Below are 230,686 nucleotides of genomic sequence, written 5' to 3'. Positions count from 1 at the left end.
GATAAACGCCGTAAACACGAGAACCCTCTTCGAAAGTACCGCGTGCGTAGAGTCGGTCGCCCGCACCCACAATTAAGTGTTCATCCATACCCGCCAGCACATAGGGGGCGCCTTCCAGCTGATCGTCGGTAACCATTCGGCTGCGCGAAAGAAAGGCGTTAATGGCATCTAGCGGTATGGTTTCAATCGCTTCTTCCTGTGAAAGAACACGAGCTTTTGGCGAAAGTTTGAAGACGCGGCCAGAGGTATCTAGCGTAAGGCGAGGCTTGCCATCCATATAAATAAGGCGGATAAGATCGCCCGGATATATAAGGTGGGGGTTGGAGATTTGGGCATTTACGTGCCAAATTTCAGGCCACATCCACGGGTTCTTGAGAAAACTACCGGCGATATCCCAGAGGGTATCACCCTTCACCACGGTGTGGGTGGCCGGTACTGTTTCGTGAAGTTCCGGCTCTTCGGCATGGGTTATCGCAGGGATTTGCGCTGTAACCAGAGCAAGAGCAGCGAGCAAGCCTGAAAAGTGCTTTTTCATTTCAAGAATCCTGTTCAATTTGACACTTAAAGGCATTCGCCAGCTTATGCGGTAACCGCATTTAAGGGCTCGAATAGTGCCAAAGTGGTCAATGTTCGCCCACAAAAGGATGTTTCCCGTTTGTGGCAGCAAAAACATGGGCTTACCGTTATAATAGCCAATGAACCCCGCACAGTCGCAAAGTGTGTGTGTTAGGCCTTGCGACTGACGTTAAAAAAACAGTATAACTCCTGTTTGATCATAATGTTAGCAGCGAAAGTTAGCTAGTTACTAGAAGTTTGTCACGCAATGGCATTGTTACACATATTAGAATTTCCCGATCCGCGACTGCGCACTGTCGCCAAACCTGTCGAAAATGTCGATGACCGCGTTCGTACGTTAATCGACGATATGCTCGAAACGATGTATGAGGCTCCGGGCATTGGCCTTGCTGCCACCCAAATTAACGTCCACGAGCAGATTATTGTTATCGATACCAGCGAGAACAGTGACGAGCCTTTAGTCTTTATCAACCCAAAGGTCGAGGTGCTCGACGAAACTAAGTTCGATTACGAAGAAGGCTGCTTGTCTGTACCCGGCTTTTACGAAGAGGTTACACGTCCACAGCATGTCCGTGTTACCGCGCTCGATCGCAACGGTAAAACCTTTACCTGCGAACCCGAAGGCTTACTTGCGGTGTGTATTCAACACGAAATAGACCACCTGCAGGGCAAGCTATTTGTTGACTATGTGTCGAACATTAAGCGTCAGCGCATTCGTAAAAAACTCGAAAAACAGCAGCGCGCGCGCGCCTAATATACCGCCCTCTACCCCCAGGACATCCGCTTGAAAATTCTTTTTGCCGGTACGCCCGAGTTTGCCGCCCGTCATTTGCGGGCATTACTCGACAGCGAACATGAATTGCTCGCCGTATACACTCAGCCCGATCGCCCAAAGGGGCGAGGGAAAAAGCTCGCGGCCAGCCCGGTAAAAGAGCTTGCTGTTGCGGCAGGCTTACCCGTATTACAACCACAATCGTTGAAATCCGAAGAGGCCCAACAGGCATTGGCCGCCTTCAACGCCGATATAATGATTGTAGTCGCCTATGGTTTGATTTTACCTAAAGCCGTTCTCGACGCCCCTCAATATGGCTGTCTTAATGTCCACGGCTCTGTACTGCCGCGTTGGCGCGGCGCAGCCCCCATTCAGAGGGCCATTGAAACCGGAGACCAACGTTCCGGCGTGACCATAATGCAAATGGACGCCGGTTTGGATACCGGTGACATGCTGCTGGTAAGTGAGTGCGAGATTAGCGCTAACGAGAATGCCGCCAGCCTGCACGATAAACTCGCCGAACTAGGCCCACCGGCGCTGCTAACAACACTGGAGCAAGTAGCCAGCCAAACCCTTCAACCGCAAAAGCAGGATAATGCGCTAGCCACCTATGCCCACAAAATCGAAAAGGCCGAGGGTGAAATTCAGTGGCAGGAACCGGCCACACTCATTCAACGCAAGGTGAATGCCTTCAACCCTTTCCCTGTATGCTACACAATGCTCAACGGCGAACGCCTTAAAATTCACACCGCCCAGCTAAGCCAGATCAGTACCGACGCCGCACCCGGTACCGTATTAGTAGCAGACCGCCAGCACTTCCATGTTGCCTGCGGTGAGAATGTGCTAGTGGTAGAACGCCTGCAATTACCGGGGAAAAAAGCCATGAGCCTAGCCGAATTTGCCAACGGCCACAGCCAGCTGTGCCCGCCGGGCACTGTTCTTGGTAATGCTCTTGGTACTGTGCCCAAAACTGCGCCCGGAAAGGGAGAGTAGCCGGTGTCTGCCGATAACATTCGCGTTCTGGCGGCACGCACCTTGGCACCGGTTATCGCCAAGGGCCAGTCATTAACGCCGCTATTTGATGCCGCAATAGAAAAAGTGAGCGAGCGCGATAAGGGGCTTTTTCAAACCCTCTGTTTTGGTACGCTGCGCCAGTACCACCAGCTTTCTGCCATTACCGAGCGGCTGCTCGACAAACCCCTACGCAATAAAGACGCCGATATCCAAGCCCTCGTCTTGCTTGGCCTGTACCAACTGATTCATCTGCGCACCCCCGACCACGCCGCCATTTCCGAAACCGTTAGCGCCTGTAAACCCCTGAGAAAGCTCTGGGCAGGTAAGCTGGTAAACGGGCTTCTACGTAATTTTTTACGCAATCGCGACGAAATCGAAGCACAGCTGCAGAATTCAGATGCCTACCAATACAGCCACCCGGCTTGGTTTATTGGCAAACTCAAAAAGGCCTGGCCCGACACCTACATTCAAACGCTGCACGCTAATAATCAGCAACCACCGGTATGTTTACGCGTCAACCAGCAACAATGTACTCGAGAAAATTACGCAAAACTTCTCGAAAATGCAGGCATAAGTTTTGATCTGCTTGAAACAGCTCCGAATGGCGTTCGCTTACAAACCCAGGTCGATGTACGCACTTTACCGGGTTTCGACGACGGCTGGTTTTCAGTACAAGATGAAGCCGCGCAGTTGTCCGCTGAGCTGTTAGATTTAAAACCGGGGCAACGGGTGCTGGATGCCTGTGCTGCCCCCGGAGGTAAAAGCTGTCATATTCTTGAAAAAGAAGCCAAAATTCGCGAACTTGTGTGTATAGAGCAGGAAAGTGCACGAATGGAGCGCGTAGAACAAAACCTGCTACGCCTACAATTGGGGCAAAACGTCACCCTTAAGGTGTCTGATGCTAACGATCTGAACAACTGGTGGGACGGACAAGTCTTTGACCGCATTCTACTGGATGCACCCTGCTCGGCAACCGGCGTGATTCGGCGACACCCGGATATAAAACTACTGCGCCGACCAGATGATCTTGCTAAGCTTGGCGCGCTGCAGCTGCAGCTATTAGCGCAACTCTGGCAAGTACTGGCCCCCGGCGGGCTGCTGGTGTATGCCACCTGCTCGGTATTACCGGAAGAAAACGAGCGCATAGTGCAGGCCTTTCTCCAGCAAACAGCCAATGCTGAGCATCTAGCCATAGAAGCACCCTGGGGGGTGGCTCGACCGATTGGCCGACAATTGTTTCCTCAATTAAACGGTCACGACGGCTTCTACTACGCTCGCTTATATAAGGAAGCGTGTGCATAGCTTCTATAATGGACCATTATGAAAATCATTATTCTCGGTGCCGGACGTGTTGGTGGAACACTTGCCGCTAACCTGTCCAACGAAGCCAACGATATAACCGTTATCGACCGCAACGAGTCCTATTTGCGTGAGCTGCGCGACCGTATCGATATCGGTGTAGTGACCGGTCACGCCTCTCACCCCGAGGTATTGTTACGCGCAGGAATCGAAGATGCCGACATGCTGATTGCGGTTACCGGCGTAGACGAAACCAATATGGTCGCCTGCCAAATTGCCCACAGTCTGTTCCGCACTCCCACTAAAATTGCCCGTATTCGCTCACAGGAATATGCCAGTCACGAAGGCCTGTTCCACCCCGACGCCATTCCGGTCGATGTGATTATCAGCCCCGAGAAAATCGTTTCCGATTACCTCTACCGCTTGATCGAACAACCCGGCGCCCTGCAGGTATTGGATTTTGCCGACGGTGCCGTACAACTTGTAGCGGTAAAAGCCTTTTACGGTGGCCCGCTAGTAGGCCAGGAGCTGCGCTTTTTGCGTAAGCATATGCCCAACGTAGACACGCGGGTTGCGGCCATTTACCGGCGGAATCGCCCCATAACGCCTACCGGTTCGACGGTGATCGAAGCCGATGACGAAGTTTTCTTTATTGCAGCGCGTGCGGATATTCGTGCGGTAATGAGTGAACTGCGGCGCTTAGACCGCCCCTACAAACGTATCATTATTGCCGGAGGTGGCAATATTGGTCAGCGCTTGGCTGAGCAATTGGAAAATAACTATTCGGTTAAAGTGATCGAAAACAATAAGCAGCGAGCCCTCGAATTAACCGAAGCACTGTCGAACTCCATCGTCTTGCTGGGTAACTCTTCAGACCAAGAATTACTGCAGGAAGAGAATATCGAAGATATTGATGTTTTTCTCGCGGTTACCAATTCCGACGAAGCCAATATCATGTCGTCCATGCTCGCCAAACGCATGGGTGCACGCAAGGTTCTTACCCTGATCAGCAACGCAGCCTATGCCGACCTAGTGCAAGGCGGCGAGATAGATATTGCTATTTCGCCACAATTAGCGACCATAGGCACCCTTTTAACCCACGTTCGACGCGGAGATATTGTTAATGTTCACTCCCTACGACGCGGTGCCGCCGAAGCTATTGAGGTTATCGCCCACGGCGATTCAAAAACCTCACGCGTGGTTGGCCGCGCTATAGAAGATATCGACTTACCCGAAGGTGCCACCATCGGCGCCATAGTGCGGGAAATCGATGATTCACCGGATACCAGTAACATGCACAATGCCGAACTCGCACTCAGTGTTGCCTCTCGCTCACCGCAGACAGCCGTGCGCGAGGTAATCATCGCTCACGATGACGTTATTATTGAGTCGGAAGATCATGTAATCGTATTTCTAATCGACAAGCGCTACACCCGCGATATCGAACGTTTATTCCAAGTCGGGTTCACCTTTTTCTGATGAGTAGCCAGCCTTAGCCCATGCATTACGCCATTATCGCCAAGGTACTCGGTATTCTGCTGATGCTCTTCAGCCTTACCCTCATGCCACCGGTATTTGTCTCGCTCCACTATGGCGACGGCGCCTACTCCAGTTTTATTCTTGCCTTTGGTATCACTTTTTCCACCGGCCTTATTGCGTGGCTGCCGGTATACAATATTCGCCAAGACCTGAGCACCCGTGACGGTTTTCTCATTACCTCACTGTTTTGGACAGTACTGGCATTGTTCGGCTCACTGCCGTTGATGCTCGCCGACGCAACACAAATGACTGTTGTCGATGCCGTATTCGAATCACTCTCCGGGCTTACCACCACCGGCGCTACCGTGCTCACCGGCCTAGATCAACTACCGCGCTCAATACTGTTCTATCGCCAGCAACTGCAGTGGCTCGGGGGCATCGGTATTATTGTTATCGCCGTCGCTATTTTGCCCATGCTCGGTATTGGCGGCATGCAGCTCTATCGAGCGGAAACACCGGGGCCAGTAAAAGACAGTAAGCTCACCCCGCGAATAACCGAAACAGCCAAAGCCCTATTTTTCATTTATTTAAGCCTCACCCTGGCCTGTGCAGGCGCCTACTGGGTGGCAGGTATGGAGCCGTTCGACGCCATTAGCCACGCATTTTCCACCGTCGCCATCGGCGGCTTCTCCACCCACGATCAAAGCATTGGCTATTACGACAGCGGGCCAATTATGATGGTGTGTGTGTTCTTTATGATTCTGTCGGGCGTTAATTTCGCGCTGCATTTTTTTGCTTGGCAAAGCAAAGGCATTCGCCATTATCTGCACGACCCAGAATTTCGCTTTTACGGCTCGATGATCGCCTTGGGCACGGTTATCACCGTGGGCTATTTATTAGCCAGTAACACCTACGACCTTGAATCTAGCCTGCTCTACGGTATTTTCGAGCTGGTTTCGATTCTTACAACCACCGGGTTTGGCGTTGCCGACTTTTCGGTATGGCCCACTTTTCTGCCCTATTTAATTTTCCTTTTTGCCTTTATGGGCGGCTGCGCAGGATCTACCGGCGGCGGTATAAAAATGGTGCGCGTACTGCTGATTATTCGCCAAGGCGTACGGGAAATTCACCGGCTTATTCACCCTAACGCGGTAATCCCGATAAAAATTGGTAAAAAGACCGTACCCGACCGCGTAGTAGAAGCTGTATGGGGATTTTTTGCGGTTTACGTAATAGCCTATATGGTTATGTTTTTATTATTAATGGGCACCGGGCTAGATTTCGAAACTTCTTTTACTGCCGTTGGTGCCTGCCTGAATAACCTGGGCCCCGGCTTAGGTGCGGTCACCGCACACTACGGCGATATAAACTCTGCCGCAAAATGGATACTGTGCTTTGCCATGCTACTGGGGCGACTGGAAGTCTTTACCCTGCTGGTGTTATTTACGCCGATGTTTTGGCGGCGCTAATTAATCCAACAACAAAATCATTTTTCTATTTCTAAAGGTAATTTATGTATAAAAAGGCAATCACGTTATCACTTTCTATTGCTATGTTATCGGCTTGTGGCGGAGGTAGCAGTGACGGGGGCAGTCAAAACACGACTCAAATAACGCCCACCAACGAACCCGAAACACCCAACTGCGTTATAGTGTTGAATACCATCAGCCTTGCTCACCAAGAAAATTGCACACTAACATCTGCCGACGCTGACCTTTACGGTAACACCGCAGGCGATATATCCTGTAGCAACGGCTCCTTGACCTACGGGGGCAGCCAGTTTAGTAGCGGCACAAATGGAATAGTTTTTAACGGGCTCTCAATCGTTTGCGGCTCAAGCTAGAAACCCTCTCTGCTATTGGCGACTTGCCCTGCGTTTTAGTGGGGCAAAGCGAAATAATGCATAACAGCTCGCCCCCATCACTAAGCCAGTTGTAAGCATATCGAACAGCGTGTGGTACTGCTGAAACCACATTAGTACGACATACCCCGTAAGAATACCTGCCCAGACTAGCAGCTTTCCAAATGCCTGAAATAAATAGGCGCAACACACCAACGCAAACGCCGTATGAGTGCTGTAGTCCCCGCCTATGCGTGGCCAAAGCTGAATTTGGTCATCCATTAATTTCAGACCGTACACAAAAACCATTAAAAGTAACAACAGAAAAATATTAGCGAAGCCCTTTTTAAATTCTTTTTTAAGGAACACGTCCGCACAAAATACAAGGCAGCCCAACAACAATATTGGATTAATCGCATCGCAAAAAGTGTCAACTATTTCGTAAGTCGTCATAGACATTAGGTACTACAGGTTTTTATAAGCGCCCACCTTGCCAGGCTCTGTTTTTTTAAACCGTTTGTATTCCCATTGGTATTGTTCCGGGCAGAGGGCAACGACATCCTCCACCGCTTTGTTCATAGCCGTTAGCGCCGTTTCTTCATCGCTACTGAAAATGTCCTCGGGCACTTCCTGAAAAATTATTTTGAATCCGCCAGGTATGCGCAAAGCCGCACCGGCAACAACACGGCAACCGGTTTTGGCTATTAGCCTACAGATCAGCGTCATAGTGTAGGCCGGTGTACCATAGAAATTGGCGTAGCGACCACCTGCATCGGCTGGCACCTGATCGGGCAAAATGCCGGTGGCGCTTCCGCGTTTTAAATATTTCAAAACACCGGCCACACCTTTTACATCGGTGGGCAATAGCTTTGCCCCGTATTTTTCTCGCCCACCGGTCATCACCGGTTCAAGAAATGCTTGTTTAGGCGGCTGATAAAGGCTGGCCATTTCGCGCAGGGTAGAGGCATATAATCCCAAAACTTCCCAGTTACCAATATGAGGGGCCAGCAATATTACGCCACGCTTTTCATCATCGGTGCCCACGAAAAGTTCAGTGCCCTGTACGTTCACTATTTTGCCCATTAGCCATTCACGCCTACGCTGCCACACCAGCAGAATCTCAAGCGATAGTTTGGCCGATTCAATAACGCTATTGCGGGCAAGTTGTGTGCGCTCGGCTTCGTCCATAGCCGGAAAACACAGCGCCAAATTCTTACGCGTAACTTTCACTTCGCGTGTATTCAACCGCCAAATTAATCGCCCAATACCACCACCCAACCCTCGAGCAATCGACAAGGGTAGGCGCCCTAGAACGGCAATAAATGTGAGAATAATGTGAGCTTTAATCGGAGATCCCTCTGACATACAACCCCGAGCATGGAGTTTGCGGATAATTAAAAGGTCGACATTATCGCGTATTCCCAGCGAATTGCCGACCTCGTGGCAAAACTTTTATAGCGGTCGCTACTGGCTAGTACGCCATTTTTTATGCTTTTTAAGCACCTTTGCGGGTGAGGTTTTGTACCAACCATACCCCTCACGGCGTTCTTTTGAAATTTCGGCCACAGAGTAGTAGACCTTGCCGTCACGGTCACCGAAAATTGGCCGGTCGCTTTCCAATTCGTAAAAGCGGGCCCAGAGGGGTTTGGCCGTGGTATCGGGTGTTAGCATGCCCTTTTCCCAGCGATAGCCGGTAATTCGGGTTTTTCCAAACCATGTCACAACGTCATCAACCGCGTGGACTACCGCCGGTGATGGGTTTTGCAGAGACATTAAAAACAGGGCTATTTCGGCACTTTCCTGACTGGCGATACCGTCTGGCTCAAATGCGCGAGCGATTTCGGGTTGCAGCGAAAAAGCATGATACTGCGCGGCCCAGCCACCGATCGAACCCTTGGCCTTTAACTGGGTATCCAGTATGCAGTTAACACCGCCAAGCAGCGTTTGATCAGCGCGCTTGCGGTAGCTTTGCGGCACAAAACGATAGCTTTCCTCTGCGTATGCCACGTCGCGCACTACTTCCAAAATACTTACCATGGCTTTATCGTTGTAGGTAATGTAATCGTGATACTTGCCCTCAACCGGGTAATTTTGCGGCCAGCCACCGTTGGGATACTGAGCATCGAAGATATAGTCCAAGCCTTTTAGGAAAGCCTCTTGGTATGTTTTTTCGCCTGTGGCAGTCACCGCCTTGGCCAAAAACTTCAATTGGGTAGTGGTAGCATCGTTATCGAAAGTAGCGACATAATGTTTCCGCTTTTCACTAAAGCCCTGGCCGCGTCGGCGTTTCGATTTGGACATGTCTACCGCCTTGGACCAGCCGCCCGATGGTGTCTGGTAGCTGATAACAATCTCGGCCAGCCGTGCCGCCTCTGGCGTTTTATAAAACGCGGGCGGTTGTTCCATGTTCAGACCAAAGTCCTTAGCCTTACTGGGCTTTTCGAAGTCTTCCTTCTCCCCCAGCTCCTGCTGTAACAGCGTGCGATATGCCTGCGTGTGGTCTTTTGATCGCTGGAAATAGTCGGCCCAGCTTTGTTTCACTTGCTCTTCAGAACCCTTCGATTGAACACCACCGCTCAGCAAGAGGAGGGAGGCGATAATACCAACGGAGAGAATTTTCATAATAGATACCACCAGAAGAAAATATTGGGGAGACCGCGAATGATAGACCGGTTCTAGGTTTTGGTCAGGCCAAAGTTTCGAATACTTGTTCTGTGTAGGTATTTACCACAAGGGCGCGTACCAACTCGACTCCGCACCCGCTATAATTGCCGCCTTTATTACAACTCAATACCCCATAATAAGTGAGCTATTTGTGTCTATACCCGACGTTTCCACCTTTCAGGGCCTGATTCTGGCGCTGCAACAGTACTGGGCCGATCAAGGCTGTGTGATTCTGCAACCACTGGATATGGAAGTGGGCGCAGGTACCTTTCACCCCGCAACCTTCCTTCGTGCTATTGGGCCCGAAACCTGGAATAGCGCCTATGTGCAGCCCTGTCGACGCCCTACCGATGGCCGCTACGGTGAAAACCCCAACCGTTTACAGCACTACTATCAGTTTCAGGTTGTACTCAAACCTTCCCCCACGAATATTCAAGAGCTTTACCTGGGTTCGCTAGAACAACTGGGTATCGACACCGGGGTGCACGATATTCGTTTCGTAGAAGATAACTGGGAGTCGCCCACCCTTGGTGCTTGGGGGCTAGGTTGGGAAGTGTGGCTAAACGGTATGGAAGTTACCCAATTTACCTACTTTCAGCAGGTTGGCGGCCTCGAATGTTTCCCGGTTACCGGCGAAATAACCTACGGCCTAGAACGTATCGCCATGTACCTGCAGAACAAAGATTCTATCTACGACCTGGTATGGACCATCGACCCCGACGGAAAGGAAATCACCTACGGTGATGTATTCCACCAAAACGAAGTGGAGATGAGCCATTACAACTTTTCTGAAGCCAACGTCGAATTTATGTTCCACACCTTCGATGTCTGTGAAGCCGAGTCTACACGCTTGATCGAAAAAGACTTGCCACTACCGGCCTATGAAATGGTAATGAAGGCCTCCCACGCGTTTAACTTGCTCGACGCCCGCCAGGCTATTTCTGTTACCGAGCGCCAGCGCTTTATTTTAAGGGTACGCACCCTTGCACGAAATGTGGCTCAGGCCTATTTTGATGCGCGCCTAAAATTAGGGTTTCCCCTTGCGCCAGCGCAACTGCGCAACGAAGTGTTAGATCGCGTTAAAGCCGACGGAGGAGAATAATCATGACTCAACAATTTTTAGTAGAACTCGGCACCGAAGAGCTGCCACCAACCGCCTTAAAAACACTGTCCAACGCTTTTCGTAAAGGTGTTGAAGACGGCTTAAAAGAGAAAAAGTTGAGTTTCAGCACCATTAAAGCTTATGCCACACCGCGCCGATTAGCACTACTGGTAGAAGAACTCGACGAAACCACACCCACGGAAAATCTAAAGGTTTGGGGGCCGCCGGCGAAAATAGCCTTTGACGGCGAGGGCAAGCCAACCAAGGCTGCGGAGGCCTTTGCCAAAAAGAACGGAATTTCCATTAGTGAACTGCAAACCGAAAACGACGGTAAGGCCGATAAGCTCGTATTCCATAAATCCGCCGGTGGTGAAGCCGCTAGCGATTTGTTAACCGCTATTGTTACCACCTCGCTGGCTAAACTACCCATAGCCAAACGTATGCGCTGGGGCGCAAGTCGCACAGAGTTTGTTCGTCCTGTGCATTGGCTGGTAATGATGCTTAACGACAAAGTACTTGATGGTGAAATTCTTGGGTTGAAATCGGGTAACAAAACCCGCGGCCACCGTTTTCACTACAACCAGGAAATCAGCCTAAACGCCGCCAATGACTATTGTCGTGTGCTAGCCGAAACCGGCCACGTAGTCGCCGATTTTAGCGAGCGTCAGTCCATGATCGTTAAGCAGGTTAACGAACAGGCACAGCTGCTAGGTGGAACGGCGGTTATCGACTCAGGCCTGCTAGACGAAGTAACGGCACTGGTTGAATACCCGGTTGCGCTTGCCGGTAAATTTGAACAACGCTTTTTGTCGGTACCGGCGGAAGCATTAATCTCTTCCATGAAAGAACATCAGAAATATTTCCACGTTGTAGATGGCAATGGCAACCTACTGCCAAATTTTATTACGTTATCTAATATCGTAAGTAAAGACTCAACCCAGGTAATCGAAGGTAACGAAAAAGTCATTCGGCCCCGCCTAGCCGACGCTGCATTCTTTTTTGAAACCGATAAAAAAACCACGCTCGAGGCGCAGCGCCAACGGCTGAAAACAATAGTATTTCAAGCCAAGCTTGGTACCATTTACGACAAAACCGAGCGCATCGAAAAACTCGCCGCCTTAATGGCTAAAAAGTTGGGTGCCGATAGTAAAAAAGTCAGCCGTGCCGCACAGCTGTGTAAATCTGACTTGGTTAGTAGCATGGTCTACGAATTCGCCGATTTACAAGGTATTGCCGGCTATCACTACGCCATTAACGACGGTGAAGATAACGAAGTTGCGCAGGCCATGAACGAACAATATATGCCCAAGTTTGCCGGCGATCACCTGCCTGCAACCGCAACCGGTGCTATTATCGCGCTCGCCGATCGACTAGACACCATTACCGGTATTTTTGGCATTGGCCAAAAGCCCACTGGCTCTAAAGACCCTTTCGGACTGCGTCGTGCTTCCTTAGGTGCCCTGCGTATTTTGGTGGAAAAAAATTACCCACTGGATTTGCGTGACCTCATTACATTTTCCGCTAGCAACTTTGCTCAACTTAGCAACGATAAGGTCGTAGACGACGTTATTGCGTATATGATCGAGCGCTTTAAGGCCTGGTACGAAGAAGCCAATATTAGCGCTGAAGTTTTTCAGGCCGTTAGTGCAAAAGGCCTATCTACCCCGCTGGATATTAATAAGCGCGTTTACGCCGTTGCTGAATTCAGCCAACTGCCAGAAGCACAGGCACTGGCTGCCGCCAACAAGCGCGTATCCAACATTTTGGCCAAGCTTGATTCCGCTCCCGCCGCCACGGTCAGCGAAAATTTGCTAAGTGAACCAGCCGAAAAAGCCTTAGCCGAAAGCCTAGGTAAGCTAGAAGCCCAAGCGCAGCCATTTCTCGACCAAGCGAACTATACCGAGGCGCTTAAATTACTAGCGGCATTGCGTAAGCCTGTAGACACCTTTTTCGATGATGTAATGGTAATGACCGATGACGAGCAGGTACGTAACAATCGTCTAGCCTTGTTGCAAAAACTGCGGAATCTGTTTTTAGAAGTAGCCGATATTTCCCTATTGGCCGTTAAATAATTTCACACTACCAAGGATCAAGCCGCTTTGTTTATACATGCTCGTTCGGCTCTTTTTTTAGTTATTTACAATATTACGGCTGCCCTTTACGGCATCCTTTCGCTGCTTCTACTGTTTTTGCCGTTGCGTATACGCCATCGCATTATTATTAGCTGGACGCGAGCTACCGTTTTTTTACTGCGGGTGATTTGTGGGGTTCGTCATAGCGTTGTTGGTCAGGAGAATATTCCTAAGCACGGAGAACCCGTGGTGATAATGTCTAAACATCAGAGCACTTGGGAAACGCTGTTTCTGCAGTATACGTTTTGGCCGGCTTCCACGGTGTTGAAAAAAGAGTTGTTGCGCATTCCCTTTTTCGGTTGGGGTTTGGCAGCGCTACGACCGATAGCCATCGACCGCAGCAACCCGCGTAAGGCTCTACGTAAAGTTAAAGAGCGCGGACTACAGCGACTGGAAAGTGGTTACAATTTGCTGCTTTTTCCGGAGGGTACGCGAACAGCCCACGGAGAAAAAGGTAAGTATGCCCGTAGCGGAGCCGAAATAGCTGTTGCCTCGGGTAAGCCGATTATTCCCATCGCCCTCAACGCCGGGGTTTTTTGGCCGCCGAAAGATTTTAAAAAACATCCAGGATGTATATCTGTTGTTGTCGGCGCGCCTATATCATCACACAATAAAACCAGCAAAGAGTTAATTGTAGAAGTTGAAAACTGGATTGAAACTCAAATGAAAAGCTTGTAAGGATCTCTCTATGGCTCACGCACAACCTTTTTCGATGGCACAATTTGGCCTTCGTTTTCTTTTCGCATTAGTGTTGGTTTTTGTTAGCTATAACCCCAGTGGCTATTCCTTTGCCCACTGGCTGAAGCTTACTTTCCCAGCCATTACCCCACTACTGGCGGTTTGCGCTTCCGCACTGCTTATTGGTTGGGGAATATACCTACGCGCCACTTTCCGTTCGTTAGGGGTCGTTGGGCTGCTACTGGCAAGCGTATTTTTTGGCTGCTTGATCTGGTTGTTTGTCGATCTTGGCTGGTTAAGCCTAGTAAATGTTTCGGTATTTAGTTGGGTAGTTTTATTGGTATTGGCGTTAATGCTTGCCTTCGGCATTTCTTGGTCCCATATTCGCCGTCGCATGACCGGACAGGTTGATATGGACGATGTGGATAATTAGTACGGACAATGGCCGCTAAATTTTTATTTTTATCGGCCAGACAACGTCTGGCCAGTTTCTGGAGCAGTACCAAAAGTAATGTACCCATGAGCTTCCGCTCATACAAAAATACCACTCTGCCCCACCCCATCAAAAATAAACTGCACCGCCAACGCCGCTAGTAAAACACCGGCCACGCGGGTAACCACATGCATACCGGTTACCCCCAAGAGTTTATTGATATGGCCCGCTAGCATTAAGCAGCTAAACGTAAATAGCAGTATTACTAATAGGGCGACGAGTACAATAGCCTGTACCGCTATATCACCTTCGGCATTCGCCATTAATAGGATTACCGCACCCATGGCTCCGGGCCCGGCTATGAGTGGCGTAGCCAGGGGAAATACGGCAATATCTTGTTTTGCTGCGGCTTCAGCCGTTTCTTCAGGCGTCGTAGAGGTGCCGCCAGAACTTCGGGCAAATACCATATCTATCGCAATTAGCAACAGCAAAATACCACCCGCGGTTCTCAGCGCAGCGAGGGAAATACCCAAACTGTTTAAGAGTAGTTCGCCCACCAAAGCAAAAACAATGAGGATACCGCCAGCGATAAGCACCGCTCGTATTGCCAGCTTACGTCTTTCTTCGCCGTTCGCAGCCGGCGTAAGTGCCGCAAACATGGCCGCAACATCTATAGGGCCTATGGTGGCAAAAAAGGTGGTTAAACTCACAACAAAGGGTTCTAACATTCAGATCTACTTTTTAGGCAACGCTAAGCAAATTATTGGTTAAGCAACGCGCGCAGCTTAACCTTGACCCGTTCATAGTCTGACTCACTGCTGTTTTTCAAATACTGTAATTGGCCAACAAGATTATCCACGCTAGCGCTGGTGGCTTGAATTTTTAGCGTTTCTATGTGGTCTTTAATTTCCGCCAATTTTTCTTTGGCTTTTATAGCTTTTTCACCAACAGGTTTTTGTTGTTCTGCAATATCCAACAACAGGTTTGTGACTAACCCTAGTTGTTTTCCGTACGTTGCATACTCGAATGCCTTTCTTTCAACTTCGCTATTCCCCGCACTGGCTTTTATACCCGAAAAAAACCCGTTGATATCGGGTTCTATACGCTGCCTTACATCGCCGCTCCAAGGGTAGTGTACCTGGGGAGCCCACAACCAAAACATCCATGGGTACATGTGACAATCTCCTTTTATACAACGCTATGCCACCTCAGACTGAAAGAATCGGCCATATTCTTCCAGGCAGTCTGGGTTGGTAATAGCTTCTCTATTGGTGATGGCCTGCCCATTTATCATCCGCGATACGGCCAATTCAATTTTTTTACCCGAACGTGTATAGGGTATATCACTTACCGCCAACACCTCTTTGGGTACATGCCTAGATGTAGTATTCACTTTAATGCGCTGCTTTATTTCAGCAACACGCGTTTCACTGAGCACTTCGCCTACTTTCATTTTGACAAAAAGCACAACATCTACATCACCGGCAACACGTTTGCCTACACACACGGTGTCTTCAATGTAGTCTAAGTTCTCCGTTTGTCGATAGATTTCGCTGGTACCAATGCGAACGCCTCCTGGGTTGAGTGTGGCATCGCTACGGCCAAGAAATATGGCGCCACCTCGACGAGTAATTTTTATGAAATCTCCATGGTACCAAATACCTTTGTAGGTATTAAAATAGGCGTTGTGCAGTTTTTTGTTACCGGGGTCATTTAAAAAATAGATAGGCCGGGAGGGAAAGCTTTTGCGGCACACCAGTTCACCGGTTTGCTCTATAACCGCCTCGCCATTCGCATCTAGGCAAGCTACATCCATACCCAATCCGGCACACTGCAATTCGCCACGATAAACCGGCATCATCGGATTGCCCAAAAAAAAGCAGCCAATAATGTCGGTACCACCTGAAATACTCGCTAATAAGATGTCGCGCTTTATACGGTTGTAAACAAAATCAAACTGCTCTGGTAGTAGCGGGGATCCGGTGCACAAAATAGTCTCTAGCGATGAAAAATTTACTATTGAAAGATCTATTTTGCTGTCTTCCAAAGATTTCAAATACTTTGGTGAGGTGCCGAAAATAGTAATTTTTTCTCGGTTTATCACACCTATAAACTTTTCAAAACTAGGAAATGCTGGAGAGCCTTCGTACAACGTAGTGGTACCACCAAAGAACAGCGAGCTAACCAGCCAGTTCCACATCATCCATCCACAGGTGGTAAAGAAGAATATATTTTTGTGTTGGTTGTAGTCGCTGTGCAAACCCAGCTCTTTTATGTGCTGTAGCAACACTCCACCCGTAGAGTGAACAATACACTTTGGCTTACCCGTCGTACCTGAGGAGTACATGATATACAACGGCGCGGCAAATAGCCGCTGCACGTAATTAACCTGCACACCCTCACTTATAAATTTTTCGGGCTGCCAGAGCTCGGCATTGGCTATTGAACTGATATCCGGTTGGGTACCGTAGCGATCAACAATAATGACTCGCTCAATGGAATCTAAGTTTGCCGTGATACTGGCTATTTTAGGTACGCAGTCAAAATACCTACCGTTATACTCATAGCCCGCGCAGGCAACCAACACTCTTGGGCGCGCCTGTCCGAACCTGTCGACCACTCCGTCTATACCAAAGTCAGCGCTAGTGGAGGTGAACACTCCGCCGCTAGCGGTGGTTGCAAGCATGGCAATAACGGTTTCAGCAATGTTGGGCATGTAGCATGCCAACACATCATCCGGGCCAATGCTGGTACCTAATTGCTGTTGAAAACCCGCCACCAACCGGCGTAAATTTGCGAAACTGTATTCCTGGCTACTGCCATTTTCCAACAGTGATTTAACCGCGATGGTATCTTCACTACCGTGCGCGAGTAAGTTTTCTGCGAAATTCAGCTTAACCTGTGGAAACCATCCGTAGGTATCAAAGCCCAACTCCGCAACGGCGAGGGTAGTATCACCCTGGTAGATAACATCAAAATAATTGAATATTTCTGTCCAGAATTTGCCGGGTTCTTCCACCGAAAATTTGTGTAGCCCCGCATAGTCGTCACTTTCCAATCCATGACGGGCACGGATATAGTCAGTAAAGCGCTTCATTTGTGAATTTTGAGCACGTGTTTCACTGGCCTGCCAAAGCATAAGTAAAACTCCCAATCGCTGCTTACTAGGTGGTTATATTTTAGTTCAATAAATGCTGCGTTACAGCAAATTTCCAGCTATGAGAGCGACCTGGGTTGCTTAAAAAAACGTATAAACAATATCGCAAACGCAAAAATGGCGCCTAGAACAGCGCCGAAGAGGTGAGCATCAACGATGACAGGCGCTGCCATGGCCTGCTCGATATAGCCTGCGCTATAGTCCGGTAGCTGCTCATAACCCAGCTTAGCCAGCAATAAACCTAAAACCACCCACAGTAAGCGATTGGCCTGAAACGGCTTCTGTGCAAGTGCAACAATTAACAATAGGGTGAACAAGCCATGCAGTACACCCGAGAGCCCGGCATAGAAACTAAGCTCTGGTTTGATCAATACGAAGCCAATACTAATACCAACGGCCAATAATAAGCCTACAATCCACCAAGTAACAGGCCTCAAAAGCCCAGGAAATCCGGCCACTAACATCAACAGCCCGGCAATGTTAAGCAGCCCATGTAAAACGCCCAAGTGCACCAAATGCCCCGTTAACAGCCGCCACCACTGCCCAGCAAAAACAGCTTCACGCTGATAGAGTAAATACGGATTTAGCCAATCACCTAACAATGCCAATACACTTATGAACAACGCCAACGCTATACATTGGAATGCGATAATGGGGTTGATAGTATGCGGCGGCGGATACGACATATAGACCTATAACGTGCTTTGTCTCGGTTTTCACTTGGATTTGGCGTCTTGAGCACCTTTTACTAAGCCGCTAAAAATACGGCGGCAAGCCAAGGGGCTCGATAGATTTTTCAGGATTCTGGCATGCCTAAAAATTCCCATAGTACCTATATAAAGGTTATCACTCTATTTTTTATGTGCATTGCCCTAACGCTAAGTGCCTGTACGCGATTAAATGAACCGGGTAAGCACTTTATAGCCGCCGACAACCCAGCTTTCAGTTATCAGGGACGTATTGATTTTAGCGACCCGGCCAAACCTGTTGTTATCTGGCAGGCCTCCACCGTCGAGCTTGAATTTAGTGGTACCAGCTTAAAACTTGGGTTTTCTGGACTGGATAATCAAGTGTATTTCGATGTCGAACTCGATGGAGAAAAACAACGCGTTGGCGCAAAAAACGGGTTGGTCGCCCTGCCCTTCTCCCTCGCCAGTGGCTGGCATAAATTGCGATTATATAAGCGATCAGAAGCATCTAAGGGCCACGTTGTGTTTCGTGGTATTAGCATTGATGAAGGCGCCTCAGTGCGAAAACCGGATGTACCCCACTATGCTACTCGATTCATATTTTACGGGGATTCCATTACCGTCGGCTCCTGTAACGAAGATGGCAATGAAGACCAATGGGAAGACTTCTCTACCCATAATAGTGCCCTGAGCTACGCGGCAATGGTCGCCAGCCACTTTAATGCCGACTACCGTAATATAGCCGCCAGCGGCACCGGTATTTCGGTGGGCTTCGAAGATTACACTATCGATCAATTCTGGAATCGCTACTACCCAGAGCCCAAGGCCACACTTGCCCAACCCGAAGCGTTCGCGCCGAATGTAGTATTTCTGAATTTCGGTGAAAACGATATAGCCTACCCATTGGCCATGGGCAGTCAATTTCCGACGGATTTTGTTTCACGCTATATTCAATTGGTTACCGCAATGCGTAAAACATACCCCGATAGCCGCATTGTGATTCTTAGAGGGGGCATGCACGGTGGCTCGCAAAACCCAACCTTAATAGAACCCTGGGAAAGAGTTGTAGCTTCGCTAGAAGAGCACGATACCCAGATCAGCCATTTCAGTTTTAACCACTGGCACAACCAGCACCCACGAGTGGCCAACCACAAAGCTATGGCAGACGAACTGATTAATTGGTTATCGGTGCAGGTTTGGCTTACAGCCATCTAGCAACCACCTATCTGCCCAACCGTCTGTTTACCCGTATACCAATCTAGCCTTAAACCAGCTTTAGGTCATCGTCGTCTTCAAATTCACCGAACAAAATAATAATAAAATCGATGAAAGACCAAATGCCCAGCCCGCCAAGGGTCAGCAATTGAAACACAGCCGAAATCGGGCGACCCACATAAAAGCGGTGGGCGCCAAAAATACCGAAGCAAAAGCACAGCACGGCGGCCAGTACTTTGTTTTTATGGCTAACGTTCTCACCAAATATTCTTTCGTCCGGAGGGACAGTATTCGACATCACCTACTCCTTATGTGAATCGTAGATTTTTTGTGGGGTGGAATTGCACCTGCTACCATGGTGACACGGCCCTTGTTTCTGCTACTCTATCGAACCACGAGCCATTCGCAAGTCACATTGCAGGATTAGATATTTGTTGCGACGCCGCCTTACATATCTCTTTGTTATATTGATTGTCCTGCAGTCACTATCAGCCGTGGCCGATAGTCATCAGTATCACCAAACAGACAACAGCCATTTCACGTCTACGTACGAACACGACGCCGAAAAACACGCTCAACCGTCGAACGCGGCCGCAACTGAAGCCGACTGCCAACACTGTTGCCATTGCCACGGCCTTGCACAAGTTTATGTTACCCATCAGCCAGGTCGGTTTATCACAACTGAACGGCTGAATTCACACGCCCGCTACATCTGCGGCTATTCGTCGGTTTTTGCCGCACCCGATAATCCCCCACCTATCGCCTAACCCTTTCACCACACTTCAAATTGAGCGCGGTTCCAGCAGATTGTCAGTGCGCCGCGTACTAATATTCACCCATTCGCTATTGGGGAACTGTTCTCTATGCGTATTTTATTCAACGCACCGACATTAGCTCTGTGCGTACTACTGGTATGCCAGCCATTATCAACAATGGCTAGCAGTGAAAGTGAATACACACTTACATTGGCAGGCGCGATCCATAAAACCCTTACTCATCACCCTCGACTGCAGCAATTCAACTACCGCGAGCAAGCGCTCACAGCCCTGGTAGAGGGAAGCCGCCAAAGACCGGGGTACGCGCTGTCACTAGAGGTGGAAAACATGGCTGGCAGCGGCGAGTTCCAAGGCGGCAGTGGCGCAGAAACGACACTTTCACTCTCGTCCGTTATTGAATTAGGTAATAAACGCCAGCGCCGTACGGACCTCGCCGCTGCTCGCTTAGGTGTCATGCGCACAAGCCAGCAAGTAGAAGCGCTGGACATACTCGGTCAGCTGACTAAGCACTATATCGCAGCACTAGCCACCCAAGCGCAGTTGCAACTCAGCCATGAAGCTAACGAGTTTGGCAAAGCCTTGGTGGCCACTATCACCAAGCGTGTGAAACGCGGCGCGGCGCCGCAAACGGAATTGATTCGCGCCCAAGCCGCACTGGCACAAATAAGGATTCGCTCAATGGGTTTTAAACAACAATTACTGCGTGAAAAAGGCGAATTAGCGATTTTTTGGGGTAAACCACTGGAGAAAACCCCGCCACTAAGCGGCGACCTGTATGTATTTGCCCACGCACGTCCGCTTGAGGAGCTACAGGCACAACTGCTGGAGTCACCGGCCGTGGCACAGCTGATAAGTAGCGAACGGTTGCAACATTCATCGATAGCGCTGCAAAAAACGCAAAATTCGGCCGATATTACCTGGAGTATGGGTATACGCCGCTTACAACAAAGCGCCGATAGCGCTTTTACCTTTGGCCTTTCTGTTCCGCTTGGCAGCCACAGCCGAAACAATAGCCAATTGCGCGCAACCCAGGCCGATGCGCTAGCTTTACGTTCGTATAACAACGAGCAGCGGCTACGCTTGCAACAACAATTGTTTGCTGCCTACTCACAACGTCAACAATTTCTCGACGCTTTCGCGTTACTTCGAGACGAGGTCATTCCGCTTTTAACTCAGGCACTAGCGCTTACCCGGGAAGCCTATGACCGTGGTCGTTTGAGTTATCAGGATTTACATATTGCACAGCAGGAGTTGCTAAGCGCGCGACACCAAAAAATTAATACAGCAAAAACCGTATTGCTAAATCAGGCATTGGTCGAGCAGTTAACCGCTCAACCCTTAACGCTTTAAGGCCGCTACTAGCGGATTTGGAATAAATCATTATGACCGTTCACAACATATTACTGACCGTTTTGCTTAGCGCAATAGCCTGTGGCGCGCACGCCGAGGAGAATCATAAACTCGATGACCACAGCCTACGCGCAACACATATTTTACCAACCCTGGCGAATCAGCTCGGTATCACAACTCAACTATCTGGGGTGAAGGTACTCAAACACACGCTAGTGAGCTACGGCACACTTACTACCGGTGCGGAACAGCTCAGTCATGTGCGCGCACGTTACACAGGTTTGATAAAAACGGTACACGGTAGCGTAGGTGATAGCGTAAAAGCTGGAGATTTGCTGGCAGAAGTAGAATCTAACGAAAGCCTTAATCAATACCCAGTGCGCGCGCCCATCGCCGGTACAATCATTCAACGCCACGCCAACAACGGCGAAGTAACCCAAAACCAAGTACTGTTTTCTATAGCCAATTTCGACACCCTCTGGGCAGAGCTACGTATTTATCCCGCGCAGCAACGTCAAGTAAAACCCGGCCTTAACGTTAGTATGAATGTAAATGCGCAGATTATTTCCGGCCAAATCGCGCACATTATTCCCGAGCTGAATAAGCCCTATCAGTTGGCCCGTGTGCAATTGCAGAACCACGATATGGGCCTGTTTCCCGGATCTCTGGTGGAAGCCCAGGTGATAGTCGACGAAACATCCGTTGCCGTTGCCGTCGTCAATACTGCGCTACAAACGCTGGATGGCGAAACCGGCGTATTTGTGCACCACAACGGGCAATACACCTTTACCCCGTTAGCACTCGGGCTGCGTAGTGACAAGTTTACCGAGGTTATCTCGGGTATAGGCGTAAATGAAGATTACGTCGCACAAAATAGTTATTTACTCAAAGCTGAACTCGAAAAATCTGAAGCTGAGCATAACCACTAAGGGCCGCGTAATGATCGAATCCATTTTGCGCTTCGCCATTGACCGGCGCCTGCTTATTGTTTGTTTTTCTTTGGCGATTGCGGCCGTGGGCCTATGGCAATACCAACGCCTTGCCATCGACGCCGTACCCGACATAACTAACGTACAGGTTCAAATTAATACGGCCGCACCTGGCTATTCACCATTGGAGTCCGAACAGCGTATTACCTACCCTATTGAAACCGCACTATTCGGTTTACCCCGGTTAGCACACACGCGTTCACTATCGCGGTACGGGTTATCCCAGGTTACCGTTGTGTTTGAGGAAGGTACGGATATTTATTTCGCCCGCAACCTAATAAATAACCGCCTTGCGACCTTAAAAACGGTATTGCCGGCCGGCATAGAACCCGCAATGGGACCTACAACTACGGGCCTTGGCGAAATATTTATGTACACCGTAAGCGCTGAGCCCGGCGCTAAAAACGCAAAGGGAGCGCCCTATAGCATAACCGAGCTACGCGAAATTCAAGACTGGATAATTAAACCGCAGCTCGCCCAGGTAAAAGGCATTGTTGAAATTAATAGTATTGGCGGTTACAACAAGCAATATCACATTACCCCCGACCCGAAAAAATTGCTCTACTATCAGCTAACAACCCGAGACATTGTGAAAGCCCTGAATAAAAACAATAGTAATCGAGGTGCAGGGTATATCGAACGCAATGGCGAACAATTACTCGTGCGCTCTCCCGGTCAGCTCACGCATATGGACGAAATTGCCAATGTAATTGTTGCTGAGCACAGCAAAATTCCGGTAAAGATAGCCGACTTGGCTAACATCGCCATCGGCCGCGAACTGCGGTCTGGCGCGGCCACACAAAATGGCGAAGAAACCGTGTTGGGAACCGCCATGATGCTCATTGGGGAAAACTCACGTACCGTCGCTCGTAATGTCGCCGCTAAATTTCATAGCCTGCAGGCATCGCTCCCCCCTGGTGTTAACGCCACCGCCGTTTACGATCGCACAACACTAGTAGACAAGGCCATGGCTACTGTGGCGAAAAACCTGCTTGAAGGTGCGCTACTGGTCATTACTGTACTGTTTTTTCTACTCGGTAATTTACGCGCTGCACTAATTACCGCAGCGGTTATTCCTCTTTCTATGTTAATAACGATTACCGGAATGGTAAAAACAGGCGTGTCCGCCAACCTTATGAGTTTGGGTGCATTGGATTTTGGTTTAATTGTGGACGGCGCCGTTATTATTGTCGAAAACACCGTTCGCCGGTTAGCACAAGCACAGCAAAACCGCGGCCCCATGGTATTAAAAGAACGCCTCAACACCGTATACGAAGCCACCGTGGAAGTTATCCGCCCCAGCCTATTCGGCATACTCATAATAACTTTAGTTTACATTCCTATTTTTTCGCTTACGGGTGTAGAAGGGAAAATGTTCCACCCAATGGCCGCCACGGTGGTGATGGCGTTGCTCGCGGCCATGGGACTTTCACTCACATTCGTACCCGCCGCAGTGGCCATTTTTCTGCGTGGTAAAATTAACACAACCGAAAGCCGTGCCATAACATCCATTAAGTATCTGTATAGGCCGTTGCTCGCATTGGCCATACGATTTCGGGTTTTACTTTTGTCCGTCGCCGCTTTTTTAGTTGGCGCCTGTTTTTGGCTGGCCACTACCCTGGGTTCAGAATTTATTCCGCAACTGAATGAAGGCGATATTGCGCTACACGCTATGCGTATACCGGGAACAGGCCTGGAACAATCGGTACGTATGCAGGAGGCTTTGGAAAAGCGCATTATTTCTTTTGCCGAGGTAGAGCGCGTTTTCGCTCGTATTGGTACAGCTGAAGTCGCCACCGACCCAATGCCACCCAATGTTGCCGATAATTTTGTTATCTTAAAACCGCGCGATCAGTGGCCGAACCCAACCAAAACCAAGGCGGCACTGGTAAACGAAATTTCGCACGCACTAGAACAACTGCCTGGCAATAATTACGAATTTACTCAGCCTATTCAAATGCGCTTTAACGAATTAATTTCCGGCGTACGTGCCGACTTGGGTATAAAAGTTTTTGGTGACGACATGGAGCAGTTGCTGCGCGCTGGCAACGCCATTTTAAAAGAAGTAAACGATATACCCGGCGCTGCCGACGCACGCTTAGAACAAATCACAGGTTTGCCCACCCTATCGGTAATACCCAACCGTATTGCACTTGGCCGTTACGGTTTACATTTAGTCGATTTACAAGACTGGGTGGCCGCCGCCATTGGTGGTGAATCCGCGGGGGTGTTGTACGAAGGCGACCGTCGCTTTGAACTAATCGTACGTTTACCCGAAACAATCCGACGAGATGTAGAAAACCTTGCGTTCTTACCCGTACCGCTCGCCAACGGCGACTATGTGCCCCTAGAGGAAATTGCCGAATTGAAATTGGCGCCGGGGCCTGCACAAATAAGTCGCGAAAATGGTAAACGCCGGGTGGTCGTCACAGCCAATGTACGCGGTCGCGACCTCGGTAGTTTTGTTACTGAAGCGCAATCGCGCATTCAAGAACGGGTTAAACTTCCACCGGGTTACTGGCTAAATTACGGTGGTACCTACGAACAATTACAGTCGGCCACCCAGCGCCTTAGCCTTGTGGTACCGATTACCTTGGGTATGATTTTAGCCATACTCGTTATGGCGTTCGGCTCTATTAAAGACGCACTTGTCATATTCAGCGGTGTACCTTTTGCCCTAACCGGAGGGGTATTGGCGCTTTACCTAAGGGGTATGCCGTTATCGATTTCCGCAGGCATTGGCTTCATCGCACTTTCGGGGGTTGCGGTATTAAATGGTTTAGTGATGGTCGCATTTATTCGCGACCTCTGGAACGAAAATGGTGACTTATTAAATGCCGTTATTGAAGGCGCCCTCACCCGTTTGCGCCCCGTGCTAATGACCGCATTGGTAGCCAGCCTTGGATTTTTGCCTATGGCACTAAACACAGGTACAGGTGCAGAAGTTCAAAAACCTCTGGCCACAGTGGTTATAGGCGGTATTTTGTCCTCTACAATATTAACGCTTTTGGTTTTGCCTGCGTTATATCACTGGGTACACACTAAAAGCGCACGCCCAAGTCATTAGTAGGTAAACGGAATAATCGCATTAGAAATTAAATTTTACTGAAACACTTGTGCCGTGTTGTTTGGTCAGGTTTAGCTTTTTCTACACCGCTGGGAACCAGGCAGCTAGTGCATTTAATCGTGTAGGGTGAGTAAACCATAGCTCAGCGTAGAGGTTGAAATCGTTTTCAAGTGTGCACTTACCCGTAAGGACAAAAATCCTGCCTCATACAGGTCAACGTTTCCAGGTGGCTCGCCAGCGGCTAGCATTTGCGAGTGCCATTATAGAGGGCTAAAATTGTGCTCTTAGATTTCTGCCCACCGCTGTACGTATTGTAAGGGTTTTGGCGCTAAATCCGACGGCGTATTGCCGGTGTTTACAACGCACTGTACGGCCAACATTTTAAATCCCCCAACCTTAATTTTTAGTTGAGCAAGTATCTACGCATCTGACATTATTCGGCTTTACGACGTGTTAGTTTTAAAGCTGGTTTTTATACAACTACATTAATTTACATACAAACTACCGTGGGATTAATAGACTAAGCCCCAGCCATGCACACTTTCTAGGAACCTTATGAATAATTTGCTTAAAATTTGTTCTTTTACGCTGTTAATATCAGCACTCTCACCCTTATCACAGGCCACAATCGTTCAATTTCAAACACCGGCCGGTGATTTTGAAGTGAATCTTTTTGATCAAGGTACGCCGCAAACGGTCGACAATTTTCTGCGCTATGTTTCCGAAGGCCACTACGAAGACGCAATTTTCCACCGCTCTGTAAGTGGTTTTGTACTTCAAGGAGGCGGGTTTCAGCATATTGATTTTCAGGTTACACCTATTTCCACCTTCCCCTCCGTTACCAACGAACCTGAATTTTCAAATGTGCGTGGCACCATCGCCATGGCTAAACTGGGCAGCCAACCCGACAGCGCAACCTCACAGTGGTTTATAAACCTTGATGACAACAGCGCCAATCTAGACATAACCAACGAGGGCTTCACCGTATTTGGCGTGGTAACGGGAAATGGAATGGGTGTAATCGATAATATAGCCAGTTGGCCTACCTTCAATTTTGGTAGCCCCTTAAATGAACAACCCCTAAGGGATTACACAGCGGAAGATTATCAAAACCAAACCCTACCGCTCGCCGAACACCAAGCGCTTATTTATAACATTGTTGTACTGGATGCGTCTGAGACCACGGCCGATACTCTGTCTCCCGCTATAAATATTACGCTCATTGACCCACCCTCAACCGGAGGTAGCGGTAGCGGCGGTGGTGGTGGTGGTGGTGGTGGTACGTCGTTTTTGTTTTTGGCCGCGCTGTTTGGGCTGCTTACTTATCGGCGTTATCGAGCATAAAAGGCACGCTAAACGTCCCATTTAAAGGGGCGCTATTTGCACAGGTGCTAATGTAGCTATCCGGTATTTCTGCGCAACAACGCGAAGTCCCGGTAGCTTATTCCTGATTTAGTCTCATTAGTACCTGCTTAAATGGATAAAAGGAGCTTACCATGGCCATACCATTTCCCAAGCCAGAACCGGCTTTACGTATACGGAGTTCATCCGAAATTGTTGCACTTGATAAGCATTTCAACCGGCGTGCCACGCCGACTCCTCGAAACAACCGACTGCTTGTAGCAAGCTGGAACATCGCTAACCTTGGCGCACAGGCGCGTACCAGAGGTGCCCTCACCGTTATCGCACATATACTGAAGCGCTTTGATCTTACAGCCGTACAGGAGATCAATAGTGATTACAGCGATTTTAGGCAAATCGTAAAACTCATGGGTGCTGAATATGATTTCATTATGTCTGATACGGCTGGAAACGATGAGCGTTTAGCCTATGTGTTCAACAGAACAAAAGTGCGGCCCGAAAAACTTTTCGGTGAGGTTGCACTACGCCCGCGCGAATACCCAAAACGCAATGTAACGGTTCACTATCGTCAAAACCGTCAGGCAAAGGTGCAAACATTCACAGACGTGAAATTTACGCCTTTCGATCGAAACCCTTTTATTGGCAGCTTTTCCTGCAACAGGATTGATTTTGTACTCGCCAATGTCCATCTTTATTTTGGTAAATTTCAAACCTCAAGCAATGAAGCCGATCGGCTAAAATATGCCCGTAGAGTTCTCGAAATTTACGCACTGGCAAAGTGGGCAAAAAAACGTAGCGCAGGGGGAAATGCCTGGGATAAAGATATTGTTTTACTCGGCGATATGAATATTCCCAACATGGAAAATAACGAAGCTACGCTAAAAGCGCTCGAAGAATTTTCATGGAAGGCCGTTGAGTTGTATGGTGATACAAATTTAGCGACAACCGAAAACCTCACTCGAATCGGTGGTTCTAATCTTGGTAACGATAAAACATATGACCAAATAGCATTCGCCCCAACCAGCTTAAAAAACCGTATTACCAATACCGGCGTGTTTGACTTTGATTCGGCGGTGTTTGCCAGTACATGGAAAAAGCTTGCGGCTGCTAACAGCCATGCCAAAGCGGTAAAAGGTTTTAATGCCTATTTACGCTACTACATTTCCGATCATCGGCCGATATGGGTAGAGCTAGCTACAAATTAGGCTTAGGGGTTCACCGACCTAGTGAAAACTAGAAAAGCATGGTGGATGCGTTAGAAAGTTAACTCTTTTTATTTACAGAAAGGCGAACAACTAATCAAAATCGAAGGTAACTTAGATAGAAACAAAAAATAGAAATAAAAGGCACAGTAAAAATAGAACCTCTAGAAACTTATGACGGTGTTCAGCACCGAAACCCATGTCACTTCCGGAAAAAAACACTGCGTAATTGTCGCTCGGTGAAATGTAGCTCGGTTTATTTTTGGGCGTCGCACTACAACAGCGTAGGAAAAAGTAGTACAAGAATTGAAAACGACAACTCCCTTAAAAACCTCTTCTTCGCCCAAATTTAGATTTTACGATAATTGTCTTTATTCAATAATAAAGCCGCGGAATAAATAAAGGCCCTCGGAAGGGCCTTTATTTAGACGTGCGCTGGTCAAACAAACCCAACTATAAAGTCGTACTAAACATCCAAATTAGCAACAGCCAAGGCATTAGTCTCAATAAAGGCACGACGAGGCTCTACTTGATCGCCCATCAAACACGTAAAAATCTGATCGGCGGCAATGGCATCTTCTACCGTTACCTGCAACATACGTCGAGTCTCTGGGTCCATGGTGGTTTCCCAAAGTTGCTCGGGGTTCATTTCCCCCAAACCTTTGTAGCGTTGGATGTTATAGCCTTTCTTCGATTCCGCCATAATCCAGTCTAGGGCTTCTGCAAAATCTGAAACCTCGTGCTTGCGGTCACCCTTGGCGACATAGGCACCCTCTTCTATTAGGCCATCTAGCTTTGCGCCCAGTGCACAAATGTTGGCGTAATCCGAGGAGGCAAATAGATCTGAATTGAGTTTAACTGTGTGATCAACGCCGTGAGCCGTCACGGTAATAACCGGTAAGTACTCCCCTCGTTCCTTATTTTCTTTGGCTTCAACGGTGAATTTGTGGGTTTTGGAGTTGCTGTTAAACACATCCAAACGCTGCTGTAATTTTGCGATCCAGGCCTGTACTGGCTCCTCGGATGTCATACTTTCAACAGCCAGGGTTGGCATATACACCAATTCCATAAGCACTTCTTCTGGGTACAGTCGCGATAGCTTGTTAATAACCGCCATAGTGCCCCGATAATCGTAAACGAGTTCTTCCAGCTTATCGCCTGGAAGTGCTGGTGCTTCCGCTGATAAATGTAGCTTGGAGGCTTCCAGTGCTGCACTGGTCAGGGTTTCGATAAGGGCGTCGTCATCCTTAATGTATTGCTCTTGTTTCCCTTTGCTGATTTTATACAGTGGCGGCTGGGCAATAAACACATGGCCTCGCTCAACCAGCTCACGCATTTGGCGGAAGAAGAAGGTCAGTAACAGCGTGCGAATATGCGAACCATCCACGTCGGCATCGGTCATGATAATAATGCTGTGGTAGCGCAGTTTTTCGGGGTTGAACTCTTGAGTACCAATACCGCAACCCAATGCGGTAATCAGTGTTCCTACTTCGGCGCTGGAAAGCATTTTGTCGAAACGGGCTTTTTCAACGTTAAGAATTTTACCCTTCAACGGCAGAATGGCTTGAGTTCTGCGGTCACGGCCCTGTTTGGCTGAACCTCCCGCAGAATCACCCTCCACCAGGTATATTTCAGAAAGAGCTGGGTCTTTCTCCTGACAGTCCGCCAGTTTTCCGGGCAGGCCAGCGATATCCAACGCGCCTTTACGGCGTGTCATTTCGCGAGCTTTACGGGCCGCCTCTCTGGCTTTTGCCGCTTCAATCATTTTACCCACAATGGCTTTCGCTTCCTGTGGGTTTTCGAGCAGGTATTCGCTAAAGGAAGCCCCCATTTCCTGCTCTACAGCCGTTTTAACTTCAGAGGAAACCAACTTATCTTTGGTTTGTGAGGAGAACTTGGGGTCTGGTACTTTAACTGAAATAATACCCGTTAAGCCTTCACGAGCATCATCACCGGTGGTGTTAACTTTTTCCTTTTTGCCAATACCTTCACGCTCAATATAACTATTAAGGCCACGTGTTAGTGCGGCGCGGAAGCCCGCCAAGTGGGTGCCTCCATCTCGCTGAGGAATATTGTTGGTGTAACTAAAGATGTTTTCTTGGAAACCATCGTTCCACTGCAGCGCCACTTCCACACCTACCCCGTCTTCACGCTGGGTATTAAAGTGCATAACTTTGTTTACAGTGGTTTTATTCTGGTTCAAATACTCCACAAAGGCTCTAAGACCACCTTCGTATTCGTAGATTTCTTCCTTACCACTTCTTTCATCCAGCAATATGATACGTACACCGGAATTCAGGAAAGACAGCTCACGCAGACGTTTGGCCAGTTGTTCAAAATGGAATGCGATACTGGTGAAGGTTCCTCCCGATGGGTGAAAGTGCACTTCTGTACCGCTTAATTCGGTCTCACCAATAACACCAAGTGGGGCCTGGGGAACGCCATGCTTATACACCTGCTCCCAAACTTGGCCACCGCGACGGATAGTAAGCTTAAGCTTCTCAGACAAAGCATTAACGACCGAAACACCCACACCGTGTAAGCCACCCGACACCTTATAAGAGTTATCGTCGAACTTACCGCCGGCGTGCAGCACCGTCATAATGACCTCTGCAGCAGAAACACCCTCTTCGTGTAATTCCGTAGGAATGCCACGGCCATTGTCCGATACCGATACGGATTCATCCGGGTGAATAACAACTCGAACTTCGCTGCAATGACCTGCCAATGCTTCATCGATTGAATTGTCGACCAATTCGAAAACCATATGATGAAGGCCTGTGCCGTCGTCAGTATCTCCAATGTACATGCCTGGGCGTTTTCTAACGGCATCCAGCCCTTTCAACACCTTGATACTGGACGAGTCGTAGTTGTTTTCTTCTTCGCTCATAGTTCGAATCAGTCTCTTCTTGGTCTATTAAGTGGCAACTTGGATATCCCCATGTTCCACGTGAAACATTTTTAGGTCGGCTAATGTCGACTCAGGCCAACAACGTGTAATAACGTCTGGATCAATGGCCGTTATAAATACTTGGCTTTCTAGCTGGCTTAGATGTTGCCCGACTACGGAGAGATTATTAGTATCTAACTCCGACGGTAGGTCGTCCAACAAAAATACGGGCTTACGGCCTGTTAACCGCGAAAACACTCGAGCTTCGGCCATGAACAACGAGACAATTACAGACTTTTGCTGTCCTCTCGAAAGTAATTCAACAGCGGGGACTTTTTCACACTGTATTTTTAGGTCTGCTTTGTGCGAGCCAATACTGGTGTAACCCAGCTTTTTATCTCTCTCGAGATGTTCTTCCAGCTGTTGCTCGTAGGTTTGTTCGCCTTTCCAGCCACTTTCGAATGACAAAGCCGGCGTGCTGGTAACCCCTGCGTCAAAACTATAGTCACTAAATACTTGCTCAAATTCTTCTTGGAACAGAGTAAAAACCGCTTGGCGCATAGAGGTGATCTCTACAGCTAGCTGACACAACTCCCTATTCCACGGCATAAGCTCTGTACTCGACATTTTACCAGATCGCAACAAACTATTCCGATGTTTAACGCAACGCACATACGACTTCCAGCAGGTCTTGAACTCGTGTTTCACGTGAAACACTAACCAATCAAAGAACTGCCTGCGGTACTTAGAAGACCCTTCAAGCAACTGAAAAGAATTGGCATTCATTACCAGTAATGGAAACTCTGTTGCGAGTTCAGCGGCTGAATAGACCGGGCTTCCATCTACACGAATGTTTAATTGGCCCCGAGTATTCCGAGAGATCCCCAACCGTTTTTCTAAAGGGTCAATACCAACCCTAATCGTTCCAAACAGGGTGAAACCCGTTGCTGCATGGTTAATAAGCCTACGGAATTTGTGCGTGCGAAAAGATCGGCCGTGAGCGAGTACACCAATGGATTCAAGGAGGGAAGTTTTACCTGAGCCATTCTCACCAACGATAAGGTTTAGCGCGTTACTGGGTTGTAGTTCAACCGAGCGCAAATTGCGGAAAGCGGAGATTTTTATTTGAGTTAGCTGTGGCATAAATGCCTGTAGTGCCTAGGGCGCATGAACAGCACTACGCCCTAAAACACATTATCTTGTGCTAGAGACGCATCGGCATCACAACATACGCCGAATCAGAGTTTTCAGGCTCCTCAATTAACGCCGAGCTATTGGAGTCGGCCAAAGTGATTTTTATGTTCTCTGAATCTAATACATTGGTTACATCTTGCAGATAACTGACGTTGAAGCCTACCTCAAGCGATTCACCTGTGTAGTCTACGGCTACTTGGTCCTTTGCTTCCTCTTGCTCGGGATTGTTGGCAATAATGGTTAGCATTCCTGTTTCTAGCTCCAACCGAACACCACGGTACTTTTCGTTAGATAAAATAGAGGTGCGCGCAAAGGCTTGTTTGAGTTCGGAGCGATTACCAAGCACGAATTTATCGCCACCCTGTGGCAACACTCGTTCGTAATCCGGAAATTTGCCGTCAACCAATTTGGAAGTAAAGGTGTATTCGTTGGTAGTAGCGCGAATATGGCTGGAGCCTAGCGAAACGTGTACTTGCTCTTCGCTATCGTTTAGTAAACGAGAAAGCTCAATAACACCTTTGCGTGGCAAAATAGCTTGCCGACTCTCTGTTACATCAATGGCGCAAGGGCGTGTACACATCGCCAAACGGTGACCATCGGTTGAAACTACGCGCAGCTCAGTAGGCCTAACTTCCCACAACATACCGTTTAAATAGTAGCGTACATCCTGCTGTGCCATAGCAAAGCTAGTACGATCAATTAGCCGTTTTATTTCTCTCTGTTCGCTACTGAATACAATATCGTTGGAGCCCTCCTCCACCGCTGGAAATTCATTTGCGGGGAGTGTGGAAAGAGTAAAGCGTGTACGCCCGCTTTTTACGGTAACCTTTTGATCTTTAAGGGAAAACTCAATTACGCTTTCCTCTGGCAAAGCGCGACAGATATCCAAAAACTTTTTCGCTGGAACGGTTATTTCACCATCTCCTGGCGCTGCTTCAAGCTGTACCCTACCTACAATCTCAACTTCTAGATCTGTGCCTGTTAGCGATAGTTGATCGCCCTCTATTACCAACAACACATTGGCCAGTACAGGCAGGGTGTGCCTGCGCTCTACAACCCCTGCCACCAGCTGCAGTGGTTTAATCAGGGCTTCACGTGAAACGGTGAATTTCATACTGCTTCTCTTTATTCTGAACGGTTGGATTGAGATTCAATGATGTACAGCGAGTTTTTATTGTTTGTGTCAAAACCCTTATTTAAGCTTTAGAATCAGGTAGTAAGGGTACGCAGAAGGTTCTTCACATCCTCGCGAATATCGGCGTCTGATTCCTGCAACTCTTTAATTTTTCGACACGCATGCAAAACCGTTGTGTGGTCACGCCCCCCAAATGCGTCGCCAATTTCCGGCAAACTGTGGTGAGTCAAGTCTTTTGCCAAATACATGGCTACCTGTCTCGGCCGTGCAACAGAGCGACTACGGCGTTTGGAGTGCAAATCGGAAACCTTGATTTTATAATACTCTGCAACAACGCGCTGTATATTATCAATGCTAACTAGCCTGTCTTGCAGTGCTAATAAGTCTTTTAACGATTCGCGCACTAAATCTACCGATATTTCGCGGCCTGTAAACTGAGAATTAGCAATTACGCGCTTTAACGCGCCTTCCAGCTCACGTACATTTGAGCGGATTCGCTGGGCAATAAAGAAGGCCGCATCGTTCGGAAGTGGCACATTCACCGATTCAGCTTTACCCTTCAGTATCGCTACACGTGTTTCTAGCTCCGGCGGCTCGATAGCGACCGTAAGGCCCCAGCCAAAACGTGATTTAAGGCGTTCTTCTAGCCCGTTGATTTCTTTGGGGTACTTGTCGCACGTTAGAATGATTTGCTGGCCGCCTTCTAACAGAGCATTAAAGGTATGGAAGAACTCTTCCTGTGAGCGCTCCTTACCGGCAAAGAACTGAATATCATCAATTAACAATGCATCAACCGACCGGTAGTAACGTTTAAACTCATTAATGGCGTTGAGTTGCAGCGCTTTTACCATATCGGCAACAAACCGCTCTGAGTGCAAATAAACAACCCGCGCGCCCGGCTTGCGCTGCACCAATGCGTTACCCACAGCGTGCATTAAGTGCGTCTTACCTAGACCTACTCCACCGTATATAAACAGAGGGTTGTAGGATCCACCGGGGTTTTCGGCTACTTGGCTAGCCGCAGCCAGGCCCAATTGATTAGACTTTCCAACCACGAAATTATCGAAGATAAAGTTCGTATTGAGGTTATTTTTATGTTGAATTCCGCCTTCAACGTCTTTGATTTTGACGCGATCTGACGCGAAATTCTGAAAATTACGGCTAAATGTTTGAATGTTAGGGGGGCTAACCAGCAAAGGATCCGTATGGCCAAAATTATCGTCCGCTACTGCTTGTTCAGGTGCGGGCGAAGGTGTGTCAATTACTCGAGGCCGAGAGCAAGGTGCACTATCAGTAACGTTTGAAGCAGGAGAAGGGTTAGTTAAAGCCGCTGCTGGATTATTTTGTACATTGGTATTCAGGTTTACTGAAAATCCAGTGGAAGTCCGCGGTGCTACCGCTATTTCCACCTGCCGATACCCATTGTGCTGTGATGCCAACACCTCTTCTATACGCGCTTTAAACTTATCGTTTACCCAGTCGAGGACAAACCGGTTCGGTGCCAACAACCGAAGTAGGTTACCCGTACTATCGCTAACTTTGAGAGGCCTAATCCAGGTATTGAATTGCTGTGCTGGCAACTCAGACTGCAATGTCGAAGCACATAGCTCCCAGCTACTATTTGACAAAATACGACTCCAATTTTTTGAGTTTTTGTTCCTGGAGCTTCCAAGCCCAAGAAAAAGCTGTTCAACCGAACTCAAAAAACGCCACTCCTGCCAATTTCGGAGGAAATGAAACGATCAAACCCCCATTAATCAACTCGATTAAACCAACAAACAGACAGGGATAGAGTTACAACATGAACAACTGAAAATACGACTAATACTTCTAGTACTACGAAGCCTTGATTCTATTGAGACTCCTAGCTGGAACTAACCTTAAGGTTGACAGCCTGAACGAACTTTACGCTGGAGGTTAGCTTACTGGGTGCACCCTTAGCCTTTAATACGCCTTAACCAAAGAACTTATATAGGCAAATTACATCACCAAGGTGAGCTAAGCTGAAAGCAAAAACAAACCCGATATATTGGCACGTAACGCACCTTAACGGTCTGCATACCGCTATAACAATTAGCGCGCCACAAACCTTCACTACTTATTCACAACGGGTCGCTAGTCTACTCTCTCACACATAACTTATCCACAGTAAGTTAGTCTTCTATTTTCAAATTAAATAAAAAACTCCCTTTAAATCTGAGTGTTACGCTGCTAGTAAAAAAACCTTATGGTAATTGTTATATTTATTTTAAATAAGTGAGGCTTACTATATTTTGTGGATAACTCTGTTTATATGTTATTAATAAGCTGTCTATTACTACGTTTTTCATGGCCTAGCGAGCCACTCATATTCGGCAGGTTAAACCCTACCTTAAGTTCTAACACTGCGCCGCACATCAAAGTGTTTGATTTTCCATCCTCATTTCTATAAAATCGCGCGTCCTTCGGGTTCAAGTACCTAACCAATAGTCGCTTACAGCGTTTAGGGCTTTACCCAGCTTACGAACTAACATGCTAACGGGGAGATCGCTTCTCCTCAGAAAAGACAGGTGAACTGGAATGAAAAGAACGTTTCAACCAAGTAATTTGAAGCGCAAGCGTACCCACGGTTTTCGTGCCCGTATGGCTACTAAAGGTGGTCGTAAAGTTTTGGCTCGTCGTCGTGCCAAAGGCCGCGCACAGTTAGCCGCTTAATCACGCAGATTTTTGCATATTGCCGGAGTGGAGCGCTCTGATCGGGGGAAGGGTCTTACCTTCAATAAGTCCGACAGATTATTAAACTCCGGTGATTTTTCAACGGTGTTCGATAACGCACCTATAAAAGCTTCCCACCCCAACTTCCTCATTCTCGCCAAACCCAATCTATTGGGTCGCCCGCGTCTTGGGTTAATCATAGCCAAAAAAAATATTCGTCTATCGGTAAACCGTAATCAGCTAAAGCGTTTGATACGCCAGTCATTCAGGCTGAAACAGCACAATATCCCAGCAATAGATGCTATAGTGCTGGCCCGACGGGGTGGTGACCAAATCGCCAACTCGGAATTGCTAAACATTTTAGAAAAACTATGGAAACGTGTTGCCAAAAGGGCGGAAAATCCGGAAAAACTACAGGTAAAGAAGTAAATTCTTCTTTTGTACACCTGCTTGTTTTATCACCGGTGTATGCCTACCGCTATTTGGTGAGCCCCCTACTCGGACCACGTTGTCGTTTTGAGCCCAGCTGCTCGGCTTACGCCATTGAAGCGGTAAAAGGGCATGGCGTTATCCGCGGTTTTTACTTGGCAATAACAAGGGTGGGTAAATGCCACCCATGGCATAACGGGGGATATGATCCCGTGCCAGCCTCTCACCCAAAACACCAACCTCATTAGTAACGGTAGTAATCCACCATGAATTGGCTTCGTAATTCGCTCATTGGGGGCATCGTAGTTGTATTGTTCCTGTTGTTTATTCGCTGGGGTGAATTCCAGGAAAAACAACACGCACAATCCGCCGTCAACACTGATCAAACAACAATTTCGTCATCGTCTACTCCTGCTGCGCAGATACCTGAATTACCCCAGGTAACCACACCCGCGGCGATCAATGAAATTCCAACCGTACCGGAGGAATCTTCAGAGTCAGATGTTCCTGCACAATCGCCACCTAAACGCGTATATTCGCAGCTAATCACCGTAGTTACCGACAACGTGGAAGTGGTCATTGATACGGAAGGCGGCGACATTGTTAAGGTTGCCCTGCTCGACTACGACGCGAAGCTCAATGAACCCGACCCTTTCATTCTGCTCAACCGTACTAACTCCCACACCTATATTGCTCAATCGGGATTAATCGGTGCAAACGGTATCGATGGCAAACAACGCCCTGTTTACAAAGTAGATGCCACGGCTTTTGAGTTGAGAGAAGGCGAAGATAGTCTTTCCATAGACCTAAAATTCAATAATGCCGACGCGAACATTATTAAGCGGTATACCTTCAACCGCGGTACCCACCTGATCGATCTTGAATACCTGGTCACCAACAAAAGTGACGCCAACTGGAAGGCAAACCTCTTCGGGCAAATTAAGCGCGACAGCTACGAACCTCCTTCCGATTCTGGCATAGGCGTGAAACCATTCCTCGGTGGTGCAATTACCACACCGGAAAAAAATTACCACAAGATCAGCTTCGATGATTTAGATGATGAATCTCTCAAGTCTGAAAGCAAAGGCGGCTGGGTAGCGATGATCCAGCACTACTTTATTAGTGCCTGGATACCAGACGCCGACAAAAAGAACTTCTACAACCTGCGAAAAAGTGGAGAAGATTTTTATCTACTGGGCTTTACCAGCGAAAGCACCACAATTGCCCCACACACCACCGGCAACCTTAAAGCCGCCTTTTATGTCGGCCCGAAAAAAATTCGCAACTTGGAGCAGATCTCACCCTACCTATATCTCACCATCGATTTCGGTTGGTTATGGATGATAGCCAAGCCGCTCTACTTTGCGCTTAACTATATATACGACTTTGTGGGCAACTGGGGTATCGCCATTATCCTACTCACATTCTGTATAAAATTATTGTTTCTATACCCTTCTGCCATGAGTTACCGCTCCATGGCCAAGATGCGTAAAGTTCAACCGTTAATGCAAGATTTGAAAGAGCGCTATGGTGACGACCGGCAAAAAATGTCGGCGGAAACAATGAAGCTCTACAAAAAAGAAGGGGTTAATCCCTTGGGTGGCTGTCTACCGGTATTGCTGCAAATGCCGGTATTTATTGCGCTCTACTGGACACTAATGGAATCGGTAGAGTTGCGTCATTCACCCTTCTTCTTTTGGATCCACGACCTGAGTGTAAGGGACCCGTTTTACATCTTGCCACCGATTATGGGCGCGACAATGTGGATTCAGCAAAAGCTGAACCCAACCCCACCGGACCCCATGCAGGCTAAAATTATGCAGATGATGCCTATCTTCTTTACAGCGCTGTTTATGATGTTCCCCGCAGGTTTAGTACTGTACTGGGTTGTAAACAACTCGCTGTCTATTACCCAGCAATACTTGATCACCCGCCAAATAGAAAAAGCGGGCTAAGTAAAACTCCCTATGACAACCGACACCATAACAGCAATTGCCACGGCCCCAGGCCGTGGTGGTGTCGGTATTGTGCGGGTATCTGGGCCGAACGTACAAAAAATTGCCTCCAAATTACTCGGTTTTGTACCCAAGCCTCGAGAAGCCATATACACCGCGTTTAACGACAGCCAACAAAACCAACTCGACAAAGGCATCGCCCTCTTTTTCCCCAACCCTCACTCATTCACCGGCGAAGATGTCCTCGAACTCCAAGGCCATGGTGGCCCGGTAATTCTAGATTTACTGTTAGCGGCCATAATCCAAACGGGTGCGCGCATGGCTAGGCCTGGGGAGTTTTCTGAACGTGCATTCCTTAACGACAAACTCGATCTCGCTCAAGCTGAAGCCATTGCCGACCTCATCGACGCCAGTTCGAAACAAGCGGCTATGCAAGCTCTTAACTCGCTCAAGGGTGCATTTTCGAAGAAGATCAACACTTTAGTCGACGATTTAATACAACTACGTATATATGTTGAATCCGCTATCGATTTTCCCGAGGAAGAAATAGACTTTCTAACCGACGGTCATGTAAGCGGTCAACTTAATAACCTTATTAGCCAAGTCCAAGCAATTTTTGATGCCGCCCAACAGGGCGTACTCATGCGTGAAGGCATGAAAGTTGTTATTGCCGGCAGACCAAACGCCGGCAAATCCAGCCTACTAAACGCCCTCGCCGAAAGTGACGTGGCAATCGTGACTGATATTGAGGGAACCACCCGCGATGTACTACGAGAACATATCCACATTGATGGTATGCCACTACACGTTATCGACACAGCAGGATTAAGACAAAGCCCAGACAAAGTTGAACAAATAGGCATTGAGCGGGCGTGGCAAGAAATAGCAAAAGCCGACCGAATTTTGCTTATGTTGGATACTACGGTGAATATTGATCTTCACACAGAAGACTACTGGCAACAGCTAAATCAGCACCCAGAATGTTTCTCCAAGGTGACGTTAATCCACAATAAAATCGACGAAAGTGGTTTTAAAATGACTGAAATTAATGGAAAAATTCACGAAGTAGCCATTTCGGCAAAATCCGGTGCTGGTCTGGATAACCTCCGAGAGCACCTAAAAAAAGTCATGGGCTACCACCAGGTTGGCGAAGGCGGCTTTAGCGCACGTCGTCGCCACATAGAAGCTATTCAACAAGCATTGAACTACATGCTAAGCGGCAAGCATCAACTTGAAACGGCCGCTGCCGGAGAGCTATTAGCTGAAGACCTGCGCTTAGCCCAGGATCACCTTAGCGAAATTACCGGTCGCTTTACCCCCGATGATTTACTGGGGAAGATTTTTTCGAGTTTTTGTATTGGTAAATAACGTAAAACCAACGTCCTCTACCAATCTTTCTCGCATACTAAAAATACCCGAAAAACGCTATAAAGTAATTAATATCGGCTAAATGCTGAGTTCTACTGCTGTATTGCCTCCGAGTCAGAAAACAAACCCTCCGGTATTTTCACTAATTCACCTAAGCCATTTTCCACTTCGGCTATATGCTTAAGTCGCTTTTTGTTTAAAGGGTGAGTACTGAAAAACTCTACCTCCAACAACTGACTATGCTCTTTTTGCAGTATTCCAAATAACTCACTGGCGCCATTTACATGCCCATAAAGCCCCTGTAAAACCTCAAGCGCATAATCATCAGACTGCGTTTCCTGGGCTCGGCTAAACGAGAGAGACGTTACCGCTGTAGCTTGTGGTGCGAGCATATCCACCACACCGGAATCACTGGCGCCAATAATCGTAGCAACCGATAAACCAATCACCAAGCCCCGCCCCATCGCCTGAATCGGGTGTCTATGCGCAACATGGCCAACTTCATGGGCTAATACAAACGCGATACCGTTTTCACTTCCGAGTTTTTCCAATAACCCTCGAAAAATTAATATATGCCCGCCGATGGTGGCGAATGCGTTTACTGTATCACTGTCAATATAGTGAACACTCACTTCAACCCCGGGTGGCAAAGGCCAGGCGGTAACGATTTTGTTAGCTAAATTATCAAGATAACGTTGACGAGCCACTTTCTGCGTGTCGTCAGTAGTCTTTAGATTGTCATTAAACGTTGAAAATAAGCTTTCGCTGAACCCTTCGGCAAGCTTTTGCTCATAGTGAAAAGGTATTTTTGGCGCTAACCAACCCGTTAATAACGCCAACGAAGTAACCAGCAGTACCACAATAACAACACCACCTAAGAGCAAAGAAAAAAACTCTTTTAAAGGGTGCTCGGGGCTAACGTTTATATTTTCTGGCGGCAACCGGTTTTCAAATAACGGTTCATCTGTCAAACCTCAAGAGCTCCACCCGGTATCAAACCCGTACCATAAGCATAAACCTCAACACTACCCACTTGATTCTTTTGTCCCTTGGAGATTGATGATGTTTCCAGCTTTAGGTTAAACACCGCTTTTGCTCCTTTGGCTATGGCATCTTCCTTCATTCGCAAAACAGCTTCTCGACGCGCTCTATCCAATAGACTTTCGTAGGCACTCACCCGTCCGCCAAAAATAGCCCGTAAGCCGGCGGCAACCCGCTTGAAGTAATCAATAGATACCACTACGTTCCCGCCCACCAATACACCTTCTACCGGTTGCTTAAACACAGGAATGCGCTTTGTAGAAAAGGTTTTAAGGTGTAAATAAGCCCGTTCGCGTTCTATTATCGACTTAAAATGGCGCTTTTCCGCAATACGCCCAAAAACATATCCCAACACCAACAAAACCAGAAATACGACTATTTGTTCCATTTATATCTACTCCGGTTACTCAACAACAACCGCTGTCCCGTACGCCAACAACTCCGACGCCCCAGCGGTAATCGATGATGTTGAAAAGCGTACATTTAGGACCGCATTTCCGCCTATGGCCGCAGCTTGTTCACACATCCGAGCAGTAGCCTCTTCACGAGACTCCTGTAATAGTTCCGTGTAACCCCGTAGCTCACCACCAAAAACATTTTTTAAACCGGCCATTAAATCCCGGCCTACATGTTTTGCTCGGACCGTATTACCGTTTACGACTCCGAGGTGCTTCACTATTTTCTTACCAGGTATGATCTCTATATTACTCATTAACATAATTGTTCCCATTTTCATTTTGACTATTGATTAGGCAACGCTAAATAGTTATCCACATTTATACACAATTTATCAACATAAAATTTACAATAAACAGGCGCTATTAAACAATTCAAACAGATTCACCACAGTTTATGCACAGGTGTGGATAAGAATAAGGTTGTTTTTCAACCGCTTAGGGGTAACTCCTTAATAACTATTTAATAGCCTGAGGGCAAAACTTAAAACTATCCCCACAAAAATAGAGCAGAAAACAACCTGCTGGATAACCGCCCTTTTCTACCCCAGCTTTCTGACATATTTTGATCAGCTAATACCTATTCTATTTATAACTTATACTTGCTGTAACAAATTGATTTATCTACATAAAAAAGGGTTATCCACTAAAAAAAGGCTTACTAATATTAATAACTAAAATAATACTATCTATATATTTTATATATTCTTATTCAATATATAAAACTAACTAAGCACCTTTTTAAACAAAAACGCAGTTCTTTTTTTAACCAGCAATCCTTATACTGCGTTCCCCTTTTTCAGCGCACTGAATAAACCCAATGATTTACCCTAATCGTTTTGACGTTATTGTTATTGGTGGCGGACACGCCGGTACCGAAGCCTGCTTAGCCTCTGCGCGCATGGGATGTAAAACGCTTCTGCTCACGCACAACATAGAAACGTTGGGGCAAATGAGTTGCAACCCCGCGATAGGCGGTATTGGTAAAAGCCATTTGGTGAAGGAGATTGATGCTCTTGGTGGCGCTATGGCGAAGGCTACAGATAAGGGCGGCATTCAATTTAGGATGTTGAATAACCGCAAAGGCCCGGCGGTACGCGCTACGCGAGCCCAGGCAGACCGCGTACTCTACAAAGCCGCCGTACGAGAAATACTGGAAAACCAGAAAAACCTGTACATATTCCAACAGGCCGTGGATGACCTGATTGTTGAAGGCGACCAGGTGAAAGGTGTGATTACTCAAATGGGGTTAAGGTTTGAGGCCCCCACGGTGGTTCTAACGGCGGGCACATTTCTGGGTGGTAGAATCCATATAGGCATGCAAAACCACTCTGGTGGCCGCGCAGGTGATCCTCCGGCCATTGCATTGGCCGAGCGCTTACGTGAACTTCCGCTAAGAGTAGACCGGTTGAAAACCGGCACTCCGCCGCGTATCGATGCCCGTTCTGTCGATTTTAGCGACATGGAGGAGCAATGGGGAGATAATCCTCTGCCGGTGATGTCATTTTTGGGGAGTGTGCGTGACCACCCAAAGCAAACCTGCTGTTGGATCACGCACACCAACGAACAGACCCACCATATCATTCGCAGCGGTTTTGACCGCTCGCCGATGTTCACTGGAGTCATAGAAGGCGTGGGGCCCCGCTACTGCCCATCCATTGAAGATAAAATTAACCGCTTTAGCGACAAATCCAGCCACCAGATTTTCGTTGAACCTGAAGGTTTGAATACCCACGAACTCTACCCTAATGGTATTTCGACTAGCTTACCTTTCGATATTCAGTTGGCATTGGTGCGTTCCATTAAAGGCTTCGAAAACGCTCATATATCACGCCCCGGCTATGCCATTGAATACGATTATTTTGACCCGCGCGATTTGAAATACAGCTTTGAAACCCGCGCCATTGAGGGGCTATTTTTCGCTGGGCAAATAAATGGCACAACCGGTTATGAGGAGGCGGGCGCACAGGGTTTACTGGCTGGAGCCAATGCGGCTTTAAAGGCGCAGGGCAAAGAGTCCTGGTGCCCCGCGCGCGACCAAGCCTACATAGGTGTACTAGCCGATGACCTTATCACTATGGGCACCCGTGAACCCTACCGTATGTTTACATCCCGCGCTGAATACCGATTGCTGCTGCGCGAAGATAATGCGGATATACGGTTAACTGAAAAAGGCCGCGAGCTAGGTTTAGTCGACGACGAACGCTGGCAGGCTTTTTGTGAAAAACGCGAAGCCATAGCGCTAGAAACCCAGCGCATGAAAAGCACTTGGATTCAAGCGGGTAGTGCCGAAGCAGAACAGTTGGCCCCTAAACTTACATCACCGCTTAATCGTGAATATTCACTTATGGATCTACTTAAGCGTCCAGAGCTGACATATTCCGATTTAGGTAGCCTAAAAGGAAGCCCTGCTGAGGATAATCAGGTGTCCGAGCAGGTGGAAATATCCGCCAAGTACGCGGGTTACATCGACCGCCAGCAAGAAGACATTACCCGATTGCGCCAAAATGAAAATACCCTAATCCCCGAAGGTTTTGAATATTCAACGGTGGAAGGTCTTTCGAATGAACTCAAGCAAAAGCTTTCTGAAGCCCGCCCAGAAACCATTGCGCGTGCTTCGCGAATTCCAGGCATTACCCCGGCGGCGGTGTCACTTTTGTTGATTTATTTGAAGAAGCGGGGTTTGTTGAAGAAACGGCCAGCGACGGCTTAGGCGATTAGTTTGAGATCAACGACTAGATTTTATGGGTGGCTGAATAATCTGCCATTCTCCACCTGCGTATTTTGGTATGGCGCTTAAAGCGCTTTTCATATCATTCTCGCATTCGTGGGTATGACCAAATGTGGATTTGTATCGAACGTTTTCAATACGCATAGCCTCCGTGCGTAGGGTAAAGATAAGCGTGTAAAGTCACCACAAAGAACACAGGTTCGCATTCCCGCGGACGGGAAATAAATAGCGCCTCACATCATTACCCACCTAAATTTAGGTGGAAGCTGGCTAACTGCACGCAATATTGGTCGTTTGAAGCTCTACTCTTGCGCGTTAAACAGCCGAGCACAATTCGTTTTCTCTCGCCGCCTCTCACGGGCTCGCAATCGCCAAAAACGTAAATTACCCAGATAACTCAAACCAAACGCGTTGTCATCGTTTATATTTAAACCATCGACGCCACCCATAACCCAAATGTTGCCATGCTTACACTCAATCAACCTGCGCCTCCCATTAGCAAATCCGCATACAAAAAGCGCGTAAATGAACTGCGCGCGGACCTACTGCAGCTACAGAACCGCGTAAGAGCGCAGAAAAAACCTGTAATTTTGGTCATCGCCGGTGATGACCGATCCGGTAGGCATGAAACCATAAACGCACTGTCCAGCTGGATGGACCCAAGGTTTCTCAGCGTGAATGCCTACGGACCTAGTCAGCATGAAGATGATACACGGCCATTTTTTTGGCGGTATTGGCGAGATCTACCGGGTGCGGGTGAGATGGCCATTTACCTGCGCGATTGGACAAGTACATCGCTTGTCCAATTTTTGAATGGTGAAATTAGTGCCGATAAACTGCGTAAGCGTGAGCAATACATTCGCAACTTTGAGAAAAAGCACACCGATGACGGCGCGCTAATGATCAAATGCTGGCTTCATATTCCAGAGACGGTATTACGTGAGCGGGTGGCTGAAATTCGAGATACCCCCTACTTCGATGTCAAAGATGAGTTAGCACTGAAAAACTATCCTGTTGCGATGGACGCTATTCAGCAAACTCTGGATGCTACCAGTACGGCTACAAATCGCTGGTATGTGATCGATGGCGCCGATAGCCTTCGACGTAATCTGGAAGTAGGCGAGATAATTAAACATAAACTCCAGCACTGGTTAGCGCACGATAACCCAGATGCTGACATTGAAGATAACGGTTACCCGGGTAAACGCGTCGACATCAATATGTCTCCGGAATCCATTGAGCACGCACCGAATAAAAAGTCCGCGAAAGCAAAACTGAAAAAACTACAGCTCAAATTACACAAACTAACATTTGACCTACGCAAGCAAGATATTCCCGTGGTTATGGTATTTGAAGGTTGGGATGCCGCAGGAAAAGGCGGTGCCGTAAGGCGTATGGTTGCGCCATTAGATGCGGGGTTCTATCGTATAAAACCTATAGCCAAACCGACCGAAGATGAATATGCACACCACTATATGTGGCGATTTTGGCGCGATGTGCCACGTAACGGACAGATGACTATATTTGATCGCAGTTGGTATGGTCGCGTGCTCGTCGAGCGTGTAGAGGGGTTCGCCACAGACAATGAATGGCAGCGAGCCTTCAAGGAAATCACTGACTTTGAAGAACAGCTTACTATCCACAACGCGGTGGTTCTCAAGTTTTGGATAAATATTAGTAATCAGGAACAACTGCGCCGCTTCAAAGAACGCGAAGTAACCGATTATAAAAAATACAAAATAACAGAAGAAGACTACCGTAACCGCAACCGCTGGGACGATTACGTCGTTGCTGTTGAGGATATGATCGAACGTACCAGTACTGAAACGGCACCTTGGACGGTTGTTAGCACCGATTTTAAAGACAAAGCCCGCTTGAAGGTACTTAAAACCGTTGTAGACACGTTTAAACAAAAACTTAAGGATTTGAAAACGCATTAACCGACATTTTGCGTTGATTCACCGAATTTAGGCGAGCGTTATATCTACATTTTGCGATTTACCGAGTAACATCCACCATCGACCGAGTTTGTAGTCACAGCCCATCATTCCGGGTGTAATCTTCTTCGAAACCTACAAAGGAGAGTGACAATGGCAAGCCGAACTTTTAACCAAGACCAATTTCATCAGAACATCAAAGACCACAGCCACTGGATACGTTTGGCGTATATGCTGCTATTTGCGGTTCTATTACATGTGGCTGGCGTGGTGATGTGGGTTATATGTGCCGTACAATTTGTGTTTGTACTCGGCACAGGCCGAGAGAATGAAAATTTGCGTTCGTTGGGTAAATCGCTGGCCAGCTTTATTCATCAGGCGTTGGAGTTTGTCAGTTATAACACCGAGCGCAAGCCTTTCCCCTTCTCTCCATGGCCAGAAGGCGTTAGTGAGCTGGAGCCAATCGAAGAGGCTGTGATTGTTGATGAACCTACAGCCGAAGATACACACCAAAGCAAACCTGAATAGTAGAGGCACAAAACTATGGAAAGTTTAATAAAGCTATTTGATGCAATGAACACGGAAGCTATTGCCGTTAGCGGGGTTGTATTATTTACCGGCTTGCTGGTATTCGACAATATTGGCTTTAGATCGATAAGTTCCAATATTGTTTGCCTTTTAAGCGCATATTAAGCAGCAGAAAAATGACAAAAAAACTTGAAGACAAGCTCCAAAAAAAACCGCGAACTTCGAAAAACCTAAGCACGCGTACGCTTATCGGTATGGGGTTTATTGTGTTCGCGGTAATGCTATTTTTCAATAATATTGGATTTAAATTACTGGGTATATTCTTTTCCAATTGGCCGTTCATATTGATTGTGGTGGGTGCGGCAATGATTGTCTATCAAAAACAAACACCCGGAGCAGCCAAAAAACCTTTACCCTATTTTCTGATTGGTGTGGGCGTTCTATTTGCGCTGACAAAATATGGTATTTTTAATTTTAGTATTGGAGCATTAATAGCACCGCTAATTCTACTGGCGGTTGGCTTTCATTTATTACGCCCTGACCACAACAAACAATGTAAGAACTGGTTTGCTAAATCAGATAATTTTACGTTCTGGAAATCCGAGGAAAGCAGCATGGAAGCCGATATGGAAATGGATAATATTCCCGAAGAAAACAAAATAGATGTTTTTACTATATTGGGTGGTGGCGACTATGCTACGCGTAGCCAAACTCTGTCAAAGGGTAGTGTGATTACCGTACTAGGTGGTGCCGAAGTTGATATACGTGAAGCCGACTGCGAGGGCAACACCATCGAAATAGACGTACTGTCTTTTATGGGAGGTGTGAATATAATGGTACCTCCTCATTGGCAGGTAACCTCAAAAGTATTGCCATTTTTGGGTGGTGTTAGCAATAAAACAACTTGTTTAGCCGATAAACTAGGTGTACCTAGAAAACAAGTTATTATCACAGGGTTTGCGTTTCTAGGGGGCGTTGATATCCGCAATTAGTTGTAGGTTTCTATAAACGCGGATAAACCATTATGCACCCTCTATTCTTTTCCCAAAGAAGTTTCTTAGCCGTACTATTTTTTTGGTTTGTGATTTCTACCTTTATCACATTACTAATAATTGAACTGCTAAAAGCTGAATCGATACAGGGTTTGGTCGAAGAATGTTTTTCGTTTATAACCCCCTGGTATTTCATACTCATATTCTTTTGTTTTTCTAATATCCATCTTTGTCAGCGCTTACCGATTAATAGAACACCAATATTCTTTATCGTTATTTTTCAATCGATAGCCGGTGTTTTCACCGTAGGCCTTTGGTTAATATTGGGCTATATTTGGTCGGCAGAAGCTGTACACCTTGGCATACAATATGGACGTGAAATTTACCAACTCACCTTCATAACCAACGGTGTATTGGCTACTATTCTGTATGCTGTGTGGGTGTTATTACACTATACCTACCTCACAGCTAACACCAGTGAAGCGGATAACAGTGAAATACTGCGCAAGCGCCTTTTAATCAGTGAGATTGAATTAAAAACGCTTAAAGAAACGGTACACCCACATTTCATGTATAACAGCTTGAATATGTTGGCGAACCTGTCCCAGGTCACGCCAGAAAAAATTCACGGTTTGTGCGTACAAATAGCGGATTTTCTTCGATACAGTGTCAATTATTCAAAAAGTGAACGAGTAACGGTGGCCGAGGAAGTTACACACATAAAAAATTACTTGTCTATTGAGCAAGAACGCTATGGTCAGCGTTGTATCGTTGATTTTAATATTGCTGATAAGGCGAATTCTACCGAAGTTATTCCACTTATATTATTCCCGCTTGTTGAGAATGCGGTTAAGCATGGTATCGATGCCAGCTTGGAAAAGGGCTACATAAAAATTGCTATCCAAAAAAATGATGTAGGCTTACAGATAGAAGTAAAAAATTCAACCGACCCTCTGGGAGGTAATAGAAAAGGTACTGGTGTGGGGTTGTCGTCTCTTAAAAAACGTTTAGCCGGTTATTATGGTAGTAATGCGACGATGGTAGTAGAGTCTGATGACCATGAATTCGTTGTTAAGCTACATTTACCGAATCGCATTCCAAGCCAATTGCGAAAGCCTACGGGAGTATAGGGACCTAAATTGCCTATTAAAACGATAATTGTTGACGATGAAAGCCATGCAAGACAAGCGCTACAACACCTGCTTGCGGAGCATGAATGCATTACCACGGTTGCCGAGTGCGAACATGGATTAGCTGCGGTTAAGGCCGTCCACGAATTTTGTCCGCAAGTGATGTTTCTCGACATTCACATGCCGAAATTAGATGGCTTTGATGTGCTCGACTTACTTGGCGATGAAGCACCGCTTACCGTTTTTGTTACAGCCCACGATGAATACGCTATTCAAGCATTTGAGAATAACGCCTTGGATTATCTTCTGAAGCCCGTTAGCAAAGAACGCTTGAGATTGACCATAGAAAGAATTTGTCAGCGTTTAAATAATGGAGATACCGGTGATAAGCCAAAGCAGCAAATGCTAATTGACCATCAACAAAATCAAGCACCCATAAACCGTATACTCATTCGTGAAAAAGGCGATGTTTTTGTAGTGGCTGTTACTGACGTAATAGCCATAGAAGCGGCAGACGATTACGTTGTTATACACACCGCCCACCGCAAATATATAAAGCAGGAACGCCTAAGTAACTTAGAAAAAATGCTGGATGTACGCCAGTTCTGTCGTATTCATCGCTCGTCAATCATCAATTTAGACTACCTAAGTGGAATCGAAACCGAGGGTAAAGAAAACCGATTTGCACTGCTAAAAAATGGGGAGCAATATTCGGTAAGCCGTTCGGGCTATGCCAAATTAGTGGAAGTCTTATAGTTACCATCATATTGGTACACATATTACAGTAACCACCCAAGCGCCTGTTTTCTCTAAAGTTGCCCTTTAAGGTAGCGTCGCATTCAAAAAACCTGATAGGTGAAATTGTCCACACTATAAAGTGGACATCGTTTTCGGACACTCTTCATTAGCATGCAATTCCATTTCCAAAAATATTTCCAATAAAAACAGATAGTTACATTAGTTTTCGGTCTTGGCACAATCCTTGATTGCACTAAGGCTGAACTTCAATAATGTGATCTACCCAATGATTTACCAGGCCATAGCCGATACTTCCGGTCAAGATCTCCTTCTGAAAAAATCGGGGGTACAACCAAAAACGCTGGGAATAATGACGCTGATTGGTGGGTTGGTTGCGGCAATGGCCTGGTCTTTTTATTACTTCTATTCCACATCGGAGGTGGATGAAATTGTAGCGGAAGGTGAATTACATTTTGCGACAGTTGAACGCGGTGATTTTTTAAAAGATTTACTGGCTCAGGGCCGTGTAATAACGGCCAATAGCCCTACCCTGTTCAGCCCTGAGCAAGGCTTTGTCCAGCTGAAAGTAAAAGCCGGTGATAGGGTAATGGAGGGGCAATTATTGGTAGAAGTGGTGAGCCCTGGTTTAGAGGAGCATTTAGCGCGTGAACAAGCATTATTGCTAAAACTGAATGTTGAAGTAGAACGAAAAAAACTTGAGATAAAGCGGCGTATATTCGGTTTACAAAAAATGGAAGACATGGCAAAAGTAAACCTAGAAGCGCTGGAAAGAGAAAAAAAACGGTCCGACAAATTAATAGAAAATCAAATTATCAGCCAGATGAACTACGAAAAAATTGTCGATAATCGCGACCGTGCAGCTCTAGAATTACGGCTGGCGAAAAAAACGAATAGCATAGATCAGGAAAGCTTGGCGTTTGAACAGACTATGGTAGAGCAGGATGTCACCTCGCAAAAACTAGTGGTTGATAGCGTACAGAAGCGCTTGGATCGTTTAAAAATACGCTCGCCCGTTACCGGTATGGTGGGTAGCTTACAAGTGAAAGATCAGCAGGCGATCGGTGGTTATCACCCGCTAATTACGGTAGTGGATCTTACCCACTATGAAATGGAAGCGCCGGTACCGGAAGACTACGCAGATGATCTAGCGCCTGGTATGAAAGTGGAAATAAAACTCAACAAGAAAATATTCTGGGGCGAACTACTGGCCGTTTCTCCTGAAGTTATCCACAGTCAGGTTACCACCCGCGTAGGGTTTAAAGCCCCCTATCCCGAGAATTTGCGTGAAAATCAGCGATTAAGTGTACGCATTTTTATACAGGAAAAAGCGGATGTGCTAATGGTAGAAAGAGGTAGCTTTACCGATAGTTTTGAAGGAAGTGTATTCGTAAGGGTGGGTGACAAGGCTCACCGTCGGAAAATTAAACTCGGTGATCGTAGTTACTCTTCCATTGAAATTCTGGATGGGCTTAGTGTTGGGGAGGTGATTATCAATTCTGCTACCGGCATACGCCGAAAAACTAACGTTGTACTTATAAAGGACTAAAACTATGTTGGAAATGACACATTTACAAAAAGTATTTCGTTCAGGCTTAGTGGAAACGCACGCGCTTCGGGATTTTAATCTTCAGGTGAACAGTGGCGAATTTATGGCTGTTACGGGCCCATCGGGTTCCGGTAAAACGACTTTTTTGAATATAGCGGGTTTGTTGGACGACTTTACAAAGGGGACCTATAAGTTAGACGGTGAGGATGTAAGTCACCTTAGTGATAGTCATCGTTCTAAAATCCGTAACCACAAGCTTGGGTTTATATTCCAAAGTTTTAACCTGATTGCAGATCTCAATGTTTTTGATAATGTGGATGTACCTTTACGCTACCGAGGTTTTTCAGGTAAGGAACGTAAAAAGCGCATCGATAAAATGCTGGAGATGGTAGGTCTACTGGGTAGAAAAAAACACTACCCCTCACAGTTATCGGGTGGTCAGCAACAAAGAGTAGCAATCGCTCGAGCGCTGGCGGGAGACCCTTGTATGATTCTCGCGGACGAGCCTACCGGCAACCTCGATACTTTAATGGCAAAACAGGTAATGGAGGTGTTGGAGGAAATTAATCGCCAAGGTACTACGGTCATTATGGTTACTCACGATCCAGATTTGGCCCGTCGTGCCAACCGTCATATTCAAATTGTGGATGGTCAGGTTACAGACCTGCAAATGTACGAACCTCTTAAACAGGTTCCTGCTCGAGAAAAGGCGGTGTAATTATGTGGCGATATTATCTGTTTTTAGGTTGGCGCAGTCTCTGGAAAACCCCTGTAATGACATTACTGATGATGTTGGCGTTGGGTTTTGGTATGTCGTTTACGCTGGTGCTGCTCACCTTGGAGCAGGCGGGAAGCAAAAATCCCATGGAGCATAAAATAGACAGAATTTTTTCAGTGCAAACCGACAACTGGTCGGAAAATCCTGCAGAAATATTTTTCCAAAGTCGAAATTTTATGCCCACGGCGATCAATTTTCGCGATACAAAATTTATTCTAAATTCGGGTATTCCTACCCGAACCACAATGCTTAGTGCCTCCGGTGCAATACTGGAAAATCCAGATAATGATGATGTGCTTCCCGCAATGCACAGTGGCTATTTGGTTACTCGCGATTTTTTCTCCATGTTCGACGTACCGTTTAAACACGGTGGAGCCTGGGAAGAGCAGGGGCAATATAACGGTATTCACAAAATAATATTAGGCGACTGGGCTAACCAAATATTTTTTAATGGAAAAAACAGTGTCGGGAAGATATTACTCGTAGACGGAACACCCTATACGGTAACGGGCCTAATTGAAGACAATTGGTATATGGCCCCCAGAATCTACGACCCTACTAACACCCCAATGGGTACATCACCGGGCTTTTTCTTTCCACTGGAGGATATAGCGCTGCATGATTATCATCGTTGGGGAGGTTTTTATACCTGGAAACATAACCAAATACTTAAAAGTCATGAAGATTTTCTTAACAGCGAAACCCTATGGGTACGACCTTGGGTGGAGTTCGATAGCTCTGAACAAAAAGAAGATTTTGAAAACTACCTAAAAGGCTATATTGAGTCGGAACAGGAAAACGGACGATATCTTCGCACGAATAAAATTGCACTGAGCAACTCTTCTGAATGGATGAAAATTGTCGCAGGGTTTCAAGGGTTAGCTGAGGTCGCTTTAACTGGTTTGATACTACTCATTTGTACCACCAACAGTATTGCGTTGCTAATGGCAAAATTTTTACGTACTACGGCTGATGCGGCTGTACGGCGTGCGCTGGGTGCAAGTAAATCGTCCGTATTTATCCAGCATTTATTTGAAGCGCTGCTAATTGCTTTGGGGGGAGGCCTGTTTGCACTAATACTTGCTTACTACTGGTTTGAGGTGCTTAAGCGGATGATGTCGGGCTATGACTACTATTATTTTGCAGATTTCGCCCACCTCAATCTGTTTTCATTGCTACTAATTTTTACCTTAGTACTTATCTCAACCTTGCTCAGTGGCGCTATACCTGCTTGGCGTGTTAGTCGCGCGCAACCGGGTCGTTACCTCAATGCAGAATAAAGGAGCACTATCGATGAATGATTGTTTGCCGGCACTAAAATTACTCATTCGAAACCCGCTAGGGCCACTGCTAATGGTTGCTCAAATTGGCTTAACGATTAGCATACTATCGGCGCTTTACTTTGGTATCTCCAATATTAGTCAACTTATTTTTGAGGACAGCGGAATAGAGGAGGCGTATCTGGGCCGCTTGCAAGTGAATTTTTCAATATCACCAGAGGCACGGGAGAGCCGTATAAAGCAGGATTTACGCGTTTTGTCGCAGTACCAGGGTGTTGCTGGTGTTGCAGTAATAAACCGAATTCCGCTGGATAAATGGCAGTGGGTCAACCCCATACACAATAATTTGGATAGTGATGTTAGAAAAAATAGTTGGAGTCATGTGGCGTTATCCGACCATAACGTTATGGCGGTGCTGGGTGTCTCCATACTGGAGGGCCGAGGTTTTGACGAGCACGAAATTAAGTATGTACCCAGAACTGAGGCCAAGTTTGGGCAAAAAATTGTGATTACTGAAAGCCTAGCAGAATACTTTTTTACGGATACCGATGCATTAGGCAAACATATTTATTGGCAAGACGAAGCGTTTGAGGTCATTGGTGTAAGTAGCAATATTCGTGGAACCCATAATGCTATCGTCAATGGTGACCATGCCGTGTTCGTACCTGTCATCTTAACCGACGATACTGTGGACTATGTGATACGAACAGAACAACCGGCAGAGATAGAGTTAATAAAAGAAATGCAGATGCTTCTTCGCGATAGCGATCGCGATAGAATTGTAGGTTCAGAAGCGATACTGCCAGAGCTTAAAAGTGATGTCCGCAAACCGGCGCACTTTGTGCTGAAGATAATGGCAACGATATACGGTTTACTCGTGGGAGTTTGTGGCTTTGGGGTGATAGGCTTAACCTCCTACCGGGTGGCCAATAACCGTCTGCATATTGCAATACGACGCGCGCTAGGTGCAAGTCGCTGGCAAATCTGCCGGTTTATCATGATGGAAAATGTGCTTCTATTTGCGGGCGCCATGCTTATTGGTTTACTGCTGGGTCCGGCCATACTCACGCTAATCACCCAAGGCGGCGGCAGTATTCCTCTACCTTGGAACACACTGGCTATCAGCGGTGGGATAATGTTAGTCACCATGTTGGCAGCGGCAGCCTACCCGGCCTATCAGGCCACTAAGGTGTCACCGGCTTCCGTTTCTGGCAGTTTAGCAATTAAAAGGTAAAACATTCCCCATGTCCCGTGTACTCGTAATAGATGATAACCCGGCAATTGGTTCGGCTCTTGAGCTGATGCTGGGCCTGCATCAAATAGAAACCGAATCGGTTTTCACACCGCAGGCCGGTTTGGCGCGGCTTACGGAAGATGAATTCGACCTAGTAATACAGGATATGAACTTTACCGAAGACACCACCTCCGGACAGGAAGGTATGCGATTATTTGGCGCTATTCGCGAAATCCAGCCAGATCTTCCCATCATTTTAATTACCGCCTGGACACACCTGGAAGCGGCTGTAGAGCTAGTAAAAAACGGTGCAGCTGACTATATAGCCAAACCCTGGGACGACGCAAAGCTGTTCACCACCATAACCAACCTTCTGGAACTCAGTGAATTACAGCAGCAGCAAAAACAACATATAGCGCAAGTCAATTTGTTAAAACAACGCTATAACCTTTGCGGACTGGTTTTTCAAAGCCCGGAAATGGCAAGAGTGGTGGAAATGGCGATTAAAATTGCGCCGGCGGATGTGCCGGTTTTAATTACGGGGCCAAATGGTAGTGGCAAAGAAAAAATTGCTGAAATACTTCAAACAAATTCGCGTGCAGCCAATGGCCCTTTCGTGAAAGTTAACGTGGGCGCTTTACCCGACGATTTAATGGAAGCTGAATTATTTGGTGCCGAAGCTGGTGCTTATACCGGTATCACAAAACAGCGACAGGGCCGTTTTGAAATAGCGAATGGAGGTACCTTATTCTTAGATGAAATGGGTAACCTGTCGGCTAACGGTCAGGCAAAATTACTACGGGTTTTACAGACCGGGGAGTTTGAGCGTTTGGGGTCTAGTGAAACTCGCCGCTGTAAGGTGCGTGTTATTAGTGCAACCAATACAAACCTGCCGCTAGCTATTGAACAAGGTCGATTCCGAGAAGATCTTTACTATCGTTTGAATGTTATAGAGTTAAATTTGCCGCCGTTGTGTGAAAGAACGGCTGATATACCATTACTAATGTTTCATTTTTTGCATGGCCAAAAAAATGTTCCACACGTTGTTGTTAAACAGCTACAGCGCTACCCATGGCCTGGCAACGTAAGGGAATTGGAAAATGCTTGTAAACGAGCAGAGCTGCTCAGTGAGGGGCGAGATATTAGTTTTGATGATTTTGGTTTGATGTTGAACTTACTGAGCAATAAAACACATAAAATATCATTGGAGCCAGATAAGAACACCATTGTTATGGCCCTAGAACAAAATAGTGGCAATATATCACAAGCGGCAAGACAGTTAGGCTTAACCCGTCAGGCGCTTTATAGGCGACTAGAAAAGTACGGTATTCAAAGTTGATGCGTTTATTTAGCTTACAAGGGAAAATACTGCTGTCAGTATTCCTTTCCAGTGTACTGGGACTACTCGCCGTAGTCGCGGGAAACTATTTTGGCGTTCCTCAGTTTGTAAGTCTCCTATCTGGAGTAGCACTTGCATTAGTCGCCTGTTTTATAAGTATTGGGCTATTTACGCGCCGAATATTCTTGCGCTTGCAGGCGCTGCAAGGTGGGCTGCTTAACCTTTTAGACGATGACTACAGCACCAGTATTACCCGAGACGGCACCGATGAATTGGATGAGCTTGTAGATTACTATAATCAGGTTTCCGAAAAACTCAGGTGTGAGCGTCAGAGCCTTTACCAGCGAGAACTATTACTTGATACCGTTATTCAAAACTCTAACCTTGCCCTACTACTTACCGACAGTCATCAACGTATCGTGTATGCCAATAGTCAAGCGAGTCAGTTTTTTTGCGATGGGGATGCCGTTCAAGGGTTATTTTTGCAGCAATTACTTGAAAAGGCACCTGAAAATTTTCGGGTGATGATTGCCGAAGGTAAAGACGGCTTGGTTAGTATTACTGAAGAGTCAATCCCCGAGGTGTACCACCTTTCCGTTGGAAAATTTGTTCTGAATACCGAGGAGCATAAGTTATATTTAATTAAGCAGCTTACGCGGGATATTGGCCGAAAAGAAATAGAAACTTGGAAGAAAGTGATTCGTGTTATTAGTCATGAATTGAATAACTCGCTAGCCCCCATTTCCTCTATGGCAAACACTGGGAAAATATTGTTAGAAAAACAACAAACTGAAAAACTGGCAATGGTATTCGACACAATTACAGAGCGTAGCAACCATTTAAAACACTTTATACAGGACTATATTCGTCTGGCAAAATTACCCGAACCTAAAATTAAAGAGGTGGCATGGTCGGAATTGGTAGAACGTCTGTGTCAACAATACCGTTTTGAACTTATAGGTGATCTACCAGCAAGTGTTGCCTATTTTGATCTTGGGCAGATGGAGCAAGCCCTTATAAACTTGCTCAAAAACGCCCATGAGTCAGAATCAGCCGTAGAAGATATTCAGCTGGGTATTAGTCAAGGAAGAGAAATAGTCATGACCGTGCTCGATCGAGGCAGAGGTATAAGCAAAGCAACCATGGAAAATATGTTGTTGCCGTTTTACACCACCAAGCCCAATGGCAGCGGTGTGGGCTTACCGCTGTGTCGCGAAATAGTAGAGGCACACGGCGGTACCATGGTGGTTTTACAGCGCCAAGCTGGTGGTGTGGAGGCGCGATTGGTGTTGCCGAATCAAGACCAGTAAGTGATGCTGTTTGCCGTTGCGGCAAGTAGGCCCAAAAGAATTATAACAACGGTGAGGGCAACACCCGCTATAATCCCCATTTAAACAATGCCAACTCCCTAAATCGTGTCCAATTCTCAAGATATATCTGCTCAAAGCTGGCGAACTCAGCTTTCCCGTGGCTGTGCATCCTTGCCAATTGCATTAACCGACGCTCAGATAAGTGCCCTTGAGGCATATTTGGAGCTTTTCATTAAGTGGAATAAAGCCTACAACCTATCGGCTATCCGCGACCCCGAGGAGATGGTGACCAAACACCTGCTCGATAGCCTCAGCATCGCCCATTTACTCGAGGGTGAGCGTTTTATCGATGTGGGTACCGGTGGTGGTTTACCCGGTATTCCTTTGGCTATTACCTACCCCAACAAACATTTCACTCTTTTAGACTCAGCTGGTAAAAAAACGCGGTTTTTGTTTCAGGTGAAACAAGCGCTTGGGTTGGACAATGTTGAAATTGAAAACCGTCGAGTTGAAGCGTTTAAGCCCGAGCCGTTATTTGAGGGTGTTATCAGCCGAGCGTTCGCATCATTGAAAGATATGATCGACAACTGCCAGCACTTGATCAAGGAAAACGGTAAATTTTGGGCCATGAAGGGAGTTTTTCCTGATCATGAGTTGAGCGAATTGGAAAAACACTATATGGTCGATGCCTCGCACGCACTGCAGGTGCCAGGGCTAGAAGAGCAGCGTTGCCTTATCGTCCTGTCGAGAAAGAATATTCAATAAATTCAAAGAGTTAAAGGCATTTAAGTGGCACATATTTACGCTATTGCAAACCAGAAAGGCGGCGTGGGCAAAACCACAACCTGCGTAAATCTTGCGGCCTCATTGGCGGCCACTAAGAAGCGTGTCCTACTGGTAGACTTGGACCCACAGGGTAATGCCACCATGGGCAGTGGTGTGGACAAAAACGCTGTCGAGTTTTCGATTTATGACGTGCTAATGGGGCTGACACGCCTGGAAAATGCTTTGCACACCTCTCCAGAGGGGCACTACAAAATATTGCCCGCTAACGGTGATCTGACGGCTGCTGAAGTTGAAATGTTGGCGTTGGAAAACCGCGAATACCGGTTGAAAAATGCTCTGTCCGAAGCCGTAGACCAATATGATTATATTCTTATCGACTGCCCACCTTCGCTGAATATGCTTACTGTAAACGGCCTTTCTGCCTGCACAGGCGTGTTGATTCCCATGCAGTGTGAGTACTATGCGCTGGAGGGGCTCTCGGCTTTGGTGAATACCATCACAACAATCCAGCAGCGCCTAAACCCTCATTTGAAAATTGAAGGGCTACTGCGCACCATGTATGACCCACGCAACAGTCTTACTGGCGATGTGTCGGCGCAGTTACACAATCATTTTGGCGACCGCGTTTACCGCACTTGTGTACCGCGTAACGTGCGCCTTGCAGAAGCCCCGAGTTTCGGTATGCCAGTACTCGCCTACGATAAGCAGTCAAAAGGGGCCATGGCCTACATTGCGCTTGCCGGTGAAATCCTGCGTCGCAATGAAACCAATAGCCCGGAATTGGCAACAGCCTAATTCCCCACATCCAATTTACCTATTCACCTAACGATGCCGATATAATGCCGGCATCTTGATACTATCTGTTTCTCGTTAATCCCGATTTCTTGTTACACCCTGTTTGAGGTAAACACCACTATGGCGAAACGAAAAGGACTGGGCCGTGGCCTGGACGCCCTCCTATCCGGCTCATCCAGCGCGGCAACGCCAGCCGAAGCCATTAAGGCCGCCACCGAGGTGGCTGCCGAAATCACTTCTGCCGACGTCAGTAAAGACGGCACCCTCAAGGCTCTACCTGTAGAGCTTCTGCAGCGGGGAAAATACCAGCCGCGTCGCGACATGCACCCAGAAGCACTGGAAGAACTGGCTGAATCCATTAAAGCCCAAGGTGTTATGCAGCCGATTGTTGTGCGCCCTATTGGCGAAGGCCGTTACGAAATTATCGCCGGTGAACGCCGCTGGCGCGCCACTCAGCAGGCTGGGTTGCACACTATTCCTTGTGTTATTCGCGAAGTACCCGACGAAACCGCCATCGCCCTGTCATTGATCGAAAACATTCAGCGGGAAGACCTTAACCCCATAGAAGAGGCCATGGCCCTCAAGCGCTTCCAGGACGAATTTGAACTAACCCAACAGGAAGTGGCCGACGCCGTCAGTAAATCCCGCACCGCTATTACTAACTTGATGCGCCTGCTGAATTTATCCAGCGAAGTGAAAAAGCTACTCGAACACGGCGACCTTGAAATGGGCCACGCCCGTTGCTTGCTGACATTGGATGAAAGCGCACAAAAACGCGTTGCCCGACTCATTGTTTCCAAGGGTATGACGGTTCGCCAAGCCGAAGCCCTCGCCCGCAGCACCCTGAAAGAGGAAAAACAACCGGACGCGCCGAAAGACGCGCCGGATCACGACATTAAAAAGCTAGAAGACCGCCTCGGCGAAAAGGTGGGTGTACCGGTAATGGTGCAGCATTCTGCGAAAGGAAAAGGAAAGCTGGTATTGAAATACAACAGCTTAGATGAGCTGGACGGTATATTGAAGCACTTGGGCTATGAGCACTAGTTGGAATTAAAGCCAGAAAAAATTCTTTAAACTTGTCCGGCTACCGCCATAAGGAAAGTAAAAATGAACTGGATTACAATCTACGCGTCTGTGGGCAAGCTGGGTAAAAATAACGCTGCAGACGTGAAGATGATCAGCGCCCTTCTCAATGTATATGCACGTCAAAGCGGTGAAAAAGAACTCACCATATCGGCAAAATCGAGTACCGCGCTGGAGGAAGCCATTACGCACTTTCAGTCCTGTCACCTCGCCTTGGTTAAACCCGATGGCCGGGTAGATCCCAATGGCGGCACGTTTAAGGGCTTGAAGCAGTGCTTAAAAGACAGCTTTTCGGCGAAGCCCATATTGGCACCAACGGTGGGAAAAGTTACCTGGGATTCTGAAGGGGGAGAAGGCGGTCGTTATCACAGCCGTCGTTTACATGTACCCAGTACTTCCTCGGGATTAACCCTGGGACGTGGATACGACTTCAGAAGAAAAACGGTTAAAAAAGCCACCGAAGACCTCACCGCAGCAGGTTGCAAAAAAATTGATCTGCTGAAAAAAGCGGTGGGTCTGTTTGGCAATACTGCCAAACAATTCATTGTTGACAATGATTTACTGGATTACGAAATTTCTTCAGACGAACAAGTTAAGCTGTTTAACATTAGCTACAAAGATGAAGAGGCAGCCGTAAAACGTATCTGTACTAAAAAAGATGTGGAAAAGCTTTACGGTGAGTGCGATTGGGACAAACTTGATTCAACCATTAAACAGGTTGCGGTCGATTTAAAGTTTCGCGGTGATTACACCGGTAGCACGAGAAAATTTGTTCAAAAGCCAATAGCCGACAACGACTTTGATGCATTTAAAAAAGTATTGGTCGATGAATCCAATTGGAGCAAAGTGCCGAAAGACCGTTTCCGCCGGCGTAAAGAGTTTATCAATAAAGCGAGTAGCGAAACCAGTACGGTAGTGACTAAGGACGGTGCCAAGTGATTTCACCTAGAACTTTAGCTGGCTTTCTGGTTGTTGGGCTATCGTTGTTTTTCTGCGCCTGTGGAGCCACGGCGGATAAAACCCCAGCGCCAGGTGAGGCATTACCGCTTTCTATTGATTCGGTTTCCACCCATAGAGTAGGCGAAAACCTAGTACGCATCATCCAGCACAATATGGAGTTATTGCCAGCCCTGGAAGTAGATCTTCTCAGTACACCCAATGTAAAACGACTGGATCACCTTATTATCGATGCTATAACCGTAAACGGTGAAAAGCTGTTCTTCAGCAAAGCAGAAGGCGTATTTATTGAAGAGATGAGTAAAACCAAAACAGGTATGGAGTTTGTATTGGAATACTACTTCCCGGAAAAAGAAGGTGGTGACAGCGCACGTATTAAATGTGTGATAAAGGTAAAAGACCAAAAGCTTGGTATACCCAGTTGTAATTGAGCATGTGTACCCTGAGGATTAGCTTACCTTCTCTCATCAATTAGCAACTGTGTTAAAACGGTAATATCTTACTATTTGCCGAGTATTTTCTGCATAGGTTTATTTCGCATTACCGGTAATACTCGAGCATCAGCATAGTGTTTATTTTAGACGTGGACAGCGCTAAAGCAGTTGCACTAACTCTATTTGTGTGATAGTTAGAATGATAACAGGTAGCTGTAAACTACAAAGACTCCGGTCTTGCCGTATATTAACGAGAGTGTGTCCGGTATTCCGGTCTGTTTTGGGAGCTAACGAATAAATATGCTTGGCAGCGGCTTACCTCAAATCCCCCCTTCCCTGAAGAACTTCGGCAAAAAGAAACCTTGCAGGCGTTGTAACCTTTCTTACAACCACCAGAAACACACCATTTGCCCGCACTGTGGCCACCTGGACGATGCAGGTCTTGCCCAGCTGCTTGAACAGCGCGCGCAATACCAGGAGGGGAATAAAAACCTTGGTGCACTGTTTTTGATATTTGCGCTATTGGGGCTGGTGATTATGCTGTTGGCGGCACTATAAAAAGTAACTAATGTATTTGAGATTATTTTGACAGTGAAAATTTACAGTCTTGTTGTAATAGTAAGTGTTTTAAGCGCTTGCGGTGGTTCCGCTATCGAGTCTGACAGCAAAGGCGCTAGCGTAGGCAGCTCTTCTCTAATCAGCGTGGATACCGCTATAAGCGGAGAATGGTTGCGTTGTTTTAACACTGAATACCCCAGTGAATCTGTATTGATTGAAACGTTTATGGCTGGGGGGCGTTGGACAGATACTATTTCTTATTTCAGCGATGAAGACTGCTTGCTTGAAAACATTGATCAAAATGTAGAGTCGGAAACCAGTACTGGCACCTATTCAATAGGTACCAAAATAGTAACGGACTCAAATCTCGAAGCTTATCAGACTATTTTCACCTTCGATGATGAGGATACCAGTTGTAAGGATTTAGTAAGTTTGCAAGAAAATTTATTGTTCTATGGAAGGGACGGTGAAATGAGTAAGTGTGACTCACAAGCTAGCTTTCCAACAGCACTACAATTTGATGCGGTTTACCGACGACCGATTTTTGAAAAGTTAAGTGTTATAAGTTTAAATCACGAAGCGGTTTGGACGCGCTGTGAATCTCGCGGAGATTTTTATAATGGTGCGATGCTCACCTTTTTAGGTGGTCAATTCGAGTCTTACAATTTCGATTCTTTCGACTCCAACTGTGCTCAAGCTATTGAAGGAGAAGAGTACGATCTATCGGGAAGCTATCAAGTCGGTTCAACGCAACAGCTGTTAAGTGGTGAGTGGGTATTCCCTATTGATGTTGCCTACGCAAACGGTTCCAGTACTTGTTACGGCATAATGACGGTGCAAGGCGATGTTATGATTTTGGGTAAAAATACCGGTGATTTTGACTGCAGCAGTCGTGAGCTTAGACAAACCAACATAGAGTATGAGCGCGTGTATATTCGACAGTAGTGCAGTCAGCAACATTTAGCCCCATGATAACCAAATAAAGCAAGGTGAGCACCGAGTGGTGCTCACGTATTAGGGGCTAATTTACGGTTTGAAATTGCCATTGCTGATTGACGCCACTGCCATCCGTCCACTGGCGAATATCGGCTCCGTTTTCGAAATTCCATTCCCATACATCGAGTGGCATACCGTTACAATTGGTTCATGACAGTGGCCGAAAGGTAGCAAAAAAATGGGGGGTGAAGGCTATCCCCTATTTGGTCATGATTGATAAAAATGGTCAGGTTGCGCATATTCATCGCGGTTATAGTGAGGGAGCGTTACCCGCCATTATACGAGAGGTAAATGAGCTTCTGGCGGAGCGTTTTGAATTATAGCCCTATAATATTTGCGTGTAATTTTGTGGCGGACGGCTTCCCAAGCCTCTTTTCGGAGCGTACAACCGTGCAATTAAGTCTGGAATGCGAGGGCTTGATAACCAATTGTACTATCGGCCTTAACTTTCGGGGCCTTGAGGTTGATCAAGTAAGTTAGACTCCCTATAATCCACTCCGCCCAATTTGTGCTGGATTTTCGTGCGAAAAAGGGCGTAACTGGTGTAAAGAATCGAGTAATCTTCAGGATACTCCCATGGCCGATTTTTCCTGGATTCATCCGCTCAGCCTGGTTTCTTGCTCTGTTTCCCCATTCACAGCCCCGGTTGGCTGTGTTTTGTTGTATGCAGACGATAGAGATTTGGCGGCAGGGTGGTCGAGGTGCTTTTAACTGAATCAGTCAAAGAGTTGCGGTAAAAGTGGAGCGGTTTGAACTCAAAATCTCGCAGCAAAGTGCGTGCAATCGTTTGTTTTGGTGTGATTGTGTGGCTTTGAGCCAGGTATTGAAGGTGCTGACATGAAATCTCCGGCATTGATGGGACTCGCCGTCCAGCTGGGGTTAAGCGTGCCTTTCTGTTTCCTGCTGCTATTATGGGGTTTTGGCTTGGCGTACTCGTTTGGCTTGGGCGTACTTATTTTTGTACTACCCAATACTTACTTTACCCTCTACGCTTTTCGTTATCGTGGTGCGCGTTCAGCGGCCTGGATCGCAAAATCCTTCCAATGGGGAGAATCCGGAAAATTCGCGTTAGTGGCGATAGGGTTTGCACTGGTGTTTCGCTTTGTGTCGCCCTTGAATGTGCCCCTTTTGTTCGCGGGTTTTAGCAGCATGATGGTGCTGCAGTGGTGGTTGGCGAATGTTGTACAGCGGCATTGGCTAAAAAGTGTAATCCAGCCACAGAAAAAATAGATACGCTGCCGGTGGCAGCAAAACCAAATCTGATTGAAAGGTGTAACAGCATCTCATGGCAAGTAGCGAAGCAAAAGAAGCGAATACAGTTACCGCGACAGACTACATTCAGCACCACCTTCAAAATATGACCTACGGTAAGCTGCCGGCAGGTTACGAGCGTCACAGTGCGGATGGCTCGCATTCTGTTCTTGAAGCCGATACATGGACCATGGCCCACTCGGGACAGGAAGCCAAAGATATGGGCTTCAATGCTGTTCACGTAGATTCCATTGGTTGGGGCATTGCCTTGGCCCTGCTACTAGGGTTTGTTTTTCGCCGCGTAGCTAAAACCGCTACCACAGACACTCCTCGTGGGCTGCAGAGCTTTGTTGAGTTGATCTTCGACTTTATTAACAGCACCGTTACCGATATTTTTCATCATAAAAACCGTTTTGTAGCACCCATGGCGCTTACCATCTTTACTTGGGTGTTTATGATGAACCTTATGGATTTGATACCCGTAGACTGGCTCCCTTTTATAGCCCAGAAAATCAGTGGTGATAGCCACCTATTCTTTAAGGTTGTACCCACCACCGATCCTAACGTGACGCTGGGTATGTCGATCACTGTATTCATTTTAATGATTGGTTTCAGTATTAAAGAAAAAGGCCTGTGGGGCTTTATTAAAGAGCTTACGTGTCACCCTTTCTTTGCACCACGCAAGCTGTGGTACTTGAACCTGATACTGGTGCCTATCAACTTCGTACTGGAAACGGTTGCCCTTATTGCCAAGCCCATTTCCCTCGGCCTGCGATTGTTCGGCAACATGTACGCCGGTGAAATGATCTTTATTCTTATCGCCTTACTCTTCAGCGTGAATCTTGCGCTGGGCATTGTGGGTGGTGTATTGCAGTGGGGCTGGGCTGTATTCCACATTCTCGTTATCACCCTGCAGGCCTTTATTTTCATGGTGTTAACCACGGTTTACATGGCCATGGCCCACGATGTAGATGAGGAGCACTAAGCCTTTAGGCGAACGAAAAGAATCCGTTACTTCCGCGACTCAGTAGCGCAACTAAGCTCACGCGGAGGTTTAGAAATTCTGGTTTTCCCACCAGCTGGGAAAACCAAAATATACATTTTATTTTTGAAAAACTATCTATTAACAGGAGATAACAATGGAAGCACAAGCTTTGGTTTATATCGCATCAGCTCTTTTGATCGGTTTGGGCGCTTTGGGTACTGCAATTGGTTTCGGTACTTTGGGTGGCAAGCTGCTTGAAGGTTCTGCACGTCAGCCAGAACAGGGCCCAGCTCTGCAGGGTAAAATGTTCCTTATGGCAGGCCTGTTGGACGCGGTTCCAATGATTGGTGTTGGTATCGGCATGTACCTCATCTTTGCTGTTGCACCAAGCATGGGTGCATAAGTAGCCATCCAGATGTTGTGCCTGCAGGTATTGCCAAAGCAATTTCCTGCGCACCCGATAAACCCGCAACTAACTAAAGAGGTGTAGGTGTGAATATCAACCTGACTCTCATAGGTCAATCACTTACTTTCATTGTATTCGTTTTGTTTTGCATGAAGTTTGTTTGGCCAGCGCTGATCGGCATTATGGTCGAACGTGAGAAGCGCATTGCAGATGGTCTGGAAGCTGCTACCCGTGCGGACAAGGATTTGGAACTGGCTCAGAAAAAAGCTATGCAACAAATCCACGAAGCTAAAGAGCAGGCTGCTGGCATTATTGATGCAGCTAACAAGCGCGGCAGCCAGATAGTCGAAGAAGCCAAAGAGCTAGCTCGTGGTGAAGGTGAGCGGATAAAAACCGCTGCTGAAGCTGAGATCGAGCGTGAAATTAGTCAGGCCCGTGAAGAATTGCGTGGCAAAGTGGCTGCTCTCGCCCTTACCGGTGCCGAAAAAGTACTGGGTGACGCTATTGATGCTGGTAAGCACAACGCCATGCTCAACAAACTAGCTGCAGAGCTGTAAGCGGAGCGAATAATGGCTGAATTAACAACACTTGCTCGACCCTACGCCAAGGCCGCTTTTGAGTGCGCCCGCGTTAATAAGGACCTGCAAGCTTGGTCGGAAGCTTTGACGCTGGCGGCAAACGTGACGGCGAACGAAAAGGTCGCGACACTTTTGTCATCTCCTGGCCTGACGTCTCAGCAGAAAGCCACCGCTGTGGTAGAACTCTGTGGCGATAAGCTAACCGACAAGCAGCAAAACTTTGTTACCGTACTGGCTGAAAACAGTCGCCTACCCTTGCTTCCGCAGGTGCGGGAATTGTTTGAACTCTATAAAGCGAATCAGGAAAAGTCAGTGGATGTTGATATCCAGTCGGCCTTTGACATTGATTCTACTATCGAAGCTAGTCTCGCCAAAGCGCTTACTATTAAGCTGGATCGCGAAGTTAGTCTGAAAACATCGGTAGACAAGAGCTTGCTGGGTGGCGCAGTAATTCGCGCCGGCGACACCGTTATTGACGGCTCCGTACGCGGCAAATTGGCCAAATTGGCCGAAGCCATGAACGGCTAACGCAAAACCGAATTAACCCCTAAAAGGGAAGAACAGTATGCAACAGCTGAATCCTTCTGAAATCAGTGAAATTATCAAAGCGCGTATCGACAATTTGTCGATAACGACTGAAGCGCAAAACGAAGGCACCGTGGTTTCTGTAACCGACGGTATTATTCGTGTCCACGGTCTTGCCGATGTTATGTACGGTGAGATGATTGAATTTGAAGGCGGTACCTACGGTATTGCTTTGAACCTAGAGCGCGACTCCGTTGGTGCGGTAATACTGGGCGATTACAAAGGTGTGGCCGAAGGCCAGACATGTAAGTGCACCGGCCGTATTCTCGAAGTGCCCGTTGGCCCTGAATTACAAGGCCGCGTAGTGGACGCATTGGGTTCACCCATTGACGGTAAAGGCCCTGTTGATGCCAAAATGACCGATGCACTTGAAAAAATTGCACCCGGTGTAATTGCGCGTCAGTCCGTTGACCAGCCCGTACAAATTGGCTTGAAAGCGGTAGACACCATGGTGCCTATCGGTCGTGGCCAGCGCGAGCTCATCATTGGTGACCGCCAAACCGGTAAAACAGCCGTAGCCGTTGATGCCATCATCAACCAGAAAGGCACCGGCATTAAGTGTATCTACGTGGCTATCGGGCAGAAGGCTTCTTCTGTTGCTTCTGTAGTGCGTAAGTTGGAAGAGCACGGCGCAATGGACCACACCATTGTGGTTGCGGCGACCGCTTCTGACCCAGCCTCTATGCAGTTTTTGGCGCCATTTGCCGGCTGTACCATGGGTGAGTACTACCGCGACCGCGGTGAAGACTGCCTGATTATTTATGATGACCTCACCAAGCAGGCCTGGGCTTACCGCCAGATCTCCCTGCTGCTTCGTCGCCCACCGGGCCGTGAAGCTTACCCAGGTGACGTTTTCTATTTGCACTCACGTCTGCTGGAGCGCGCTTCCCGCGTAAATGCTGATTACGTTGAAAAGTTCACCAACGGTGAAGTGAAAGGCAAAACCGGTTCCCTTACCGCCTTGCCTATCATTGAGACCCAAGCGGGTGACGTTTCGGCCTTTGTACCGACCAACGTAATTTCCATTACCGATGGTCAGATCTTCCTCGAAAGCGACCTGTTTAACGCCGGCATACGTCCAGCGATGAACGCCGGTGTATCGGTATCGCGCGTAGGTGGTTCGGCTCAAACTAAAGTGATTAAGAAACTGTCCGGTGGTATTCGTACCGCACTGGCACAGTTCCGCGAACTGGCGGCTTTCTCGCAGTTTGCTTCCGATCTCGACGATGCTACCAAGGCCCAGTTGGACCACGGTGAGCGGGTAACCGAGCTGATGAAGCAAAAGCAGTACTCGCCGTTAAGTGTTGCTGATATGGGTGTTGTGGTTTACGCCGCGAACGAGCGTTATTTGGAAGATGTTGAAGTGGCCAAGATCGAGTCTTTCGAAGCTTCTTTATTGTCTTACATGAACAGCAGTCATGCAGAGCTTATGGGTGAGATGAACACGGGTGCTTACAATGACGATATTGCCGTCAAGCTAAAAGCAGCGTTAGACGACTTTAAAGCCACCCAAACCTGGTAATTCACAGTTTTAGTGACAGCTAGTAGCGAGAGTAACAATGGCGAGCGGAAAAGAGATACGTACCAAAATAGGTAGTATCAAAAACACTCAAAAGATTACCAGTGCGATGGAAATGGTTGCGGCCTCCAAAATGCGTAGAGCACAGGAGCGTATGCAAACCGGTAAACCCTACGCCCAGCGCATTCGCAATGTGGTGGGTCATATCGCCAACGGCAATCCCGAGTACAAGCATTTGTACTTGAGAGAGCGCGAAGTTAAGCGTGTGGGCTACATTGTGGTTTCTACTGATCGTGGCCTTTGCGGTGGTTTGAACATTAACCTGTTCAAGTCGGTTGTGATGCACAGTAAAGCCTGGGCTGATAAAGATGTTGGCGTAGACCTGTGCCTTGTGGGCGCTAAAGGTTCTGCGTTCTTCAACAGTGTGGGTGGCAACATCCTCGCCAGTGTGCGTGATATGGGTGAAAAGCCTTCTGTTACGGCTCTTATCGGTAGCGTTAAGGTTATGCTCGATGCATTTGCCGAAGGCAAAATCGACCGTCTATATCTAGCCGGGAATGAGTTCGTGAATACCATGACTCAAGATCCAACAGTCAGTCAGCTGTTGCCATTAAAGCCAGACAAAACCAGTGAAAGCCACAAGCATACCTGGGATTACATCTACGAGCCTGAAGCGCACGATTTACTCGATGGCCTAATGATTCGATACATGGAATCTCAGGTGTATCAGGCTGTTGTCGAAAACGGCGCTTGCGAGCAAGCCGCACGAATGATTGCGATGAAAAGTGCAACCGACAACGCTGGCGATTTGATTGACGGCCTGCAACTGGTTTACAACAAAGCTCGGCAGGCAGCGATTACTCAGGAATTGTCTGAAATTGTGAGTGGTGCAGCAGCGGTTTAGTGAATGGGTACCCGCCTTCGCGGGTACGACGATGCAATGTCATTGCCGCTAAAGCGGGAATCCAGAAATTGAAAGAATTTAAATATTGCCATATTTGGAATACGAGGAAGCGAAAATGAGTAGCGGACGTATCGTACAAATCATCGGCGCGGTAATTGACGTGGAATTCCCGCGTGATTCCGTACCCGGTATTTACGACGCACTGTCAGTCGAAGGCAAGGGCCTTACACTGGAAGTGCAGCAGCAATTGGGTGACGGCATTGTTCGTTGTATCGCCATGGGTGGTTCCGAGGGCATCAGCCGAGGTTTGGCCGTATCGAACACCGGCTCCCCTGTATCTGTACCTGTTGGTACCGAAACACTGGGCCGCATTATGGACGTGTTGGGTAACCCTATTGATGAACGCGGCGAAATTGGCGAGCAAACTCGTATGCCTATTCACCGTAAAGCACCTGCCTACGACGAACTTTCTGCCACTAATGAGCTACTGGAAACAGGCGTAAAGGTCATCGACCTGGTATGTCCGTTTGCCAAGGGCGGTAAAGTGGGTCTGTTTGGTGGTGCCGGTGTTGGTAAAACCGTCAACATGATGGAACTGATTAACAACATCGCACTGGAGCACTCTGGCCTGTCAGTTTTCGCCGGTGTAGGTGAGCGTACTCGTGAGGGTAATGACTTCTATCACGAAATGCAGGAATCCGGTGTTGTAAACATTGAGAACCCAGCAGAATCTAAAGTGGCCATGGTATACGGCCAGATGAACGAGCCGCCCGGTAACCGACTGCGTGTTGCACTCACCGGTTTGACCATGGCCGAAAAATTTCGTGACGAAGGTAAAGACGTACTTTTCTTTGTTGATAACATCTATCGATACACCCTTGCGGGTACCGAAGTGTCGGCACTGCTGGGCCGCATGCCTTCTGCGGTGGGTTATCAGCCTACACTGGCAGAAGAAATGGGTGTTCTTCAGGAACGTATTACGTCTACTAAGACTGGCTCCATTACCTCTGTTCAGGCCGTATACGTACCCGCGGATGACTTGACCGACCCGTCGCCTGCCACCACCTTCGCCCACCTCGACTCTACCGTTGTACTGAGCCGTGATATTGCGTCAAAAGGTATTTACCCTGCAATCGACCCATTGGATTCGTCTTCTCGTCAGCTAGATCCTTTGGTCATCGGCCAGGATCACTATGACGTTGCACGTGGTGTACAGACAGTGCTTCAGCGCTATAAAGAGCTGAAAGACATTATCGCCATTTTGGGTATGGACGAGCTGTCTGAAGAAGACAAGCAGACTGTATCCCGTGCGCGTAAGATCGAACGCTTTCTGTCACAGCCATTCCACGTTGCCGAAGTCTTCACCGGTTCGCCGGGTAAGTATGTATCCTTGAAAGATACCATTGCTGGCTTTAAAGGTCTGCTGGCCGGCGATTACGATGCTCTTCCAGAGCAGGCGTTCTACATGGTTGGCAAAATCGACGAAGCTGTAGAGAAAGCCGCTAAAATTGCTGAAAAAGCCGCGTAACTAGCCAGAGGCAAAGACAATGGCATTAACTATACATTGCGATATCGTCAGTGCTGAAGAGGAAATCTTTTCCGGTTTGGTCGAATTGCTTGTTGCTGCGGGTTCCGAAGGCGATGTGGGTATTGGCTATGGCCATGCCCCTCTGCTAACGGGTTTGCAGCCTGGGCCTATTCAACTGAAGAAGCAAAATGGCGAAGAGGAAATCTATTACGTTTCTGGTGGTTACCTAGAAGTACAGCCAGACTCCGTAACAGTTCTCGCTGACACGGCCCTGCGCGCGGGTGATATGGATGAAGCCGCTGCTGCAGAAGCCAAACGTGAAGCCGAACAAGCCCTCGCCAACTTAGGCGACGGTATGGACTACTCCAAAGCCGCTGCCCAACTTGCGGAAGCCGCCGCGCAACTGCGCACCCTGCGGGCAATTAAAAAACGCACGCGCTAAACACCAGTCTCTTCAACTTCCCCCAAAAAGCAGCTTCGGCTGCTTTTTTTCGTCATCGGTATACAAATGTAAACCGCGTTGCGTTTTTAACGATGAAGTTAAGTTACCCTTGTGCCTCCTTGCTAAACTGAGTATATGGGTTGCTTATGGACTTGGCTGAAATAAAAAAAAATCGAAGAGAAAGGTTCAAGGAGTGCTCGCGGCTCTGGCAACCCAAATACGGGTGATTTTGACAGAGATCGCTCAGAGAGAGGTAGAGGCCGGCCGCCAAGTCGAAGATATTCCTAAACAAGATAATTCTAGCTGGTACAGACAGCAAAAAAAGCAACGTTATTACGCCCTTTCAATCGCCCAGGACTGAAACGTTGGGCACCTACTGAATTGGCCAGCCTTCTAGACCGAGTATCCGTCATGATGATGGTTTCTCTAAGTTTCCTAAAGCGATGCAGAAATATTCGATTACTTGGCGCTCTACAAATGGACGCTGATGATGGATGGTGCGGCGCTTTTGCGATCGGATTTAAGTGATGCTATTGCTGCATATAGCCATTTCCTAAATGGAAAAGGCAAGGCAAAAACATTTTCGTACGAGCGTTATCTGGGTAGTGATGAGAGTGGCAGGTTAACGCTTAGGAGTGCAATATTAGACGCACAAGATGCGGCTATAAAACTTTGGCAACAGTGTGGAGAACCCAAGTCGTTTAGCTTTACGGGCCCTGCTATTCCGTGAGGCTCAAGTGCTGCAAGCCACAGCTATCTCCGCTGTGCCTTTCCATATCCAGCAACAGAAAATTGGCAAAAAGCAATTGGGCCACATACCCTATGGCTGAGCGGTATGGTTTCGGTAAAAAGAAGCGTATCGAATGTCAAACCACCTGAATTTTCAATGAAACTAAAAATTTCAGCTGAAGACCAATACAATTTCAATCCAGGTATGACAGATATTGCGTCTGGTATACCGGATGACGAAAATGGAAGATTCGTGGTGTGTGGACTAGCGCATGGCTATAGGCACACCGCAACACTTGAAAGATCATTCAACTGGAAAGGTACTGAATTAGGGGTTGCCAGCATGGGAATATGGACTCCTAGGGTGCCAGCTAAACCCAGGCGAAAAAGGTGAGCAGAGTATGCGATATTGTCTATTCGTAATAGTAACTGTAATTATTGGCGCGTGCGGAGATAAAGACATGGCACCTACAAATCTTATTCATACAGAACTGGGAATTTTACCAAAATTAATTTCAATACCTTACGATGTAATATCGGTGAAATGGCAGGAGCCAAGCAGTACCGAACGCGATGCCCAAAACTTATTAGTGCTTCTGCAGTTTTCCGAGGTCGATGCACTTAATATTGTTGAAAATAACCCGCAGATGTCGAATAGCTCTATCGCGTTACCGCGAGTACTATATGAAAGCTGGGTACCAGCGCTAGCCAAGCACTCTATTGAATTTGAACAGGAAGGTGAAAACTTCCATTTAAAAAATATTACAGTGTTAGAACCCAATAGCTTTACTAAAACGCAGCTTTCGCCATTCGTCAATGGCAAAGTCTACGCGTTGCCAAACGGGTATTTTTTGATCGACCTCTACAGCATGTAATTCACCGTTTACTGCAGAAATCTGCAAGTCTCGGGTGCGAGACTCAACGCTCGCACAGTGCACAAAGTTTTGATAAGTTCGTACGAAATACTTATTAGTAAGCTTGGTGATGAAAGCTCAGGTAAGAAAAGGCAGCCATCCATCCATTGGCTGCACAGTGCCCTTAGAAAAGACTTACTAGCTCGCGTAGAGCCCAAAAATTAATGAATGGAGGTGCCCTTAAGTAAAAAGTCCAGCCCGCGAGACGCAAGGCTGGACTATCGTTGTTTAGCTAATGGTTAATCAATCAACGCTTCTTGAATAACGCATTCACTTCACTGGTACTCATCTTATAATCAAACACATTTACTTCGTCGATTCGTCCATTAAATACTTGGCTACCGTACTGTAAGGATCCAATACTAATATTATTTCCGGTCCATTTGGGGGTAGTGCTTGCACTACAGGTATTGTCGTACTGCCCGTTAACATACAATCTCCAATATCCACCGCTGTAGTAGTTTTCCCAGGTTGCAGCTACGTGTGTCCAGGCATTTGTAGGCACGCTGGAAGAACTAGTACATGTATAGTAGGTTGAGCCTTGTGCGTGGTGTACGCTTAGCTGACCAGAATTATTAATTTGCAGAAGAAAATCTCTATTGGGGTTCACTTTAGCCAGTATGTCACCGGTAGTATTGGATGTAGGGTACACCCAGGCGGCTAATGTAAATTGTGCCAAATTATTGAGTTTTCCGGTGTTTGCTATTTTTACATAGCCTTTACCGTTTGAGTTGCCTGCGTTACCGGTATAGGCCGCTGTACCAATTGCGCCGGACCCAGTTGGATAATAGTTATAGTTTACCCATGTACCGTTGTTACCATTTCCAGTCACGTCTGCCGCGCTGTAATTCTCAAAAGTCCAATTCGCGATCGGTTTTTTCGACTGTGCGTATTCTTCTTCAAAGTCATCTACAACAGCAATTGTCCAGCTCTTCAGTGTGCTTTCCAGTGCGGGCGCACTGGTGATTTCAGGGGGCAGACAGACTTCTGTGACACTTATGTGTCCGCGCCACCATGACCGAACGTTTGCTTTTAAAACGCCATTATTACGTACTCTTGCACGATGCCAAACAACGTCATCTGTACTTTCCATGGCAACAGCTAGCGATTGGTACGATTCAACTAGTTTATGAAATTTTGAAATTAGCTCAGCCTCAAATTTAGCGCCTTTATTCTTATATTTTCCTTCCAGGTCTAAACTAAAAATGTAGTCAGTTACTCTATTTTCTACGGTTTTAAATTCGCTTGTTATAAGCGTTTTCTGGCCATTATTCACATTCCACGGACCTTCGTGTAAACGGGTATTTGCCGCTGACAGTGTTACAAGATCAAGATCATCGATTGTCCAACCATTTGGCGCAGTAAACCGGCCTTCGATCCATGGCGTCCAATTTTTATTTGCGCCCTTTGTTTCAATATCAATTGGCGCCCGTGCCTTCGTTCGGCGCTCATAGGGCAAACAGACGCCGCCAGCGCTTTTAAGGCGAGAGATTACAGGAAATTCGTTCCCATTAATTATCTGCGAGCTCCAATTAATAGCGAATGCATCGAGCGAAAGTAAGGCAGAAAATAGCGCTATTGTTGGCAGCCCTAACCTGAATGGTGTTTTCATAATCAGTTCTCAAATAGTTGTAGATGAAAGGCACGCAACGCGAACAACGTGCCATCCGTAACTTTGGAGCCTTCTGAAAATATAAGGCGAAAATCATGCAAAAATTTACGGATACGAGGTGAAACAGCTCAATAATGCAAAAATATCTAGCGGAAATCTCAAACCGCCAATTACTCAGCGAGCATAAGAATTTTTACAGTTGGACACATTTTCGACAATAACGAATAATCGTTATTGACTATAGTTTAAGGGTGTGTCTTGTAGGCCAATAACTCGAAAAAAAACAAATAGAAACTGCGTTATATCAACGTTAAAATATAATGGGACGATCATCTGCAGCGCAGATTTCTTTCTGTGGGAACCTGCGACACGCGCAGCGGTGTTGATAGTAATCTACATTTGCGCACTACTTGTAGTGCTGCCGCTGCGAAAGTGAGAAACAAAAAAATCGGGAGAAGATTTGTTGCTTATGGCGGTTAGAAGGGAAAATCGAAAATAAACGCTACGCTAACTAAGGTAGCCCAACGCCTTGCAAAATGACTATATGGAAAAGTAAAAGCGGGCTTATTAAACCGACATAACGAGAACCAGCTTCAAATCGAGCGACTAGCAATACACGTTAGAAAGGCTGTATTTCGTTCAACCATACCGCTTTTGCCACCGCGTGTGCCGTATTTCGTGCGCTGAGTTTACTTCGAATTGTTCTCAAATGATTAGTTACCGTATGCTCGGATATTCTCAATATTTCTGCAACAGCTATGGGTTGTTTCCCGAAAGCTATATAGGAAAGAACGTCTTTTTCTCGGGTGCTTAGGGGATGGCTATCGCTGCTAAAAATACCCAATATTCGAACGAGCGCCACAAATAGGAATTCAGAAAACCGGGCGAGTTCTTGAATTACAGGTCTTACCGACAATTTTTCACTGTATATATCCAAATAGTGATCATTGGAAAATCGCAGTAGGCCGGTAATGCCATGGGGGCCAAAAAACGGAAATATACAAACACCTCTCATGCCAAAGTCAATAGCGTCTGACAAAACAGAGCCTTCGCTTGTAGAAAGATCGTTACGTAATGAACGGAAATAATATTCGCTAGACCATATTAAGGGTTGTTTAGTTTCATTTGCGAGTCGAATACCGGGATCACACAAATAGTATTTACTCTTCAAATAGTGATCAGTGAAACCAAAATGATATTCTCTACTCATAAATAGCGATGAATGATTTTTTGTCGCGTTACCTCGCAACATTATCGTAAATATATCAAAGCCATTCTTTTCACGCACTAAACTACAAGCATTATGCAACTCGCTTAACGTTTTCGCACCGACCAATTGAAGTTCAATATCAGAGTTGGAAACATTGTCTACTTTTGGCGTACACTTTTTTCCAGTGTAACTCGTAATTGTGGGTAACATACCATTCTCCTAGAATACTTCTATTTCATTAATTCGTGCGTATCCAGGTTGCCTTACTGAGCCCCTTAAAGGCCTGATCATCAGTTTTCGGGTTTTGTAAATCGATGGAAAAACATGCCTTTTAGTGGCGAGTGTGTTGTTTTTAAGGTGATACAGTGATTGCCATGTAATGCCATCATGAAAGAGTATTTCGTATTCTTGTAATTCGTAGCCGATTGTTGTGTAGATATTAACTTTAGAGAAATAAAGATCGTGATCCCATTCTAAAGTGATCTCCCTTTCCGCCAAGGTGCTGCCCTTATTGTTTACCCAGCTGTTTGATCCACCCAAGCTGGTGCTATTAGAACCATCTATTATGTTGCTAATGGAATAACCGGGGTAGGTCGTTTTAACCGATACGTTTGACCACAAAGCTTTGTTGCTTTGATAGATCATGTTTTCGCTATTCCAGCAGGGCCAGACCCTTACAAACCCGTCGCTATGGTTGTATAAGCAATTACCGGTTTGTTGGTGCTTTAGACGAAAGCCATTACTGGCAGACTGCTTGGTAAAATAAAGGCTTGGATCGATTGCTCCTGCACGATGGCGTAATTTCGATCCATTGGTGTTTGTTGCATAGAGATAAGATCCGTCGAATTCGCTCTTTATCACAAATTGGTTGTTTCCAACCCCTTGAAGTCGCCAATATTTTTTATGATGTGAGATGCTGTTGGGGTCATTGTCATGGCCTACAGGCCCAGTGTCTGCACCTGAGGAGTAAATAAAGCTACCGCTAGACTTATGTCGAAATTGAATAGCGCCGCGTGGTGGCTCGTAGGTCTTATTCCGTATACCTGTGTGCTGGTTCAAAAACCGAAGTTGTTCGCCGACTGTATCGTCGTGGTACTCTCGGCCAATTTCTTTGTGTGAACGGGTTACCCAATGGTGTTTGTAGCTGCTATTCAACGAATGGTAATTACTAAAGGCGAAACACCGCTGTTTAACGGCTACAATTCCATTTACGGGTTTACCGCCGGCAATTTGTAACAGGTTTATGTTAGTACGCTGATTAAAGTAGTACGGGAAATCCGTTAAATAGCAATGGTCACTGCTCGAGCGAGGATTAGACACTTTAACATCTGTGTTATACATTTCGTCTTGTTTATAGTTAAACACGCCGTCTAATGAGGCGACAATAATATTTGCAGCCTGGTATTTCGAGGTGAAAAGAGGGGATTTTTGCATCGCATATGCCATGTGTACGGCGAGTGCACCGCCCCTACTTGTTCCCGCTAAATAGACAGTTTTGCCTTTTGCTCCATTTTTCCAATGTGTCGTTCGAGAGCCCAACCATTTGATAAAATTTTCAGTTGCGCCGTGTTTGCGCGTTACGGATAGTTCATTATTAACGCGAGAATCAAAAATAAGCGCCATAAAAGTATTTGAAGAGTCAAAACCAAAATATCCACTGTTATTTAATTCTGCATCCGCTACTATTTGGCCAGCTATTGAATTGTCTACAATCGGGACATTATATTTGCTTGGCATCCTTTGCCACTTATTGAGAATACCCTGATTGCTGTGCCAATTGTTTTTTTGACCTGTAGCGATATTGGGGTAGGCCTCTCGAATGTTTTCTAGTCCCTGTTGCCCAGCAGCAATAAAAACAATGTTTTCAACATTCTCAACAGGCGGCTCCCAGATGATCATTGCAAACATATGTTCTGTATAGTTGTCGTTCCAATTATCTGCTTCGTTACCATCCAAAAAAAACTCATAGCCGCTAAAATCATAGTTTGCCGCCCAGGGTGACCAGCTAAAGCGGCCCTGACGTGATTTAAGTTGTTGGAGTGTTCCTTGATAGCCGGTACCAGGCGTAATTAATTCATATGAATTTGCCATAATCTGTTTTGGGACAATGATAAGCATTAACAAGCATATTAATTTTGTAGTTGAATATCGAAAGCATGTATTTCGCATTATCTATACCCGCCTATCTTGTGTGGATTCTTGTCGTTGATGCTTATGCGAAATTCTCAAAATCTGACAATAAAATGTTTTTGTTTTAATGATTGAGCAAAAATATGTGAGCTATGGGTTCGCTAATGTACAAACTATATTTATTGAGACATGCAAAAATAGGAATTAGGCAACCAAATAATACAATAACCATTTGTGTATACATTTACTTGTGTTTTAGCGCCCGAAAAATTGTTTTTTTGTGCACCCCGTAAACCAATTCCGTTAAGAGAGTATTCAAGCATTTGGCTAAACGTAACGAGCTATATTTCGAAATATAATTTGAATTATCAGCTTATATCGAGAAATGCTATATTTCGGGTTTTGAGTTGACCTCCTCATGAACACTACAAATTAATAAAAATAATAATTATGACTAAATTTATACTAAACGAGGAATCGAGTGTCACGTATTCAACGGAAGACTATGACGTCAAGGATAAGTTTGAATACTGGCGAGAGGTAGTGGGAAAAAATATTTTAAAAATGAACTGTTCACCGGTATCTGAAAATGTATTTGAAGGGAATATGAGGTGCTCTCTAATAGAAGACATTACGATATTTGAAATGCATTCTCATCCATTACGCTTCCAAAGAAACAAATCGTCTTTAGGTAATGTTGATATCGATTCAATGATATTCACTCTTACTTTAAGTGGTCGGTCAAGTAAATCAGTGAATATAAAAAGCTTTAATACGTCTTTAGGTGATATAGGCGTGCTTGATGGTAGTCGTGAACAGCAGATGCTCGTAGAGGATGATATTCAATCGTTGGTGTTGATTATTCCGAAAGCAAGATTTGGTCATTACATCAAAAATATTGAGGACTATAATACATTGGTGATATTGGCAAACACCCTAGAAGGACAATTGGCATCATCTTATATTCAAACCATTGCTGAATCGATAGGCCAGCTTGACGCAATCAATATTTCTTCTGTAATTGACAATCTAATACAGCTATTGGTTTCTTCGTTGCCGAATAAACGCTATAAGTTTGATTTTCAGAACACGGTACAAAAACAGCATTTAAAGAAAATTAAGTCCTATATCCAACATTTTTCAAGTGATCCCGGTACAAATATTTCTAGTATTGCAGAAAAAAGCGGTATCAGTACACGGTATCTTCATAAGTTGTTTAAACTAGATGACCTTACGGTTGCCAAATACCTACTAAAGTGTCGATTAGAAAATAGTCGTAGGCTACTGATTGATGCAAGCGCTAAGAATATTTCGGTGACACAAATCGCCCATCAAAGCGGCTTCAACGATTTAGCACACTTTAGTAAATCCTTTAAGAAAAACTTTTATCTTCCCCCTAAAGAATATCGTGCAGAAAATAGTGTCGATACACGGCGTTCTAATAATCTATATTGCCGTAATTCGGATTCTCAAGCAGATAACCATGGGTAATGGTTTTCTGGCTTGAATGGAGCTATCACGCGAAAGCCGGAGAAGAGTGTTAGCGTATTCTTGTTATGATAAAAAACGTGTACCCGATTGATAAAGCTAGACGTGTCCTAGAGCCAGTTTTCCAATATTGCCAATTTTCGAGCGATGATAAAGTTAAACGCCAACACCTTAGGCACCCATTTCGCTTCCAATTGGTTACAATCAAAAGAGCTTATGCATCCAATAGGGGGAATTTTATGCGCTTTAAACTGATTTCGATGGCGATAGCCGCATCGCTTCTATTGCCGTTGGCCGTTTTTGCAAACGACGAACCGGCAACGGTAGAACCAAAATATACTTGGGACCTCACCGAGCTTTACGCCACTAACGATGCTTGGCAGCAGGCACGACAACATCTATTGGGTAGCCTGAAAACCATTGAAGCGAAAAAAGGCACCCTCAGCAAAAGCCCCAAACAGCTACTGGCGGCATTAGATCTAATCTACACCACCGACAAAGAAATGGGCCGTATCTACAGCTACGCGAGCATGATGGCCGATGAAGACCTACGTGTTACCGATAATCAGGAGAGAGACCAGCTAGCCAGCATTACTTACGCCAAGTTTGGTGAATCGGTGTCGTGGTTAGAGCCGGAAATATTGGAAATCGGCGAAAAGAAAATAAACAAATTCTTTAAAAAAGAGCCGAAACTGGAAATCTACCGGCATATGCTCGAAAACACTTTAAGGTCTGCGCCCCATACGCTGGACGCAGAAGGCGAAGCGATGCTCTCTTTGTTCGCCAACCCGTTTACCTCGCCCAAAAGCATTTACACGCTCATGGCGAATTCCGATATCCCCTGGCCTATGGTTGAAATGAGCGATGGTAAAGAGTATCGCATCGACTCGCAGGGTTATGGCCGCTGGCGCCAGAGTGCCGACCGCGCCGACCGTGAAAAAGTGTTTAACGCCTATTGGGGCAAATGGAAAGGCTACCGCAGCAGTGTGGGAGCGGTACTGAACTCCCATATTCAAAATCAAGTGGCAATGGCCAAGGCGCGCAATTACGACAGCGTACTCCAGCGTGAATTAGGGCAAGACAACCTGCCCGAAGTGGTATACCGCAACCTAGTGAAAGAGGTTAACGCGGCCCTGCCCACGCTGCACCGCTATTTTAAATTGCGTGGCAAAATTCTTGGGGTGGAACAAATGCACTACTACGACATTTACCCGCCACTGGTGCAGTTGGACAAAGAATTCGATTACGAAACTTCCAACCAAATTACCCTAGAGGCCATGTCGATTCTTGGCGACGACTGGGTGAGCAGGCAGCGTGAAGGCATGAAAAAGCGCTGGATACACGTTCATCCACAACAGGGCAAACGCAGCGGCGCGTATATGAACGGCTCTGCCTACGACATTCACCCCTATATGTTGCTGAACCATAACAACACCTACGATGCGCTGTCTACTCTGGCCCACGAATGGGGTCATGCCATGCACACGCTCTACGCGGTAGAGGCACAACCCTACCCCACCTATGACTATGCCACCTTTATCGCCGAGATTCCGTCCACATCGCTGGAGTTAATTCTCCAAAGTCATATGGTTAAAAATGCCCAAACGGCTCAAGAGAAAATTTTCTATTTGGGCTCTGGCCTGGAAAACATGCGCGGCACCTTTTTCCGGCAAACCATGTTCGCCGAGTTTGAGTTGGCTTTGTATGAAGCCGTTGAACGCGGTGAGGCGCTTACTGGCGAGAAAATTTCTAAGATGTACGGCGAAATTTTAAAGCGCTATCACGGCCACGAAGAGGGTGTATTGCTGATTGACGAGCTGTACACAAACGAGTGGATGTTCATTCCTCACTTCTACTACAACATGTACGTATTCCAGTACGCCACCTCCATGACGGCCGGTACCGCGCTCTACGACAAAATTGCCAACGAAGGCCAGCAGGGTGTGGAAAACTACAAGAACCTACTTAAAGCTGGTGGCTCAGATTACCCCTACAATCTGCTGAAAAAGGCGGGTGTAGACCTCGCTACCGAGGCGCCCTTTAAGGCGATGGTGAAGCGTATGAATTTGATAATGGATGAAATGGAGGTGTTGCTAAAAGAGCTAGAGCAGCAGCCCTAAGCGTTGCTTAGCGCTTTTCAATGCAGGTCGTTCACTAGCCCCATGCGCGCTCGTATGGGGCCCATTCAACTTGATGTAGCCCCACCTTCAAGCGAGAGCTGCGGCGGCCTATTTTGAGCCGCCGCAAGGTTTACTGTATTGCTGTACAAAACTTATACACTTCTCTTTTTGTCGTACAATATCTTCTGTTACACTGGAATAGTGCTGTTTTGTACCATTACCAGCCGACTCTTTTGAGAGTGCATTTTAATTTTATTGGAATAACAGATGTTTGTAGATGACCTTCTTATTCGCTACGCAATCTTTATCGGTGCCACCCTCATTTTGTTACGACTGATTTTCTTTCGGGTTTCGCCCAACCGAGAGGCCTATTTCAGTCTATTTATGTTCGGCAACGGTGTATTTATTATTACCTACCTGCTGCACTCCATAGAAATATCCATGGGTTTTGCCTTTGGCTTGTTCGCTGTGTTCTCCATGCTGCGCTACCGCACAGAAACACTTACCCTGCGCGAAATGACCTACCTGTTTATCACCATTGTGTTGGCGCTGATGTGTGCTGTGGCAAAAATCAGTTTTTTCGAGCTTACGGCCATCACCGTGGTTATTGTTGTACTCGCGGCAATGGCTGAAACCCAAACCTTTGCCTCTACGATCGTTGAGCGCAAAATCGCTTACGACCGTATCGACAAAATACACCCCGAACACCGCCAAGAATTGATTGCTGAGCTGCGCGAGCGCACCGGTGTCAGCATTGTAAAAATAGAGGTAGGCAAGATAGATTTCTTAATTGGCAGCGTCTCACTCACGCTCTTTTGTTCGGATTAAACCATTATGAAAAAAACCGCCCTTCTACTCTGTGCCAGTGTACCCGGTCTTTTTTCACAGCTGGTTTTTGCAGAGGAATATCCCAACTGGGAACTGGGTGCCGACCTTATGGTGGATATCAACAGCTACCGTGGCTATGTATACCCCGCCGACGAAACCACTACCGATGTACGTCGTGCAAAACTAGCGGTTAATGGTGATGTTAATGCTCATATCGGCTTTAAAGTGTCTGCCAGTTACGAAACCCAAGAGGAATTCGGTTTAGACGATTTGTACCTGTCGGTTAAACCTGGGTCCAATTTTTTGCTTGTCGTCGGTAGGTTCAAAGAACCCGGTGGTATGGCCAAACTACAGGGGCTGAAAACCCAGGGCTTTCGTGAACGTTCACTGGCAACGGACGTATTTGGCTTTGGCCGCAAGCCCGGTGTAAAACTGGCTTACGACGGCAGCGGCTGGAATGCAGAGGCCGCCGTTCAGCAAGCAAAAGAAAAAGATGCAGGGGTTGGTGATGGGCAGGTACTTGCCGCCCGTGGTTCCATAAACCCATGGCGCAGTGAAGATAAGCGTGAATTCTTTCATTTGGGTGCCAGTTACTCTGCGCGCGACAGTGTTAAAGAGCGGTTTGATATTAACGCACCGATAGCCGTAGCTTCCTTGGGTAATCTGTTCCATACGCCCAATTACGATGCCGATACTGTTGCAACCAGCGGTGTCGAAATGGCTTTTTCGGCTCGCCAACTGCTTTTCCAAACAGAATTCTTTCAGCAGAATATCCTCGAATGGGATGCCGACAAGTACCAGCACAGTGGCTATTACGCCAGCGCCAGTTGGACGCTAATAGGCAAGGCGCGGCAGTACCGCAAGGGCGAAATAAAAGCCTATAAAAAATCTAAACCGGTACTTGAGGTGGCAGCAAGAATTAGCGAAGTCGATAGCCGTAATCGCGGCGACGGTGATTACGCCCAGATGGCTACCCTATCGGCCAGTTACAGTTTTAAACGTTACTACCGTGTACTGCTGGATTACAGTTACACCACACTGGAACGGCATAAAGATTATTTTGTTACAGACTTAGACGGCGATGCGTTTAACCTTCGTCTGCAATTGATGTATTGATAATTTTAAACACATTGTGAGCTGCCCTATGACCGACACCTCAAGCAATAAAGTAAGTAAGCGATTGTTAAGCCCCAGGCCGTTGGTTACCGGGCTAATGTGTATGCTGATATTGGGCTGTAGCGGTGGCCGTGAGGCAGAACCTACAAACAACAATAATTACACCGGTGGCGGTGCGAGCAGCAGTAGTTCCAGTAGTAGCGACAGCAGCAGTAATAGCAGCAGTAGCAGTAGCTCTGTTGCCCAGGGCTGCGAAGAAAACTGCATTATTATTAATGAGGCCATGTCGTCCAACTCAATTTTTAAAGATGAAGATGGAGACAGCCCAGACTGGTTTGAAATTCACAACTATGGCACCCAGGCGGTATCTTTACTGGATTGGAGCATTACCGACGACGACAGCATTCCCCAGAAATGGGCTTTTCCGGAGTACAACCTGCGTGCAGGTGGTTACCTTCGAGTTTGGGCATCCGACAAAGGCCGCAGCGGCTTGGGGGTATTTCGCACGTTGGTCAATCAAGGTGATGAATTCAGTTACCTCATACCGACAAGTGCCGTCGATGCCAATTGGCCTACGTTGGGTTTTGACGACGGCACCTGGTTGCGCGCTAACAGTGGCTTTGGTTACGGTGATGATGATGATGCAACGGTGGTTGAGTTAGGTACCCTTGCGGTATTTGCCCGACGGGTATTTCAGCTGAGCAGTGCAGCTGAGGTGAGCGAACTCTGGCTAGACATCGATTACGACGACGCCTTTGTAGCCTATTTAAACGGGGTGGAAATTGCGCGTTCCAATATGCTTGGCGAGCAGCCGGCGTTTGACGCGGTACCCACCGCCCAGCGTGAAGCCAGCATGTACCAAAGCGGTAACCCCGTGCGCTTTGACGTAACCGAAAACCGCGATTTGCTGCAGGACGGAGACAATGTCTTAAGCATTCAGGTACACAACCAATCGTCGGGTTCGTCTGACCTTACGCTTATCCCCTTCTTGTCTGCGTTCTACAATACCAGCACTACCGACGGTGTAGAGCCGCCTACACTATTGGCTCTGGAGGATCGCGGTTTTCACACCAACTTTAAAATTTCATCTTCAGGCGAAACACTGTATTTATACAACGCCAATGGTAGCCAAACGGCGAGCCTCGTTGTTGAAGGCCTCACATCGGAATACTCCATTGGTCGCTCGGTCAATACGGGCGATGTTGTTTACTACAAAACGCCCACACCGGGCTATCGCAACACGCCAACTGAATATACGGGCATTGTTAGCAGCGAAGTAGTTTTCTCTCACCAGGGCGGTGTTAACAGCCCGGCTTCTGTTAGCTTAAGCGGTGCAGCAAGCGGTGAAATTATTCGCTATACCCTCAATGCTAGCGAACCCACGGCGACTTCCCCCCAGTACAGTGGCGCACTCGCCATTAGCGACAATACGGTTATTCGAGCCAGTGTGTTTAGCTCGGGCTATATTGCCTCCCGAGCGAACAGCCGCACGTACCTATCCAATGTCAGCCACAACTTGCCGATAGTGGCGCTGGTAACCGATGCCGACAATTTCTTTAGCGAAGACACCGGTATCTATATGTACGGTGACAGTTACGAGCAAGAGGTACCCTACCACGGTGCCAATTTCTGGCAAGATTGGGAGCGCGACATTCACTTCAGCTTTTATACCGCCGACGGCTCACTGGGTACAGCGTTGAATGGCGGAGTAAAAATATTTGGTGGTTGGAGCCGTGCGCTAGACCAACGTTCGCTATCCATTTTTGCGCGGAACCGTTACGGCACCAAAGAAATTGATTATCCGTTATTCCCCGGTTTGCCCTACGACACGTTTGAGTCTGTTGTACTGCGCAACTCTGGCAACGACTGGTTAAATACCATGATGAGGGATGCCGCGCTTACCAGTCTTATGCAAGGCTCCGACCTCGATATACAGGCGTTCCGTCCGGTGGTCAGTTACATTAATGGCGAATACTGGGGGCTGTATAATCTACGTGAAAAAGTGAATGAAGATTTTCTCGCTTCCCGGCACGGTATAGACCCAGATGAAGTGGATATTCTAGAGCGGCAGGGCGAAATCGTTGAGGGTGATAACACCGATTACAATGCCTTAATGGTTTTTGTGGAAAATAACAGCCTCGACGAAACGGCGAACTACAACGTTGTTGCCGAGCAAATTGATATCGATAATTTTATTCTCTACCAAGTTGCGCAAATTTATTTTAACAACCAGGACTGGCCCGGAAACAATATTAAATTTTGGCGCGCGCCCGGCGGCAAATGGCGGTGGATACTCTACGATACCGATTTTGGTTTTGGTATTTGGAACCCGGAAGACTACTACCAAGATACCCTGGCCTTCGCCTTGTCAGAGAGTGGCCCAGAGTGGCCCAATCCACCTTGGTCTACGCTATTGTTACGACGCTTGATTGAGAACGAAACCTTTCGTAACAAACTGATCAATTGTTTTGCGGATGAATTAAATACGCGTTTTTTACCTGCAGTAGTGAGTAGTCATATCGATACTATTGCCGCCGACATAGCGGCTGAAATTCCGGCACACTTTAACCGTTGGGACGGTACTGCAGGCGAATTTTGGAGTACCAATGTTGCCAACATGAAGGGATACGGTAATAGCCGCCCGGCGCAGCAGCGCAGCCATATTGAAAACCGTTTTGGTCTTACCGGCCAGTACAGCCTTACCGTTACCAATAGCAACCCGCAACAGGGCAGTGTGTTACTCAATACCATTGTCCTCAGTGATAGCCGTTGGAGTGGTCTGTACTTTAACGAGGTGCCCATTACCCTTACTGCGCAAGCAAGTGATGGCTATGTGTTCTCCCACTGGCAGGGTGATAGTGATGCAACTACAGCTAAGATAACCCTGTCGCCCAGCAGCGCTACATCGCTGCAGGCGGTGTTTACAGCGGCGCCTTAGTCGTACTGCGGGCAGCGAGTAATGCCCGCTTACTCAACCCTTCCTTGGCATGGGCTATTCTCCTACAGATCTAACGATTAAAGAGAAAGCCCATGAGCCACCATCTTCGCCTTGCCCTTGCTTTAGCCTTGTTGGCCCTGTCATTACCATCCGCTGCGAAAGGTAGGCTAACGATCAACGAGCAGGACTACTTCGAAAAGCCCGGCTTAAATGTCACGGTGTTCAGCGATATTTACCCCGACGGCCATCAAACCGGCGTATCGATTATTCAGCACGGTGTACGCGTGGCCGCAAACGGCGATTTACGTTTGGAAGCCTCGCCTGGTCAGTGGTCACCGGTGCCTAAAGGCATTGAGCAGCAGGTGAATCGCGAAACCCAAACCATCAGCCAAACCTTGGCGTATCCAGACGAAACGAAACATCAAAAAGGCTTTAACCCCATTGAATACCCCGACCTACAGTTTTCTTATCAGGTAAATGTACAAGCGCTTAAGGGCAATAGTTTTAAAGTCACCGTCGATTTGGAAAAACCCTTGCCACAGGCATGGATTGGCAAAGTGGGCTTTAACTTCGAATTATTTCCCGGCCACCTATTTGGCAAAAGCTGGCTATTAGACAACAACAGCGGCCTATTCCCGCAGCAACCCAACGGCCCAATACACCAGCAAAAAGGCGAGTGGATAAACGCACCTATGGCAGTCGGCAAAAAACTGGTGGTCGCACCGGGTGAAGATCGGCAACGCCTCACCATTGAGTCCCGTACAGGCCAGCTTGAACTCCTAGACGGCCGTAGTAACCATAACAACGGCTGGTTTATTGTCCGTAGCTTGGTACCGCAAGGGGCTACAACCAATGCCATTGAATGGGTTATTACACCCAGTACCATTGAAGGTTGGCAATACACGCCCGTTGTACAAGTTTCACAACTGGGTTACGGCGAAAATCAGCCAAAAAAAATAGTGGTTGAGCAGGACAAAAAAGACCTTAAAGCTAGCAAGATTACACTGTACCGCGTGGGCGAAAAGGGCAAAGAAAAAATTGAAAACGTAAAGGTAAAACCCTGGGGAAAGTTCCTTCGCTACAATTATTTCACCTACGATTTCAGCCACATCACCCAACCGGGTCTATATGTGGCGGAGTACCGCAAGCAAAGAACCCATACGTTTAAAATTGGCAACGATGTTTTTTCTCGCCATGCTTGGCAGCCCACACTTGAATATTACTTGCCGGTACAAATGTGTCACATGCATGTAGCCGAAAAATACCGTGTATGGCATGGGCTGTGCCATGAAGACGATGCTTTAATGTCACCGGTTAATACCAACCATTTCGATGGCTATAAATCTGGCGCCTCTACCCTAACCACATTTAAACCGCTGGAACCCGTACCGGGTTTAAATGTAGGCGGTTGGCACGACGCCGGTGACTACGATTTAAGAGTGGAATCCCAAATACGTACTACCTGGCTATTGGCGATGATGGTGGAAGAATTCAAACTCGAATACGATGCGACCACCATAGATCAAAAAAATAAACGTGTAGAAATTCATCAGCCAGACGGTAAAAATGATGTACTGCAACAGGTTGAACATGGATTGTTAACGGTTGTAGGTGGCTATGAAGCGCTGGGTCGTTTGTACCGTGGCATTATAGTGCCCAATGTTCGTCAATATGTTCACTTGGGAGATGCCGCTACACAAACCGACAATAAAACGTACGATCCAAACACTAAAAATGCAGTGGCGGATGACCGATGGGTTTTCACCGAGGAAAATCCAAACCGTGAATTATCCACCGCTGCAGGGCTGGCGGGTGCAGCAAGAGCGTTAAAAAGTTACAACCCGCTGCTTGCTGAAAAAGCACTAACCATTGCACAAGAAATATTCGAAAACGCAAAAGGAAAAGACAATCAAGAGCAAGAACTCTTTGCCCTAGCGGAACTAGCCCTTTCAACCGGCGATAAACGTTATATCAAGGCCATTCTCAGTAAAGAGGCATATATTGTAGAGAACATTGATAAAACCGGTTGGGCCATAGGCCGTTTGTTGAGTCAATTTAATCATCCAGAATTTGAAAAGAAATTGGGTGAAGCCGTACAACGCTATCAAACCACCATCAAGGAACAAGAAAAACAAACACCCTATGGTGTTCCCTATAAACCCCATATTTGGGGTGCGGGCTGGGGCATTCAAAGCTTTGCAGTAAAGCAATATTACTTCAATAAAACCTGGCCACAGCATACCGGTGATGATGTAGTGCTGAATGCACTGAATTTTATATTGGGTGTTCACCCCGGTGAAAATACCCTGTCCTTTGCCTCTGGCGTAGGTGCAAACTCGGCAACGGTAGCCTACGGCGTAAATCGCGCCGATTGGTCTTACATTCCCGGTGGCGTTATCTCAGGTACCGCGCTCATTCGCCCGGATTTACCCGAACTAAAAATCTGGCCTTTTTTCTGGCAGCAAACGGAATATGTGATGGGCGGGGGTGCGACTAACTATATGTTCTTGGTTTTGGCGGCCGATAAAATGGTGAATAAGGGGAAGTAGAGTACCAGAAACCGTATGACGGACATCAGGCGCTAAGGGATGGCTGGGAATACTTTGTTTGAGTGCTCGACGTAGACGACAGTATTTGGTTGTCAGTCGTCGAGTAGTGAGTACATTTGTTCAAACTTGGTTTTTTTAACAGCATAAGCATCACCACCTTCGGCTGCATCAAAAACCAAATAATCACCAGCGGTATACGCTGATTTACCTTCAATGGTTTTAATAAAACCCGAGTCACTGGCGATTTCGGCCCAGACGTCACCTACTTTGGCATATTCGCCAGGGCCAACCTGGCGGTAATACTTTTTAAAATAGTTACCCTCGATGGTATACACATCACCTTCGTTGTTAACCAGCCAGTCGCCCTGTTTACAAGACTGTGCACTACCCCATTTTCGATACCGAAAGTCGACCACATCTAAGTTTATCTGCACAGCCGTTACGCGATTGGGCAAGCGTGCGTATCGTTTTCGATGCGACAAGTGTTATACCTCCTACCGCTTTTGTGGTGGTTACTCTTGTTTTTCCGCTTCAACCAGCTCGAGGTAGGACTTATTTATTTCGGCGGCGTCCTCTGTCCATTCCCGGTGTTCGTTGGCCAGTTGTTCGTGAACGGCTTTTACAAAACTCAGTAAGATAGCCGGGTCATCACCGCGAGTCAGTGCCCGTTGCACACCGGAATACTTTTCAGCAATTTGGCTTAACACATCGGCGGTTGTGCGATAACGGGAGGCGTTGCGCTCGTCTTGGTTAATGGATTCGAGACGGCTAGAAAGTGCCATAAGAGCGACACCAATGGTGCCTAAAGAAGCATAATCCATCAAATCGGCCTCGAAAAAACCAGCTAGGCCTGCCGAACCGGAGAACGCGGCAACAATCACTGCAGCAAAAGCACCAATTTTAACGGTTTTACGCAAGCTTTCGGCGTGCTTAAGGCTTCGGCCCTCGTAGTAGTTTTGTTGCACTTGTAACTGGTACCGGCGAAAAAAGCTACAAAATTCTAGCAGGCATTGTCGAGGTAGTTCCGTCTCTTTTATCAGGCATTGTGCGGCTTCGTTAAAATACGATAAGCGTGCCTGTTCTGCTTTGGCACGGTTCTTCATCCACTGGTCATACAGCTTTAACTGCGAGATCATCTGCGTATTAAAAATCGCCATCCCACTGGCGATAAATATCACAATACCCCCCATCAAACTGAAGTGCCGCATCATATCGCCCATCATGTTTTCGAGCATGGGAATACTGGAGAGAAATGCGGTAGCCGCTGCACTGACAAAAATGGCTATGGAGGCGTACTTTGCGCGCTGTTTAAAGCGCGCTTGATAATCAACGGCTAGTTTGTCGGCAGCTTCGTAGCGCTTAGCCTTCTCAGCAAATAGAGAGTCGGATAAAAACTCGGCTAAATCCGGTGCGGTTTCCGTCAGTTGGGCGGGATACTGCTGGGGGGTAATGGCCCAATCGTCGTTGGCGTATTCACCAATCGCGTTTTCGGCGTTTTTTATATCGGTAGGGTTGCTCATACAGCGTCCTGTTATGTTTGAAAGCTAGCGATAATTTTGCACAGGTCTTCGCCTACGCGCGGTCTGAGTAATAAAGATATTTGGGTATTAGATGACACAATAGTGCTTATGCTGCTAAGCCAACCCTCGAATACTTCGTTTATTCGTTCGTTTCGGGAACGGCAAATCAGTTTTGTTATAGTTGAAATTTTAGCGCTACCAACCACGGCTGTACACCGAGGCAAAATATAGTGGGATGCTTGTTGCATGTGCTCACGGTTATCAAGCCTTCTAGCCTTTCTCACGTAGAGAAACCTTCACCTTTAGCCATTGCTCAAACACCTCGGCATGGTTTTTGGCTGATAAAGGTTTGCACCTGTGACCATCCCTGATGATTGCAGACTAGAAGCCGGAGACTACCAAGATTTGTTTATACTTCTTTCTCGCATGTTAACAAGAATCACTGTCAGTGTAGTAATAATCGAATTCGTTACGTTTCAATGGCAGAATATGTGCCCCACTTTCAGCAACGACAGTCAATTAAGGATACCCCATGCTCGATATCGTTATTCTCGCCGCCGGTAAAGGAACCCGTATGCGTTCAGCCAAGCCTAAGGTTTTGCATACCTTAGCTGGAAAAGCGTTTGTGTCGCATGTGATCGATCGCTCCCATGAATTGGATGCAAATGGCATTAAGGTCATAGTTGGCCATGGTGCGGAATTGGTAGAGCAGCGGTTGGCGGGCCCAGGTATTGAGTTTGTGCAACAAACCGAGCAGCTGGGTACCGGCCATGCGGTGCAGCAGGTATTGCCACTGTTAAATGCCGAGGCTACGGTATTGATTCTGTATGGGGATGTGCCACTGATTAAAACCGAAACCCTGCGGCACCTGTGCAAGAAGGTGAGTGAATCGAGCATGGGCCTGCTTACCATCGAGTTGGAAAACCCTATGGGTTACGGCCGTATTGTGCGTGAAGACGACGCGGTTACCGCAATTGTCGAGCAAAAAGACTGCAGCGAAGAGCAATTACTGATCCGTGAGATCAATACTGGCGTAATGGCTGTTAAGGGAAAGCACTTATTGCAATGGCTGCCGGCGCTTAGCAACAATAACGCCCAGGGTGAGTACTACCTTACCGACTTAATCGCTATGGCGCGCGCGGCCGGTATTACCGTTGAAACCACGCAACCCACCGGTGAGAGCGAGGTTATGGGGGTTAACAACCGCCAGCAGCAAGCTGAGCTGGAGCGTATTTATCAGCGCGAAATTGCCGACCAGCTAATGGTAGAGGGCCTGACAATGATGGACCCTGCGCGTTTTGACTGTCGCGGTAATTTGCAGGTTGGCAGCGATTGTGTGGTGGATGTGAATTGCATCTTTGAAGGTAAAGTCGTTTTAGGTAACAATGTATACATAGGCGCCAATTGTACAATTAAAGACAGTGTCATTGCTGACAACACCGAAATTAAAGCGAATAGTGTATTAGAAGAAGCCGAACTTGAAGCCGATTGCGTTGTAGGCCCCTATGCGCGCTTACGTCCGGGTTCAAAGCTTGCTCAAGGCGCCAAAATTGGTAATTTTGTCGAAACCAAAAAAGTACAAATCGGCAAGGGTAGCAAAGTGAATCACCTCAGTTACGTCGGCGATGCCGAGCTGGGAGAGGGCGTGAATGTAGGCGCTGGTACCATCACCTGTAACTATGATGGCGTGAATAAGCACAAAACGATTATTAGCGATGATGTGTTTGTGGGTTCGAATACCGCTTTGGTTGCGCCCGTTACTATCGCGCAGGGTACAACCATTGCGGCGGGGTCTACAATTACCCACAGCAGCGAAAAAAATCAACTTATAGTGGCTCGCAGTAAACAGCGCCATATAAACGGTTGGCAGCGACCGCAAAAACCGAAAAAATAGACGATTACTTTATAAAAGCGCATGATTGAGCTATTGAGTCTGAAACTAAGAAGTACCCGGTCGGCAAGAGGTTTTAAGGGAAGGCGCCGATTTGGCAACTCAGTCGTAATATAGGAGTGGGTAGGGCAAAGTGAAGCTGAAAGTTCTTAACATCTCAGTGTTTGTTGTGGTTGCCGTCTCGGTATTGGCGGCCCTTACAATGAATTCTTCGGAAAGCCCAAAAGATTGCGAGACTCAGCCTGGCAATATTTTTGTCGACTGTATCGACCCCGCTTGGTATGGCATTTCTTCATGGGAAATGCGTTTTGACGAAGGCAGTCAGGCTACCCACTCTCAAACCCAGGCCAGTGACCTAGTGCAGTGGAGGGTGGTTGATGATGACGAAACTAATCGTGGTCGCGTACTGGATATTCGTTACACCAATAAAGCCGCTAATGGCCGCCTGCGTTTCCATGCCAGAGGTGCAGGGAAGCAGCGAGATCTATCCGAATATGCAAAAGGCAGCATAGAGTTCGATGTGCGTGTTTTGCGTTGGGGGTCGGCCGAAAAAGCGTTGATTGCCCGCGTCAATTGCGGTTTTCCCTGCTCTAGTGGCCCGATACGGGTTGAAATACCACAGGCACGGAAGTGGAAGTCCGTTAGTATTCCAGTAGCCGACCTTATTGCAAGCGGGCTGGACATCAGTCGGGTCGACATCGGCCTAGCCATATCGCCGGCCTGGAACCGCATGCAGGGTATTCATTTTCAGCTCGACAACATACGCTGGGTGAAACCCACGGAATCTTCTGAGTCCTCTTCTGCTTCAGTCCAACCGCTCCGCCCGGGGGAGCAAATTTCCCAGCATTAAGCAAACACGAAATATGCGATAGAGCGTTAAACTCTGCAAAGCCGCCCTTGGCTTGAAGGCGAATTTCGGCTAGTGTTTGCCTTCGCGGGAGAGGGATATGCAAAACGCCGTTCTGGGAATTGATGTTGGCTCAACCACCGTAAAATTGGTTGCCGTTAACGAAACTGATAAACGTATTCTCTGGAGCAATTACCAGCGCCACGAAACCCGCCAAGCGGAAAAAGTGCTGGAAATGCTGCAACAGGTTTCCCGCGACCTACCAAATATTTCCCTAAACAGTACGCGGGTATTTATCACCGGTTCCGGTGCTGCCCCCATTGCTCCCCATATTAATGCCAAATTTATCCAAGAAGTGAATGCTGTCACTATGGCGGTAGAAGCGCTGCACCCAGATGTTGGCAGTGTTATTGAGCTGGGCGGGCAAGACGCCAAGATCATCATGTTTAAAACCCATGAAAAAACCGGCGAGAAGCGGGCGTCTACCTCTATGAACGATAAGTGCGCTTCGGGAACCGGAGCCACTATCGACAAATGTTTTATTAAAGTTGGCATGCCACAGGAGCAGGTGGCAAAGTTAATCTTCAATCCGCAAAAGCTTCACCATGTGGCGGCCAAGTGCGGCGTATTTGCCGAAACCGATATTGTAAACCTGGTAAAAAGCGGCATACCCGCCGACGAAATTTTGTGCTCCCTTGCCGATGCCATAGTGGGCCAAAATCTGTCGGTTTTAACCCGTGGTAATACCCTAAAACCGAAAGTGCTTTTATTGGGTGGCCCCAATACTTATCTGCCGTTTTTGCGTGAGTGCTGGCGCTACCGTATTCCGCAAACGTGGGAAGAGCGAGAGTTCGACTACCCAAAAGATATACCTCTGAACGAGCTTATCTTTGCGCCGGAAAATGCCGAGTACTACGCTGCTTTTGGCGCTGTACTTTTTGGCTTGCACGAAAAAGACCTACAAGCCTGTGGCGACCTTCATCGGTTAACGAATTTTATTCAAAACGGACGCAAAGCCCAATTGGGCACAAATGCTGGCCCCGGCTTGGCAAATGGTGATGCTCAATCGTTTATTGAACAGTACACGCAAACGTCGTTTATTCCTGTAAAAGTTCAGCGAAAATCCATTGAAGGTTATATAGGCTTAGATGGCGGCTCTACCTCAAGTAAGTGTGTGTTGGTAGATGATCAAGGCGAGATTTTGCAGAAAGTCTACCAGCTCTCCAAGGGCAATCCGCTGGAAGATATGAAGCAGATGTTCACCGAGTTGAAAAACTGGGCCGATGATCATAATGCCGTACTGAATATAAAAGGCTTTGGTGTTACCGGCTATGCCGGTGATGTAATGGAAACGGCCTTAAGGGCCGACGCTAATATTGTAGAAACTGTGGCGCATATGAAAAGCGCGCAGCATTATTTTACTGATGTAGACGTCATCTGTGATGTCGGTGGGCAAGATATTAAAGTGCTGTTTATGCACAATAAAACCATCAAGAATTTTCGGCTGTCTAATTCCTGCAGCGCTGGCAATGGTATGTTGCTGCAAGCCATGGCCGATCAGTTTGGTGTACCGGTAACGGAGTATGCCGACAAGGCTTTCAAAGCCGACCTATCGCCAACATTTAGCTATGGCTGCGCTGTGTTTTTAGATTCCGATCGGGTCAACTTTCAAAAAGAAGGCTACAACGGTGAAGAGTTGCTAGCGGGTTTGGCCCTGGTATTACCTAAAAATATCTGGCAATACGTAGTGCAAATTCCGCGTATGGCAGAGCTTGGCCGTATTTTCGTGTTACAGGGCGGAACCCAAAAAAATCTGGCGGCGGTTAAAGCACAAGTAGACTACATTAAAGAACGCGTGCCCGAGGCCGAAGTGCATGTACACCCACATACCGGCGAAGCGGGTGCATTAGGCGCAGCGTTTGAGGCCATACGTGTGGTTAAACGCAATGGAAAATCACAATTTATTGGTTTGCAGCAAGCCATTGACTTGCACTACACCACTAAAAACGACGAAGAAACCCGTTGCGATTTTTGTGCAAATAATTGCTCACGTACTTTTATAGATGCACAGGTACCAGCGGAGAAAAAAGGGGAAACTGAAACGGCGCGGTATATTTCAGGTTTTTCCTGTGAAAAAGGCACAGTAGAAGACCACGAAGCGTTGCGCGCATTAAACAAAGAACGTAGAACGCGGATGCTTGCCTACCCGAACCTTGTGGATTACGAGGCTACCTGGAATTTTAAGCAGCTTTATAAAACCGATGTACTGCCTGTTGAAAATTCTGCTGTTAACGATATTGAAGTGAAGCGCACCTTATTTGGCGGTGTAAAACACAAAAGCATAGCGCGCGGTTTTCAGCGCTCAGCAGAATCGGCACAGGCTATTCGTAAAACCATTCGCATTGGTATGCCCAAGGCGCTGAATATGTGGAGTACAGGCCCCTTCTGGCGCGCATACTTTGAAGCGTTGGGGGTGTCGTCACGCAATATCGTTTTCTCCGATGACACCAGTGAAGAAATGTGGCAAGCCGGAGGTAAATACGGCTCCATAGACCCGTGCTACCCAGCCAAAGTGGCGCAGGCCCATATCCATAACCTGTTGTTTGAGCACCATACTAAAAAACCGCTAAACGTTATTTTCTTCCCGTCTATTACTCATATTCCCACCTTTGTCGACAATGTAATGGATACCGCCTGTTGCCCCATTGTTGCCGGTACGCCAAAGGTTATGGGGGCGGCGTTTACCAAAGAAACTGATTATTTCAGCAGTCGCAATATACGCTACCTCGACCCTTCACTTTCCCTTAGTGAACCGCTGCTACTTAAAAGTTGCATGTTTAAAAGCTTTGCCCAGCTGTTGAAAATAACAGAAGACGAAAATAATTTTGCTGTAGACCAGGCATTCAAAGCACTAGAGTTTTTCGATGAACATATGCAGCAGAAAGGCCGCGAAATGCTGGAGGCCGTGGCACACGATAATCGCATGGCGTTATTGATGATTGGTAGGCCCTATCACAATGATCCGGGTATGAACCATTTGGTTTTAGAAGAATATCAAGCTATGGGTTATCCCATTCTCTCAATTAAATCTATTCCAAAAGACAAAGCATATTTAGCCCCCTACTTTGCCGAAGATATTAAAAAACAGCATGTAGAAAGTGAACTGGAAATAAGCGATATTTGGCCAGAAAATTACAGTGTGAACAGCGTACAAAAAGTGTGGGCAGCTAAGTTTGCGGCTCGCCACCCCAACTTAGCGGTTTTGGATTTGTCCAGCTTTAAGTGCGGTCACGATGCGCCCACGTACGGACTAATCGACCGCGTTATTGGGGCAACCCATACGCCCTATTCTGCGCTTCACGATATAGATGCTAACAGGCCCGCTGGCTCGATAAAAATCAGAGTAAAAACCTACGGTTATACCCTTAGGCTCGCGGAAGAACGGCTGGAAGATATAGCGAATAAAAATCGCCAGCTAGCCATTGCCATTGTCGAAAAACGGCTGCAATTACTGGAGGACGCCCCCCAGCATATTAAGTTAGAGGGCCATTTTATGGCTGAAAAGCAAAAATGGCAGCAAAAACAGCGCGAGTTGTTAGCGCGAAAATTCGAACCAATGCCGTTGGTACAAACCATACAGCCCAATTTGATTAGTGCAGTAGAGATAGACTAATGCAGAATTCAGCGGAAGATTATTTAAAGCAGGTTGAAACGCAAGTAGAAGAATTTGCGCAACACGAAACAGATCGTTTAGGCATATCGCCCGAAAATACCGAACATTGGTACGACGCTGTACCCAACCACTTTACCGCGGAGCAGCGTGCGCATACCACCATTCTGCACGCGGGCCTAACGATGTCTCACGACCTGTTTATTCAATCGGCATTTCGTGGGTTGGGTTATAAAGTAGACGCTATGGATATGCCCGACACAGAGGCATTGCAATACGGCCGAGAGTTTGGCAACCGTGGTCAATGTAACCCAACCTACTTTACGGTAGGCAACCTGGTTAAAAAACTAATCCAATTACGCGAGAGCGGTTTAAGTAAAAAGCACATTATCGAAAACTATTTGTTTGCAACGGCAGGCTCCTGTGGCCCCTGTCGTTTTGGAACCTATGTGACGGAGTACCGAAAAGCGTTACGTGATGCTGGGTTTGAAGGGTTTCGAGTGATTTTGTTCCAGCAGTCTGGCGGGTTTAAGCAGGCAACTGGGGAGGAGATGGGCTTAAAAATTAACGCCAATTTCTTTATTACCTGCTGTAAAGCTATTTTATTGGGCGATGCACTTAACGCTTTGAGCTACCGTATTCGCCCCTATGAAATCAATAAAGGTGAAACCGACAAGGTATTGGCCGAAGCCAAACAAAAGATAGCCCAATGTTTTGAAACCCGAAAGGGCTTGCTAAAAACCTTGTGGCAAACGCGGAAGCGATTAGCACAAATAAAAGTCGACCGCAGCCAAGTTAAGCCACGTGTTGCCATTATTGGTGAGTTCTGGGCGATGACCACCGAAGGTGATGGCAACTACAAAATGCATCGTTTTTTAGAAAAAGAAGGTGCCGAAGTAGACATTCAGTTGGTAACCAACTGGGGTTTATACCTGGTATGGGGCGCGCGTTACGACACGCTGCAGAGAGCAAAACTAAAAGGCACCGATGCGCGGCTTAGCGAAACGAATAGCAAAGGCAGTAAATTTGCACTAGAAGGCATTAGTGTACGCAAAAAGCTCTTCCAGCTAAAAGTGGCGGAAGGGTTTCTTCGGGGCCTGTTTGGTTTTTACGCAAAAATATTAGGCTTGAAGGATTACCACTTGCCAGACATGGACCATATTGCCGAAATCAGCCACCGTTTTTATGACAATAACCTGCGTGGTGGTGAGGGCCATATGGAAGTGGGCAAGCTTATTCACAATGTTGTCGACCAAAAAGTGAATATGACGCTGAGCATTAAACCCTTCGGTTGCATGCCCTCCAGCGGAGTGTCCGACGGTGTACAGTCGCTTATTACAGAGCTTTACCCGGCGGCGATTTTCTTGCCTATCGAAACCAATGGCGATGGTGCTGTGAACGTATACAGCCGTGTGCAGATGCAGCTGTTTAAAGCCAAGCAAACCGCTGAAAAAGAAGTGGCTGCTTTTTTAGAGCAACACCAGTTAGAGCCAGAAAAATTCAAACAGACGGCCGCCGAAGTACCAGCATTCGCCAGTGCACTTTACCGCAGTCATCATCATGGGGCCTGTACAACCCTAGATTTGGCCGAAGATGTATATCATCGCCAACAGCGCTGGCATACCCGTCTGCTGCGCAATGCCAAGCGCTGGCTCAATAACGCCAAAGCCCTGCACAAACAGCAGACACTTCTCGCCGTAGAGCGCGCGGCTAAGCGTTTTAAAGAGAGCAAAAATGAAGGATTCGGTGAAATAGCGGTGCGAATAATGGAGTGATACCTGCCGCTCCGCTCTGGGGGTTTATTGCACACAGGTACAAGAGCTCTCGGTAAGTTGGCTGGAGTGTAATTAAGCCAATAAAATATCTGAAAAATGCAGCTAAAAGTATCGATCTACCCCAAAATCAAACCCTTGCAAGGCGAAGCCCGCTCCAAAATCCAACAGCGCAGCGCTCTCGAAGGCCGTAGGCCGCCCCGCTGGCGAAGCCAGCATTCATCACTTACATGTAATACCCTCAGCCCATTACATGTAAGTATGTTTACATCTCACATGTAATACCCTATAGTGAATCACATGAAAGCAAAGTCATCCGCACACTACCAACGGGAATACCGCCAGCGCCTCAGGGATATGGGGTTGGTGAAAAAGGAAGTCTGGATTCTCGCGGAGAATGCCAAGCAGCTTTCGGCTGTTGAAAAAATGCTTAGGCAGATAACCCCAAAACCGATTATGGAAACAGGAGACGAACCTATGACGACACCCCTAAAAAGTTGGACTACCGAAGGGTTGTATCAGGCGCTCAAGCAAGAGGAGTTGTTCACCGGCAAAAATGCCGGAATAGAGCTAATCGATGGTGCTGAGCAAGCACTGCATATGGTGATGTACGAATACGGGGATCTACCCTTATTTCTGACCGTAGCGGGCGAGCAAATTATTGTTGAGGCGGTACTTTGGTCTACAGAAGAAGTGGAGAATACAGCAAAATTTAATCAAACGGTTTTGCGTACACACAAGTATTTCCCGCTATCGACCATTAGCTTGGATACCCTGCCCGATGGTAAAGATTACTACCAGATGTTTGGTGCTCTGAGTGCAACATCCATTCTGCCGAACATAATTTTCGAAATTGAAACTTTGGCTGCCAATGTTATTCATGCAACCGAAGCCTACAGTAACCTGTTAACCACCTCTGCTGAGCTGCAGGGGTAAAGGAGAGCATCATGAATATCTGGGCAAAAATGATGACCGCCCTGCGTGGTGGTATTAATGAAGCGGGTGAAGCGGTTGTGGATAGCCAAGCCCTGCGCATACTGGACCAGGAAATCCGCGATGCAACCGAAGAGCTTAAACAGTCGAGGGATGGCTTAACGGCCATTATTGCCCGACAGAAGCTAGGCGAAGAAAAATGCGCACAGCTACAAAAGAGTATTGAAGAATACGAAGGCTACGCGGTTAAAGCCCTGGAAAAAGACGACCAAACACTGGCAATGGAAATTGCAGAGAAAATTGCAGGTTTCGAAAACCAGTTTAAGTCAGAAAAGCAAGCCGCCGACGGTTTTGCCGCTAGCGCGAATGATCTTCGCCGTGCTATTAACACGGCCGAGCAAAACATTAAGCGCTTAAAGCAGCAAATTGATACAGTAAAGGCAACGGCAAGCGTGCAACGAGCCCAGGCTACCGTAGCGGAGCGACATAGCGGATCAAATTCTAAATTGCGAACGGCGATGGATTCGCTGGAACGCATAAAGGAAAAGCAGGCGCTTAAGTCAGCACAAATAAAAGCGGCTGCGGAAATAAGTGAAGAAACACAAGCAGACTCTTTGCACGACAAGCTGGAAAAAGCCGGTATTGCGCCTAGCGCAACGGGTGCGGCGGACGTACTGGCTAGATTGAAAAAGAAACAGTCGTAAAGAGCGAAGGAAACGAATAGCTATTGGAGTTCGAAGGCATGGATGCAGGGCAGGAAGCCCAAGCCAGTACGAAAAGGAGTGAAATACAGGGAGCAATTATTCGCCATGGATGGCCTATTTCTATTACACACCAATTAAATTATCGATGTTATACATGCGCTCTCGCGTCGCAGGCATCCAATTATGTAACTCCCGCACAGGTGAGAGCCGGGTGGCTACGGACCTCGGGGTAGAAAAAAGTGGAACCCTGCGTGCGCGCAAGCACTTTCTGTCGGATAATCGCTTAATAAGTTGGCAGAAAATAAAAAGAACATACAAGTGCGACATTGTTATTCGCGCGCACAATAAGTACTAGGGAGGATTGCATGTTTGCCATATTTCTTACCGAAGCGATGGATCCGTTTTACGAGATCTGTAGCTCCTTCCCTACGATTATATTCACGATATTACTCATCTTTTGTGTGTTCTACTGGGTGCTAGCCGTATTGGGTTTGGTGGACATCGAAATTTTAGACTTTGATGTGCCAGACAGCCTTGATACCAGTGGCCTCACAGATGACTTGAGCAATTTAAATGTGATGTCTGGGCTTTTGTTAAGGCTTGGTCTAAACGGTGTCCCCTTCACTATCGTCATAACAGCCTTAGCGCTAATTGGCTGGATGTTAAGTTTTACCGTAGTTTATTTCACCAACCCATTTATTCCTGGCACGCTTCTAGAATTTTTGGTGGGTATTCCTATTTTCATTGGCACGCTTTATGTTTCGGCTATGGTTACGGCAGCCATAATAAAGCCTTTAAGGCCCATATTTCAGTCCGCGAACCAAGAAGTTCAAAAAACCATTCTTGGTCAGGTAGCGGTAGTTCGAACCGGGCGTGTAGACAAAAATTTTGGGGAAGCCAAAGTAGAAGATGGTGGCGCAGGGTTAATTGTAAAAGTGCGCTCGTACAAAGACGAAGAATTTCAGCGTGGCGACAAAGTTGTGTTGCTAGAGCACGTCACTGCAGAAAATGTTTACAAAGTAATTTCTGAAAATGATTTTACTGGCTAATACTATTTTAATGAAATAAGGAGATTTATCATGCCTGACCATTTACCGCTTTTCACCATGATTGTCATGGGCGTTGGCATATTTTTTGTATTTATTCTGGGCATAATGGCCTTATTTAAGGCTTTCTACATAAAAGTAGAGCAAGGTGTAGCGTTAATTAAGAATGACTTGGGTGTTAAGCCCAAAGTCTTTTTCACCGGTGCATGGATACTGCCGGTAATTCACAAAAAAGAACTCATGCGCATCTCGCTAATCACTATGGAAGTCGATAGGCGAGGCAAAGAAGGTCTTATTTGTGCCGATAATATGCGTGCCGATATCACCGTCGCCTTTTATCTGCGGGTGAATGAAACGCCTGAAGATGTACTAAAAGTTGCCAAGTCGCTGGGTGCTGATCGTGCATCCGACAAAAATGCGGTACATGAACTCTTTAATGCGAAATTCTCTGAAGCCTTAAAAACCGTTGGTAAACAAATCGATTTCGTAAAACTATTCGAAAACCGCCAGCAGTTTCGCGACAAAATTATCGAAGTTATCGGCGATGACCTTAATGGTTATGCTTTGGAAGATGTCGCTATCGACTACCTTGAGCAAACCCCCAAATCTTCGCTCGATCCCGCCAATATTTTGGATGCCGAGGGTATTCGTAAAATTACGGAGCTTACCGCAACTCAGAACGTCCAAACCAATATATTTGAGCGCGATGAAGAGCTGGCCATTAAAAAGAAGAACGTTTCCACCGTAGAGGCCATGCTGGAGTTAGAGCGTCAGCAGTCAGACGCCGAGGCCAGACAGCAGCGTGAAATTCTCACTATTCAGGCGAGAGAAGAGGCCGAAACCAAACGCATTCAGGAAGAAGAGCGTAAGAAGGCCGATATGGCGACCTTATTGGTTGACCAGGATTTGAAAGTACAGGAAGAAAATCAGCAGCGCGAAATTGAAGTAGCCGAGCAAAACCGTCAGCGCGCAGTGGTCATTGAAATTGAAAAAGTAACACGCGCAAAAGACCTAGAAATTGTTTCCCGTGAGCGCGAGGTGGAATTACAGCGTATCGAAGCAGAAAAAGCCATCGAAGTTGAAAAGAAAGAAATTGCTAATGTTATTCGCGAGCGTGTAGTGGTAGACAAAACCGTTGCCATTGAAGAAGAAAAAATTAAAGAAGTCCGTGAAGTTTCGGAAGCAGACCGTGTAAAGCAAGTATTGGTTTTGGCGGCAGAGGCAAAAGCAGAAGAAGAAAAGGTTAAAACCGTTAAAGACGCAGAAGCCGATGAGCTGGCGGCTAAGCATAAAGCCCTTGAAATTACCGTTCTTGCGCAGGCCGATCTTGAAGCAGCGGCAAAAACAGCCGACGCCAAAAAGAAACTGGCAGAAGGCACACAGGCAGAAGAAGCCGCTAGTGGCTTAGCCGAAGCCAAAGTGCAGGAAGCCAAAGCCGATGCACTTGAAAAAGAAGGCCTAGCAGAAGCCCGTGTGATTGGTTCTAAAGGTGAAGCCGAAGCGAAAGCGGTGCGTGAAACCGGTATTGCTAAAGCCGAAGTTACCCGCGAACAGTTCAAGGCAGAAGCGGAAGGTCTTGTGGACAAATTCGAAGCCATGGGCAGCATGAGCGAGAAAGCGCGTGATCACGAAGAATTCCGTATGACTCTGGAAACCGCGTTTAACGAAGCGCTTGCCTCCATTGATGCCGGTAAGGAAATTGCCAAAGAAAATGCGCAAGTACTGGCAACAGCATTGCAAAAAGCGAAGATCGATATTGTTGGTGGTGAAGAGCATTTCTTCGATAACTTTGCCAAATCACTTTCTATCGGTAAAGCCGTAGATGGCCTAGCTGAAAAGAGTGGCACTATCTCTGCCCTGCTGGAAAAAGTAATGACCATGTCGGCTGGCGCCCAAGCCGCGAGCAGTAAAGACCTCACACCACAGGATTAGTGTGTGAAAAAGGAACTTCCATGAGTGACAAACTACTGAAAAATAAAGAGGTGGGTATTACAACACTTATCGGCGCCGGTCTCGGTGCCGCGCAGGGCGCGAAAACCAATAAGCTCGTGCCCAATGCACTGCTGGGTGCTGGAATCGGTGCGCTGGTAGGTGTTTTTGGAACCCAGCTTTTCTCGACAAAAGAAAAGCAGCCTGAAGAGAGTGAAGCAGAACAGAAATAGGGATTAGCCATGGCGAATGATCGTCAGATAACGGATACCAGTGAAGCGTTGGTCGACAAAGCGGTTGCCGAGGGTGGCGCTTATGAAGTTATTAAAAAGCGCCTGTTAGAGCAGGGCAAAAAGCTAGAGACGTCGGCAAGAGAGCTGAACAAAGAGCGCTTAAGTGAGTTCGGCAGTTCGGAAATGGCGGTTGCCGCGCGTGTAAGGGTTAGAACTGAAAATAACTGTATTGCACGCGACATTGTACAGGTCGGCAAATATTTGCTTTTCGGTTACAACGTTTATATTGGCTTAAAAAAAGAAACCCATATCGACGATGTGTTTGCGCTCTTTACTCTTTCGGGTGAAGCGGGTAATACCGAGCTAACGCAGGTGCCTTTGGCTGGATTGTTTCTGACAGACCAGCGCTTTGTACAGGATTTCGGCGAGCTCTATCGCTACTACAAGAGCACCAAACTGGTTGAGCTTACCGTGAAAAGCGGCAAGCTGCTGATGGGCTTTCAAATTGGCGAAAAACTGGAAGATCGCCGCGTATTTCGTTGGGCGATATCGGCCGATGGCGCAAAGGTGGAGTATATCGACAATCGCGGAGAGCGCGATATCGAATTGCCACCGGCCTATGATTTTGAATGGACTGAGTGTACCCGCGAAGACACCGTACATGGCCGACACCCACACGTTAATATTCTCGACCGAGTATTTGTGGAAACCGTTGGTGGAGACCTTACGATTAAGGTCGAAAATAACACTGAAGATGGCCAGGGCGTATACCGTGAAGCCGTTGAGGATAAAACCCAGTCTATTGATGATGCCGAATACGGCTATGCCCAGCTTGGCGACTTAATTCTCATCAAGATTTTGCCTTATCGTGAAGACCTTTGGCGTTATTTTATTTTTAACACCGCTACCAATTCCGTGGAGCGCATAGATGCTATTGGCCATTCCTGCGTGCAATTGCCGGAAGATCACGGTGTAGTTTTCCCCGGCGGTTATTACCTACAAAGTGGCGAAAGCAAAACCTTCGATGAACAAACGCCAGGTCTACGCTTTAAGCGCTCCATTCGGTCGCCTAACGGCGAAGATGTTTTGTTTGTTTTTTATGAACCTATCGAGGGCGTTGTGGGCTTAATGGCCTACAACATGATCGAGAAAAAATTGGCGAACCCCATATTGGGTCATGGCTATGCACTTTCGGAAGCGGGTCAGCTGGTTATATTCTCAGCCGAGTCTGAACCCACGCGTATTCACCCTATGCAAGTGTGGCATACGCCCTACGTAAGCGATGAATTCGCCAGCAAAGCGCCAGCGAGCCAAACGGTACTTGGGCGTATTGGTAATGCCCCGTTGGTCCGCGGTATTTCGGATTTACTGAGTGTGTGTAAAACGGTTAGCAACCAATCGGTTTCCGTGCGCCTGTACGAAGAACTCAGTCGCGCGTCGCTGAAAGTATTCGACAACCACTATTGGTTGGCTGAAGGTGGCATTACCGGCCAGGTAGATATTGCCAAAACATTACGCGATATTGCAGAAACCGCCGAGTTAGCGGTAGACGAATTCGCCAAAGTAGAAAGCATTCGCCATCAGTCGCACCAAGCCCTAGCAGAAGCGAATACCAAGCATAAAAAATTGGTTGAAAGCATTGGTTCTTCGTCGTGGGACACCGCAGAGGAATATGTTGGCGCGCTAGACGAGCTGCGACAGCACACGGGTCACTTGGCCACCATAAAATCGTACCGTTATATCGATACTGCTGCCATTGCAAAAATGGAACTACAGGTAAGCGAAGTACAGGGCCAGTTAAGTAAGCGTACCGTTGAATTTTTGGGTAACGAGGAAGCGCTTCAGCCCTACTACACCAAGATCGAAAACATAAATGCCAACATTGAATCGGTTAAAACCATTGCCGAATTGAAACCGATTATTGAAGTGGTGGAGAAAACCGCCGCAGGCCTAGATCTACTGTCTGAACTACTGGCAACGCTTAAAGTAGACGACGCGACTTTGCGCACACGTATTATCGATGCAATATCGGAAGTGTATGCCAAACTCAATCAAAGCAAAGCCGATGCCCGCCATAAACAGAAAAGCCTAGGTTCCGCCGAGGCCATTGCTGAATTCGCAGCGCAATTCAAGCTATTTACACAAAGTATTACCAACGCTTTGGGCTTGGCTAATAGCCCCGAAAATTGTGATGAACAAATGTCCCGCCTATTGGTACAGCTCGAAGAGCTCGAAAGCCAATTCAGTGAATACGATCAGTTTCTCTCGGATATTATGGGTAAGCGAGAAGAAATATATGAGACGTTTGAATCCCATAAGCAGCAACTACTCGACGAGCGTGAACGCCGTTCTCAGTCAATTGCGGATGCCGCTAGTCGTATACTGAACAGTATCGAAAAGCGCTCTACCAAGTTTTCCGAAGCCGACAAGCTGAATACCTACTTTGCCTCCGACCCGTTGGTATTGAAAATACGTGAATTTGTACAGCAGCTTCGGGATTTGAATGCGCCGGTAAAAGCCGATGACATTGAATCCAAATTTAAAGCCGCTAAGGAACAGGCGCAGCGTGTTCTAAGGGACAAAACCGACATCTACGAAGGCGGCGGTAGTGTTATCAAGCTAGGGCCACGTCACAAGTTCAGCGTGAATACACAGGAGCTGGATTTAACCATCATTCCACGTGGCGACGACCTAAATATTCACCTTACCGGAACTGACTATTTTGAACCTTTACAAAATGAGTCACTTTTGGAGCTTAAGGCCTACTGGCAAGTAACGCTGCCTTCAGAAAGCGCGGAGGTGTGCCGCGCGGAATATTTAGCGGCCGGTATTTTATACAGTGCCGAGCGAGAGCTAGACGAACTATCTCAGCCGAAATTGTACGAAGCACTGTTGGATGAAAAAAACCTGCTGGCACTCGTAAGAAATTTTGCTACACCGCGCTATAAAGAAGGCTACGAAAAAGGCATTCACGACCAGGACGCGGTAAAGCTCTTGCAACAATTAGTGCCGGCAATGCAGGCAGCGGATTTATTGGTATTCGACCCAATGTGCCGTGGCCTAGCGCAGGTGTTCTGGGCCAATATTTCGCGAATATCCGAACAGCTAAAAACCAAACGACTTACCTATGAAACCTGGGTAGAGCGAGCCCAATCTGCGGCTAGAATGCGCGATCAATTTGCCAGCCGTGACGCCCATGAGCTGCTAGCGGCCGAAATTCGCAACGCCATGGCCGAGTTTCTCATTCAGCACCCCATTGCCTGCAGTGATTTAGATATGCACCGTGCGTCTGATTATTTAGTGAGCGAGCTGGGGCGGGACCGTATTGAATTTATTGGTAGCAAATACGCAAAAGGTCTAGCGGAAGAACTTAAACGCACATTAGATGATGACAGTTGGCGACGTTTCCAAATTGCGCTGGAAAAAATGATGGGTTGGCCAGCAGAGCGATGGAACCTTTCCTGTGCCTGGCTAACCGCATTAGTGCGTGATAAAAATCTCGACCACCTAGTGCGTTATGTGCCCGAAGCCGCAGCGCTTATTAATGCCGACGAGCGCATCGACCGACGCTTCACCGAAGTGGACCTAGAGCTTAGTATTGACGGCCTAATGGGCGAGCATACGCGCATCCAGAACCGCACATTATCCTTAGCTATCGACGATTTCTTTATGCGTTTGGACCACCACCGTACGGTATTCGTAAAGGGCTATGAGCGCTATCAACAAACGCGACAATCGGTCATTAAGCAGGAGCGAGAAGTACTGCGCTTGGAGGAGTTTAAGGCACGTCCGCTCAGTTCTTTTGTGCGCAACCGTTTAATCAACGAAGCATACTTACCCATTATTGGCGACAACCTCGCTAAACAAATGGGCACGGTAGGAGAGTCTAAGCGCACCGATTTAATGGGGTTGTTGATGATGATCTCCCCACCCGGCTACGGTAAAACCACACTAATGGAGTACGTGGCGAGCCGGTTGGGTTTGATCTTTATGAAAATTAATTGCCCTTCCCTCGGCCACGATGTGCTTTCGTTAGACCCAGAGCAAGCCCCCAATGCCACCGCGCGTCAGGAATTAGTGAAGTTGAATTTGGGGTTAGAGATGGGCAACAACGTCATGTTGTACCTCGACGATATTCAGCATACGCACCCGGAGTTTTTACAGAAATTTATATCTCTGTGTGACGGTACTCGCAGAGTTGACGGTATCTGGAAGGGCAAAACGAAAACCTACGATATGCGTGGCAAGAAATTTTGCGTGGTAATGGCGGGCAACCCTTATACGGAATCCGGCGAGTTATTTAAAATACCCGATATGCTGGCCAACCGTGCAGATATTTATAACCTAGGTGATGTTTTGGGCGGAATGGACGAGCAATTTGCGCTTAGTTATATTGAAAACAGCCTTACCTCGAACCCTGTGCTAGCACCATTGGCAACCCGTGATATTCAGGATGTTTACCTGCTCATCGATTTGGCTATGGGTAAAGACGTGGCCACCACCGATCTAAAGCACCAGTACAGCGGTGCCGAGATTAACGAGATCGTTGACGTATTGCGCAAACTATTTGAAATTCGTGATGTTGTACTCAAAATAAATCAGCAATACATTTTATCGGCTGCTCAGGCCGACAAATACAGAACCGAGCCGTCGTTCAAGTTGCAGGGCAGTTACCGCAACATGAATAAAATGGGAGAAAAAATATCGTCTGTGATGAATGAAGCAGAACTGATGCAACTGATACAAGATCACTATCTTGGCGAGGCACAGCTGCTAACGGCGGGAGCAGAAGAAAACCTGCTTAAACTGGCTGAGCTACGTGGCAATATGACCGCTGAGCAGGAAGAACGTTGGACACAAATACAAGCCGACTTCCTTCGCAATAAAGCCATGGGGGGCGATGACACCGATACCGGTAGTAAAGTAGTGGCCCAGCTGGCAGATCTAGTGGTGGGAGTGAAAGGCCTTGCACAAAGCGCCGAGGCTGGTTTGTCTAAGCAAAAAAATGAAAACAAAGCGAGTGAAAACGCCGAAAGTAGAACCGAGCAATCTATAAGCACATTGCATAAATCATTGGAGAGCTTTGCTAAAGGCCTCAATAATTTGGCTAAAGCAACGCTGAAATCAGAGCCACCAAGAGTTGAAGTAGTTAATCAGCCAGTGCCGGGTATTGATCAATTGTTGAAAGTTCTGGCGGATACCATTGAAAATAGTATTTTCCCCTTGGTTCGCAGTATGGACAAAAAGCTAGAAATTGATTTGCGTACTCACGACAAAATGAGTGAAGTTTCTGCCCAGCTGAGAGAGCTTGAAATACAAGCAAAAAACAAAAAGATATAAAATGAAAAATGTGTTAATCGGCTGCCAATTACTTTTTTCCTTTCTTTTTGCAGTCGCACTGATATCAAGTTTTTTTACTGTTGATGATATTGCGAATAAATCGAGAAAAGTAATTACCAATAAGGTAGTAAAGGAAATTGATTCGAAGGTTAATCTGGCTGAAGAAGTTCTCGCTACGAAAGCGGCAAAAACTTATCTAGAGACTTATCAAATAGAAGCAATTAGCGAAGAGATCGTAGAGTTTAGGAGAAACCCTCATAGGTACGTGGAGGCGGTTACTCTTTCTTCGTCGGAAACTTCGCTAATCCCAGTGGAAATGAGAAGTGATAATCCTCTAAAAAACAGGTTGATGGGGAGGATATTTTTATGGAAAACGTCTATTAAAGAACATTTTGAAAACACTTTTAGTGGGCTAGTCAAGGATATACATATTTTTCTATTTACTAATATGATGGGCCTAGCGATTGCGGCCGTGATTGGTATTAAATCTACTTCGCTCGGTAAATCGGCCAATACTGTTAGCCTCATACTTACATTTACGATTTTGATTTCAGCACTGGGTTATATGGACAAAAATTGGTTTTACACGATATTGCTCAATAACTACGCTGGGTATAGTTATCCACTGGGTATTTTCGTTACCACACTTTGGCTCTGCTACGAATACTATAAAGATCGAGATCGAATTGCCGATTAATAGGCCAGGCTGTCGCTATTAGCGTTTAAAACTTTCAGCAGAGGTTCTAGTAATCATGTGTGGTGCGGCTAGTCTTTATCATGGAAAATAGCTAAGTATTTTTCTAGCGCTAGCCGTAAAGACAATACGCTTAATTGAGGTGATTTTATGAAATGCTGTAACTGCCACAACATCGATTTAGAGCCGGTGGAAATAGAGAAAGGGCTCTTGGTTGCAGGCTGCCCAAGCTGCAATAGTGTGTTGCTGCCGCTTATGAATTATCGCTTCTGGTCTGAACACAGTCACGATGTAGAGAAACAAGTAACGAATATAGCCGAAGAAGTGGCTGGGGCCAAACAGTGCCCAAAATGCCAGAGAATTATGACCAAATTTAAGTTGGGCTCAACAACAGAGAACAACTTAGAGCTATGCGGCCACTGTGATGAAGTTTGGTTAGATGCCGGTGAGTGGGAGCTGGTAAAGCATTTGGATCTTCACGAAAAGCTTTCGTCGGTATTCACCGAGGCCTGGCAGCGTAATATTCGCAAACAAAAACAAGCGAATAGTATAAAGGAACACTACCGAAGGTTAATCGGCGAAGAAGATTTTGCCAAACTGGATAGCTTCAAGCAGTGGCTGGATGCACATCCAAAGAAATCGGAACTAAAACACTTTATAACCATTAATTTTTATGACTGAACAGGGAGCAAACATGTCTGAAAGCCGCGATTACCTCGAACTTACTTTTCGTTCAATAAACTGTTTCGCTGACGATGGCCGAATAGATGCCGATGAATTAAAAAAGCTCTATGCCATTGCCGAAAAAGATGGCGTAGTGGATGACAATGAAAAGCGGGTACTAAAAAACATTATTAGCCGTGTAAAAGAAAGCGAAATGGATTCCGCTTTGCAAGAAACCATTAATGCCATCGAAGTGGTTGTTGGCAAGTGATTTTTGATTCTATTCGGGGCTAAAATCAATTAATAGAGGTGTTGTTACCCAAATAGATACACGGTTTTAGGCCTGAAACGTTCCAGTTTACACTTTATAAGCGCTTATGGGCGAACGATGATTATCGTTCGAGGCATGAGTTAACTCGACATTACAAGGAACCAGATGAAATATTTAATAATAATTGCAGTTTTGGGCGCGGGGTATTGGATTTATCAGGATCGCGTATCGGGCACTAATAATAGTAATCTCTCAATAGCCGAAAAAATAGCCACTAATGGATCTGTACGCGCGGGAGAGGTTCTTGATACATCAAAGGAAATGATCAATTTTATCTGTGAAGATGACGAAGTGCTAAAAACCTGGGGAAGTAGTTCAAAAAAGTGTATTGAGCGGATAACGAATTTTGGTGAAATGTGTGAGGAAAGAATATTTCCTGATGTGGAGGCTTCTATAAAGACCGATGCAGAAGCGAAGGGTCTCATGCAACGGTACTCTGAATGCATGTTACCAAAATAAAAAAGCGGGTACTAAAAACATTATTAGCCGTGTAAAAAAAGCGAGATGGATTCCGCTTTGCAAGAAACCATTAATCCAATAGAGGCTGTTATTACCCAATAAGCCTTGGGCTGGTGTTGCAAAATAGACAATAGGCAGGAGGCCGTTGTGTATCAAACGATATAGTGGGGCATTAGAAACACGAAACCTTGGGTTAGACCAATTTGTAGGAGTGCGAGGGTTCGCCATTTTACTTGGCTTACCGGCTGCACTTCTGTGTTGGGCTGTGAATGAGCCAGCACTTGGGCCAATGATGGCGAGTATAGTGTTTTATTTTCTACTCGGTTTTGTTGGCGAGGCGCGCTTGCGGATTGGGTTCTACCTTGCTTATCTGGTAACTTTGGTCACGTTTACGTGGCTCGCGTTTGAGAGTCGGCCGCCTTACATCGTAATGGTTATAGCATTGGTGTTGCAAACCATTATTATGTGGAATGCGTTGCATGTGTATAGCATCAACACGCAGCGGCCTTAGATATATCCACTACTAATTTCTATACTTAAAATTCCAAACGCGACCGCGGTATGAACTATTGCTGATTTTCAGTAACGGTTTTCAATCGTTTTACAATATTGACCAAAGTGCTGTGGGTTGAATCGTCTAGTAGTTTTCCGTTGTCATCAAAGGCTTTACCCGCATGCGTTAATGCAAGTTGCTCGGGAATAACAATAGAAGAAAGGTTACCCAATAGCATTCTCAGTGGTACAAGCCCACGTAAGCCACCTAGCGCGCCGGGTGATGCCGCGCTAATGGCAAACACCTTTCCAGTGAAAGCCTGCAGCCTTGGCTCGCCTTCGTAATGGGGTCGGGAAATCCAGTCGACAGTATTTTTTAGCACGCCACTGTAGGCGCTGTTGTATTCCGGTGACGCGATAAAAATACCCGCGTGTTCAACGAACAGTTTTTTCAGCTCAATGGCCTTTTCGGGTAGGCTGCTTTTGGTTTCCAAATCGCCATCGTACAGGGGCATGGCAAAATCCCGAAGATCAACAAAGGTTGCTTCTGCGCCAAGTTCAGCGGCAATAGCAAAGGCTTCACGCGCAAGTGTTTTATTCAAGGAAGCAAGGCGAGTGCTACCCGCCAGAAAAAGTAGTTTCATGTTGTGGGTCCGCTTTAGGGGAGATCAAACAGCAAAATTTCTGAATCTTGATTGGCGATCAATTCAACTTCGAGCTTATTCTGAATGCCAAAGCCATCGCCTTCTAGGCCAGGAATACCCGCCAGCATGACATCACCGCGGGTAATATGAGCCCAGTATTTTCGTTTGGGGTCCAGCGCCACGGTTAACGTTTGGCCAGCAGTAAAGTGGCCCACCGATAATTTGGCATCCTGTTTAATGGGCAGAGAGCCATTTTCGGCGTTGGGCGACACCACCAGTCTAAATTGGTTGTGCATGTCATCCGGTGCAAAGCGCTTCTGGTGGTATTCGGGTGGGTTATTGTCGCAGTTGGGAATAATCCAAATTTGCAGAAAATGCACTTCTTCAGAATCGGAAGCATTGAATTCGCTATGGGTTATGCCGCTACCGGCACTCATTAACTGCACTTCACCTTGACTAATAGTAGAGCCATTGCCCATGGAATCTTTATGGGAGAGCTCGCCAGACAGCACATAGGAAATAATTTCCATATTGGCATGAGGGTGTGTCTGGAAGCCCGCCGAGGGTACTACCCTGTCATCGTTAATTACCCGTAACGGCCCAAAACCCATCTGATCAGGATCGTGGTACTGCCCAAAAGAGAAGGTGTGTAGGCTTTTAAGCCAGCCGGCATCTGTTGGGCCACGTAGGTTTCGGTCGCGCTTGGTAATCATGGTAACGCTCCTGTGAGTTTTCGCGTTGCCCAGATTGTATAACTAATCTGTTTGGCGAATAATCAGGTAAACTGTTAAGGGACTATTCGAATAAATAGAATAAAGGTACCCTAAAGATGGATAAACTTGCGAATATGAAGGCCTTCGCTACGGTGGCCAAGGGTGGTAGTTTTGCTAGGGCTGGCCAGCAAATGCAGTTGGCGACTTCCGTTGTGAGTAAGCGAGTGAAAGACCTCGAGGAGCACTTGGGCATACTGCTACTACAGCGCACTACGCGCCGGGTAAGCCTTACGGAAGCGGGTTACAACTATTTAGAGCAGGTGCAGCGCATATTAGACGAGCTGGAAGAAGTGGAAGAAAGTATTCGCAGCCAATCCCAGCGTGCGGTGGGTGAAATTAAAATTGGCGCCCCCCTTAGCTTTACCGTGGGTAAGCTGGGGCCAATATTCTCAGAATTTCTCAACCTTTACCCAGAAGTGAAAATCAAAACCTTTCTGTCGGACAAAAAAATAGACTTAATTGCCGAAGGTTACGATATCGCCATCCGTATTGGCAGCCTGTCAGATTCAAGTTTAATCTCAAAGCGCATTGCCCACTGTCGTCGGCTGGTGTGCGCAAACCCTGAATATCTCCAGCGCATGGGCACCCCTCAGAGGCCCGGCGACCTGTACCAACATCACTGCCTTATTTACAGCAATGTGCAAGACGGTAAAAGCTGGCCCTTCCATATCGACGGCAACATTGTGTATCAACCCATAGAGGGCCGGTTTAATTCCGATAACGGCGATGTATTGTGCGAAGCGGCTATCGCCGGTTGCGGCATAACAATGCTACCCAACTTTATTGTCGATAAAGCGCTTGCGCTTGGGCAGTTGGTAACGGTTTTGGAGGAATATGAAGAGCCAGATTTCGGTGTATACGTGCTCTACCCCAACCGAAGGCATATGAGCAACCGGGTAAGGTTGCTGATTGAATTTTTGGCGGAAAGCTTGGCTGAATAGGAAAGGCAGTTATTGTTTAAAAAAAACCGCTATCGGCCACCGGGGTATGTGTGGGTTGTCGCTATGCGATATCAGAAGTTTAGGTATTACTGTGAATGACGGCACGGTTGCACTAACTGTCTATGTTAAATATCAGGAGCTATCGCCCTGTAAGCGGTTGAAACGGCTTTACGCAAGATGCGGTTACCAGTGTATTCTTCCAAACAGATAGCGCTAACCTCATGAAAACCTTTGGCCTTCTAGTCGGTGATCGATTTAAGCATGTGTTAACGGAGGGTATTCGTGTTGGCATTTGATTAACGGTAACAGCCTGCTTGAAGGCACTTTTGTGCAAGCAGGGTAAGGTTTTTTGTGTGGGTTTTTATTACCAATCTTGTACTTTGGTCTTTCTTTGTGACTTCTGCGCTTATCAGTGCCAGCGGGGTTGCTCTGGTATGTTTAGGTAAATCTGCAGTGTTCGCTAAAACCAAGAGCATTTGTGTTGGGCTGAGGTCGGCAATCTGTGATTTTTTAGACACATTTTACTGAGCTAGCTACACTTAGTCTATATGAGCCACATTCCTCCGTCTGCCGCATGAATATATATAACCGTAGGTTATCAAGGTTAGTTGCCATAGCAGCTACTGTTATGGCGCTTGTCGCCTACCCTTATTTTCCGGAAAAACGTTACTTGGTGACGGGTGCGCCAGGGATAGATCAGTATCTTTATGGTGTTAAATTACCAGATGGCAGTTCTGTCGCCTCATGGATCAATGAAAGTGAGCGAAAATTTAGATGCCTGTACCCTGCAGGAATTCCAGTACCGAGTTATTACTGTAGTTACAATTTGGGCTACGGGTTTGAGCAGAACGGCGGTATGGATCTTTCACGCTATAACCACATTAATTTATCTATCGAATACACCGGCTCAGCGTCAAAAATTCGATTCTTTGCGCGCAATTATAACGAGCTGTACTCCAAGAAAAATGATTTCAATACTACAAAATACAATGCCATATTCATGTCTACAAAAGACATTACCCAAGAAATAACTCTGAATATGAATGAGTTTTTAGTAACAGAATGGTGGCGATTACAGTATGGAATAAGTCGGGCTAACTCGTTTGCTGAGTTAGACAACATTGTATCCCTTGGTATTGATTTCTCCGATTACATGACCGTAGGCAATCATGATGTCAAGGTCAATAAAATAGAATTTGTTGGAGAGTGGATATCGCGTGAAAGCTGGTATTTGATTATTATCAGTGTCTGGTTATCAGCCGTCTTCGTTAATACGGTGAATCAATTACGCCAATTCCGTAAACAAAAAATAGTGGACGAAAAGGTTATTTTGGAGCTGAATGAATACAACGAGAACTTAGTTAAAGAAACCGATAAGTTTCGCAAATTGTCGACTGTTGATGCTCTTACACAGTCTTATAATCGTTTTGGAATTGATCAAGTTGTTACAACATTGATCGCATCGTCAGAAAAAGCGACCATAGGTAAACCGCCCTTTTCGCTTATTGTATTGGATATAGACCATTTTAAACGCGTAAATGATAGGCGCGGTCATGATGCTGGCGATAGGGTTTTGAAGCAAGTGGCGGAAACCATTAACAGGAGTGTGAGAGAGGGAGACTATACTGGCCGTTGGGGCGGTGAGGAGTTCGTTATTATTTTACCCTTTACCGGCCATGAGTTTGCGTTGGCACTGGCCGAAAAAATTCGCATTATGGTGGGGCATTCGGAATTTGAGCCTGAAGACCCGCTGGTGGTTACGGTAAGTGCCGGTGTAGGCAGCCTGCTTGAAGAAGAGTCGTTCTCCGATTTGTTCAAGCGGGTAGATGAAGCATTGTATGCGGCGAAAGCAACGGGTAGAAACTGTTGTTGCGTAGCTGAGCGACAAAATATGGATTACCTGGTAGCTAGAGTGTAACTGTGTATAGTTTTTTTAAAAATATTGGTCGTCTTTACCCTCCTTTTGATCTGCAGTAGATTGGGTTACGCGAGTGCAATTAAGGCTCAAATTACGGTCGTACCCGAGCAAGCGGGGGTGTCCGAGTAATTCATGTTACCTGCCTGTATCCCTGCATGGTCGTCATTTTCATTGATTGGCCGCATTCCACAGCCAAATTTTAGTCATGCCCGTTAACGCAGGTTTCGTTTGTTGGGGGTTTTTCCGTGCCCTGGAAGTGCTCGTCTCCCGCTTTCGCGACCGAGACTAAACCTGAGGTGCGTGAGGGTTGAAGAATTTCTGCTGGCACTGGTGCGTTGAAGCTGCGAGTAAAGCGGCCTGACTGCAAAGGTGGTTCTCGGAGGCGTATGTATACCGCCATGCCCGGCGTACATTGAGTTACACATAGGCGTATCACACATAGGCGATAATTCAGGAAAAAAATGGCAGCGTGGAGAGTATTGATGCCGCTATAGGGAACTTGCATGCCTCTGATTAACTCCAAGGCTTTTCTGTTTCTCAGGTTTTCTCTGATCGAGAAACGCTTTAATGGTTAAGTAAAAAACTCAACGAAGAACTGGCGAAGTCTGTGAGGCTCCGAAGAACATGTTTAGAGCCTGCTAAGTGGTATTTATGAACCAATGCTTACATGGCAAACATCATGACAAAAAAAGAGCTACCTTACATGAAACGATATGGCGTGGAGCTACTGAGTGTCGACGGTTATGGCGCAAAATTTATTGAGCAGCGGGCGTTGGGTTTTGTTGCCAGCCTAGTGTTGGCGGCATTATTTGGCGAACCCTGGTTAGCCCTGTTAGGGGGGGTGTTTGTGGTTTTCGGCTGGCTCGCAGAGCTGTGGCCAGAAAACGGGTTGCTGCTAAGTGCTGTTATACCTTTAACGGCTTTGCTGTGGTGCTTAATGGCGGCAGTGGCATTCGAGCTGTTTTTACCGGGTAGCCTGCTTTTTGGCGTAATTGCGCTGGCGTTGGTGGGAGATGGCTTTCGTCACCCAGTGTTTCAAAAACCTTTATAGCACTAGCAAAAGTCCGTATTGCGAAAGCCACTCAATAGCCAGCGCTAATTTTTTATCTTAGTAATACCCAAACTCTTCATTACCCAACGTTCAAAAACCGGCTCGCTCACGCCTGTGCGAATTTTCCTAAGGAAATATTTTTCGAAGGCAATTTTCGCTAGGTGAACCCACTTGCCCGACTTCATCCAGCTTACATTGCGCGGTGGTATCTGCGGCATGGCCACGAAGGCAATGCCAGAATCTCCCATATCGGCCAAACACACGGCGTTCCAAGTGGCTTCGGTTTTGGCTTCTTCGCCGTCTAAGCGTGCACGAATATTGTGGGCGGTTGCGGTAACCATGCTTTCGATCATAAAGCCGGTTTTAGGTACGCCTGTGGGCACGGGCGTGGGTTTTTTGGGCGCAATCGCTACCGCCACACCAATACCCCAAATATTGCGATGGGTAGGGTTACACTGGTGTTTGTCGATAAGGATAAACCCGCGCGGGTTGGAAAGCCCTTCTACATCACGCACGGCGTCTATACCGGTAAAGGCAGGTAGCATCATCGAATAGCCGAACGGCAGCGCATGGCGCTTTATTTCCGCGCCATTCTCGTCGCACTCAATCACCTGCATTACCCCTGCTTCCACCTTTTCGACCTTGGCGTTACAGATCCAATCAATATGATGTTTACGCAACTCAGCTTCCAACATGGTTTTACTGTCGCCTACACCGTCGAGGCCAAGGTGGCCAATAAAGGGTTCTGGGGTGACAAAAGTCATGGGAATTTTATCGCGTATTTTTCGCTTGCGGAGATCAGCATCCATAATAAAGGCCATTTCGTACGCCGGCCCAAAGCAGGAAGCCGCCTGCACGGCGCCCACTACAATAGGTGCCGGGTGCTCTATTAGCTGCATCCAGTTGTCACACGCTTTCTCGGCGTGATCTATATGGCATATGGAGTTGGTAAAACCCTCTGGCCCTAAGCCCTCAACCTCATCGAACGCCAGCCGCGGGCCAGTGGCTATAATCAGGTGGTCGTACTCTAGGCTACTTCCATCGGCAAATTCCAGGGTGTTGTTCGCAGGCTTAACCTTGCTTACGGTGGCAATCACCAGCTCAATTTTTCGCTTATGCATGGGCTTGGCGAGGTCTACCGTTATCTCCTCACGCTTGCGCCAGCCCACGGCAACCCAGGGGTTGGAAGGCACAAAGTGGTAGTAGTCCTTGTCACTAACCATTACCACCCGGTCTTCCGGTTGCGCTAAATCTTTCATTTCATAGGCCATGGGTACACCGCCCAAGCCTGCACCAATAATCACTATAGTGGCCATGATTCACGATCCTCTTTAGTTATGGTTGAACTGCCTGAATTGCTCGTTAACGAGTAAAAACCCTAGAGACATTAATATTAGCAAACTCTAAATCAATATTAAGTGGGTAGATGTGATTAATATCCCATGTTAATTTACTTGCATAGAAGTTTCGAATGAATACAATAGCTTTCGTTTTGAAAGTTAATAAAAGCTATGAATAAGCGTAACACCCAACAGCGCCGTCGGCTGATTCTCGACAGGCTTAGCGCCGACGGAGAAGTCAGTGTAGAAGCCCTTGCTGCCGAGAATCACACCTCTGGGGTGACCATTCGCAAAGACCTTGCGGCGCTGGAAGCCAGTGGTTTGTTGTTGCGTAAATACGGCGGAGCAGTACCGCTACCGAAAGAACTGGTGGTAGATATACCCCCAGAAGCTAACGAAAGGCTTTCGAAACGAAAGCTGGCTATTGCCAAAGCCGCAGCAGGGCTTATTCGTGACCACTACCGTATTATTATCGATGCTGGCCAAACCACCACTGCCCTACTGCCGGAATTGGCCCACAAACAGGGCCTGGTTGTAATGACCAATTCCCTTGATGTTGCTAACGCCCTGCGGGAGCTGGAGAACGAGCCAACGCTATTAATGACCGGTGGCACCTGGGATACCCAATCGGAAGCTTTTCAAGGCCAGCTGGCAGAAGAGGTGCTGCGTTCTTACGACTTTGACCAGCTATTCATCGGCGCCGATGGTATAGACCCAAAGCGTGGCACCACCACCTATAACGAGTTATACAGCTTAAGCCGAGTTATGGCCGAGGTATCGCGTGAGGTAATCGTACTGGTGGAATCAGAAAAAATTGGGCGTAAAATCCACAATTCGGAGCTGGTGTGGAAAGATATTGATTTGCTGGTAACCGACGAAGGTTTATCGGCCGATTTAAAACATGAAATACAGGCGCAGGGCGTAAAAGTCGTGTGCGCAAAAACTTAACCGCCGTTGCCGAGTGTTATTCCCGCGGGCATGAACAGGAGTTGAGTCTTCACCGAACTGTTTTGATGCAAGCGGCCACGGTACATAGGGTTAAGTACACGTTGCTAAAGTTGATCTTGGTTATTCCTGCATAGGTGGGAATCTAAAATACTTACATTCTTTCCCGCACCGGCGGGAATTTAAAAAAGGAAAGCATTATGTGTGGAATAGTTGGCGCGGTAGCGCAACGAGACGTGGTAGATATTTTAATAGAAGGCCTGCGTCGCCTCGAATACCGCGGCTATGATTCGGCGGGTGTCGCCGTCATAGGCAACGACGGAGAGCTTCAGCGTTTGCGCCGGTTGGGCAAAGTAAAAGAATTAGCCGATGCCGCAGAGCTAAACCCCACTACCGGTGGTACCGGCATTGCTCATACCCGTTGGGCAACCCACGGCGAGCCCAGTGAGCGTAACGCACACCCGCATATTTCCAACGAAAAAATTGCCGTAGTACACAACGGTATTATTGAAAATCATGCGCCTTTACGTGAGCAATTAAAAGCCGATGGCTATGTCTTCAGTTCCGACACAGACACCGAAGTAATAGCCCACCTAGTAGAAAAAGAACTGAAAAATACCGGTAGCTTACTAAAAGCCGTTCAAATCTCCGTAAAACAACTGGAAGGCGCCTACGGAACGGTCATTCTCGATAAAGACGACGCTTCTCGTGCGGTAGTGGCGCGCTCCGGAAGCCCTCTGGTGATTGGCCTGGGCATTGGTGAAAACTTTATAGCCTCCGACCAGCTAGCGCTTTTGCCCGTAACGCGCCGGTTTATCTTTTTGGAAGAAGGTGATGTAGCCGAAATTACCCGTAAAACCGTCGATATCTTCGACAAAGATGGCAACCCGGTAGAGCGTGAAATTCACGAATCCAATGTAAGCTACGATGCCGGTGACAAAGGCCAGTACCGTCACTACATGTTGAAAGAAATTCATGAACAACCCCACTGTGTAACCAATACCCTTGAGGGGCGATTAAGTGAAGATTCCGTTCTAGACGAAACCTTCGGCAATGGTGCGGCAGACCTTTTCAAAAAGGTACAGCACGTACAAATTGTTGCCTGTGGCACAAGTTACCACTCGGGCATGGTTGCGCGTTACTGGCTGGAAGAATTAGCGGGTGTTAGCTGTAATGTCGAAATTGCATCGGAATTCCGTTACAGAAAATCGTTTGTACAACCGAATAGCTTACTCATTACCATTTCGCAATCCGGTGAAACCGCCGATACCCTTGCGGCGCTGCGTTTAGCAAAAGAACTGGGCTACCTAGGTAGTTTAACCATTTGTAATGTCGCTGGTTCTTCGCTGGTACGCGAATCCGATTTAGCCTTTATGACCCGCGCGGGTGCAGAAATTGGTGTGGCGTCTACCAAAGCGTTTACCACCCAATTGGTTGGTTTGGCGATGTTGGTACTTGCCTTAGGTAAATACAACGGCCTAAGTGCAGCCGATCAAAAAGAAATGGCAGAGGCATTAAAATCACTGCCTGCAAAATTGGAAGATTCGCTTTCCCTCGCGGAAGACATTGAAGCACTAGCAGAAGAATTTGCCGATAAACACCACTCACTATTCCTTGGTCGTGGGGATCAATACCCTATTGCAATGGAAGGCGCGCTTAAATTAAAAGAAATTTCCTATATACACGCCGAAGCTTACGCCGCAGGCGAACTTAAGCACGGCCCGCTGGCACTTATCGACGCCGAAATGCCCATTATTGTCGTAGCGCCTAATAACGACTTATTGGAAAAGTTAAAATCCAATGTTGAAGAAGTGCGCGCACGCGGCGGTATACTGTATGTGTTTGCCGATGAGAACGCAAAATTCGAAAGCGACGACACTATGCGCGTAATTAACGTACCGCATATTCACGAATGGTTGGCCCCTGTGCTTTACACCATACCGCTGCAATTGCTCTCTTACTATGTAGCCATTATTAAAGGTACAGACGTAGACCAGCCACGTAACTTGGCCAAAAGCGTAACGGTGGAATAGGTTTCGCCGCGTACAACTAGCACTACACCCTAGGCTCGTATGGAGTCAACAAAAAGGCGGCTTGCGCGAACCCAGTAGTGGGTTGGCAATAGCGGCCTTTTTTATGCGTGCCGATAACGCCAAAATCTTCTCGTTAAAAAAGCTTCTGTTATAGCTGCGCCAATAGTGAGTTTTTGGCGCCAAGGCTGTGTTTGGCTGCTGACAATACCCTAGCTACTGAACAATAATTGAGCCCGCGCAATTATTTACTGTTTCTAGCCTTTATGCTGAACAGGTGAAGGGGAGCTTATCCAGAGAGGATTGGCTGACGAGGTTGGTTTCGTTGGGGTTAAGGTGTCTAGATGTAGCCATCTTGTGTCTATATCTGTACTTTTATGGCTATATATGGACATTATGTCTAGATATAGGAAGTGTTATATACAAATGTTATACACAACAGAGAAAGTCATGAGCGTTCAAAAATTCGCTTCACAACTAAAAGAGACTATTCAAGGTATAAAAGAGAGCGGTACAGAAGCTATTTTATGTGAAAATTTGATTGCATATTTAGAGGACGTGGAAGGAGATTCTTCTCACGCACCAACAGAAGTTGAGCTTGAAAAATACAAAGCTGAGTTACAGTTGCAGATTGAGCAAAATAAAAACATACACAATTCTAAGATTGAGATGTTTAGGTCAGTAATATCTGCCGGTCAAAATGCTATCCGTACATCTTTTCTAATGAATGGAGGGGCGTCTGTAGCTTTACTCGCGTTTATAGGGCATCTTGCAGAAATAAAGCCCAGCAGTGTCGTCGCTTTTGCAAATGTTTTGCTTCCATTTGTTTTGGGTGTGCTAGCTATGACCTTGACGTCCGGTTGCACATACATAAGTCAATGGCTATATGACAGTGCTAAGCCAAAAGCACAATCCTGGGGTTTTGGCCTTAATATACTATGCATAATTTTGGGGCTTTTGTCGTACGTTTTCTTTGTATGGGGTATGTATTGTGCGTATTCAGCTTTCACAACATTTGTATAACAAACTCAGCCAGTCGGACCTACGTTCCGGTGTTTGTTTTTGTGCTGGTCGCTACGCTTGCACAAAATCAATCACCTCCACTTCGGCCGCTGCTGCAGGGCGTTAGGTCTAGCATGAAAAAATTCGTACTAATATTTCTCGTTCTTTCTATCTGTTCATATGCAGATCAACCGCCAGATTGGAACGAGTTTATTGTTCAGTCAGAGAATAAAAAATGGAGTGCGGTAATTGTTCGGCAGGGAAAGTCAGAGAAGCCGTGGAAAGATGAATGGGTTCTCAACGTATACGAAGGCTTTTATGTCTCTAGTCCAGCACCGAATATAGTTCCTGCATGGTCTACCTCGTATAATCCGAGCGGGTACTCTGGAGGGTATCTGTCAAACGATGGTTCAGCTTTTTCGTATGTGGAGTTTTGGTACTATCCAAACAATCCAGTGGTACAGATTTATAGGCAAGAATGCAACATTCAAAAGAACGGTTCGTACTTTAAAGTTGGGAGTAAGTTACAGCAAACTGCATCTCATCAGCTCTGGCTAAAAGAAGGTGATAACGTAAAGTACTATACTACCAACGGGAAACTAGTTTTACAGCTAGAAACAGTTAAAGGTTTGCGTAAGCTAAGTGCGGTTTGCAGTGAAAAAACCTAACAAAAAGCTGCACCTGACATTTTTTGCTACGCTCAATTGTGTATGTCGCGGTGCTCCATTTTACACAATTGCTCTCCGCAAAAACTGCAGGTGAGCTTGGCGTTAGTGCGACAAGTTAAGCTTGGAGCATCTTGCTGGGTGTAAGTCCCAGTCGGGTAAGGTCTAGCCAACCACCTGTATCGAGTCTTGCGCACTGTGCGGAGATTATGGATCGCGAATACTTTCCTGTTGCTGATTTTATTTTCTTCAACAAATAATCGAACAACCAGTGTGAAGCGTAGACAGAGAATTATGTAGGCCATAAGGAATGCGTGTTCCTGAAGTGTTGGTATCGCTCTGATAATAAATTGTTCTGACTGGCTAGGCTTGTAACGCCGCCGAAGCCCATGCAATACAACCATTAGTTGGCAAGGTTGTGGCGAGTTGGCGGAGTTATCAAACCGTGGCATGTATAAAGAGATGTTTTCGAGAACTTGAGAGATCCAAAGTAGCTCCCGCAGGAAGTGGGTAGTGACGCTGAGTAAAAAGCGAGGCAGATCGATGGCACCTTGGAAGTCGGATCAGCTCATAGTAGTCTGAGAGCGGGAAAGCCGTTCACATGGCGAGGGGGCTGACAGTAATATCACGGTATGTAACAGACACATAGTCCGGACAAGTCGGGCTGGAGAAACTATGACAACCGCATTGCATACCATAGCATTTAAGGCACAAACCCACCCTAATCATCGTTTCCAGAATCTATACGGATTGCTAGATTCGGATTTGTTGGTACAAAGTTGGGGTCAAATCAATAAACGTAAGCGCCAATCCAACCACACCCTACAAGGCGCGACATTAACATAATAACCTATAGTCTCCATTACTAAGGAGGCTATCATGTCCAAGCGCCGCACCTACAACTGGCCCCAACTTTTCGCAGAATTCGAGCGGTCAGGCCTATCGCAAGTCGAATTTTGCAAGCAACACGACCTCAATCCAAAATATTTCAACTTAAAGCTTTCCAAGCTCAAAGCGCAGGAAGACAGTGCGTTCGCGCATGTGGTTGTACAGCCTGAACTTTACTCGCGGCAGGGGCTTGTCCTCGAAGTGGGCAACTGTAAAGTTCATTGCCCACCAGCCATGTCTATTCCTTCCTTTGTATCATTGATTAAGTCCCTCGCATGATCCAGTGGTCCAATGCGATTCCCATATACCTGCACCGCGACCCAGTAGACTTTCGCAAAGCGATCAATGGCCTAGCGGTTATCGTGAGTGAGGAGATGGAGTTGGATGTATACAGCCAGGCGTTGTTCGTGTTTTGCAATAGAAACCGCAGTCAGCTCAAAGTGCTCTATTGGGACAGTACGGGTTTTGCCCTGTGGCAGAAACGCCTAGAGAAGGACAAATTTAAGTGGCCGAGTAAAGACCCGCTTGCAACCGCATCAATTACCTACGAGCAATGGGATTGGTTATTGCGGGGTTTTGACTTTGCTAAATTTAGACCACATAAGCAGTTAAAATTCACCGAGGTGGCCTAATATTTTGTATAATAGCCGCTATGAAATATGCGGCGGCTTTACAGAAAGAAAATGATTTATTGCGCGAAAAGATTGCCGCGCGCGATACGCAAATCGCCGTATTAAACGAACAGCTTAAACACCTGCTGAGCAAACGCTTTGGATCTTCTAGTGAAAAAATATCGGCTGATCAGCTAGGCCTATTTAACGAAGCCGAAGCATGTGTAGTTGAAGTTGAGGCCGCCGAAAGCGATAGCACCACTGTAAAAAGTTATACTCGCAAGCGTAAGCCTCGCGTTACTATACCCGACAACCTTCCCCGTGAAGACATCATTCACGACATCACCGAAACGGAAAAAGTCTGCCCTCACGATGGCAGCACTCTTAATATCATTGGCAGCGAAGACCATGAACAACTGGAAATCATCCCCGCTAAAATCAAAGTGGTTCGCCACAAGCGACTAAAATATGCCTGTCCCTGCTGTGACAATCACATTGTAACGGCAGGCAAGCCCAAACAGCCTATCGAAAAAAGTATCGCCAGCCCCAGTCTACTCGCTTACATCGCGGTGCAAAAATATGCGGATGCTTTACCTTTATACCGTCAAAGCGAGATATTCAAACGAATCGGCATAGAGCTGGACAGAACTAATATGGCGAACTGGATGGTGAAGTGTGGTGAGCTGACACAGCCCCTTATCAACCTGTTAATTGATTACCTCCACAAGCCACCGTACATCCACATGGATGAAACCACACTACAGGTATTGGGTAAGCGCCCATTAACTAGGGTGTCTTGACATCCTTACATTTAAAATTCCACGGCAATAATTTTTCAAGATCCTCCATCGTCTCTGCGTAAGGCAATTTTTTCAACATATCCTTAAAATAACCATAAGGCTCAAGCCCATTCGCTTTTGCCGTTTCAATTAAACTGTAGTAAATCGCGCTGGCATTTGCCCCTTTCGGAGTATCACTAAAAAGCCAATTACGTCGACCAACACAAAAAGGTCGTATGGCGTTTTCCGCTAGAATATTGCTGATGGGGATTTCCCCCTGCTCGCAGTATAAGGTCAGCTTTTCCCACTGGTTTAAGGTGTAGCTAATAGCTTTCCACGTTAATCCTTCTTTTGATACCCGACTTTCATTTTTTTCTAGCCAAGTTTTTAGTGTGTTGAGTAAAGGGACGCTTTCCTGCTGTCGGGTTTGGATTTTTTCTTCGGCTGTTTTGCCTTGTATCTGGCGCTCAACCAGATAAAGCTTGTTGATAAGCGATAATCCCATGCGGGCCTTGCTGGGAGCTCTCGATTTTGCGTTAGCTTTTAAATCTTTGCTTGCTGCTTTTTCGGCTTCGTCAAACTTGCGGCGTGCATGATCCCAGCACCCAGCATGTTGGAGTTTCTGCTTTTTCACCACAGCATTGTAGCCAGCATAACCATCAGTTTGCAGAGCGCCATTAAACCCTTCTAACAGGCGCAACGGCACATCCTTACTTCGAGATGGATCATACTCAAACAAAACACTGGGATGATCTGGAGGCCCTCCACGGGTTAACCACATCCACTTGTCACTGGTTGCGCTCCGACCGGGTTCTTTGAGCACCTGAACGCGGGTCTCATCGGCTTGTATAAGATCACCATTCCATTGATGCTCTCGCATTAGCTTGATTAGCGGAGCAAGCTGTAACGATAAACGTATTAGCCAATTGGCCAGTGTAGTGCGTGTAACACTGCCACCATAGCGCCCCAAAATGCCTTCTAAACGATAGAGTGGCAACGCATCCATGTATTTAGCAGTAATGATGTAGGCCAATGTGTTGGTGCTGGCAACAGCTTTCGGTAGCGGGTGTTTAGGTAAGGGGGCAGAAACAATTCTACGCTTATTTTCTCCGCCAATATTTTTATCTTCGTCGTCGATAAAAATCGCTTTTTCTTGCATCAGTTCAATCACTTGAACCTGTGCCGGGATAATATCCAGCTCTTCTTTAACTTTGACAAAGTAGGTGTCGATAGCGCCGTCTTTTGCCTCATCACTGAGTTCAATGCGGTGCTGAACACGCGGTATAGTGGGATTTAGCCCTTTGCGGCCCGAGGGCTTTTTCTTCTTGGGCTCATCATCGGCTTCCTGCTCAACCTCTATGGCTTCTGCTTCATCAAACATCCCCAGCTGATTAGGCTGTTGCTCGCTACTGCGGCCATACAGTTTTTGTTTTTGTTGCCGAAGCAGCTCTTCCAGTACGGCAATTCGAGCTTTTTGCGACTGTATGACTTGAGTTTTTTTGCCAATGACCTGATCTTTTTCGTCAAGTAGATTTTCTTTTTGTTCGAGCTGCGTATTTTTTTCCAGCAGCAGATCGCGCCACGAACCTTCATCAAAAGTGGAGTCGCTATCGCTTACATTCTGAGTATTTGGAGGTGAAGTCATGGCGTGGATTATACCAAATTATCCCCCGCTATTTTTAAAATACTGTTTCGTAATGCAGTTTTTTATGGGGTTTCATCGCGCTCAGATCATAGCCATCCAGCAGCCAATTTAATTGTTGTCCGCTGAGGGTGATAATGTCATCCCCCTGCCTAGGCCACTTGAATTTTTCTTCGGCTAAGCTCTTGTAATACAGGACAAAACCGTTTCTTTCCCAAAATAGGCATTTGATTTTGTTGCGGCGCTTGTTGGTAAAGCCATAAAGGCGCCCTTCAAATACGTTATGCCCCAGCTCCCGCTCAACAATGGCACTGAGTCCATTAAACGATTTCCTGAAGTCTACAGGCTTTCGATAAAGGTAGATAACGGGTAGCGACCGCGAGGGTCGCATTACTTCGTTCATTGTAGCGTGCACATTAATGCGCTCACTAGCGGTAAGGTTTGTGTGCTTATCCCTTCGATTGTATGTCCGCTGGCCAGGCGTAAACTTAAACATTCAGCGCCGATGGCATTGGTGCTCAAAACACTAACTTGGCTAAAGCCTGTTGATTGCGCATCTGGGCTAAGTGCTTGGGGTTCATACTTGCGTTTGTAGTATGACAGCTGGTGAGCGACCAAGCCTTGCTCTCGGCAAAATTGAGAAAGTGGTAAACCAGATTCTCGCCATGCTTTGAGTTCGACCCGCCAGTCAATTGGGGGGGTACGCGTTTGTTTTTCCATAATGGACTCCTTGGTTAGGGGGGGCCATTATGAGCTGATGATTGTTGGCTGGGTATTACCCGGGTTAATGGGCGCTTACGGTATTGGAAGAGCCGGGAAAGACCGCACAAAGCAAAAGCTACATGTGGGTAATGACCAGCACAGGTCCACAGTCGGTTTGCGTATTCCACTATGCGGATAACCGAGGGCAACGGGTACCCATCGAGCTACTTAGCGCCGAAAATACCGCCATTATGGTCGACGGCTACGAGTGGTACCAAAAAGCCTGTGATGAGTACGGTATTACCCGCTTAGGTTGCTGGGCTCATGCCAGAAGAAAGTTCAAAGAGGCTCAAAATTTACAGAAAAAGGGTAAAACAGGCAAAGCTGATCAAGCCTTAGCCTATATCCACAAGCTGTACGCGATTGAAAAGAAAATAAAGGACGAACCACCGGATAAACGCTACCAAGTTCGCCAAGAGCAGGCAAAACCCATCCTCGACAAAATCAAAGAATGGTTGGATAAAAGCTTACAGTCGGTGGCACCGAAAACAAAACTCGGTATAGCATTGGTGTACCTGAACAACCAGTGGGATCGATTAATCGCCTACCTGGAAGATGGGTGCTATCCCATCGATAATAATGCTGCCGAACGTGCAATACGCCCCTTTGCTATTGGTCGCAAAAACTGGATGTTCAGTAAGAGTCAGGCGGGCGCTAAAGCTAGCGCAAATCTTTACAGTCTGATAGAAACAGCCAAGGCTAACGACCTGAATACGTACGACTATTTGCAACATATTTTTGAAGAACTACCCAATGCGCAAAATGTTGAGCAGATTGAGGGATTGTTGCCTTGGAATGTCCAGCTTGGTTAGGGTGTGGTTGGTTTGGCGCTTACCAATAAACAATCGGCGTGTGGAATTGACGGCGTAACACCTAGCGATTTCAAACAACGATTGCCTGAAAATATCAACCGCCTGCATCAAACGCTAAAGTGTAAAAGCTATCGAGCGAATGATGTGAAGCGGGTCTTTATCCCAAAATCCAACGGTAAACTACGCCCGCTCGGGCTGCCAACGTTAGATGATAAAATCGTACAGCAAAGCGTGAGTCAGATACTGCAAAGTATTTGGGAGCAGGACTTTGTGAAGAATAGTTATGGTTATCGTCCGAACAGAAGCGCGCATCAAGCGGTGCATAGTTTACAGTTGAACCTTCAATACGGTACTTATGGTTATGTTGTCGAAGCGGATATAAAAGGCTTCTTCGATAATATAGATCATGAGTGGTTGATGCGTATGCTGAAACAGCGTATTGAAGATAAAGCCTTATTGAACCTTATCAACCAGTGGCTGAAAGCGAGAATAAAATCACCAGAAGGGGTGTTTGAGAAACCGGCCAGTGGAAGTCCACAGGGCGGTGTGATCAGCCCAGTATTGGCGAATATATACTTACATTACGCACTGGATATTTGGTTTGAGAAACGCATAAAGCCACGCTTACAGGGGCGAGCCATGTTGATACGGTACGCCGACGATTTTGTTGTTGCGTTCCAGTACGCTAATGAGGCGCGTGAGTTTTATCGGGAACTACCGAAACGCTTGAGAGAGTTTAAGTTAGACGTAGCGCCAGAGAAAACACACCTGAAGCGGTTTAGTCGGTTCCACCCAGGGCAGCACCATAGCTTCGAATTCTTGGGCTTTGAGTACTACTGGGACACTGATAAAAAGGGTGAGGCTAGGTTGCGTCGACATACGGCACCAAAGAAACACAAAGCTAAGTTGAGCGAGTTCTATCAGTGGATAAAAGCCAATCGGTCTAAACGACTGAATGTCTGGATGCCACAGTTAAGGCGTAAGCTGACGGGCTTTATAAACTACTTTGGTTTGCCTGATAATAGTCGAAGTGTCGCGCGTGTTTATGATTATGTTCTGCATAGTCTATACAAGTGGCTCAATCGGCGAAGTCAGCGGCATAGCTTTAACTGGCAAGGGTTTAAAGACATGTTAAAATACTTTCAGATCCAGCAACCACGGGTGTGGAAACGTCACATTCAAGTGGACTGGTATTGAGGGCTTGTGAATTACACGAGCAACGATATTATTGAGGAGCCGGATGCGGTAGTTCCGCACGTCCGGATCTGTATGGGGGCGGCTTGGGTAACTGGCCGTTCTACCATGACTGTTTCTAGGAGTTGAACTTTGGGTGTCTATTACATAATCGTGAATGACTCTAAAAAGGAGTATGTAGATCCGTTTGATTTCGGAGACAACATTAAGCTCGGCCGAGTTGAGGTCGTCGTGAGCAGTTTTAAAGAAAACAATATAGGTTTGGTTTTTCTGGCTGAGTGTAGTTTTCCCGCTAGCGATAGATCCGGAATTTATGTTGAAGTGGTACTAAATTCTAAGGGTACCGTTTATGTCGAGCAAATATCAGCTTATAGCACGGTGAAAAATGCATAACCAACTCAGCCAGCAGGACCTCCGTTCCGGCGCTTCTTTTCGCGGTGGCCGCTACGCTACCGCAAAAATATTCGCCTCCACTCAGGCCGCTGCTGCAGGGCGTTATGGTTCAACGGGAATTTAAGTAGAGTAAATATGAAAACTATAGTCGCTTTTATAATCGCTTTTATATCGATATCAGCATACGCTGAAAATACTTGTGAATTGCCAGAGGGAGCCACTACTGGGAAGCCTGTAGTTAAAGTAAATCCGAACATTAAATCTAAAGTGAATGAAGGTGACTGCGCCCTAGTCACCTTTAAACTAGTTGAGAAAAAAGGTAGCGAAGGTAAGGGGTTGGTGCCTAAGTCAATTAAGGTGGTTTCGAGTTCAAATAAAACACTTGCTAAAGCAGTCAAAAAGTCTGTTTCTAAGTGGTTATACCTATCTAAAAGTCATAGTGCTGGAGATGTATTGTATTATTCATATGAGTATAAAAATGAGTCAAAACCATAACCAAGCTAGCAACCTGACACTGCATACTACGCTTCTTTTTGGTGTGGCTGCGCCACAATACACCAAAAAGCTGCTCCGCACGCAGTGCAGGTTCTAGCGGCGTTATATTTAATCCAAATTTCGATAATATCATCGAACAAACCGAAAAGGACTTAACATGAAAAGACTATTGCCGGCAACATTCACACTTCTAGCATCAACTTATGCTTCTACTGTGACCGCTGAGAATAGTTGGTATCTTGGCGCACTGTATAGTACACAAGAAATATCAACTTACGGTAGAGATTTCAATACTGCTGGGGTCATCGCAGGGTATAAATATAATAAATACTTTTCTTTGGAGACAAGGTTATCTACTGGTACATCAGGTTACTCGAGTTTTTACGGTACACCTGAAGAGCCATGGGGAGCCTATAGTGAAGACATTGATACACAATCTTCACTATTAATAAAGGCATCTTACCCTATATTTAATTTGTTCAAACTATACGGTTTAGTGGGTTATACAAATACGAAGCTTGAAATAAATGGGTTAGGGCAATATAACGATTTAGAAGGTAACATAACAGGAAATTACCCTTTTAAACATACTAAATCGGACGGCGGTTTTAGTTATGGCGTAGGCTCGGATTATCAGATAAACAAAAACTTTAATGTCTTTATCGATTATCAAGCTCTTCCTGATTTAGAGCAAGGCTCAAGTATTTCTAAAAGTTGGAAAAGTACAACAATCGGCGTTAATTATTCTTTTTAACGTATTTAAATATAGCTAAATAAGACAGCCATATTAAGAAAAAGTACAGCCGAATAGTTAGTAGGTTTGTAGGCTAGGTTGCTAATATTTTTCCTCGTTGCCTGTGTGCCACAAATAGGCGCCAAATGGCTAAATTAGCCAATTTTCGAACGAGTTTAATCCTCTCTTGGGGAGAAAGTGGGGCGGGGCTTAATATCGGTTGGAAATGTTAGTGGAATATCGCTTCACAATTGGCGTAAGCCGGTCTTCTTTGTAAGCCTAGAGCCTTTGCTGCAAGCATAAGCTTCTCCTTACAGCCAACCAAACTTTTGAATTGAGATTCAAACAGGGTGGTTAGTACAAGCCATTCGCGGCTGGAGATATTGAGGCGCTCAAGAATAGGAGGTAAGTTGTTGTCGATAAAGCCACGTTTGTCTTCACGAATAGCCCTTCCGGTAATATCCACAAGCTGCACGTAATCTTGTAGATGAAAGGGTAGGCCCTGGGGCATGGGTTCTCTTGGGTTACCCACAAATTCGGCGAGCTTTAACGGTTGTGGGTTATTAGTCTCTTGGTTTTCAATACGGCGTTTTATTGAAGTGTGGTCAGAGCTTTCTGGTGTCTTGGCCATCTTGGCTCGAATGGGGTTCAAATCTACGTAGGCCATACAGGCGGCTAGTGCTTTTTCATCGAGTAAGGCTTGTGACTTAAACCGGCGCTGACCAACATGGATGTTGGAAATGCAGGTTTTGCAGGAGCAAAAACCTGTCCAGAACCGTCCTGTGCATTGATCTTCGGCGTTTGCCATACGGGCAATGGGCTCGTTTAAGGCCCACATCCAGCGGCTGATATTGGCCAGTTCAAGCCGCCATTGATCCAGCTTTTCTTTAACGGCAAGCCATTGGGCTTCGTCGAGTAGCTCACCCTTTTATAATTTCTGAGTTAAGAGGGTGCCCTTGTAAAGCTTGTGCCAGCGTTCGCATACTTCTAGGTCCGTTAGGCTTTGGGCTTCAGCCATATTGATGTGTAGCACCACATGTTGGTGGTTACTCATTACGGCGTAGGCACACACGTCAATGCAGAAAACCTCGCCCAAAAATAGAATACGGTCTTCAACCCATTGACGGCGGTATTCATAATCTTTGCCGGTTAGCGCATCAAGTCCACAGAGAAAGGCTCTGCGTACACAGCGAGAGGTACACGACTGCAGGACGCAGGAGGTAGAGCGACGCAGGATGCCAAAGCCGAGTGGTAGTAGGGCGTGGCCTCTAGGGATATTTGTTGCTTCCTTGGGCGGGGCACGGCTCGTTCCTTGAGTTTCTTTTTGCTGTTTTAATGTACAGTGTTTTGCGGCGGGGTTCAAGTGTTAGTGTGGGTGCCCAAAAGCAATTTGTTAATATTCCCGAATTTACTTCGGTTTAAATTTTAAGCTTGTGTTGTAGAAAATGAGAAAGTTACAATTCTGATCGGTTCTAAAATTTTAGGACGTTTATGTACACTCCTAGGATCTTTAAAATAAAAGATAAAAACGAGATTTTTAATTTTGTGCCTTATAATGGCTTTGGGTAGCTTATTTTCAGTGTTAATGGTAGGTCTTTCTCCACACATACTCCGTTTATATTGTCAGATGATAAAACGCAACTTATCGGTCACAGGTTATTGCGTTTAAGGGTTGGTTAATAGTTAATTTCATTGTCTTCAATTTCAAAATTTAAATACATTTCAAGATATCCCTCAACATTAAATTCGCTAAATATCTCTTGGTGATATCGAATAACATCGTTATCGGGTTTTATAGGTAGCGGCTGTAAACCTTTAGCGTTTCTTTTATTGTTAATATCTTCTAGAAACTCTAAAGATTTACGATTTGCATAACGCGTTTGTTCTGGCGTTCTTTTTGATTTTCGCGTGGCAACCTGAAAAAGGATTAGATAGTCCCCCATTCGTGCACGCAACATATGAATTGCATAGAAACCCTCAGAGGCACTACCCTCAACGTAAGGTGAAGCTGAAACATTGCCAAATATCCGGGAAATGTATAGTAGCTTTTTTGCATCTTTATACTTATATTGCTTTAAAGCGCGTCTTAACAAAACTTCATTGGCAAGCAAATCACCAGTCAAAGACATTGCCAGTAGTGAGCTATCATCATAATCCACAAACGAATTTCGTTCTTTTTTTGTAAAATATCCGATCGATCTATAGTAAGCCGTTAGCCTTTTCTTTAGGTCTGGTTGGTCTTCAAGGGTCGAGTAGGAATTTAAAAATAGCGGAACAAATCCAGTGTTTTCTTCTGCTAGTTTGTTGTCTTGGAGAGCGTTTTCATGCGGGGGGATTTCAGGTCTATCTAAATCTGTTAGTGGGTGATTAGTGCTTTGCTTAATCTTATCAAGTTTAGTTTTTGGGTTTGAGGATGTTTTCGGGTCTGTTTCAATTGTTTCTCCAGTGTCTGAATCTTGCTTTAAGTCGTGTGTATTATTCGGATCGTTTTGCGTATTGCCTTCATTTTTGACAAGGTGATTAAGGCTGTTAATTGGTGCTGTCTGGTGAGAACCTCTCTTCTGTATTGAGCTGTCTTTGCCTGTCAATATTGTGATAGACATGAAAATCAATAACGAGATTACAAATATGATGATCCATTGACGCTTTGAAATAGTCGCTCTCATAGAATTATTCCATTAAGAAACATTTTGGGACACTGACAAATTTACAACTTAAGCCTTACAACAGATGCCATAGGTGCGGAATCATTGGGGTCAAGCTCAATTGATTTTAACAGAGATTTTTGGCTGTACGAATGGTTCTCTTGTCGGGGCTGTCTTATTTGCCGGTAGCAATGTGCTTGTGTATGCTTTGGCGTCTTATGGTTTAAAAAATTTAACAAAGTGGCCAACGCTGACATTGCATGCTACCACGGCGTTAGCAGTTTAAGGAACTTTAGTGCAAGTAGAAGATATTGTCGCAAGAATCAAAAATGATTTTGAAGGTGTCGTTCCCAAATCAAGTTGGGGAGAAACCTCATTGTTTTACAACCCCGGTATGGCGCTACCTAATGGTGTATATTTTTGCACCCTAAAAGAAAAGAACGGCGATAACGATAAGGCATCCGAGCTAGATCGTGATGGTGTATTTAGGTTAAGTATCGGTATCGCAAAAAAATCTTATGAAAAACACTTTGGCTATAAACCTAAAAGACCCCCCAAGGGTGGCATCATTGATACTGGTCATGATTTCACAGTACTAAATGAACTCATGCCACACCCAATCTACGGATGGATGTCTTGGGTTCAGGTGTTAAATCCAAGCACGTCCACGTTTGAAGGTTTACTTCCATTAATAACCGAGGCTCACTCAAATGCCGTCATCAAGTTCAACAAAAAAACTGCTAATAAGTAGCTCCACTGGAAAAAATACTCGCTACGCTCGCATTTTCCCAGTGAGCTAGGCGTTATGTGTCAATGCTCGTAGCTAGCAGCCTTATTTTATAATTAATTCAACCAAATGGTTGACTATAATCAATCCGTAAGTATACTGAACCATATGGTTGAATATAGTAATGACGAAATTATCTCTGAGACACTTAAAAGTATGAGTGATATTACTCGCCGCTCACTTTTAACTAGGCTCTGTCAGGAAGGCCCTTGTCGAGTGACCGATTTGGCCTCTTATTATGATATGTCTCTTAATGCTATATCCAAACATATAAAAGTCTTGGAAAGATGTGGGCTTATCACTCGCAAGACTATCGGTAGAACTCATTGGATAGAAGCAGAATTAAAACATATTCATGTTGTAGAAAAATGGTTTAAAGAACTTAAATCCATCTGGGAGCTCCGCCTTGAAAAACTAACTGAACTAATAGAAGTGGAGAAAAAAGATGGATGACCTAACTGTTAACGTAAGCAAAATTATTGAAGCGCCAATTACGAAGGTATTTGATGCATGGCTGGATCCAAGTATGTTGGCAAAGTTCATTTTACCAATGCCTGGAATGGAAAATCCTCAAGTTGAAAATGAAGCGCATGTAGGCGGTGAATTTACCATCACGATGCAGGTTGGAGATGGCAAAATACCTCACACAGGGAAATATTTAGAAATTGATCGTCCGAAAAAACTATCCTTTACGTGGGAATCGCCAGAATCGGTTGATGATAGCGTTGTGACATTAAATCTCACAGAGTTAACTGACGGGAAAACTAATATTGAACTCACTCATGTGAAATTTATTGACGAGAAACGTCGGTCAAATCATGAGGGTGGCTGGGGAAATATATTGAACAAATTGGACGAGGTAACTAGTGCTTAGTCAGTTTACATCTCCAAAACACATAACGAACAAGGATAGATTGCGCGCAGCCGCCATCTTATCCCATTGTTGGACAGGCCCGGTCGACGAAGGATGGTGCACTAGTAGATAGATTTGGCGGTGACATTTTTGTCAAAGATTAAAACGGCGTAAGCGATGGTTGGCGACAAATAAGACAGCCATATTAAGAAAAAATACAGCCGAATAGTTAGTGGGTTTGTAGGCTAGTACGTTGTTATTTGTCCCCGTTACCTGTGTGCCACATATAGACGCCAAATGGCTAAAGTAGCTAATTTTCGAACGAGTTTAATCCTCTCTTGGGGAGAAACTGGGCCGGGGCTTAATATCGGTTGGGAGTGTTAGTGGAGTATCGCTTCACAATTGGCGTAAGCCGGTCTTCTTTGGAGCCCTAATGCCTTTGCTGCAAGCAAAAGCTTCTCCTTACCGCCAACCAAACTTTTGAATTTGGATTCAAACTGGGTGGTAAGTACAAGCCATTCATGGCTGGAGATATTGAGGCGATCTAGAATGGGGGGCAAGTTATTGTCGATAAAGCCACGCTTGTCTTCACGAATAGCTCTGCCAGTAATATTTACAAGCTGCACGTAATCATTGTAAATGAAAGGGTAGGCCTTGGGGCATGGGTTCTCTTGGGTTACCTACAAATTCGGCGAGCTTTAACGGTTGTGGGTTATTAGTCTCTTGGTTTTCAATACGGCGTTTTATTGAGGAACAGCAAACAAGACACCCATGATTGAAAAATAAGATTAACTATATTTCGACAAAAAAAAATGTTGAGCGTTTCTGGGGTTAAGAAGAACAAAATACAGTGAGAATATTTCAACAAGACAATAATGACGCCTTAAGCTACATTTACAGTGATTTAAGACGAAAGATGCTCGGTTCTTTCAAAGAACTTAGTGCATGGACATGAAAATAGGGAGGTTTATCTAAAAACTGCCCGGCGATTCGATAGGCCAGGCGTTCTCTTATACCCCAAAGAGCGTGCCGCGCGCTTGAGTTCATAAATGCTACCTACGAGGCTTTTGAACTTTGATTCGAATTTTGTGGCCATTATGAGCCAATACTCTGGTTCGATATTGAGCCTGTCTAAAATCGAAGGTAAATTGTCATCAATTGAGCCGCGTTTATTCTGTCTAACAATTCGGCTGGTCCAGTCAAGTTCTATATAGTCTTTTAGGTGAAAGGGTAGACCTTGCGGCATGGGTTCTCTTGGGTTGCCAACAAATTGAGCTAGTGGTTTGGGTTGATCTAGGTATTCTTTTGCAGCGTTGATTCGTTTCTTTATGGATGTATGATCAGAAGCTTCCGGTGTTGGCGCCATTTTGCCTCTGACGGGGTTAAGGTCAACATAGGCCATGCATCCAACCAACGCCTTTTCGTCTAGCAGCGCCTGAGACTTAAATCTGCCTTCAAAAAATTTACCCGTACATTTATCCTCCGTATTGGCCATGCGTGCGATGGGTTCGTTCAATGCCCTCATGAACCAACTGATAGAACAGAGATTGATGCGCCACTGGCCTAGCTTGGCTTAAACTGCCAAGCGCTCAGCTGCAGATAACGGCTGTTTACGAGCAAATTTTTGGGTAAGCGCGGTACCTGTAAACAACTGATGCCACCGGTCGCAGACTGCCTCATCGGAGAGGGCTAAGGCTTCTGGCTTGTTAATATGAAGCACCACATGATGGTGATTACTCATGACCGCATAGGCGCAGACGTCGATTGCGAACATGCGGCCCAAAAGGAGAATACGGTCTTCTACCCACTTGCGCCTATGCTCATAGGACTGACCAGAAAGCAAATCAAACCCACAGAGAAAAGCTCGGCGCACGCAGCGAGACATGCAGTGATAGTATGAAGTGGCGTCTAAAGAGACGGATTGAGGTCTAGGTTTAGGCATGTAGATACTCGTTCATCGAATGCTGGATAAACGTACAGCTTTTCGGTGTTTACGTCAAGCTGTAACATGGGTGTCTTGGTTGGTTGTCCCTTATGGCGATGTCGGTAGCTGTAAGAAAGCTGAGAAGAAAATGTTGAAACCTTCTTTAACCGTCCACAGTTACGACGTTGAGAGTTCAGGGAAATTAACCGTTGAATTACATGACCCGCGTAAAAAACCATAACCAACTCAGTCAGCAGGACTTCCGTTTCGGTGTTTTTTTTGCAGTGGTCGCTACGCTACTGCAAAAACCAACACCTCCACGGCGGCCGCTGCTGCAGGGCGTTTATGCATCCAAGGAAAAAGGGAGTTTGAGTGAAAGCTATATTACTTTTATTTGTGGTTGTATTTTTCGGTGGTTGTGTTGTTGTGCCAGCTGAAAATGAAGATTATGTTGCAGAGTGTGAAATATCTAGCGATAGGAAAACTCTACGAGTTATGAACGTTGCAAAGGAAACAGATACCTATTATTCGGTAGAGGGTATTGCGGCAACTCCAATTCTTTATCCAACGACTGCAATAGTTTCTGGTATCTATGTTGCGATTAATAATATATACAATGTAGGTGAAGAAAAGCTTGTTTGTAAATAGGGGGGGGTAGTGTAATGAAGCCATCTAACGCCCGTTTATGCATAACAAAGTTAGGTTCCCCAATGAACATGTCAAAAAAGACAACTCATTAACTTCCTTAAGATGCCCCTATTTTTGTGGCAACACACATCCCTATAACCCGAAAATTACTCAACGCGTTATGCGTTGAAGCAGTTAGGAGAACACTATTAAAACCGTTTTTGTTGCAATTATTTTTGGACTTATACTCGGATGCTCTGCTACGGGACCTAGTTTCCAAAAGGAAGCTGTTAGCACCGAAGAAGGCATGATATATGTATATGTACCCAAGCGTGATTCTAAAATCCACGGGAGAATACCTCCAACGATAAAGCTAAATGGAAATAAGGTAGGGCTGCTCAAGTTTAATGGTCATTTTGCTCTTAAGGTAACACCTGGCAAGCATTTATTGACGGCGCAGGTTATGGGCGAGGTCGGCTTGGCTAAATTGAAGTTATCTATCGGCGCAGGAGAAGTTAAGTACGTGCTATACAGTACAGGTTTAATTGGCGGTGAAATTGAATATCACTCCAGTAGTGCAATGTACTCTCACTCGGTGCTATTTAGTGAAGTTGAATCGGAAGCGCTACCCAGGATAAGCAAAACAAAACGGTTGAGAAATGATGTTGGCGCATTACCATCCGCCCCATAAGTCCCCTAATATGCTAGATGGTTAAGGTATCAGAAATAACGAAAAAATGGGCACATCCCCCAATCAAGTACAACAGCTGGATTATGTTACTTCGTTTATCGAGGTGTAGGCTACTTAAGGCATTTATTTTTGAGGCGGACGATTAAAATCGGTTTTATTCTGATTATTTGTATGTTTATATTCGGATGATATTCTACGCCGCCCAGCCCTGCGCAGGTTTTTTTTGCTCTAATTCTACCTGATCAACCACTAGGCTCTCGCTTTTAGCTGGAGCGCTATACCAACCCATTCAGCTAAGGAAAGTTATACATATGAAATTCAAATATCTAGTCGGATTACTATTCATCACTTCATCCATCTTTGTTCAGGCGAATGAAAGCGCCAAGCAAACTAAGCTTAAAGAGCTTGTGAATGTTATGGACATGGGTTCTATGGTTGAGTCCATTTACTCCCAGATGGAGGTGGCGATGCAAGATATGTCTACCAAAATGGGGGTTCAGCCTAACGAGCAGGCTATTTTCGATGAATACTACAGTCAAATGATTCTAATAATGAAAGAAAATTTGAGCTGGGCAAAAATGGAACCGCTAGCGGTTGACATATACGATCGCAATTTTACCGAAGACGAGATTACGGATATGTTAGTTTTCTATAAAACCGAAACAGGCAAATCTTTACTTAAAAAAATGCCGGCGGTTATGCAAGAGTCAATGCAAATGTCTCAAACTCTGATTGAGGGCTCAATACCAAAATTGCAACAAATAGAAAGCAATTTACGCGCGGACTTAGAAAAAGCACGAAAAGCGGAATAGCGGTATATACAAGCCAATAAGCAGGGGCATTGTAGGTTATGGTAATTTCTAGCCTAGCGCTTGCAAAAGAACGGCTAGGTAAATGGGATTTGAATGGAGTAAAAATACCTGAGCCATAATCGCGCGGGACAAGTCTTTCCCACTCGACTGCCTCATGCCAATACTCTTAAAGAATGAGGCCTACAGTCTAACCTAAATTGGCATATCGTACTTAGCCCCGTCAGGGCCCGTAGAGACTTAAACAAAAGTGCTCTACGGGCCCTGATAAAAAACAATGTTGTCAGCGTCATTGATTTTATCACCTAACACCTTTAACGCTTGTCGCGCCAAAAAGGGAAAGGCTTTTTAAATTGGCACGCCCCCGTTTTTATCTACGAAATTATTCGCAGCACGTAAACCGAAGCGGTAATAACCGCGAAGAATTCATTTATTCTAAAAAAGACTAACAAGCTTATTTCATCTCCATGGGCTAATCCGCAGGTAAACACAGCGTAGTCTTACATGCATTTTTAGTGATTACCGAATATGTAAACATTGCCAGCACCGCGCAACGAGCAACGTGTTGCCCATTGCCAGCAGAGAATAGATACAATGTCACGCGCTGTGAATATGGATAGCAACAAAAACTGTCTTTTAATACTATTTATTGATCAAGTTAAACGAAAACCCTGACGGGAAAGGCGTACTCTGTTTAGCGATGTGTCGTACAAAGTTTTTTTCTTCTAACGTGGTTGCCACTAACATTCACGCGAGGAAGGTTTTGTTCATCAACTTCATCGATGTATTCATTAACTCCCAACCCGGAGCGTAATTTATGAAAATCAATATCGCTAAGCCGATGTTTATGATGTTCATGGTTTTTGTTGTTGTCGGCTATACCCACGCAGGTGCACCAAATCCATTCGCCCACTGGAATTTTAGTGGCGCTGGCTCAACCATTATAGATGTCACGAATAATGGAAATAACGGTATAACGGAAGGCTATTCTGCCTCACCCTATATAGCTGGCCCGGTTGGGAACGGTATCTACACCGGCGGAACTTCTCGTACACAGTATATTTCAGTTACCAATACAGGGCTGCTGAACAATATGGACGAATTCACGCTAAGTGCGTGGATTAAACCTTTGCAATACCGAAGTTATAACGTAATTCTCGCGAAGGTTACGCCAGGCCGTGATTTTGTTATGCAGCTGACATCAAATGGCAGACTAAACGCGCATTTCCATAATGGTAGCTACCAGAATTGTTATTCGCCCGAAGCAATACCCCTGAATACCTGGACGCATGTAGCCGCATCGCTAGAGGAAACAACCTCCCCAACCGAAACGGCTGCAGACCAAAAAAAATGGACCCTTTATGTAAACGGAAAAAAAGTAAAACAGTGCGCGGTTGCTCCGGGTCTTGCTCCGGGGTGGACCGGCAGCAAAATTGCTATCGGTAATATGTATAAAGGCGCTCCTTATACATTCCCAGGTCGTATCGACGAAGTGAAAATTTTCAATCGGGTGTTAAGCCACAACGAAGTTTTAAGAGAAGTTAATGACGGTGGCGCGTACCACCTGACGCTTAACCGGTCGCTAATGCTTCACGATAGCAGCCTCGATATAAGCATGGCTCAATTTGATTTAAAAAGTGTAATGGATCGACTGGCTAGTACGGTTAGAGCTAGAACAGCGGATAAAACCGTTACCGGTACATCTTTGTTTGCCGGTATGTGGCGAACTGTTCTTAATCCAAATGGTCAGACAGTTCCCTGGCAGGATTGCACAGATCCCTTTCACGGCGCTACCATTGAGTGTCGGCCCAACGAGGGCGCACAGGCGCTAAATGCTTCTACCGCTATGGCCCGCTATAAACCTTTAGCCCTGGTTAATCGATTTGATTTAAGAGACCAAGTTGATTTTGAAGACTGTGGTGAGGCACGCATAGTCTATGGATTTAATCGACTAACGGGCAGAGACAGAAATTTTATTATTTTTGAGGCTCTGATTGATAACCCCAAGCCAGGCAACCCTGCTGGTTGTATTCCTGTTGCTAATCTATGGGCAAATATTAGTAAAATAAATTCCGCTACTGGCAGGGTAATGACCCTGAAAAACTTTTATTTTAATGGTCTTTCAAATGAGGGCATTGCACCCATTATCGACTTCAGAAATTTCCTAAGCGGAACCGGCCAGATCAGAACCAATATGTTTATGAGTGGTTCTGGCCAAGATTGGCTACTGAAGGAATTCAAAATAGAATTCCCGTTTAATCGTGCGCACATCAATCCAGTTTCGGTTAAGAGCAATCCTATCGCTCAAAAATTTGCTGTTTCCCCCGGCGCTACTTCTCCATGGTGGTACATGAGCAATTTGGATACATTACTTACCGACACCGATAGTTTTTTCTTAAAAGTTGGTGCTGATTCCTGGAATAATGGGCAAAGCCATGCAAGTGGAGCAACAAATGAAAATAATTTTACCACCAACACAAATTCAGGGTTTAAATCCACAATGCAGGGGCAACTGGCTAAACTTAACTCCCCTCTTACCGTTGACCAAGTTCTTAATCGTACCGAGGCGATGACGTGTGGTGGTTGCCATATGCCCAGTGTTTTCGGCTTGACCGCCGCTAACAGTATAGGGAAAGGTAAATCATGGCCGTCCGCTACTTTCGTTCATGTTGATGAAAATAGACGGCTTTCACCTGCGTTAACTGGCACATTCCTACCTGCACGTAAAGCCGACCTTGAATATTTTCTTAATCAGGTCGACGCGCAGAATATTGGTGTAACCGATGGTGTTACCTTGAAATCGGCGCCAGCACTTGAAGTTGAACCAGCTGAAAAATCTGGCAAACGATCTGGTTAATATTTTTTATTGCTACTAAATCAAGGCTGCCTAATTCGGCAGCCTTTTTGAATTTTTATTCAAAGCGGAAATCCCAATAATATTCATTTATCCAGAATATTCAAAATTGTGCTATCAAAGCTTATCGAGATGAACTCCGCATCTATACCTAAAGCAACTCAATACAACACGCTTGAGATAGCGTGCATTTGATGACTGCATCGCTTGATTTACCAATATTCTCAGCTAGCCTTCCAGTTCAATATGAATAATTTGGAGAGAATAGATGTTTACAATGCGCAGGCTTTTTGAATCATCTTTGGCGTTATTACTAACCATATCGGCGTCGTATTCATCAATGGTTTATTCACAAGGGATAACACTCGCGCAAGCCAAGGCTCTCTTATCAGCGGCAGAAGCTAAAGCAAACACAGACGGAACATTAATGAATATTGCGGTGGTTGATGAAGGAGCGAATTTGGTGGGCTTTTCTAGAATGGACGGCGCTTTTTTGGGCAGCATTGATATTGCCATTAAAAAAGCCAGAACCGCCCGCCTGTTTAATATGCCTACGGCCGACCTAGGCGCCATTGCCCAACCACATAAAGAACTCTATGGTATTGAGGTGTCCAACGGCGGGCTCATTACTTTTGGTGGGGGATACCCAATCATTGATTCGGAAGGACGTATTATTGGCGGCATTGGTGTGAGTGGCGGATCAGTAAAACAGGATGAAGCCGTTGCCGAAGAAGCACTTAAGGCACTGTAAAAAACTGGTTTTAGTGACTATTCACAGGGGGACCTCTACGGGCAAGGGCCCCCAGCCCTGCTTTGAGATGCTAGGGTACCTACCTTGTGCTAGCCTCTCTGCCCACCAGCAATTGAAAAGAACGGCCCCCCTTGGCCAACCCTTTGCCGGCTCCCATTTCAAACCTCTTGAAGTACAGCGTAAACCCGTTAAGCTATCAGAAAATAAAAATAACGGAAAACGACCCCATGACCACCCCTATTATTGCCGCGCTACTCGTTGTAGTAGCGCTCTCGCTTTCGGCCTGCGAGAAATCCAAAACCGACATTACCGACGCGCAACCACAGATAACCGCGCCCACCCGAGCCCAACCAGCGCCTGAAAAAGATTTGCCTACAGAGCAGTTCCCGCATAACCCTCTGGTAACGCATATTTACACCGCCGACCCTTCGGCTCATGTTTTCAATAACCGCCTGTATATATACCCCTCCCACGATATCGACTCCAAATCAACGGCCACCGGCAGCGGCGCTCGTTTTGATATGGTGGACTACCACGTGCTCTCTATGGCGGAGGCCGGCGGGCAGGTGACCGACCACGGCCCGGCACTGCATATAGGCGAAGTACCCTGGGCAACAAAACAATTATGGGCCCCCGACGCGGCAGAAAAAGACGGTACTTATTACCTTTATTTTCCGGCGAAAGACGACAAAGATATTTTTCGCATCGGTGTCGCTAAATCCCGAAAGCCGGAAGGCCCTTTTGTTCCTGAACAAAGCTTTATTCCGGGTACCTTCAGTATCGACCCCGCAGTATTCAAAGACGACGACGGCAGTCACTACTTATACCTTGGTGGTATTCGCGGTGGCCAACTGCAGCGCTGGGAACACGGCAAATACACCGGTGTAGATAAATACCCCGCCGAGAACCAGCCGTCATTAATGCCCTATATGGCAAAGCTGAACGACTCCATGGTGAACCTCGCGCATCCGCTTACTCAAATTTCACTGCTAGACGAAAACGGCAACCTTATTAACCAGGGTGATCTTGCGCGAAAATTTTTCGAAGCGCCTTGGGTGCATAAGTTCAAGGGTACCTATTATCTCAGCTGGTCAACCGGCGATAGCCATACTATTCAATATGCTACCAGCGATAACCCCTACGGGCCGTTTCAATGGCGAGGTAAATTGCTGGAGCCCGTACTCGGTTGGACAAACCATCATTCAATTGTTGAGTATAAGGGCCAGTGGCATTTGCTATACCACGACAGCTCGCTCTCTGGCGGCGTTGACCACCTGCGCAGCGTTAAAATGACGTCGTTAACCCACAATGCAGACGGTAGCATTCAAGTTATCGATGCCTGGTTGGGCGATTGATGGCCTGAGTTGATTCAGGTGGTTGAAATAATCGGCCGACTCATGCAAATTTATTTTTGTCTCATAATGAAAACGGAGGATGCACTATGTTTAAGCCCAACTCCCACAAAATAATGGGTGTGGTAGCACTGGCTAGCCTGATTGGTTTAGTATTTTCAGCGGTTGTAGCAGCCGAAGGTAAAAACCCAAATTTCTTTTATTTCTCTGAAGGTAAGCTGGTGGGCGACTGGCGCTTTCAAGTCGGCGACCCAGGTAACTGGGGGCTGAATATTGATGATCTCACGGGCCGGTCAAAAAACGGCAAACTCGAAGTGATGCCCGACCGCTATAAAGCCGATGGCGATGCTATTCGCGGCGTATGGTCGCGGAAGAAAGAAAAAGGCGAGCTAAAGCTCGTTGCGTCAAGTAAAGACTTAAGTGCCGCCAAAGATGTGGGCGCACTTGCGTTCACACTCAAAATGAACAAAAAGCCTAAGGGCGGGGTTTCTGTGGCCATTGATTGCAACTGGCCCTGCCGGGCGGAAGTGAATATATCCCGTCAACTGCGCAAGAAAAAGACCGGAGAGTGGTTTGTTTTTCCGATTCCGCTGAACTGCTTCCAGAGCGATAATTTCGATTTGAGCAAAGTAAACGGCTTTATGATCGCCACAGACAACAAAATGGACTTGAGCGTTGCCGACGTTAGTTTGATTCGCATGCCCGAAGGCGACCCCGGTTGCGTGGAGGAAGAAGCGAAATAGGCTAGCCCCTTACAGCCCACACAAAAAGTTGGCCTCGCTATTTGCCGCGGCCAACTTTCAACAGCCTCCATTCACCTGCCCCTTAGCGCTTCTACTATAGTTATGTAACCCTCCTTAGTAGCTACACATTATGCAAAGCGCCCCCGACCACCCAAAAGAATCAGCACGGTTAAAAACACTGCTCGATTATGAAGTTCTCGATAGTGCTGACGAAAAGGCCTTCGACGAATTAACGGAACTGGCGTCCACCATTTGTGGAACACCCATATCCCTTATAAGTCTTGTGGACGATCACCGCCAGTGGTTTAAATCGCGCGTTGGTCTGGACGCGATGGAAACACCCAAAAATGTCGCGTTTTGCTCCCATGCCATTCTGCAAGATAAGGTGTTTGAGGTACCTAATGCGCAGGAGGATCCGAGGTTCTCCGACAACCCTCTGGTCACTGGAGCACCTGACATCCGGTTTTATGCAGGCGCTCCCCTTGTTGCGCCAGACGGCTCCGCTATAGGCACCCTGTGCGTGATAGACCGCGAACCACGAAAATTGTCCACCGACCAACAACGCGCCCTTTACGTTTTGTCCAAACAGGTCATCGGGCAACTGGAATTACGCCTACACAACCGCCAACTAGAACGCCTAAACCGCGAACAAGAAACCATGATGGCGTCCATCTCGCACGACCTGCGCTCGCCTTTCAGCGCCATCCTCGGGCTTACCAAACGCCTCACAGGTAGGGCCGAGCACTTGTCTCCCGAGGGCGTAGCAAAAGTGGCCCACGGCATACTCAATTCTTCAATGGCCGTATATCAATTACTAGACGAGATGCTGCAATGGTCCAGCCGGCGTTTTAACAAGAGTATTCAGGCACAACCCGTATCACTGGCCGCACTCACACTGGCTAGCAGCTCGCTACTAAACGAAACGCTACGCCTAAAGCAGATTGAATATACCTGTGATATTGATGATCAGATACAGGTATTGGCCGACCCCACACTGACAAAATCGGTTATTCGAAACCTACTCAGTAATGCGATTAAATTTACCCCTGAGAACGGTCGCATCAACCTAAGTGCGCAGTGCCATTTACAGCAAGTTGAGCTTTCCGTGCACAATTCCGGCAACCCTATTTCAGCTGAGCTGCGGGCAAAATTATTCGCGCATTCGGTTGATAGTGGCACAGGTACGGCCGGTGAAAAAGGCCTGGGTCTAGGCCTGCGCCTATGTCAGGAATTTATGGAAATGCAGGGCGGCAGTATTCGTTTAGACGAAGCGCAAAGTGACGGTACTGCCTTCATTATTAGCCTGCCGACCTGCGAACAGAGCGTGTAACCGCCCGCCGGGTGGTCACCATACCGGCTAACTACCAGGGTAATACCTCACCGGACGAATGCCAGAAGGTGCCACTGTTTTCTAACGTAAGCTCATCCATACGTATCATTAGCCGTTGAGCCGCTAATTCTGGCGAAATATCACCGCCAAACCCCACCATCTCCGTTTGTACGTAGCCTGGGTGCAGTAATGCAACCGCAACACCGTTGGCTTGTAGATCCTTTGCCAGAGACACACCCGCCGCGTTCAACGCGGCCTTCGACATACGGTAGCCATAGCGACCACCCGAATCATTATCGGCAATAGAACCCATGCGGCTGGTAATCAAACCAATTTTACTGCCATTTACCAAATGCGGGAGCAGGGCGATAGCAATGCGCAACGGGCCCATGGCGTTAATCTGGAATTGTCGTTCAATGGTGTCGAAATTCATCGCGCTCAGGGACTCATTCTCAAGCAGGCCAGCGTTATTAATGAGAATATCAACATCCACACCCTGCATGCGCTCCTGCAGCTTAACCATAGAGGCCGCAGACGTAACCTCAATACCTTCAATAACGCGGGCGCCACTCGCTTCCAATTCGCGGCTGGCGCATCGGCATAAACCGTGTACCATTGCGCCACGGCCCCTGTACTGACGCGTAAGTTCTAGGCCAATACCGCGATTGGCTCCGGTGATGACAACATTTTTTCCGGTTAGATCTTCACTAGGCATACTGCTGTGCTCCTCAATTAGGGCCTTAAGAGATAACAATCGCCATTCCCGCCCAAACTTTTACCCCTTGTTAAAAGGGGCTAATGGGCGACTAAAGGGCACCTCTATTGCGTATCATTGCTATCGTTTATTGCCAAACTTTACATCAATTAACGATGTTTATAACATCGCAGGCTTTATATCTTTGTAATTTGCATAGTGTACTCCATGTAAATTGCCAAAAAGTGCGGTTGACTATTTTTTACTCGGCATTCAAGGAGACATTTTTGTGCGACACATACTGATTTTGCTTACTTTATTCGTGGCATTTAACGCATTTGCTCTGGAGAGTGAGGAGGGTGAAACTGACCCTACACTAACAGAAAGGGAGGTGCGCGATAAACAAGTACGCGAGGCACTAATCAGTAGCCGGAAGGAGCAAAACTTTTCACTCTATAAATTGAATTATGGCATTCTCAACGACGACGATTTATTACTTCAATACAGTTTTAAATACCGCATTATTGAAGAATTTTATTTAGCCTATACCAATTTAATCTTGTGGGATATTTACGAAGACGGCATGCCTGCCGAAGATAACAACTTTATGCCCGAGGCATTTTATCGTTTTCTCATCGATAAAAAGTGGGGCAGCTCCATTGATGCTGGCTGGTTTCATCGCTCTAATGGTCGGCAGGGGCCGGACTCACGCGCCTGGGATAGATGGCAAGTACGCTTAAACTCTGAACACCAATGGCGAAATTTAAACATTTTGTGGTCTGTCACGGCTTATACCGATATAGATAAAAGCTCAAACAATCAAGATATCAATGATTACTCTGGGCCCTGGGATACCAATCTCGTTTTCCGAAATTTATTAGGCGATCAAAAAAGAGAACTCGACCTCAGTTTTAAGCTTGTTTCTGGAAAAGAGGGTTATACCTTTAATACTGGACAAAAAGTTGTAGGTCTCCATTATAGAATGCCATACGCCGCCTTTAGACCCACCATTTTTGCTCAATATTTTTATGGCTATGGTGAGCTTATTAAACACTACAATGTTAAAAGTGAATCCTTCAGGGCAGGGCTGTCGTTCCATTATTAACATGCATGTCTGCTGGCTAAAATGTTCCAAATTTTTTTGGCGCTCACAAAACCGAGCGCCAAAAAATCATTTATCCACTCGCAAGAACAACAATAACCCAGGTTTAGGGTGCCCGTAACACACAGCAGGAACCCGTTAACAAAGCTTTCTCAGCACCCCCGCCTTTTGAATGCCCCTCAGAGCCAAAAAATGGTTAACAGCCCTTCTGAATAGCCTCTTCAATAGAGGGATAAAGCGTGCCATTCACACCTATTATTGATTCTAAACAACGCGAAGGGGAAAGCTAAAAGCCCGAGGGATACAAGCTTCTATACTGATGGCAAACCTCTACCTATACGGCTAAACCAAAACTGTGTAAACCAAACCTGTGTAAACCATGGAGGCTGCCATGAAAATTCTCGCCATCAATGGTTCCTACCGCGCAAACGGCTTCACCGATCAACTATTGTACAACCTCACCCGTACACTCGAAGAAAAAGGCGCCGATATCGAACAGATAGATCTGCGCGATTACCCTATTGGCTTTTGCCTGAATTGTCGTGAATGCTGCCAAAAACCCGGTAGTGCAGCGGGTAAATGCATTCAAACAGATGGCATGGCCGCGCTTGTCAAAAAAATAGAAGCCGCCGATGCCTTTATTCTCGCCTCACCCACCAATTTCGGCTCCGTAACGGCACTGTTTAAGCGCTTTATGGAGCGCCTATTGGTGTTTGCTTACTGGCCTTGGGGAAAAGTAGCGCCCGCCTACAGAAAAAAAGGGCTTAAAGCTAAACCTGCACTATTGGTTACCTCCAGCGCCGCACCTGCGTTTATGGCGCGCTGGGCTTTTAGTAGCTTTGGACAGCTAAAAGATACGTCTAAAATCATGGGGGCAACAGTATGCGGTGTACTTAGCAGTGGGCTGGTAGCAGGAACACCCTACCCAACCATTAACGCTCGCATAAACCAACAGGTTAAGAAGGTGGCGGAAGATTTGGTGCTTCTAGGTGACAATTACTGTCGCTATATCCAAAAAAATGGCGGCCAAACGGCCGCCTAACTGACTTGTTGCCGGACTCTCCGGCGTTACTGACTGCAAAAATAAAAAACTTAGCGATTTAGCACTGACTTGAAACTAATTCACTAGTTCATCTTTCAAGATTCACGCCAATTTCGTTATTATTCATGAGCGTGGGTGAAAAGTAGGTATACGTCACATTATGGCTTCACGGTGTCGCATATTTCCGCATGAATCCTAGTGTTTTTTTTTGTTCAATTCCGTATGGGTAAAGCAATTCGACATAATTTCCCATCGGCGTGTACAAATCCACGCACTGAATGCACCACAAATATGCCCTCACAGGCCCTATGCACAAAAGTTAAACAGCGATAGTTGGCAGGTTTTAGCGCCAAGCGCTTAACTCAACCAAGAATAAACGTCATAATCGGCGCCTGATTTTTACTCTTCGGCCATTAGCCTTCACCAACATTAAGCGATACCACCATGGGAAGAACCTTCGAAAACCGCAAAGCCTCTATGGCCAAAACCGGCGCCATGAAAACCAAGCTCTACTCCCGGTACGGCAAAGAAATCTATGTATGTGCCAAAAACGGCGGTACCGAAACCGATAGCAACCTCAGCCTGCGCCGCCTGATTGAAAAGGCCAAAAAAGAACAGGTACCTGGTCATATTATCGACAAAGCGCTGGATAAGGCCCGTGGCGGTGGCGGCGAAGATTTCGTAACCGTGCGCTTCGAGGGTTTTGGCCCCGGCAACTGTATGGTGATCGTGGATTGCCTTACCGACAACAACAACCGCACCTTTGGTGAAGTACGCACTTGTTTTAATAAGGGAAAAGCCAAACTCGGCGCCCAAGGTGCCGTCGCTCACATGTTCGACCACCGCGCTATTTTCGCATTCAAGCACGACGACGAAGAAGCTGTGCTCGAAGCGTTAATGGAGGACGATGTGGATGTGGCCGATATTGAAAACGAAGACGGTGTAATAACCGTTATCGCGCCCCAAACTGAGTTTTTTAAAACCAAGACGGCCCTCGCCAAGGCCTTCAGCGATATTAGTTTAGAAGTGGAAGAAATAACCTTCGTACCACAAACCTATACTGAACTCGGGGCCGAAGACACAGAGCAGTTAGACAAGTTCTTGGATTTGTTAAACGACTGCGATGATGTGCAGGAGGTTTACCACAACGCCGACCTATAGCGTGCTTTATCGTTGTCTGGCTCCGCGCGCGCTCAGGCGCGCAGGTGGAGCCTAGAACGACCGCATAGGCGCTATTAAAAAATTTTGATCTTGTTTTTTTGATCCTGCTAAAGCACTCCCCACATCCATTTTGTCGCCTGCTAATTCTCCCTCGCCCCTTGACCCTAAGCTCAACTAGCTCGGTATATGCTCCTAAAAACCTATAACGACCCCTGGAACTTGAATGCGCATTTTATGTATTTGTTTATTAAGCTTTGGTTGTTTTACCGCCTGTAGTAATAACCTCCGCACCGCTCATCACACCTCTTGGCAGTACGCTATTGGCTGTGAAGTTTGGTCGCCCCTTAGCGCGCAAGGTAAGCACATCTTTTTTGGTTGTGACGACCAACGCTTCTACGCCTTCGATACTCAGCTAAAAGCGGTGACCTGGCAATTCAATACACAAGGTATTATTCGTTCTGGCTCCGTGGTGTGGGGTAATCGCATAGCCTTCGTCAGCGATGATGGCTATTTGTACTCCGTGGATATCGCCACCGGCCAATTGGCTTGGAAAACAGCCATAGACTCCACCTTAAAACCGAGGCGCATACCGGCACTTGAAGCACCCTATACCTACGACTACCGCAGCTCCACGCCGGTAGTGGCCAACAATCAACTATACGTGGGCAGCGCCGATGGACGGGTGCTGGCACTGGATGCTGAAACGGGAAACATTCAATGGCAATTTCAAACCCAAGGCGCCGTTAGAGCAGACCCACTGATTAGCGGCGAAACTCTATTTGCCAGTAGTTGGGATGGGAATCTGTATGCTTTATCACTCGAAACCGGTACCCAACGCTGGGCCTTTGACACCGGCGGTATTATTCAGGGCTCGCCCGTTTACGCCGCTGGAAAAATATTGACGGGAAGTCGAAGCACCAAAATTTTTGCGATAGATGCAGCCAGTGGAAAAGCCGTTTGGGAATATAAACATCCCGATGATTCCTGGGTGGATTCCAGCCCTATTGTTCACCAACAAACAGTCTATTTCGGCAGCTCCGACGCGCTCTCAGGCTTCGCTTTCAATATTGAAAATGGAGCGCTTTTGAATAAATATTTTACCGGCGGCTGGACGTGGGGAAAACCCGTGATTGTGAATGACACACTCTACCTAGGCGCTATAAGCGCACACCCCTACTATTTTCAAGGTGTAACACTCGCACAGGGTTTCCATGGGTTTAACCGCCACACCGGTGCTCGCATTAGCACTAACAAGTCCAAACCTATTCAAGGCTATATTACCGGCGGCTTTTTTGCAGCGCCGGTTGTGGTCAATAACCAGCTTGTAGTGGGTGGATTAGATGGCGTGATTTACGGGTTGCCCTTGATTGGCCCCGAGAGCCATTGATGCGTCCGCTTCTTCCCCACAACAGGCCAATGCTAGTTGCGCGTTTGCGTACACCGATAGTTTTTTTGGCTGTTGCCCAAGGCTCCGATAATACTATGCTCCCGCTTTCGCGGGAGTGGCTCAACCGGAGGCGCGCAAGGGCTTACAACTTTCTTCGAACAACTGTGCATACGCCACTTAGCCGCACGCCCAAGGAGAATAGTTTAGCTAAACAACCTGTAACGGTAAATGCCCCAACTTCAACGTCTCCAACTTGCCGATATAACTTATTTGCGCCAACAATAATTCGGCGGTCGCAACGGCATCCGCTAAGGCGTTGTGTTGCGGTGCTTGCGGTAGACCGTAACGTTTACGGGTTGCACCTAAACGTAAACTTATGCTCCTTCCCTGTAGAGTAATACGCTGCTTTTCAATGGCCATGGTATCAAGACAGGTGAATAACAGCGGACAATGAAATACATCTTGCGTGGCTTTTTGTAAAAATTGCATGTCGAGAGGCGCATGGTGAAACACTAGAACGGCATTTTGTGCCTGCTTTATTAACAGCATTAAAACAGCTGCTACACTTTTTGCCCCGGCAATATTCCTTTCGTGCAAGCCATGTATTCTGGTGCTGTCGCCAACGCCTTTTTCGGCGTGAATCAGCAGGTGTTTTGCGCTTGAATGTACAATACGACCGTTTTCTATCGCTACCCAACCAATGCTCAGCAAGTGATTATTTTTAACATCCAAACCACTCATTTCACAATCGACCACCAGAAAACGGGTATCACGAAATAATTGTGAGCCGCGAAAAGGCGCGCGGCTGTATAACGGTTCGAGTGCCGTAGTGCGCGCCTTGTCTTTATTCAGCCCGCGCCTGAACCGGTAACGCAGGTTATATAAGGCCACCGCCAAACCTCGCCTTCATCGCAGCCTGCCCCTGTCGAACCAAATGGAAGGCATCTTTAAGCTGATGACGCATCAGCGGCGACAGTGTTTTAGGATCAACATAGTTATCTACGGTATCACCGCGGCGGTATTCATTGCCCTGCGCCTCTAGGCGAATACCGGCAATAAATTCGTGGGCGTCGATTAAACTGGTTGCCAAGGCTTTAGACATAATGCCCGCCTCCAGCATAGCCTGCAGTCGTTCCATGGTGGTAACAGGCTCTAACCCTGCACTAAGGGCATAGGTACGGGCAATATCAACAATTGGCATAGTGCCCCGTTTTTTTAAATCCAGGGTGCTTTTGTGATCACCATCTTTTTCTAAAACAAATGTTTTGAAAAACCCGAGAGGAGGGGAATTGCCCAGGGCGTTATCACTCATCATTGCTAAGAAAATTGTGTTTTTCTTGGCTTTCTCCAGTACCGCTGCCCTCAACTGTGTAACAAGGCTTTCCTCCCCTTTTATGTGGCGCATATCAAAAAATATACTGGCATGCATTAGCGATTTTGGTGAAGGCTGTTCTATCCACCGACTGAAGCAGGTTTTCCAGCCCGCCAAATCCATACGCCATTTTGGGTTGCGCGCCATAACATCACCGGGGCAAAGTTTTACACCACACTCAGCGAGGCCGTCGTTAACAAACTCAGCTAGTTTTTTAAAGTAGTCGCCGTGACTTTGCAATAAACCGTCTTCAAGAATAAGTGCGTTGTCTTGATCCGAACCCAACACCTGTTCCTGTCGCGCCTGAGAGCCAAAAGACAGCCAAGAAAACTTGCCCGGTGCTTCGCCCAATGTATTTTGCGCGAGCGTTATCAAACGCTTGGTTATGCCGTCGGTTAAAGACGTAATAATTTCGCCCACATCTACCGCACGGGTATCGCGTTCAATCAGCGTAGCCACTAACTCGGGAAATTGTTTTGCTATTTCACACAGAGATTTTACCGAGTTTGCGTGCTTAATAGAGCCCGTTAAGGATACCGGTTCAATATTATTAGCCCGTACCACATCGCTTAAGCCAATTAGCCCCAGTAACTTGTCATTTTCCAATACCGGTAAATGATGGATATTAGCCGACATCATTTTTAGTTGTGCCTGATGCAAAGCTGCCGTGGGTTTAATGCTAATAGGGTTGGGTGTCATTACTCTGGATACAGGCTCGGTGTCTGTCACACCTTCAGCCAAAACACGCGTACGCAAATCACGATCCGTTAAAATCCCACGTAAGGTGCTATTTTCAGTGAGTAACAACGACGATATATTTTTATCTCGCATCAATTGCGCAGCTTCGCGAATACTGCTGCTCGGCGTCAGGGTGATGGCTGGGCTACTCATATAGCCCTGGACTCGCTGATCCAAGTAACTATGGGCAAGGGGCGAGGGGCTGGTAACGGGTACTTGCTCACGCTCCGGTTTAAACTGCTGCGCATGGCTATCGCACAAGTAGGCAAAGTAACGGTCAGATTTATAGAGCGAGTTATAGGCGAGAATGGGGATTTCGTAATACAGGCAATCTTCCAAAACCATTACACGATAAGCATCAATTGAAGCTTCCGATAACGTTTGTGGAATCAGAAAATCGCCTTCACTAAGCCGGTCTTTTAACTCGTTGGCCTTCCCGCGAATCTCCATGCTGCCACTGCGCACAATAACTAAACCGGGCGACACCTGCGCCTTATTTTGACAAAAGGTTAGCTGTGACCCCGATTTATTGAAGGCGGTAAAACTACTGGCGCACAGCGATTCCAGTGTGCTCGAGTCTAGATGTTGAAACAGCGCCTGATGTGAGAGAAAACTCTGAACATCGCTGATTTCACTTACCATTGTGTTATTTTCCGCTTAAGGTTTTTGAGCAAAATTATCGCGCTCGAACGAAGTTTCGAAATCCACAAATACGGCAGGTACCTCGGCATAATAGGTTGCCCCTTCAATCTGAGCCGCCAGCCGTACATAGGATTGCGCTGGGTCGTTAATCTTAACCTCCGCGTACCACCCTTCAGCGGCTTCACTGTTACTTGACGCCAAGCGCTCTGGCGGTGATTCCTGCTCACCATCATATAACGCTACCACCACATTTTGCAGGGGCAGCTCGGATATCAGTGTAAGCCCTATTAAGTGCGTTGACTTACGTTCGGCACGAATATTGATTTTAACGTCGGCATTACGCAGTGTGCAAATACCACTTTGATAGCGACAATTGGAGTTGGCCGCCAGCTTGTAGCTACCACCCTGTATGGCCGATTTGGGCTTTTCGGAAACTTTATAGTCAACCGCCAGATAAGCAATAATCGCCAACACAGGGGCAATAAACATGGCCAAAATAAAGTGTTTGTTTTTAAGTTGATTCAGCATTTTTATTTTTCTCTTTTACCGCTTTTTTGATATTTTTTCTTTCCTATTTGGGCGCTAATCGGCTACTCGAATTGGGTCGAAATCGCCCGAATAGTTTTTGCAATACTGCAACGCCTCCTGCAAGGACAAATACCACCTTACTTTAAAGCAAAATTAACGTCCAAAAATAAAATTTCAGCCCCATAAAAGAAAAAACACAGAGAGCTCTCGCTCTCTGTGTTCTCCCAAGCCACATTGCCGTTACTCGACGATCAATGTCCGGTAACGTCTCCTGCACCAGCAGGAATACGAATATCTTCTACCAAGTGCTGAATATGCTCCGGTGGTGCAGCGGTTACACGTGAAACGCTAAAGGCGACCACAAAGTTAACCAGCGCGCCCACGGCACCAAAGGCATTCGGCTCAATACCGAAGAACCAGTTGGCATCCATATCACCCAGGTAGGAGGTACTGGCTACAAACATAATACCTTTATGTTGGAACACATAAAGCAGGGTAATGGTAATGCCCGCTATCATACCGGCAATAGCACCTTCCTTATTGATGCGCTTGCTGAAGATACCCATCATTAACGCTGGGAATATTGAACTGGCCGCTAGGCCGAAGGCCAAGGCTACGGTTCCTGCGGCGAAATCCGGTGGGTTAAAGCCTAGGTAACCGGCAAGCACAATGGCACCCGCCATAGCAATTCGGCTAGCCAATAGCTCTTGTTGCTCGGTAATATCTGGCCTGAAAACGCCCTTCAACAAATCGTGTGATATCGCCGATGCAATAGCGAGCAATAGCCCAGCAGCCGTAGAAAGTGCGGCAGCCAAACCACCCGCCGCTACTAGGGCAATTACCCAGTTAGGCAAGCGTGCAATTTCCGGGTTAGCCAATACCATAATGTCGCGGTCGACTTTCACCATTTCATTGGTTTCTTTGTCGGCGTTATAGGTAATACGGCCATCGCCATTTTTGTCTTCAAACTTAAGCAGACCTGTTTTTTCCCAGTTAGAGAACCAGCTTGGGCGCTCAGCATACTGCAGCAATTCACCTTTACTAGGCTCAATGGTTTGATGCAGGTTCAGGCGAGCCATGGCGGCAACAGCAGGTGCGGTGGTGTAGAGGATGGTAATAAATACCAACGCCCAACCCGCCGATTTACGCGCGTCGCTCACTTTAGATACGGTGAAGAAGCGAATAATAACGTGGGGTAAACCTGCCGTACCAATCATAAGGCTGAGTGTATAAACAAACGTGTTAAGCGAACTTAGCCGTTTAGATGTGGTGTATTCGGCGAAGCCGAGTTCGGTCACCACTTGGTCGAGCTTATCCAGTAAAAAGGTGTCGGTTCCGCTTAACGTACTACCAAGGCCCAGCTGTGGCACAGGGTTACCCGTAAGCTGTAAAGAAATAAAGACGGCTGGAATGGTGTAAGCACAAATCAGTACACAATACTGGGCTATCTGGGTGTAGGTAATCCCTTTCATACCACCCATTACCGCGTATATAAAAACAATGCCCATGCCTATGAGAAGACCAATTTCGTACCTCACTTCGAGAAAGCGTGAAAAGGCCACGCCCACGCCTTTCATCTGGCCAATAACATAGGTTACCGACGCCACAATAAGACACACCACAGCGACAATACGCGCGCCCTTGGAGTAGTAACGGTCGCCAATAAATTCTGGCACGGTGAACTTGCCATACTTGCGCAGGTAGGGTGCCAAAAGCATGGCCAATAATACATAGCCGCCGGTCCAACCCATTAGGAATACAGAGCCGCCATAACCGAAGAAGGCAATGAGGCCCGCCATGGAAATAAACGAAGCTGCAGACATCCAGTCGGCTGCCGTTGCCATGCCATTGGCTACGGGGTGAATACCACCACCGGCCACGTAGAATTCGCTGGTTGTACCCGCTCGCGCCCAGAAGGCTATGCCGATATAGATGGCGAAAGTAAAGCCAACAACAATAAATGTAAGTGTTTGTAGATCCATGATTTTGCCCTTAGTCGTTTACGCCATATTCGCGATCGAGTTTCGCCATGCGATGTGAATAGAAGAAAACGATGGCCACAAAACCATACATCGAACCCTGTTGGGCAAACCAAAAGCCCAACTTGTACCCACCTATGCGAACTGCATTGAGTGCATCTACAAATACAATGCCTGCGAGGTAGGAAATTGCGAACCATATCACCAGCAATATCGCCATTAACTTTAAATTGGCTCGCCAGTAGGCTTTCATTTTTTCTGAATTATTCTCTGCCATTTTGTCCTCCGGTATGGTTGGAACGCTGCCATGCTAACAAAGTGTATTCCGCCAGCACACAGGGTTTCCCTGACAAAAAAGAGAGTAACAGGACTTTTTCAACAGGGCAGTGCGACTTTAGTCTAAGCGCTGGTTAAGCAGGGGGGATAAACGCTAGACTGGGGCTGGCGTGGAGCACGCCCTCAGTAGACGCTCCACAGGCATTAACCTGTTAACCAGTATAAGAATAGAAACGTGTCTCCACTCGTATTGATAATCGCTCTAACCGTATATCTAGCGGTGCTGTTCTGGATTGCACGGCTTGCCGACAAACGTCGCTACAGCCAAAGCAGCTGGGCCAAACATCCATTGGTTTATACGCTGGCGCTTGGTGTGTATTGCACGTCCTGGACATTTTATGGGCTGGTGGGAACAGCAGCATCCAGTGGTTGGTATTACCTGCCTATATTACTCGGGCCTATTTTACTCTTTACCTTGGGTTATCCATTGCTGCAGCGCATTGCCAGTATTTGCCGCCAGCAACATATTCACTCCATAGCCGATTTTCTTTCCTCTCGTTACGGTAAACGCCAGTCGATGGCGGTGGTGGTAACACTGCTAGTGCTCGTGGCCACGGTGCCTTACATCGCACTCCAGCTAAAAGCGGTAACAGACGCCATTTTGGTTAGTGTCAATACCTTTGCCTTCGCCAGTGAAGACATCACTCTAGCGATCGCGGCCGTTATGATTTTGTTTACACTGGTGTTTGGTGCTAACCGCCTCGATGTGTCCAGTTATCATTCCGGCATTATGGTCGCCATTGCTTTTGAATCCATTGTTAAGTTACTGGCACTGGTGGCCATTGCTATCTTTGCTTTGTTTCTTTCACAGGGTTTCGACCCCAGCCAGCTTAGCAATAGTGCAAATGTCGCTTTCTCGGAATCTACACTTACGCCCTCGTTTTGGGTAATGACATTGGTGTCCGCCTGCTCCATTCTGTGTTTGCCGCGCATGTTTCAGGTGACGTTTGTTGAATGCCTAAGCGAGCGCCATCTGCGCTTTGCGCGCAATGGCTTTGCTCTCTATATGCTGGCCATCGCCGTCGCGGTTTTTATCATCGCCTGGGTTGGCAACCAAGTACTGGCAAACACCAACGTTAACAGCGATACCTATGTACTCGCACTACCGTTAAATCACAACTCCAAAACCTTGGCCCTACTGGGTTTTATCGGTGGTTTTTCGGCCGCCACGGCGATGATTATTGTCGCCACGCTTACCCTTAGCCAAATGCTCAGCAATGATGTCATTCTTCCGTTGCTGATCCGCGCACGAAAAAATGAACAGGGCCCCGTACCCGACTATTCAACGTCGCTCAAAATGACACGGCGCTTAACTGCCACGGCGGTTATAGGTTTGGCTTGGTTGTACCAACACAGCCTCGCCGAAAATGTGGCGCTTACAGAGATAGGGCTCATTGCTTTCGCGTTAGTTGTACAGTTGGCTCCGGCGATGATCGCCGGGCTCTATTGGCAAAGAACAAACGCTATTGGGGTTTTTGCCGGCCTCGGGGCAGGCACACTTATTTGGTTTTACACACTGATGCTGCCGCTATTAGCCAACGCCGGTTTTATTTCTTCCAGCATTGTGGTGGAAGGTTTATTTGGCTATGAATTTTTAAGCCCACAGCATTTATTTGGGGTTTCCTATAGCGACGATTATACCCAAGGGGTAGTACTGAGTATTCTCACCAATTGCGTCGCACTGATTGGCTTTTCACGGCTCGATAAAGTCCGTTTGGCCGACCGGATACAGGCCGGTGCGTTTATCCATCGTGAACGTGTGCGTCAAGATAGCGCTGTTCACAACCTTAAAGTAAATCATGACGACCTATCGGCCTTGCTGCACCAATTTTTGGGTGAATCGGCTAGCGCACGTTTACTTGCAAACGATTCACCTAACCCCACAGACATAACAACCGACGATAAGAGTGCCTTCGTTAGTAGTGAGCTACTAGGCCATGCCGAGCAGGCCCTGGCCGGTGTTATTGGTGTCGCCTCAACACGTGCAATGTTGGTTAGCCTGAGCAGTGGCGAAAGCTTGGGTGTTGCTGATGTGGTGAATATTTTTGAAGAAACCACGCGCACGCTGCAATTTAATCAGGACATGCTATTTGCATCTTTTGAAAGTATCTCTTCCGCTATTAGTGTGGTGAATGCCGACCTAAAAATGGTCGCGTGGAATCGCCGCTACGAGCAAATGTTTAATTATCCCGCAGGCATGTTACGCGTGGGCAAACCCGTAGCCGAGCTGGTACGCTTTAATGCCGAGCGCGGCATGCTTGGCTCAGGCTCCGCAGAACAGCACGTACAAACTCGACTGCATCATTTAATGGCGGGCAAAGCCTATAGGGTGGTACGTAATCACAACCAAGGTGTAATCGAAATTAAGGGCCGCCCACTGCCCAAGGGCGGATACGTTACTACTTACGATGACATCAGCGAATTTATTGATGCCCAGAACGAACTGGAAAAAGCCAACCTCAATCTTGAGCAACGCGTACACGAGCGCACTGAGCAAATCGAAAAAATAAATCAGTCGCTACGCGATGAAATTCACAAACGCGAAAAAACCGAAGGTGAATTAATTGAAGTAAAATCGGTCGCCGAATCCGCAAGCGCGAATAAAACCCAGTTTCTCGCTATTGCCAGTCACGACATTCTACAACCACTGAATGCGGCAAATCTTTATGCATCGGCATTGCTTGAACGCTCCGGTGTCGATGAAGATCTACGAGAAAACCTACAGCACCTGCATAACGCTATTGATTCCGCCGAAGTAATTATTTCTAACTTACTTGAAATTTCACGCCTAGATACCGGCGCGTTAAAACCCCAGGTTCGATCCTTTGCATTGAAAGATATTCTCAATCCACTGGCGAATGACTTTCGAGTGCAAACCCCCGAAGGCGTAAAATTTCGCTGGCAGGAAACTGATTTATGGACTGAATCTGACCCAAAGTACCTACGGCGTATAATGCAAAACTTTCTCGCCAATGCCGTAAAATATACCCGCGAAGGAAAGATATTGCTTGGCTGTAAACGCCGGGGCAATGCCATTGAACTAAGCGTTTACGATTCCGGACCGGGTATATCCAGAACACATCGGCAGCGTATTTTCGATGATTTTTATCGTATTAACACCCAAACCGAAGGCGCGGGGCTTGGGTTAGGTATTGCTCAGCGCTTTGCTCAATTACTCAATCACCCGCTCAAAGTAAAATCAGAACTGCACCAAGGTAGCCACTTTTCGATTATGGTGCCCATGCGAGAAAAAGGTGAGGAGTCCGCTAGCGAGCCCTTTATTGCCAACATCACCGCCGGGCTCGAAGGCCTAAATATTTTTTACGTGGACGACGACGAGAATAACCTTCGTGCGCTACGCACGCTTATGGAAAATTGGGGCTGCGTTATTACCGATGATACCGGCGAAAAAAGTCCACAAAGCTATAAGAGCGAACTGGAAAAACCCGATGTTATTTTAATGGATTACCAGTTAAGAGATGGCTTGAACGGGGTAGAACTTGCACACCAGCTCTGCCTGCAATGGGGGCAGCTACCCGTTTGCGTAGTTTCTGCCGCTCCCGATGAAAAAATGGCTCAGGGTGTGGAAGACTACGGTTACGATTTTTTGCGTAAGCCCATTAAGCCCAATAAGCTGAGAGCTTTGCTGGAAAGGTATATGCAGAGGAAAAATTAGGATATGTCTTTTTCGGCACCACCAACAACCTAGGCACTGCGCTAGCGTTCAAACGCCGAGTTCTGTCATTACCTAAGGCTCCCACACCAACATGGGAGCCTTAAGAAAAATTGCGCAATCGAAGCGGTGCAATTACGGCAAGGCCACATCACCCAAAATTACAGCATCAATCACATGAATGACGCCGTTGGTGGTATAGATATCGGCGGTTGTTACTGTAGCACCGCCAATCGTCAGGCTAGCCCCATCAATCATTACGTCTATCATCGCACCGCTAGCGGTCTCAACCGAAGTACCGTTGGCTGAATAGGCGGTAACGGAGTCAATGGCCGCACCAGTTACCACGTGCTGTAAAAGCACCTCGGTAAGCGCATCGGTATCACCAACCAGAGCGGCAATATTGGCATCACCCAGTACCGCAAAGGCAGCATCGGTAGGCGCAAATACGGTGAAGGTTGTCGTTTCGTCCGCCAGCGTACTGTCCAAACCTGCAGCCTGTAGCAATGTTACCAGCGTAGTGAAGCTACCTGCAGCTACTGCTGTTTCAACAATATTATGGGTAGGCTCGCCCATATCAGCTGGAGGTATTAGCACCGCGTCTATCACGTGGATAATACCGTTGTCGGCCTCAACATCCACCATTGTTACCATTGCCGTATTCACTAACAGGGATTCGCCGCTTAGTGACAAGCCAATAGCGTCTTCATTTGCCATACCCACCGTGGTGCCTGCCGCTGCAATAGCACCGGTTGAGTCCACCTCGGCATCGGCTATTACGTGATACAACAAAATATCGGAAAGCGTGTCAGTGTCGGCTAGCAGTGCACTAAAAGTGTCTGTACCAAGCAGCTCAAAAGCCGCATCTGTAGGGGCAAACACGGTAAAATCTCGATCGGCGTCATCGAGCACTTCATTCAGGCCTGTTGCCTGTAAGGCCTCCACAAGTTTAGTAAAGCTACCGTTGGCAACCGCCACATCGACGATCGTGGTGGGTTCTGCTGTCGGCATGGCAATAGGTAAATTAATACCACCATTATCATCGCCGCCACAGGCCGCTAAACCAAAGGTTAATGTAAGTGCTGAGAATAATTTAAGTGAGTTGTTCATCGCTTCGTCCTCGTGTGAGTTGTGAAGCGATTTACGAGCCTAATGGCTGAAGGGATGACAAAAACTTGAATAGATCTAATCTTTAGATCTTAAAGGTTAACAAAGTTGATCCATTCAATTTAATACAGCGTAGAACTAGTAATGGCCCTAGTACTGGCGCCAGTATTTAGCGCCATAAATATTAAAAATCCTTCATCATTATTACCGCCTGAGTACGGTTGGTAATACCCAGCTTGCGAAATATCGCGGTAATATGTGCCTTAATGGTTGCTTCCGTTACACCCATTTCATAGCCAATTTGTTTGTTAAGCCAACCTTCTCTCATATAGCTGAGCACACGATATTGCTGAGGCGTCAGTGTGGCAATTTTGGCGGCTAGGTCTTTTTCTTCGCTACCCACAGGGGTGAGACTGGTACGAAAATCTTCACGTATCCAGCGGTCTCCATTAAGAATGGCCTTAATCGCCGCCTGAATATCCTGCGGCGAACAGGATTTTGGAATATATCCACAGGCACCGTGACCCATTGCACGGCTAATAGTGCCAGATTCTTCTACGGCAGAAATAATTGCAACCGGAGTAGAAGGAAATTTTTCACGCACCATGATCAAGCCAAAAAGATCTGTGCTCCCCGGCATGTGCAAATCCAATAACAATAAATCAATATCGTCATTGTTTTCCAGCTCTTGAATGGTGGTATCCAAGTTCGTCGACTGACTAACAACTGCATCGGGGTAATGGCGTTGAATAACGCCTAATATTGCGTTGCGAAAAAGCGGATGATCATCTGCCACATGAAAATGGTACATAAATAAAATTCATCTCCGTATCCAGCTGGGTATCTTTATTACCATTCCCATAAGTATAGGAAATGTAACCGGTTGTCCAAAAAAAAACAATTAGACTAAGGCATACAGAGCTATGCCAATAATATTAGGAATTATTCTCACTATATTAATAGCCCTTAGCTATTACATAGCCGGAGCTCTCTCCTAGCATATTCGACTTTAGTAGAACATAGACTAAAAGCTAATTGTTTCGTTAACTAAATAAGTTGATCTTTTGCCTAGTAGCACCCAGCAACAACTTCTAAAAATAATTTGAGGGTTGATCAATGAAATCATTTCAAAAGACGGCACTGGCAGCCTGTCTGGCCACAACGGCTTATGTACCTGCTTCTTTCACACACGCCATTGAACTGGGTAAAGTAGGCGACACCACTGTTAAAGTGGGCGGCTACGTTAAGCTCGACGCCATTATGAGTAATTACAGTGACGGTTCGCTGGGTGCAGGTAATTTAGGTCGTGATTTTTATGTGCCGTCGCTCACCCCGGTTGGCGGTGAAAGTGCCAACAACACCATGGACATGCACGCGAAACAAACACGCTTTAACCTTGGCACCACCACTACCATTGGCGAACATACACTGAAAACTTTTATTGAACTGGATTTTCAGGCCACACCCAATGGCAACGAGCGCGTATCTAATTCTTATAGCCCCCGTTTACGTCACGCTTTTTTATCCTACGATAAGTGGTTATTCGGGCAGACGTGGTCCACCTTCCAGAATGTTGGCGCTCTACCGGAAACCGTGGACTTCATCGGTAATACCGACTTCGGTATTTTTGTCCGCCAAGCCCAGGTTCGTTACACCACTGGCAACTTTCAGTTTGCCGTCGAAAACCCAGAAACTACCGTAACACCCTTTGAAGGAGGCGGTCGTATTGTAACAGACCAGAACCCTCTGCCCGACTTTGTCGGCCGCTATAATCACTCTGCGGGCGAACTGTCACTCAGTGCGGCAGTTCTTGCGCGACAGTTGGCCTATAACGATACGGTCACCGACAGCTCCACGTCCTCCATCGGTTTTAGCCTGAGCGGAAAATGGAAAATTGGCGAAGACGATATTCGTTTTGGTGTTAATACGGGTTCCGGGATGGGCCGCTATATTGGTTTGAACGTAGCCAACGGTGCGGTAATGGATGACAATGGTGACCTTGAAGCTATTAATTCCACCGCATTCTATGCGGCATATCGACACCTGTGGAACAGCGAGTGGCGTTCGAATATCAGCTATTCCACAATCAGTATTGACAACGATACCGATTTAACCGGAACCGCTGTTACCGATATGACCGATAGTTTACGCGTTAACCTACTCTATAGCCCGGTGAAAAGCCTTTCCCTTGGCGGTGAATACACACTGGCCAACCGTGAATTAGCGTCAGGGGCCGACGGCAGCATGAACCGCTTCCAATTTATGGCTAAGCTGGCATTCTAATAACCACAGAACCGCTGAAAATTTCAGCGGTTTTCCTTCAACATGGACAAAACTTTACCTTACCATCTGCAAGACTTTAAATTTCAAGTTCGCTTCTTTAATTCGCACTCTCTTTATGTCATTGAGTAGTAAGAGTTTTATTGCCATTGCCATTGCCATTGCCATTGCCATTGCCATTGCCATTGCCATTGCCATTGCCATTGCCATTGCCATTGCCATTGTCATTTACAGCAGCCTCCAATAGCTGCCTTACTATGTCTTCCATTTGTGCTTCATCAGCCGCTCTTTGGTTATCACGTAAGCTTTTCATATAGGGCGATTCAGGTTCAACTTGAATATTCGGCAGAATCTCTTTTACAACGTTGTCGCCATTCCAATCTGGGGTTATATGCGAATCGAAACTTGTTCTAAATTTCACAAATTTGTCTTCGGCTATAAATAGGTAAGCATTAGAATCGTATAGCACATCATTTTTTGCACGCACCTCGAAGGTACTGCGGATACCCGCGTAAAGTACGTCATTGTGCTCAAACTCAAAACCTACCGTTATTGCCTCTGACACTTCTTTGTAGTGGCCTGCCTCCACACCGTACTTGACTTCCTCCAACACGTGATTCATTTCATCGGCGATTACCGACAACTTATTCTCCCACTCCGTATCAAGAATAGGGTACACATAAAGAGTGATAACATCGTACCGATAGGCCTTATCTAACCACGCTAAGGAAGCCCCATACAAAGGGTCATCATATACATGAAGCTCTTTGGCTATAAAATTTTCCGTTTCTTCCGGATACTGAAATTCAGCACTATGCCCCACGGATTGCTTAACCTGACTCGCACCACATGCAGACAAAAAAACCATTAGATTTGCCAAAACCAGTCTGCGCATATTAGATTTCTCGCGTAATCGAATAACTTCGGATAGTATTACAACATTGCCCTGTTCAAATTGACAACTTCCATGAAAGCTGACACTGCCAATAAGGAATTTAGACTTTTACGAAAAGGCACCGCAAAGCTGGTTGTTTTTACTTGTAGGCCCACGCCTATTAGGGTTTTTCTTCGGCGCTTTGTGTGGAGGCTACGGTCGGCGTTAAAACTTGTCCGCAGAGCACCAAATGCCCTCAGACTCTCCACACGAACGTACCGCACACAAACCAGAGGAAAAAAAATTAAATAAGCTCCCTAAAGATGAGGAAGCGATATTATTGATGAACTTCGTAAGTACTCCGTCGCTAATGCGGGCGCTAGTGGTTTAGCTATCATATAGCCCTGCGCATAGTCACAACGATAGCTTTCCAGTGCATCCATTTGCTGCTGGGTTTCTATGCCTTCCGCAACCACCCGCATTTTTAAGTTATGAGCCAGTGATATGGTAGCGCGCACTATTTCGTGTGCGCCCGTATTGTCCGTATTTGTATCGTAAAGCGCATTAACAAATGCTCGATCAATTTTTAGCACCTGCACCGGTAATTTATCTAAGTAGCTTAGTGACGAATACCCTGTACCAAAATCGTCAATCGCAAGCTCAATATTTCGCTGGCGCAATGAATCCAACAGTTGGTCAACGGTATCGGTAAATTTCATCAGCGCCGACTCTGTAATTTCGAGCTTAATATTATTGGGGTTTACCCCCGTTCGCTCAAAAACGGCATCAATACGCTGTAATAGATCGGCCTGCCCTAGCTGTACCGCGGAAAGATTAACGGCTATTGTTGGCAGCGGCATTAAATCTAAATCGTGCTTCCATTGGTGTAACTGCATACAGGCCGTTTCCAGCACCCATAGACCAATATCAAAAATCAACCCTAACTGTTCCGCCATAGGAATAAATTTGTCCGGCGGGATCATGCCTTGGGTTGGATGTGTCCAGCGTAGGAGCACTTCAAAGCCACTCAACTCTCCCGTAGCAACAACCACGATGGGCTGGTACACAACACTGAACTGCCCACGCCTTAGGGCTTGCTTTAAGTCATTCTCCAGTTCAACGGCATCCAGTGTGTGCTGTAGAATTTCTTCGTCAAACATTTGATAAACGCCGCGGCCCCGATCTTTTGCACGCTGCATGGCGATATTCGCGTTTCTCAACAGCTGGGTGGAGTCTGAATAGTGAGGCTTGCCAATCACCATGCCGACACTTACACTGAAATTCATACGAATTTTTTCAATAATAAAGGGTTCACTAAAAGCGACAATTATCTGCTCTGCCAAATCGAAAGTGCGCTCCGTTCCGGTAACCTCGTCGATCACCACGGTAAACTCATCGCTACCAAGTCTTACGGCATGCTCGCCTTCAGGCAGCAATCTTTTTAAACGATCAGAAGCGGCCAATAACAGTTTATCCCCAAGTATGTGGCCATGGGTATCGTTAATTTTTCGAAATCGGTCTCCGCCAATAAAAAACAATGAAAATTCAGTATCGCTCTCTCGACATTGCATTAAGCGATGATCCAAGTGGTTCAGTAACCACGCACGATTTTTTAACCCGGTAAGAGAATCGTGATAAGCAATATAATTGGCACGCTCTTCCGATTCTTTACGCTCTTCTATTTCCGTTTCCAGCTCTTGGGTTCGATGCGCAACCCGCTGCTCCAATTCCGAATTCAATTGCACAACGGCGCGATTTGCGCGCTTAATCATTGCCGTTTGCTCGCCCACCATTAATTCAAGCTCTTTTTCGCGCCGCTTATTACTACGTAAGCGTAAATAGCTGAAACCGTACAGAATTAATAAAAAACAACAGATCCACATCAACCTAGCCCACCAGGTTTCCCACCAGGCCGGCAAGATTTTCAAGCGTAGCTCTTTGGCCGCGCCAGACCAAACGTCTTCGTTGTTGGACCCTAACACCTGGAATGTATAGGTACCCGCGTCGAGGTTAGTGTAGCGCACACGCCTCTCGGAACTTGACACATCGCGCCACTCATTTTCCAGGCCGAGCAGACGATAGCGATAGCGATTTTTTAAAGGAGAAATATAATTTAACGCGGTAAAATCAAATGCAATATCACGCTGACTATAGGGCAAGCGTAGCTCTTCAGTATGGTCAATGGAATTAGGCAGCCAATCGTTTGTACCGGAATCAATTATTTTCTGTGCGAGCCTCAGCCCTGTAAGGTGTACAGAAGGCGCGTGCTCGTTTCGCGGAAGATGTGCGGGGTCGAAGCTGCTAAAACCTGTAGTACCACCAAAATACATACGCCCGTCGCGGGTTTTCAATTGGCTATACCGGTTAAAATCGGTGCTGGCCAGCCCATCAGAAACATCAAACGACAAAAATTCTTGAGTGCGCGGATTAAAACGGCTTAAACCATCGCGTGTACCCAACCATAAGTAGCCCAAGTCGTCTTCTTCAATGGATACCACGTAATCGTCGGCCAACCCGTTTTCGGTTGTAAATTTTTCAATCCCCAGAGTTGCGGGTGAGTATCGATAAAATCCGGCATTACTGGCCAGCCAAACAATGCCGTTTCTATCTACATGAATATCGTTAATCGCCTCGGTAATATCCTCGGCTGCAGCTTTGAAAATTTTGTCTTTCAATGAAAATAATTCCAGCCCCTGGAAACCCGCAATCCAGAATGTTTCGCTATCAATGGCAACGATATCGTTTACGGAGAAATTTCGAATCCAGTCCAAATTCTCGGCATCAAGGGGGAAAAACGCTTCGAAAGTACCGTCTACAGGGTTGTAAATTTGCAGGCCTCGTCGCCATATGCTCATCAGTAGGCGTTGGTCCTCCATAACCACTATGCGAAACACGTTATTGTTTGCCAGTGTTTTGTTTTTATCGGCGGTGGGGTTGCGCAATATTCTTTTGATTTTTCCGGTTTTAGGGTTTAACCGATTTAAACCGCCACCCCAAGTTCCTATCCAAATGTAGCCCTTTGCGTCTTCTGCTAAAGCCAATACAGAATCAGTTGAGATACTCGATGGATCAGCCGGGTCGTGACGCAAGTGTGTGAACTGTTGTGTACGCGTGTCGAATTTGTCTAGACCTCCGCCATCGGTAGCGATCCAAATATTACCGTCGCGGTCTTCCAGCATACCAAGTACATTGTCGAACGCTAACGAGCGCGCATCCTCCCGGTTGTGTTGGTACGAACGAAACTTTTCCACATACTCGCTTACGCGGTACATGCCATATGAGCCTACCGAAAACCATACAGTGCCGCTGTCTTCAATATGTATATCGTCTATTGGCCCAGGGGGAAGATGAAAGTTGTTGTGTGTAGAGGACGGCAGGTATTCCATGGTTCCACGCCGCTTATCGTAACGGTATGCGCCTTTTTTATCCGTACCTATCCATATACGGCCTAGACTATCTTTTTGCAGGCTCCAAAGCGCATTCGTAGCCAGTACATGCGGCGAATCGCTTTCGGTTGAATAGCGTGTATAGGTACCCGTGTCTGGATTGAGTACGAATAAACCGTCATTACTGGCCACCCATAAAAATCCATCGTCATCCTCTTTCAAGTCGCGAATGGTGATTTCGCCAAAGGCAAAATTTAGCGGAAGTTCGTAGGTACGGTAAGCTTGATTTCGCAAATTAAACAAGTACAGGCCAGCACCAGACGCCACCCATATTTCTTCCGAACCTTTTTTGGCAATAATTTTGCGGATAAAACCCTTATTAGTATTATTAAACAGTCGCTGTAAAACTTCGCCGGTATCGGGGTTGAAGCTGGTTAGTCCAAATCCCTCCCCACCCAACCAAAATATGCCGTTGGCGTCTTCGTATATTGCTCTAATAGCGGTATTGCCGGCCACTATAAAAGTGGAAAACGTCTCCGTTTTAGGGTCGAATACATTTAGATTTGTACCTGCCGCCCAAAGTCGCTGCTGGGAATCGATCATTAAGGTATTAATAAAACTGGTGCCTATTACGCCGGGCTCGCTGCCGTCACCAGAAAATACTTTAAAGCCATACCCATCGTAGCGCTTAAGACCGCTATCGGATGCCAGCCAAAGATATCCGTATTGATCTGTAGCCACCGCTGAAACAATATCTGAGCGCTCGTTTTCTTCCAAATACATTGGGTGAACCCGGTGAATGCCGGCCCAACTGGAGGCGTACATTACGGCTATAAATAACCCCATTAGAAGTCTCAAAGTTCGAACTCCACACAGTTTCGACCATTGGCCTTTGCTTTGTACAGGGCTGAATCCGCTCGGCGGAATACTTTGTCGAATGATTCACCTCGCTGCGCAACGCTAACGCCAATACTGGTGGTAATCACTATTTCGGGCTCTCCCTCCACTCGACATTCGCTGGCGACCAGACGTAATTTTTCAGCAAAGTCCGCAAGTGGCGCTTGTTCAGCAATAGGGCACACCACAATAAATTCTTCCCCACCCCAGCGCGCTAACACATCCCCGTGACGCAGGCTTAACTGCACGCTAACAGCAAGCATTTTTAATACTTTGTCGCCTAGGTCGTGTCCCCAGGCATCATTTATGCGCTTAAAATAGTCAAGATCCAATACCATCAAACCATAACAGGAGAAAGCCGAATCCAGCCCGTATAATAATTTTATCTTGGATTCAAGACCATTGCGGTTAAGCGCTTCGGTAAGTGGATCTCGATCTACCAGCTCCTGCAGATCTTCCTTTTCTATTTCCATATTGTATTCACGTATTCGCAGTTCGCGAATAAGGTCGCGTTCATGATCGGCTTTTTTATACAGTGAGTAAAAGCGAAAAATACCTTCCAATAAAAAAGTCGACAACCAGAATGTGAATATCTGCAAAAATAACGTTTCTGTTCTTACCCACTTTCCCACCAAAAAGACTTTATTGATTTCAACATTGTGAGTGCCAAATTCAATAAAATCGACGCCCACCTTAGTGATATTGTCGAATTCGGGGCTCGACCACTGTCTCCGTACATTACTTTCTGTTATCCACCAGTCGGCTACATTAAATTCCGATAGCTTAATGCGTATAGGTGTAATAGTTTCTTCAACTCTAAAAGTCATACTTAAAAATTTGCCGCTTTCTCTTTTATTTGAAACCGCATAAACCGGGTTGTGATTACGCATGTACACGCGAATTCTCGTTGCCGAACCGCTGTAACGCATATGCACCTCTACACCCTCATAAGCACCAAAATTTTTGCCCTTACTGATATCTGGGTCCCAGTAGACATCCCAACCGCATCCAACAACATCTGTTACCTTAAAAATGCAGGTCCAAGAACTTTTCGCTTCGTCTGTCCAGCGAGAGGACTGGCCGGTTTTGGGGTCGAAGTGACCATAAAGCTGTGTAACACCCGTGTCAGAGGGGTAGAGTAACTCACGCTTTTCCGGCAAAAAATAATGGCCAATCAAAACTACTAGAGTAATGACCAACGCCACATTTCTTACTTGAGCGTAGCGACCCAGCCTCATACCTGGCACCTGTAATCACACATTTAGGCCTTCCTACTTAAGTTTTTTAGCGCAAATATTCCAGCGGGTGCCGGACATTGGCTTTATATACTCGGTGTCGAGTTCGTTCATTCGTTCCTTCAAGTACTGATTGTTGCGCTATCCAATATCACTGTTCCTAGAAAGCCGTGGATATACCTGTTTAAACAATTAGCCGAGCACAAATTGATTACGTACTGTTTTTGCCCGATAGAGTGCCATATCAGCACGCTTAAACAACGCCTCAAAATCAAGATCTCCAATATCAAGGGCACCGCCGACACTGGTGGTTATACGTATATTTTGTTCACCGGCAAATATATGGTTAGCCACCACCCGGCGTAACTTGTCTGCTAACTCGGAAAGCTGTCCGGCCGACACATTGGGCACAAGTAACACAAATTCTTCTCCGCCCCAACGAGCCAGGGTTTCATCTCGCCGAGTGTTTCCGTCAACAATTTGGGCAAACTCCTTCAATATTTTATCGCCCATCTCGTGGCCATGATCATCGTTAATAGCCTTAAAGTGATCTAAATCGAGCAACAACAAACCAATACAAGGGGCGCTGCCCTGACTATAAGCACTTTTAACATCCCGTAGAAAACCTGAGCGATTGTTTATGCCCGTTAATGGATCGGTTACCGCACGCGAATGCAATGCAGACTTTTCCACCTCCAGCTGCACCGCTCTGGTGGTAAGGCTAGCTAATTGGTGTTCACTTCTCAGTGTTGTGCGGCGGAGAAGATAATAGCGAGTCGCCACTTCTACTAGTAATACCGCACCCCACAACACCATCAACAACATGAGAAAATCTTTACGTGAGATTCGCTCACCCACGAGCTCCATACGCTCGACTCTCATTTTATGTATGCCGACATCCAGCAGGTCTACCCCTACCGCGACAATGTTAGTGAAATCCGGTGCAGCGTGTTCACGAATTGCGTTGGACTCCTTCACCCACCACTCCGGCACACTAAATTCATTAAGCTTCACAAACGCAGCACCAGCCCTTAAATCTTCAGCGCGCACAAAAGCCGACATAAATTTTTCCGAAAATGTCCCGCCTTTTGCCCCGTAGGCCATATCAAAATTAACCATATTGATACGAAGGTGTTCGGCACGCCCTTCGTAAAACACTTCCACTTCAATGCCGTCGTACGCCGACAGATCGATACCCGCGACATTTTCCCGAGTAAGGTGGGGCTGGGCGACTAGCTCGGAAAAAATGCAGGAACGATGATTCTCCCAACCCCAACCGTCTCCGTCGGGGTCTTTTGCTGCGCTAGAGCATTCGGGAGCATCCCCCTGGTCGCCCGTCGCTTTCTCACCGGTTTCTACGGCAATACAGCTCTGGCCATTCTCCCAGCCCCAACCATCGTCGTCTGGGTCATGATTTTCACCGGTACAAGCGGGAAATGTGATTACTTGCGCGGCAGGCTGAGACGTTGGTAGCGACGGGGCGGGTATAATACAACTTCGATCATACTCCCATCCCCAGCCATCGCCGTCTGGATCAACAGCCTCGGGGCCACACTCTGGCGGCGGCGAATCTTCTATTTCGACAATGGTGCTGGCACTTCGATCTTCTATGCGCACAATACAGCTAGCGTCGTTTTCCCACCCCCAACCGTCGCCATCTTCATCGGAGGCTGCACTGTCACAGATTAACTGCTCTTTCTCCGCCGTATTCCACGCAAGCGTAAACCCACAGGATTGATAGCCATCCAACTCTTGGAATTCGCAGAGCAGTTCGTAATTGGCACGGTCCACCCAGCGCACCACACTGCCACGAAAAGCATTCTGAGGTGCAAAAATTGAAGGGAAATTTTTGGTGTTAGGGTGAAGCAGTAATTTTTTCGGCGGAATGTACGGCTGTGCAAAAATCGCTAGCACTGTAGCCAGCGCCATAATAAAGCGAACAACCGTAAAATAATTGGATTTCATCCGGCCCGTTTACACCATTATCGGCGCCTCTGTCGAATGCGCTTTTCGCTCAGCAAGGCAGAAAACTGTATACGATCCATACCGTTCATTTTGAGTCACTTGGTTTGTGTTTATCTACATTTAGATCCGTAACTTGGCACGTCCTCACGGTATGCTTCGGTCTCCGTAATACGCTACTACCGCAGACGTATACTAGGCCGCTTCTATTACCGATTTCTATTTGAGTATAGAGCAAGGCGAACCACTGTATTTTTGTGCGCCAAAGAGATTTTTGGCGCCAACAGCCGCAAGGCGCGCGCACTTACCGCTCATATACTCATACTATAGTGTCAATCCAGTGTTTTTTCAGTCGTCGTTCTTTTTTCTGGGGCAATTAGCACTAAGATTAAACGAATTAATCTTAATCATTCGCATTCCCTATCCTGTTGAAATATAAAGATATTTTTTGTTTTTGGGCGGCTATCGATTACACTTATGCGAACTTACACCACCATACATTCGGGTTTTAGGGCCACGCCCAACCGTCTTACCGCAAGGAGGTTCCAGCCATGAAATCCAGCGCCCTTACTCTCGACACACTCAATGGCGTATTGACCACTGAGTTAACATCTATTAATCGCTATTTTCTCCACGCCCGAATGTTTAAGAATTGGGGATTCGAAAATCTCGATCATATCTGCTACAAAAAAAGTATAAAGGATATGAAGCAAGCCGATGAGATCATTGAACGCGTTCTCATGCTTGAGGGTTTACCCAATTTACAAAAACTAAACTCTCTGCTGGTGGGCGAAAATCCCGAAGAAATACTGGCACTGGATTTAACATTTCAACACCAAGCCATTGACCAACTTAAACAAGCTATCGGCACCTGTGAGCAGGAAAAAGACTATGTAAGCCGCGGCCTGCTTGAAAATATTCTTGAATATGAAGAGACACACCTAGATTGGCTGGAAACCCAACAACACCTAGTGGACAATACAGGTATTCAAAATTACCTGCAGTCACAAATATCCGAAAGCGATTAAATACGAGGTTATAAAATGAAAGGTAATACTCAGGTCATTACAACCCTTAACAAGTTACTCGCTTTTGAGCTAGCAGCAATGGATCAATACTTTGTGCATTCTGAAATGTATGCGGACTGGGGCCTAAGCAAACTTCACGAGCGTATAGCTCATGAATTTGATGATGAAAAGGGGCACGCCAAAGCACTGATTGAGCGTATTTTATTCCTCGAGGGCCGGCCAGACATGGTAACCCGCGACGGGCTTTGCATTGGTACCGACGTACCCTCCATGTTGCAAAGCGATCTTAACGTAGAATACGCCGTTGCCAGCGGCCTAAAAGACGCCATTACATTGTGTGAAGATGAAAAAGATTACGTTACCCGTGAAATACTAGAAGTACTCTTGGACGACACCGAACGTGACCACGCTTACTGGCTAGAGCAGCAACTGGGCTTGATCCAAAAAATTGGATTGCCTAATTATTTACAATCGCAAATGTAAAATTGCCACATATGAAAAAGCGACCCTCGAAATAGAGCGTCGCTTTTTTTATGCCTTGGTGTTAACCAGGGGTACTGGTTAATTTCAATAGGCTCGAGTTAACCAACACGACCCCATCAATTCAGCTGCCTTGCTAAACTATGCTTTTACTGTCAACCCACCCAATTTCTGCCACAGTATTACCAGCCAATAAATTAACCTGTCTAAGGTATCACCAGACAGAAGCGACCCCTGGCTTTGCTCAAAGTGACTGTCGAGGCAATGGCGAACATAGCGCTGATCAAAATCGGGATGCCCAAGGCTAGCATATTCCCAATCCAGCAAAACTAAACCATCATCGGTTTCCAAAATATTTTCGGGAATTAGGTCATGATGACAGAGCACTGGCGTCCAGCCGGAGACCATGAAGGTTTTTAGCTCCGCTAAAAATTCCGGAAGTGCGTCACCAAAAACCCGTAAAGAATCGGGCGCCAACCGTTCTATTTGATTTAGATAATTCTGCACGTAGGCGAGGTAATCGCAGGCGGGAACCTTAACCCTAACACGCTGCACTTGAGTAAGTAGCTCTTCTAGCCGTCGGCGTTGTGTTAACCGTGTTAAGTCGCTACGCGACCAGCTACGACCGGTAATATATTCGAACACACAAAAATCTAGCTTGGTATTGTAATGCAGTATTTTGGGGCTGAGCCCGGTGCCCTTCAGTTGCTCCAGTATTGTATATTCAGTTTCACGCTTGATACCCAAGACGGTTGAATTATCAGCGTTTAAACGTAAACAGTATTTTTTTTGGTTACCGGCCGGCCAACTAATGCCGTCTTTGCGTTTATCACTGCCGACAATATAGCTGCTATTGGTTGTACCCGAACTCAAATCACGAAGTACGCGCGGCTGTGACGATAACTCCACATGCCAGGAGTGCCAAGTGCTCAGCGCGTTAGCAAGCCGTATACGATTTTGCTTGCTCGCTTCATTTGTCATATAGGTGCCTCTTCAGAAAGAACCGGTTCCAGTTGCCGCGACCAACTGATAATGCCGATAATGACGAGCACGAGATATATCATCATCAACAACGCCGTTGGGTACAGCCCGCGTTCTATATACAAAAACAGTGCCACAGAATTAATAACAAACCAGTAGATCCAGTTTTCAAAAATTTTGCGGGCCACCATATACGTGGTTACCACGGCACCCCAAGTCGTAAAAGAATCGAGATAAGGCCAAGCGGCCTCGGTTTTCTGCGAGAGAAAATAGCCCGACATCAGGGTAAGTACTGCCACTAATGATAACGCATAAACGTGGTACGCAGGTGTCCAAAAGCGGATAGATAGCTGACGGCCATTGTCTTTGCCTTGTGTCCAGCTTCTGTAACCGTATACAGCCATTGCCATGTAGTACACATTTAGCAGTGATTCCATCACTAAGGACACGTCAAAAAACACCCAAGTGAACAATGCCGTACTCACAAACGCGCAGGCCCAGCACCAAATATTTTGGCGCATGGCTAACACTAAGTAGGCCACCGCCAGGGCAACGGCCGTGAGTTCTATAATGGATTGCTGGAAAAAACCGGAAACTGCCTGCTGAAAAAAGTCGTGCATTTATCTAGCCTTATTCAACTGTCATTATTATCGAGCTTCGTAGTCGGGTAAAAATTTGGCGACAAATACACATTTGCCAAAATTTTCGTAGCTCCACGCAATGGCGTCTTTTAGGGCATCCATAACCGTATTGTAATCCCCAATTAATATCGTAGCCGTGGGGAATGTTTGCACATCGATGTTAACGTATTCATTTAACTTTACGATTACCTGGCGAATAATGTCCAGATAATTATCCTGTAGCGGGTAAAGGGTGAGTTCCACACTTAGGTTCATTCGTGTCCTCCAAAAAGATTAACGTTAGGTTTTTGTGGTTTGCTCGGCCAAATAAAGGAAAGGTGCGCTGTAGCACACCCTTTTTATTTATCCTTTTAATTTTTAAAAGGTATAGCTAGCGCTTACCCCAAAGGTTCGCGGTGCACCTTTTTGGGTATAAGGCTCTGCTGCGTAGAACTTGCGCGGGTCGTTACCGAAATCGTGACTGAAGTAAAATCCCCGGGTTTCCACCCATTCATCGGTAAGGTTTTTAGCCCAAACCGCCAGACTGAGCATGCCAACATCAAAGCCCAAGCGCGCATTGAGTAAATCGATGCTATCGCTTCGCTCTTCATGACTCTCAGAAAAGTAAAAGCCGTCTTTACCTTCCATATCGACCCTAAAGTACAGATTACTGAGCAGGTCGTATTGGGCCGCTACGTAGTACTGGTAATTGGGTGCATGAGCCTGATCGCGACCGCTCATATCGTAGGGCTCTGCGGGTGATCCATCAACGTGGCTAACGTTAAGAAACTCTTCATGCTCAGTATTTAATAGAGCGAAAGAACCACTCAAGCTCAATGCATCGGTGGCCAACCAGGTGAGCTCAACTTCTAAACCGGTGTTATAACCTTCTGCCGCGTTATCCAGAAAGATAACGAAGTCATCCACCGCTTCGGCTTCAGAAACGTTCACCTGTACACCTTTACGCTGCTGATAGAAGGTCGATACTTGCGCCAACAGGCTGTTTTCCAGCCAGTCACCTTTCATGCCCAATTCATAGTTTATCGCCAACTCGGTATCATACTCCCGCTTGTTTTGCGGTACTCGGGGTTCTGCATTAAAACCGCCAGCTTTGTAGCCCCTAGAAATCAAACCATACAACAGGGTGTCGTCACTCAAGGAGAGCTCCAGCGCAATTTTTCCACCAAAGAGATTTTCACTAGGTCCAAATACAGCGCTGTCACTGTCTTTAAATTCGGCGTCGAAGTTTTCATAGCGCAGGCCCGTTACCAGCGTTAATGAATCCGCTAACGGAAAATCTACCTGGCCGTACAGCGCCGCGTTCTTTGTTATGTATTCGCTCGAGTAGGTATAGAAAACCGGGGTGTAGTCGTCGCTGTAAAAGTCGTCATCGGGTGCATTGTCCGTGTAAGTGCGCTCTAAGGCCACCTGCTGATAGCGGTAATAGACACCGACCACCCATTGCATACCACCGTCATTTTCTTTAGACAACAAACGTACATCGGCAGACTTATTGCGGTTTTCACGCAAATAATTGTCGGCGGTGGAGTACTGCCAGTAGGCACAGCTAGAATCGATTGTACAAATGTCTCGATAGGTCCAATCCTCGTCGTAGCCATATTCCACTTGCGAATCAGCGTAACTCACGTTTGCCTGTAAATCGGCAAAACCGAGTCCACTGTAGGCGGTTTTTAATGCGTGGGCATTGGTTTGCTGGCGGTCGTGGCCGGGTTGATCGGAGAGGGTGGTGCGATCATTATCAAGACTGAAGGCATCGTAGCCGTTATCGATATCAATGATATAGCTGATCAAATCAACTTTTAGTTGGTCGCTTATGTCAAAACTAAAGTGGTTGCGGAAACTCACCTCATCAATATTATTGGTGTCATTGCGGCCAATATACACATTGTCTATATAGCCATCACTTACATTTTTCTGTACGGCCATTCGCCAGCCGGCGGAATCACCAACAGGTATAGACACGTTGCCACCGACATCGTAACTACCGTAATTACCAAAACCGGCCGACACCTTACCGCCACCGTCTTTATCCGGTGCGTTACCCACTACATTAATCATGCCCGCCAATGCGTTAGCACCGTAAAGCGTTCCCTGTGGCCCGCGAAATATTTCCACCTGGGCGGTATCCAGTGTGGTGACACCCATTCCCAGCCCAGTGAAATCAATACCATCAACAATAATGCCAACGGAGGGGTTACTTGGTGCTACAAATTGACTGCGCTCACCAATACCGCGAATTTGAATAAAACGACCTCGCGATGCACCCGTAGAAAAGTTAACGTTAGGCGCGAGGTTTAAAAGGTCTTCCAAACTTTTTGCGTTTCGCACCTCAATGAGTTGTTCAGTAATCACCGAAACACTATTGGCCAGCCGAAGCTGTTCAATGGAACGAAGTTCACCGGAAACAATCACTTCTTCCAGTGGCTCGGCATTGGCAATGCCGCTTATGGCGAGCGCGAGCAGTGAGGTTTTTAAAATAATGGGTTTTAATGTACGGGTCATAACAGGCCTTCTATACAAACTAATAGGAGACCCGGAGTAGAGCGGGGAAAGGTGTTGCGCAAATCGTGAGAGATTTCCTATTCCTACGCCGGTACTAACCGGATCAGGTTCAAAGGGTTCGGAACTACCATCTCAGACCGGAACACATCATTAATAACAACGCTCTCAGTCACCCCTCAGGAGAGCGCGCATTGTAGGGGGTGTTTGGCGCAATTAATAGTGGCTTAAAACAAAACCGGGCCCCATTAGGGGCCCGGACAAGATCGTAACAAATGAATTAGTTACAGGAGGTGTCGATATCGTTTAGGAAGCCACGGTCTACACCGGAACGTAGAATGATTTCCGTTGGACAGGCCACTTCACGGTATTTCAGGCTGGGGTTATCGGCCGCTTCCATCCAGTCGGCATACCACAGGCAACCCTGATGCAGGTCGGTTAACCCACGTGAGCCAAATACATTGTCGCAGCGCTGGGTAAGGCAACTCTTGTACTGGTCACGGCTGGCATTCCAACCCAACTCGCTCTTACAGGCCGCGAGGAAACCACCGTACTGTGCACCTAACTCATCGTTAGACACCCCCCACTGAGCAGAACAGGCATTAAACGCACCTACACCGCCGCCCGGCACCAAAATGTCGAACTGACCACCACCTACGTCGTAGCCAATGTTTGTAGCCTGCACAATCATGCGCTTACCCAGTAACGCCGCAGAACCGGGGTCATCACCACCATTGTAAGAACTACCGGTGAATTCAATCTCGAAGCAACGCCCACACACATCACCACTGGAGGTTGCGGCATAGCCATAAGCAAGGCTGTCACTTACCGCCCAAGGCGCAAGGCCCTGACACATATGAGCATCACCGCCATTATCGCAGGCACTCACGGCATCCACATCGGACAATGCCTGGTCGTTCACGCCACAGGAGGGCAAAGCTTCAACATCGTCAGGTACATTTTCAGACCAACTACAATGGGCCTTACAGCAATCCCAGTAGCGCGTGGCGTAGCCACTGCAACCCTGCCAATCACTTGAGGACGAACTAGAGCTGGTGGAGGAGTTAGAGGAACTCGATGAGCTGACAGAAGAGCTGGAGCTAGAGCTAGAGCTAGAGCTAGAAGACGAGACAGAACTGCTGGAACTGATATCACCACCACAGACACCCAGTTTGCTCCAGGTACCATCGCTACCAGGCACTGAATTGGTGTACCAGTTCGCCTGATAAAGCACACCCTGATACACCATTCTATCACCGCCCTCAGCGTGGTTATAAGCACCACCGGCCCAGTCTTTGGAAGTCCAGTTAGGGTACTCGTTTACACCAGCACAGTTACCGCCCTGCGAACTGCTGCTGGATGAGTTAGAGCTACTAGACGAGCTAGAACTGCTAGACGAGCTTGAACTACTAGACGAACTAGAACTGCTAGACGAGCTTGAACTACTAGACGAGCTTGAACTACTAGACGAGCTAGAACTGCTAGAACTGCTAGACGAGCTTGAACTACTAGACGAACTAGAACTGCTAGAAGAGCTAGAGCTGCTAGACGAACTGCTCTGGTCACCCCCACCGGAAACACTCAACGCCGCCAGTTCAGGTAAGTAACTCGAGCCATTGCCGTTGCCACAGAAACCAAAGCTCACACTGCTACCCGGTGCAATAGTCGCGTTGTAGCCTAAGGGCGTTACCGTAGTGCCGCTCAGGTTGCCACTCCACAGATTACTGATGGTGGAATCGTTAGGGTCTATTTCTAATGTCCAGCCAGTGATATTAGCGGAACCGTTATTAGCGACGGTGACTTCAGCGCAATAGCCAGAGCCCCAATCATTATTGACGTTAAGGGTGGCTTCACCGGCACCGGATACCAGTGCAGAAGCAGAGTGTGCAAAAAAGAGCAACACACTCACCCATAGGGAAGTGAGTTTTAGGTTGATCATAGCTAGCCTCAGTTGTTATTGATTATTGTGTTGAGTTATAGGTGCTCGGCTATATAAGCGAGACACTTAGGGTACCCTTTAATATAAGGCCCCAAGAAGGCGCGGTAAAACTACTCTTAAACAACAGAAATATAAACCGGCGATTGGAAATAAAAATAACAATTACCAAAAGGTATTTGAAATAACGAGATCAACAAATCATCGAATACACTGGGCGTTGTGTACAATTTGGGAAGGAGATCTCACAATTCTATTATCACTACCGCCATCAATGCATACGGTAATGAATATATTTATTATAGTCGGGAACTCTGTGTCATGATATTCATCAGATAATGTAGGCATTCAGGGAGTAAAGCACGCATGCATGATAACGAAGGTGAATTAGGCGATTTAGAACTCAACGAACGAAACACCGAGGAAACTTTAGAGGTTAGGCAAAAACCTCATCGATCGCGCCTGCCTTTGTTGATTTTTCTTTTACTGCTATTCGCCGCTTCTGCCACCGCCGTGTACTTTTTTGTGTTTGCCGAACAGCCAACACCACCAACTGCCATTGTCGTTGCGCCTACAACTGAACCCACGCCTGCGCCCATCCCCACCTTAGCGCCAACCCCCGACCCATTAGCCCAATCGGCAGCGCCGACGCCGACGCCAACGCCAACGCCAATACCTCTGCCGCTATTGAACAAAAGTGACGACGAAATTCGTCAGCAAATAGACAACCTGCAACTCTCGACCATAGCTGAACTGTTAACCCCAGAAGAAATTGTACGCAAATTTGTCCGCGCGGTTTACAACCTAGGACAAGGGAAAATAGTCCCTCAGTATCGGCCTCTCAATGGCCCCAATTCTACCTTTAAAGCTCAGGCCATTGGACGCATGGCCAAGGTTGCCGCGAGTAACCCAGAAGACGGCGTTATTCAGACCGCTGTGTTTAAAAACCCTGGCACCAACCAACAGCGCTACGCTACCTATATTAGCGTTGCCGAAAACATGAACATAAGTACCGTCGTAAAAGCCTACGAAACCTATTACCCAATACTACAGCAGGCTTACAGTGAACTAGGGGAAGGTCCTGAGCAATTTCACTCGGCGGTGCTCGGCGCCCTAGACAGCTTTCTCGCTACACCAAAGCTGGAGGGTGAACCTGAATTAATACTGACCAGCGTGCAGTACCAATTTCTTGACCCCAAACTGGAAGCCTTACCGACCACACAAAAACTTATGTTACGTATAGGGGAAGAGAACCGACAACGATTGCTGCCAAAACTGGAGGAATTAAAACAGGCCCTATTGTTGGTTTCACCTTAATTACTGGGCTTCAGAATTTAATCTTTTACGGCTTCACGGCACTTGCGTACCGGGTGTTTTCACGATTAGCTGAGCACAAGGAACAAGCTAGCGCTGACGACGCTTGGTTATATCAGCGGTTAAAATAAGTAACACCCAGAGTCTATTGCCCGGTAATTCACAAAAATAATACCCTAATAAAATCAATAGGTTATAAATTTTTAGCCGTCAGTTTCGCGACAAACGCAAACACAACAAAAAATCCTACTTGCATCTACGATAACCCTCGTACACACTTGCTACGACAACCGCCGTAGTAAGTCAGATCAACATAGTCGTACGAAGAGGAGCACCCGTGCCCAACCCCACCCAAGCCGAACTGGAAATTCTCAATATTCTTTGGCAATCCGGCGAAAGTCGTGTTCAGGAAGTACACACGCACCTAAGCCAGCAACGCGATATTGGTTACACCACTACGCTCAAGGCCATGCAGGTGATGGCGCAAAAGGGGCTATTGGACAGACGCTTAGACGGGCGCAGCCATGTGTATTTTCCGGCGATTCAGGAGCGGGCTACAAAAAATAAACTGCTGTCACGTTTTATCGACAACACCTTTGGGGGGTCCAGTAGCCAGTTGGTGGTACAGGTACTGGGTAACGCCAAGGTAAGCAAAGAAGAGCTCGACGAAATTCGAGCGTATCTCAATCAAATTGAGGATGAGTAACATGAACAGCATCGCCAGCCTATTAGACGGCCATACAGCCTACGCGTTCGTGTGGACGATGGTTCACTCACTCTGGCAGTGTGGCTTGGTAGCCGTTGTTCTCGCCATTACCCTGTACATTAACCGTAATCACTCGGCACATTTACGTTACTTAATGGGTATTGCCGCGTTATTGATTTGTGTTGCTATCAGTATCGCCACCTTCAGCCATCTATACAGCAGTATTCAACTGGCAGACGCCGCAATGCATCGAGCCAATACCAGCGTATTCCTGTCTTACCCCGGCAGCTTCTTCGAACACTTTTACCAATTATTGAATAGTCATATCGGTACTATTATGCTGGTGTGGGTATTGGGTTTTTGCATTCAAGCCTATTGTTATTTACGCGACTTTATTTACGCGCTTGCACTCAAAAACCAAAACTGCGAGCCCGTTCAACCGCAGTGGGCTGAACGCTGCCAACAGTTAGCCGAACAGTTAGATATTCATAAAGTTGTGCAATTAAAAAACTCAGTCCGTATTGGCAGTATTTGCGTTATCGGCCATTTTAAACCGGTCATTTTATTGCCTATTGGCCTGCTCACTTCACTAACCAACGAGCAGGTTGAGGCTCTACTGTTGCACGAACTCGCCCACATACGACGTAACGATTACCTGGTAAATGCCATCCAGAGTTTGGTTCGCCTTCTGTACTTCTTTAACCCTGCCGTACTGTGGGTATCCAAAATGATTGATGTTGAACGTGAACACGCCTGCGATGATATTGCCGTACAGCACTGCGGCAGCGCCAAACTTTACGCCAACAGCCTAGCCAGTATTTCTGAATTAGAGTTAAGGCTGGCTACGGTACTGGCCGCGCGTAGTAGCCGCTTTAAAATGCTGCCGCGTATTACCCGCTTGTTCTCCAAGGGCACTGGAGTCTCTAGAAGTATGGAACAATTAACCTCAGCGCTGTGTGCACTGGGCGTTATTTTGGCGATGAACGTGAGCGCAGCTGAAATTGATATTGCTGCACCTGTTAATGATATTGCCGACATCAGCGCGCAACTAACGGCACTACCACCGGCACCAGCACTACCACCGGCGGCGGCTATTGCCTCAGTCGCTAAGCCCAGCCCACCGGCCGCCAGCAAAACGCTAGCCGTAAAGCCTGTGCCAGATAACTGCACTAAAAAAGCCACCGCAATAGAACCTAAAATGGTGACGGCTGCCGCCATTCCCTCCACCATCCTTGCCACGCCCTCTATAGACTACGCCATAAAGCGTAAAGCGCTTGCTCTTCCGGTGCAGGCGAAACCGCTACAGTTCGCTGATGCTGGGACTAGCCAAACGGCGCCCCCTGCTGTTCCGGCAACCGCCAGACAAATGCCGCTGGAAAAAGTTGGCTCCCTAGAATTTGACGAGCTCTATGTTTCCAATCGCATGAGCCTACCCATTACCCACAAAATTTACCTTAGCGATGTGCCCGTTGAATTCGCCGATGTGTGGAACAGCAAGCATGGTACCGACACCTCCCATTATTACCGCGAACAGGTAAAACGCGAATATGGTGCAACACTGAAACGCACCCTAACTGAAGCGCTCACAAAAGTTGGCTGGGAAGTTGTGGCAACACCACAAAAAGACGCTTTAAACCTAAATGCTCGCCTGCACACGCTGTTTATCTCTGCACCGGAAACCACGGGCTTAAAGCACAGCATCGTTGCCCAGGTTGGCCAATCGGGTATTGAACTCATTTTTTCCAATCCGCAACAACAACCGATTATGAAAATAGTGGACTATCGCGCAACCAAAGATAGCTCTGCTTCGCCCACGGTTGCCAACCGCGCAACCAATCGGCGCTACTTCCGCATACTCATGGAGTCGTGGAGTGAAGACGCTGCCGACTATCTGCAAAACCTAATGAACTTCGCCGAAAGCCAACAAGGCCAGTAAAGCGCTTGCGCTGCATCCGCACGGGTGCAGCGATTTAACTATTTCACACCCTGCAAGTCTAAACCTTTGTGCTGTATCCGTAAGGGTGCAGCACTTTTTTTCCCGCTAAATTCAGCCTGCTACTCCGCACCTGCGACAATAGGTCGCATCCCACTCTTACTCTCGCTTCCCTACAATTCATATCTCAAAATTAGTGGAGCACACCATGAAAAAAAGAGCATTGATCGTCGCTATGTCGATGGTCGCAATGCCAGCACTGGCTAACAACGACTTGCCCATCGAAATCGTTGAAGTTATTGGCAACGACAAAGAATCCAAACAGCAGCAACTGCATAGCGAATCGGCACTGAAAGCACCAGTGCAAGACGCGGGGCAATTATTGCGCTCCATTAACGGCATGACCGCCACCCGCAGAGGTGGGCGAGGCTTCGAACCGATTATTCGAGGGCAGTCACAAAATCAATTAAACGTGATGACCGATGGCGCCTATACCTTTGGCGCCTGCCCCGGCCGTATGGACCCGCCCACCGCGTACACCGCTATGGACAATTTCGACCAACTCACAATAATTAAAGGTAACCGCTCGGTCATCTACGGTTCCGGCGGCAGCGGCGGCACCCTGCTGTTTGAACACAAACGCCCGCAGCTAAGTGAAAAAAATGTACTCGGCTCAATTAGCCTGGGCAATACCTCCAATGCTGGCGCCCAGGATGCGGCGGCCAATATGGTGTTTGGCACCAACAAGGCCTTCGGGCGTCTATTCGGTGATGTGAAATCTTCAGACAACTATGAAGATGGTGACGGTGTAGAAACGGCTTCAAGTTACGAATCCGCAAGCTGGGGCGTTATTGCCGGAGCTGATGTAAGCACCAACCACTACCTGCAGTTTTCCCACGAAGCGGTGAGCGAAGATGATGTTTGGTTTCCGGGCAACGGCATGGATTCCCCCTGGACCGACTCCCTCACTAACCGTCTCAAATGGGTCTACAGCGGTAGTAAGTTAGTAGACGGATTTGAATTCACGGTTTATCAGAGCGACGTTGACCACCTGATGGATAACTACAGTATTCGCAACCGAATGCCTATGAATATGAGTGGTATGGTTGCCACCAGCCGGTCGGAAACTAGCGGTGGCCGGTTTTTAGCCACCGTGGAAAATACCCGAACGGAATGGCGCTTTGGCTTCGACCACCGCGCCAACGACCGCGATTCTGAACTGTATATGGATATGGGTAAAGATGGCAGCTACGACATGCTAGCCTCTATTATGTGGCCTGGTGTTGAGCTGTCGCAGTCGGGAATATTTGCCGAACTAGACATGACACTCGAAAGTGGCGATCAGCTGCGCGTGGGCACTCGTATCGACCAGCTAAAATCCAATGCTACCCGCGCCGACGAAATGGCAGGCATGATGGGCAGCGCCACCCCCAACACCCTTTATCAAAACGCCTACGGCACCACCGCCAGCGACCGCAGCGAAACCGGTGTAGGTTTGGTACTGGGGTGGGACCACAAACTATCCAGCAATACCGTACTGAGCACTAACCTCAGCCGCAGTATTCGCGCTGCCGACGCGTCAGAACAATTTATAGCCCGCAGCGCAATGGGCCGAAACTGGATAGGCAACCCAGACATTAACCCCGAGCAGCACCACCAGTTAGATGTCGCGTTAATCGCTCGGGGCGATACACAGGGCTGGTCTGCCACGGTGTTCTGGGATTCGGTGAATGATTATATCGAACGTTACAACCTCGAAAACGCAACGCTCTATCGCAATACCGGCGCAACACTTTACGGGTTTGAGCTAGACGGCAATCGCGAGCTAACTGCCAACCTGTCTGCTGGCGCAGCGCTGAGCTACACCCGAGGAGAAAGCGACAACGGTAATCTCGGCCAAATAGCCCCGCTGGAAGTGCGCGTGAACCTCGACTACGCCCGAGGCAACTGGATGATAGGCTCAGAAGTTATCGCCGCCGCCGAGCAAGAGAATGTCAACCCCGCACAGGATGCTGGCACCTCCGATGGTTTCGCACTGCTCAACTTTTACGCCAGCTGGAAACCGATTAAAGCCCTAAGCCTGCAAGCGGGCGTGGAAAACTTACTGGACGAAACCTACGCTTACCACGTGAACTCCGCCAATACTGACCCCTTTAACCCCGACCCCGTGCGCGTAAACGAACCCGGACGCGAGATTTGGCTAAAGGCACGTTACAGCTTTTAACGCTGCATATTAAAATGGTGTGAAACCACAGCGTTATGGTTTCGCACTGTTTTAAATCTTTTACTCGAGCCCAGCTTTCACAAAAAATTCATCTCACGAACTTCCCGCCTCACTCAACTGATGATACGATATATCATATCTTAAATTTTGGAGCGAAAAATGAAATTCAGCGCTGTTTGTGGGCCTGCTGTATTTGCCACGTTATCCCTGCTAACCGGCACCTACGCCCTTGCCCTTGAGGGCGCAGTAACCGATGAAGCTGGCAACCCCATTGCCAATGCCACCATTACCTTAATCGATAGCAAATCCAGCCTGCAAACCAACCAACAGGGGGAATTTGAAATTGGTCAACATGCCGTAGAGGAGATTCACGTAGAAGCCGATGGCTATAACCACCGCGTACTGCACCTCCATGGCGAGCATACCGATGAGCCCCTAACCATAATACTCACTAGCACCTTGATAGAGCAGGTAGACGTTATCGGCCTACCTATCCATGCTTCCACCCTGGAGTCTGTGCAGCCCATCAGTGTTTTAAGCGGCGATAATCTGCGCAATAAGCAGGCCTCCACGCTAGGTGAAACGCTCAATAATGAGATTGGCATACACACCAGTTACTTCGGCCCGAATACCAGCAGCCCGATTATTCGCGGGCTCGATGGCCCACGGGTACTCATTACCCAAAACGGACTAGACGTAAGCGATGCCTCTCGTGTTGGGCCCGACCACGCGGTAACCAGCGAAGCCAGCACCGCCGAGCAAATTGAAATTCTGCGTGGCCCCTCAACCTTGTTTTACGGTTCGGGGGCTATTGGGGGAGTGATCAATATTGTTGACGACCGAGTACCCAGCGACAACCTCACTAAAGCCGCGGTTAATGCTTCTTTTAACAGCGTTTCCAATGAAAATGCACTGTCGGCGGCCTACACCGGCGGCAGTAATTGGCTCGCCGTGCACATTGATGGGTTCTGGCGGGAAAATGACGACTACACCTTGCCGTCCAATATAGAGGCCAGTGACCACCACCAAAATGAATCCGCTGAGGAGCACCAAGAACACCGTAATGCCAATACCCTCGCCAACAGTGCCGCTAGCAGCCAGGGTTTTAACCTCGGCGGAAGCTGGTTACTCGACAGCGGCTATATCGGGCTTTCGTACGGCCGAATGGAACGCCTAAACGGAATACCCGGTCATGCTGTGCATAGCGCAGAAACGGACGCTGATCACGCCGAAGAAGCGGGCGTACAATCCGACTTAGAGCAAGATCGCTGGCAGCTCATCAGTGAACTTAACATTGGCAGCGATTGGTTAAGCGCCATCAACACACGCGTTGGATACACCCATTACCAGCACACAGAACTTCATGCAGAAACGGATACCGAAAATCATCAACCAGCCAGCGAACATGACGATACCGTGTTCCGCAATAAAAGCCTGCAATTGCGAGCGGACATCGTTCATCAGGAGCTACGCGGCTGGCGCGGTGCGCTTTCACTGGAAAGTAAATCCGTAGACTTTGAAGCCATCGGCGCCGAAGCCTTCACATCGCCATCCACTACCAACAGTGTTGCTATTGCCATAGTAGAAGAAAAACACACTAACTCACTACTCTGGCAATTAGGTGCGCGCATTGAAAATATTGGCCTATCAGCGGACCCTATTACAGTGAGTACGGATCAACATCAAGGCGAAACACTCGAAGCAGCGAATACAATCTTATTCGATGATTTATCCTTCACGCCCTTTAGTGTATCTGCGGGCGCCGTATGGGATTTTACCGCGGGGTACAACACCAGCGTTTCTCTTACACACGCCCAACGTGCCCCCAGTGCCGGCGAGCTGTTTTCGGTTGGCCCGCATCTGGGAACAGGGGTTTACGAAGTAGGTGCATTGTTCGAAATTCATCAGCAAGATGACGAATACCACCTCGACTATCATGGCGATGCCCGAACCGAAGCCTCCAATAATGTCGACCTCAGCCTACGTAAATTTGAAGGCAACATTGGCTATGTCATTAACGCCTTTTACAACCAAGTAAATGACTTTTATTTCCAAGCCAACACGGGTCTCAGCACAGAAGATTTATTTGGGCACGAAGAAGCCGATATAGAGGGTGAAACGGAACATCACGAAGAACCATTACCTGTCTACATTTTCCAACAGCGCGATGCCCGTTTTTACGGGTTGGAAGCCGAATTTATTTGGCAACCCGCACCACTGTTTCAATGGACATTGTGGAGCGACAGTATTCACAGCGAACTCAACAACGGCGACCCGCTGCCTCGCATTCCGCCTATGCGCATAGGCAATGAATTCGTGTTTGAACACAACCATTGGTTCGCAGAGTTAAGCGCAACTTACGTATTCGAACAAACGCGAACGGCTGAAAACGAAACCCCTACCGACGACTACACTATGCTAGACGCCATCGTATCCTACAGCTTCGATCTAAGCTCCGGTAACATTACGGTATACGGAAAAGGAGAAAACCTACTGGATACAGAAGCACGAATACATTCATCGTTTATGAAAAGTCAAGCCCCCTTGCCCGGGCGCGGATTTAGTTTGGGTATTCGAGGAGAGTTTTAGATTTTCCCACAGGGTTGGACATCGAGCTTCGGTAAGTACAGGAGGCTATCATTACCCCGGCCTCTAACCCACCATCGCCGACACAATGGAATTTTACAATCACCCGAAAGCCGATTGGACAACCACAAACACTATTTTTGGCAACCCCGAAAATAAAGAAAAACACTATGGAACTACAAAAAATTTTGCACAATGCCGAAAAATCCTGCGCGGGTTCTGGAACCCGCTTCACGGAAAAGCGCAAAAGAGTGCTCACGTGCTTACTGGCTTTTGATAAGGCTGTTTCGGCTTACGATATTGTTGCCGCCATGCAAGCGCAATACGACGATAAAATACCGCCAATGTCGGTTTACCGTATTCTTGAGTTTCTAGAAACACAGAACCTGGTTCACAAGCTAAGTTCTAACAGCAAATATGTGGCCTGCTCCCACATTGCTTGCGAGCATTCCCATGAAATTCCGCAATTTTTAATTTGTGATAAGTGCGATAAAGTTAAAGAAATTAAAGTGCAAAAGGATATTATCGCATCACTTTATGGCAGTGTAAAAAAAGCGGGCTACGCCTTAAAAAGCCACCGACTCGAACTGCATTGCCTTTGTGATAGCTGCAATAATTTGCAGCAAAAAAGCACATAAAATAGTAATTTAAAAATGGATTAGAATGTCGGCGATTAATAGATCATTTCAAAGAATAAAACCTGCCTTTAACAGGCTTGTAATGTTATGTGCAAGCTTGACGCTTATTTTAAGTGTTGTAACGCTGTTTGATGATCTACATAGAATGTTGGAACTGCTTAGCCATTTCAAAACTCAGTACCTACTGGCTTCTCTTGTATTTCTAATTCTTGGTATTTCGCTACGCTCAATTACGCTGTGCTTGGCTATGGTGGTTTCCATCACTATTAATGGTTATTTAATCGCTCCTTATTTTTTTCAAGACAATCAGCCCGTTAAGAGCAAAATAATTTTTACTCTTAAGCTTCTTCACAGCAATGTCTACACCGCAAATACTCACCACGATGCCCTTATAGCGCTTATTCAACATGAAGCACCCGACATTTTTGTAGTGCAGGAAGTCAACGAAATATGGCTGAATCAACTAGACATGCTTACCGACATCTACCCCCATCAGGTAAAAGTGCCCCGAAGTGATAATTTTGGCATAGCGCTATTCAGTAAATGGCCATTTGTATCAAAGCAAATAGCCTACTGGGGCAACACCAATGTACCCAGTATCGAATCGACCTTTAACGTTAATGGGCACCTGTTTCACCTGCTTGCAACGCACCCATTACCGCCCATCAATAACGAGTACTTTAACGCACGTAACAATCAACTTTATGCTGTTGCACGCAGAGCCGCCGAGATAACCGCCCCTAAGATTGTGGTGGGTGATCTTAATATAACCATGTGGTCTTCAAATTATAAAACTCTTACGCAGCAGGCAGGCCTACGCAATAGTCGTTTCGGTTTCGGCACTGTTCCGACCTGGCCCACTCACTTCAAACCTTTAATGATACCCATCGACCATATTTTGGTATCAGCACATTTCACCGTAAAGCAGCTAAGGGCCGGTGGCAATATTGGCTCGGACCACCTTCCTCTTATCGCCGAGTTCGAACTAAAACAGCCCAGCGAATAGCGTACGTAAAACCACGGCCAAAACCAACGAAGAAATACTGATCATAGCGAAACGAGCTCACTTCACCGGCTGCGCTTATTGAGACGGAACGGCGAGGTAAATCAATTACTCCGAAAATGGCCGGCAACGGCAATACCGAAACCCCTTGTAACGCCGAACGACTGACGCTTGAATCGACGCACTAATCAAAAATCGGGAACAAGGGAACTGGGCGCGGTGCCTGTGTTCAGATAACAAAGCCGTCAACACATCACCCGACTTCATCGTTACCCGCTTGACGCTACCCTTGAAAGGTGTAAATCTGAGCCAAAGCGCTTTAAGCCTGTGGGGCGATAGATGCACACCACTAACTTATTGATAGGGCGCACTGGATTTGTAGTTCAAATCAACTATAAAAAAGATAACAACCTATAGAGATTATTGCGATGATTAATTCTATGGAAACAGCCGAGTATATGTCGTCCAATCCCGTAACGTTTACGCCGGATACCGACATTTTCGATGCTATACACGTAATATTGGAACACCGCCTTTCCGGTGCCACCGTACTTAATGAAAATAAAGAGGTGGTGGGCGTTATTTCTGAGCTGGACTGCCTAAAAGCGATTATTAACGTTGGTTACTATCGCCAGGGTGGCGGCCGAGTAGCCGATTTTATGTGTACCGAAAGCATTCAGTTTATGCCTGAACACACCAACATTATTGACGCGGCGCAAATGCTGATAACCAATGGCCATCGCCGGATGCCGGTCGAACGTAATGGTCAATTTATTGGTCAGATCAGTGCCCGAAGCCTGTTACAGGCGCTTAAAGATTCTGTTGCAGCACACGAAGACAGTGAAGATGCCCTTTCTGGTGTCGACTAACGCTCCCAAGCACTGAGGGCGGTACGCACCGCTCTCAGATTTCAAACACCGACAAACGACCACTCAGCCTGCAACAGGCAAGGTATGGGAAAAGCTGCACGCAGCGCTAGCAAGCATTACCGCCGCAAGCTGAAGGAACGTTCGACGACTCCAAATAGTGTATCGCCGAACGCAAAAGACTACCGGGCTGCTTTAGAATCGAAAGTTCACTATAAATCCGTTAGTCATGTCACCAGACAAGAAGGTCATAGCCGCCAGTTCTACGTCGAAACTAGCATTATGAAAAATGATTCCCGGACGTAAATAACCACCACCGGCCAAATTCAAACCTTCCTCTAGGCAGTTGCTACAGTTCGCGATCGTGCGATCGGCACTCAGCGTTCGAAAACCGCCCATCAACGATAGCGATGTTTTCTCATTCAGCCTGTGTACGTAACCCAGCTCTGCGAGTATACCCCACGCACTAATACTGGAGTCTGCGGTGCTTTCATTGCCAAACTGGTCTTCCACGCGCTGAGAAAACTCGCCATCATCAGCAATGAAGGGCAGGTACACACCAACACTATAACCAAAGCCACTACTCAAAGTGCCGGAATAGCCCATATCCAGGGTAAAACCGCCTCCACCAACCCCTTGAGGGTCGGTCACTTCGGAATCCAAACCGATATAACCACCACCAATAAACCAGGCACCGTCATGGCTAGGGGTGGGTGCCGCGTTTTCCGAACCGTCCTGGGCCGCAACCGTGGACATTAACGAAAAGGTGAGAATCGCTACCATCAGGGTCTTAATCGAATTCAAGTTTTTCACTCCTTGTTTTGTTTTTATATGCAAAATTGTTTTATTTTAACGAAGCCCCTCAAGGGAACCGAGCCCCCCATGGGAACCGAGAAGTTTAATGGATACACGTGGCACTGAAAACATCAAAATGGGCCTCGTCAACGAGAAGTGGCGCTAGATCAAAAAGCGCCATTGTAAGAATTTCGACACCTCTATCGGTATAACAGTTTAATCAGGTATTTCGCCGTAAAATGATACGCTGGCACAGGACAGCCGGGCGCATTAAAAGCCTGTAAACAGCATGATCTTCTTCGAAATGGAGCGATTCCACTGGTAAAAAACCCTACCCGGCGTACAAAATGCGGGGCTTTTATCCGCATAATGGCGTTAAAGGTGTCGCAGACATACAATAGGATTACGCCAAACCCAGCAACCCCTCATTCTTTATATGTAGATAAACTTTACAGGATAAGCGTAAATCATCAATAACTGACCGATTTCGTCATAGCAGAATTGATGCTATAGTGTGAGTGATGCAGTTCACACTTTTTAACACTCTTTAACCTACTGATTTTCAAAGAAAAAATTACCGCTGCCGTTTTTACCGGTAAATTTGGCCCAATTATTGAAGACTAATTAGTTCAATGCTTAACAAGGTAAGATTTGAAAATGATCAAGTTCAATATTTCCAAGTCGTTATCGCAAGCCTTATCGCAACACTTCGAACCAATGAAGCAAAGGACCCCCTCTCTTATTTGGGATACGGAATTAGTCTCTATAAAAAATGAGTTATGCATTGTTGTACAAGAAAGGTTCAGTGGCTATGTGATGCTTTTTTGTGGGCTTAAAGATCGCGATTTTCTACATTTTCCATCGCTGTTTCAAAAACGTTTTCAGCGCGAAGTCACTGTGCTTTGCCCTGAAATTAACATTAACGACCGCGAGGATTTTTGCCGTCACCTCATGCAAATGAGTGACGACCAGCGGTACCAGGTAGAACCCGCCGATTTTGACGATACACCCATGCAACGTATTATCGAGGACTTAAGAGTTCGGGCTGAAGAAAATAATGAACGGCTGCCTTTATCGGACCGAGAATCGTTTGAATATGCCGTTCAATTTAATTGCGACGAAGAAGAATCCGTTGAGGAGTTCGACGTATTATGTCCACTAGAACTTTTTCGCGATTTATGCAAAAATTTTGTCAATGAATTTCATGAAAAGAAACGTTTGGAAAAACTTGCCGCTAGATCTGTTATTGGCAAGCACAACAACGTTATTACCGTTAATTTCGGTGCTCGTTCCCTCGCCCATGCGGGTTAATTATATAACCAAATTCATCTCACAGGATGAGTAACAGGCGCGCACTCTCCAATGGGGAGTGCTAGCTTGCTTGTTAAGTTGCAGACGTTACTCTAGCTTTTGGAAAGCGCTAATGCCTTCAACCATAAAAGCGACATTAATCAAGCATCTGCTCCCATAACCAATTTCCTGCTTTTAGCTCGCCTTGCTCTCTGTAGATTTTCAAGTACGCGGACCAGGTACCGTCAGCAATAGATTTTTCCAACCTTAGAAACTCTTCTTCAGGGTTTAAAATGAAGTTAAACCAATTTATTTTTGACCTTAGTTGGATTTGGAAATCTTCCGTTAACTCGACACTGCGATCTAAGTCTTCCCTATATTCTACTTCCATCAATTCCCGCGTTAAATCACTTACCTGCTGTTTTGATTTACCCGAAAACTCTAAATGCGAGGATAGGGCAAGGGTCTTCAACACTCGGTCATGCGTTTCGGTAGTGAGCTTTTGCCACATAGCATTACAAGCTCGCGCCAACTCACTTTTCGTGGCGACAATCTTGGGGTTACACGTATTTTCGCGCAATGCCCAAATACTATTGGGGGTAACCCTTGCTGCGTTATACCCAACGGTATAACTAAACGAAACGATGGACCGTTTGAAGCCAAAACGCTGAAATGAATTATCAAATAATTCAACATACCGCCAATCATGCGCAGAAAACACAGACTTACCGACACTTTCATCGAGCAATTGGATGGCTGCTTCCGTATTACCCTTCGCTAACGCCACTACCGCTCGCTGTGCGTGAAACAAGCCATTATTTTTTTCCGCTTCAAGCAACATATCCATATACGGTAGATCGCACAGTGAAGATGCTGAATTTTTTATGGCAGTAACGCATAACCTCATAATTAATCAGTAGGTTGCCGCTATCTAGGCCATAAGCCTGCAATAGATACGTTTCTCGCAATGCCTCGTCTTCAGCACCTTTGGTTATTAAATAGCCTATCAATTGGTCTTCAGCGTAATTACTACTGTGCAGACTTTGCTGCCATTCTTCTTCCGCATTAACAAGTGAGCGTATATTAACAGCGCCATCGCTAGAGCGATTAGCGCTCTCAATCGATACGGTATCGGCTGATACTGGGGAATTGTCGGCTAGGCTTGGTTCTAATGGACGATTGGCTACAGGAGGGCGATTGTCTGCGGGTAAATCTATGCCATTGGATATTAAATGCACAACCAATACAGCTGTGCCGATAGCGGCCAAAACGATAATGAGCACTACTCTTTTAGACAAACTGACTTTTGCCACGGAACTTGTCATAAGCTATCCCTGTTACCTATCCCTGTTACCTATCCCTATTACCTATCCCTATTACCTTATCCTGTTAAGTGCGAAATTTTTAAACTTTAACATCGGCGGTAACAAGTATAAGCAATGCTAGAAAACACTTCTAGCATTGGGGGAAGCTCTCTACTGGAGGATTATAGAAGGCGCTAGCCAGCATCAGCTGGCCAGCGCAAAAAGGAAGGCTATAGACGAGCCGCTGGTTAGTCTACATCGGCCATGGCTACACCCATGGCTTTTGCAAGACCTTTACCGTAATGAGGGTCTGCTTTTAAACAGTGGCGTATATGCCGAACTTTGATGTCAGTAGGTACACCATCCATTGAGCGCGCCGTGTTGTCGAACAGCGTTTGTTGTTGATCTTTGGTCATCAACCGAAAGAGGGCACCGGGTTGCGAAAAATAATCCTCATCTTCGCGATGATTCCAGTGATCGGCTGCACCTTCAAGGCTCAACGGTGGCTCAGAAAAATCTGGTTGTTCGGCCCATTCTCCTTGGTCATTGGGCTCATAACCCAAAGTACCACCAAAATTACCATCGGTACGCATTTGACCATCACGGTGATAGGAATGTACCGGGCATTTGGGCGCATTGACGGGTATTAAATGATGATTCACACCCAATCGATAACGTTGCGCGTCTCCGTAGGAAAAAAGCCGGCCCTGCAGCATTTTGTCCGGTGAAAAGCTAATACCTGGAACCACACTGGCCGGATTAAATGCCGACTGCTCTACCTCCGCAAAGAAATTTTCCGGATTTCGGTTCAACTCTAAAACCCCAACCTCCATAAGCGGATAGTCGTCGTGGGGCCAAATTTTGGTTAGGTCAAACGGGTTATAGCTCACCTTGCTGGCATCGGCTTCTGGCATAATTTGCACCTTCAGCGTCCACTTGGGGTATTCACCATTTTCAATGCTGTCGAATAGATCGCACTGATGACTTTCGCGATCTTTGCCTATAATAGCTTCAGCTTCAGCATCCGAAAGGTTTTTAATGCCCTGCTCTGATTTAAAGTGAAATTTCACCCAGGAGCGTTCATTATCCGCATTAATAAAACTGAAGGTATGGCTGCCGAAACCATGCATATGGCGGTAAGTGGCAGGAATACCCCTGTCACTCATCACTATAGTCACTTGATGTAACGCCTCCGGCAGCGATGTCCAGAAATCCCAATTGTTTTTGCCGCTGCGCATATTCGTGCGCGGATCACGTTTTACCGCGTGGTTTAGGTCAGGAAACTTTAAGGGGTCGCGAAGAAAGAAAACCGGGGTGTTATTACCCACTAAATCCCAATTGCCTTCCTCGGTATAAAACTTGAGGGCAAAGCCCCGAATATCGCGCTCGGCATCCGCTGCACCGCGTTCACCTGCTACCGTGGTAAAGCGCGCAAACAGGTCGGTTTTTTTACCCACATCGGAAAAAAGCTTTGCCCGCGTATAACGACTAATGTCGTGGGTTACGGTAAAAGTGCCGTAAGCGCCAGAACCTTTGGCATGCATACGCCGCTCTGGAATCACTTCGCGATCAAAGTGCGCCAGCTTTTCTAAAAACCACACGTCCTCTAGTAACATTGGGCCGCGAGCACCGGCGGTTTTGGTGTTTTGATTGTGCGCCACCGGGCAACCGTTGGTACGCGTAAGTTTGGTTTTATCAGTCATAGCTTTTCTCCTGAGTAATGGCGCCAAGCCAATAGACATAAATGTGTAACGCCCTATATTTAGCGTTATCTAATATATTGCACTGCTATTAAACCCCGAAAGTATGATAAATTGGCTTTATGTTCGCTGGGCGCTACAGTAGTCTAGTTAATAGCTTAAATCTTACCCAACACATCGCTCGTTTATGCTGTTCCCCACAGGGCCCTCTATCAACTTCGCCGCCGTTGCTTTTGGCGGTATCGCCGGTGCACTCATAGGTAGCCGTATCCCTGAGCGTATTCGCATAAGTTTGCCGCAAACGTTTGGTTTAGCCTCTATGGCACTGGGCGTGGTGATGTTGCTGAAGTTCAACAGCTTGCCACCGGTGGTACTGGCATTAGTACTTGGCGTATTAATCGGCGAGCTAATGCAGCTAGAAGCCGCCATTGGTCGCGTAAGCTTAAGGGCTAAGGCCTTACTCGACATTTATATTCCGGCACGGAATGGCTTATCCCATGAAAGCTTTTTAGAGCAATTTGTAGCCATTCTAATTTTATTTTGTGTCAGTGGAATGGGGATTTTTGGCGCTTTAAACGAAGGCCTTACGGGAGATAGCCAGACCCTGCTAGTTAAGGCCATTTTAGATTTTTTTACGGCGGCAATTTTTGCCGCCAGCCTCGGCTATTCGGTAGCCATCCTGTGTGTGCCACAACTGCTGATTCAGCTCTCTCTGTTTGCGCTGGCCGCCTATATTATGCCACTTACAAACGAACAGCTTATCGCGGATTTTTCCGCCGTTGGCGGCTTAATTATGCTGGCAACTGGCTTTCGTATTGCTAAAATTAAGTCGTTTGCGGTCGCCAATATGCTGCCCGCGATCATTATAGTCATGCCACTATCGGCATTATGGTCCCGCATATTCTAAGCCGCGTGGCTTTTTAACCAGTTTCGATACTGCTCCGATTCTAGAAAATCGTCTAAGTTTCCAAATTCTGCCAATTCTTTTTCCGAGAGCACAAATTCGAATTCTTCTTGCAATACATCCAAGACCAACACCGCCTCACCATAGTGCTGATAACCTGCCAACAAAAACAACGCTGTGTAGTATGGAGTTTCGTCTTTAGGTTTTAGGCGTATCGCCTTCGCTAACGCTCTATTCGCCGCTTTAGACTCACCTAGCTGAAACAATATTTCTGCCCGCATCAGCTCCAAATTAGATTCACCCCCAAGGTCTTTAGATAGTTGACGAATACAATCCAAAGCACGTCTGTACTCTTCTTTTTCACTGAAGTACGTCATCTTGGTCAGTAAAAATCGATTCTCCGGCGACACAAGCAATAGTTTTTCCATCGTTTCATTAAAATTGTCATGGTCTAGTGCAATAGAAAAACCAACAAGTAAACTTTGCAGAATAGGGCGTTTCTGGTTTTCTATTGTCAAGTTAGCATACGATTCCAGCCCATCGTCAAAGCGTCGTTGTAAGAAATTATTGACCGCTAGTGATTCAGCGTCTGTGTTATTACTTCCACTATAGAGAATCGATGCGATACCGCCGATAGTTTCCGAAAACCAAATATCGGTTGAGTAATTAAACCAGTCCGTTACAACCCATTTACTTTCAAACTGTTTAACCTCTAACTCAAAAAAAGAGAATTCTTCATCTTCCGTTTCAACCCTATATAAAATAAAGCTTCGGCCTTCATAGGTTCTATGGTGCACAAAGGTCCAAACATCGAATTGTTTTAGCTTTGACTCCAATCCAGTGAACACCGCTATATTCATGGTTTTCATCATTTCATATAAGCTATTTTTCTTTTTTTCTGATTCAGGTAATTCACCGGTATAATGTACCAGCGCCTGCATTTGCGCGAGCACGAAGGATTCTCTGTGCAGACTATCTATTAGGGTTCTAGTCTGCTTTGCGCTCAAATAGTCTTGAAGGTTTAGCGCAAAGCTTTTTAAGCTTAGGCTGGGTTCTGTGAGGCTATAGTGGCTTGAGGGTGCAGGTTTAAAATTAGTTTCAGAAAAAACAGCATTACTTAACACCATGTACATAAGAAATAGGACAGCGGGTGCCATATAATTTTTACGATCGATTATTTTCATTCTATTTTTCCAAAACTTTTAGTAGTTTTTTCAAAGGCTTATTATTCGTTTTTTTTCTTTCTGAGGAAAATGTAAGAGAAAAATCAATATCATTCTCAATCTGTTTTGCAAGGCTCAAATATCGTTCCATACTTTCGACAGGTACCCAGTTTTTCTTGATTTTTAGCGTGGCGCGATGCTCAAAATGCTTACTGAAGAAAGCGCTTCTTGAAGTATAATCAATTTCTTCGGTCGTTTTAATAACCGGCGTACTATCTATATACATAGCAACATCATTGAGGTAATCGACGGTAATTTCATGGGAAACAACTATTGGCTGGCCAATAATTGCGGGGGATTCACGACGTATTATCTCTGGCTTGGTTAGAAACTGGCCTATCGCCGTAGCATAGTAACTAGATTTATACAGACCTTCTTCTTTCTCGAAGAAATCCTTTATTTTGTATTTTTCTGTTATCGTTATTTCATTTTCATCTTCACTATCGTTATAGCTTATCTTTCCTTGCGCGCTAATAGCGGGGTATATTTTAGCGTAATAGTTTAGGTATTTATCCTGCATCTCGCTATATGAACTCGATTTAAATACAGAACGAATGTATTCAGCCTGGCCACCCGTATAAACGGATTTAACCGTGAGTAATACCGGTTTTTTTGTGTTTTTAACCTTATAGCTTTCTTTGACGGTAACAATATCTGTTTGCCCTGGGAGTGGTTTAAGCGACTCTACCGGTTTTTCACCATCACGCCCAACAACTAAACTGGCGCCAAATTTGAGAAAAGCTCTTTTATTCAGTTTTCCCGACTGATTGGTACGGGTGGGGTCTAGCCATACTTTTTTACCCGACACATTCGCCATGACAATTGCGTGGTCAAACGCAAACGGGCTAGGCAGATAGTCACTGAAGCCTTCACGGTAGCTATAGGATACCAGCGCAGAGTAGGCTTCAATTCCATTTTTTTGTAGCAACTGCACAAGCAAGTTAGATTTATCCTTGCAGTCGCCATAACGATTTTTCAGTACTTCGGCTGGAGTATGGGGTAAGTGGCTATTGAGACCAAATTCAAGGCCTAAATAACGTACCTGCTGCTGAACAAAATCCAAGGCGTTTACTGCATACTCTGAATCTGTGGCGCTACCGTCTTGTAATTTTTTTACAAGCTTATCGAGCTCGGTAGAGCGTTGGTCAACCGACTGGTATAACCCGCCTGCCCAGTTACTCACTTCAGTCCAGTTTTTGAATTCACTGTACTCAATGAACCCATAGCGATTGAACCACGCAGGGTAGCCGCCCTCATCTACACGTCGGTCAACCTTTTTAACAAGCCACTCATGCTCAATGTAGTCGTTTTTCTTCCTCTTTTTGTACTTCGTTTTTACTCCGTGAACGTTTGTTTGTAATTTGGTCTGTTTCGGTACCAGTACGCGAACCCGGGTAAAGCCAACATCCACTGCCCAACCCAAACGATTTACACCAAATATTTTTTCCCCGTAAACCGGGTTACGCCCCTTAATCGTGTAGCTGTAATCTAAGCGATCGCCAGGGCGCGTATTGGGAACCATCACCAATGCTGTGACCGCACCGTTTAATATTCCATTTCGAAGGTCTTCTTCCTGCTGTAACAGTCGAACAATTTCCGGTCGCAGTACATTGAATTTTTCTTTTCCTCGAACGAGGTCTATGGTGTGAATAACTAATTCCTGGTATTCAGGGTTAAACGTAATTTGAATTTCTGAACTTTCGCTCACCGCCTGGCTGTTATGCAGGTATGAGCTATACGCCTTATAGAATTGATGGTTTTCAGGAAATGCACGTACCTGAGTATCTAACAATGCGTATTCGGTATTTTGGCCTTCTGGCTTACCCTTACTTTTTTGATCCTTAGCCAGGTTTACCCAAGCTGGAATTTTACTATCGGTTTCAAATACGTATTTCCCAAACATATGCTGTTCTGCAGCACATAGCGTACTGGCTAAGAGCATCATAGGGCTTAGAAAGAGGGTGGCAATAAGCTTCATAACTATCCGAAATCCGTTGTTGTTAAACGCAATCGGGTAAGGCTACCTGCGTAATCAGCAACTGTCTATACACGTAGTTTGACACGTATCAGGTTGACCCACCCGGGGCTCAGTGAAAGTTTGCCTAAGCAGGTTCGTTAGAGGATAGGTTTTGACGGGGAAAAAGCGAGAAGGCCCACCGGGTTGATTAAGCCATTAAAGCAAATCTAGTCGGCGGGCTGGGGTAATCTAATTTTATAACTGGCTTTTAATCGGTAAAATACTCATAAAGCCAACGCTAAACCGCTTCCACCATGTGGTATTGGGCTCTTTAGTGTAAACAACTTCTTCTGGCCCACTTCGGTCTATCCAGCGGAGCTTACCTTTATCGTTAAGTACCACTTCGTAGGTTTTTTCAGCGAGTTTTTCTGACATATTTATGGTGGCAGACTCACCAATTTCCGGAGAATCAATAATCACGCCCAATTCAGTATTGATATTGATTGACCTAGGATCCCAGTTAAACGAACCAATAAATATTTTTTCTCGATCAACCATAAACGCTTTTGTATGAAGTGTTGCCCTAGATTGATCGTTACCAACACGTTCAAATTCCTGATTAATGCCTTCCGATTTAACCTCATAGAGCTTTACGCCCATCTTCAACAGGCGCTTTCTTGAAGGGGCGTAACCGGAATGAACAGAACCGTGGTTATTGGCCGCAAGTGAATTGGTAATGACAGAAACCTCCATACCCTTATCCACTAATTCTTGAAAGAATTGCTCCCCACTTTTTAGAGGTACAAAATAAGGGGATATAAGAATAAATTCCTTACTGCCACCACGAATGGTCTCGTTTAGCTTGGTGGTGATATTCGTTGCTGTTTTAGCTTTTTTGCTATCGGCCTTGTCGGGCGAATCGTAGGCGAGATCATAGGTTGTCCATACGGCACGACCAGACTCCTCACCCAAAAGGCGATCGTAATCTTGCTTTATCGCCTCGGCATAAATACCATCACTCACGGTAGACAGTTTTTTGTTAATACGTTGGCGCAAACTCGCTAATTCGAGTTCCAGGTCTTTAGGCATATCGGCAAACGCCGGAACGGGTAAAGCAGCCCAAGAATTCCAGTACTCGTCGAACATTGAAGACACTTCCTGCACCACCGGGCCAAACCCTACAACATCTAGGTCACCGAAATTTAAATCGGTTCGCGCGCCAAAATACTCGTCGGCAATATTTCTTCCACCAATCAACGTAATTTGGTTGTCCACCGTGAACGATTTATTATGCATTCGGCGGTTTAGGCGTGTGAACTGAAACATATCCATTGGACGAAGGGTTCGGCTGGCAAAAGGATTGAAGATTCGAACTTCCAAATTAGGGTGGGAATCCAGCGCGGCCATTCCATGGTCAAAGCCCTTAGTAAGAATATCGTCAACCAATAAACGCACTCTTACGCCTCGATCGGCTGTTTTTAACAAAGAGCCAATAAAGGCATGACCAATAAGATCTTCGCTAATCAGATAGTACTGCACATCAAGGGTTTTTTCGGCGTTTTCGGCCATTGCTAGACGGGCAGCAAAGGCTTCAACGCCATCGGCCAACAACACAAAACCGGATTCGCCTTCAGCATGTTTCGGCATCTCCGCTTTAACGTATTGGCCAAAGGCGGTGTCCCTGGTTTCAGAGGCTGGTGGAGCATAGCTTTCGTTGCGTGGATATTCGTGGTCTACGGTGGCACAGCCAGCCGCCAACAGCACCATAAATAGGGTGGCGTATTTCTTCAGGGTCGCAAAGCCTTTGATCATAGATTTACCATTCACTTATTGCTAATCATGTTGGTGGGCAACAGTACGGGCGCCCTCAGCATGGCATTATAGGGTAATAAAGAACCAGAAACCGATACTCTTTTAGCACCTAGGCTATTCTCTCCAGTCCAACCCACCCCTGTTCATATCTCGGTTTTCGCTAGTGTTGCAGCTCACCTTATTGTTCAGGCCACTAAATTCTACTAATCCACTCGTATAGGTATTTTCCCACTGCCCAAGCCAAAACGCCGAAGGCTGCTAATGGTATCGATGAAGTTAGCATCCAAAGGTGTAATACGTGAATCTTCCACTATGGCCACAGAACCGGAAGTTGTATCCGGTGCACTTGGCATATACACCACGCTGTGGCCAGTGTTGGCCGGCTCCACATAGAAACCAAATAGGCTCATATCGTCTTGTCTAACCAGCACGGGTTGCAGGGGGTTCTTAGAATCTTTATCAACCGCTGCCGTAAAGCTTTTTAAGTAGGCATAACCCGGCAACAGTATTGTTAGTTTATCGTCAATACGATCAACAAAGCCTTTGAACAGGCGGCCCTTTGCCACCAGCCCGGCTACAAAGCACACTAAAATTATCAGCAAAATAGTAACGATGTTAATAAGTGCCACCCCCAGAACGCTGACGGCGGGAATCATATCCAACACAGGGCCCGCTACCCGCAACATTACCTCGTAAGCTTTTCCCAATACGGCGACGAGAACAATAAGGGGGACCAAAAACAAAATGCCGCCCAGTACCGTACTTTTGATAAAGTTCATAGTGATCTCTTATGTGCGTTATATGACCATCATACAAGGTTTTAATGGCGTGGTTTGACACTCTGATACAGAATAAAACGCTAAGCCCGACGTGCGCGCTTTGTACTTCGACACAGAACGTGTGTAATGCGACGTATCGCAAAAGTATTTTTTACTTAAACCAGTTTGCAAATACGTTCTCTACAACAGGCGCAACGTTTATACCCACATACCAATCCGAAGCAAAGGCATCGGCCTTTTGAACGTAGTAATTCATCTCAGCACTCAATTTCCACGGGCGCTTACCCCAGATAACAGTTTTACCGAAAGTGAAGTTAAGCGGAATTGTAGCCTGCTTGGTTTCGTGATCGTAACTCATCGTTGGCGAGGAACCCAAATTCCAACCCCCGCCCGGTAGATAGGTATAAAACAGCTGCATAGATGTAAGATTAACGCTGCCATCACCGGACCCACCCACATCCCATTGGTGATTGGGAAAGGCGCCAATGACATATTTTTTAGTTATTTTACCGATAAGAAATTCTGGCCCTAACGTGACCAAATCCTTACCCAAACTGTCCGCCGTTGCCGTCGGTAAGGTAGAAATCACACCGCCAGCCCACAAAATGCCATTTTCTGTGGTACGCGCGTAGGCCAGGTCAAAACTCAGGTCGCCCATACCGTCTTCAGCACTCCAACTGTCTCCTCCTTCGTAGCTTGGCTGTCCGATCTGGAATGGAATGGCCGGGCGAAAAAGAATCATGCTGCCGCTATCAAGCGTGAACGGCAAGCTAGGTTGAAATAAAATCGTTGAGCTGTTCTGATCACTTGCTCCAGACAAATCACCGGCATAGGAGCGGTATTGCGTTTTAAAGGTAAGGGTTGCCATTGGCGTATTCGGGTTTGCCAGGTTTGCAGCAATTTCTTCTGCAGATTGTTCTGCAGCGAATACACCTTTCGCTATCAATAGCAGTACTGAAATACGTATAACATTCAGCGCTATATTCCGCGCTTTTGTGCTAATCTTTACATTGAAACTCATGTTATTCATTCCTAGGTCAACTCAACTATTTTTATATTATTTTGCTGCTGTATATGTTTTCCGACTTTTACTATTTTACTGCCCATTCTATTTATGCAACGTACTTTTTAGTCACCATAGTTCTCGCAGGCTAGCCTCCACCCATTGTATTAATACAATAGTGTCCGGCTTTAATACATCGTTAACCGCTACCAAATAAGACGACTACCAAATAAGACGACCACGTAGGCCAATAATAACTAATTGATTTTCGTCGGGGTTCAAAGCAGGGTTTTGTATAATTTGGATATCGGGTGTAATTTCCAGCCAAGGTAAAGGCTTCATCAGATAGAACACTTCAGCTGTAATTTGATCATCTTCTCCGGTATCGGCCCAATTAATGGCCGCACCTAAATTATTAGACTCGCCTCCCAAGCCGTAATAACCGAACCCTGTGCTAAGGGATTTTTCCGAAAGGGCACCTGCGTCTTCACTTACACCTGCGCGTACAAAAGGTAACCAACGGCCAACCATTCTGGAAAACGACACGACCGCACCATGACCTTTTGTTGACCCTTGCATTTCACTTTCATCAGCCTGCCACAAACTGACATGTAGGTTATCGGTATAAATACTGTCTTTATTTTTAGTCCAACCCAGTTCAACAGATTTGAAATGGTGGCCCTCATCAAAAAAGGAATTGACGCTTTCAAAAGGCTTAGTTGCGTCAGACTCCATATCGGTAATACCACCAATTAGAAATACCTTGTCACTTAACATGGTACCGGCGGCAACACCAAATGCAGCATCGCCGGGTAAGGCAACAGTGGTAGCGCCTGTGCTAAAAGCGAAATTCATAAAGCCAGTCCAAGGGCTAGCCAGCGCATACACATCAAAATGATCGGTTGCATCCAATAAGCCCGCCGTAACAATGGAATTACCTCCATTAAATCGCTGGCGCCAGTAGAGGTTAGTTAGCCGCGTACCCTCGTCACTGAAAGGTGGCGTAATCAAACCCAAACCACCCGCACCAAACTCAAAATACTTTGGCGCGGTATCGGTATAGGCATGCCGGTGCTCCACTTTCCACACTAAGCCACCAACATTGCTTTCACCCCGATTTACCGCATCCCAGCTACCGTAAAAGCGCAGCATTCCACCACCGGAAGTATCATTTTCCCCCGCTAACGTAGCGTTAGCGCCAAGACCAACAAAAGAATAATCAACCGCAATGTTAACGCCTTTCTCTGCAAGGCCGTCTTTTACAGATTGGTCTCGATTTTCACCATCTTTAGCAATTTGATTGTCAACGGTGTCGGGGCTACCAAAGCCCGCACGGTTTTCTTCCTCGGCGCTCAAGTTTGCAGAAAGCACCATTGCCAAAAGGGTAAAGCAGATTAACTGGGTAGTTGGGGTGGTCATTTTCATCGTTTCCATATCGGAATTGTATTTATTACATTTTTTATGCTTGAGGGATACTGCATTGTTTTATTAAACGTTAAAGAAAGAATAGGAGACCCATGACTATGAGGCGATACAAAACATCGTCCATCAGCAAAAAGGGGCTACTATCGTAGCCCCCTGTCGGCTCTAACACATTTTTATAATGTGTTTTTCCAAATCTTGCCGTCTTTAACAATGACCTTAAATTTATCTGCATAGTCATTCAGAACGGTAATATCTTCTAAGGGGTTACCATCCACAAGAATCATATCGGCGTAGCCGCCCGCTTGAATAGTACCTAAAGTACCTTCTTTATAGGGGTTCATACCGCCAGACCAGCCAAGTACTTCAGCCGCATTCGAAGTGCCCATTTTCATGATTTCAACAGGTGTAAAGCCTACTTTTAATGCGCCAATCTAAAGGGCTACAATTTTCCCAACGATGAAAAGCGCGACTAAAACTGCCCGCGTCGGTATATCCCAGTGCACAGGCAATTTCTTCAATTTTTATACTGTTGGTTCGCAGCATTGTGCAGGCATGCTCCCTGCGAATAGAGCTCAGTAAATCTCTATAGTTTGTTCCTTCGTTTTCAATAATACGCTGCAGGCTACGCTCACCTATATTGAGGTTTTTAGCGACATCGGCAAGCGCATAGCGGCCTTTTGCCATAAGCGACACCACAGCCCCTCTCACCATCGACAAAGAAAGGTTTATTTTTAGGGCGGCTTGGTTGGGTAGAGGCATGAATGACTGTTATTTTTGGCATTTTGGTCGCCACTATAGCCACACGAACGAGAACCTTTCTTGCCATTTTACGACAGCCTGTAAAATATCCCGTTATTGTCGTAAAATGGCAATTCATTGATGAACATCAACATTGTTGCGAAGATATAACGGTTTAGAATAAACAGCTCATAACAACTTTTACCCCTAAATTATTCGCTCATTACGGGCACCTTATCCATATGATCAGCAAGCCTATTCCGCTAGTAAAAGCAGCGTTCAAAGAGCAATTCAGCACTGCCATGCTCAAAAATGGAATCGACCCCACAATTTACTTTGAGCGTGTTGGTTTACCGACGCAGGAACTGGATGACCCGGAAAGTTTAATTCCCCTGCTACCTTTCAGGCACCTAGCAAATATTGTTGCCATGGAAGAAAGCATTCCCGATTTTGCAGCACAGGTGGCACAATACACGCCATGGCACAGGGTAGCCTCCTTGGCGCCACTCATTAGCGGCAGTAAAACATTGAATGAATTACTGAGCACATTTTGCGCTATCGCGCCTGATCAAAGCTCGGGCGTGTCTTTTGATTTTGTAAAAACCGACGAATTTCATTGGTTCATCTGTAATCGATCTATTAATGAGCACGACGCTCAAATGGAGTTGTACCGTATCACTAGCATGATTCAGCTAGTTCAATTAGCCGCGGGCCCCCGTTGGTACCCGTCGTTAATCCAACTGCATATGCAAGATACCCAAGCGGCCTACGCTTGCCGCCTGCTAAAAAATAGTCATATCGCTTTTCTTCAAGTGCATTCTCGTATTGCTGTTGCCAACACACTATTAGACTTACCTGTGCATTTAGATATAGCGGATTCTAAAATTGCCGAAAATCACAACAACGTAAATGCTGGTTTTGTAGAGTCAATGCGCAGCGTGATACTCACCTACTTGAGCTCTAATAGCCAAGACGCAAACTGTACAATAGACCTTATCGCTAAGGCGGTGGGTCTACCCGTTAGGAGCTTGCAGCGGCGATTGCAAGAGCATGGTTTAAAAATGAGTGACATGTTTAACCAGGCCAAATTTGAAATTGCACATAAAAAACTGGCTGATAGAGACTTAAGTGTTGCCGAAGTCGCCTACCAAATGGGCTATTCAGACACCTCTCACTTTACCCGAGCATTTAAAAAAATGGCTGGCATGGGGCCTAATAAGTATCGACAACAGACGTTTACCTGTACCTAAGCACATACCGTTATTCAGCTACCCAAGAGCGTCAAGCATAAGGAAAGCCTGAGCAAGACCAATTTGCCACTGAGTGGCTTAGCTCTTATGAGCAGGCAAAGAAGATCTTTTTCATGGCCGCCGTTAGCCGTTAGTGATAGTAAGAAGATTACCGCTAGAAAACACGCCTGCACAGTGTTACCTAAGGCGCTCATACTAGCTCTATTCGCCCTCGGCGTTTCGATTGAACCGGCTCAATTAAGACTCAAATTCACATTTGGCCCCTACACGTGGATATCCATTTTTTTGTGTGCTCCTCGGCTCGCTAGCACTAAAATAATTACATAAAAGGTTACAGCCATTAAGTCATCAACAGTGATTTTCTATAAGCCAGCGGTGTATAGCCAACGCTTTTTTTAAATGCTCTGGTGAAGTTGCTGTGGTGTTCATAGCCTAACTGCTGAGCAATATCATCAATACTACTATCACCTTCCAAGAGCTCGCTGGCGTAATTGTAACGAGCACGCTCAAGCAATTGACTGTAAGTAGTATTGCCTACTTTTAATTGGCGTTTTAAGGAGGCGGTACTTTTCCCCAAGCCATCGGCAACCCCCTGTAAGTCTGTTTTGCCTACTTGCAGGCGAGAGTAGATAAGTTCGTATAGATTCAGCGCTCTGCCTTGCGAATTACCGTTTAGAAAAGAATTATTTCGAGCTTTTTCGGCGTCGATTGGCGCTTTAAGTAATAGGTCTTTCTCTATTTTAATCGCCGTGGCCTTACACCCCCAACGAAAATCGATGGCTGCCCACTCACTGGGGAGTACCTGCGGAGAATTTTTTGAACTAGCGTAAACCACCGAGGGTAGCCAATTACGCCCGGCACACAGGCGAATAACCTGTATAAAAATACTCAACATGTATTGTTCTACCTGCCAACTGCTATACGTATTACCAAATATCGATTCACGCATCAGCCACACCGATTTACTGGCATTGTTCAAACTATACAGCGCGCCTGTTGAATCCTTTTGTGCTTCTTTCATAAAAAAATCAAGCAGTTGGCGCAGATCCGCAGCACAATAAAATAGGTCACCACCGAGATCCGCCAATGAGCAAATTGGATATGACTGGGCACACTGGAAGCCAAACAATGGCATTCGATTCTGTTCTGCGCTCAAATCAATAAAGCGCCACAAAGCGTACTCACCGATAACACCGCCCGTATATACTGTTTCCAACGACAACTGGGACTTTCTCGCAGCGCTCTCCATAGGCGCCCCCATTCTGGTCAACAGGTTAACAAAGGGGAGGGCATGTGAACTCTTTATCAAATGTAATGTAAACATTGTCGCCTAAAGCTTCCATTTTAATAATTATGAGCTTGAATAACCAATTAATGAATATCAGGTTTGATAATATTAGCCCTAATGTCTTTTTTCTATCGCCTTTTTTCAATATCTCGCTTTTCTCTGCGGGAAAAAATAATGGTTCGATCACCTATTTCTATAACCCTCCTCCTACTAGGGATTTGTTCATGAAGAAAATTGCCTTCGCATTGTTATCAATGATGCTTTTCAGCAGTGTGTGTAACGCTAGCCTTAACGCCAAAAAATGGCCAGCCTCCAAGAAGGCTGAGCAGTTTGTAAAAGACACCATCGTTATCGGCATGATGGCCAGCCCCTACGGTACCGGCTGGTCTAAAAACGAACAATTACTCCAGTACTATCAAGAAGCTCGCGAGGCTGGCATAACCGGGCACGAAATAACCCTAACAGCCGCCTCCATGAATTGGGACCACCTTATTGAGCAGCACCATGCCCATAAAGCAGCAATGGCAGAAGAACCAGAAAACTTCATTTTCGTACGATCCACACGCGATATTGAAGCCGCTCATGTACACGGTAAAACGGCTGTTATCTGGAACTCTCAGACCGCAACTATTCTTGAGGAAGACCTATCTCGTATGGCTGCCGTTAAAGAAATGGGCATTGTCAGCATGATTCTCGCCTACAATGACCGCTTCCGTACCGGCTCGGGTTCACTTGCTGCCTACAACGGACAAGACGACGGCCTCACCGAATGGGGTCGTGCGGTTATCGACGAAATGGTGAAATACGGTATTCTGCTCGACCTTAGCCATACCGGTAAAAAAACAGCGATGGACGCCATGGACCACATGGATAAAAACCACTCCGGCGTACCCTATGTATTCACACACTCCCTGCCTGCTGGCTTGTACAAAAACGAGAAAAATGCCACGCCTAAAGGCTGCTATCGCAATGTGACAGATGAAGAGGTGCTGCGCGTTAAAAAGAGCGGTGGCTACGTATCGCCAACTTTTACCGAATGGATGGTAGACGGCATATGGCCCGACGACCTAAGCCCAAAACAAGCCGCCGACATGATTGACTACTATGTAAAATTATTGGGCGAAGATTATGTAGGCATCGCCACCGACGACATGTTTGACGTTTCTCTGGTTGTCGAATTTGCCACGAAAAATGCCACCATGTATGCCGACGGCGGGTACATGATTGATGCGTTCAAAAAGGGCGCAGCAGACTCAGCACCGCTAGCTAGAATTCTAGCTGCGGTTACCGACGAACTCTGGAAACGTGGGTATACCAACGAGCAGCTTGCTAAGATTTACGGTGGTAATAAAATGCGTGTATATCAGCAGGTATGGGAAAAAGCCCCAAAAGGTAAGTGGGATAAAGAGTACCAAGAGCGTGTTGAAATACGTAAAGAATTTATGAAAAAGTACGGTACCCGTTAACCCTCATAACGGCATGTGTTAGGGCGAAGGTATATATAAAATTATACCCTTCGCTTTTTCAACAAACGGCCAGTTACCCCCACACATATTGTCCTTTCGAAGCAACACCAGCACTTCATGTAAAGCGCAGAGGGCGCTACTCCACTACGTAACTTTCAGCCATATATACGCTGGCCTTTTTCTACCAATAGCTACCAGTTCAATATTTTTGTATGCATTTTTTAGGTTGGCGTGAAATGGCAATAGTCGTTTGCTCGCTAACCTTATACTTTGCCACCTCACTTCATTGCTCAAAAGGAGATTATCCAATGACCACGTTATTACGTATTATTGCCTGTACACTACTGCTTACACCCCTCACAAACCTCTATGCCGATGACGCCAAATATTCCGCTACTATGGCGGAATTTAAAAAGAACCCTGTTGTACAGAAATTTTTAGGTAAAGCATACGGCTATGCTGTTTTTCCCAATATTGGTAAAGGTGGCCTGGGTATAGGTGGAGCCCACGGCAAGGGCAAGGTTTATCAAGGTGGGAACGTAGCCGGAACGACTAAAATGACCCAGTTGACTATTGGCTTACAGGCTGGCGGTCAAGCTTACAGTCAATTGGTTCTGTTCGAGAACAAAGCCTCTTACGATAAGTTCACTCAGGGCGAGTATGAATTTGGAGCACAGGCGACCGCTGTAGCCATTAAGGCATCCGCGAACGCCACGGCTGGCACCACAGGAAATGCGGCGGGTGCTACCAGTAAAGGTGAATCCGGCGCTCAAAATGCGCAATACGTGAATGGTATGGTGGTATTTACCTACGCAAAAGGTGGTCTAATGTACGAAGCTAGCCTAGGCGGCCAGAAGTATAAGTTTGAAGCGCTAAATAAAAAGAAAGAAAAGTAGGGCCTATTGAACGCCTGTAGCCTTAGTCAATACTGGCAACCTCATTCACTCGGTACAAACCTATACCGGGTGAATGAAAAAATACATTATCGCAAATTTACTAATTCGGCTTTTAACCAGCTATTGATGTCACGCTTTGCTTCCGGTTTACACTCAATAGAGTAGGGCTTTCCTGTCCACGAACTTTTGCTCGCTAGGTTGTCGATAAACGCCTCCGCCGATTTCGCGTAGCGTTCGCCTTTACTCCACTTTAAACGCAGGTGGCTAGCCGCCTGTTCCGATGTGTACATTTTCCCATTGCGGTGGAACACGCATTGGCTTTTTTCAACGAACTCAATAAGTGCGGTTATTTCTCGCTGGGCATCGGTGGTTTCTTCGGCTATCGCTTCTGTCGCCATGCCTAAACATAGCCCTACTAACAATAAAAAGGTGATCTTTACGTTCAACATAAGTGCAGCTCCGATTATTAGTGCGGCTCCGAATATTAGTGTATGAATTCTAGCTTAGCCGAAATAGGGTTGTGGTCAGAGGTTTTAACTACCTCAGTCGTACTTTCTTTCACTCTCAGCCCGCGGACAAACATATGATCCAGAGCATGATCGAATTTTTTCGTGCGATTATCATCCTGAAATTCAACCGCTTGCATACTATTTTTATCTCCAATCGAATCTAACACCGCCATTCGCGCTTTGCTCCAGGTATTAAAATCGCCTGCCACAATCACGGGGCCGCTGTGCAGGGCCAATAACTTATTGACCTGTTCTAGCTGTGCTTTATAAGCTTTTACACCTACACTAAAATTAACACTATGAACATTGACTACCATTAATGCGGGCTTATTTTCTCCACGATTGTAACGCAATACCGTGATCGATTTGGGCGTTGACAGCCAAGGCTCTTTTACCCTCAGGGAACAGACAAGATTGGGTTCGTTGCGGCTTAAAGCCAATACACCACTGCGGTATTTTTTTGTTTTGTATCCGGGCGTGAAACTCCAATAAAATTGTGATTTTTTCGGCTCCTTCATTGTTTCTGTAAACGTAGCCTCCTGTATTAATACAAACTCGGCAGTCTCCGCAAGGCGTCGAAGGCTATCCTTCCAACCAGGGTTCTTTCCTTTTTCAATATTCCAACTGACAACCGTAAATATTTCACTTTCTAGGCTCGCGGTTGCAAACGGCGGTTGGGACAAACCCTGCGCACAAGTGGATACATTATTGTACACCGGCGCGTCGTAATTGGTTTCCGTCGCAGCGCTTAAAAGCGGACAGAACGCGGCAATACTCGTTACAATTCGTAAACAGTTTGCCACGGTTATCCGCCTGAACATTGACGTACTAAAAACAATTTGATACATAAGTTTTATCTTAATATTAGGTTTACCACTACCCAGCGCTAACGTTCATCATTTCTACCCAATTGTCACTTACCTCACGGAGGGGTACATATTGATAGGCATTTTGACTCTGCAGCAGCTTGCGTAATAATTCGTTGTTGAGCTTGTGTCCCGAGTATTTTGCGCTAAAACTACCAATGATTGGAGCTCCAGAAAGTGCAAGGTCACCAATGGCATCTAGCATTTTGTGCCTGATGAACTCATTCTCGTGTCGTAGACCGTCTTTGTTAATGACACCATTTTTGGCCACTAATACGGCATTTTGTAATGAACCTCCGCGGGCATAACCCAGAGCTTGTAAGGTATTCATTTGATCAACAAAACCAAAGGTACGAGAGTCTGCTAGTTCTCGATTAAAATTCTCGGTTCCCATCTCCAGAGACAGTGATTGCCGACCAATAACAGATGATTCAAAATCAATCTCCATGGTTATCCAAGAGGTGGGGGAGGGTATTAGTGAGGCTTCTTTCTTGCCGTCTCGCACCGTAATGGTGTCGGTTATCACAATAGCTTTTCGCTCTTCCTCTAGCGTTTCCAACCCTACGCTTTCGATCAACTCTGAAAATGGCTTAGCACTACCATCCATAATCGGTACTTCTGGGCCATCGAGGACAATGCGAGCATTATCAACACCGTTAGCATAAAGCGCCGCAATGAGATGTTCAATTGTACTTACTCGCACACCCATGTTGTTTGACACCGTGGTACATAAATTGGTCTCTGTTACCGTATGCCAGGCAGCGATGACTTCGTTACGACCGGCGGATACATCACGGCGGACAAATCGGTAGCCAGAATTTGCTTCCGCAGGCATCACCGTCATAATAACCTTTAAACCCGTATGTAATCCGCGGCCTATGCAGGTAAAAGGCTTTTTCAGTGTTTGTTGGGCATACTGGGTATTTCTATCTTGCAGGGGCTTCATCATCATTCTATTCTCGCGCTGTGGTTTATGTGGTTAGCGTATAAAATGATGGTGCAGCAAAATTGGCCAAACAGGACAATCAGTTGTCCCTAGCTGTGGCAAACAATAGTAGCGATGCTTTCGTCGAACAAAGGAGAACCTATGGCCACTACCACACTCACATCGTGGGCACTGCTTTTATGGAGTACATTGAAGGCACGCGGGTATGATCCAAAACCAGTATTTAAAGAGGTAGGGCTCGATTACACCAAATTGGGCGATGGTCAGGCTCGATTTGAAGCACTTAAAATGCCACAACTATGGGAAGCGGCCGTAACCTTAACCGGTGACGAAGATTTGGGGGTCGCCGTTGGTACTAGCTGGAACCCCACCACTTTCCATGCCCTTGGGTTTGCCTGGCTGGCAAGCGACTCGCTGCTGGAGGGTTTCCAGCGTTTACACCGCTATTCTCATCTGGTTAATAATTCCCTGATTACACGTTTGGACAAAGTTGGAACACATTATCGATTTTCCATGACCACCTCCGAAGACATAAACAAGGTTCACCCTGCCGGAAATGATGCCGGTATTACCGCCATTATTAAAATGTGCCGAATGCTGGCCGGGGAGGCGTTTGTTCCCGTAGCAATGGAACTCGCACGCAATCATCGAAACCCAGGCGCCCTAGAAGCCTATGTCGGAGTTTCCCCGGAATACAACCGTCTAGAAAATGTTTTACTTATTGATCAACACGTAGCCGACAAATCATTGGCCACGGGCAATTCCATGCTCGCAGAGGCAAACGAGCAAACCATTCGGCAGTATTTAACCGAGGTAGACAGGAATAATGTAGTCGGGAATGTGATCGCAATATTGATAGACATGCTACCGTCGGGCAATGCCTCGGAAGAGGCCGTTGCGGATAAAATGAATCTTACTTTACGGACGCTACAACGCAAATTGAAAAGCGAAAATCAGTCGTTTAAAAAATTACAGAATGAGACGCGAGAAAAACTTGCCAACAGCCATATTAAAAACTCACAAATGTCGCTGACTGAAATTGCCTATTTACTGGGCTTTGCCGACCAAGCTAATTTTACCCGCGCCTATAAACGCTGGACAGGTTACTCACCCAGCAGCCATAGAAAAGAACTACTGTTGCAGAAAACCGCGTAAAAAAACTTCGTTTTTAATAAACACTGTAATGCTTAAATTCTCAACAGCCACGTTTGTGCGCCAATATCCATCTTTCAACTTGTTGGAAGTTAAACCTACCCTTAAACGCTGGTAACGAAGCCACCATGGGGCTTAGTAGTCGTGCTTCCACACAAGCTTAGTCCAACCGCCCGACGCACCACCGGTGGTCGTCTCCAGGTTTATCGCTGGCGTTAGCTCAATTAAGAGGTTGCCCTGCCACGGGTGGGCCGGTTCTGCAGAGCGCTCAATTTCAAGGTATACCCTATCTGTAATATATTTACCGGCGCCAAACTTTAGTTCAGTACCTTCGTCTGTTGTTTCAGTATCAATTGAAAGCGTATCAACATGTAATATATTGCGCGCCTCACCAACCGGGTCCCAGACTTGTCCACCTTTAAGCCGTTGAACCGTGGAAGCTAACTGTAATGCTTGCAGTGCCGAAATATCCTGTACCGATGAGCCGAATATAAGTTTGGCTATTAGCTCATCCTCGGGCATTGAAGGAATAGAGGTAAGCTTAAAATTAAAGTCTTCGCCTGTACCGCTTACTTCTGCACGCACTTCCATTTCGTCATCTTCGTAAACGCCCACTACCAGTATGATAACCGCGTTGTTACTGAAACCGACCTCACCTTTCTCAAGGCTAAATTGCTTGCCCACCAATTCAAAACCACCACGGATTGTATTGAACGCCCCCTGATATTCCAGTTTATTAGTAGGCCCCTTTAGGTTCATCTTGCCTTCAAGCTCCGCTTCCAAGCCGCGGCCACGAATATACGCTTGCTGATTGACACCGATATTAATGTCCAGTTCTATAACTGGAAACGGTAATCGACTATTGCGCTGCTGTTCCTCTATTTGCTCGAATTCGTACTCTATTTCAGGGATGGAAGGGCCCGGATTGGCCGCAATGGATATAGAGAGTGGCGAGACAATAATGTCACCCTTGACCAGTATTCGCTCCACATTACCTGTAGCCTGCACATTAGCGCTTATTTTGCCTTCTACGTGGTCATGCTCGAATAACGAAAACTTATCGGCATCTAGGCTTAGCTCTATAGCCTTTGCGTTATCATCTTTTTGCCAATCGAATAGTCCATTCATGGCAATTCGTCCATCTCCGTCATCCTTAGCTTGAAGATTTTTGAGGTATACCTTGGTGCCCTCAAAAGACAGCAAAGCCGAAGCATTATTGAGGCTAGTACCCAATTCGGAATGACGATAATTAACGTCTCTTATCTCCACCACTCCCTTAATGTTGGGTCGGTCAAGGTCACCACTTACGTCCACATCCGTTACCAGTGTTCCCGTTACTTTTTGTGAGTCCGGCAGAATAAAATTCGCAACCGCCATATCAACATGGCCCTCTAGGCGCGTTACCGGCAGGGACTCGCCATCTTTTAGAAATTGAGTCAGCCCGCCCTTTTTAACGCTCAGCACAAGCTCATTCGATTTATGTTCCTTACCCTTCTTTAAACCTAAATCAGCTTTGAGCTGCCACCATCGATTGTCGCTATCGCCTGCGACTTCGGCCACATTCACATCAAATACTATCGCCGTTTCATTCTTGGGCTGATCCGCTTTTATACGTGTTTCATAGCGCAGCTTACCTTCCATAAGTAAGTTTTTTTCCCAGTTCTCCGCAAAATTTTCGTCTACTGTATTATCAATATTAACATTGATGGACAGTGCTCCTTCAGTATCGCTCCAACCATAGGGTTCTAATAACGCCATAGGTAGTTTTTCGGCTTCGATTTGTAAACTAACAACCGGGGACTTTTTGTGGACGTCTACATCGCCTTTTAGTAAAAACAATACGACGGATTCGGGTTGTTTAATATTCAACAGCGATGCAGCTTCGATATGCAAAGCTTGGTTGAGGTAGCTCGCTTTTAATTCGGCCTTAAACGATTCCTCTACCGATACACCATCAGTGAATGTAACCGGGTAGTGAAAGGTAGATTCTGCCTCAACTTCTGCATTCGGGTTTTGTAAAAGCCCTTTTAAGCTACCTTTGCCATTCAGAATACCGGCGAAGCCTGGGGGATACTGAAGGCCTGCCTGCTTCAATATGGATAGATCGAAATCTTTTATGGCATAACGTATATCATTTTTGTCGCCCGTAAGGTCTAGCTGTCCAGAAATGTCCACGGCGGAATTATTTGACGTTATATTGACCAACGACGCCGATTCTATAAGAATAATTTCGGTTAAGTATTTTGCCTTTAGTTCGGCTTTGAACGATTGCTGAAAAGGCACGCCATCTTTAACGCCTAAAGGGTAATGAAAGGTAGATTTTGCCTCAACCTCCATATTGGGTTTTTCTAGAAGGCCCTTAATGCTTCCTTTGCCATTCAGAACACCGGTTAGCCCAGGAGGGTATTGAGCACTAAGCTGTTTTAACAATGATAGATCGAAGTTTTTTAACGCATAAGCAACGTTGTTTTCTTCACCGGTAAAATCTAGCTGGCCCGACACTTTTACCCTAGAATCATTCGACACTAATCGAACATCATCTAGCTGTAGTTTTTCCAGTCCTCCGTCAAGGCTTGCCATTAGCAATAATGGGGTCTCATTATATTCTGCTGCAATACGCGTTTTGAGTTTGAGCTGTGCCTGGTTGAGAATATCCTGAGGGTGCGACGTAAAACTGAATTCCAGTTGTTCAATTTTTGCCTTCGCGGTAGGTAGCGGCGGCAAATCATCTAAAACGGTATTCGCCAAACTATGGAGGGCTGTAACGTCAAAATGCTGCGTGTTAATTGTCGCCTGTAAATTGTCGCTATCCATAAATCCAGAAAATTCTATGCTATTAATTGCAGCGCTTTCCTCGTTTCTTTCAGTTTCAGGTCGCTGCATTAATTGGCCGCGGCTAATTTTAAGGCCGTTATTTTCTTCAAATGCGAGAAAGGCGCTAGCCTCCAATAGTTGATCGGCAATGTCTATGCGTAGTTTTTGTATATCCACTGTTGGGTAATCGCTCGCCTTGTCTAGCTCTGCAACAAAATTTAGCTCAAACCCTAGCTGCTGAGTAAATAGTTGAGCGAATAGGCCCTCACTCTTTTCGCGAAAAGACCCCTCGATTTTGGTTTTTTGGGTAACGCCTTCTCGCGTTTTAATCGAGAGCCGTGTGTTGTCGTTAGCATCAAATGCTTCTAGCGTAATCGCCAAAGGCGTATCGGCCGAAAAGGCCTTGAGCATGCCAGTAATTTGGTAATCTAAATGCGCCAATTCAGGTGGTACCGCGGCTAGATTTTCTAAATTTAGCCGCAACCGTTTTATCGCCAGCGAATCCAACGAAATTTGCCACAGGTTTGGTAGCGTTATAGCCGTTACCGATTCTTTATTGATTGGAGGCTCAGGTGTTTTTTCTTCCAGCGGATAATAGCTATAGCGAACAGTGGCAGCCGATAACTGCTGAATATGAATATGTTTATCCCAAAGCGCGGAAAGAACCAACGCGAGGTTAAACTTTTCGACGGTAATTATTTCTTGATTTTCTAAGGCAATAACGCCCCGAGCGACATACCAACGCCCCATTGATGTGCTGGTAATACCTTCAAGGTTGATCTGAATGTCGGTTTGAGCGTTATTGTATTTTTTTAATGCGTAACTAACCGCATGTTCACGCACGCTGTCTATAGACAATAGGGCTACGCAAAGCGCACACACAACCGTCAGCGTAAGCAAACCATACAATAGGGATTTCGCTATTTTTCGCCCTACCTTTATGACCTGGTTCGCTATATTATATTTCATCGAAACAACACTCAAAATGCCTGGCCAATACTGATGTATATTTGATAGTCGTCGTCAATGTTTTCGCGCTTATCCAAGGGTACTGCGACATCAAAACGGATAGGTGCAAACCCTGTAAAGTAGCGAATGCCCAAACCGGCACCCCACAGAAAATCCTCACCGAAACTGGGCATTTCTTCCGGATAGGCGTAGCCGCCATCAACAAAGGCGACCAGCCCCCATGTTGGCGACAGTTTGAACCGGGATTCTACAACAAGCTCACCAAACGATTTGCCACCGTTTGGCAAACCATCGGTTAACTCCCCGGCTAACTGATAGGCATAACCACGTATGGAACCTCCTCCCCCGGAATAGAAACGTTCATCTGCAGGAATTTTGTCCAGGCTTGAACCTGTCATGGAACCCATTGTTACTCGGGTTGCCAACGTAGGATGTGTGCGTAATTGCGACGCGCTGATAAAAAATGTGCCCGCTAATGTACCGCGTAAAAAACGTAGATCTTCCTTGTGAATGTCCTGAAACGGTGCCACGGACGTTGAAAGCGTCATTCCCGTTGTGGTGTTCAGCAGGTCATCGCGTTTATTCCATGTTAAGCCTACCGGCGCAGAAACAAGATTAAAATTTTCACGCTCGTCGTCTTCAGATACTTTTGAATGCGCGAACTGGGTTCCATACATAAACAAAAAATTGGTCCAAAAAGAACGAATAATGGTTGCCGAAAGCTCAACCTTAATACTCTCAAATGCAGCAGTATCTTCCTCCTCAACCAGCGCTTCAATTTCAAGCCTGCGGTCCTCGGAGTAGAAGTGTGGAATAGTATAAGTGGCGTCTAGGTGCTGACGTATACCATTCAAGCCCCATTCAACTTTCATGCTCTCACCCGAGCCAAAAGAGTTGCGGTTTTGCCATTCTAAGCTTATACCGGCTTGTTCATCAGTACTGTAACCCGCTCCCGCTTTAATACTGCGATATTTTCGCTCTGCAACTTGGAAAGTGATATCTATAGGGTAGCTTTCACGTCCATCAATATTATCAGGTTTGACAAAATTCCCGTGGGTAACAACGGGCGACACAGAATTTAACAGATTCGTTTGCAATAATTTTAGCCGCTCTGTATTCAGGCGAGTGGCGCTGTAACAATCGCCTACTTTCAGGCTAGTCTGGCTTCGCAGAAATTCTTCCTTTGTGTGCTCGAGCCCCTCAAAGCTAATTGTGCGGAAATGGCTTGGCGGGCTGTCGGTCAAGTTGAAAACAATGGTGGCTTTCTTTTTCTCTCGGGAGAGCGTTACTTTGTAGCTCAAATCCAATTCGTATAAACAATGCGTGCCCAACTGTTGAAGCAGGTCTTTTTCTGCAAGTAAGACGTACTCTGCATTTAACGCATCGCCAATTTTCAACCCTTTAAGCGTAAATTTTTCCTGTTGTAGAATTGCTGGAAAACGATATTCAATTTTTTCGAGCTGATACGCTTCACCAGCGTCAATCTTGTAACGTATAGGCCCTTGAGCGTTAACCTCGTACTCAGCCTTCACATCAACATCGTAAAAGCCCAACGCACGTGCGGACTTTTCTAACACCCGCTGCTCATCTTCAGCTATCGCTTTTATCGTTTCTTTGACTTTGGACTTTTCGATGTATTCACGGTGAGCTTGAAGTCTAGCGCGCAGGCTAACGACGAGCGCTGGCTTCTGTTCGGATAAAAGCTCCAGAGTATAGCCAGGGCGTTTTTGGGCAAGCATAGCCGCTAACACCGATTGGCTCATCATCAAGATAAGTACAAACAGTAAGTTACGGAAACTGATGTTGGCGGTGAAATACATAACACTCATGGGTCAATCGAGGTCTAACGGGCAAGTAACTACCTGGCGAATGTGGCCTGTTGTAATTTCTCGATTTCCAGAGAAATCACTTTGTAGGCTGCAATAGAACCTGCAGAAATCCATTAAGCCACGCATAAACTGAGTGAATTCTGGCAAGAGCCCAGCGACGGGGCTACAGCGCTAGAAACGGGCATTTCGCGGCCATTAACTTGGCTAATCATGTCATCAATACTCTTGTATTTTTTGCACATTTTTTCTGTGCTAACACTCTGCTGCGAGCGCACCACGCTGCCATTTTCACGTAATGTGAAACTATTGACGGCGACAGACGTGGAGACGCTCATTACTAGCCTGAATACTTTCACCATCGTAACGCCTCGAAGCACAACGTTATTTGCGATTATACATGAGCAATACCGCTAATTAGTCAAAATCGCGTACCGCCATTTTTCAATTTGACGTATTATATCCGTATTCTTTTTTAGCCCTTTTCACCCGGAATTTCACCATGACCAGCTTTACTAAGCTCTTTCTTTGCTGTTCGTTTTTTGCGTTTGCTGGCCAAGCTTTTTCCGCTGAGCTAGACGACAGGCTCAATCGCGACGTAGATAAGGCACATAATTCAAAGTCCTTCCGCAAAGGCCAATTTCTTGCTGTTCCGATTCCCATGTCTAACCCTACGATTGGGTCCGGCTTGCAGGCGGCACTCTTATACATGCATCCGTCGAAAAAAAACAGCGCTGACTCACCCAATGCGACCAGCGGTTTAGGCGGTATGTATACCGATACCGACAGCTGGGTTGCTGGTCTTTTTCATGACAACTACTTGTTTGACGACCGTTTGCGGGTTCGAGGGGTAGTGGGTACAGGAGATGTTAATGTTAATTTCTATGGTTCCGGCAGCGACCCGGCTTTCGCCGATGACCCCGTCCAATATAATCTTACGGCTAATGTTGTACTTATACAGGCACTTGGGCGCCTACCGGGCACAAAAGATTGGTTCGGGGGCTTAAAAGCAGTGGTTATGGAATCTACCATTACCTTCGATCTAGACGCACTGATACCCGGTATTCCCGTTTTAGACGACGATATGAAAATTGCTAACATGGCCGTGGTGGTGAACTACGACAATCGTGACAACAACTACTACCCCAGAACGGGTCGTTTTTTGAACATGGAAGTGGGCCGAGATGACGAGTCGCTTGGCAGTGACTACAGTTTCGACCGCTACACCCTTAGCTATAATCACTATTTTTCGGCGAGCGAGAAGAGTGTAATCGCCGTTAGAGGCTATAGCAGTATGGTCGACGGTGAAGCCCCTTTCTTCCTAATGCCAACCCTGAATATGCGCGGCTTCTCCAGTGGACGCTATCAAGACGAAGCCGCCGTTTCCGGTCACCTAGAGTGGCGGCACAAATTCCACCCTCGTTGGGGCTTTATGCTATCCGCTGAAGTCGGCAGTGTGGGTAACTCCATCAGCAATGCCCTAGACAACAAAGTTGTGACCAGTACCGGTGCCGGCATTCGCTGGCAGGTCTCCAAGAAGCAGGCTATGCACCTCGGGCTTGATGTTGGTGTAAGTGAAGACGGGGAAGCTATATACCTGCATGTGGGCGAAAAATTCTAAAACGCTTTAGCCATAACCACGAGCCTATATTCCTGTATGAATCTAAATAAACCTCTGCTAATACTGCTATTAGTCATCACCGGGCTTACGGCGGGCCGTTATGCTTTCGCTTCGCCTTATGACAATTCGCTAACGGCCTTCCCGCCGGAAACGCAACTGCCGCTTAAAGTGGGCGCCACCATATTGCTGGCCGACATGCAGGATATTAATACGGCAAAACAGGTAATGACGGCAAAACTGTACACAATGCTGGTTTGGCACGACTCCCGCCTAGCTCACAGCAATGAAACGCCGATAAAAATGAAATTGTCGGACATTTGGCACCCTAATCTACAGATCGTCAACCTACAGCGGAGCTCAAACACCCTAAGTGCCGAGGTATTTGTTGAGAGTGACGGTACGGTTCGCTATCTGCAGGGCATGTGGGGCGAGTACTCCCAAAAAATGGACCTGCGGGCTTTCCCTTTCGATACCCAACGCTTTTCATTCAACTTGGTCACCGCAGGGCATACAAGCCAACAGTTGGTTTTTTACTGGCTTGAGGATATGGGCGGAATTGCTGACGAACTCAGTGTTTCCGACTGGGACCTTCTTGATCTCGAAGCCGAAGCCTACACCTATAGGCCGGTTGCCAACGCCAAGGGTAACCCTGCCATTCGCTTTTCGTTTGAAGCTATACGACGTCATTCTTACTTTGTTATTCAGGTCATCTTTCCGCTCATTATGATTGTTATTATGAGCTGGGTTGTTTTTTGGCTCGACCCCAAGGAAACCGGCAGTAATGTTGGCGTATGCATGACATCCATGCTTACCCTTATTGCCTACCGTTTTTCGGTTGCCTCAAAACTGCCAAACCTATCGTACCTTACTACTCTTGACTATTTTGTTATGGCTTCGAGCCTGCTGGTGTTTTCCAGTTTTATTGAGGTTGTTTACGCTACACACATGACCAAAATAGGCCGACATGCCCATGCATTACGCATCGATAAATTCTGTAGGCTATTATTCCCACTCGTTTTCAGTCTTATCGTCATCGAAACGCTGTACCTTAAGTTGCTTACCTAACCAACTTCGGTCAATTCTTTTTTTGTGCATTTTACGAATATACAGCCGCTAGCCGGCGAACGCGGTCATTATGAACAATACTAAAAAACAAAGTATCTACCTCGTGGCAAGCAGAGTTTTCTCGCTTTTCTTTTTACTGCTTACCACCGCGTTAGGCAACGCGCAAATGAGCAACCCGAATTCGGCAACTCTACAGGAAATCAAACTCGATACGGCCACCGTAGAAGCCAAACTCAGTGAAGTGTCTTCACTCACCACCCTTGACGACGATAATAAGGCCAAGCTCATAGATACCTACAAGAAGGTTCTATTAAACCTGCAAACCGCCGAGGCCTACAAAAGACGCTACGCAGCTTATCTTCAGTCGCGCCAAAGTGCTCGAGACAAAGCAAAAACAGTTCGGCAGTCACTAAAAAATAAGGTGCGCAAGACCAAGCCTGTTAATGCCCGTGAAGTCGAAAAACTCGATTTACCCGCGCTAGAGCAACGTTACCTCACAGAAAAGGCTAACCATGCAGCGGTAAGAGCCAAGCTGGAGGAAATCACTAAAACCCTCAGCTTCGAAGCCAATCGGCCCAGTAAAATTCGCGAGAAATTATTGCAAATATCTACCCGCCAAGCTGATTTGGCCAACCAATACCAGCGCCCTTACGACCCCGACTCCTCAGCCGGGTCCCAGGAAGCCAGAAATTGGTTATTGGCTAGCGAATATCTTGCCATTAAGGCCGAAGTGCTTATGCTTGATCAAGAGCTGCTAAGTCAACCCATGCGACTGGAGCTAATTCAGGCAAACAACGATTCCACCACCTTTGATATGCAAACACTGGCATCAATGGTTAATTCGCTAGAAGAATTTCTGTACCAGCGTCGTTCGGCATTTGCCGAAACTGAACTGAAAGAAGTGGAAAATTCGCTAGACGCCTACAGCAACTCTCATGCGGTGGTTCAGGCATTAGCCCAAAAGAACGCAGCTCTGGGTGAACTGACCTCTACAATTGTGGAGGATATCCGCCAGACCGGTGAGCAGGCTGAAAAAATTCGCGATGAGAATTTACACCTCGAAGAAAGCATGAAGCGTACAAAACGCAGGGTAAGTATTGCCGGTTTCAGCCAAAACTTGGGCAACACCCTATTGCAGCAAAGCCAACAGCTTCAAAACAGGGGAGATTACACCAGCATTCTCAACAGCTTTAACGACCGTATAGCCAGCGCTATGCTCGACCAAATTCTACACGAAGAAGAATTGCGCAATATTGAGTCTGGCGAACAGTATATACAGTCGCTTACCGTCAACCTCAAGCTCGATGCCGACATGCGTGCAGAAATTCAACCACAAATGGAAGCGCTAGTAGCACGCAGAACCAGCTTACTTAATTACGCACTAGAACTTGATAGAAGCTATATTAGGAGCTTAAACGAACTGGCCTCACATTACGAAAAAATTGTGCTTACGGTGTCAGAATTTCAGTTATTTCTAAACGAGAGAATGATTTGGGTTAAAAGCTCAACTCCTCTAGGTGGCGATTTTCTAACCCGACTTACTGCAGACACTATTAGCGTTGTTTCTCACATTTTCTCCACCGGCTCACTACAGCAGCTTAAAGACAATTTGCTTGGCTCTTTTCGTTTTCTTATATCACTTATGGCCGTTGTGCTCGTATACTATTTTCGTCCACGGTTGTATCGGCTAATAGAAAACCAAGGGCGTAACGTTTCGAAATACAAAAGAGACACCATATTGGCTACATTAAAAGCCATAGGGTTTTCTTTAGTTAACATAGTTAGCATTCCATTCCTGCTTGCCGTTGTTTCCCTGGAAATGCTAACGGCCAACCAAACCTCCTTAGCCTACAGCGCGTTCTGGCATTCTATACTGATTACCTGCAACATATTATTCTTCGCTCGACTCGTGACAGAGCAAACTCGGCCACGGGGCATTGCCGAAATTCACTTTCAGCGTACCGCTTCAATACTCACCGTAGTTCGTAGACCGGCCTTCAAGGTATCTCTGTTTTGTGTCGTTATTCTATATTTTTTCGCCGAGTATTTAAGATCAAACAGCGACTCAATGAAGAACAGTTTTATACTGCTTACCTATAGTGCCATTCTGTTTCTAACGTCTTTCCTAATGTTTAGGGTTTTTCAGGCCAAAGATAAAGTAGCCAATAAAGTTATAGTGTACGCCAAATACTTGCTGCCCAGCATACCCATTGTGTTAGTTATCTACACTGGCTTTGGCTATATCAATGGTTCCATTACGCTTTTGCAAAAAGTTATTCATACGGCGTGTTTTGCCTACGTCATTCTATTATTACATCAATTGGTTTTCCGCTGGCTCCGTATCAACCATCGTCGTCTGGCGTTTGCCGCAGCATTAGAACGCCGAAAGGAATTCCAGGCAAAAGCCCGCGACGAAAATACACACGAATCGAAGTCGGCAAGCGAGTTTCATGACATTGAAGAGGTGCCAGAAGTCGATTTAGCTGCAATAAATGAAGACAGTAAGCAAATATTGAATATCAGCGTTATCGCCCTAGCAGTATGGGGTGTTGCTACTATTTGGTCCGATATTTTACCGGCCTTCAATGTATTAGAAGGTATAACGCTTTGGGAAAACTTTAGTTCCACAGGCGGAAAAGACGTTATCACCCCTATTAGCCTTGCAGACCTAATTTATTCACTAATGGTGATATTCATTACGTCCATTTCCATAAAGCGTTTACCCGGTCTACTAGAAATTATTGTTTTACAGCGACTCGACATTTCAGCGGGTAGTCGTTTTACCATTAAAACGCTCACTTCCTATATTTTAATTGTAGGCACCGTTATATTTGTTTCCAATATTCTGGGTATAAGCTGGAATAAGGTGCAGTGGCTGGTAGCGGCACTCAGTGTTGGTATAGGCTTTGGTTTACAGGAAATTATTGCCAACTTTATTTGTGGGCTTATTATTCTTTTCGAGCGCCCCATTCGAATAGGTGACGTTGTAACCATTGGCGATACCGAGGGTGTAATCACGCGAATTCAAACACGTGCCACTACCATTAGAACGTGGGAAAGAAAGGAATTACTCGTGCCGAACAAGGAATTTATTACGGGCCGGCTATTAAATTGGTCGCTATCAGATGACCTCACACGCATCAAAATCCCTATTGGAATTGCCTACGGCAGTAACGTGGAATTGGCCATGGATATTGTAGGGGAATGCGCACGCAATAACCCTACTATTCTTGGCGAACCTGCCCCCTACGTTTCGTTTGAAGAGTTTGCCGATAGCAGCCTGGTTCTCTACTTACGCTGCTATATTGAATACAACGATAATCGCATTTCTACTATTACGGAATTGCATAAAGACATTAATACGCGTTTTGCACAAAACAGTATCACCATTGCATTCCCACAAACCGATGTGCATTTGGATACTAATGGTCCACTCGAGGTTAACATTGTATCTACACAATCATAGGGGCGTCTCTAATAGGTAAGTTTGACCTTTGCTAGCTAGCGGCCCAACGCCGCACTGCGGCTTGCCAGGCTCCGACCCGCTAGGTTTTGTGTGCGATGATTGCGAATACCCATACGTGGCGCTTGATACCACGCTAGCAACTCGCAATTAGATTTTATAGGCTTTTGCTATTAGGCAAATAGCCACACACACGTACTGAGTGACATGTTAGCGAACGACGACACAATTTTTCCCGCCGTCAAAAGCTGGTACCATTATCAACCTAACTCTAGCGGCCCGCATTCATCATGAAATTACACAGTAACCTCAAAACCGGTTTAAGCATTTCAGGCCTTATAGGCTGTACAGTCCTCAGCGCTTCTGTGAATGCAGCCAGCTTTAATCCCACCGGCGTTAATCTCAGTTATGGCGCGGTATCCCACGGTCAGGGAACCATCAGTAACAACTTGAACCCCGCCTCAGGCGCATACGACCGTACCCGGATGACCAGTGACGACAAGGTTATGGGCGAATTTAGCCTCGGCGGCGGGCTGGAGTACGGCAATTTAGATAATCTGTTTGAGAAAATCGACGATCTTGCGGACTATTTTGCCAACAAAGATGACGGAGCCAACAATGGAGGAGGCGACAACGGCGGAGACGGTGGCGGCAAACCTGGCGGCGATCTCGATATATCCAACCCAGACCTCGACGCCCTGATAGATCGCATTGGCGTCGAAGCCGCCAGCGCAGCGGCAATACTCGCCTTAGTTAGCACAGACGGTTTTGCCAGAGCCGATATTTCAAATCAGTTTTCGCTTATCAGTAACACCAACTTTTTGGGCGGCACTTTCAGTTTCAACTTTACACGGCAGGTGTCTTCCGGCGCTATTGGTATTGAAGATGAGTTTAATTTCGATAGCCAGCAAGCACTCACAGAGCTAGAAAGCTTGTTCGCGCTAGTGCCCGAAGACCCGATAACAACATTCGACCTATCCGGCGGTATTTCTATTACCGTAGAGCCAAGCACAGGCAAAGCGAGCTTTGCGTTCGAAAACGACAGCTTGCTCGTTACCAAGGCCGCAAAAGTATCAGAATTTACTTTTGGCTATAGCCGTGAGTACGGAGACTACGAAAGCGGTAGCCTCTACTGGGGCGTTACCCCCAAGGTGGTCAACATAGGGCTATCAAACGTCGCCACCCGTATTGGCGATATAGGCGACTCAGAAAGTCTATTCGACGATATTAAAAACGCAGAATTCAACACCGATACCGCCATTGATATCGACCTTGGCGTACTCTGGACAGCGAGCAACTACAGTATTGGTGCATCGCTACTCGACCTAGTTCAAAGTGAATTCGAGTTTCCCGTAATTGATACAACACAGATAGAGAGTGAGAAAGTACTCGATACTCTGAAGAACATCCGCCAATACAAAAGTAAACGTCAGTTAAAGCTGGAAAGTGGTTTATACACCAGCGATAAAAAATGGGGCCTGAATGTTGCCGTAGACGCAAATGCCGTAGAAGACCCTCTAGGCCAGAGCTTTCAGTGGGCATCCATTAGTGGTGGTTACAAAAGTAACAGCTGGATACTATCCAACCTCAGAGCGGGTTTACACAGCAACCTTTCCGGCACAAAATTGTCTCAAGTCGCGATCGGAATAACCGCCTTAAAATACTTTAATCTAGATTTAGCCAGCACCTTGGAAACAACTAAGATTTCTGGTAACTCTTACCCTAAAAACGTAAAGCTTTCTTTAGGCTTTAATTATAAGTTTTAGCCGGTTCACCAGCAGGCCTGTCAATAATACCTTGTGCATAAACCGCACACCAAAATAGCGGCCAAAAAAAATAACTAATAGAGCTGCTATTAAGGAACAAAAGAAAGCTGGAGCAGGTTACGCTGCCTCAGCTTTTTTAGCTTTTCCTTAAAGGTTTAGATTCCCGTTCCAGCAAAAATTGTGCGCTAAAGTAACCTCACTCTCGCAAAAGCAGGTATTCCAAAGAATTAACGCCCCCCATTTGCCTATCGGGCCATGCGCCTCTTTATGGATGAGTCATTTACGTTTAGTCCATTAGCTTTCGCTTTCGCCGTGCGTTTACTGAATATCTATTTATCCGAACGATGAGGGCCACCATATGCTGCACACTGTAGTATTTTTACCGATCAAATACCCAGCCAGATTAAAACAGCCCAACACATTCGCACTTTACGGATTACTAAGATAGTACTCAGTCGTACCCCTTAGTATCCAAATGTTTTTATGGACGCCGAAACTCTTACTTTCACGTCTAGCGAAGGGCTAAAGACTATGTTAGTTTGTTGAAGCAAAACTGGTTCGTACTATCGTGCCTACAAACAAAAATCATTTCTAATGATACGGGCCGTATAACTCTTGTGAGCGGTGCCGAGCAGAAAGCCGATCACGCGCTAACGAGAACCAAGAGTTGTAAAAATATTTTTTACATTAAGGATAAAATAATGACAATAGATACTAAGACATTTTTTTTGCTTGCCACACTACTCTCAGCTTCAACTTCCTGGGCTTCTGAACAAGTTACTGTCGATAGCTTTGTTCGCGCGGAAACCGATATGACGTTCAAGCGATATGAGGCCGCGGGTGGCTTCGGAAAATTACATCATATACGGCAGCCAACACCATTAGATAAACAAGACGTTATTCGTATGAATAGAGATACACTGTATTCTATCGGAATTTTCGATTTAACAAACCCCGTTACCATTAACAAGCCAAAAACAGATCGGTGGCAATCGATGATGATTGTTAATCAAGATCACTCCATTCCGCCCGCAATCTATGAAGCAGGTTCTTACACACTGACACAAAAAGATGTAGGTACGCGTTACGTTGGCGTGATTTTTCGCACTCTTGTGAACGCAAACGATGCCAGCGATATAAAGCAGGCAAATTCTGTTCAAGATAAGATCATAGTAAAGCAAGAAAAAACAGGCGTCTTGGATACTCCAGATTGGGACGAGGAATCGCTCGCCACAATACGCGATGCCATAAACGTACTTGGAACAACGCTTAGCGACACTTCGGGGATGCTAGGACAAAAAGACAAGCTAAATCCTATCCATCATTTGATAGGGACCGCATTAGGCTGGGGAGGCAACCCCAAAAAAGACGCGATGTATGTAAATGTTTACCCTGAAAACAATGACGGAAAAGTTAATTATGTACTAACAGTAAAAGATATTCCTGTCGATGGTTTTGCTTCTATAACGGTTTACAACGACAGCGGCTTCATGGAAAAGAACGATTTGGGCGTTAACTCAATCAACAACCTAACGGCTACACCCAATAAAGACGGTGGAGCCACTATCCATTTTGGTGGTTGTTCGGATAAGCGCGAAAACTGTATCCCAACAACAGAAGGCTGGAACTACATCGTTCGCTTGTATCAACCCCAAAAAGCAATCCTCGATGGCAGCTGGAAATTTCCCGACCCAAAGCCCGTGAAATAGTATACGTAGCCGCGCTTAAACCCTTTAGTCTGTACACAGCTACTAATTGATTTTAGCCCAACCTGTAGCCTCCTATACACTAGGAGGCTACGACCCTAGTATTTCCCGGGCTAGCTTGGAATTATACTGGTGCTTACTACGAGTACCACCGATTCTTTACGCTTTTTAATGGTAAAAATATTGTCGATGCCGAAGCTTGGCAGCTTGCCAGTATAGTATTCCTGCCATACGTAGGTTTCATCGTTTGGCAATTTTTTCACTAGCGCTATTTCACCACCATTGTTAAAAAAACCTTCCATAATGAGTCGTATTTTGTCCGCATCTATATCTGCAGCTTCCATAGCACAAATATTTCGATCCTCTATCTTATCTACCGACAAAATATATTTTTGCTTTTCAACCGCAAAAAACCAGCCCTTATAATGCGGTGAATCTGGCCAACTGGACTTTGGTAACGGCTTAAGCTTGAAGTGTGTGGCTAATTCGCTAACCGAACTAATGTTATGAATACCCTTGGCACAAACCATCATAAACGTAGAAAAATAAGCCTCGTCATTTGCATAGGCTGGAACAACAGAAAATGTAACGGTAATCATCAGTAGTGCGCGTACGAGTAATTTCATATAACCAACTCTATCTTTTAATAATGAGTGCATTGCAAAATATCGATTTAATCCGCCGCTTAAGCTACAAACTTCTGCCATGCAACATACGAAAAAAACACCAGCGTAGCCAATAATACGCCATTTATGAGCACGCTATTCTTATGTTTACCCATTTTACCCTGGTTATTAAGGTGCAAAAGTGCCACCGCAAGAAACGGCATGAACAGCGTACCCACTACCGAGTACAACTTTTGTATCTCCTTAAAACTCAGCAATAAGCCTAGAATAGGCACAACAGCCAGCAGTATTTGGTATATTTTGTAACTTTGTGTTTGGTTTAACCTCACAACACCGGTATTAAATTTTGGTTGCATAATGTGCCGACTTATATCAGCGAACATATAGGGCACCGCCTGCCAAACACCCAGTAAACTACTGAATATTGCTGAAAAGGCACCCACTAAAAATAGCCATTTACCCACAGGCCCAATAGCCGTTTCCAAACTGGCGGCCAGTTTTATGAGCAACCCAGCGCCTTTACCCTCAACAACAATAGTGCTGCCAATAATGACCATCGCCAAACCAAACAGTATTGTCATACCGTAGCCAACCGCGAGGTCAATTTTGCACAGCAAAATATCGTTTGCCGATGTTCGGTTCTGCTCCTGAATCCAATAGCCGTAGCAAAATATAGTAAGCGTACCGCCCACGCCGCCAATAAGCGCCACCGTCCAGGTAAGGCCTTTACCTGAAAAATCGGGAATGCTGGGCACAAACAGCCCAGATAGCACCTGTGCATGCCCCGGCCATAAAGAATATGCGGTAAACAGTACGACGGCAAACAT

196 protein-coding genes, 3 pseudogenes and 1 riboswitch (2 of these 200 only partly in view) are annotated in these 230,686 nt (G+C 46.5%); of the genes and pseudogenes, 128 read left to right on the top strand and 71 right to left on the bottom strand.

Going from position 1 to position 230,686, the window contains the following annotated elements; genetic code table 11:
- A protein-coding gene (locus tag H5336_RS11055) for a LysM peptidoglycan-binding domain-containing protein (protein WP_185234153.1) crosses the window boundary here: on the bottom strand, positions 1 to 535 show its 5' portion. The gene continues 503 nt to the left of window position 1, outside the view; only the first 535 of its 1,038 coding nucleotides appear in the window; its start codon is at positions 533 to 535; its stop codon lies off the left edge, out of view.
- Positions 536 to 823: 288 nt separating this feature from the next.
- Here H5336_RS11055 and def point away from each other — a divergent pair, with 288 nt between their 5' ends.
- Genes def through H5336_RS11025 form a run of 6 tightly spaced genes read left to right on the top strand, consistent with a single transcriptional unit; the run spans position 824 to position 6,983 of the window.
- Positions 824 to 1,330 carry a peptide deformylase gene (gene def, locus H5336_RS11050; protein WP_185234152.1) on the top strand — a complete coding sequence of 169 codons (507 nt, stop codon included), beginning with the start codon at positions 824 to 826 and terminating at the stop codon, positions 1,328 to 1,330.
- Between the two features lie 24 nt (positions 1,331 to 1,354).
- Complete coding sequence (gene fmt, locus H5336_RS11045; RefSeq protein WP_185235724.1) at positions 1,355 to 2,341, top strand: methionyl-tRNA formyltransferase; 987 nt, start codon at positions 1,355 to 1,357, stop codon at positions 2,339 to 2,341.
- Positions 2,342 to 2,344: 3 nt separating this feature from the next.
- Positions 2,345 to 3,664, top strand: a complete 1,320-nt coding sequence (gene rsmB, locus H5336_RS11040; protein ID WP_185234151.1) for a 16S rRNA (cytosine(967)-C(5))-methyltransferase RsmB — start codon at positions 2,345 to 2,347, stop codon at positions 3,662 to 3,664.
- Between the two features lie 18 nt (positions 3,665 to 3,682).
- The gene (trkA, locus tag H5336_RS11035; RefSeq protein WP_185234150.1) at positions 3,683 to 5,140 is read left to right on the top strand and encodes a Trk system potassium transporter TrkA; all 1,458 of its coding nucleotides are present in this window, start codon (positions 3,683 to 3,685) and stop codon (positions 5,138 to 5,140) included.
- 20 nt (positions 5,141 to 5,160) lie between these two features.
- Entirely contained in the window at positions 5,161 to 6,609 is a 1,449-nt protein-coding gene (locus H5336_RS11030; RefSeq protein ID WP_185234149.1) for a TrkH family potassium uptake protein, read from the top strand.
- 44 nt (positions 6,610 to 6,653) lie between these two features.
- Positions 6,654 to 6,983, top strand: coding sequence for a hypothetical protein (locus H5336_RS11025; RefSeq protein ID WP_185234148.1), 330 nt, complete (start codon positions 6,654 to 6,656; stop codon positions 6,981 to 6,983).
- Between the two features lie 12 nt (positions 6,984 to 6,995).
- Here H5336_RS11025 and H5336_RS11020 read toward each other — a convergent pair whose 3' ends face one another.
- The 3 genes from H5336_RS11020 to pelA all read right to left on the bottom strand — a co-directional run bounded on the left by H5336_RS11020 (position 6,996) and on the right by pelA (position 9,602).
- Complete coding sequence (locus H5336_RS11020; RefSeq protein WP_185234146.1) at positions 6,996 to 7,439, bottom strand: hypothetical protein; 444 nt, start codon at positions 7,437 to 7,439, stop codon at positions 6,996 to 6,998.
- 6 nt (positions 7,440 to 7,445) lie between these two features.
- Entirely contained in the window at positions 7,446 to 8,345 is a 900-nt protein-coding gene (locus H5336_RS11015) for a lysophospholipid acyltransferase family protein (protein WP_185234144.1), read from the bottom strand.
- Positions 8,346 to 8,444: 99 nt separating this feature from the next.
- Entirely contained in the window at positions 8,445 to 9,602 is a 1,158-nt protein-coding gene (gene pelA, locus H5336_RS11010) for a pectate lyase (protein ID WP_185234142.1), read from the bottom strand.
- A gap of 193 nt (positions 9,603 to 9,795) precedes the next feature.
- Here pelA and glyQ point away from each other — a divergent pair, with 193 nt between their 5' ends.
- The 4 genes from glyQ to H5336_RS10990 are packed head-to-tail and all read left to right on the top strand — an operon-like array spanning position 9,796 to position 13,989.
- Positions 9,796 to 10,746 carry a glycine--tRNA ligase subunit alpha gene (glyQ, locus tag H5336_RS11005; protein ID WP_185234140.1) on the top strand — a complete coding sequence of 317 codons (951 nt, stop codon included), beginning with the start codon at positions 9,796 to 9,798 and terminating at the stop codon, positions 10,744 to 10,746.
- A gap of 2 nt (positions 10,747 to 10,748) precedes the next feature.
- Positions 10,749 to 12,818, top strand: a complete 2,070-nt coding sequence (gene glyS / locus H5336_RS11000) for a glycine--tRNA ligase subunit beta (RefSeq protein ID WP_185234138.1) — start codon at positions 10,749 to 10,751, stop codon at positions 12,816 to 12,818.
- 27 nt (positions 12,819 to 12,845) lie between these two features.
- Positions 12,846 to 13,556 carry a lysophospholipid acyltransferase family protein gene (locus H5336_RS10995; protein WP_221628036.1) on the top strand — a complete coding sequence of 237 codons (711 nt, stop codon included), beginning with the start codon at positions 12,846 to 12,848 and terminating at the stop codon, positions 13,554 to 13,556.
- A 10-nt stretch (positions 13,557 to 13,566) separates the two neighbouring features.
- On the top strand, positions 13,567 to 13,989 hold the full coding sequence (locus tag H5336_RS10990) for a DUF6524 family protein (RefSeq protein ID WP_185234136.1): 423 nt from the start codon (positions 13,567 to 13,569) through the stop codon (positions 13,987 to 13,989).
- Positions 13,990 to 14,087: 98 nt separating this feature from the next.
- Here H5336_RS10990 and H5336_RS10985 read toward each other — a convergent pair whose 3' ends face one another.
- The 4 genes from H5336_RS10985 to rrtA form a co-directional block, all read right to left on the bottom strand.
- Positions 14,088 to 14,717 (bottom strand): MarC family protein, encoded by a 630-nt coding sequence (locus H5336_RS10985; protein ID WP_185234134.1) that lies wholly within the window; start codon positions 14,715 to 14,717, stop codon positions 14,088 to 14,090.
- A 32-nt stretch (positions 14,718 to 14,749) separates the two neighbouring features.
- Positions 14,750 to 15,163, bottom strand: a complete 414-nt coding sequence (locus H5336_RS10980) for a hypothetical protein (protein WP_185234132.1) — start codon at positions 15,161 to 15,163, stop codon at positions 14,750 to 14,752.
- Positions 15,164 to 15,187: 24 nt separating this feature from the next.
- Positions 15,188 to 17,128, bottom strand: a complete 1,941-nt coding sequence (locus H5336_RS10975) for an acetoacetate--CoA ligase (protein WP_185234130.1) — start codon at positions 17,126 to 17,128, stop codon at positions 15,188 to 15,190.
- A gap of 77 nt (positions 17,129 to 17,205) precedes the next feature.
- Entirely contained in the window at positions 17,206 to 17,832 is a 627-nt protein-coding gene (gene rrtA, locus H5336_RS10970) for a rhombosortase (RefSeq protein WP_185234128.1), read from the bottom strand.
- A gap of 123 nt (positions 17,833 to 17,955) precedes the next feature.
- Between rrtA and H5336_RS10965 the strand changes: the two genes are divergently transcribed.
- A complete protein-coding gene (locus H5336_RS10965; RefSeq protein ID WP_185234126.1) occupies positions 17,956 to 19,050 on the top strand; it encodes a GDSL-type esterase/lipase family protein in 1,095 nt (364 codons plus the stop codon).
- Between the two features lie 49 nt (positions 19,051 to 19,099).
- On the opposite strand, the gene H5336_RS10960 is transcribed toward H5336_RS10965, so the two are convergent.
- Entirely contained in the window at positions 19,100 to 19,348 is a 249-nt protein-coding gene (locus H5336_RS10960) for a TM2 domain-containing protein (RefSeq protein WP_185234124.1), read from the bottom strand.
- A gap of 133 nt (positions 19,349 to 19,481) precedes the next feature.
- On the opposite strand from H5336_RS10960, the gene H5336_RS10955 reads away from it, so the two are divergent.
- The 6 genes from H5336_RS10955 (at position 19,482) to H5336_RS10930 (ending at position 27,799) form a co-directional block, all read left to right on the top strand.
- Positions 19,482 to 19,817 carry a hypothetical protein gene (locus H5336_RS10955; RefSeq protein ID WP_185234122.1) on the top strand — a complete coding sequence of 112 codons (336 nt, stop codon included), beginning with the start codon at positions 19,482 to 19,484 and terminating at the stop codon, positions 19,815 to 19,817.
- Positions 19,818 to 19,913: 96 nt separating this feature from the next.
- On the top strand, positions 19,914 to 21,176 hold the full coding sequence (locus H5336_RS10950) for a TolC family protein (RefSeq protein WP_185234120.1): 1,263 nt from the start codon (positions 19,914 to 19,916) through the stop codon (positions 21,174 to 21,176).
- A 32-nt stretch (positions 21,177 to 21,208) separates the two neighbouring features.
- Positions 21,209 to 22,105: an efflux RND transporter periplasmic adaptor subunit gene (locus tag H5336_RS10945; protein WP_185234118.1), complete on the top strand. Its 897-nt coding sequence runs from the start codon at positions 21,209 to 21,211 to the stop codon at positions 22,103 to 22,105.
- A gap of 10 nt (positions 22,106 to 22,115) precedes the next feature.
- Entirely contained in the window at positions 22,116 to 25,232 is a 3,117-nt protein-coding gene (locus tag H5336_RS10940) for an efflux RND transporter permease subunit (protein WP_185234115.1), read from the top strand.
- Positions 25,233 to 25,787: 555 nt separating this feature from the next.
- Positions 25,788 to 26,576 carry a peptidylprolyl isomerase gene (locus H5336_RS10935; RefSeq protein WP_185234114.1) on the top strand — a complete coding sequence of 263 codons (789 nt, stop codon included), beginning with the start codon at positions 25,788 to 25,790 and terminating at the stop codon, positions 26,574 to 26,576.
- 152 nt (positions 26,577 to 26,728) lie between these two features.
- Entirely contained in the window at positions 26,729 to 27,799 is a 1,071-nt protein-coding gene (locus tag H5336_RS10930) for an endonuclease/exonuclease/phosphatase family protein (protein WP_185234112.1), read from the top strand.
- Between the two features lie 463 nt (positions 27,800 to 28,262).
- Here H5336_RS10930 and gyrB read toward each other — a convergent pair whose 3' ends face one another.
- The 4 genes from gyrB to dnaA all read right to left on the bottom strand — a co-directional run bounded on the left by gyrB (position 28,263) and on the right by dnaA (position 34,643).
- Complete coding sequence (gene gyrB / locus H5336_RS10925; protein WP_185234110.1) at positions 28,263 to 30,686, bottom strand: DNA topoisomerase (ATP-hydrolyzing) subunit B; 2,424 nt, start codon at positions 30,684 to 30,686, stop codon at positions 28,263 to 28,265.
- Positions 30,687 to 30,713: 27 nt separating this feature from the next.
- Entirely contained in the window at positions 30,714 to 31,829 is a 1,116-nt protein-coding gene (gene recF / locus H5336_RS10920) for a DNA replication/repair protein RecF (RefSeq protein ID WP_185234108.1), read from the bottom strand.
- A 61-nt stretch (positions 31,830 to 31,890) separates the two neighbouring features.
- Positions 31,891 to 32,994: a DNA polymerase III subunit beta gene (gene dnaN, locus H5336_RS10915; RefSeq protein WP_185234106.1), complete on the bottom strand. Its 1,104-nt coding sequence runs from the start codon at positions 32,992 to 32,994 to the stop codon at positions 31,891 to 31,893.
- Positions 32,995 to 33,089: 95 nt separating this feature from the next.
- Entirely contained in the window at positions 33,090 to 34,643 is a 1,554-nt protein-coding gene (gene dnaA / locus H5336_RS10910) for a chromosomal replication initiator protein DnaA (RefSeq protein ID WP_221628035.1), read from the bottom strand.
- Positions 34,644 to 35,574: 931 nt separating this feature from the next.
- Here dnaA and rpmH point away from each other — a divergent pair.
- The 5 genes from rpmH to mnmE are packed head-to-tail and all read left to right on the top strand — an operon-like array spanning position 35,575 to position 39,461.
- Entirely contained in the window at positions 35,575 to 35,709 is a 135-nt protein-coding gene (gene rpmH, locus H5336_RS10905) for a 50S ribosomal protein L34 (RefSeq protein WP_185234102.1), read from the top strand.
- A 12-nt stretch (positions 35,710 to 35,721) separates the two neighbouring features.
- A complete protein-coding gene (gene rnpA, locus H5336_RS10900; RefSeq protein WP_221628034.1) occupies positions 35,722 to 36,138 on the top strand; it encodes a ribonuclease P protein component in 417 nt (138 codons plus the stop codon).
- Complete coding sequence (gene yidD / locus H5336_RS10895; protein ID WP_185234100.1) at positions 36,081 to 36,386, top strand: membrane protein insertion efficiency factor YidD; 306 nt, start codon at positions 36,081 to 36,083, stop codon at positions 36,384 to 36,386. The genes rnpA and yidD overlap by 58 nt, the downstream gene beginning before the upstream one ends.
- An 18-nt stretch (positions 36,387 to 36,404) precedes the next feature.
- Positions 36,405 to 38,093, top strand: coding sequence for a membrane protein insertase YidC (yidC, locus tag H5336_RS10890; protein ID WP_185234098.1), 1,689 nt, complete (start codon positions 36,405 to 36,407; stop codon positions 38,091 to 38,093).
- A 12-nt stretch (positions 38,094 to 38,105) separates the two neighbouring features.
- Positions 38,106 to 39,461: a tRNA uridine-5-carboxymethylaminomethyl(34) synthesis GTPase MnmE gene (gene mnmE, locus H5336_RS10885; protein ID WP_185234096.1), complete on the top strand. Its 1,356-nt coding sequence runs from the start codon at positions 38,106 to 38,108 to the stop codon at positions 39,459 to 39,461.
- A 92-nt stretch (positions 39,462 to 39,553) separates the two neighbouring features.
- On the opposite strand, the gene H5336_RS10880 is transcribed toward mnmE, so the two are convergent.
- From H5336_RS10880 to H5336_RS10870, 3 genes are read right to left on the bottom strand one after another with little or no spacing between them, the layout of a single operon-like run.
- Positions 39,554 to 40,432 (bottom strand): M48 family metallopeptidase, encoded by an 879-nt coding sequence (locus H5336_RS10880; protein ID WP_185234094.1) that lies wholly within the window; start codon positions 40,430 to 40,432, stop codon positions 39,554 to 39,556.
- The gene (locus H5336_RS10875; RefSeq protein WP_185234092.1) at positions 40,429 to 40,890 is read right to left on the bottom strand and encodes a YbjQ family protein; all 462 of its coding nucleotides are present in this window, start codon (positions 40,888 to 40,890) and stop codon (positions 40,429 to 40,431) included. The genes H5336_RS10880 and H5336_RS10875 overlap by 4 nt, the downstream gene beginning before the upstream one ends.
- A 15-nt stretch (positions 40,891 to 40,905) precedes the next feature.
- On the bottom strand, positions 40,906 to 41,214 hold the full coding sequence (locus H5336_RS10870) for a YbjQ family protein (protein WP_246439078.1): 309 nt from the start codon (positions 41,212 to 41,214) through the stop codon (positions 40,906 to 40,908).
- A gap of 563 nt (positions 41,215 to 41,777) precedes the next feature.
- On the opposite strand from H5336_RS10870, the gene mnmG reads away from it, so the two are divergent.
- The 30 genes from mnmG (at position 41,778) to H5336_RS10715 (ending at position 71,932) form a co-directional block, all read left to right on the top strand.
- A complete protein-coding gene (gene mnmG, locus H5336_RS10865) occupies positions 41,778 to 43,670 on the top strand; it encodes a tRNA uridine-5-carboxymethylaminomethyl(34) synthesis enzyme MnmG (protein WP_185234088.1) in 1,893 nt (630 codons plus the stop codon).
- A 482-nt stretch (positions 43,671 to 44,152) separates the two neighbouring features.
- Positions 44,153 to 45,628 carry a polyphosphate:AMP phosphotransferase gene (locus H5336_RS10860; RefSeq protein WP_185234086.1) on the top strand — a complete coding sequence of 492 codons (1,476 nt, stop codon included), beginning with the start codon at positions 44,153 to 44,155 and terminating at the stop codon, positions 45,626 to 45,628.
- 150 nt (positions 45,629 to 45,778) lie between these two features.
- Positions 45,779 to 46,153, top strand: a complete 375-nt coding sequence (locus H5336_RS10855; RefSeq protein ID WP_185234084.1) for a DUF4389 domain-containing protein — start codon at positions 45,779 to 45,781, stop codon at positions 46,151 to 46,153.
- A 15-nt stretch (positions 46,154 to 46,168) separates the two neighbouring features.
- Positions 46,169 to 46,318, top strand: coding sequence for a hypothetical protein (locus H5336_RS10850; protein ID WP_185234082.1), 150 nt, complete (start codon positions 46,169 to 46,171; stop codon positions 46,316 to 46,318).
- A gap of 11 nt (positions 46,319 to 46,329) precedes the next feature.
- Positions 46,330 to 47,145, top strand: a complete 816-nt coding sequence (locus H5336_RS10845) for a LiaF transmembrane domain-containing protein (protein ID WP_185234080.1) — start codon at positions 46,330 to 46,332, stop codon at positions 47,143 to 47,145.
- Between the two features lie 32 nt (positions 47,146 to 47,177).
- Positions 47,178 to 48,275, top strand: a complete 1,098-nt coding sequence (locus H5336_RS10840) for a sensor histidine kinase (protein WP_185234078.1) — start codon at positions 47,178 to 47,180, stop codon at positions 48,273 to 48,275.
- A gap of 9 nt (positions 48,276 to 48,284) precedes the next feature.
- Positions 48,285 to 49,031 (top strand): LytR/AlgR family response regulator transcription factor, encoded by a 747-nt coding sequence (locus H5336_RS10835; protein WP_185234076.1) that lies wholly within the window; start codon positions 48,285 to 48,287, stop codon positions 49,029 to 49,031.
- A 226-nt stretch (positions 49,032 to 49,257) separates the two neighbouring features.
- Positions 49,258 to 50,580, top strand: coding sequence for an efflux RND transporter periplasmic adaptor subunit (locus H5336_RS10830; protein ID WP_185234074.1), 1,323 nt, complete (start codon positions 49,258 to 49,260; stop codon positions 50,578 to 50,580).
- A 4-nt stretch (positions 50,581 to 50,584) separates the two neighbouring features.
- Complete coding sequence (locus tag H5336_RS10825) at positions 50,585 to 51,298, top strand: ABC transporter ATP-binding protein (RefSeq protein ID WP_185234072.1); 714 nt, start codon at positions 50,585 to 50,587, stop codon at positions 51,296 to 51,298.
- 2 nt (positions 51,299 to 51,300) lie between these two features.
- Complete coding sequence (locus H5336_RS10820; protein ID WP_185234070.1) at positions 51,301 to 52,638, top strand: ABC transporter permease; 1,338 nt, start codon at positions 51,301 to 51,303, stop codon at positions 52,636 to 52,638.
- 13 nt (positions 52,639 to 52,651) lie between these two features.
- Positions 52,652 to 53,872 carry an ABC transporter permease gene (locus H5336_RS10815; protein WP_185234068.1) on the top strand — a complete coding sequence of 407 codons (1,221 nt, stop codon included), beginning with the start codon at positions 52,652 to 52,654 and terminating at the stop codon, positions 53,870 to 53,872.
- A 10-nt stretch (positions 53,873 to 53,882) separates the two neighbouring features.
- Positions 53,883 to 55,211, top strand: a complete 1,329-nt coding sequence (locus tag H5336_RS10810) for a sigma-54-dependent transcriptional regulator (RefSeq protein ID WP_185234066.1) — start codon at positions 53,883 to 53,885, stop codon at positions 55,209 to 55,211.
- A complete protein-coding gene (locus H5336_RS10805) occupies positions 55,211 to 56,521 on the top strand; it encodes a sensor histidine kinase (protein WP_185234064.1) in 1,311 nt (436 codons plus the stop codon). Before H5336_RS10810 ends, H5336_RS10805 begins: the two co-directional genes overlap by 1 nt.
- A 171-nt stretch (positions 56,522 to 56,692) precedes the next feature.
- Positions 56,693 to 57,286, top strand: coding sequence for a 16S rRNA (guanine(527)-N(7))-methyltransferase RsmG (rsmG, locus tag H5336_RS10800; protein ID WP_221628033.1), 594 nt, complete (start codon positions 56,693 to 56,695; stop codon positions 57,284 to 57,286).
- Between the two features lie 24 nt (positions 57,287 to 57,310).
- The gene (locus tag H5336_RS10795; protein WP_185234062.1) at positions 57,311 to 58,102 is read left to right on the top strand and encodes a ParA family protein; all 792 of its coding nucleotides are present in this window, start codon (positions 57,311 to 57,313) and stop codon (positions 58,100 to 58,102) included.
- A 120-nt stretch (positions 58,103 to 58,222) separates the two neighbouring features.
- A complete protein-coding gene (locus H5336_RS10790; RefSeq protein ID WP_185234060.1) occupies positions 58,223 to 59,146 on the top strand; it encodes a ParB/RepB/Spo0J family partition protein in 924 nt (307 codons plus the stop codon).
- A 63-nt stretch (positions 59,147 to 59,209) separates the two neighbouring features.
- Positions 59,210 to 60,124 carry a DUF8812 domain-containing protein gene (locus H5336_RS10785; RefSeq protein ID WP_185234058.1) on the top strand — a complete coding sequence of 305 codons (915 nt, stop codon included), beginning with the start codon at positions 59,210 to 59,212 and terminating at the stop codon, positions 60,122 to 60,124.
- Positions 60,121 to 60,573, top strand: a complete 453-nt coding sequence (locus H5336_RS10780; RefSeq protein ID WP_185234056.1) for a hypothetical protein — start codon at positions 60,121 to 60,123, stop codon at positions 60,571 to 60,573. Before H5336_RS10785 ends, H5336_RS10780 begins: the two co-directional genes overlap by 4 nt.
- Positions 60,574 to 61,161: 588 nt before the next feature.
- On the top strand, positions 61,162 to 62,079 hold the full coding sequence (locus H5336_RS10775) for a hypothetical protein (protein WP_185234054.1): 918 nt from the start codon (positions 61,162 to 61,164) through the stop codon (positions 62,077 to 62,079).
- A gap of 888 nt (positions 62,080 to 62,967) precedes the next feature.
- Positions 62,968 to 63,360 carry an ATP synthase subunit I gene (locus tag H5336_RS10765; RefSeq protein ID WP_185234050.1) on the top strand — a complete coding sequence of 131 codons (393 nt, stop codon included), beginning with the start codon at positions 62,968 to 62,970 and terminating at the stop codon, positions 63,358 to 63,360.
- Between the two features lie 55 nt (positions 63,361 to 63,415).
- Positions 63,416 to 64,366, top strand: coding sequence for a F0F1 ATP synthase subunit A (gene atpB, locus H5336_RS10760; protein WP_185234047.1), 951 nt, complete (start codon positions 63,416 to 63,418; stop codon positions 64,364 to 64,366).
- 154 nt (positions 64,367 to 64,520) lie between these two features.
- The gene (gene atpE / locus H5336_RS10755; protein ID WP_185234045.1) at positions 64,521 to 64,769 is read left to right on the top strand and encodes a F0F1 ATP synthase subunit C; all 249 of its coding nucleotides are present in this window, start codon (positions 64,521 to 64,523) and stop codon (positions 64,767 to 64,769) included.
- A gap of 89 nt (positions 64,770 to 64,858) precedes the next feature.
- The gene (locus H5336_RS10750) at positions 64,859 to 65,329 is read left to right on the top strand and encodes a F0F1 ATP synthase subunit B (RefSeq protein WP_185234043.1); all 471 of its coding nucleotides are present in this window, start codon (positions 64,859 to 64,861) and stop codon (positions 65,327 to 65,329) included.
- 12 nt (positions 65,330 to 65,341) lie between these two features.
- Positions 65,342 to 65,878, top strand: coding sequence for a F0F1 ATP synthase subunit delta (locus tag H5336_RS10745; RefSeq protein WP_185234041.1), 537 nt, complete (start codon positions 65,342 to 65,344; stop codon positions 65,876 to 65,878).
- A 37-nt stretch (positions 65,879 to 65,915) separates the two neighbouring features.
- Positions 65,916 to 67,457 (top strand): F0F1 ATP synthase subunit alpha, encoded by a 1,542-nt coding sequence (gene atpA / locus H5336_RS10740; protein WP_185234039.1) that lies wholly within the window; start codon positions 65,916 to 65,918, stop codon positions 67,455 to 67,457.
- Between the two features lie 37 nt (positions 67,458 to 67,494).
- Positions 67,495 to 68,358, top strand: a complete 864-nt coding sequence (gene atpG / locus H5336_RS10735) for a F0F1 ATP synthase subunit gamma (protein WP_185234037.1) — start codon at positions 67,495 to 67,497, stop codon at positions 68,356 to 68,358.
- Between the two features lie 115 nt (positions 68,359 to 68,473).
- Entirely contained in the window at positions 68,474 to 69,886 is a 1,413-nt protein-coding gene (gene atpD, locus H5336_RS10730; RefSeq protein ID WP_185234035.1) for a F0F1 ATP synthase subunit beta, read from the top strand.
- 19 nt (positions 69,887 to 69,905) lie between these two features.
- On the top strand, positions 69,906 to 70,328 hold the full coding sequence (locus H5336_RS10725; protein ID WP_185234034.1) for a F0F1 ATP synthase subunit epsilon: 423 nt from the start codon (positions 69,906 to 69,908) through the stop codon (positions 70,326 to 70,328).
- Positions 70,329 to 70,791: 463 nt separating this feature from the next.
- Positions 70,792 to 71,058, top strand: a complete 267-nt coding sequence (locus tag H5336_RS10720; protein WP_185234033.1) for a hypothetical protein — start codon at positions 70,792 to 70,794, stop codon at positions 71,056 to 71,058.
- A gap of 460 nt (positions 71,059 to 71,518) precedes the next feature.
- Positions 71,519 to 71,932 carry a hypothetical protein gene (locus tag H5336_RS10715; RefSeq protein WP_185234032.1) on the top strand — a complete coding sequence of 138 codons (414 nt, stop codon included), beginning with the start codon at positions 71,519 to 71,521 and terminating at the stop codon, positions 71,930 to 71,932.
- A 286-nt stretch (positions 71,933 to 72,218) separates the two neighbouring features.
- Here the strand turns inward: H5336_RS10715 and H5336_RS10710 are convergent, their stop codons facing one another.
- From H5336_RS10710 to H5336_RS10700, 3 genes are all read right to left on the bottom strand, one after another.
- Entirely contained in the window at positions 72,219 to 73,583 is a 1,365-nt protein-coding gene (locus tag H5336_RS10710; protein ID WP_185234031.1) for a LamG domain-containing protein, read from the bottom strand.
- A 619-nt stretch (positions 73,584 to 74,202) separates the two neighbouring features.
- Entirely contained in the window at positions 74,203 to 75,003 is an 801-nt protein-coding gene (locus H5336_RS10705; RefSeq protein ID WP_185234030.1) for a helix-turn-helix transcriptional regulator, read from the bottom strand.
- 9 nt (positions 75,004 to 75,012) lie between these two features.
- Positions 75,013 to 76,884: an RICIN domain-containing protein gene (locus H5336_RS10700; RefSeq protein WP_185234029.1), complete on the bottom strand. Its 1,872-nt coding sequence runs from the start codon at positions 76,882 to 76,884 to the stop codon at positions 75,013 to 75,015.
- Positions 76,885 to 77,373: 489 nt separating this feature from the next.
- Between H5336_RS10700 and H5336_RS10695 the strand changes: the two genes are divergently transcribed.
- From H5336_RS10695 to H5336_RS10670, 6 genes are all read left to right on the top strand, one after another.
- Positions 77,374 to 78,414: an AraC family transcriptional regulator gene (locus H5336_RS10695; RefSeq protein WP_221628032.1), complete on the top strand. Its 1,041-nt coding sequence runs from the start codon at positions 77,374 to 77,376 to the stop codon at positions 78,412 to 78,414.
- A 236-nt stretch (positions 78,415 to 78,650) separates the two neighbouring features.
- On the top strand, positions 78,651 to 80,531 hold the full coding sequence (gene pepF / locus H5336_RS10690; protein WP_185234026.1) for an oligoendopeptidase F: 1,881 nt from the start codon (positions 78,651 to 78,653) through the stop codon (positions 80,529 to 80,531).
- A gap of 267 nt (positions 80,532 to 80,798) precedes the next feature.
- On the top strand, positions 80,799 to 81,359 hold the full coding sequence (locus H5336_RS10685; protein WP_185234024.1) for a DUF4956 domain-containing protein: 561 nt from the start codon (positions 80,799 to 80,801) through the stop codon (positions 81,357 to 81,359).
- Positions 81,360 to 81,365: 6 nt separating this feature from the next.
- Positions 81,366 to 82,475, top strand: coding sequence for a porin (locus tag H5336_RS10680; RefSeq protein ID WP_185234022.1), 1,110 nt, complete (start codon positions 81,366 to 81,368; stop codon positions 82,473 to 82,475).
- A 28-nt stretch (positions 82,476 to 82,503) separates the two neighbouring features.
- The gene (locus H5336_RS10675) at positions 82,504 to 85,413 is read left to right on the top strand and encodes a CotH kinase family protein (protein WP_185234020.1); all 2,910 of its coding nucleotides are present in this window, start codon (positions 82,504 to 82,506) and stop codon (positions 85,411 to 85,413) included.
- A gap of 92 nt (positions 85,414 to 85,505) precedes the next feature.
- Positions 85,506 to 87,962, top strand: coding sequence for a glycoside hydrolase family 9 protein (locus tag H5336_RS10670; RefSeq protein WP_185234018.1), 2,457 nt, complete (start codon positions 85,506 to 85,508; stop codon positions 87,960 to 87,962).
- 92 nt (positions 87,963 to 88,054) lie between these two features.
- Here H5336_RS10670 and H5336_RS10665 read toward each other — a convergent pair whose 3' ends face one another.
- Positions 88,055 to 88,444, bottom strand: a complete 390-nt coding sequence (locus H5336_RS10665) for a hypothetical protein (RefSeq protein WP_185234016.1) — start codon at positions 88,442 to 88,444, stop codon at positions 88,055 to 88,057.
- 30 nt (positions 88,445 to 88,474) lie between these two features.
- Positions 88,475 to 89,482 (bottom strand): DUF4231 domain-containing protein, encoded by a 1,008-nt coding sequence (locus H5336_RS10660; RefSeq protein WP_185234014.1) that lies wholly within the window; start codon positions 89,480 to 89,482, stop codon positions 88,475 to 88,477.
- 532 nt (positions 89,483 to 90,014) lie between these two features.
- On the opposite strand from H5336_RS10660, the gene glmU reads away from it, so the two are divergent.
- The 14 genes from glmU to H5336_RS10590 all read left to right on the top strand — a co-directional run bounded on the left by glmU (position 90,015) and on the right by H5336_RS10590 (position 109,994).
- Positions 90,015 to 91,376 carry a bifunctional UDP-N-acetylglucosamine diphosphorylase/glucosamine-1-phosphate N-acetyltransferase GlmU gene (glmU, locus tag H5336_RS10655; RefSeq protein ID WP_185234012.1) on the top strand — a complete coding sequence of 454 codons (1,362 nt, stop codon included), beginning with the start codon at positions 90,015 to 90,017 and terminating at the stop codon, positions 91,374 to 91,376.
- A gap of 130 nt (positions 91,377 to 91,506) precedes the next feature.
- Positions 91,507 to 92,223: a putative glycoside hydrolase gene (locus H5336_RS10650; protein WP_185234010.1), complete on the top strand. Its 717-nt coding sequence runs from the start codon at positions 91,507 to 91,509 to the stop codon at positions 92,221 to 92,223.
- Between the two features lie 97 nt (positions 92,224 to 92,320).
- The gene (locus tag H5336_RS10645) at positions 92,321 to 95,893 is read left to right on the top strand and encodes a BadF/BadG/BcrA/BcrD ATPase family protein (RefSeq protein WP_185234008.1); all 3,573 of its coding nucleotides are present in this window, start codon (positions 92,321 to 92,323) and stop codon (positions 95,891 to 95,893) included.
- Complete coding sequence (locus H5336_RS10640) at positions 95,893 to 97,665, top strand: 2-hydroxyglutaryl-CoA dehydratase (protein WP_185234006.1); 1,773 nt, start codon at positions 95,893 to 95,895, stop codon at positions 97,663 to 97,665. The genes H5336_RS10645 and H5336_RS10640 overlap by 1 nt, the downstream gene beginning before the upstream one ends.
- A gap of 297 nt (positions 97,666 to 97,962) precedes the next feature.
- Complete coding sequence (bacA, locus tag H5336_RS10635) at positions 97,963 to 98,598, top strand: biofilm formation regulator BacA (RefSeq protein ID WP_185234004.1); 636 nt, start codon at positions 97,963 to 97,965, stop codon at positions 98,596 to 98,598.
- Positions 98,599 to 98,609: 11 nt separating this feature from the next.
- The gene (locus tag H5336_RS10630; protein ID WP_185234002.1) at positions 98,610 to 99,299 is read left to right on the top strand and encodes a PspA/IM30 family protein; all 690 of its coding nucleotides are present in this window, start codon (positions 98,610 to 98,612) and stop codon (positions 99,297 to 99,299) included.
- Positions 99,300 to 99,664: 365 nt separating this feature from the next.
- Positions 99,665 to 100,348, top strand: coding sequence for an OB-fold-containig protein (locus tag H5336_RS10625; protein ID WP_185234000.1), 684 nt, complete (start codon positions 99,665 to 99,667; stop codon positions 100,346 to 100,348).
- A 30-nt stretch (positions 100,349 to 100,378) separates the two neighbouring features.
- Complete coding sequence (locus H5336_RS10620; protein WP_185233998.1) at positions 100,379 to 102,277, top strand: flotillin family protein; 1,899 nt, start codon at positions 100,379 to 100,381, stop codon at positions 102,275 to 102,277.
- Between the two features lie 20 nt (positions 102,278 to 102,297).
- On the top strand, positions 102,298 to 102,507 hold the full coding sequence (locus H5336_RS10615) for a glycine zipper domain-containing protein (protein WP_185233996.1): 210 nt from the start codon (positions 102,298 to 102,300) through the stop codon (positions 102,505 to 102,507).
- A gap of 9 nt (positions 102,508 to 102,516) precedes the next feature.
- Entirely contained in the window at positions 102,517 to 107,847 is a 5,331-nt protein-coding gene (locus H5336_RS10610; RefSeq protein WP_185233994.1) for a DNA repair ATPase, read from the top strand.
- A 1-nt stretch (position 107,848) separates the two neighbouring features.
- Positions 107,849 to 108,544: a hypothetical protein gene (locus tag H5336_RS10605; RefSeq protein WP_185233992.1), complete on the top strand. Its 696-nt coding sequence runs from the start codon at positions 107,849 to 107,851 to the stop codon at positions 108,542 to 108,544.
- Positions 108,545 to 108,691: 147 nt separating this feature from the next.
- Positions 108,692 to 109,222 (top strand): TFIIB-type zinc ribbon-containing protein, encoded by a 531-nt coding sequence (locus H5336_RS10600; protein WP_185233989.1) that lies wholly within the window; start codon positions 108,692 to 108,694, stop codon positions 109,220 to 109,222.
- A 13-nt stretch (positions 109,223 to 109,235) separates the two neighbouring features.
- Positions 109,236 to 109,475 carry a hypothetical protein gene (locus H5336_RS10595; protein WP_185233987.1) on the top strand — a complete coding sequence of 80 codons (240 nt, stop codon included), beginning with the start codon at positions 109,236 to 109,238 and terminating at the stop codon, positions 109,473 to 109,475.
- A 165-nt stretch (positions 109,476 to 109,640) separates the two neighbouring features.
- Positions 109,641 to 109,994: a hypothetical protein gene (locus H5336_RS10590; protein ID WP_185233986.1), complete on the top strand. Its 354-nt coding sequence runs from the start codon at positions 109,641 to 109,643 to the stop codon at positions 109,992 to 109,994.
- A gap of 566 nt (positions 109,995 to 110,560) precedes the next feature.
- Here the strand turns inward: H5336_RS10590 and H5336_RS10585 are convergent.
- Positions 110,561 to 111,130: an NADPH-dependent FMN reductase gene (locus H5336_RS10585; RefSeq protein WP_185233984.1), complete on the bottom strand. Its 570-nt coding sequence runs from the start codon at positions 111,128 to 111,130 to the stop codon at positions 110,561 to 110,563.
- 14 nt (positions 111,131 to 111,144) lie between these two features.
- Positions 111,145 to 111,843 carry a pirin family protein gene (locus H5336_RS10580; RefSeq protein ID WP_185233982.1) on the bottom strand — a complete coding sequence of 233 codons (699 nt, stop codon included), beginning with the start codon at positions 111,841 to 111,843 and terminating at the stop codon, positions 111,145 to 111,147.
- Positions 111,844 to 111,959: 116 nt separating this feature from the next.
- On the opposite strand from H5336_RS10580, the gene H5336_RS10575 reads away from it, so the two are divergent.
- The 3 genes from H5336_RS10575 to H5336_RS10565 all read left to right on the top strand — a co-directional run bounded on the left by H5336_RS10575 (position 111,960) and on the right by H5336_RS10565 (position 115,813).
- The gene (locus H5336_RS10575; RefSeq protein ID WP_185233980.1) at positions 111,960 to 112,844 is read left to right on the top strand and encodes a LysR family transcriptional regulator; all 885 of its coding nucleotides are present in this window, start codon (positions 111,960 to 111,962) and stop codon (positions 112,842 to 112,844) included.
- Positions 112,845 to 113,472: 628 nt separating this feature from the next.
- Positions 113,473 to 114,762, top strand: coding sequence for a GGDEF domain-containing protein (locus tag H5336_RS10570; protein WP_185233978.1), 1,290 nt, complete (start codon positions 113,473 to 113,475; stop codon positions 114,760 to 114,762).
- Between the two features lie 679 nt (positions 114,763 to 115,441).
- Positions 115,442 to 115,813, top strand: a complete 372-nt coding sequence (locus H5336_RS10565; RefSeq protein WP_185233976.1) for a hypothetical protein — start codon at positions 115,442 to 115,444, stop codon at positions 115,811 to 115,813.
- A 44-nt stretch (positions 115,814 to 115,857) separates the two neighbouring features.
- Here the strand turns inward: H5336_RS10565 and H5336_RS10560 are convergent, their stop codons facing one another.
- Complete coding sequence (locus tag H5336_RS10560) at positions 115,858 to 117,129, bottom strand: NAD(P)/FAD-dependent oxidoreductase (protein WP_185233974.1); 1,272 nt, start codon at positions 117,127 to 117,129, stop codon at positions 115,858 to 115,860.
- Positions 117,130 to 117,324: 195 nt separating this feature from the next.
- On the opposite strand from H5336_RS10560, the gene H5336_RS10555 reads away from it, so the two are divergent.
- The 8 genes and pseudogenes from H5336_RS10555 to H5336_RS10520 all read left to right on the top strand — a co-directional run.
- Entirely contained in the window at positions 117,325 to 118,101 is a 777-nt protein-coding gene (locus tag H5336_RS10555) for a DeoR/GlpR family DNA-binding transcription regulator (RefSeq protein ID WP_185233972.1), read from the top strand.
- A gap of 197 nt (positions 118,102 to 118,298) precedes the next feature.
- The gene (gene glmS, locus H5336_RS10550) at positions 118,299 to 120,131 is read left to right on the top strand and encodes a glutamine--fructose-6-phosphate transaminase (isomerizing) (RefSeq protein WP_185233970.1); all 1,833 of its coding nucleotides are present in this window, start codon (positions 118,299 to 118,301) and stop codon (positions 120,129 to 120,131) included.
- A gap of 447 nt (positions 120,132 to 120,578) precedes the next feature.
- On the top strand, positions 120,579 to 121,151 hold the full coding sequence (locus H5336_RS10545; protein ID WP_185233968.1) for a hypothetical protein: 573 nt from the start codon (positions 120,579 to 120,581) through the stop codon (positions 121,149 to 121,151).
- Between the two features lie 113 nt (positions 121,152 to 121,264).
- Complete coding sequence (locus tag H5336_RS10540; protein ID WP_185233966.1) at positions 121,265 to 121,798, top strand: hypothetical protein; 534 nt, start codon at positions 121,265 to 121,267, stop codon at positions 121,796 to 121,798.
- A 672-nt stretch (positions 121,799 to 122,470) separates the two neighbouring features.
- Entirely contained in the window at positions 122,471 to 122,641 is a 171-nt protein-coding gene (locus H5336_RS10535; protein ID WP_185233964.1) for a hypothetical protein, read from the top strand.
- Positions 122,642 to 122,674: 33 nt separating this feature from the next.
- Positions 122,675 to 122,962, top strand: a complete 288-nt coding sequence (tnpA, locus tag H5336_RS10530) for an IS66 family insertion sequence element accessory protein TnpA (protein WP_185231017.1) — start codon at positions 122,675 to 122,677, stop codon at positions 122,960 to 122,962.
- Complete coding sequence (tnpB, locus tag H5336_RS10525) at positions 122,959 to 123,315, top strand: IS66 family insertion sequence element accessory protein TnpB (protein WP_185231015.1); 357 nt, start codon at positions 122,959 to 122,961, stop codon at positions 123,313 to 123,315. The genes tnpA (H5336_RS10530) and tnpB (H5336_RS10525) overlap by 4 nt, the downstream gene beginning before the upstream one ends.
- A 20-nt stretch (positions 123,316 to 123,335) precedes the next feature.
- Positions 123,336 to 124,064, top strand: a pseudogene (locus H5336_RS10520) (transposase); the annotation flags it as partial.
- Between the two features lie 16 nt (positions 124,065 to 124,080).
- On the opposite strand, the gene tnpC (H5336_RS10515) reads toward H5336_RS10520, so the two are convergent.
- Genes tnpC (H5336_RS10515) through tnpA (H5336_RS10505) form a run of 3 tightly spaced genes read right to left on the bottom strand, consistent with a single transcriptional unit; the run spans position 124,081 to position 126,435 of the window.
- Complete coding sequence (gene tnpC / locus H5336_RS10515; protein WP_221628031.1) at positions 124,081 to 125,718, bottom strand: IS66 family transposase; 1,638 nt, start codon at positions 125,716 to 125,718, stop codon at positions 124,081 to 124,083.
- 34 nt (positions 125,719 to 125,752) lie between these two features.
- Positions 125,753 to 126,118 (bottom strand): IS66 family insertion sequence element accessory protein TnpB, encoded by a 366-nt coding sequence (gene tnpB / locus H5336_RS10510; RefSeq protein ID WP_185233961.1) that lies wholly within the window; start codon positions 126,116 to 126,118, stop codon positions 125,753 to 125,755.
- Positions 126,115 to 126,435 (bottom strand): IS66 family insertion sequence element accessory protein TnpA, encoded by a 321-nt coding sequence (tnpA, locus tag H5336_RS10505; protein WP_185233959.1) that lies wholly within the window; start codon positions 126,433 to 126,435, stop codon positions 126,115 to 126,117. The genes tnpB (H5336_RS10510) and tnpA (H5336_RS10505) overlap by 4 nt, the downstream gene beginning before the upstream one ends.
- A 74-nt stretch (positions 126,436 to 126,509) precedes the next feature.
- Between tnpA (H5336_RS10505) and tnpC (H5336_RS10500) the strand changes: the two are divergent.
- The 6 genes and pseudogenes from tnpC (H5336_RS10500) to H5336_RS10480 form a co-directional block, all read left to right on the top strand.
- Positions 126,510 to 127,289: pseudogene (gene tnpC / locus H5336_RS10500) on the top strand (IS66 family transposase); the annotation flags it as partial.
- A 12-nt stretch (positions 127,290 to 127,301) separates the two neighbouring features.
- Positions 127,302 to 128,486 carry a group II intron reverse transcriptase/maturase gene (ltrA, locus tag H5336_RS10495; protein ID WP_246439075.1) on the top strand — a complete coding sequence of 395 codons (1,185 nt, stop codon included), beginning with the start codon at positions 127,302 to 127,304 and terminating at the stop codon, positions 128,484 to 128,486.
- A gap of 150 nt (positions 128,487 to 128,636) precedes the next feature.
- The gene (locus tag H5336_RS10490) at positions 128,637 to 128,876 is read left to right on the top strand and encodes a hypothetical protein (RefSeq protein ID WP_185233955.1); all 240 of its coding nucleotides are present in this window, start codon (positions 128,637 to 128,639) and stop codon (positions 128,874 to 128,876) included.
- Positions 128,869 to 129,000 carry a hypothetical protein gene (locus H5336_RS23410; protein WP_281385510.1) on the top strand — a complete coding sequence of 44 codons (132 nt, stop codon included), beginning with the start codon at positions 128,869 to 128,871 and terminating at the stop codon, positions 128,998 to 129,000. The genes H5336_RS10490 and H5336_RS23410 overlap by 8 nt, the downstream gene beginning before the upstream one ends.
- Positions 129,001 to 129,011: 11 nt before the next feature.
- Entirely contained in the window at positions 129,012 to 129,371 is a 360-nt protein-coding gene (locus H5336_RS10485; RefSeq protein ID WP_185233953.1) for a hypothetical protein, read from the top strand.
- 157 nt (positions 129,372 to 129,528) lie between these two features.
- Positions 129,529 to 130,125, top strand: a complete 597-nt coding sequence (locus tag H5336_RS10480; RefSeq protein WP_185233951.1) for a porin family protein — start codon at positions 129,529 to 129,531, stop codon at positions 130,123 to 130,125.
- Between the two features lie 208 nt (positions 130,126 to 130,333).
- On the opposite strand, the gene H5336_RS10475 is transcribed toward H5336_RS10480, so the two are convergent.
- The 3 genes from H5336_RS10475 to H5336_RS10465 form a co-directional block, all read right to left on the bottom strand.
- Positions 130,334 to 130,912, bottom strand: coding sequence for a hypothetical protein (locus tag H5336_RS10475; RefSeq protein WP_246439074.1), 579 nt, complete (start codon positions 130,910 to 130,912; stop codon positions 130,334 to 130,336).
- Between the two features lie 120 nt (positions 130,913 to 131,032).
- A complete protein-coding gene (locus H5336_RS10470; protein ID WP_185233947.1) occupies positions 131,033 to 131,467 on the bottom strand; it encodes a hypothetical protein in 435 nt (144 codons plus the stop codon).
- Between the two features lie 313 nt (positions 131,468 to 131,780).
- The gene (locus tag H5336_RS10465; RefSeq protein WP_185233945.1) at positions 131,781 to 132,770 is read right to left on the bottom strand and encodes a hypothetical protein; all 990 of its coding nucleotides are present in this window, start codon (positions 132,768 to 132,770) and stop codon (positions 131,781 to 131,783) included.
- 274 nt (positions 132,771 to 133,044) lie between these two features.
- On the opposite strand from H5336_RS10465, the gene H5336_RS10460 reads away from it, so the two are divergent.
- The 3 genes from H5336_RS10460 (at position 133,045) to H5336_RS10450 (ending at position 134,410) form a co-directional block, all read left to right on the top strand.
- Positions 133,045 to 133,500, top strand: a complete 456-nt coding sequence (locus tag H5336_RS10460) for a DUF6194 family protein (RefSeq protein WP_185233943.1) — start codon at positions 133,045 to 133,047, stop codon at positions 133,498 to 133,500.
- 105 nt (positions 133,501 to 133,605) lie between these two features.
- Positions 133,606 to 133,989 carry an ArsR/SmtB family transcription factor gene (locus H5336_RS10455; protein ID WP_313556875.1) on the top strand — a complete coding sequence of 128 codons (384 nt, stop codon included), beginning with the start codon at positions 133,606 to 133,608 and terminating at the stop codon, positions 133,987 to 133,989.
- Positions 133,982 to 134,410: an SRPBCC family protein gene (locus H5336_RS10450; RefSeq protein WP_185233939.1), complete on the top strand. Its 429-nt coding sequence runs from the start codon at positions 133,982 to 133,984 to the stop codon at positions 134,408 to 134,410. Before H5336_RS10455 ends, H5336_RS10450 begins: the two co-directional genes overlap by 8 nt.
- 359 nt (positions 134,411 to 134,769) lie before the next feature.
- On the opposite strand, the gene H5336_RS10445 is transcribed toward H5336_RS10450, so the two are convergent.
- Both H5336_RS10445 and H5336_RS10440 read right to left on the bottom strand, forming a co-directional pair.
- Positions 134,770 to 135,015: a hypothetical protein gene (locus H5336_RS10445; protein ID WP_246439073.1), complete on the bottom strand. Its 246-nt coding sequence runs from the start codon at positions 135,013 to 135,015 to the stop codon at positions 134,770 to 134,772.
- Positions 135,016 to 135,356: 341 nt separating this feature from the next.
- Positions 135,357 to 136,331 (bottom strand): annotated as a pseudogene (locus H5336_RS10440) (transposase).
- 354 nt (positions 136,332 to 136,685) lie between these two features.
- On the opposite strand from H5336_RS10440, the gene H5336_RS10435 reads away from it, so the two are divergent.
- The 8 genes from H5336_RS10435 to H5336_RS10400 all read left to right on the top strand — a co-directional run bounded on the left by H5336_RS10435 (position 136,686) and on the right by H5336_RS10400 (position 145,470).
- A complete protein-coding gene (locus H5336_RS10435; RefSeq protein WP_185233937.1) occupies positions 136,686 to 136,961 on the top strand; it encodes a hypothetical protein in 276 nt (91 codons plus the stop codon).
- Between the two features lie 286 nt (positions 136,962 to 137,247).
- Positions 137,248 to 137,631, top strand: coding sequence for a DUF2846 domain-containing protein (locus H5336_RS10430; RefSeq protein ID WP_185233935.1), 384 nt, complete (start codon positions 137,248 to 137,250; stop codon positions 137,629 to 137,631).
- 311 nt (positions 137,632 to 137,942) lie between these two features.
- Positions 137,943 to 138,443, top strand: coding sequence for a DUF2059 domain-containing protein (locus H5336_RS10425; protein ID WP_185233933.1), 501 nt, complete (start codon positions 137,943 to 137,945; stop codon positions 138,441 to 138,443).
- 814 nt (positions 138,444 to 139,257) lie between these two features.
- Entirely contained in the window at positions 139,258 to 141,297 is a 2,040-nt protein-coding gene (locus H5336_RS10420; protein WP_185233931.1) for a LamG domain-containing protein, read from the top strand.
- Between the two features lie 265 nt (positions 141,298 to 141,562).
- A complete protein-coding gene (locus H5336_RS10415; protein ID WP_246439072.1) occupies positions 141,563 to 142,045 on the top strand; it encodes a GlcG/HbpS family heme-binding protein in 483 nt (160 codons plus the stop codon).
- A gap of 227 nt (positions 142,046 to 142,272) precedes the next feature.
- On the top strand, positions 142,273 to 143,400 hold the full coding sequence (locus H5336_RS10410) for a glycoside hydrolase family 43 protein (RefSeq protein ID WP_185233929.1): 1,128 nt from the start codon (positions 142,273 to 142,275) through the stop codon (positions 143,398 to 143,400).
- Positions 143,401 to 143,486: 86 nt separating this feature from the next.
- The gene (locus H5336_RS10405) at positions 143,487 to 144,140 is read left to right on the top strand and encodes a putative glycoside hydrolase (protein WP_185233928.1); all 654 of its coding nucleotides are present in this window, start codon (positions 143,487 to 143,489) and stop codon (positions 144,138 to 144,140) included.
- A gap of 130 nt (positions 144,141 to 144,270) precedes the next feature.
- Complete coding sequence (locus H5336_RS10400; protein WP_185233927.1) at positions 144,271 to 145,470, top strand: GAF domain-containing sensor histidine kinase; 1,200 nt, start codon at positions 144,271 to 144,273, stop codon at positions 145,468 to 145,470.
- Positions 145,471 to 145,501: 31 nt separating this feature from the next.
- Here H5336_RS10400 and H5336_RS10395 read toward each other — a convergent pair whose 3' ends face one another.
- The gene (locus tag H5336_RS10395) at positions 145,502 to 146,185 is read right to left on the bottom strand and encodes an SDR family oxidoreductase (RefSeq protein ID WP_185233926.1); all 684 of its coding nucleotides are present in this window, start codon (positions 146,183 to 146,185) and stop codon (positions 145,502 to 145,504) included.
- A gap of 268 nt (positions 146,186 to 146,453) precedes the next feature.
- Here H5336_RS10395 and H5336_RS10390 point away from each other — a divergent pair, with 268 nt between their 5' ends.
- The 4 genes from H5336_RS10390 to H5336_RS10375 all read left to right on the top strand — a co-directional run bounded on the left by H5336_RS10390 (position 146,454) and on the right by H5336_RS10375 (position 150,856).
- On the top strand, positions 146,454 to 147,269 hold the full coding sequence (locus tag H5336_RS10390) for a phospholipase A (protein ID WP_185233925.1): 816 nt from the start codon (positions 146,454 to 146,456) through the stop codon (positions 147,267 to 147,269).
- 388 nt (positions 147,270 to 147,657) lie between these two features.
- Positions 147,658 to 148,308, top strand: a complete 651-nt coding sequence (locus H5336_RS10385) for a flavodoxin family protein (protein ID WP_185233924.1) — start codon at positions 147,658 to 147,660, stop codon at positions 148,306 to 148,308.
- Between the two features lie 444 nt (positions 148,309 to 148,752).
- Entirely contained in the window at positions 148,753 to 149,469 is a 717-nt protein-coding gene (locus H5336_RS10380; protein WP_185233923.1) for a YebC/PmpR family DNA-binding transcriptional regulator, read from the top strand.
- A 223-nt stretch (positions 149,470 to 149,692) separates the two neighbouring features.
- Entirely contained in the window at positions 149,693 to 150,856 is a 1,164-nt protein-coding gene (locus H5336_RS10375; RefSeq protein WP_185233921.1) for an outer membrane protein assembly factor BamB family protein, read from the top strand.
- Positions 150,857 to 151,063: 207 nt separating this feature from the next.
- Here H5336_RS10375 and H5336_RS10370 read toward each other — a convergent pair whose 3' ends face one another.
- From H5336_RS10370 to H5336_RS10350, 5 genes are all read right to left on the bottom strand, one after another.
- Positions 151,064 to 151,747 (bottom strand): 3'-5' exonuclease, encoded by a 684-nt coding sequence (locus H5336_RS10370; protein WP_313556866.1) that lies wholly within the window; start codon positions 151,745 to 151,747, stop codon positions 151,064 to 151,066.
- Entirely contained in the window at positions 151,734 to 153,608 is a 1,875-nt protein-coding gene (locus H5336_RS10365) for a DUF294 nucleotidyltransferase-like domain-containing protein (protein WP_185233919.1), read from the bottom strand. Before H5336_RS10365 ends, H5336_RS10370 begins: the two co-directional genes overlap by 14 nt.
- A 15-nt stretch (positions 153,609 to 153,623) precedes the next feature.
- Complete coding sequence (locus tag H5336_RS10360; RefSeq protein WP_185233917.1) at positions 153,624 to 154,136, bottom strand: hypothetical protein; 513 nt, start codon at positions 154,134 to 154,136, stop codon at positions 153,624 to 153,626.
- Between the two features lie 251 nt (positions 154,137 to 154,387).
- Positions 154,388 to 156,118: a sodium:solute symporter family protein gene (locus H5336_RS10355; protein WP_185233915.1), complete on the bottom strand. Its 1,731-nt coding sequence runs from the start codon at positions 156,116 to 156,118 to the stop codon at positions 154,388 to 154,390.
- Between the two features lie 10 nt (positions 156,119 to 156,128).
- Positions 156,129 to 156,392, bottom strand: a complete 264-nt coding sequence (locus H5336_RS10350) for a DUF4212 domain-containing protein (RefSeq protein ID WP_185233913.1) — start codon at positions 156,390 to 156,392, stop codon at positions 156,129 to 156,131.
- A 234-nt stretch (positions 156,393 to 156,626) separates the two neighbouring features.
- Here H5336_RS10350 and H5336_RS10345 point away from each other — a divergent pair, with 234 nt between their 5' ends.
- A complete protein-coding gene (locus H5336_RS10345; RefSeq protein WP_313556859.1) occupies positions 156,627 to 160,127 on the top strand; it encodes a PAS domain-containing hybrid sensor histidine kinase/response regulator in 3,501 nt (1,166 codons plus the stop codon).
- Between the two features lie 132 nt (positions 160,128 to 160,259).
- On the opposite strand, the gene H5336_RS10340 is transcribed toward H5336_RS10345, so the two are convergent.
- Both H5336_RS10340 and H5336_RS10335 read right to left on the bottom strand, forming a co-directional pair.
- Positions 160,260 to 161,234, bottom strand: coding sequence for a fasciclin domain-containing protein (locus H5336_RS10340; RefSeq protein ID WP_185233911.1), 975 nt, complete (start codon positions 161,232 to 161,234; stop codon positions 160,260 to 160,262).
- Positions 161,235 to 161,415: 181 nt separating this feature from the next.
- On the bottom strand, positions 161,416 to 162,042 hold the full coding sequence (locus H5336_RS10335; RefSeq protein WP_185233909.1) for a response regulator transcription factor: 627 nt from the start codon (positions 162,040 to 162,042) through the stop codon (positions 161,416 to 161,418).
- 305 nt (positions 162,043 to 162,347) lie between these two features.
- Here H5336_RS10335 and H5336_RS10330 point away from each other — a divergent pair, with 305 nt between their 5' ends.
- Positions 162,348 to 163,514, top strand: coding sequence for a DcaP family trimeric outer membrane transporter (locus tag H5336_RS10330; RefSeq protein WP_185233907.1), 1,167 nt, complete (start codon positions 162,348 to 162,350; stop codon positions 163,512 to 163,514).
- Between the two features lie 118 nt (positions 163,515 to 163,632).
- Here H5336_RS10330 and H5336_RS10325 read toward each other — a convergent pair whose 3' ends face one another.
- From H5336_RS10325 to H5336_RS10310, 4 genes are all read right to left on the bottom strand, one after another.
- On the bottom strand, positions 163,633 to 164,406 hold the full coding sequence (locus H5336_RS10325; RefSeq protein ID WP_185233905.1) for a hypothetical protein: 774 nt from the start codon (positions 164,404 to 164,406) through the stop codon (positions 163,633 to 163,635).
- Between the two features lie 296 nt (positions 164,407 to 164,702).
- Entirely contained in the window at positions 164,703 to 168,629 is a 3,927-nt protein-coding gene (locus H5336_RS10320; RefSeq protein WP_185233903.1) for an EAL domain-containing protein, read from the bottom strand.
- A complete protein-coding gene (locus H5336_RS10315; protein WP_185233901.1) occupies positions 168,626 to 169,906 on the bottom strand; it encodes a GGDEF domain-containing protein in 1,281 nt (426 codons plus the stop codon). The genes H5336_RS10320 and H5336_RS10315 overlap by 4 nt, the downstream gene beginning before the upstream one ends.
- A gap of 189 nt (positions 169,907 to 170,095) precedes the next feature.
- Positions 170,096 to 171,868 carry a diguanylate cyclase domain-containing protein gene (locus H5336_RS10310; protein ID WP_185233899.1) on the bottom strand — a complete coding sequence of 591 codons (1,773 nt, stop codon included), beginning with the start codon at positions 171,866 to 171,868 and terminating at the stop codon, positions 170,096 to 170,098.
- Positions 171,869 to 172,416: 548 nt separating this feature from the next.
- On the opposite strand from H5336_RS10310, the gene bfr (H5336_RS10305) reads away from it, so the two are divergent.
- Together bfr (H5336_RS10305) and bfr (H5336_RS10300) are read left to right on the top strand one after the other, a co-directional pair.
- Entirely contained in the window at positions 172,417 to 172,893 is a 477-nt protein-coding gene (gene bfr, locus H5336_RS10305; RefSeq protein ID WP_185233897.1) for a bacterioferritin, read from the top strand.
- 15 nt (positions 172,894 to 172,908) lie between these two features.
- A complete protein-coding gene (bfr, locus tag H5336_RS10300; protein WP_185233895.1) occupies positions 172,909 to 173,376 on the top strand; it encodes a bacterioferritin in 468 nt (155 codons plus the stop codon).
- Positions 173,377 to 173,514: 138 nt separating this feature from the next.
- Here the strand turns inward: bfr (H5336_RS10300) and H5336_RS10295 are convergent, their stop codons facing one another.
- The 5 genes from H5336_RS10295 to H5336_RS10275 all read right to left on the bottom strand — a co-directional run bounded on the left by H5336_RS10295 (position 173,515) and on the right by H5336_RS10275 (position 179,433).
- A complete protein-coding gene (locus H5336_RS10295) occupies positions 173,515 to 174,354 on the bottom strand; it encodes a choline/ethanolamine kinase family protein (RefSeq protein ID WP_185233893.1) in 840 nt (279 codons plus the stop codon).
- The gene (gene pnuC, locus H5336_RS10290; RefSeq protein ID WP_185233891.1) at positions 174,351 to 174,974 is read right to left on the bottom strand and encodes a nicotinamide riboside transporter PnuC; all 624 of its coding nucleotides are present in this window, start codon (positions 174,972 to 174,974) and stop codon (positions 174,351 to 174,353) included. Before pnuC ends, H5336_RS10295 begins: the two co-directional genes overlap by 4 nt.
- A gap of 27 nt (positions 174,975 to 175,001) precedes the next feature.
- Positions 175,002 to 175,250, bottom strand: coding sequence for a YkoF family thiamine/hydroxymethylpyrimidine-binding protein (locus tag H5336_RS10285; RefSeq protein WP_185233889.1), 249 nt, complete (start codon positions 175,248 to 175,250; stop codon positions 175,002 to 175,004).
- 102 nt (positions 175,251 to 175,352) lie between these two features.
- Entirely contained in the window at positions 175,353 to 177,497 is a 2,145-nt protein-coding gene (locus tag H5336_RS10280) for a TonB-dependent receptor (protein ID WP_185233887.1), read from the bottom strand.
- 63 nt (positions 177,498 to 177,560) lie between these two features.
- Positions 177,561 to 177,684, bottom strand: a riboswitch (TPP riboswitch).
- Between the two features lie 90 nt (positions 177,685 to 177,774).
- Positions 177,775 to 179,433, bottom strand: coding sequence for a cellulose-binding domain-containing protein (locus H5336_RS10275; RefSeq protein WP_185233885.1), 1,659 nt, complete (start codon positions 179,431 to 179,433; stop codon positions 177,775 to 177,777).
- Positions 179,434 to 179,796: 363 nt separating this feature from the next.
- On the opposite strand from H5336_RS10275, the gene H5336_RS10270 reads away from it, so the two are divergent.
- From H5336_RS10270 to H5336_RS10235, 8 genes are all read left to right on the top strand, one after another.
- Positions 179,797 to 180,747, top strand: a complete 951-nt coding sequence (locus H5336_RS10270; RefSeq protein WP_185233883.1) for a DUF3014 domain-containing protein — start codon at positions 179,797 to 179,799, stop codon at positions 180,745 to 180,747.
- A gap of 334 nt (positions 180,748 to 181,081) precedes the next feature.
- Positions 181,082 to 181,450, top strand: coding sequence for a BlaI/MecI/CopY family transcriptional regulator (locus tag H5336_RS10265; RefSeq protein WP_185233881.1), 369 nt, complete (start codon positions 181,082 to 181,084; stop codon positions 181,448 to 181,450).
- A 1-nt stretch (position 181,451) separates the two neighbouring features.
- Entirely contained in the window at positions 181,452 to 183,386 is a 1,935-nt protein-coding gene (locus H5336_RS10260; protein WP_185233879.1) for a M56 family metallopeptidase, read from the top strand.
- 205 nt (positions 183,387 to 183,591) lie between these two features.
- Positions 183,592 to 185,607 (top strand): TonB-dependent receptor domain-containing protein, encoded by a 2,016-nt coding sequence (locus H5336_RS10255; RefSeq protein ID WP_185233877.1) that lies wholly within the window; start codon positions 183,592 to 183,594, stop codon positions 185,605 to 185,607.
- A 159-nt stretch (positions 185,608 to 185,766) separates the two neighbouring features.
- Positions 185,767 to 188,196, top strand: a complete 2,430-nt coding sequence (locus H5336_RS10250) for a TonB-dependent receptor (RefSeq protein ID WP_185233875.1) — start codon at positions 185,767 to 185,769, stop codon at positions 188,194 to 188,196.
- Between the two features lie 167 nt (positions 188,197 to 188,363).
- Positions 188,364 to 188,831: a Fur family transcriptional regulator gene (locus H5336_RS10245; protein ID WP_185233873.1), complete on the top strand. Its 468-nt coding sequence runs from the start codon at positions 188,364 to 188,366 to the stop codon at positions 188,829 to 188,831.
- A 97-nt stretch (positions 188,832 to 188,928) separates the two neighbouring features.
- Positions 188,929 to 189,837 carry an endonuclease/exonuclease/phosphatase family protein gene (locus tag H5336_RS10240; protein ID WP_185233870.1) on the top strand — a complete coding sequence of 303 codons (909 nt, stop codon included), beginning with the start codon at positions 188,929 to 188,931 and terminating at the stop codon, positions 189,835 to 189,837.
- 425 nt (positions 189,838 to 190,262) lie between these two features.
- Positions 190,263 to 190,703: a CBS domain-containing protein gene (locus tag H5336_RS10235; protein WP_185233868.1), complete on the top strand. Its 441-nt coding sequence runs from the start codon at positions 190,263 to 190,265 to the stop codon at positions 190,701 to 190,703.
- A gap of 63 nt (positions 190,704 to 190,766) precedes the next feature.
- Here the strand turns inward: H5336_RS10235 and H5336_RS23800 are convergent, their stop codons facing one another.
- Together H5336_RS23800 and H5336_RS10225 are read right to left on the bottom strand one after the other, a co-directional pair.
- On the bottom strand, positions 190,767 to 190,859 hold the full coding sequence (locus tag H5336_RS23800) for a twin-arginine translocation signal domain-containing protein (protein ID WP_185235716.1): 93 nt from the start codon (positions 190,857 to 190,859) through the stop codon (positions 190,767 to 190,769).
- Positions 190,860 to 190,895: 36 nt separating this feature from the next.
- The gene (locus tag H5336_RS10225) at positions 190,896 to 191,504 is read right to left on the bottom strand and encodes a hypothetical protein (protein WP_185233865.1); all 609 of its coding nucleotides are present in this window, start codon (positions 191,502 to 191,504) and stop codon (positions 190,896 to 190,898) included.
- A 648-nt stretch (positions 191,505 to 192,152) separates the two neighbouring features.
- On the opposite strand from H5336_RS10225, the gene H5336_RS10220 reads away from it, so the two are divergent.
- A complete protein-coding gene (locus tag H5336_RS10220; RefSeq protein WP_185233863.1) occupies positions 192,153 to 192,806 on the top strand; it encodes a hypothetical protein in 654 nt (217 codons plus the stop codon).
- A 136-nt stretch (positions 192,807 to 192,942) separates the two neighbouring features.
- Here H5336_RS10220 and H5336_RS10215 read toward each other — a convergent pair whose 3' ends face one another.
- The 3 genes from H5336_RS10215 to H5336_RS10205 all read right to left on the bottom strand — a co-directional run bounded on the left by H5336_RS10215 (position 192,943) and on the right by H5336_RS10205 (position 195,792).
- On the bottom strand, positions 192,943 to 193,626 hold the full coding sequence (locus H5336_RS10215; RefSeq protein WP_185233861.1) for a hypothetical protein: 684 nt from the start codon (positions 193,624 to 193,626) through the stop codon (positions 192,943 to 192,945).
- Complete coding sequence (locus H5336_RS10210; RefSeq protein ID WP_185233859.1) at positions 193,616 to 194,110, bottom strand: hypothetical protein; 495 nt, start codon at positions 194,108 to 194,110, stop codon at positions 193,616 to 193,618. The genes H5336_RS10215 and H5336_RS10210 overlap by 11 nt, the downstream gene beginning before the upstream one ends.
- Positions 194,111 to 194,337: 227 nt before the next feature.
- On the bottom strand, positions 194,338 to 195,792 hold the full coding sequence (locus H5336_RS10205; RefSeq protein ID WP_185233857.1) for a catalase: 1,455 nt from the start codon (positions 195,790 to 195,792) through the stop codon (positions 194,338 to 194,340).
- 184 nt (positions 195,793 to 195,976) lie between these two features.
- On the opposite strand from H5336_RS10205, the gene H5336_RS10200 reads away from it, so the two are divergent.
- The gene (locus tag H5336_RS10200; protein WP_185233855.1) at positions 195,977 to 196,696 is read left to right on the top strand and encodes a DUF554 domain-containing protein; all 720 of its coding nucleotides are present in this window, start codon (positions 195,977 to 195,979) and stop codon (positions 196,694 to 196,696) included.
- Here the strand turns inward: H5336_RS10200 and H5336_RS10195 are convergent.
- The 8 genes from H5336_RS10195 to H5336_RS10160 form a co-directional block, all read right to left on the bottom strand.
- Positions 196,693 to 197,877, bottom strand: coding sequence for a tetratricopeptide repeat protein (locus H5336_RS10195; protein WP_185233853.1), 1,185 nt, complete (start codon positions 197,875 to 197,877; stop codon positions 196,693 to 196,695). The two genes, H5336_RS10200 and H5336_RS10195, sit on opposite strands and share 4 nt — an antisense overlap.
- 1 nt (position 197,878) lies before the next feature.
- The gene (locus H5336_RS10190) at positions 197,879 to 199,894 is read right to left on the bottom strand and encodes a DUF3857 domain-containing transglutaminase family protein (protein ID WP_185233851.1); all 2,016 of its coding nucleotides are present in this window, start codon (positions 199,892 to 199,894) and stop codon (positions 197,879 to 197,881) included.
- A gap of 234 nt (positions 199,895 to 200,128) precedes the next feature.
- The gene (locus tag H5336_RS10185) at positions 200,129 to 201,685 is read right to left on the bottom strand and encodes a phospholipase D family protein (RefSeq protein ID WP_185233849.1); all 1,557 of its coding nucleotides are present in this window, start codon (positions 201,683 to 201,685) and stop codon (positions 200,129 to 200,131) included.
- A gap of 203 nt (positions 201,686 to 201,888) precedes the next feature.
- Positions 201,889 to 202,464 (bottom strand): DUF502 domain-containing protein, encoded by a 576-nt coding sequence (locus H5336_RS10180; RefSeq protein WP_185233847.1) that lies wholly within the window; start codon positions 202,462 to 202,464, stop codon positions 201,889 to 201,891.
- A gap of 151 nt (positions 202,465 to 202,615) precedes the next feature.
- A complete protein-coding gene (locus tag H5336_RS10175) occupies positions 202,616 to 203,485 on the bottom strand; it encodes a hypothetical protein (RefSeq protein ID WP_185233845.1) in 870 nt (289 codons plus the stop codon).
- A 204-nt stretch (positions 203,486 to 203,689) separates the two neighbouring features.
- Complete coding sequence (locus tag H5336_RS10170; RefSeq protein ID WP_221628029.1) at positions 203,690 to 204,886, bottom strand: carbohydrate porin; 1,197 nt, start codon at positions 204,884 to 204,886, stop codon at positions 203,690 to 203,692.
- A 179-nt stretch (positions 204,887 to 205,065) separates the two neighbouring features.
- On the bottom strand, positions 205,066 to 205,284 hold the full coding sequence (locus H5336_RS10165) for a hypothetical protein (RefSeq protein ID WP_221628028.1): 219 nt from the start codon (positions 205,282 to 205,284) through the stop codon (positions 205,066 to 205,068).
- Positions 205,285 to 205,288: 4 nt separating this feature from the next.
- A complete protein-coding gene (locus H5336_RS10160; RefSeq protein ID WP_185233841.1) occupies positions 205,289 to 205,651 on the bottom strand; it encodes a helix-turn-helix domain-containing protein in 363 nt (120 codons plus the stop codon).
- A 2-nt stretch (positions 205,652 to 205,653) separates the two neighbouring features.
- On the opposite strand from H5336_RS10160, the gene H5336_RS10155 reads away from it, so the two are divergent.
- Positions 205,654 to 205,809, top strand: a complete 156-nt coding sequence (locus H5336_RS10155; protein ID WP_185233839.1) for a hypothetical protein — start codon at positions 205,654 to 205,656, stop codon at positions 205,807 to 205,809.
- Positions 205,810 to 205,872: 63 nt separating this feature from the next.
- Complete coding sequence (locus tag H5336_RS10150; protein ID WP_185233837.1) at positions 205,873 to 206,880, top strand: AraC family transcriptional regulator; 1,008 nt, start codon at positions 205,873 to 205,875, stop codon at positions 206,878 to 206,880.
- Between the two features lie 340 nt (positions 206,881 to 207,220).
- Here H5336_RS10150 and H5336_RS10145 read toward each other — a convergent pair whose 3' ends face one another.
- A complete protein-coding gene (locus tag H5336_RS10145; protein WP_185233835.1) occupies positions 207,221 to 208,129 on the bottom strand; it encodes a helix-turn-helix domain-containing protein in 909 nt (302 codons plus the stop codon).
- 263 nt (positions 208,130 to 208,392) lie between these two features.
- Here H5336_RS10145 and H5336_RS10140 point away from each other — a divergent pair, with 263 nt between their 5' ends.
- Both H5336_RS10140 and H5336_RS10135 read left to right on the top strand, forming a co-directional pair.
- Positions 208,393 to 209,634, top strand: a complete 1,242-nt coding sequence (locus tag H5336_RS10140; RefSeq protein WP_185233833.1) for a dipeptidase — start codon at positions 208,393 to 208,395, stop codon at positions 209,632 to 209,634.
- 308 nt (positions 209,635 to 209,942) lie between these two features.
- Positions 209,943 to 210,530, top strand: coding sequence for a YSC84-related protein (locus H5336_RS10135; RefSeq protein ID WP_185233831.1), 588 nt, complete (start codon positions 209,943 to 209,945; stop codon positions 210,528 to 210,530).
- An 86-nt stretch (positions 210,531 to 210,616) separates the two neighbouring features.
- On the opposite strand, the gene H5336_RS10130 is transcribed toward H5336_RS10135, so the two are convergent.
- From H5336_RS10130 to lpxC, 3 genes are read right to left on the bottom strand one after another with little or no spacing between them, the layout of a single operon-like run.
- Positions 210,617 to 210,979: a DUF5329 family protein gene (locus H5336_RS10130; RefSeq protein WP_185233829.1), complete on the bottom strand. Its 363-nt coding sequence runs from the start codon at positions 210,977 to 210,979 to the stop codon at positions 210,617 to 210,619.
- 35 nt (positions 210,980 to 211,014) lie between these two features.
- Positions 211,015 to 211,860 (bottom strand): endonuclease/exonuclease/phosphatase family protein, encoded by an 846-nt coding sequence (locus H5336_RS10125; RefSeq protein ID WP_246439245.1) that lies wholly within the window; start codon positions 211,858 to 211,860, stop codon positions 211,015 to 211,017.
- A gap of 55 nt (positions 211,861 to 211,915) precedes the next feature.
- Positions 211,916 to 212,857 carry a UDP-3-O-acyl-N-acetylglucosamine deacetylase gene (gene lpxC / locus H5336_RS10120; protein WP_185233825.1) on the bottom strand — a complete coding sequence of 314 codons (942 nt, stop codon included), beginning with the start codon at positions 212,855 to 212,857 and terminating at the stop codon, positions 211,916 to 211,918.
- A gap of 135 nt (positions 212,858 to 212,992) precedes the next feature.
- Here lpxC and H5336_RS10115 point away from each other — a divergent pair, with 135 nt between their 5' ends.
- The gene (locus tag H5336_RS10115; protein WP_185233823.1) at positions 212,993 to 214,006 is read left to right on the top strand and encodes an AraC family transcriptional regulator; all 1,014 of its coding nucleotides are present in this window, start codon (positions 212,993 to 212,995) and stop codon (positions 214,004 to 214,006) included.
- Between the two features lie 132 nt (positions 214,007 to 214,138).
- On the opposite strand, the gene H5336_RS10110 is transcribed toward H5336_RS10115, so the two are convergent.
- The 3 genes from H5336_RS10110 to H5336_RS10100 form a co-directional block, all read right to left on the bottom strand.
- Positions 214,139 to 217,786, bottom strand: coding sequence for a translocation/assembly module TamB domain-containing protein (locus H5336_RS10110; RefSeq protein ID WP_185233821.1), 3,648 nt, complete (start codon positions 217,784 to 217,786; stop codon positions 214,139 to 214,141).
- 11 nt (positions 217,787 to 217,797) lie between these two features.
- Positions 217,798 to 219,615: an autotransporter assembly complex protein TamA gene (locus H5336_RS10105; RefSeq protein ID WP_185233819.1), complete on the bottom strand. Its 1,818-nt coding sequence runs from the start codon at positions 219,613 to 219,615 to the stop codon at positions 217,798 to 217,800.
- Positions 219,616 to 219,728: 113 nt separating this feature from the next.
- A complete protein-coding gene (locus H5336_RS10100) occupies positions 219,729 to 219,974 on the bottom strand; it encodes a hypothetical protein (protein WP_185233817.1) in 246 nt (81 codons plus the stop codon).
- 140 nt (positions 219,975 to 220,114) lie between these two features.
- Here H5336_RS10100 and H5336_RS10095 point away from each other — a divergent pair, with 140 nt between their 5' ends.
- The 5 genes from H5336_RS10095 to H5336_RS10075 all read left to right on the top strand — a co-directional run bounded on the left by H5336_RS10095 (position 220,115) and on the right by H5336_RS10075 (position 229,236).
- A complete protein-coding gene (locus H5336_RS10095; protein ID WP_185233815.1) occupies positions 220,115 to 221,233 on the top strand; it encodes a BamA/TamA family outer membrane protein in 1,119 nt (372 codons plus the stop codon).
- Positions 221,234 to 221,269: 36 nt separating this feature from the next.
- Complete coding sequence (locus H5336_RS10090) at positions 221,270 to 222,298, top strand: ligand-gated ion channel (protein ID WP_185233813.1); 1,029 nt, start codon at positions 221,270 to 221,272, stop codon at positions 222,296 to 222,298.
- 70 nt (positions 222,299 to 222,368) lie between these two features.
- Complete coding sequence (locus H5336_RS10085) at positions 222,369 to 225,764, top strand: mechanosensitive ion channel domain-containing protein (protein ID WP_185233811.1); 3,396 nt, start codon at positions 222,369 to 222,371, stop codon at positions 225,762 to 225,764.
- 287 nt (positions 225,765 to 226,051) lie between these two features.
- Complete coding sequence (gene traF / locus H5336_RS10080; protein WP_185233809.1) at positions 226,052 to 227,527, top strand: conjugal transfer protein TraF; 1,476 nt, start codon at positions 226,052 to 226,054, stop codon at positions 227,525 to 227,527.
- Positions 227,528 to 228,228: 701 nt separating this feature from the next.
- Positions 228,229 to 229,236 (top strand): DUF1214 domain-containing protein, encoded by a 1,008-nt coding sequence (locus H5336_RS10075; RefSeq protein WP_185233807.1) that lies wholly within the window; start codon positions 228,229 to 228,231, stop codon positions 229,234 to 229,236.
- A 110-nt stretch (positions 229,237 to 229,346) separates the two neighbouring features.
- On the opposite strand, the gene H5336_RS10070 is transcribed toward H5336_RS10075, so the two are convergent.
- Positions 229,347 to 229,859: a hypothetical protein gene (locus H5336_RS10070; RefSeq protein ID WP_185233805.1), complete on the bottom strand. Its 513-nt coding sequence runs from the start codon at positions 229,857 to 229,859 to the stop codon at positions 229,347 to 229,349.
- Positions 229,860 to 229,918: 59 nt separating this feature from the next.
- Positions 229,919 to 230,686: the 3' portion of an Nramp family divalent metal transporter gene (locus H5336_RS10065; RefSeq protein WP_185233803.1), read on the bottom strand. It continues 459 nt past the right edge of the window; only the last 768 of its 1,227 coding nucleotides appear in the window; its start codon lies beyond the right edge, outside the window — the gene reads right to left on this strand; it ends in the stop codon at positions 229,919 to 229,921.

The sequence above is a fragment of the Teredinibacter franksiae genome, assembly GCF_014218805.1.
Lineage (GTDB): Bacteria > Pseudomonadota > Gammaproteobacteria > Pseudomonadales > Cellvibrionaceae > Teredinibacter > Teredinibacter franksiae.
Note: the sequence above shows the minus strand (reverse complement) of the source record. Positions and strands in the feature narration are given on the sequence as shown.

Coding starts and splice junctions, on each gene's coding strand:
- H5336_RS10155 (WP_185233839.1), top strand. CDS start 205,654: ATGACTGTTATTTTTGGCATTTTGGTCGCCACTATAGCCACACGAACG.
- H5336_RS11020 (WP_185234146.1), bottom strand. CDS start 7,439: ATGTCTATGACGACTTACGAAATAGTTGACACTTTTTGCGATGCGATT.
- H5336_RS10275 (WP_185233885.1), bottom strand. CDS start 179,433: ATGATCAACCTAAAACTCACTTCCCTATGGGTGAGTGTGTTGCTCTTT.
- H5336_RS10165 (WP_221628028.1), bottom strand. CDS start 205,284: ATGAAAATGGGCACTTCGAATGCGGCTGAAGTACTTGGCTGGTCTGGC.
- tnpB (WP_185231015.1), top strand. CDS start 122,959: ATGATCCAGTGGTCCAATGCGATTCCCATATACCTGCACCGCGACCCA.
- H5336_RS10805 (WP_185234064.1), top strand. CDS start 55,211: ATGCGTTTATTTAGCTTACAAGGGAAAATACTGCTGTCAGTATTCCTT.
- H5336_RS10090 (WP_185233813.1), top strand. CDS start 221,270: ATGAATCTAAATAAACCTCTGCTAATACTGCTATTAGTCATCACCGGG.
- H5336_RS10950 (WP_185234120.1), top strand. CDS start 19,914: ATGCGTATTTTATTCAACGCACCGACATTAGCTCTGTGCGTACTACTG.
- H5336_RS10145 (WP_185233835.1), bottom strand. CDS start 208,129: ATGGAGAGCGCTGCGAGAAAGTCCCAGTTGTCGTTGGAAACAGTATAT.
- H5336_RS10820 (WP_185234070.1), top strand. CDS start 51,301: ATGTGGCGATATTATCTGTTTTTAGGTTGGCGCAGTCTCTGGAAAACC.
- H5336_RS10590 (WP_185233986.1), top strand. CDS start 109,641: ATGAAATATTTAATAATAATTGCAGTTTTGGGCGCGGGGTATTGGATT.
- H5336_RS10570 (WP_185233978.1), top strand. CDS start 113,473: ATGGCGCTTGTCGCCTACCCTTATTTTCCGGAAAAACGTTACTTGGTG.
- bfr (WP_185233895.1), top strand. CDS start 172,909: ATGAAAGGTAATACTCAGGTCATTACAACCCTTAACAAGTTACTCGCT.
- H5336_RS10085 (WP_185233811.1), top strand. CDS start 222,369: ATGAACAATACTAAAAAACAAAGTATCTACCTCGTGGCAAGCAGAGTT.
- trkA (WP_185234150.1), top strand. CDS start 3,683: ATGAAAATCATTATTCTCGGTGCCGGACGTGTTGGTGGAACACTTGCC.
- rpmH (WP_185234102.1), top strand. CDS start 35,575: ATGAAAAGAACGTTTCAACCAAGTAATTTGAAGCGCAAGCGTACCCAC.
- H5336_RS10135 (WP_185233831.1), top strand. CDS start 209,943: ATGACCACGTTATTACGTATTATTGCCTGTACACTACTGCTTACACCC.
- H5336_RS10190 (WP_185233851.1), bottom strand. CDS start 199,894: ATGAAGCTTATTGCCACCCTCTTTCTAAGCCCTATGATGCTCTTAGCC.
- lpxC (WP_185233825.1), bottom strand. CDS start 212,857: ATGATGATGAAGCCCCTGCAAGATAGAAATACCCAGTATGCCCAACAA.
- H5336_RS10715 (WP_185234032.1), top strand. CDS start 71,519: ATGGCACCTACAAATCTTATTCATACAGAACTGGGAATTTTACCAAAA.
- H5336_RS10140 (WP_185233833.1), top strand. CDS start 208,393: ATGAAGAAAATTGCCTTCGCATTGTTATCAATGATGCTTTTCAGCAGT.
- H5336_RS10575 (WP_185233980.1), top strand. CDS start 111,960: ATGGATAAACTTGCGAATATGAAGGCCTTCGCTACGGTGGCCAAGGGT.
- H5336_RS10450 (WP_185233939.1), top strand. CDS start 133,982: ATGGATGACCTAACTGTTAACGTAAGCAAAATTATTGAAGCGCCAATT.
- H5336_RS10615 (WP_185233996.1), top strand. CDS start 102,298: ATGAGTGACAAACTACTGAAAAATAAAGAGGTGGGTATTACAACACTT.
- H5336_RS10785 (WP_185234058.1), top strand. CDS start 59,210: ATGAACTGGATTACAATCTACGCGTCTGTGGGCAAGCTGGGTAAAAAT.
- pnuC (WP_185233891.1), bottom strand. CDS start 174,974: ATGCACGACTTTTTTCAGCAGGCAGTTTCCGGTTTTTTCCAGCAATCC.
- H5336_RS10315 (WP_185233901.1), bottom strand. CDS start 169,906: ATGAGGCTGGGTCGCTACGCTCAAGTAAGAAATGTGGCGTTGGTCATT.
- H5336_RS10600 (WP_185233989.1), top strand. CDS start 108,692: ATGAAATGCTGTAACTGCCACAACATCGATTTAGAGCCGGTGGAAATA.
- H5336_RS10395 (WP_185233926.1), bottom strand. CDS start 146,185: ATGCCTAGTGAAGATCTAACCGGAAAAAATGTTGTCATCACCGGAGCC.
- H5336_RS10160 (WP_185233841.1), bottom strand. CDS start 205,651: ATGCCTCTACCCAACCAAGCCGCCCTAAAAATAAACCTTTCTTTGTCG.
- H5336_RS10840 (WP_185234078.1), top strand. CDS start 47,178: ATGCACCCTCTATTCTTTTCCCAAAGAAGTTTCTTAGCCGTACTATTT.
- H5336_RS10545 (WP_185233968.1), top strand. CDS start 120,579: ATGAGCGTTCAAAAATTCGCTTCACAACTAAAAGAGACTATTCAAGGT.
- H5336_RS10235 (WP_185233868.1), top strand. CDS start 190,263: ATGATTAATTCTATGGAAACAGCCGAGTATATGTCGTCCAATCCCGTA.
- H5336_RS10695 (WP_221628032.1), top strand. CDS start 77,374: ATGACTAAATTTATACTAAACGAGGAATCGAGTGTCACGTATTCAACG.
- tnpA (WP_185233959.1), bottom strand. CDS start 126,435: ATGGAAAAACAAACGCGTACCCCCCCAATTGACTGGCGGGTCGAACTC.
- H5336_RS10115 (WP_185233823.1), top strand. CDS start 212,993: ATGGCCACTACCACACTCACATCGTGGGCACTGCTTTTATGGAGTACA.
- H5336_RS10705 (WP_185234030.1), bottom strand. CDS start 75,003: ATGTTACCCACAATTACGAGTTACACTGGAAAAAAGTGTACGCCAAAA.
- pepF (WP_185234026.1), top strand. CDS start 78,651: ATGCGCTTTAAACTGATTTCGATGGCGATAGCCGCATCGCTTCTATTG.
- H5336_RS10810 (WP_185234066.1), top strand. CDS start 53,883: ATGTCCCGTGTACTCGTAATAGATGATAACCCGGCAATTGGTTCGGCT.
- tnpB (WP_185233961.1), bottom strand. CDS start 126,118: ATGAACGAAGTAATGCGACCCTCGCGGTCGCTACCCGTTATCTACCTT.
- H5336_RS10150 (WP_185233837.1), top strand. CDS start 205,873: ATGATCAGCAAGCCTATTCCGCTAGTAAAAGCAGCGTTCAAAGAGCAA.
- H5336_RS10765 (WP_185234050.1), top strand. CDS start 62,968: ATGAAATCTCCGGCATTGATGGGACTCGCCGTCCAGCTGGGGTTAAGC.
- H5336_RS10535 (WP_185233964.1), top strand. CDS start 122,471: ATGACAACCGCATTGCATACCATAGCATTTAAGGCACAAACCCACCCT.
- glmU (WP_185234012.1), top strand. CDS start 90,015: ATGCTCGATATCGTTATTCTCGCCGCCGGTAAAGGAACCCGTATGCGT.
- H5336_RS10195 (WP_185233853.1), bottom strand. CDS start 197,877: ATGAAAATAATCGATCGTAAAAATTATATGGCACCCGCTGTCCTATTT.
- H5336_RS10375 (WP_185233921.1), top strand. CDS start 149,693: ATGCGCATTTTATGTATTTGTTTATTAAGCTTTGGTTGTTTTACCGCC.
- H5336_RS10610 (WP_185233994.1), top strand. CDS start 102,517: ATGGCGAATGATCGTCAGATAACGGATACCAGTGAAGCGTTGGTCGAC.
- atpA (WP_185234039.1), top strand. CDS start 65,916: ATGCAACAGCTGAATCCTTCTGAAATCAGTGAAATTATCAAAGCGCGT.
- H5336_RS10205 (WP_185233857.1), bottom strand. CDS start 195,792: ATGACTGATAAAACCAAACTTACGCGTACCAACGGTTGCCCGGTGGCG.
- mnmE (WP_185234096.1), top strand. CDS start 38,106: ATGACAACCGACACCATAACAGCAATTGCCACGGCCCCAGGCCGTGGT.
- bfr (WP_185233897.1), top strand. CDS start 172,417: ATGAAATCCAGCGCCCTTACTCTCGACACACTCAATGGCGTATTGACC.
- H5336_RS10350 (WP_185233913.1), bottom strand. CDS start 156,392: ATGGCAGAGAATAATTCAGAAAAAATGAAAGCCTACTGGCGAGCCAAT.
- H5336_RS10410 (WP_185233929.1), top strand. CDS start 142,273: ATGACCACCCCTATTATTGCCGCGCTACTCGTTGTAGTAGCGCTCTCG.
- H5336_RS10365 (WP_185233919.1), bottom strand. CDS start 153,608: ATGGTAAGTGAAATCAGCGATGTTCAGAGTTTTCTCTCACATCAGGCG.
- H5336_RS10455 (WP_313556875.1), top strand. CDS start 133,606: ATGGTTGACTATAATCAATCCGTAAGTATACTGAACCATATGGTTGAA.
- H5336_RS10220 (WP_185233863.1), top strand. CDS start 192,153: ATGATCAAGTTCAATATTTCCAAGTCGTTATCGCAAGCCTTATCGCAA.
- H5336_RS23410 (WP_281385510.1), top strand. CDS start 128,869: ATGCATAACCAACTCAGCCAGCAGGACCTCCGTTCCGGCGCTTCTTTT.
- H5336_RS10825 (WP_185234072.1), top strand. CDS start 50,585: ATGTTGGAAATGACACATTTACAAAAAGTATTTCGTTCAGGCTTAGTG.
- H5336_RS10630 (WP_185234002.1), top strand. CDS start 98,610: ATGAATATCTGGGCAAAAATGATGACCGCCCTGCGTGGTGGTATTAAT.
- H5336_RS10130 (WP_185233829.1), bottom strand. CDS start 210,979: ATGTTGAACGTAAAGATCACCTTTTTATTGTTAGTAGGGCTATGTTTA.
- H5336_RS10430 (WP_185233935.1), top strand. CDS start 137,248: ATGATATATGTATATGTACCCAAGCGTGATTCTAAAATCCACGGGAGA.
- H5336_RS10675 (WP_185234020.1), top strand. CDS start 82,504: ATGACCGACACCTCAAGCAATAAAGTAAGTAAGCGATTGTTAAGCCCC.
- recF (WP_185234108.1), bottom strand. CDS start 31,829: ATGCCACAGCTAACTCAAATAAAAATCTCCGCTTTCCGCAATTTGCGC.
- H5336_RS10975 (WP_185234130.1), bottom strand. CDS start 17,128: ATGCTTTGGCAGGCCAGTGAAACACGTGCTCAAAATTCACAAATGAAG.
- H5336_RS10185 (WP_185233849.1), bottom strand. CDS start 201,685: ATGATCAAAGGCTTTGCGACCCTGAAGAAATACGCCACCCTATTTATG.
- traF (WP_185233809.1), top strand. CDS start 226,052: ATGAAATTACACAGTAACCTCAAAACCGGTTTAAGCATTTCAGGCCTT.
- H5336_RS10595 (WP_185233987.1), top strand. CDS start 109,236: ATGTCTGAAAGCCGCGATTACCTCGAACTTACTTTTCGTTCAATAAAC.
- H5336_RS10355 (WP_185233915.1), bottom strand. CDS start 156,118: ATGGATCTACAAACACTTACATTTATTGTTGTTGGCTTTACTTTCGCC.
- H5336_RS10110 (WP_185233821.1), bottom strand. CDS start 217,786: ATGAAATATAATATAGCGAACCAGGTCATAAAGGTAGGGCGAAAAATA.
- H5336_RS10710 (WP_185234031.1), bottom strand. CDS start 73,583: ATGAAAACACCATTCAGGTTAGGGCTGCCAACAATAGCGCTATTTTCT.
- H5336_RS10645 (WP_185234008.1), top strand. CDS start 92,321: ATGCAAAACGCCGTTCTGGGAATTGATGTTGGCTCAACCACCGTAAAA.
- H5336_RS10620 (WP_185233998.1), top strand. CDS start 100,379: ATGCCTGACCATTTACCGCTTTTCACCATGATTGTCATGGGCGTTGGC.
- H5336_RS10310 (WP_185233899.1), bottom strand. CDS start 171,868: ATGAAATCCAATTATTTTACGGTTGTTCGCTTTATTATGGCGCTGGCT.
- rrtA (WP_185234128.1), bottom strand. CDS start 17,832: ATGTCGTATCCGCCGCCGCATACTATCAACCCCATTATCGCATTCCAA.
- H5336_RS10340 (WP_185233911.1), bottom strand. CDS start 161,234: ATGAACAACTCACTTAAATTATTCTCAGCACTTACATTAACCTTTGGT.
- H5336_RS10285 (WP_185233889.1), bottom strand. CDS start 175,250: ATGAACCTAAGTGTGGAACTCACCCTTTACCCGCTACAGGATAATTAT.
- H5336_RS10250 (WP_185233875.1), top strand. CDS start 185,767: ATGAAATTCAGCGCTGTTTGTGGGCCTGCTGTATTTGCCACGTTATCC.
- H5336_RS10245 (WP_185233873.1), top strand. CDS start 188,364: ATGGAACTACAAAAAATTTTGCACAATGCCGAAAAATCCTGCGCGGGT.
- H5336_RS10965 (WP_185234126.1), top strand. CDS start 17,956: ATGCCTAAAAATTCCCATAGTACCTATATAAAGGTTATCACTCTATTT.
- gyrB (WP_185234110.1), bottom strand. CDS start 30,686: ATGAGCGAAGAAGAAAACAACTACGACTCGTCCAGTATCAAGGTGTTG.
- H5336_RS10815 (WP_185234068.1), top strand. CDS start 52,652: ATGAATGATTGTTTGCCGGCACTAAAATTACTCATTCGAAACCCGCTA.
- H5336_RS10330 (WP_185233907.1), top strand. CDS start 162,348: ATGAAATCATTTCAAAAGACGGCACTGGCAGCCTGTCTGGCCACAACG.
- H5336_RS10670 (WP_185234018.1), top strand. CDS start 85,506: ATGAGCCACCATCTTCGCCTTGCCCTTGCTTTAGCCTTGTTGGCCCTG.
- H5336_RS10100 (WP_185233817.1), bottom strand. CDS start 219,974: ATGGTGAAAGTATTCAGGCTAGTAATGAGCGTCTCCACGTCTGTCGCC.
- H5336_RS10415 (WP_246439072.1), top strand. CDS start 141,563: ATGTTTACAATGCGCAGGCTTTTTGAATCATCTTTGGCGTTATTACTA.
- H5336_RS10700 (WP_185234029.1), bottom strand. CDS start 76,884: ATGGCAAATTCATATGAATTAATTACGCCTGGTACCGGCTATCAAGGA.
- H5336_RS10200 (WP_185233855.1), top strand. CDS start 195,977: ATGCTGTTCCCCACAGGGCCCTCTATCAACTTCGCCGCCGTTGCTTTT.
- def (WP_185234152.1), top strand. CDS start 824: ATGGCATTGTTACACATATTAGAATTTCCCGATCCGCGACTGCGCACT.
- atpB (WP_185234047.1), top strand. CDS start 63,416: ATGGCAAGTAGCGAAGCAAAAGAAGCGAATACAGTTACCGCGACAGAC.
- H5336_RS10680 (WP_185234022.1), top strand. CDS start 81,366: ATGAAAAAAACCGCCCTTCTACTCTGTGCCAGTGTACCCGGTCTTTTT.
- H5336_RS10960 (WP_185234124.1), bottom strand. CDS start 19,348: ATGTCGAATACTGTCCCTCCGGACGAAAGAATATTTGGTGAGAACGTT.
- H5336_RS10180 (WP_185233847.1), bottom strand. CDS start 202,464: ATGAACTTTATCAAAAGTACGGTACTGGGCGGCATTTTGTTTTTGGTC.
- H5336_RS10625 (WP_185234000.1), top strand. CDS start 99,665: ATGTTTGCCATATTTCTTACCGAAGCGATGGATCCGTTTTACGAGATC.
- atpG (WP_185234037.1), top strand. CDS start 67,495: ATGGCGAGCGGAAAAGAGATACGTACCAAAATAGGTAGTATCAAAAAC.
- atpE (WP_185234045.1), top strand. CDS start 64,521: ATGGAAGCACAAGCTTTGGTTTATATCGCATCAGCTCTTTTGATCGGT.
- H5336_RS10385 (WP_185233924.1), top strand. CDS start 147,658: ATGAAAATTCTCGCCATCAATGGTTCCTACCGCGCAAACGGCTTCACC.
- H5336_RS10850 (WP_185234082.1), top strand. CDS start 46,169: ATGGAAAGTTTAATAAAGCTATTTGATGCAATGAACACGGAAGCTATT.
- glyS (WP_185234138.1), top strand. CDS start 10,749: ATGACTCAACAATTTTTAGTAGAACTCGGCACCGAAGAGCTGCCACCA.
- H5336_RS10660 (WP_185234014.1), bottom strand. CDS start 89,482: ATGAGCAACCCTACCGATATAAAAAACGCCGAAAACGCGATTGGTGAA.
- glmS (WP_185233970.1), top strand. CDS start 118,299: ATGTGTGGAATAGTTGGCGCGGTAGCGCAACGAGACGTGGTAGATATT.
- H5336_RS10875 (WP_185234092.1), bottom strand. CDS start 40,890: ATGGAACAAATAGTCGTATTTCTGGTTTTGTTGGTGTTGGGATATGTT.
- H5336_RS11030 (WP_185234149.1), top strand. CDS start 5,161: ATGCATTACGCCATTATCGCCAAGGTACTCGGTATTCTGCTGATGCTC.
- H5336_RS10125 (WP_246439245.1), bottom strand. CDS start 211,860: ATGTTCAGGCGGATAACCGTGGCAAACTGTTTACGAATTGTAACGAGT.
- H5336_RS10295 (WP_185233893.1), bottom strand. CDS start 174,354: ATGACAAATGAAGCGAGCAAGCAAAATCGTATACGGCTTGCTAACGCG.
- H5336_RS10070 (WP_185233805.1), bottom strand. CDS start 229,859: ATGAAATTACTCGTACGCGCACTACTGATGATTACCGTTACATTTTCT.
- H5336_RS11025 (WP_185234148.1), top strand. CDS start 6,654: ATGTATAAAAAGGCAATCACGTTATCACTTTCTATTGCTATGTTATCG.
- H5336_RS10255 (WP_185233877.1), top strand. CDS start 183,592: ATGAAAAAAAGAGCATTGATCGTCGCTATGTCGATGGTCGCAATGCCA.
- H5336_RS10745 (WP_185234041.1), top strand. CDS start 65,342: ATGGCTGAATTAACAACACTTGCTCGACCCTACGCCAAGGCCGCTTTT.
- H5336_RS10400 (WP_185233927.1), top strand. CDS start 144,271: ATGCAAAGCGCCCCCGACCACCCAAAAGAATCAGCACGGTTAAAAACA.
- H5336_RS10540 (WP_185233966.1), top strand. CDS start 121,265: ATGAAAAAATTCGTACTAATATTTCTCGTTCTTTCTATCTGTTCATAT.
- H5336_RS10555 (WP_185233972.1), top strand. CDS start 117,325: ATGAATAAGCGTAACACCCAACAGCGCCGTCGGCTGATTCTCGACAGG.
- H5336_RS10580 (WP_185233982.1), bottom strand. CDS start 111,843: ATGATTACCAAGCGCGACCGAAACCTACGTGGCCCAACAGATGCCGGC.
- H5336_RS10420 (WP_185233931.1), top strand. CDS start 139,258: ATGAAAATCAATATCGCTAAGCCGATGTTTATGATGTTCATGGTTTTT.
- H5336_RS10990 (WP_185234136.1), top strand. CDS start 13,567: ATGGCTCACGCACAACCTTTTTCGATGGCACAATTTGGCCTTCGTTTT.
- mnmG (WP_185234088.1), top strand. CDS start 41,778: ATGATTTACCCTAATCGTTTTGACGTTATTGTTATTGGTGGCGGACAC.
- H5336_RS10095 (WP_185233815.1), top strand. CDS start 220,115: ATGACCAGCTTTACTAAGCTCTTTCTTTGCTGTTCGTTTTTTGCGTTT.
- atpD (WP_185234035.1), top strand. CDS start 68,474: ATGAGTAGCGGACGTATCGTACAAATCATCGGCGCGGTAATTGACGTG.
- H5336_RS10325 (WP_185233905.1), bottom strand. CDS start 164,406: ATGCGCAGACTGGTTTTGGCAAATCTAATGGTTTTTTTGTCTGCATGT.
- H5336_RS10105 (WP_185233819.1), bottom strand. CDS start 219,615: ATGAGTGTTATGTATTTCACCGCCAACATCAGTTTCCGTAACTTACTG.
- H5336_RS10480 (WP_185233951.1), top strand. CDS start 129,529: ATGAAAAGACTATTGCCGGCAACATTCACACTTCTAGCATCAACTTAT.
- H5336_RS10605 (WP_185233992.1), top strand. CDS start 107,849: ATGAAAAATGTGTTAATCGGCTGCCAATTACTTTTTTCCTTTCTTTTT.
- H5336_RS10940 (WP_185234115.1), top strand. CDS start 22,116: ATGATCGAATCCATTTTGCGCTTCGCCATTGACCGGCGCCTGCTTATT.
- H5336_RS10425 (WP_185233933.1), top strand. CDS start 137,943: ATGAAATTCAAATATCTAGTCGGATTACTATTCATCACTTCATCCATC.
- H5336_RS11015 (WP_185234144.1), bottom strand. CDS start 8,345: ATGTCAGAGGGATCTCCGATTAAAGCTCACATTATTCTCACATTTATT.
- H5336_RS10685 (WP_185234024.1), top strand. CDS start 80,799: ATGTTTGTAGATGACCTTCTTATTCGCTACGCAATCTTTATCGGTGCC.
- H5336_RS10170 (WP_221628029.1), bottom strand. CDS start 204,886: ATGACCACCCCAACTACCCAGTTAATCTGCTTTACCCTTTTGGCAATG.
- bacA (WP_185234004.1), top strand. CDS start 97,963: ATGAAAGCAAAGTCATCCGCACACTACCAACGGGAATACCGCCAGCGC.
- yidD (WP_185234100.1), top strand. CDS start 36,081: ATGGAAACGTGTTGCCAAAAGGGCGGAAAATCCGGAAAAACTACAGGT.
- H5336_RS10175 (WP_185233845.1), bottom strand. CDS start 203,485: ATGAGTTTCAATGTAAAGATTAGCACAAAAGCGCGGAATATAGCGCTG.
- H5336_RS10335 (WP_185233909.1), bottom strand. CDS start 162,042: ATGTACCATTTTCATGTGGCAGATGATCATCCGCTTTTTCGCAACGCA.
- H5336_RS10485 (WP_185233953.1), top strand. CDS start 129,012: ATGAAAACTATAGTCGCTTTTATAATCGCTTTTATATCGATATCAGCA.
- H5336_RS10475 (WP_246439074.1), bottom strand. CDS start 130,912: ATGGCAAACGCCGAAGATCAATGCACAGGACGGTTCTGGACAGGTTTT.
- H5336_RS10725 (WP_185234034.1), top strand. CDS start 69,906: ATGGCATTAACTATACATTGCGATATCGTCAGTGCTGAAGAGGAAATC.
- tnpC (WP_221628031.1), bottom strand. CDS start 125,718: ATGACTTCACCTCCAAATACTCAGAATGTAAGCGATAGCGACTCCACT.
- H5336_RS10585 (WP_185233984.1), bottom strand. CDS start 111,130: ATGAAACTACTTTTTCTGGCGGGTAGCACTCGCCTTGCTTCCTTGAAT.
- H5336_RS10640 (WP_185234006.1), top strand. CDS start 95,893: ATGCAGAATTCAGCGGAAGATTATTTAAAGCAGGTTGAAACGCAAGTA.
- H5336_RS10985 (WP_185234134.1), bottom strand. CDS start 14,717: ATGTTAGAACCCTTTGTTGTGAGTTTAACCACCTTTTTTGCCACCATA.
- H5336_RS10870 (WP_246439078.1), bottom strand. CDS start 41,214: ATGAGTAATATAGAGATCATACCTGGTAAGAAAATAGTGAAGCACCTC.
- dnaN (WP_185234106.1), bottom strand. CDS start 32,994: ATGAAATTCACCGTTTCACGTGAAGCCCTGATTAAACCACTGCAGCTG.
- H5336_RS10215 (WP_185233861.1), bottom strand. CDS start 193,626: ATGTTGCTTGAAGCGGAAAAAAATAATGGCTTGTTTCACGCACAGCGA.
- H5336_RS10360 (WP_185233917.1), bottom strand. CDS start 154,136: ATGCTGAATCAACTTAAAAACAAACACTTTATTTTGGCCATGTTTATT.
- H5336_RS10945 (WP_185234118.1), top strand. CDS start 21,209: ATGACCGTTCACAACATATTACTGACCGTTTTGCTTAGCGCAATAGCC.
- H5336_RS10280 (WP_185233887.1), bottom strand. CDS start 177,497: ATGACCCGTACATTAAAACCCATTATTTTAAAAACCTCACTGCTCGCG.
- H5336_RS10845 (WP_185234080.1), top strand. CDS start 46,330: ATGACAAAAAAACTTGAAGACAAGCTCCAAAAAAAACCGCGAACTTCG.
- H5336_RS10405 (WP_185233928.1), top strand. CDS start 143,487: ATGTTTAAGCCCAACTCCCACAAAATAATGGGTGTGGTAGCACTGGCT.
- pelA (WP_185234142.1), bottom strand. CDS start 9,602: ATGAAAATTCTCTCCGTTGGTATTATCGCCTCCCTCCTCTTGCTGAGC.
- H5336_RS10560 (WP_185233974.1), bottom strand. CDS start 117,129: ATGGCCACTATAGTGATTATTGGTGCAGGCTTGGGCGGTGTACCCATG.
- H5336_RS10930 (WP_185234112.1), top strand. CDS start 26,729: ATGGCCATACCATTTCCCAAGCCAGAACCGGCTTTACGTATACGGAGT.
- H5336_RS10380 (WP_185233923.1), top strand. CDS start 148,753: ATGGGAAGAACCTTCGAAAACCGCAAAGCCTCTATGGCCAAAACCGGC.
- H5336_RS10075 (WP_185233807.1), top strand. CDS start 228,229: ATGACAATAGATACTAAGACATTTTTTTTGCTTGCCACACTACTCTCA.
- H5336_RS10980 (WP_185234132.1), bottom strand. CDS start 15,163: ATGTACCCATGGATGTTTTGGTTGTGGGCTCCCCAGGTACACTACCCT.
- H5336_RS10260 (WP_185233879.1), top strand. CDS start 181,452: ATGAACAGCATCGCCAGCCTATTAGACGGCCATACAGCCTACGCGTTC.
- H5336_RS10860 (WP_185234086.1), top strand. CDS start 44,153: ATGCTTACACTCAATCAACCTGCGCCTCCCATTAGCAAATCCGCATAC.
- H5336_RS10270 (WP_185233883.1), top strand. CDS start 179,797: ATGCATGATAACGAAGGTGAATTAGGCGATTTAGAACTCAACGAACGA.
- H5336_RS10790 (WP_185234060.1), top strand. CDS start 58,223: ATGGCGAAACGAAAAGGACTGGGCCGTGGCCTGGACGCCCTCCTATCC.
- H5336_RS10465 (WP_185233945.1), bottom strand. CDS start 132,770: ATGAGAGCGACTATTTCAAAGCGTCAATGGATCATCATATTTGTAATC.
- H5336_RS10210 (WP_185233859.1), bottom strand. CDS start 194,110: ATGACAAGTTCCGTGGCAAAAGTCAGTTTGTCTAAAAGAGTAGTGCTC.
- tnpA (WP_185231017.1), top strand. CDS start 122,675: ATGTCCAAGCGCCGCACCTACAACTGGCCCCAACTTTTCGCAGAATTC.
- H5336_RS10855 (WP_185234084.1), top strand. CDS start 45,779: ATGGCAAGCCGAACTTTTAACCAAGACCAATTTCATCAGAACATCAAA.
- yidC (WP_185234098.1), top strand. CDS start 36,405: ATGAATTGGCTTCGTAATTCGCTCATTGGGGGCATCGTAGTTGTATTG.
- H5336_RS10935 (WP_185234114.1), top strand. CDS start 25,788: ATGAATAATTTGCTTAAAATTTGTTCTTTTACGCTGTTAATATCAGCA.
- H5336_RS10565 (WP_185233976.1), top strand. CDS start 115,442: ATGACAAAAAAAGAGCTACCTTACATGAAACGATATGGCGTGGAGCTA.